Origin of the sequence: Micromonospora pattaloongensis (assembly GCF_900107255.1) — a bacterium.
Classification (GTDB): domain Bacteria; phylum Actinomycetota; class Actinomycetes; order Mycobacteriales; family Micromonosporaceae; genus Micromonospora_I; species Micromonospora_I pattaloongensis.
This window is the reverse complement of record NZ_FNPH01000004.1, coordinates 114,242-342,595: the sequence shown is the minus strand read 5'-3', so window position 1 is coordinate 342,595 and position 228,354 is coordinate 114,242. Positions and strand designations below refer to the sequence as shown.

Here is a 228,354-nt window from a genome sequence, read left to right as displayed (position 1 = left end):
TGCGGGTCAACCGGGCGGCGGCGGGACCGGCCGGCAGCCACCGGATGACCGGGAACCCGACCCCGTTCGGCATCGATGAGACGCAGCTCGCCGACGTGCTGGCGCTGGCGGAGACGCTGCCGTCGGTGCGGCTGCGCGGCTTCCACCTGCACGCGGTGTCGAACAGCCTGGACGCGGCCGGGTACGCGGAGTTCGTCGCGGACGCGGTGGCGTGGTCGGTGGCGACCGCGGGGCGGCACGGGTTGCCGCTGGCGTATGTCAACGTGGGCGGCGGCCTGGGGATCGACTACGCCGGTGACGGGCGCTTCGACCTGGCGGCGCTGCGCGCCGGTCTGGCCGGGGTGCCGGGCGCGCTGCCCACCGGGGCGGAGCTGGTCGTCGAGCCGGGACGGTTCCTGGCCGCCGAGGCCGGCTGGTACGCCGCCGAGGTGCTCGACCTGAAGCGCACCCACGGGCGGTGGTTCGCGGTGCTGCGCGGCGGCACCCACCACTTCCGGCTACCGGCGGCATGGGGCTACAGCCATCCGTTCACGGTGCTGCCGGTCGAGCGATGGCCGTACCCGTTCGCGCGGCCCGAGGTGCGCGACGTGCCGGTGGACGCCGTCGGCGAGCTGTGCACGCCGCGCGACGTGCTCACCCGCGCTCAGCCGGTCGCGCGGCTACGCGTCGGCGACGTGCTGGTCTTCGGGCGGGCCGGCGCGTACGGCTGGGACATCTCGCACCACGAGTTCCTGCGCCACCCGCACCCGGAGATGATCATCGTCTAGCGCGGCTCCAGGGCGTCGCCCGGATCTCCCGCAGCGCCTCGCGCCGGGTCTGTCCGCGCAGCGTGTCGACGTACAGCTTGCCGTCGAGGTGATCGGTCTCGTGCTGCAGGGCGCGCGCCAGGAAGCCGCTGGCGGTGACGGTCAGCGGCTCGCCGTACTGGTTGAAGCCGTGCGCGGTGGCGTGCATGGCGCGCGGGGTCGGGAAGTAGAGCTCGGGGATGGACAGACAGCCCTCGTCGCCGCCCTGCTGCTCCTCGGAGAGCTCCAGGGTCGGGTTGACCAGGTGGCCACGGTGGCCGTCGGCGTCGAAGACGAAGACCCGCGCGCTGACGCCGATCTGCGGGGCCGCGACGCCGGCCCGGCCCTCCGCGCCGAGCAGGGTGTCCATCAGGTCGGCCACCAGGGCGCGCAGCTCGGCGTCGAAGCTGGTGACCGGCGCGCAGGGGGTGCGCAGCACGGGGTCGCCGATGATCCGGATGGGGTGCATCGTCATGCACGCCAGGCTATCGCCGTGCGGCCCGCGGCCACCGGTCGGCGTGGCGCCCCGGGTCGTGACGGGAGCCTTCCCATGCGGAAAGTGACGACAACGGGCCCTTCCGTGCATCACGGCGCCGCCTGGACCAAATCACCTCGTCCGAAGAGTCGATTCTTCCGCCAACCGCCGGACAGTTGCTCGAAACAGTGTCGTTGTGCTTGGTAACGTGCGTCACTGGTCATGTGAACCATGACACAGCGCCCCCACAGTCCGGAGAACCCGATGTGTCAGCACCAACCGACCTGTCCGTCCGCCGAGGCAACTGATCGGGAGGCCGCGCGCATCATCGCGTGCTTCCCGGAGCAGGGCTGGAGCCTCCTCTGCAACGGGGTGATCGTCTTCGAGGACACCGGCGAGCTGCTCCCCGACGGGAGCACGATCGCGCCGCACCGCGGGCCCGCACGGCACGCGCTCGCCGCGTAGCTCCGCCGCCCCGCCGTCGCGCGGGCCGGGCGCCGCCGACGACCCGCGGCGCCCCGCGCACCCCACCGCTCAACGCCGAGCCTTGCGGCCGCCCCGCCCCCGTGCGGGAGACAGGGGCGGCCGACGATGGCCGTATCCTCAGTCCGCGAACGCCTCCGGCGGCGGGCACGCGCAGACCAGGTTCCGGTCGCCGAACGCGCCGTCGATGCGCCGCACCGGCGGCCAGTACTTCGCGAGCCGGTCCACCCCCGTCGGATAGGCCGCCACTGAACGCGGGTAGGCGTGCTCCCAGTCGTCGCCGCTGACCATCGCCGCGGTGTGCGGCGCGTTGACCAGCGGGTTGTCCCCCGCCGGCCACTCGCCGGAGCCGACCCGGTCGATCTCGGCGCGAATCGCGATCATCGCGTCGCAGAACCGGTCCAGTTCGGTCAGGTCCTCGCTCTCGGTCGGCTCGACCATCAGCGTGCCGGCGACCGGAAACGACATCGTCGGGGCGTGGAAGCCGTAGTCGATCAGCCGCTTGGCCACGTCGTCGACGCTCACCCCGGTCGCCTTGGTCAGCGGCCGCAGGTCGAGGATGCACTCGTGGGCGACCAGGCCCTTGTTGCCGGAGTAGAGCACCGGGTAGTGCTCGCGCAGCCGGCTGGCGACGTAGTTCGCGGCGAGCACCGCGACTCCGGTCGCCCGGGCCAGCCCCTCGGCGCCCATCATCCGCAGGTACGCCCACGGGATCGGCAGGATCCCGGCGGAGCCGTGCGCGGCGGCCGAGATCACCGGCCGACCGTCGCCGGAGGTCGCCGCGCCCAGCGGGTCACCGGGCAGGAACGGCGCGAGGTGGGCGCGCACCGCGACCGGGCCGACGCCGGGGCCGCCGCCGCCGTGCGGGATGCAGAACGTCTTGTGCAGGTTCAGGTGGGACACGTCGGCGCCGAACCGGCCCGGCTTGGCGAAGCCGACCAGCGCGTTCAGGTTCGCCCCGTCGACATAGACCTGTCCACCGGCGTCGTGGACCTTCGCACAGAGCGAGGCGATGCCGGTCTCGTAGACGCCGTGCGTCGAGGGGTAGGTGACCATGATCGCGGCGAGCGCGTCGCGGTGCGCCTCGATCGTGCGGTCGAGGTCGACCGGGTCGACGTTGCCCTCGGCGTCGCAGGCCACCACGACGACCTTCATGCCGGCCATCACCGCGCTGGCCGCGTTGGTGCCGTGCGCCGACGACGGGATCAGGCAGACGTCGCGGTGCCCCTCGCCGCGGTCGCGGTGGTAGGCGCGGATCGCCAGCAGTCCCGCCAGCTCGCCCTGCGAGCCGGCGTTGGGCTGCACGCTGACCGCGTCGTAGCCGGTCACCTCGGCCAGCCACCCCTGCAGCGACTCCACCAGCTCCCGGTAGCCGGCGGTCTGCTCGGCCGGCGCGAACGGGTGCAGGTTCGCGAACTCCGGCCAGGTCACCGCCTCCATCTCGGTGGTGGCGTTGAGCTTCATCGTGCAGGAGCCGAGCGGGATCATCCCGCGGTCCAACGCGTAGTCGTAGTCGGCGAGCCGGCGGAGGTAGCGCAGCATCGCGGTCTCGGAGCGGTGCGCGTGGAAGACCGGGTGGGTCAGGTAGTCGGTGGCGCGCGCCAGCGCGGCCGGCAGCGCGGTCGGGGCCTCGCCGGTGAACTCCGGCACCCCGAACGCGGCCCACACCGCGCCGAGGTGCGGGTCGGTGGTGGTCTCGTCGCAGGCGATCCCGACCCGGTCCGCGTCGACCGCGAGCAGGTTGATCCCGCGCGCGGCGGCGGCCGCGACCACCTCGGCGGCGCGGCCGGGCACCACCGCGGTGACGGTGTCGAAGAAGTTGGCGTGCGCGACGGTGACGCCGCCGGCGCGCAGCCCGGCCGCGAGCCGGGCGGCCCGCTCGTGGGTGCGCGCGGCGATCGCCCGCAGCCCCTCGGGCCCGTGGTAGACGGCGTACATCCCGGCCATCACCGCCAGCAGCACCTGCGCGGTGCAGATGTTGCTGGTCGCCTTCTCGCGACGGATGTGCTGCTCGCGGGTCTGCAGCGCCAGCCGGTAGGCGCGCGCGCCGTCGGCGTCCTTGGAGACCCCGACCAGGCGGCCGGGCAGCATCCGCTCCAGGCCGGCGCGCACCGCGAGGTAACCGGCGTGCGGGCCGCCGAAGCCCATGGGTACGCCGAAGCGCTGCGTCGTGCCGGCGGCGATGTCGGCGCCGATCTCGCCGGGCGCCCGCAGCAGGGTCAGCGCCAGCAGGTCGGCGGCGACCGTGACCAGCGCCCCGGCGGCGTGGGCCGAGTCGACCAGGCCGGCGTGGTCGCGGACCGCCCCGGAGGCGCCCGGGTACTGCAGGTGCAGGCCGAAGAACTCGTCGGGCAGCGGCTCGGTGTCCAGGTCGAGGACGCGTACCTCGATGCCGAGCGGCTCGGCCCGGGTGGCGATGACCGAGATCGTCTGCGGCAGGGTGTCGGCGTCCACGACGTACACCGGAGCCTTGACCTTGGAGGCGCGGCGGGCGAGCGTCATCGCCTCGGCCGCCGCGGTCGCCTCGTCGAGCATGGAGGCGTTCGCGGTGGCCAGCCCGGTCAGGTCGGTGACCATGGTCTGGAAGTTGAGCAGCGCCTCGAGGCGCCCCTGGCTGATCTCCGGCTGGTACGGGGTGTACGCCGTATACCAGGCCGGGTTCTCCAGCACGTTGCGGCGGATCACCGCCGGGGTGTGGGTGCCGTAGTAACCCAGGCCGATCATCGACACGGCCACGGTGTTGCGGGTGGCCAGCGCGCGCAGCTCGGCGATGGCCTGCTGCTCGGTGGCGGCCTCCGGCAGGTCGAGGGTGCCGTGCCAGCGGATCACCTCGGGGATGGCGGCGTCCATCAGCTCGTCGAGCGAGGCGTAGCCGACGGTTTCCAGCATGCGCCGGACGTCGTCGGGATCGGGGCCGATGTGCCGGGCGGCGAACGACTCTGCGGTCACGGGTGCTCCAAGGGCGAGGTCGACGGGCAACCTCCCCCTCTGTCGCGCGCCCGCGCTGGCGCGCACACACTCCAGAGTCGCCTGCCCGCGTGGTCCTTTTGCCTGAGAGGTTCCGGGGAGGATTTGCCCCTTCGGCGCCGTCCGGCTGGTGGGCCGGGCGGTCTCTCCCGCACGGGTGGTACCGGCAAGGTCAACGCTACCAGTCTGAACGCGTCGCCACCCAAATCACCCGGCCCCGTGTCGGCTCGATCCGGGTCCTGCACGAGTTCCTCGGCCTGCTGGCCGAGGAACTCGTGCAGGACTTCCCGGTCAAGGCCGCCGTCCACGGCCGACGACGGTGGTCACGTCGGTTCGACAGGCAGCCACAGCTCGCAGCTCGCGGTGCTGAAGTCGTCGGCGCGCTCGAGGACCGCAACGATCGCGGGACCGGGCCGCAGACGCCACGGGTTGGACGGGAACCACTCGGTCGCAGTCGCGGCCCAGGTCTCCTGCAGGGCCTGCGGGTAGGGTCCGGCGGTGCGGAAGACCGCCCACATGCCGGCCGGTACCTCGATGGCGTCGAGGCCGTCGGGGGCCGGCGTGTCCCGGCAGACAGCGACCCCGTGCAGGTAGGTCAGCTCGCTGCCCTCGGTGCCGTCGGGGTCGAGGTCGTCGCAGACCTGCAGCAGGCCCGCCGGCTCGGTGTCGCCGAGGGCCTTCAGCCGCAGATGCTCCTCCTGCGGCAGTGCGGTGATGTGCTGCTGGATGTGCGGGTTGACGCCCTGGTGGATCAGCGGAACCCGGGCTGCGTGTCCGACGAGCCGGAACGCGGGGCGGTCGACGATGCGGGTGTCCATGGGGGTGCTCCCTTCGACGGTCAGGCGGAACCTGAGCTGCGGTTGTGCGCGAAGAGGACCTCCGTCGCGGCGGACGTCACCGGGGCCGGCGCCATGGACCGCCCGGAACGCCCGCCCGAACGCCTCGGTCGAGCCGTATCCGTGCCGGACGGCGATGCTGAGCAGATCGTCCTCACCCCGCACGACGTCGGCAGCCGCGACGGTCATCCGGCGTCGGCGCACGTACTCCGACAGCGGCATGCCGGCCAACGACGAGAACATCCGGCGCAGGTGGTATTCGGTCGTGCCGAGCGCCGCGGCCAATCCGTTGACGTCGAACTCCTCGGTGAGGTGCTCTTCGACGAGGTCGACAAGCCGGTTGAGTGCCGAGATCATGAGTCCTCCTCTCGCCGTCAAGCCTGGCCGAAGGGAGCCCGGGCGCGCCCGACCGCTGCGGTCCGATCCGATCATGTTGTCGCCCAGCGTGACCGCCTCACGAGGGCCGAGGCGAGGAGAGCGACGGGCCGATCCTCGTCGTGAGCCAGTTGCTGCAGGACATTGCGCGCAATGGTTCCCGGCATCTCGGCGAGTGCCTGGGTCAGTCGCATCCGTACCGCCGAGTCCGCGGTGGGTGCGGCGAGTTCATCGACCAGCGCACTGATGATCCGGTCCGCCCACTTCGCGTCCCGCGCCACCGTTCCCAGGAGCTCGGCCGCCTCGACATCGTTCGCGCCCTCGACCACCATGCCGAGGAGCGTCGGCACGGCCCGGGTCACACCCCGGGCACCCAGTGCGAGCGCGGCATGCCTGCGGATCGTCATGTCCGTGTCCCGGAGCGCGTCCGTGAGCACCGCCGTCGCCTCGTCGTCGGGTAGCTCGGCGAGCGCCCGGACCGCGCGCCGGCGGACGTCCACGTCGTCGGAGGCCAGACCGGATGCCAGGTACGCCACACCGTCACCGCCGGCCCGCGCGAGCGCCCACCGCAGGGCCCCGGCAACGTGGGGATCCGATTCGGTGAGGACCGCCTTGGCCAGCAGCTCGGCGGGCACCGACGCATGCTCGGCCGGGGTCAGGACGGCCTGCTGGCGCCGCGCGGCACTGCGCGAACCCAGTCCGTGCAGGAGCTTCACGATGTGCGCGACGTCCTGCCACCCGGCGGGCTCGGCCGCATCGACCGTACGGAGCCGGTCGATGAGCTCGTGCTCCCGGTTCAGTCGTTCTTCGGTCTTCCGGATGAGGTCGCCGACCAGCGTGGACGGGGTGAATCCGGGATCGTCGAGCGTGCGTGCGATCTGCCGCAGCGACAGTCCCAGGGAGCGCAGACCCTCCACGTACAAGATCCGCCGCATGTCCTCGGGCGTGTACTCCCGGTAGCCACCCACGGTGCGGCCCGTCGGCCGTACCAGCCCGAGCAAGTCGTAGTGCCGGAGCATCCGGGCGCTCACCCCCGAGCGGCGCGCCACCTCACCGATCAGCACGCGGTTGGCTCCTCCCGGTCCGGACCGAGCGCGACGACCCGGGTCGCTTCGTCGACGGCGAGGTCGAATCCGGCATCGGGGTCGTGCAGGAGCCGCTGGGTGGCGCTCGCATGCGCCCGCACCGTCGGGTCGTGATGTCCCAAAGCCGCTCGCAGGACCGGCGCGGCCACGTCGCCGAGCGCGGCGAGGGCACGGCTCAGGCTCAGCCGCACCTCCCGGTCACCGCGGCCGAATTGCGCGGCCAGTTCCGCGGCCAGCGCTTCCCTCTCCCCGTCGGGCACGAGAACGACGGCAGCGCGCCATGCACTCCGCGCGACCTGGTCGTCGGCGTCGTGCAGCAATGACGGCGTGATCGCCGGCCACGCGCTTCTGTCCCCGATCTTGGACAGGGTGTGCAGCGCCTGGCTGCGGGCCTGTGCGCGTCCGGAACGGAGCTCCGCGCGCAGCTTCGGAAGCGTGATCTCCGGCGGTAGGCGGGTCAGCGCCCAGGTGAGCATGTCGCGCACGAAGAAGTCCGGCTCGATCGCGCACCGCGCCACGAGCGCATCGACGACACCGGGCGCGGGATGCGTACCGATTGCCAGGGCGGCCTTCAGCCGCGTCGACGCGTTCCCAGCGGCCAATGCGTCGACCAGTCGCGTGTCCTGCCCGTACCTGTCTGCCGAGTTGATGGCGGACCACCTCCGACAGCCAGTCAAAGCCTTGTCACAGTGACAATGTCAAGTTAAGGGCGGGGGCGGAGCCGTCGGGCTCCGCCCCCGGGCATCCGTTGTCGATCAGGTGACGGAGCAGGCCGCGCCGTTCAGGGTGAACGCGGTTGGCCGGGCGGTGTTCCCGGTGTGGGAGGCCTGGAAGCCGATGCTGACGGACGCGTTCGGTGCAATCGAGGCGTTGTAGGAGACGTTCCTGGCCGTCACCTGTCCGGAGTTGGGCGAGTAGCTGGCGTTCCAGCCGGAGGTGATGGTCTGGCCGCTGGGCAACGCGAAGACCAGAGCCCAACCGTTAACCGCCGTGGTGCCGGTGTTGGTGATCGTGATGTCCTCGGTCAGGCCGTTGTTCCACGCGCTGACCGTGCCGGTCACCCGGCAGGCGCCAGTCCCCGGGGGGTTCGTGGGTGGCGTGGTGGGTGGCGTGGTCGGCGGGTTCGTCGGGGGTGTGGTGGGCGGCGTGGTCGGGCCGTCGGAGAGGGTGGGGGTCTGCCAGGTCCGCCAGTCGGCCAGGTTGCCGGAGGCCCGGCTTGAGATCCGCATCGCGCCGGCCGCGTTGCCGGTCTTCAGCAGGAACTTCTGGATGTTCTGCTGCAAGGGGGTACGCCATTCGGCCCGGTTGGCGCAGTGGTTGCCGTCCTGGATGTCGGACCAGTAGGTGATGTTGCCGCCCACGCCGAGCGCCTGGTAGACCTCCGCCCCGCCCAGGGCCGCCACGCTCGCCGACCTCGGACCCAAATTGGTGATGTGCGGGTTGTCCATGATGAACAGTCCCCGCGGTGCGAACATGGCCACCACCTCGTGCGTGTCCACCGGGAGACTGTTCGGGTTGCTCGTGAAGGAGCCGAACGCGTCGCCGAGCCACGGCTGCTCGCCGTACGCGCTGCTCAGGCTCTGCGCGCCCTCGCCGGGAATCCCGCGGAAGATGGGCACACCGGCGCTGCCCGACTCGATCGGCATGGTCAGCGCGATGCGCTGGTCGAACGCGCCGATCACGAACGCGCCCTTGCCGAACCGCGAGCAGCCCGTCACACCGGTCGCGTCCGGCCGGAGAATGTTGCCGCCCGCCTGCTCGATGACGTCGATGATCCGGCTGACGCCCCAGGCCCAGGCCATCAGCAGACCGGTGCTGCTCGACGAGCCGTAGATGCTGTAGAACGCGCCCTGCTTGTTGTTCCGGGGCGTGCCCTCCCGCCCGACGGCGTACGGGTCGTAGTTGATGACGGCGGCGCCGGCGGCCCGGATGGCGGCCGTGTCCGCACCGAATCCGCCCAGGACCACGACGGCGGGGAACGGACCCGTGCCGCTCGGCAGGCTGACGCTCGCCGAGAAGCTGGAGCTCCTGCCGTTGTGGGAGACGTTCACCGTGATGCCGCTACTCGAGACCGTCCCGGTGACGCTCGCCGGCTTCGCCGGCTTGTCGCCGTAGACGTACCTCTCCGCGAGCTCCCTGATCTCGGCGCGACGACACCGCCAGTCGGACCTGCTGGAGATGCGGGTGCCGTTCAGCCTCGTGAAGGGATCGGGGAGCCGGGAGTTCGCGGTCAACGAGCCCGGCAGCGTCACCGCGCAGTCGGCGCCCTCGTCTTCGACGCCGGCGGCGAGCGGCACGGCGGCCGCGGGAACGTCGGCGGCCGCCTCGGCGGTTGTTGTTCTCGCTACCACCGTTGCCGCTCCCGCGGTCGCGAGCGCCGCCACCGCCACCCCGACGACGGCGGAACTGAGCCTGGAGCGGCGAGAGCTGATGATCACTAGGTCCTCCTTCCGGAAAAGGTTGTGGAAGCGACGCACGCAATCGAAGATCACGGATGTCGAGTACGTCCAGCGTGGCTAACCCATTGAGCAGTGTCAATACCAGCTACGGCGCGGTCCGATCCGCGTCGACCTGGCGGACGCCACCAGGGCGCACCATCGCAACGGCCGACGGCAATCTCGGAAACTTTCCGGGCATCGGACGGCGCTCCGATGGCTGCCGCAGAGGCCGAGCCCAGCAAGCAGAGCGCGAAACAGCGAACGGCCGATATACCTGCCGGGCATAAATATGACTGACAGGCATATCGCCCGACCGGTCCCATCAGACCGGTCGGCGCGGAGCGCCCCGGCGGCCCCGGCACCGGTGCGGCGGCTGCGGGCCCCGTGCCGGTGACCCGGTCGGCCCGGCAACGCCATACCCTACGGTGGACCGGTGACCTATCTCGCGGCCGACGACCGCTACGAGACGATGACCTACCGCCGGGCCGGGCGCAGCGGACTCCGACTGCCGGCGATTTCGCTGGGGCTGTGGCACAACTTCGGCCACGGGCGGCCCTGGGAGCGCCAACGCGACATCTGCCGGCGCGCCTTCGACCTCGGCGTCACCCACTTCGACCTGGCCAACAACTACGGGCCGCCGCCGGGCTCCGCCGAGGAGAACTTCGGCCGGATCCTGGCGCGCGACTTCGCGCCGTACCGGGACGAGCTGATCATCTCGACCAAGGCCGGCTACGACATGTGGCCCGGCCCGTACGGCGAGTGGGGTTCCCGGAAGTATCTGACCGCCTCGCTGGACCAGTCGCTGTCCCGGCTCGGGCTGGACTATGTGGACATCTTCTACAGCCACCGGTTCGACCCGGACACCCCGCTGGAGGAGACGATGGGGGCGCTCGACGCCGCCGTCCGCGCCGGCAAGGCCCTGTACGTGGGCGTCTCCAACTACACGGCGGAGCAGACCACGCGCGCGGCGGAGATCCTGCGCGAACTCGGCACGCCGCTGCTGATCCACCAGCCGTCGTACTCGATGCTGAACCGGTGGGTCGAACGCGACGGGCTGCTCGACGCCCTGGAACGCGCGGGGGCCGGCTGTATCGCCTACAGCCCGCTGGCCCAGGGACTGCTCACCGACCGCTACCTGGCCGGTGTCCCGGCCGACTCGCGGGTGCGGACCAGCGTCTTCCTCAACGAGAGCGACCTGACCGAGGCGACCATGCGGAAGGTACGGGCGCTGAACGCGATCGCCGAGCGGCGCGGGCAGTCGCTGGCGCAGCTGGCGCTCGCCTGGGCGCTTCGCGACCCGCGCATGACCAGCCTCATCATCGGGGCGAGCAGCGTCGCACAGCTGGAGGGCAACCTGGGCGCGCTGGCGAACCTCGACTTCCTGCCCGAGGAGCTGGCCGAGATCGACACCTACGCCACCGAGGACTGAGCGAAGCCCCCGTCGATGAGGTAGCTGGTCGACGGGGGCCAGCTCCCGCCGTTCAGCGGAGGGCGTCGTCGAGGGCGGGCTCACGGGGGCCGAGGAAGACCGGGTCGCGGCGCGTCACCACGTCGACGAGCGCCTTGACCGCCGCGCCGTACTCGCGGATCTCGCCGCGCGCCCACGACCGCTCGAACCGGCTGACCGAGTCGTCGCCGACCCCCACCGCGTCGAGCCCGACGTGCCGGCAGAGCGTCACCGCCCGCGCCAGGTGGAAGGTCTGGGTCACCACGATCGTCCGTTCGACCCCGAAGACGCGTCGGGCCCGCAGGCACGAGTCGTACGTGTCGAAGCCGGCGTGGTCGAGCACCACCTTCTCCGCCGGCACCCCGTGCGCGACCAGCCAGCGGCGCATCGCGCCCGGCTCGTCGTACTCCCAGCGCGCGTGATCGCCCGAGACGAGCAGCGCCCGCACCTTCCCCGTGTCGTAGAGGCGCTTGGCCAGCTCCAGCCGCGCCGTGAGAAAGGCAGACGGAGTGCCGTCGGGGTTGACCTTCGCGCCGAGCACCAGCGCGACCGGGGCGGGTGGGACGGCCTCGGCGTCGTAGAGGTGCCCGCGGGCGCTGGCGCGCAACCACACCACGCTGCCGACGGCCGCCACCGGAACGAGTAGTGCCCCGGCCGCGGCGGCCACCAACAGCCGACGCAGCCAGCGGCGGGATCGCGAGCCCTCACCACCCATGATCTGATTGTCCGCGGGCGGGGTGGAGCACCGGCGGGAACCGACGAATACGGCCGGTCAACCGGCGCGGCGCCGGGCCCGCCGGGCGGCCAACTCGTCGCCGGCCACGTCCGTCACCGCCGCGTCCAGGTCGGCGACCGGCGGAGCGGCCGGCTCGGCCGGCAGGTGCGACAGCGAGCCCTGAATCTCCTTGAAGGCGCCGCCGATCGCGATGCCGAACACGCCCTGGCCGCCCTGGAGCAGATCGACGACCTCCTCCGGGGACCGGCACTCGTAGACGGTGGTGCCGTCGGAGATGAGGGTGATCCCGGCGAGGTCCTCGACGCCGCGGGACCGCAGCGTCTCGATCGCCTTGCGGATGTTCTGCAGGGACACGCCCGCGTCGAGCAGCCGCTTCACGACCTTCAACACGACCAGGTCGCGGAAGGAGTAGAGGCGTTGGGTGCCCGAGCCCGACGCGTCCCGGATGCTCGGCACGACCAGCGCGGTGCGCGCCCAGTAGTCCAGTTGCCGGTAGCTGATCCCGACCGCGTGGCAGGCCGTCACGCCGCGGTATCCGACGGTGCCGTCGGCGTCGTAAGCTGCGTCGGCCGGTGCGGCGGTCCCGGCACCGGGATGCTCCGATGAACCCCGATCGGAGTCTCGCGGCTCATTCATGCGGCAACCTCCCCGCCAGTGCGGTGCCGCGCCCCAGTGGGACGTGCACCCCTCGACACCGCAACCCTATAGCGCATCGTGAGGGGCGCCGGGGAAGCTTTGCCGCGACACGCCGCCTACGGGCGGATACCCCGTGCGTCCACGCCCGTGCGGGGCGTCGCGCCCCGTGTCAGACTAGCCGGCGAAATCCTCCGGGCTGACCTGTTCGAGGAATTCCCGGAACTTCTCGACCTCGTCCTCCTGCTCGTCCGGGATGACGATGCCGGCCTCGGTGAGCACCTGCTCGGCGCAGCGGATCGGAGCGCCGACGCGCAACGCCAGCGCGATGGAGTCGCTCGGCCGCGCCGAGACCCGCAGGTTGTCCCCGATCAGCAGGTCGGCGTAGAAGACGTTCTCCTTCAGTTCGGTGATCTCGACCGCGCGCAGCGGCGACTGCAGCGCCGCCAGGATGTCGCGCAGCAGGTCATGGGTCAGCGGTCGGGCCGGCTTCACGCCCTGCTGCTCGTAGGCGATCGCGGTCGCCTCGACCGCGCCGATCCAGATCGGCAGATAGCGATCGCCGTCGACCTCTCTGAGCAGCACGATCGGCTGGTTGCTGGGCAGTTCCACCCGAACCCCGACCACGCTCAGCTCGCGCACCGCCGCCTCCGTGTCGTTGTCGTCATTCCCAGCAGGCTGTTTCCCGGAACCCTCAAACCCAGCACCGCAGCCCTCCCTGAACCGTACACGGGCCACAGGACGATCGTCCTGCACGCGCTACCGCGCGGCGCCCCCCGGTATCAGGAGAGTTACCCAGCCGAGCCTACGACACGCCCGTCGGGCCGGCTGTTTCCGCACCCGCTCGGGGGAAGCGGCCGAGGTCAACGCCCGAGCGGGTCCCGCAGGCCGGCGCGGAGCAACGCCCCGTGCAACCGCTGCGACAGCCCCACCAACTCCCGCGCCGTCTCGGCCGCCCGGGCCCGCGCCGCCGGGTCGTTCTGCCGCATCAGCGGCGCGATGAGCTGGGCGAAGAGTCCCACCTCACGGTCCGCGGCGGTGCGGAAGGCACGCAGGTGGCGCGGCTCCAGCCCGTACGCGGCGAGCCCGGCGACCGCCTGCGCGATCGCGAACGCGTCCGCGTCGTAACAGCCCGGCGACCGGGTCGCGATCAGCCCCAGCCGTTCGAGCTCGGTCAGCGTCGACTCGTCGACTCCGCTGCGCTCCACCAGCTCCGCACGGGCCAGCCGCAGGTCGGTCGGGGCCGGCTCCGCGTGCGGCACCTCGCCCGTCGGGCCGACCGCGACCAGCGCCGGGCGCTGCCGGCCGCCGCTCGGCTCGGCGCCCTCGTCCAGCGCCGCCAACTGCTCGCGGATGACCCGCAGCGGCAGGTACTGGTCGCGTTGGGCGGTCAGCACGAAACGCAGCCGCGCGACATCGTCCCAGCTGTACTTGCGGTAGCCGGCGGGCGTGCGCTGCGGCTCGACCAGCCCTTCGGCCTCGAGGAACCGCAACTTCGAGATGGTGGTGTCCGGGAACTCGGCGCGCAGGTGCGTGAGCACCTCACCGATGCTCATCAGCGCCGGCCCGGCGCCCGCGGTATGCGCCACCGCCGCCTGCTCGCTCACGCAACCACCTCGCTCCGCCCGGCGCTCATCCGGACAATACTGCTGAGCCAGCCGGTTCGCTCGCTCGCGTCCGTCACCCCCGGCCGGCCTCGTCCTCCGGACGCGGACCGGCGATGAAGACCAGCCGGAACTTCCCGATCTGCACCTCGTCGCCGTTGCTGAGCGTCGCCGCCTCGACGCGCTCCCGGTTGACGTACGTCCCGTTCAGGCTGCCCACGTCGCGCACGGTGAAGGTGCCACCGTCGCGGTGAAACTCGGCGTGGCGGCGTGAGACCGTCACGTCGTCGAGGAAGATGTCACTGTCGGGGTGCCGGCCGCTGGTGGTCACGTCGTGATCCAGCAGGAACCGCGCACCGGCGTTGGGACCACGCCGGACGACGAGCAGCGCCATGCCGGGCGGCAACGAGCCGGACATGCGGCTCGGCACGACGTCAGCGTCCGGCCCCTCCAACACTTCGTCGAGCGAACCGAGGTTCAGCGTCGACGTGACGTCGAGCGGGGGAAACTCGTCGTCTGGGCGCGTCATGGGACCACCTCACGGATCTGTTCGGTCGGCGTCGGGTGTGTCGGGTCGGCCGCCGGCCCCGCTGGGCCCGGCGGGAGGCTCCCCCGTGCCCGGGAAGGCATTTCCGCAACGCGCAACTGTTGGCTTCTCGGTCGACTGGGCGAGCCTAGCCAGCGCCGAAATATAGGGTCAACAAGACTCGCGGGCACGACACGGCCTGTCGGCGTGCCCGCTCAACTCTCGGTCAGTTCGCGGTAGGCCGCGGCGGTGAGCAGAGCGGCCACGGCGGCGGGATCGCTGGGGGCGATCTCGACCAGCCACCCCGAGCCGTAGGGATCGGCGTTGATCTCCTCCGGGGTGTCGCCGAGCTTGTCGTTACGGGCCACCACGGTGCCCGACAGCGGCGCGTAGATCTCCGACACGCTCTTGGTGGACTCGACCTCGCCGATGGCCTGGCCGGCCTCGACGGCGGCGCCCTCGTCCGGGAGCTGGACGTAGACGATGTCACCCAGCGCGTCCTGCGCGAAATGGGTGATGCCGATCCGCACCGGTCCCGCCACGCCGTCACCGGCGACCCATTCGTGCTCGGCGGTGTATCGCAGGTCCTCAGGAATCACAGCCGGTCCTTCGTCGTCGCGCTGCTGTCGTCGCACGCCGGGGGTGGCGTGCGCGCGCCGGTCAGGATACCGGGCGCGCGTGTTGGAGATCTTTGGGTTTGCTCAGGGCCGTGACGTCGACCACTTCGTGTTCTTGGATGGTCACGTTACCGCCGTCGCCGCTGACCGATGCCACCACCCCACCGGGAATGTTGAGCGCCGTACGCATCGTCTTCGGATCGCCGATCACGGTGATGGTGTACGGGCCGGTCAGCCGCGTTCCACCGACGGTGACGCCGCCGTCGGCGTCCAGGAAGTACGTGCTGGCGACGATCCGCACGCTGCCGCCACCACCGGCGATCTGCATCGCCTCGGCCCCCGCGCCGCGCAGCTCCTGCACGGCGTCGAGGATGGCGGCGGCCCGGATCGACTGGGCGCCGCTGGCGAAGTGCACCGTCAACCCGGGGCCGCGCGCGGGCAGGGTGCCGGCGAGGATGCCGAGCTCGTCGGCGCGCCGGGTCGCCTCCTGCAGCGCGGCCTGCCGGCCCTGCGCGCCCGAGTTCAGCTGGCGCTGGCTCTCCTCCAGCGCCGCGATGTCCCCGCGCAGCCGCTCCTCGCGCGCCTCCAGATCCGACAGGATGCGAACCAGGTCCTCCTGCCGGGCGGCCGCCAGGGTGGGGTCGGCGGAGTTGTTCTTCACCTGGACGACCAGGGTGAACCCGAGCAGGGCGATCAGAACGGCGATCATGACGCCGGCCGAGCTGAGTTTACGGCGGGCGGGCGCGCCGCCGCCGTCGGCCACGGGCACCGCGTCGGTCCCGCGGCCGCCGCCGGCCCCGGACGCGACGACGGCGTCGGACGCCGGTGCGACGGCATCCGGTACGGGCGTCGTGGCCGGCGGGCCGGCGTCGCTCGGCTCCTGCGGCCGGGTCGGCGCGCCGGTGGGACCGACGGTGCCGTCCGCCGCTGCCTCGCCGCCGGGGCCGGCGTCGCCCGCCGTCGCGGTCGACGTGGTCGTCGCGTCGCGCACCACCGGCACGATCGGCTCGGTCGGCTCGATCGACGTGGTCGTCGCATCGCGCGGCAGCGGCACGGTCGGATCGGTCGATGCGGTCGTCGCATCGCGCGGCAGCGGCACGGTCGGCTCGTCGGCCGTCGTGCCGCCGTCGCCGGCCGACGGCACCGGCGCCGCCGCGCCACGGGTCAACCGTACGGTCGGCTCCTGCGCCGCGGTCGCGGTATCGCCGGCCAGCGGCGCCGTGACGTCGAGGGCCGCCGAATCCGCGGCCGCCGTGGTGTCGGGCTCCGCGGCCCCGCTGCCGGTGTGCTTCTCGGGCTGGTCGCTCATCGCCGTCGAACCTACGCCCGGAACAGGTGCCGGCGGATGGCCGCCACGTTGCCGAAGATCCGCACCCCGAGGACGACCACCACACCGGTGGAGAGCTGCCCGCCCACGCCGAGCTGGTCGCCGAGGTAGACGATGACGCCGGCGACCAGGACGTTGGAGATGAACGACACGACGAACTGCTTGTCGTCGAAGATCTTGTCGAGCTTGGCCCGGATGCCGCCGAAGACCGCGTCCAGCGCCGCGACCACGGCGATCGGCAGGTACGGCTGCAACGCGGCCGGCACCGGGTGGTCGAAGTAGATGCCGAGGGCCACCCCGACGATCAGAGCGAGGACAGAAATCATCGGCCGCCTCCCGGAGGGCTGCTGGAGGGCCCCGCGTCGGGGGACGACGAAGGGCTGGTGGACGGCCCGGGACCCGACGGCGTCGGGGCGGGCGGGGGCGAGGGGCGCGCGTAGCGCAGTTGCGGCTGACCGGCGGCGGCGAGCGTGATGTCGTCGACCGCCCGTACGCCGAAGGACATGCCGTGCTCGGCCACGAGCTGCCGCATCAGCTTGGCGGCGGCACTGTCCTTGAAACGCCGCTCCATCTGCTCCGGCCCGATCGCGGTGACCTCGTACGGGCCCGTCACGGGGCGGAAGTCGACGAGGATCGCCCGGCCGGCGGCCCGGATCGTGGTCGTCGCCGTCAGGCGCTGGCCGTTGATCGCGATCGCCTCGGCACCGGCGCTCCACAGCCCGTTGGCGATGTCCTGCAGGTCGCGGTCGAGTACCCGCCCGAGATCATTGGCCTGCGCCTCGCCGGTCACCGAGTCGACCTGCGCCGGCGCGTCGCCCACCCGTACGACCACCCCGTCGCCGCGCACCCGGGCCAGCCCCGTGGACGCCTCCAGGTCACGCAGCCGGGCCGCGTCGGTGTCGGTCAACGCCGCGTCGCGCTGCCGCGCGACCTCGACGCGCAACCCGTCGGCGCGCTGCTGCAGCTGGTCGGTGAGCGACTCCCGCTGCTTGATCTGCCCAACCAGCCCCGCCCGCGCCTGGCTGCGGCTCGGCGCCTCGGCGAGCGTCTGGCGGTACGCGATGACCAGCAGGAAACCGACCACCACCAAGGTGATCACGGTGGCCGTACGCGGGACGACCGCCCGCCACCCGGTGGCGGGCCCGGTGCGTTGGCGTCGGGCGGCGGCGTCGGCGTACCCCGGCTCGAGGGGGTTGCGGAACAGTTCGGTGAGGAAGTCCGGCGCGAACGTCCGGCCCCGCTCCGGCCCGCCCGGTCCCGGGGTGCTCACGCGGGCTCCACGGCGGCGTGCCGGGCGGCGCGGACCAACGCCACCGCCTGCACCACGTAGAGCGCTCCGGCCGCCCAGTAGAGCACCAGCCCCCACCAGGCGAGCCCCCAGCCGATGGCGCCGGCGACCGCCGAGCCCGTGGTGCCGGCGAGCAGCAGCACCGGGAACGCGGCGAGCAGGATGAAGGTCGCGGTCTTGCCGACGTAGTGCACCGGCGGCGGCCCGTAGCCATACCGGCGCAGCACCGCGAGGCAGACGCCGAGCATCGCCTCGCGGGCCAGCAGCGCCGCGGTGAACTGCCACGGCACCACCTCGCGCGCGGTGAAGGCGACGAGCGTGGCCAGGATGTAGAGACGGTCGGCGAGCGGGTCGAGCAACTCGCCGAGGCGGCTGACCTGCCGCAGCCGGCGCGCGATGTACCCGTCGACCCAGTCGGTGGTGCCGCCCAGCGCCAGCACCACGATCGCGGCGACGTCGGCGCGCGCCCCGAGGAACAGGTAGAGGAAGAGCGGCACGCCGGCCAGCCGGGCGAAGCTGATCAGGTTGGGGATCGTCAGCACGCGGCGCTGCCGCTGGTCGGCCGCGTCCGGTGTCCGCGCGGACTCCCGCTGCGCAGACGGATACGACACGACTCTCCTCCCCAGCCCTGGGCGCGTCCGCCGCGACCAGGTGCTCCCCGGACCAGGCCACGATGCCGGCGCGGCGCCGGCGCGCAGATGGCCGGCCCCGGGAGCGGGGCGTGGCGCCTGGTGTGGCGCAACTATAACGTGCTGACCAGCGGGGGACAGCAGTCGATGGCCGGCGACGCACCGGCACGTCACACCCCGCGTGCCACGCCCCCGTCAGCCGGGTTTCGGCTTCTCCTGACCGCGCTGCTCGCCCGACGGGCCGGACGCGGGCCTGGCCCCCTCCCCCGCCGGCGGCGCCTTCTCCTCGGGTGGCGGTTCCGGTTTCTGCTCGGGCTGCCTGGGCTTCTCCTCGACCCTGGGGCGGCGCATGAAGAACTGCCAGTAGCCCACCATCCGTTCCGCGCCGTCAACCTTCTTGATCAGCTCGCAGAGCCACCGCACGTGGTCGGAGGTCCAGTATCCGTCGCTGATCATCCAACCGGCAGCGCCGAGCTCGTTGAGCACCTCGAGCCGGCGGCCCTTCAGGGGCGCGCAGGTGTGACCGCCGCGGTCGGCCACCACCGTCACGGTGGGGCCGTACGGGGTCACGCGCTTCTCCTTGTCCGGCTTGCCGGTGGTCTGCACGAAGTACAGGTAGCCGTACTCCCACTTCTCCATCGGCGCCCCTTCCGCGAGACCCGACACCCGCGCCGGCGCGGGCTACCCCTCCCGCCGACCGGAAAAACGCGGATCAGCAGCGTGGGGGCCGTTGACGCCGCGCTGACGCGGGCCGGTCCACAGGAAGGTCACGACGACGGGCGGCCGCGGTCCGGCGCGTACCGGACCGCGGCCGCCCGCACGAAACGAACTTATGCCGCTAAACAAGCAAATCGGATTGCGTCTCCCCTGCCGGCCGGCGGTGTCCCGCTTCAGAGGCCGTGATAGTTCTGATAGTCCCGGTCGGTCTCGCCGATCGAGGGCGTGCCGCGTTTGTCGTGCGGGGCCCGCGCGCGCACGTCGTCCGCCGTACGCGCCTCCGCGGCCTGATCCTCCCAGTCACGCTGCTCGGCACCCTGTTGCTGACCACGGTCGCGCCTGCCGGCCGAGGCCCTCATCGGCTCACGCTCCGGATTCGGGCGCGGCTGCTTGGCGGTCATGGCGCCCTCCCTTCTGTCCCGGCCCGGCTACCCGGCCCCGACCAGGGCAAACGTCACCGCTGCGGGCCGCCAGCCGTCGTTTCGGCACCCCCGCCCCGGGTACGTCGATCACGACCGGCTACCGCAACGGCGTGAGGAGTACGCGATGGCACGCTACCGCGACGAGATCACCGGCCTGGCCACGCCGCTGAGCGACGCCGAGGACCTGGACGCGTTGCTGGACCGGATCGGGGACGCCCGGGTCGTGATGCTCGGCGAGGCGAGCCACGGCACGCACGAGTTCTATCACTGGCGCGCGACGCTGACCCGCCGGCTGATCGACGAATGCGGGTTCTCGTTCGTGGCCGTGGAGGGCGACTGGCCGGACTGTGACCGCATCGACCGCAGCGTGCGGTGCATGCCGGGCGCGCCGGATGATCCCCGCGAGGCGCTGCTGGTCTTCGAGCGCTGGCCGACCTGGATGTGGGCCAACGAGGAGGTGTCGGACTTCGCCCGCTGGCTGCGCGCCCGCAACGCCACGGTCGAGGAGTCGGCGCGGGCGGGCTTCCACGGCCTTGACGTCTACTCGATGTGGGAGTCGCTGCGCGAGATCCTGGTCTACCTGCGGGAGAACGACCCTGACTCGGTGCCGGTGGCGCTGCGCGCGTACCGGTGCTTCGAGCCGCACGGCGAGGACCCGCAGAGCTACGCGGTCTCCACGCGGTTCGTGCCGGAGGGCTGTGAGGAAGAGGTGATCGCGCTCCTGACCGAGCTGCGCCAACGGGCCGGGCGGCTGGTGCCGCCGTACCCGGAGAGCGGATCCAGCGCGGACGGGCAGCGCTGGTCGCAGTTCGGGGCGTGGCAGAACGCGGAGGTGGTCGCGGGCGCGGAACGCTACTACCGGGCGATGGTGGCCGGCGGCCGGTCGTCGTGGAACGTGCGCGACCGGCACATGGACGAGACGCTGGACCGGCTGCTGGACTACTACGGCCCGCACGCCAAGGCCGTGGTCTGGGCGCACAACACCCACGTCGGGGATGCGCGCGCGACCGACATGGCCGCCGCCGGCGAGGTCAACATCGGCCAGCTGGCCCGTGAACGGTACGGGCCGGAGCGGGTGGTGCTCGTCGGCTTCGGGACGCACCGCGGCACGGTGGTGGCCGGGGACGCCTGGGGGGCGCCGATGCAGGAGATGCGGGTGCCGCCGGCGCGACGCGGCTCGCTGGAGGAGGCGCTGCACGAGGCCGCCCCGCCGCAGGCGCTGTTCGTGTTCCCCCGCGACGAGCGGCCGCACCTGCTGACCGAGGAGATCGACCACCGCGCGATCGGAGTGGTCTACCACCCGGAACGGGAGGCGTGGGGCAACTACGTGCCGACCGTGCTCGGCAGCCGCTACGACGCGTTCGCCTGGTTCGACGCCACCCGCGGCGTCGTACCGCTGCGGCCGCGGCGCGCCGACGCCCGGGAGCCGGAGACCTTCCCGGCCGGGGTGTGACACCGGCCGGTACCCGTCACGGAAGGGCCGAATGATGCAGACGCAGACAGCCGCCACGGTCATCCCGACCGGCGACGCCCAGCTCAACGCCGACATCGTGATCCCGCCGAACGCCGCCGGCGTCGTGGTCTTCGCCCACGGCAGCGGCAGCTCCCGGCACAGCCCGCGCAACCGCTCCGTCGCGCAGGTGCTCAACCGGCACGGCATCGCGACCGTGCTGGCCGACCTGCTCACCGTCGACGAGGAGCGGGTCGACGAGCAGACCGGGCACCTGCGCTTCGACATCCAGCTGCTCGCCGAGCGGGTCTTCGGGATCGTCGACTGGCTGCGCGCCGAACACCCGACCGGCGCGCAGCCGCTGGGCCTGTTCGGAGCGAGCACCGGGGGCGGCGCCGCCCTGGTGGCCGCCGCGGCCCGCCCGGACGCGGTGCGGGCGGTGGTCTCGCGCGGCGGCCGGCCGGACCTGGCCGGCGCGTCGCTCGGCGCGGTGCGGGCGCCGACACTGCTGCTCGTCGGCGGGCTCGACGAGCAGGTGCTGCAGCTCAACGAGCAGGCGCGCGCGGCAATGCCGGCCGGGATCGCCGAGGTCCGGGTGGTGCCGGGCGCCACCCACCTGTTCGAGGAGCCGGGGACGCTGGAGCAGGTCGCCGAGCACGCGGCGCGGTGGTTCGAGGATCACCTGCGCGCCGGCGTCGGGGGGCGCTGAGGCGCGGCCCGTCACGGTCGCGGCGGGGCGACGGCCCGGTGCGGCGCGGCACGGAGTGTGCCCAGCAGCGCCACGCCGAGGCCGAACGCGACGAGCGCGCCGACCGGCACTCCCAACGGCTCGGGCGCCGTCGTCGGGGCGACGTTGTTGACGACCAGGCCGAGCACGGCCAGCGCGAAGCCGAGGACAGTCAGCGCGGCCCGCGCCCGCGGCCGGTCCAGCGGCGTCGCCAGCCGCCGGGGCAGCCGGCGCACCCACCACGGCGCCGGCCCGCGCCCGCCCCGCAGCTCGAAGCGGCCGAACACGGCCACCAGCACCGCCAGGGCCACGCTCAGGATCAGCAGCCAGGGGACCCGCCAGAGCAGCCAGGCGGTCGAGTTCACCGGAGGGGTGGGCAGCGCGTGCACGGCCGCCAGCGCGCCGACGACCAGAAGCACGGCGGTCATGTGCCACAGGAAGATCGTGAGGACCACCGAGTTCACCGCGACCACCATCCGCCACGGCCGGGTCCGCCGCCGCAGCCACCGCTCCACCGGATCGCGCAGCGACAGCACCAGCCCGGTCTGCGCGGCGGCGAGCCCGAGCAGGGCCAGGCTCGGCGGGGACATGTTGTGCAGCCGCTCGCCGGGCACGTCGATCATGCTGACCGGGTACGGCCCGGGCACCGTCGCCAGCAGCGCCACCGCCAGCCCCCCGATCAGCAACGGCACCCCCACCGCCGGCCGGGGCGGCAGCCGCCCCTCCCGCCAGGCGAAGCCGAGCTGGTGGATGGCGAGCCATCCGAACAGCAGGTTGGCCCCGGCCAACGGGTGCGGTCCGTGCCGGAACCGGACGAGGTCGCCGAGCGCGACCAGCACCGCGAGCACGGCCGGCACCGCGAGGCCGAAACGCCGGTGCAGGGGCAGCATCACGGGCGTCAGCAGCACCACCACGAGGTAGGCCGAGAGGAACCACAGCGGGATCGACGCGAACCACACGGCGGTGCGGATCTCCGTCGGGGCGGCGCCGAGCAGCCGGGCGACGCCGGCACCGACGGCGAACACCACCAGCAGCACCGTGGTGGGGCGCAACAGCCGTGTCGCACGCTCCAGCAGCCACGCGGCCGCGTCGCCGCCGCGCCCGCGATGGCTGTCCAGCGAGACCGCGTTGGCGTAGCCGCCGACCAGGAAGAACAGTGGCAGTACCTGGACGACCCAGGTGACCGGTGCCGCCCAGCGCAGGTCCACCAGCGCGCTGTGCCCGGTCAACCGGCCGTCGGGGGTGTACCCGATCGCGACGACCATCCAGTGGCCGAGGACCACGGCGGTGATCGCCAGCGCGCGGAGCAGGTCGACGAAGCGCTCGCGCGAGGGCGGTGTCTGCTCGGCGAGTTGCCGCACGCGGCGCATGCGCCTCAGCGTATCGGCGCGCGGGCCGCCGGGCGGCGCGCTCGGCCCGGCCGCCGGGCGGACCGACGGCCCACCCACCATGCCGCCCGCTGCGCGGGTGGCATGGTGGGTGCCGACCGGAGGACATGCCGCTCTGCTGAACGATGCGCGCGCGGCGTCCGGGATGCGTCGGGGCCAGCCGCGGTGCGGGTTGGCGGACCGCCGGGGCGTACCGTGACCGGCGGCCGACGATGCGAGCGGGGGTGCCGACGCGCCCGGCGCACTCATCGGGCGCCCCTGCTCCCGAGCGCGCACATTCGATCATGTTTGGATAGAAACCATGCCGGTCCACCTCAACCCTGACGCCCCGCGTCAGCCACAGTCGGCGACCGGGGACCCCGGGGCCCGGCAAGCGTCCCCACGCACCCGATGGGTCCCGGTCGACGAGCTGTCCGCCGTCGCCCGGGCGCTGCTCAGCGAGGACCTGGGCGGCCGGGACGTGGTGCCGCAGCACGTCGCCGACCGGGTCTCCGCGCAGGCCGCGGAGTGGGTCGAGGAGGGCTTCACGGCCGAGACGGTGCGGCCGTGGAAGGACGCCGACGTGCCGCCGGCCGCCGCGGCGTACCTGGCGCGGCGCGGTGTGGAGCCACGCGTGCTGGACCTGCCGGCCGGCGTGTTCCCCGGCGCCGCGCCGGTCGCGCTCCGGCTGGCGATCGCGTCCGGGCGGCTGCCGGTCGAGCAGGCGTACGAGCTCCTGGTGATCACCGGTGAGCACACCCCGCCGCAGCAGACCGGTGCGGAGACCGCGGGCGCCGAGCAGCCGCCGCGGCCGGTCGACGCGCCGGTGCCGCGGCCGGTGGCGCCGGTGTTGTTCTCGCACGCCGCGACGGATCAGCCGACCGACGGGTCGTAGCGACACGGTCCCCCCGCCCGGGAGGGGATGCGGAAGGCGCACGGCCGCCCCCGAATTCCCATATGGCGGGTAGGACTTCCCCGCGCCGCACGGCGCTCCTACGGTCGAGGGCAGACCCGTCCGCTCCCGAGGAGCCGTGCATGAACCGCTGGACCCCGGACCCGACGTTCTACGCCTCCCCCCGCGACGCGGTGCAGGCCCCCGCCGAGAAGCTGGCCTATGTCGCCGCCTTCGACCGCGCCGCGCAACGCCCCGACGCGATCGCGGTCGTCGACGTGGACCCCGACTCCCCCCGCTACGGCGGCGTCGTCGGCTGGACCGACCTGCCGCACCTCGGCGACGAGCTGCACCACTTCGGATGGAACGCGTGCAGCAGCGCGCTCTGCCCCACCGCCGCGCACCCGCACGTCGAGCGCCGCTACCTGATCGTGCCCGGGCTGCGCTCCTCCCGCATCTACGTCCTCGACACGAAGGCCGACCCGACCCGGCCCGAGGTGGTCAAGGTGCTGCAGGCGGAGGAGCTGGCCAAGCACGCCGGCTACTCGCGGCCCCACACGGTGCACTGCGGCCCGGAGGGCATCTACCTGTCGGCGCTCGGCGGCGCCGACGACCGGGACGGCCCCGGCGGCATCGCACTGCTCGACCACACCAGCTTCGAGGTGCGTGGGGCGTGGGAAGCCGACCGCGGCCCGCAGTTCCTGGCGTACGACTTCTGGTGGCACCTCACCCGGGACGTCATGGTCACGTCCGAGTGGGGCACGCCGTCGATGATCGAGGACGGCCTCGTCGGCGAGTTGCTGCTGGGACGGAAGTACGGCCACGCCCTGCACTTCTGGGACCTGCGTCGCCGGCGGCACGTGCAGACCGTCGACCTCGGCGACCAGCACCAGATGCCGCTCGAGCTGCGCCCCGCGCACGATCCCACGAAGACGTACGGGTTCGTGGGGGTCGTGATCAGCGTCGAGGACCTGTCCGCGTCGATCTGGGTCTGGCATCGCGACGGCGACCGGTGGGCCGCGACCAAGGTGATCACTATTCCCGCCGAGCCGGCCGACCCGGCGCTCCTGCCGGAGCTGCTCAAGCCGTTCGGCGCGGTGCCCCCGCTGGTCACCGACATCGACCTCTCCGTCGACGACCGGTTCCTCTACGTCTCCTGCTGGGGCACCGGCGAGCTCAAGCAGTACGACGTCAGCGACCCGTTCCACCCGGTGGAGACCGGCTCGGTGCGGCTGGGCGGCATCGTCGGGCGCACGCCGCATCCCGCCGCGCCGACGCAGCGGCTCGCCGGCGGCCCGCAGATGGTCGAGGTCAGCCGGGACGGGCGCCGGGTCTACGTCACGAACTCGCTCTACGGCGCCTGGGACGACCAGTTCTACCCCGACGGCGTGGGCGCGTGGCAGGCGAAGCTGGACGTGGACGTGACCGCGGGCGGCCTCACGCTGGATCACCGCTTCTTCCCGCACGGGGACGACTTCCGCGGACTCCGGGTGCACCAGACGCGGCTGCAGGGCGGCGACGCATCGTCCGACTCGTACTGCTTCCCGTGACCTGGCCGCAGCTCGCGGCGCTGGCCGCCCTGGGCGCGTTCCACGGGATCAACCCCGCCATGGGCTGGCTCTTCGCGGTCGCCCGTGGCATGCAGGAGGGGGGCCGGGCTGCCCTGCTGCGGTCGCTGCCGCCGATCGCCGCGGGTCACGCGGCGTCGGTGGCGCTCGTCGCCAGCCTCGTCACCGCGACCCGGTCGGCCGGGGCCGGCACCGCGGTGGCCGTCGGCGGCGGCGTGCTGCTGGTCGGTTTCGGACTGTGGCGGCTGCTCTCCGAGCGGCACTTCCGGTGGGTCGGAATGCGGCTGACGCTGCCCCAGCTGGCCGGCTGGTCCTTTCTGATGTCCTCGGCGCACGGTGCGGGGCTGATGCTGCTGCCCCTGCTCGCCGCGGCTCCGCCGCCCGGCCACCACGCGGGGCACGCGGGTCATCTCGCGGCGGCACCCGCGGGCGCGTGGGAGGGGCTCGGCGCCGCGGGCGTGCACACGGCGGCGATGTTCGGCACCGCCGCGCTGCTGGCGCTGGTGGTCTACGAGGTCGTCGGCCTCGGCGTGCTGCGTACCGCGTGGTTCAACCTGGACCGGCTCTGGGCCGGCGTGCTGGTCGCTGCCGGAGCGATCACGTTGCTCTCCACGGTCTGAGCGCTCTCCCCTGGCGGGGCGCGCGCGGACGGCGCGCCCCGCTCCTGCCCTGCCCGGCGAGTCGATGCGTTGACCACGCCACTCCCCGTAGAGCGTCCTAGGATGATGATGTCCGGGCTGGCGGGCGGGCCCCGGTCAGGATTCGGTTGGTTGCCGGGCAGTCGCGGCGGGATGCCCGACGCGCCTGTCTCGGATACATGAACTTCTCTACCATCCGTGGTGTCCCCGCGACTCGGTGTGCACGATCGCCGCGCCGCGCCCCCGACGGCGAAAGGGAGCTCCGGTGACGGAAACCCGCCAGGACAGCACCACCCGCGCCTACCCGTTCAGCGCGCCCGACCGCCTCGACCTCGATCCGCGCTACGCGCAACTGCGGCAGCACGAGCCGTTGACCCGGGTCCGCCTGCCCTTCGGCGAGCCGGCCTGGCTCGCCACCCGGTACGCGGACGTGCGCACCGTCCTCGGTGACCCGCGGTTCAGCCGCGCCGCCAGCGTCGGACGCGACGAGCCCCGGATCACCCCCCTGCAGATGGCCAGCGGCATCCTCTCGATGGACCCACCGGAGCACACCCGGCTGCGCCGGCTGGTCGCGCGCGCCTTCACCGCGCGCCGGGTCGAGGATCTCCGGCCACGCGCCCGCGAGATCGCCGACGAGCTGCTGGACCGCATGGTCGCCGGCGGACCGCCGGCCGACCTGGTCGAGGCGTTCGCCACCCCGCTGCCGGTCACGGTGATCTGCGAGCTGCTCGGCGTGCCCGTGGCGGACCAGGGACGCTTCCACGTCTGGTCCGAGGCGATCGTGTCGACCACGTCGCTGTCCCCCGACCGGATCCGCGAGTACATCGACAACCTGTACGCCTACATCGGCGAGCTGATCGCGCGGCGGCGGCGGGTCCCGACCGACGACCTGCTCGGGGCGCTGGTGCGGGCGCGCGACTCCGACGACGGGCGGCTGACCGAGACCGAGATGGTGCAGCTCGCCGCCGGGCTGCTCGCCGCCGGGCACGAGACCACGGTCACGCAGATCCCCAACTTCGTGTACGTCCTGCTCACGCACCCGGCGGAGCTGGCCCGGCTGCGCGCCGACCCCGCGCTCGTGCCGTCCGCGGTCGAGGAGCTCATGCGGTACGTGCCGCTCGGAGTGGCCTCCTCGTTCGCCCGCTACGCACTGGAGGACGTCGAGCTCGGCGGGGTGCTGGTGCGCGCCGGCGAGCCGGTCATCGCGTCGCTGTCGGCCGCCAACCGCGACCCGGAAGTCTTCGACGACCCCGACCGGCTCGACCTGACCCGCGCCGCCAACCCGCACGTGGGCTTCGGCCACGGGGTGCACCACTGCATCGGCGCCCAGCTGGCCCGGATGGAGCTGCAGGTGGCGGTCGCCGCGCTGCTGCACCGGCTGCCCGGGTTGCGGCTGGCGGTTCCGGAGCCGGAGCTGGAGTGGAAGAGCGGCATGCTGGTACGCGGGCTGCGGAAGATGCCGGTGGCATGGTGAGCCGGCGGTGGCGGGTCACGGTCGATCCCCGGCGCTGCATCGGATCCGGCATCTGCGCGGGCGCCGCGCCCGGGCACTTCGTGCTCGTCGACGCGGTCTCCATTCCGCTGGACGAGCTGATCGCGCCGGAGGACTCCGTACTGGACGCGGCCGAGTCATGCCCGATGGAGGCGATCGCGGTCCGCGACGCCGCCGACGGCCGAGTCATCGCACCCGAGCCCTGACCCCCCCCCGCCGCGATGCGGTGATCAAGGGATCGGCGGCGGGACACGCACCGGTGCCCGCCGCCGATCCCTTGATCACCCACTCGCTCAGGCGGCGAGGTACTTCTCCAGATCGTCGAGGATCTTGCCGGCGGCGGTGACGCCGATGCCGGTCATCCAGATCTCGTCCTCGACCACGTGCGCCTTGCCCGCCTTGACCGCGGAGAGGTTCTTCCACAGGCCGCCGGCGGTCACCTTGGCCTGCTCGGCGGCGGCCTTCTGCCCGTACGCGCAGACGAAGATGACGTCCCCATCGACCTCGGCGATCCGCTCCGGACTCACCTTGTCCATCCGCTTGTCCTCCTTGCCGGCGAGCAGCTGCCGCTCGGGGCGGCCGACGCCGGCGTCGGTCATGACGATGCCGGAGAACGACTCCGGGCCGTAGACCCGGATCTCGGTGGGCATGAACCGCACGATCGAGACCTTCGTCGCGGCCGCGTCGCCGAGCTTCGCGCCCAGTTCCCTGGCGCGCTTCTGGTAGCCGTCCAGCAGGTCGCGCGCCTGCTGCTCCTTGCCGAGCGCGGCGCCGTCGAGCAGGAAGTTCTCCTTCCAGGTGATGCCGACCTTCTCCGTGAAGACGGTCGGCGCGATCTTCGACAGCTCGTCGTAGAACTTCTCCTGCCGGAACTTGCTGCCCAGGATCAGGTCCGGCTTCAGCGCGGTGATCGCCTCGAGGTCGGGCTCGGTGAGCACCCCGACCTCCTTGATCGCGGACACCTTGTCGCCGAAGTAGGTCGGCCAGCCCTGCGCCTCCCCGGCGCGGGCCGCGCCGACGGGCACCACGCCCAGCGACAGGGCGGTGTCGATCTTGTCGGTGTCGAGCACCACGACCCGCTTCGGCGAGACCGGCACCTGGGTGGTACCCATCGCGTGGGTGATCGGGTGGGTATCACCGGTGCCCGCGCCGGGCACGGGATCGCTCTGACCGCAGCCGGCGAGACCGGCCCCGGCGACGACGGCCACGGCGAGCGCGGCGACGAGACGACGCATCATTGTCCTTTCAGGAGAACGGGAGCGGGGTGCGCCGGCGCCACGGCCGGCGGTCCGGGGACCACCAGCGGGGCGCCGGTCACCGGGCAGGGCACGACCACGCAGTCGAGCCCGAAGACCTCGCGGACCAGGTCCGCGGTGAGGATGTCGCCGGGCGGGCCGGCCGCGACGACCGCGCCGTCGCGCATCGCGACCACGTGGTCGGCGTACCGGGCCGCCTGGTTGAGGTCGTGCAGCACGGCGACGACGGTGCGGCCGCGCTCGACGCGCAGCCGGCGCAGCAGGTCGAGGATCTCGACCTGATGGGCCAGGTCGAGGAAGGTGGTGGGCTCGTCGAGCAGCAGCGCCTCGGTCTGCTGGGCGAGCGTCATCGCGATCCAGACCCGCTGGCGCTGGCCGCCGGAGAGCGAGTCGACGGGCCGGTCGGCCAGCGCCGCGACGTCGGCCAGCGTCATCGCCTCCGTCACCGCGGCCGAGTCCTCCGACGACCACTGCCGCCACCACCGCTGGTAGGGCTGGCGGCCCCGGCCGACCAGGTCGGCGACGGTGATGCCCTCCGGCACGAGCGGACTCTGTGGCAGCACCCCGAGCCGCCGCGCCACCTCACGGGTCGGCAGGTCCCGGATCGCGGCCCCGTCGAGCAGCACCGCCCCGGCGCGCGGGGTCAGCAGCCGGGCCATCGTGCGCAGCAGGGTGGACTTGCCGCAGGCGTTGGGGCCCAGCACGACGGTGAACGCGCCGGCGGGCAGGTCCAGGTCGAGCCGGTCGAGCACCACGCGGTCGTGGTAGCCGGCGACGAGCTCCCGGGTAGCGAGCTTCACGAGGGCCTCCTGCGACCGCGGACGAGAAGGAACAGCAGGTACGGGCCGCCGATCGCCGCGGTCAGCACGCCCGCCGGCAGCTGGGTGGGGGCGAACAGCCGCCGCCCGGCGAGGTCGGCGAGCACGAGCAGCAGGGCGCCGACCAGGGCGGCGCAGAGCAGCGGCGGCCGCTCGGCGCGGACCAGCCGCCGGGCGACCTGCGGGGCGACCAGCGCCACGAAGTCCACCGCGCCGACCTGGGCGGTCACCATCGCCGCGGCGAGCACGCCGGTCGTGGCGAGGCCGACGCGCCGCGCCGTGGGACGCAGCCCGATGCCCCGGGCGGTGTCGTCGTCGAGCGCGGTGTTCGACAGCGACCAGCCGGCCCAGAGCAGCACCGGCAGCAGCACGGCGAGCGTGCCGGCGATGTACGCCGTCTCCTGCCAGCCCCGACCGGCGAGCGTGCCGATCAACCAGACCTGGGCGCGCAGCCCGTCGATCGGGTCGGCGGCCAGCATCACGACCTCAATCAACGCGCGCAGCGCCACCGCGACCGCGACGCCGGCGAGCACGAAGCGCTGCGCGGCCAGGCCGTGCCGGGCGCCCAGCGCGAGCACCGCGGCCGCGGCGAGCAGGCCACCGGCCAGCGCCGCGGGCGCGACCAGGGCCGCGGCGGCGCCGGTGGTCAGCGCGACGGTGGCGGCCAGGCCGGCACCCTGGGTGACGCCGATGACGTCCGGGCTGGCCAGCGGGTTGCGGCTGACGGCCTGCACCAGCGTGCCGGCCACCCCGAACGCCGCGCCCGCCACGGCGGCGAGCACGACGCGCGGCAGTCGCAGGTCGCGCACCACCAGGTCGTACGGGGTGCCGTCGCCGGGCAGCGCCCGCAGCACGTCGACCGGCGCGACGTACGGGGTGCCCAGCGACAGGCTGAGCAGCATCGCGGCGGCGAGCAGGATCAGCAGCAGCACGGCGACGGCCTGGGCGCGGCGGCGCACCAGCAGCGTGACGGGGCCGAGGCGCAGCAGCGACCGGCCGGCCGGTACGGCGGTCACGCGGTCACCACCCGGGCGCGGCGGACCAGGATCGCCAGCAGCGGCGCGCCGATCAACGCGGTGACGACCCCGGCGGGCAGCTCACCGGGCGGCACGACCAGCCGTCCGACGACGTCGGCGCCGAGCAGCAGCACCGGTCCGAGCAGCGCGGAGACCGCGAGGGTCCAGCCGTGGTCGGCGCCGACCAGGGCGCGGGCCAGGTGCGGGACGGCCAGCCCGACGAACGCGATCGGCCCGGCGGCCGCGACGGCGGCGCCGGTGAGCAGCACCGCGCCGGCCCCGCCGCCGATCCGTACCAGGTCGACCCGGTGACCGAGGCCCCGCGCCACGTCCTCGCCGAGCGCGAGCGCGTCGAGGCCACGGGCGACCAGCACCGCGAGCAGCAGGCCGGCGGCCACGAACGGCGCCACCTGTGCGGCGACCGTGACGTCCCGTCCGGCCACCCCGCCGACCACCCAGAAGCGGTACTCCTCGAAGGTCCGGGCGTCGACGCTGAGCAGCGCGTACACGACCGCGCCGAGGCTGGCGTCGAGGGCGGCGCCGCAGAGCGCCAGGGTGACGGGGCTGGCGCCGTCGCGGGTGCGGGCGGAGATCGCGTAGACCAGGACGCCGACGAGCAGCGCGCCGACGATGGCGAACCAGACGTAGCCGGCGAGCGTGCCGACGCCGAAGACGGCGATCGCGAGGACGACCCCGACCGAGGCGCCGGCGCTGATCCCGAGGATCCGCGGCTCGGCGAGGGGGTTGCGGGTCAGCGCCTGCAGCAGCACGCCGGCCACGGCCAGGGCGGCGCCGACGGTGAGCCCCAGCAGCGTCCGCGGCAGGCGCAGCTCCCGGACGATCAGGCTCGGCTCACTGCCGTCGCCGACCAGCAGGCCGTGCCAGACCTGGGCCGGCGTCAGCGACCTGCTGCCGAGCGCGAAGCTGGCCAGCACGGCCAGGATCAGCAGCACCGCCGCGCCGGACACCACGAGCACGCGCCGGGCGCGGGGCGCGGGCCGCGGATCGGGCCGGGACAGCGGCCCGGCCGGGCGCAGCGCAACGGTGGACATGACGGACTCCAGGCGACCATGAGTTAGGTTCGCCTAACCTTACGAGTGGAGGCCCGTCCCGCCTAATTCGTGATCGTGAATCGTCGCGCGGGAGCGGCGTCCGCGGCGATACCGCGCGGGCACCGGACGGGTATGCCGGTCCCCGCGCGGTGACGGCCGTCAGACCGGGACCTTCGCCTGCTCCCCCTTGGCCATCGCGGCGACCATCTGGTTGCAGAACGCCGGTAGATCCGTGGGCTTACGGCTGGTGACCAGCCCGGAGTCGACGTGCACCTCCTCGTCCACCCAGCGTCCCCCCGCGTTGGTGATGTCCGTGCGCAGGCTGGGGAACGAGGTGACCGTCCGCCCCTTCACCACGCCGGTCTCCACCAGCGACCACGGCCCGTGGCAGATCGCCGCCACCGGCTTGGACTGGTCGAAGAACGCCTTCACGAAGCGCATCGCGTCCGGGAACTGCCGCAGTTTGTCCGGATTGACCACGCCACCGGGCAGCACCAGCCCGTCGTAGTCCGCCGGGTTCGCGTCACTCACCGTCCTGTCCACCGGGTACGCCTTCGACTTGTTGATGTCCTTGTTCACCGATTGGATCGAGCCCTGCTGAATGGAGATCAACTCAACCTGCGCACCCGCCCGTTCGGCGGCCGCGCGCGGCTCCGTGTACTCGACCTCCTCGACGCCGTCGGCGGCGAGAAACGCCACCCGCTTGCCCTGCAACGGCGTCTGCTGCTGCTGACCTGCCATCACGTCCTCCTCTCACGGCGCTGCGGTACGCGTCCGGGCGACGGGGGCCGCCGCGGTCTGGTTGGATCGTTCCCGCCCCTGACGTGCACAAACGCCGGCAGGCCGCGCGCGACGGGCGACCCGGATTGAACCTTCCGGCGCCGCGCACCGAACTACCCGATGTGGGAAATCAGGATCAACCACCGCGCGCCGCGCGACGCGGGTGGCGGGCCGCGCTGGCCGGCGTACTCCTCGGCGCGGCCCTCGTCGTGCTCGGCCCGGCGACGCCGGCCCACGCGCACGCCGCACTGGTGTCGACCGCCCCGGCGCAGGGCGCGGTGGTGGGGTACTCGCCGACGGAGGTGGCGCTGACATTCAGCGAACCGGTGCGGCTCGTGCCCGGGAAGGTGCAGGTGCTCGCGCCGGACGGCAAGCGGATCAACAGCGGCCAGCCGCGCGTCGCGGGGGGCACGGTGACGATCCCGATCCGGGTCGCGGACCGCCCGCTCGGCACCTATCTGGTCAGCTACCGGGTGATCTCGGCAGACAGCCACCCGGTCGCCGGCAGCATCACGTTCTCGGTGGGCGCGCCGTCGGCCTCGGCCCCGCAGCCCCGGCAGACCGATGTCGACCCCGTGGTGGCCGTCGCCGTGCCGGTCGCGAAATACCTCGGGTACGTCGGGCTGGCGCTGGTCATCGGTCCGACGGTGGTGCTGGCGCTGCTGTGGCCACGCCGGCTCTCCCGCGTCGGGCCGATCCGGCTGGTCCGGGCCGGGCTGGCCCTGGTCGGCGTCTCCGCCGCGGCGACGCTCTGGCTGCAGGCGCCGTACGCCAGCGGCGCCGCCCCGCTCGACGTCTCCGCGGGCGAGCTGCGCGCCGTGCTGGCCACCGGCTTCGGGGCAGCCCTGGTGCTGCGGCTGGCCGTGGTCGCGGCCGCCGCGGTGCTGCTCGGGCCGGCGTTGCGCGGAGACTGCGGCCGGGCCCGGGCGGCGCTGCTGACGGCGCTGGCCGCGACCGGGGCGGCGACGTGGCCGCTGGCCGGCCACGCGGCGGCGGCGCCGCTGCGCGCGGTCAACGTGATCGCGGACGCGGTGCACGTGCTGGCGATGGCGGCGTGGCTCGGCGGCCTGGTGATGCTCGCGGCGTTCCTGCTCCGCCAGGCCCACCCGCGGGTGCTGGCGCGGCTGCTGCCGGTCTGGTCGCGGTGGGCGGCGCTGGCGGTCTGCTGGCTGGTGCTCACCGGCGGCGTCCGCGCGCTGCTCGAGCTCGGCTCGCTGCGGGCGCTGACCGGCACCGACTACGGCCGGCTGCTCGCGATCAAGGTGGGCGTGCTGGCGCTGGTGCTGGGCGCGGCCGCGTACGCCCGGCGGCTGGCGCAGCGCGGGGCCCGCACCCGCCCGTTGCGGCGGACCGTGCTGGCCGAGCTGGCCGGCGCGGCGCTGGTGCTGGGGCTCTCCGCGGTGCTGGTGCAGACCCCCCCGGGGCGCGCGGCGCTGGCCGAGGCGCGGGTCGCGGCGGCCGACGGGTTCGCGCAGACGCTGACCAGCTCGCTCTACACGCTGCAGTTCGACATCTACCCGGTGCAGATCGGCGAGAACAACACCGTGCACGCGTACGCGTACACCGCGGACGGGAAGCGTCTGCCGGTGGTGGAGTGGCGGATGACCGCGGCGCTGCCGGCGCGGGGCGTCGAGCCGGCCAGCACCCGGCTGCTCGGGCTGGAGCCGCATCACGCCGTCGGCGCGGTCACCTTCGCGGTCCCCGGCGACTGGGAGCTGCGCTTCACGCTCCGCACCTCCGAGATCGACCAGGCAACGGTGACCACCACGGTGCGGGTCTCCTGAAGGGAGGTCTCCGGCTCGATGGCCGGTCAGGAAGCGATCCTTCTTGAGCGGTCCGGCCGGCGTCAGGGCTCGCGGAGGCGCCAGCGCGACCGTCCGGCCGCGACCGGACCGTCGCCATCAAGCTCGGGGTCCGCGACCGACACCGCGTCGTCGCCCGTGCGCCGCTGCGGGTGCGGGTCGCCCGGCGGCCCCGGGGCGGGGCGGCGGCCGCGCGCGAGGAACCAGCCGCCGGCGGCGAGCCCGACGCCGACCGCCAGCCCGGCGCCGAGCAGCGCCCAGCCGCCGGCGCCATCGGGGTCGTCGGCGCCGGCTGACGGAGCCGCGACCGGGTCGGCCGGGGCGTGGCCGGCCTGCGGCGGCGGGACCAGGCTGAGCGCCGGCGCCGGGCGGTCGGGTTGCTCGCCCCAGCGCACGACGGCGCCGTCGGAGTACGTCTGCGTGATGGTGAAGGCGATCCGCTCCGCGTCCGGCAGCGGGCCGACGGAGACCGGCAACCGGACGACCTCACCGGCCGTGGCGGGCGGCGGGGCCGCTCGGGTCCAGGTGATCGTCGAGACGACCTCACTGGTCGTCATGCCGTGGATCGCCTCGATCGGCCGGTCCAGCCGCCGCTGCGCGATCCTCGGCGCCCAGTCGGGCACCGACATCGGGAAGACCTCGGCGATCGGCGCCGCGTCCGGGAAGCGCACCTGCACCGTCGTGGTGTACGCCGACGGGCGCTCGGTGGGCAGTTCAAAGGTGATCTTTGCCGCGTCGCCGCGGACGGCGACGCCCGGCGTGACCGTGACGTCGGCCGCGGCCGGCGGCGCGAACGACAGCGCTCCGGCGAGCGCGCCGCCGAGCAGCGCCAGGACGGGCCACGCGCCGCGCGGGCGCCGACGGGATGGCGACGGGGACTGTGGGTGCTTCACACCCTGTTTCTCGGATCGCGGCGCGCAACGGTTCAAATCGTCGCCGGTTCGCCGCCGAACCCCGCCGCCCCGCCGCCGTCGACGGCGGCGGGGCGGAACGCCGGTCAGGCCGGCAGTGCGGCGCCGATCGCCTCACCGAGCGTGGTGGTCGGGCGTCCGATCAGGGTACGGAGATCGCGACGGTCGGTGTTCAGCTCGCCGCGGGCCACGCCCTGGTCGGAGTCGGCGAGCATGGCCGCGACCGGCTCCGGCAGCCCCGCGGCGGCGAGCGCCGCGGCGTACTCCGCGGGCGGCAGATCGCGGTAGACCACCGTCACGCTGCTCTGCCGGGTGACCTCGGCGGCGAGCTCCGCCATCGTGAACGGCTGGTCGCCGCCCAGCTCGTACACCTTGTTGTCGTGGCCGTCGCCGGTCAGCACCGCCGCGGCCGCGGCCGCGTAGTCGGCGCGCGTCGCGGCGGCGACCCGCCCGTCGTTCGCGCTGCCGAGGATCGCCCCGTGCTGCAGCGCCGGCGCCAGGTTGGCGGTGTAGTTCTCCAGGTACCAGCCGTTGCGCAGCAACACGAACGGCAGGCCGGAGTCGCGCACCAGCGCCTCGGTGGCGCGGTGCTCCTCGGCCAGGCCGACGCCGCTGGTGTCGGCGTTGAGGATGCTGGTGTACGCCAGCAGGCGCACCCCGGCGGCCTTCGCCGCCGCGACCGCGTTCGCGTGCTGCGCGACCCGCTTGCCCACCTCGCTGCCCGAGATCAGCAGCAGCCGGTCGCTGCCGGCGAACGCCTCGGCCAGCGTCTCAGGGCGGTCGTAGTCGGCGTGCCGCACCTGCACCCCGAGCGCGGCGAGCTCGGCGCCCCGCTCCACGTTGCGGACGCCGGCGACGATCTCGGCGGCGGGCACGCCGCGCTGCAGCAGCGCCGCGATGGTGAGCCGGCCGAGCTGCCCGGTCGCTCCGGTGACAGTGATCATGATTCTCCCTTGAGCGGTTGTGTGCCGAACGGTTGTGTTCAGAAGGAGTAGGGACCGAAGCGGCCCCAGGCCACGACGGCGGCGGCCGCGAGCAGCACGAGGTTGACCGGGACGTTGCCCCACTCGGCGCGGCGGGCGTGCACGACGACGGCGCCGATCATGACGATGACGAGGCCGGCGGCGGCCAGCGGCGTGAGGATCACCGCGATCCCGGTCGCGGCGGGCAGGATCAGGCCGAGGGCGGCGAGGAGCTCGAGGACCCCGATCGCCCTGGTCGTGCCGGCCGAGAAGTCCTCGACGTACGGCATCTTAGGCGCGAGCTTCGCCGCGGGTTGGGTGCTTTTCATCAGCCCGGCCAGCCCGAACGCCACGGCGAGCAGGATCTGCAGGACCCAGAGGACGGTGTTCATGGGTGCTCCCGACGACAGGGAAAGGTATTTGAAGTTTCAAGCGACGACCGTAGAGGTAACTGCTTGAACAGTCAAGTACTGCTACCGTGGATGCGTGGACGAGACGCGATGGCTGACCGACGACGAGCAGCGGGCGTGGCGGCGGCTGGGGGCGGTCATGACGCTGCTGCCCGCCGCGCTGGACGCGCAGTTGCAGCGCGACGCGGAGCTGACGCACTTCGGCTACTGGGTGCTGGCAATGCTCTCCGAGGCCCCCGGCCGGGCGGCGCGGATGAGTGAGCTCGCCGCGCTCGCCAACGGGTCGCAGTCGCGGCTCTCACACCTGATCGCCAAACTGGAGCAGCGCGGCTGGGTGCGCCGCGAACGCGCCAGCGACGACGGCCGGGGCTCGGTCGCGGTGCTGACCGAGGCCGGCTACCACAAGGTGGTCGCCACCGCGCCGGGCCACGTCGCACAGGTGCGGGCCCTGCTGTTCGACACCCTCACCGCGGCGCAGGTCGCGCAGCTCGACGAGATCTGCACCGCCGTGCTGACCCGGCTCGACGGCAACGGCACCAGCTGCCTCGGCTGAGCCGGACCAGTAGCCCCGGCGCGCCCAACGGGAACCGCCGCGCGCGCGGCAATCGGCCTGCCCGGCGAACCCGCCGACCATCCATCTGATTGACAGTCCTCATCGCCGACACCAGGATCCGCATAGAGATCCTTCTACCGAGGGGGCGCGATGAGGAAGACACCGCTGGCGACCGCCTGCGTGTTGACCCTGGTCGGCGCGTTGGCGTTGACCACACCGGCGAGCGCGCGGCCACCGTCCGATCCGGGCGGCCGCGACGGCCTGGAGGTGTACGTCGGGACGCTGAACCCACAGCAGCTCGAGCAGCTGCGCTCCACCGGCGTCGAGCCCAACCACGCGACGTCGCACACCGACGCGGCCGGCAACTCCACCGTGGAGACGGTGCTGACGAAGGGCCAGGCCGCGCGGCTGGCCAGCAAGGGCGTGCCGCTGAGCGTGAAGAAGGTGCGCGGCAAGGCGGCCTCGACCGCGCTGCGCGAGCAGGCCGGCGCGGGCTGGCGGGCGTTCCGGTCGTACAGCGAACCGGGCGGCATCCGCGACGAGCTCACCGCGACCGCGGCCCGCTACCCCAACCTCACCAAGCTCCAGACGATCGGCCGGTCCCTGGGCGGCCAGCCGATCCTCGCGGTCAAGGTGACCAAGGGCGCGAAGAGCGTGCCCGACGGGAAGCGCCCCGCGGTGCTCTACGCCGGCGCCCAGCACGCGCGGGAGTGGATCACGCCGGAGATGACGCGGCGGCTGCTGCACCATGTGCTCGACAACTACGGCAGCGATCCGACGATCACGCAGCTCGTGAACACCACCGAGCTGTGGTTCCTGCCGGTCGCCAACCCGGACGGCTACGACTTCACCTTCACGCCCGGCAACCGGCTGTGGCGCAAGAACCTGCGGGACAACAACGGCGACGGCCAGATCACCGGCGGCGACGGCGTCGACCTCAACCGCAACTTCGGCTACAAGTGGGGCTACGACAACGAGGGCTCCTCCCCCGACCCCAGCAGCGAGACGTACCGCGGCGCCGGGCCCAGCTCCGAGCCGGAGACGAAGGCGCTCGACGGTCTGTTCCGGCGCATCGGGTTCGAATTCTTCGTCAACTACCACTCCGCCGCCGAGCTGCTGCTCTACGGCGTCGGCTGGCAGGTGAGCACGCCCACCGCCGACGACGTCATCTACGAGGCGCTGGCCGGCGACGACGCCCACCCCGCGGTGCCCGGCTACGACCCGGACCTCTCCGCCGAGCTCTACACCACCAACGGCGACACCGACACCCACGCCACCGTCCGGTACGGCACGCTCGGCTTCACCCCGGAGATGTCGACCTGCCAGACCGTCTCCGCGTCCGACCCCGACGACCAGTGGCGACCCGAGGACTGCGTCAGCATCTTCACCTTCCCGGACGACGAGAAGCTCATCGCGGCCGAGGTGGCCAAGAACATCCCGTTCGCGCTGGCGGTGGGGCGGTCGGCGGCGACGCCCGACAACCCGGTGTCGATCGTCGGGCGCAGCACCCCGGACTTCGTCGTCGACGCCTTCGACACCTCGTACGGCGCCGACCAGCAGGTCGCGGCGGTCACCCGGCGGTCACTTCGGAACGTGCGGATGCACTACGTCGTCAACGGCGGCCGGCCGAAGACCGTGCCGGTGCGCGAATGGGCCGGCGGCGAGCGCTACGGCGACACCCACGACGACTACTACGCCGAGCTGCGCGGCACGGTGCGCGGCGCGAAGGCCGGCGACCGGGTCGAGGTCTGGTTCACCGGCAGCAAACCCGGGGCCGGGGTGGTCGCCAGCGACCGCTTCACGTACCGGGTGCACGACGACATCGGCGGCGACGTGCTGGTGCTCGCCGCCGAGGACGTCACCGGCATCAGCCCGGCGCAGGGCGGCGGCACCGCGAAGTACGCCGACGAGGCGGCCGCCGCGCTCAGCGCGGCCGGCTACCGCAGCGACCTCTACGACTTCGACGCAATGGGCCGCCGGGCCCCGCACCCGCTCGGCGTCCTGTCGCACTACGACGCGGTGGTGTGGGAGACCGGCGACGACGTGATCCTGCGCTCCCCCGGCCAGCCGGCCGGCACCACCGCGAAGGCCGCGCTCGACATCGAACTCGCGGTGCGGGACTACCTCAACGAGGGCGGCAAGCTGCTGGCGAGCGGCAAGAACGCGCTCTTCGCCCAGGCCGCCAACGGCGCGTACAGCTACCACCCGTACGCCCCGCCGGAGTGCACGACCCCCGGCGACGATCCCTGCCTGCCCATCCTCAACGACTTCCAGCAGTACTACCTGGGCGCGCACACGTACGTCAGCGACGGCGGCACCGCCGACAACGGCACGCCGTACCCGCTGGCCGGCAACTCGGGCGCGTTCGACGGGTTCGCCGGCACGCTCAACGCCGCCGGGTCGGCGGGCAACCAGGACCACACGGCGTCGTTCCTGACCACCTCCGGGTTCCTGCCGCCGGCGCAGTTCCCGCAGTTCGCCAGCGCCGCGCCGATGGACTGGGTACGCCCCGGCGGCGCCCCGTTCGACCCGCGCACCGGCGGCTGGTACCTGTTCAGCGGCCAGTCCGACGCGTCGTACAAGCGGCTGTCCCGCACGATCGACCTCACCGGCGCGACCAGCGCCGAGCTGCGCTTCTTCACCTCGTACGACACGGAGGCGGACTGGGACTTCCTGTTCGTGGAGGCGCACGAGGTCGGCAGCGACGCCTGGACCACCCTGCCGGACCGCAACGGCCACACGAGCACCGACACCGGCGAGAGCTGCCAGTCGGACTGGGACGAGCTGCACCCGCAGCTCGCGCACTACCAGGGCGAGGGGTGCGCGCCGACCGGCACCACCGGCGCCTGGCACGCCGCCAGCGGCTCCTCCGGCGGCTGGCAGGAGTGGTCGATCGACCTGTCGGCGTACGCCGGCAAGCGGGTCGAGGTGGCGATCGCCTCGGTATCGGACTGGACCACGCAGGGACTCGGGGTGTTCCTCGACGACGTGCGCGTCGTGGTGGGCGGCGCGACGGTGGCGGAGACGTCGTTCGAGACCGACCTGGGCGGCTGGGCCGTGGCGCCCCCGCCGGCCGGGTCGGCACAGCCGGCCAACAACTGGTCGCGCAGCCAGCAGGCCTTCGACGAGGGCTCCGTGGTGGTGACGGCGGACACCGTCTACACCGGATTCGGCCTCGAGGGACTCGCCCCCGCGGCCCGCGACGACCTGGTGGCCCGTTCCCTCCGCCACCTCCTCGGCGGACCGACGGCCGACCGCCGCTAGACCCGCGCTGATCACGGGGCCGGCAGCACGACACCGCGGTGACGCGGCTGCCGGCCCCTCGATCACCGGCTCGGCGCTGGGGCGGGGGTGGGGTCAGTGGGGTTGGGCGTCGACCAGGCGGAGGGCCAGCGCGGGGCACATGTTGATCGCCTTGCGGGCGCCGGGCTCGAGCCAGGGCGGCACCGGCGCCGGGGGGAAGGCCGGGAAGCCGTTGCCGTCGAGCGTGATGAGCTCGGGGGCGATGTGCGCGCAGAGTCCGTGGCCGTCACAGCGGGTCCAGTCGACGGTGAGCCGGGGGCCGCCGCCCGCGTCCAGCGTCGCCGGGATCGGCAGCACCCCCTTCACGCGCTTGCCGCACCCGTCGCCGGCCGCGTGCGCGGCGATGTCGGCGGCGAAGACCTCCAGCGCCGAGGTCGCGAACCGCGCTGTGCCGTCCGGGTGGCTGCACGCCCCGCGCCCCTTGACCACACCGGCGGCCGCCCGCACCACGTCGGGCGCCGCACCGCCGATGGCGAGCGAGTCGACCGTACGGGCCAGATCCGGCAGACCCAGCCGGCACGGTCCACACTGGCCGGCCGACTCACCCGCGAGGTACCGCACCACCCGGGCCGCCTCGCCGATCGGGCAGGTGTCGTCGCCGAGCGGCACCATGATGCCCGCGCCGAGACTGCCACCGTGCTTCATCAGGCTCTTGCGGGAGACCTCCGCCCGCGCCACCGCCTCCGGCGCCATCCACTTGCCGTGGAACCCACCCGTCAACAGCCCCGGCCCGACCGGCGCCTCGCACATCCGCAGCACCTCGGCCAACGGCGTCCCGGTCGGGCACTCCACCACCGCCGGCCGCGCCGCCGACCCCGTCACGCTCAGCATCACCGTGCCCGGCTCGTCGGCCGTGCCGACCGCCGCGTACTCGTACGGACCGAGCCGAGCGGCGATCGCCAACTGGGCGTACGTCTCGGCGTTGGACAGCAGCGTCGGCAGCCCGGCGACGCCCGTGTCGCTGGCCCGGACCTTGATCCCCGGCGGGATGTGCGCCTCGCCGTTGATGCCCCGCACCAGCGCGCCGCCCTCGCCGGAGATGAACCGGTGCGGCACCCGCACCACGCTCGTCGGGACCGGCATCCGCCGCTCCCCCAGCGCGGCCGCGAGCGACCCGGCCCCGATCCCGTCGTCGGCCACGCCGATGACGATCTCCTGGGCGTCGAGCGCGAACGCGGCGAGCGCCGCGCCGTCCAGGATCAGGTGCGGGGCGCGGGTCAGCAGCACCTTGTCCTTCCAGGCCGCCGGCTCGCCCTCGGTGGCGTTCACCACCACCACGGTCGGCTTGTCCTGCTTGGCAGCCGACTCCAGCACCGCCCGGAACTTCTTCGCGAACGGGAAGCCCGCCCCGCCGCGGCCCTGCAGGCCGATCGCGTCCGTCAACCGGATCAGCTCGCTGGTCGACAGCGGGCCGATCCGCCCGTGCACCTCCTCGTGCGCGAGCAGGTCGAGCCGGCCGAACTCCTCGAGCCCGGCGGTCAGCCGCGGCACCCCGACGGAAGCGACGGGCGGCACCGACGCAGCGCTCACGGATTCAACCTTCCGTTCGCGACTGCGGGGCTCGCAAGCTCACTCCTCGCGCTCACCGGGCCTCGCCGCGGAGGTTGGCCCAGTAGGCGGCGTCGACGTCGTCGGCCACCGGGCGACGGCGCGCGGAGCGGCTCGACGGCGGGGCGCCCTCGGCGCGCCGGGCCCGCCGGGAGGCGAGGTCGACCAGGGTCGGGGTGTCGTCCGGCGGCAGCTGGACGGTGGCGGCGCCGTACGCCGGGGCGGGGCTCACCAGGTCGTACTGCTCGTCGTCGTCCCGGCTGTGCCGCCCACCGCGACGGCCGGCGTCGGCGGCGACCGGCGGGAGTTCCGGCTCCGACCAGCGCGGGCTCTCCTCCTCGCGCTGCCGCGGCACCGCCGGGACGGCGTATCGGCCGGAGCGGGTGGACGCCACCTCGCGGGTGCGGTAGTCGCCGGCGCGCTCCCACGGCGCCAGGATGTCGCCCGGACCGGGCTCGTCCCGGTACCGCGACGGCGGCTCCACGGTCATCCGGACGTCGCCGCCGCGGCGGCGGGACGTGCCGGTCGCGACCGGGTCGGCGGCCGGCTTCGCGGCCGGCGTGACCGCCCCGGTCTGGGTCGCGAAGACGTCCCGGCGTCCATAGTTGACGGAGAGCCGCACCAGCAGCGCCACGGCCACCATGCCGACGCAGACGAAGTAGCTCGCGGTGACCCAGGCCGCCGGCGGCCGGCCCGCGTTCAGGCCGTGCAGGAGCGCCACCGGCCAGGACGCGTACGCGGTGCTGTGCAGCGCCCGCCACATCCACGGCTTGCCGCCGAGGAAGCGGGAGCGGATGAGGCCGGTCCAGAACACGCCGGTCATCAGGAACGCGGCGAGGGTGCCGAACCCCACGTAGAGCCCGCCGAGGAAGGGCACCAGCACGTCGGCGGCGCCGACCCGGCCGAGCGAGACCTGGGTCAGGATGTGCAGCGCGAGGAAGGTCACCGCCAGCGTGCCGGTGGTGCGGTGCACCGCCTGCATCAGCACCCGGTGCGGGGCCTTCAGCACGATCCGGTCGGTGCAGATCAGGCCGGCCATCACCGTGATGCTCAGCGACACCAGCGTGAACACGCCGGCGTAGAAGTCGACGAAGAAGTAGGCGAACACGTAGGCGATCCGGCCGGACGGGGTGAGCATCGACAACGCCCACAGCGCGGTCAGCACCGACGCGGTCAGCACTCCCAGCGTCATTTTCGAGGGCCGCGCCTTGACCCCCGTGACGGTCTTCGGAATGGCGGATCGCTGGTTGAGCTTCGTCCCGGCCATACACTCCTCGATCTCCCGCATCGGTGCCCCCGACGCGTCCCGCCTGGTCGTTCGCCGTCCGACCACGCGCCTGCCCGGCTTGTGTGACGGGCGTTCCGTTCGCCGTCGCGCTCGGAGGTCCGGCCCGTCCCTCAGCAACTACGTACGAACCGGCCGGACGGATGAAAAATGTTCGGGGCGATTTCCACCGGATGCGCCACCGCCCCGCCCCGGCCGTGACGCCGGCGACAGGGCGGGGCGGCGCGGCCCGCCCGGGCGGCCGGCGGCGCCGGGCTACCCGCGCCGCCGGCGCGGGGGGTCAGGAGGCGCTGACGCGGGGCGTCGGGGACGCCTCCGGGATCGGCGGGACGTCCGGTGTGCCGGTGGGCGCGGGCCCGGTGGGCTCCGGCGTGGGCTCGGGCGCGGTGGGCACCGGCGTCGTGGGCTCGAGCGGCCCGGCGGCGCCGCCGGGCGTGACCCGACACTGGGCCAACGACTCCAGGCCGGTGGGGCGCTCGCCGTCCCGCCCGATCGCGAGGGCGATCCGCTCGATGGTGGCCCGCCGTTTGTCGGCCAGCGGCCCGAGGATGGCGTTGGTGACGAAGTTCGGCCCACCCTGGCCGCGGCTGCTCTCCAGCCGCTGGTTCGCCTCCCCGGTCTGCAGGTTGAGCAGCGCGAGGTTCCGGGTCACCTCCTCCCGGGCGGCCGGCGGAACCGGCGGCAGACGGTCGGCCACCAGCGGGCACTGCACGGCGGGGGCGGCCGTACCCCCGGTTTCGGCCGCGGCGACGCCGAGCCCGGCGCCGAGCATCAGGACGGCGCCGATCACGGTTCCGGCGACCTGCCAGCGACGCAGGCCGCGCGGATCCGGTTCGGCTCGGTGGTGGTGCGCGGTGCGGGAGGAACGGTGAGACATGCCCTGACAACCCAACCCTTCTGCGCCACAGGTGCCGGCCGCCACCGCTGGCGTCGCGGCGTCGCCGGTGGGCCGCCATGGCCCGCCTCCGGCGCCCGCGGGGTTCGCCGCCAGGCTCCGGAGATATCGACGAGGGCGGGACCACCTGCGTGATCCCGCCTCGTTGGTCAATACGTCGGGGCGGTGCCGATCGGTTCAACGCCGTACAGTCGCGCGGTGACCGAAATCCGGATGGATGTTGAGCTTGAGCACCCGCCGGAGCGCGTATGGCGCGCCCTGACCGACCGACACCTGCTTCCCAAGTGGTTCGCCGAGACCGACCTGGAGCCGCGCGCGGGCTCCGTCTTCCGGTTCGAACCGATCACCGTGCCCGGGCTGCCCCGGGTGGTCGACGGCGAGCTGATCAGCCTCGACGAGCCACGCCGGCTGAGCATGCGCTGGCGCGCCGACGACCTGCAGACGCTGGTGGCGTGGGAGCTGACGCCGACCGCGGCGGGCTGCCGGCTGACGCTGCGGGAATCCTGCGTCCGGGAGCAGTGGGACCCGGAGCAGCGGGCGGTGCTGGAGGAGGGATACCGGGAGCTGTACACGGTGCGGCTGCCCGCCGTCCTGGACTGGATCGCCTTCCGGGAGGTGGACTTCGCGGCGACGGTGCCCGGCGGGGCCGGGGGCCGGGGTCGGCGTGGTGGGCGGCTGCTCGCCGGGGTGGCGGCGGTCGTCGCCGCGGCGCTGGCCATGGTCGCGCTGACGGGGCTGCTCGACGCGCGGACGCAGGAGCCGACCGCGGCCGCGCCGGTCGACACCGCCGTCGTGCCGAACCCGGCCGGATCGCCGTCGCCCGGCGCGTCGACGCCGCCGCCGGCCCGCGGCGTGTCGGCCAGCCTCACCCCGTCGCCGTCGCAAGCGCCCCGGTCACCGCAGGATGCCTCCGGAGCGACGACCAGCACGTCACCCACCCGGCCCGCCGGCGCCGCGCTGCTCGGCGCCCGGTACGCGACGGTCGGCTCCGGGTCCTTCGGCTACGACGGCGAGATCACCGTCAGCAACACCGGCAGCGCGGCGGCATCCGGTTGGACGGTGACGGTGACGCTGCCGCCGTCGCCCAGCCAGTCGAAGGTGCTGAGCGCCACCGGGGCACGCCACGAGCAGCGCGGTCGGGTCGTGACCTTCACCGGCGGGGCGCTGTCGCCCGGCGGGACGGCGCGGTTCCGGTTCGAGGTCGGGCAGGCGCCGCTCGGCGAGAAGGCGCCGGCGGGCTGCACGATCGCCGGCCGGCCCTGCGCCGGGCTGTGACGGCTCAGCCGGCGGTCGGCCAGACGTACGGCAGGTCGTCGGGGACGTCGCCGAAGACCGGCCGGTAGAAGTCGGGGTCCTTGCGGACCAGCGCCGCGCGGTGGCTGAGGTGGAAGTCGTCCCGTCCCAGCCACGGCGGCAGCCCGACCACCCGGCCCAGCTCCTCCTGGGTCCGGATGGTCCGGTGCCCGGCGCGCTCGGCGAAGTCGTCGAGCAGCGTGGCCGCCACCGTGTCGCCCCGGCCCGCGGCGCTCCACTCCCGGCACATCTCCAGGCCGTAGCGGATCAGCGCCTCCTCGTAGCCGGCCCACATCTTCACCGCCGGATGGTTGCGCCAGCCGTAGCCCGGCCGGGTCAGCGCGCGGAAGATCTGCAGCGTCTCGACCCGCTGTTTGCCCAGTCGGAGGCGGTCCAGCACGGCCGCGCTGGCCGCGAAGTCCGGGTACGGCAGGAAGGTCTGCACGCCGGGGGCGTACCCCCGGGGCGCCGCGCCTACACCCGCGCGGGTGACCCCTGGACATCCCGCCCGCGAAAGTCAAAGATGCCATGCATGGGCATGGATGAGGCGCGGTCCGGGGCCACTCGTCGCACGTTCCTGTCGGCCTCGGCGGCGGCCGCCGCGGTCCCGCTGGTGGCGGGCGCGGCGCCCGCGGCGGCACAGGCCGCGTCGCGCGGACCCGGACGGCCCGCCCGCCCGCAGCGGCCCGACCGGGCGCTGCGCGAGCTGCTCGCCGAGATCGACCAGCGCCGCATCGAGGCCACCGTGCGGCGGCTCGCCGCGTTCGGCACCCGTCACACGCTGTCCAGTCAGGACGATCCGCAGCGCGGCATCGGCGCGGCGCGGGACTGGATCCACGCGCAGCTGACGCAGTACGCCGCGGCGTCCGGCGGGCGCATGACGGTCGAGCTGCAGTCGTACGTGCAGGAACCGGCGTCGCGCATCCCCACGCCGACCCGGATCACCAACGTCGTGGCGACGCTGCGCGGCGAGTCCTCGCCGGACCGCGTCTACGTGGTCTCCGGCCACTACGACTCACGCGCCACCGACGTCATGGACGCGACGTCGGACGCGCCGGGCGCCGACGACGACGCGTCCGGGGTCGCCGCGGTGATGGAGCTGGCCCGGGTCATGGCCACCCGCCGGACCGAGGCCACCATCGTGTTCGCCGCGGTCGCCGGCGAGGAGCAGGGACTGTACGGCGCCAACCACATGGCGCAGCAGTTCAAGGCCGCCGGCGCCGACATCCAGGCGATGTTCACCAACGACATCATCGGATCCAGCCGGGCCGACGACGGCACCCGGGACCCGCGCGGCGTGCGGCTCTTCGCCGAGGGAGTGCCGACGGCCGAGACGCCGGGGCAGGCCAGCACGCGGCAGTCGGTGGGCGGCGAGAACGATTCGCCGTCGCGGCAGCTCGCCCGCTTCGTGCGGGACGTGGCACAGAACGAGGCGACCGGCATGGAGGTGCGCGTCGTCTACCGCCGGGACCGCTACCTGCGCGGCGGCGACCACATCCCGTTCCTGCAGCAGGGCTACCCGGCGGCGCGGTTCACCGAGCCGCATGAGGACTTCGCGCACCAGCATCAGGACGTGCGGGTGGAGGACGGAAAGCAGTTCGGGGACCTGCCGGAGTTCTGCGACTTCGGATACATCGCGCGGGTGACCCGGGTGAACGGCGCGGCGCTGTGGTCGCTGGCGCAGGCGCCGGGCACCCCGCGCAACGCCCGGATCCTCACCTCGAACCTGACCAACGCCACCACGCTGCGCTGGGAGCGCGGCACGGAGCCGGATCTCGCCGGCTACGAGCTGGTGTGGCGGGAGACGACCGAGCCCGAGTGGACGCACGTGATCCCGGTGGGCGATGTCGACACGGCCACGGTGGACCTGTCCAAGGACAACGTCTTCTTCGGGGTGCGGGCGGTCGACCGGGACGGGCACCGCAGCCCGGTGGCGTTCCCGCGGCCGGCGAGCAGCTGACCGTCGCCCGTTACCCAACCGTTACCTGAATTCGTCTCATCGCCGTATTGCCCTGCTCGCCATCAGCGGCGTTAATTTGTTCAGTCAAATGACAAATCGACCAGCGGCCTCGGCGGGCCGACGGTCCGCACAGCCCTGACCGGTCTTCGGCGAGCCGGGCGGGGTACCCCCCTGTCCGACGAACGAAGGAGATCCTTCGTGTCACATCGCCGACGTCGCGGGCTACGCGACACCCTCTCCCATGCCCTGTTGAGCATGGCGGTCGCCCTCACCGCGACGGCGACCGCCGTCGCGGCCGGGCCGACCGCGGCCCAGGCGGCGCCCGCCGGCGCGGCCGCCGAACCGACCTATTCCGTGCTGGTCTTCTCCAAGACCGCCGGGTTCCGGCACGACTCGATCCCGACCGGCATCGCCGCGATCGAACAGCTCGGCGCCCAGCACGGCTTCGCCGTGGACGCGACCGAGGACTCCGCCGCGTTCACCGACGCCAACCTGGCCAAGTACAAGGCCGTGATCTGGCTGTCCACCACCGGGGACGTGCTCGACGCCGGCCAGCAGGCGGCGTTCGAGCGCTTCGTGCGCGCCGGCGGCGGCTACGCCGGCATCCACGCCGCCTCCGACACCGAGTACAACTGGGCCTGGTACGGCAACCTGGTCGGCGCGTACTTCGCGTCGCACCCGGCCAACCAGACCGCCAGCATCAAGGTCGAGGACCCGGCCCACCCGTCCACGTCGGCGCTGCCGGAGAAGTGGTCCCGCTTCGACGAGTGGTACAACTTCCAGACCAACCCGCGCGGCAAGGTGCACGTGCTGGCCAGCCTGGACGAGCGCAGCTACTCGCCGGGGGCCGGCGCGATGGGTGCCGACCACCCGTTCGCGTGGTGCCAGGACTACGACGGCGGCCGCTCCTGGTACACCGCCGGCGGTCACACCCAGCAGTCGTACTCCGAACCGGAGTTCCTGGCGCACCTGCTCGGCGGCATCCAGACCGCGGCCGGGGCGGTGAAGGCCGACTGCAACGCGTCGCTCACCAAGGGCTTCGAGAAGATCGCCCTGGACAGCAACACCAACAACCCGATGGAGCTGGACGTCGCCCCCGACGGGCGGGTGTTCTACGCCGAGCGGGACGGCCGGGTGCAGATCATCAAGCCGGACACCGGCAACACGGTCACCGCGATCCGGCTCAACGTCTTCACCGGCAACGAGGACGGCCTGATCGGGCTCCGGCTGGACCCGAACTTCGCGACCAACAAGTGGATCTACCTGTACTACGCGCCGAACGACGGCATCGCCCGCAACGTGCTGTCCCGGTTCACGGTCGAGGGTGACACGATCAACCTGGCCAGCGAGAAGCAGGTGCTGCGGGTGGACACCCAGCGCAACACCTGCTGCCACGCCGGCGGGAGCATGGCCTTCGACAGCGCCGGCAACCTCTACCTGTCCACCGGCGACAACACCAACCCGTTCGAGTCCAACGCCTACACCCCGATCGACGAGCGGGCGGGCCGGCAGGACTTCGACGCGCAGCGCACGTCGGGCAACACCAACGACCTGCGGGGCAAGGTGCTGCGCATCCACCCGGAGGCCGACGGCACGTACACGGTGCCGGCCGGCAACCTCTTCGCGCCCGGCACCGCGAAGACCCGTCCCGAGATCTACGCGATGGGCTTCCGCAACCCGTTCCGGATCGGCGTCGACCCGAAGACCGGCACCGTCTACGTCGGCGACTACGGACCGGACGCCGGCAGCGCCAACCCGAGCCGCGGCCCGGAGGGCCTCGTCGAGTGGAACATCGTCGAGAAGCCGGGCAACTACGGGTGGCCGTACTGCACGGGGGCGAACAGCGCGTACAACGACTACACGTTCCCGTCGGGACCGAGCGGGGCGAAGTTCGACTGCACCGCGCCGGTCAACGACTCCCCGAACAACACCGGCCTGACCAACCTGCCGCCGGCGATCCCGGCGACCGTCTGGTACGGCTACGCGAACAACCCGCTCTTCCCGGAGATCGGTGGCGGTGGCGCGCCGATGGGCGGCCCGGTGTACCGGTTCGACGCCAACCTCGCCTCGGAGCGAAAGTGGCCGGCGTACTACGACGGCAAGGCGATGTTCGGCGAGTGGAACCAGAACAAGATGTACACGATGCAGGTCGGCGCGAACGGCCGGTCGCTGGTGGACATCAACAATCTGCTGACCGGCATGACCTTCCTGCGCCCGATGGACTTCGAGTTCGGGCCGGACGGCGCGCTCTACATGATCGAGTGGGGCACCGGCTTCGGTGGCAACAACGACAACTCGGGGGTCTACCGGATCGACTACGTCGCCGGTGACCGCGCCCCGATCGCCGTGGCGGGCGCCGAGCCCACCTCGGGCAAGGCGCCGTTGACCGTGGCGTTCTCCAGCGCCGGGTCGCGCGACCCGGACGGGCAGACCATCACGTACGCGTGGACGTTCGGCGACGGTGGCACGTCGACCGAGGCCAACCCGACCCACGTCTACACCGCGCCGGGCAACTACACGGCGCAGTTGACGGTGACCGACTCGGAGGGCCGCAGCGCGGTCGCGAACGTCCCGATCACGGTCGGCAACACCGCCCCCACGGTTTCCATCGAGTTCCCGCCGGACGGCGGCTTCTTCGAGTGGGGTGACCAGATCAAGTACACGGTCAAGGTGACCGACGCCGAGGACGGCTCGATCGACTGTGACAAGGTCGTGCTGCAGGTGCTGCTCGGCCACGACGAGCACGGGCACCCGCTGGAGTCGCACACCGGCTGCTCCGGCGTGGTGCAGACCGCGCTGGCGGCGGGTCACGGCGCCGAGGCCAACGTGTTCGCGGTCTTCGAGGCCACGTACACCGACGCCGGCGGGGCCGGCGGGGCCAAGCCGCTGACGGGTCGGGCGATCGAGCAGCTGCAGCCCAAGCGCAAGCAGGCCGAGTACTTCAAGGCGACCGGCCGGGTGCCGGGCAGCACCAGCACGGGTGACCCGGGCGTGCAGAAGGAGACCACCGGCGACAGCGCCGGCGGTTCCCAGAACATCGGCTTCATCGAGGACGGCGACTGGTGGTCGTTCGACCCGGCGAACCTGACCGGGATCGACGCGCTGCGCTTCCGGGCCGCCTCGGCCAGCACCGGTGGTCTGATCGAGGTCCGCACCGGCGCGGTCGACGGCCCGCTGGTCACCACGGCCACGGTGCCGGCCACGGGCGGGTGGCAGACGTACACGGACGTGACCGCCGCGATCGGCACGCCCAGCACGGCCGGACCGGTCTACTTCGTGGCCCGCAAGCCGGCCGGCAGCACCAACGACGGCGCGGTGTTCAACGTCAACTGGGTCGACTTCCTCGGCCGAGGCGTGACCGAGAACGCGCCCCCGGTGGTGACCGCGACGGCCACCCCGGCCAGCGGCACCGCGCCGCAGACGGTGAGCTTCACCGGCACCGCCACGGACGCGGAGGGCGACACGCCGCTGACGTACGCGTGGGACTTCGGTGACGGCGGCAAGGCGACGACGCTCAACGCCAGCCACACCTACACCACGCCGGGCACGTTCACCGCGACGCTGACGGTGACCGACAAGCGGGGCGCGAGCGCCTACGCGACGGTCACGGTGAAGATCGACGCGCCGAACACCTCCTGCTTCGGGAGCCGTTCGGACGACTTCACCGGCACCGCGCTGGACAAGACGCGGTGGTCGACGGTGGTCCGGGAGAACCAGCTCTACTCCGTGGCCAACGGTTCCCTGGTGCTGCCGACCTCGGCCACCGACCTGTACGGCGCCCGCAACGACGCCACCAACATCGTGCTGCAGCCGGCGCCGAACGGGGCCTGGCAGGCGACGACGAAGGTGTCGCTCGCGGCGGCGGCGAACTACCACCAGGCCGGTCTGATCGTCTACGGCGACGACGAGAACTACGCGAAGCTGGACCTGCTCTACTCGAGCAGCCGGCGGATCGAGTTCATCCGGGAGACCGCGGGTACCCCGCGCAACGAGGGTGCCGACAGCGCGGCCGCACCGAACGGTGACACGGTCTACCTGCGGCTGACCAGCGACGGCACCAACCTGACCGCGGCGTTCTCCGCCGACGGGCAGACCTTCACCCCGGTCGGTCGGGCGGCCGCGCTGGCCGGCATCACCAACCCGAAGGTGGGGCTGTTCGCGCTGAACGGCGGCACCACCGCACCGGTGCTGAACGCGTCGTTCGACTGGTTCCAGCTCTCGCCCGACACCCCGGCCGAGCCGGTCACCCCGTCGGACGAGTTCACCGGCACCAGCCTGGACAAGTGCCGGTGGAACGCGATCGTCCGCGAGGACGCGAACGGCTACCGGGTCTCCGGCGGCGCGCTGCGCATCGACGTGCCGAACGGCGACATCTACACCGGCAGCAACTCCGGGCCGACGAACTTCATCCTCCAGACCGCGCCCGCCGGCGACTGGACCCTGGAGACGAAGGTCGACGGCAGCCTGCTCAACGAGCAGTACCAGCAGGCCGGCCTGCTGGTGTACGGCGATGACGACAACTACCTGAAGTTGGACTTCATCGCCGACAACCAGGCCGGGCAGGCGGTCACGCGGCGGATCGAGTTCCGCAGCGAGATCGGTGCCGCGGTGCAGAACCCGCAGCCCCAGGTGACGAACCTGACCAACGCGGTCTGGCACCTGCGGCTGGCCCGCAAGGGCAACGTCTACACCGCGTCGTACTCGGCCAACGGCACCGACTGGACGACGTTCAGCGAGTCGCTGACCAACAGCGCGGTCGGGGCGACGCCGAAGGTGGGTCTGTTCACCCTCGGCGCCAACCAGACCGCGTCCAAGACCGCCTCGTTCGACTACTTCCGGCTCACCGCGGCGCCCAGCGACGCGGTCCCGCCGGTGACGGGCGCGAAGGTCGAGGGCACGGTCAGCGGCGGCTGGCACACCGGGCCGGCGACGGTGACGCTGAGCGCCACCGACAACACCGGTGGCAGCGGCGTGGCCAGGACCGAGTACCAGCTCGACGCCGACACCGCGTGGACCGCCTACACCGAGCCGATCGTGGTCTCCGGTGACGGCACCCACCAGGTGCGGTTCCGCTCGGCCGACAAGGCGGGCAACGTCGAGGCGACGAAGACCGTCGACATCAAGGTCGACGCGACCGCGCCGGTGACCACCGCGACGTTCGCCCCGGCGAGCGACGACGGCTGGCACGCCGGCAAGGTCCCGGTCACGCTCGCGGCGACGGACGCCGGGGCCGGGGTCGCCAAGCTGGAGTGGTCGCTGGACGGTGGCCCGTGGACGGCGTACACCGCCCCGGTCGACGTCACCGGTGACGGGGAGCACGAGCTGCTCTACCGGGCCACCGACGGCGCCGGCAACGTCGAGACGCTCAAGTCCGCGGTGCTGAAGATCGACGGCGTCAAGCCGACGGTCATCGTCTCGGGCCTGGCCGACGGCCAGCTCTACGGCGACAGCTCCGACGTGCGCATCCGGTACGAGGCGGTCGACCCGACCTCCGGCGTCAAGTCGGTCGTCGGCACGCTGGACGGCAAGCCGTACCAGAGCAACACGCTGCAGGCGATGCACGAGCTCACGCTCGGCCTGCACGAGCTGACCGTCACCGCGACGGACAAGGCGGGCAACCAGACCACGTCGTCCGTCCGGTTCTTCGTCACCACCTCGTTCCGGGACATGCAGAACCTGCACGACCGGTTCAAGGCGACGGGCCAGCTCTCCAACGTGGCGCACCGGAAGCTCACCAACAAGCTGACGGCGGCCCGGCAGTCCGAGGTGGACGGCAGCGACAAGCGCGCCGTCCAGCAGCTCAACGCGTACATCGGGTTGGCCTCGGACGCGACGCTGGTGCCGGACGCGGACGTGCGCGCGGCGCTCGTCCGGGACGCCAACGCGATGATCGAGCGGCTGGGCGGTCAGCCGAGCCGCGCCGCGGTGAAGGCCAACGGCGGTCAGTCGTTGGCGGGCACCGGCCGCCTCGACCAGGACGCGACCCGCGTCCCCGAGGGCGGCAAGCTGTAACGCCACACCCGCGGGGCGGGCGGCCCACGCCGCCCGCCCCGCCCCACTGATCACGACGATCTTGGGGTTATGGCGAAGATATGTCCGGAACGGACAGCCATAACCCCAAGATCGTCGGGATCTTGAGTGAACGCGGAGGTGCGTGGTGAGCAACCGGACGAAGGCGGCGCGCGGGGGCAGGGCATCAGCGCGGACGCGGCCCGGGTTCCGGCGGCTTGGGCCGGTGGCCCTGGCGTTGCTGGTCGGGGCGCTGATCGGCGGACTGATCGGCGCCGCCCTCGCCGACGACTCCTCCCCCACCGCCGACCGCGTCGCCGAGCTGAAGGCCGCCGAGGCGCGCCGGGACGCGCAGCAGATCGTCGACCTCACCGGGCAGGCACGGCGTACCCAGCAGAGCCTGCTGCCGGTGCTCGACGGCCTGGCGGCCGCGCTGCCACCGGGCGCCACGGCACCCGGACCGACCGCCACGGACGCCGCGGTCACGGGTTGGGCGACCACGACCGACAAGGCGGTCGAGGAGTTCGCGGACCCGCCCTCCGGCGGCACGGCCGTCAACATCGCCCGCTCCGGGCTCACCGCCGCGCTGCGGCAACTCGACCTCGCCGTCGACACCTACACCGCGGCGCTCGCCGCCCCGCCGGCAGACCGGCCCGCACTGCTCGGCCTGGCCGGCCGGCAGCGCGACGCGGCCGTCGCCACCTGGTCGGTGGCCGCCACCCAGCTCGACGTGCTCAACGTCGACGCCGGTCACGGCCACGCCCACGTCTTCCTGCCCGCGGTGCCCGGGCAGGGCGCGCTCACCGCCGACGGCGCCCACGAAGGAGAATGAGATGCGCGCACTGCGAGCCGTCCTGGCCCTGGTGGCGGCCCTGGCGCTGCTGCTGTTGCCGGCCTCGCCGGCCACCGCGCACGAGGGGATCAAGCTCGACGTCGCCGGGGACGGCGCGACCGGCGTGTCCGCGCGGGCGACGTACCGCGACGGGCACCCGGTCGAGGACGTGGTGCTGCGGCTCGTGCTCACGGCGACCGGCGACGACGGCCGCTCCGTCGGGCCGATCCAGCTCAACCCCGCCAGCGAGGGGCGCGGCTTCTACAGCAGTGGCCCCGTGCTCACGCCGGGGCGCTGGCAGGTCACCGTCACCGCGCCCGCGCCGAACGCCGCGCGCGCGGCCGTCACGGTCGAGGCGCGCGCCGCGCAGTCGGCTCCGCCCGTCACACCCGCGGCGGCCGCCGACGCCGGGTCCACCGGCGGCTGGCTGTGGTGGGTGGTGGCCGCCGCGGCCGTCGTCGCGCTGGCCGGCACCGGCGTGGCGCTCGCCCGGCGGCGCTGAGCCGGCACGCGACCGGCGGCCCCGCCGAGCCGCGCCGTTTCGGCCACCCGGGCCCGGGTACGCCGCCATCGGGGCGGCCGTCGTGCCGTCCGGCAGGCGAACGGAGAGGGAGGCTGAGACGGATGGCTGGTCTGCTGTACCTCCGCAGTGTCGCGTTCAACGACCACGACCTGATGCCCGACCGGATGTCCCGCGACGGGGGCAACGTGTCGCCGCCGCTGGAGTGGGACGGCGTGCCGGCGGACGCCACCGAACTGGTGCTGCTGGTGGAGGACCCGGACGCCGGCCGCACCCCCTCGCTGCACTGGCTCGTGACCGGCATCGACCCGGGCAGCACGGGCATGCCCGAGGGCGCGGTCCCGGCGGGCGGCCGGGAGTGGGTCAACAGCTACGGCGCCACCGGGTGGGGCGGGCCCGACCCGCCGCTCGGCGACGACCCGCACCGCTACTTCTTCCGGCTCTACGCGATCAACCGTCCGCTGGAGCTGCCCGCGCGTCCGCAGGCGCCCGACGTGCACCGGGCCATGGAAACCCGGGAGGTGGCCAGCGGCAACATAGTCGCTACCTTCGGCCGATAACACGGAGTAGTAATTAAATAGCGTTCCGTATAAGAAATGCGTGACAGGACACACCACGGCTCATTCCGGGCGGAGCCCCGCCGACATGGCCGACCATGACGTACTCACGGTTTCGCGGCGGGCTCCAGATCCGGCACAAGCTGCTGGCCCTCGGGATGGGCGGCGTGATCATCACCGCCGTCGTGCTGGTCGGCGTCGGCGCCTGGCAGAGCGACCGCTTCGTGGCGGAGACGCGGGACAGCGTCACCCAGCTCACCGAGGCGGACCTCGATCGCCTGACCGACGACACCGCCCGCCTGGTGCGCGCGGTCGGTGACGGCGTGCAGGAGCGCGTCAACGGCGACATGGGCGTCGCCACCGCGATCCTCGCCCAGCGCGGCGGCCTGCGACTGTCCGACGAGACCGCGACGTGGGTCGCCACCAACCAGCTCACCCAGGCGTCCCAGCGGGTACGGTTGCCGCGGGCGACCGTCGACGGACAGTGGCTCGGGCAGAACCGCGACCCGCGGCGCGCCACGCCCCTCGTCGACGACATCCGGCGGCTCGTCGGCGGCACGGTCACCGTCTTCCAGCGCATGAACGCGGCCGGCGACCTGCTGCGGGTCGCCACGAACGTGAAGTCCAAGGCGGGAACGCGCGCCATCGGCACGTACATCCCGGCGCGCACCGCCGACGGCGCGCCGAACGCCGTGGCACAGGCGATCAGCCAGGGCAAGCCGTACCGCGGTGTCGCGCTGGTCGTGGACACCTGGTACGTCACGGCGTACGACCCGATCAAGGACGGTGCCGGGCGGGTGATCGGCGCGCTCTACGTCGGCGTGCCGCAGGCCGAGGCGATCGAGCCGCTCACCGAGGCGATCGCCGCGACGACGGTGGGCCGACAGGGCTGGGTCTCCGTGCTCGGCACCGGAAGCGGCGACCGGGGGCGCGTCATCGCCGCGACGCAGGCCGACACCGTCGGGCAGACGCTGCTCGACCGGGCCGACGCCGCCGGCGTCACGTACGTGGAGGAGATCGTCGCGGCGGCCCCCGCGATCACCGACGACGCCGCGTGGCTGCGCACGTACCAGCTGCCGGGCGCGAACGGCGCGGGTCCGGCGCCGACGCGCACCGAGGTCGCCTACTACGCCCCCTATCAGTGGGCCATCGTCGTGGGCGGCTACCTCCCCGACTACGAGGCCGCCGTGACGCGGCTGGAGGGCGGACGCCGCTCGATGCTGCTGGCGTTCGCGGTCGCCGGCCTCCTGCTGGCCGTGGCCGGCGCCAGCGCCGCGGCGGTGCAGGCCCGTCGGATCTCCCGTCGGCTCGGCACCGTCACGGGGGCGCTCGACGCGCTCGCCGACCGGAACCTGACCGCCCGGATCGACGTGCGCGGGCGGGACGAGATCGGTCGGATGGGAGACGCGCTGAACACCGCGGTGACCGGGCTGCGGGAGCTGATGTCCGAGGTGACGGCGGCGTCGGCCGAGGTGTCGCGCGCCGCCGACCGGGTCTCCGGGGTGGGCGGCGAGTTGGCCGCCGCCGCCGGGACCGCCGCCGAGCGGGCGGGATCCGCGGCGGTGACCGCCGAGGCGGTGGCCCGCGACGTGCAGACCGTCGCGTCCGGAGCGGAGGAGATGGGCGCCTCGATCGGTGAGATCTCCGGAAACGCGCAGGAGGCCGCCCGGGTCGGCCGGGACGGCGTGGGGCTGACCGCGCAGGCCTCCTCGGTGATCGAGGAGCTGCGGGTCTCCAGCGCGAAGATCGGTGACGTGGTGAAGCTGATCGCGAACATCGCCGAGCAGACCAACCTGCTGGCGCTGAACGCCACCATCGAGGCGGCCCGCGCCGGGGAGGCCGGCAAGGGCTTCGCCGTGGTCGCCGGAGAGGTCAAGGAGCTCGCCCAGGAGACCGCGCGGGCCACCGGGGACGTCACCGCCCGGGTCGCCGCGATCGAGGAGGACACCGCACGCGCCGTGGCGGCGATCGACGCGATCAGCGCGACGATCGGCCGGGTCAACGACTATCAGAACGCGATCGCGGCGGCGGTCGAGGAGCAGGCCGCGACCACGACCGAGATGACCCGCACCATCCACGAGGTCGCCGGCGGCGGGGAGCGCATCGCGCAGAGCGTGAGCGCGGTCAGCACGACCATGGAGACGACCCGCCGGGCGGTGGAGGTGTCGCAGGAGGCCGCCTCCGAACTCAACGGAACCGCCCGGCACCTCACCGGGCTGGTCGGGCGCTTCACCCTATAGGCACTCACATCGAGATAGCTGCATATCGCTATTGACCGGTCCGTCGCGGTGTTCGTAACGTCCGTCCCCATCGGGCACTTCCCTCCACCGTCGAAGGGGACGTCATGGCACGACGACATCGGCTGTCGGTCGCCCTCGCCGCGGTGGTGCTCACCAGCACCACCGCGGCGCTGTCCGCCGCACCCGACGCGACCGCGGTCCCGCCGCGGCCGCCGGACGAGTACCGCCCGGTGCGGGGGCCCTCCGCGCCGGCCGAGTTCCGCTACCACCAGAAGACCGCGCCCGGCGAGGCGCTGCCGCGGCACGCGTACGCGACCGCGGCGCAGGCCGCCCGGCGGCTGCCGACGGTCGGCGGCGCATGGCGGTCGGTCGGCCCGACCAACGTCGGCGGCCGCATCACGTCGCTCGCGCTCGACCCCACACGTCGGGACACGGTGTACGCGGCCGCGGCCAGCGGCGGGGTGTGGGTGAGCCGCGACGCGGGCCGGCGCTTCGAGCCGGCCTGGCCGGCCGACCGGACCCAGGCGATGGGCGCGGTGGCGGTCGCCCCCGACGGCACCGTGTACGCCGGGACCGGCGAGGTCAACCCCGGCGGCGGCAGCATCACGTACGAGGGCACCGGCCTGTACGTCTCGCGGGACCGTGGGCGCACGTGGCGGCTGCTGGGGCTGCACGACTCGGGCGCGATCGGGGCGATCACGATCGATCCGGCCGACCCGAGACGGATCTTCGTGGCGGCCGCCGGGTCGCTGTACAACGCGGGCGGTGACCGGGGCGTCTACCGCTCCACGGACGGCGGCGTGACCTGGCAGCGGGTGCTCGCCGGGGCGACGGCGTTCACCGGGGCGACCGAGGTGCTGCTCGACCCGGCCGACCGCGACCGCCTCTACGCGGTGCTGTGGGACCACCGGCGCGAGCCGGACCTGCGCACGTACGGCGGGGTCGGGTCGGGGGTGTACCGCTCCACCGACGGCGGGACGACGTGGCGGCTGCTCACCGGCGGGCTGCCCGGCGCCGCGGCGGCGGTCGGCCGGATCGGGCTGGCCCAGGCGCGGTCGGACCCCGACCGGCTCTACGCCATCGTCAACTCCACCAGCGGCCCGTTCGAGGGCTTCTACGCCAGCAGCGACGGCGGCGACAACTGGACGCGGCTGCCGGCCGGTCCGGAGCTGACCGAATCGCAGTCCACGTTCGGGTGGTGGTTCGGCAAGGTGTGGGTCGACCCGGCGGATCCGCGGCACGTGCACCTCGCCGGGGTGCCGCTGATGACCACGAAGGACGGCGGGCGGACCTGGTCGGCGGACGCCGCGACCATCCACGTCGACCATCACGCGATGGCGTGGGACCCGCACCGGCCGGGCCGGGTCTACCTCGGCAACGACGGCGGCGTGTACCGCTCCGACGCGAACGGCGACGGCGGCTGGGTGAAGGCGGTGCACGAGCCGTACACCCAGTTCTACAGCGCGGCGATCACGCCGCAGGACGTCACGCGGATCTCCGGCGGGACCCAGGACAACGGTTCGGTGCGGTCCTGGGGCGGCCCGGCGTTCAACGAGTACCTCGGCGGCGACGGCGAGGAGAACCAGATCAACCCGCTGGACAAGGAGAACGTCTACGCCTGCTACCAGTACGGCAACTGCTTCTGGTCGGTCGACGGCGGCGACACGATGACGTACTTCGGCAACCAGGTCGCCGGCGCCCGCCGCAACTGGTTCACGCCCCTGGTCTTCGACCCGCGCGATCCGCGCGTCATGTACTACGGCGCGAACGTGCTCAACCGCTCCACCGACGGGGGCCGGACGTGGAGCGCGATCAGCGGTGATCTGACCGGCGGGCCGGGACGCGATCCGGTCTACACCAACTACGGCACGATCAGCACGGTCGCGCCCGCCGGCGACGGCCGCACGATCTACGTCGGCACCGACGACGGCCGGGTGTGGGTCACCCGCGATCTCGGCGAAACCTGGAGACAGCTGCTCTCCGGGCAGCCGTGGGTCACCCGCGTCGTGGTGGATCCGCACGACGCCGGCCGGATCTACGTGACGCTGTCGGCGTACCGCTCCGGCGGCGTCCGGCCGTACGTGCTGGGGTCGGTCGACGGCGGCCGGCGGTTCGTCGACCTGAGTGGCAACCTGCCGCAGGCGCCGGTCAACGACCTGGTGATCGCGCGCGGGGCGACGCTCTACGCGGCGACCGACCAGGGGGTGTTCGTCAGCCGGACGGGCGGCCGGGCGTGGTCCCGGCTGGGGCGCGGGCTGCCGATGGTGCCGGTCGACGACATCGAGTACGACGCGGGCCACCACCGTCTGGTGGCGGCCACCTTCGGGCGCGGGCTCTACGAGACGCGCGTCAACTGACCGCTTTCGGGGCGGGGCCGCACGGTCCCGCCCCGAAGATCACGAGTGCTGGAAGACCGGGGCGAGCACCTCGGCGAGCCGCCGCTTGACCGCCGCGGCGTGCGGCAGCGGGATCGGCGCGGCGCCGGACGACGGCGGCACCCCGAGGTCGGCCAGGAGGTACAGCATTCGCAGGGTCCGCATCGCGTTCGAGGCGTAGGTCGGGGTGGTGCCGCGCGGCATCGCCCGGAAGTCGGCCGCGATCGGGTCGAGCCAGCCGACCGCCGCCGCCTCGGTCAGCTCCGGCCGCGTCAGGGTCAGCGCGATCGCCCGCGCCAGTCGATCGTCCTCCTGCTCGGCGTAGAGGTAGTCGGTGCGGGCCAGCAGCCGCGCGGCGGCGAGCTCCAGCATCGCCTCGGGCCGCACCCGCGGATGCCGGCCGAAGGCGGCAAGCAGATCGGCGCCGTGCGCGACCGCGTGCAGCCAGCCGAGCACCGGATCGTGACCGCGCAGGTCCTGTTCCGCGGGGTACCAGCGGGTGAACGCGACCAGCCACGCCGGGTCGAAGTCGCCGCGGCCGACGATCATGTCCAGGACCAGCGGGGCGAAGGTGCGTGCCTGGATCTCCGGGTCGGCGAAGCGGGCCGCCATCTGGGCGCCGAGCCGGGCGCGCCGTCCGGCGTCGATCACGTCCCGCTGGATCCAGGTCCGCAACACCACGTAGGGCGCGCCGTCGCGGACCCCCGGGTCCGGGTCGCGCAGCGCCACCGCGAGCTCCGCGACCAACTCGTCGAGCGCGCGGCCGGCGGGCAGTGCGCAGCCCGCCTCGTAGATCTTCTCCCAGTCGGTCACGCCGGCAGCCTAGTCAGCGCCGCGGCCGCCGTTACCAAAGGTCGCGCGGGCGACACGTTGCGGCATCATCGCGCCGGGGCGGGGTAACCGGGGATGACGGCCGCTGGAGAACGACGGGAGGTTCCCATGCAACAGGTTCGACTCACGGCGGTGGAGGAGCTGGTGTTCGTGGCGACCACCGGGCTGGAATCCCGTGGCGAGGTGCCGTACCTGGCGGCGATCGCCCGGGAGACGGGGTTGCCGGAGGAGCAGCTCAATCAGCCGCTGCACGAGCTCACCTCGAAGAACCTGCTGCACCGCGAGGAGAGCCCGCTGGACAACACCGATCTCGGACCACGGTGGTGCACCCAGCAGCGGACGTGACGCGCCGGGAGCCCGATGCCGGGTTCACGCGGCGCGCCAGCCGAGCGCGGAGGAGGAGCCGATGGGTCAGCAGCAGGAGCCGCCGGGGCACGGGCTGTTCCGGGTGGAGACCGGCGCGAAGCGTATCCGCGCCTTCCTCGGCGGGGACGTGGTCGCGGACACCACCCGGCCGCTGCTGGTCTGGGAGGTCCCCTACTACCCGACCTACTACTTCCCGGCCGACGACGTCCATGCCCGGCTCACCGCCACCGGCGCGACGGAGCAGGCGCAGGAGCGCGGGACGGCCGAGGTGCTCGACGTCGCCACCGCGCACGGCACCGCGCCGGGCGCCGGCCGGCGCTTTCCCACCTCGCCGATCGAGGAGCTGCGCGCGGCGGTACGGCTGGAGTGGGGCGCGATGGACGAGTGGATGGAGGAGGACGAGCCGGTCTACACCCATGCGCACAACCCGTACAGCCGCATCGACATCCGGGCCAGCAGCCGCCACGTGCGGGTGGAGTTGGAGGGCGTGACGCTGGCGGACTCGCGTACGCCGAAGGTTCTGTTCGAGACCGGGCTGCCACCCCGGTTCTACCTGCCGTTGCCGCACGTCCGGATGGAGCTGCTGCGCCCCTCGCGGCGGCAGTCGCACTGCGCCTACAAGGGCACCGCCGCGTACTGGTCGGTCGACGTGTACGACCGCAGCTACGACGACATCGCCTGGATCTACCGCACTCCCCTGCCGGAGTGCCAGAAGATCGCCGGGCTGGTGTGCTTCTACAACGAGCGGGTCGACATCCTGGTCGACGCCGAGGTGCAGGCGCGGCCGCACACGCAGTTCACCTGACCTCCCCGGCACCCGGAACTCAGTAGCGGAACCGGCCGACCAGCTCGCGCAGCTCCCCCGCCATCCGGGCCAGGTCACCCGCGGCCTGCCGCGCCTCGGCGACGCCGATGGTGGTGCCGCCGGCCGCGGACGCGACCGCGTCGACGGCGGTGGCGATCTCGCTGGTGCGCCCGACCGCCGCGTCGACGCTGCGGCTCATCTCCCGGCTGGTGGCGCCCTGCTGCTCGACGGCGACCGCGATCGTCCCCTGATGGTCGTTGATCTCCGTGACGACCTCGCGGATCTGCCCGATCGAGCGCACGGCCGCCTCGGTGCTGCCCTGGATGCCCTGGACCCGCGCGGTGATGTCGTCGGTGGCCCGCGCCGTCTCCTGGGCGAGTTCCTTGACCTCGTTGGCGACGACCGCGAAGCCGCGTCCCGCCTCGCCGGCCCGCGCCGCCTCGATGGTGGCGTTGAGGGCGAGCAGGTTCGTCTGCTCGGCGATCGAGGTGATCACCTGGACGACCTTGCCGATCTCCGCGGATGAGACGCCGAGTTCGGCGACGGTCGCGCTGGTGGCCTCGACCGCGGTGACGGCGTCGCCGGCGACCCGCGCGGCGGCCGTGGCGCTCTGCGCGATCTCCCGGATCGCCTCGTCCAGCTCCTGCGAGCCGGCGGCGACCTGCCGCACGTGCCGCGAGACCTCCGTCGCGGCGTCGGAGGCCCGCTCGGCCTGCGCGGCGGTGTCCTGGGCCCCGGCGCTGAGCCGGCCGCTGGTCGTGGAGAGGTCCTCGGAGGCGCGGGAGAGGGCGCCGGCGCTGCTGCTGAGCGCCTCCACGGTCGCGCGCAGCTCCGCCGTCATCTGGTCGACGGCGCGGCCGAGCTGGCCGGTCTCGTCCCGGCTGGTCAGCCCGGTGCGGGCGGTCAGGTCGCCGGCGCCGACGCGGCCGAGCACCGCGATGCTGTGCCGCAGTGGCCGCACCACCGACCGGGTCACCACGATGCTCAGCAGCAGGGACAGCACGACGGCGAGCAGCGCGGCGACGACGATGCCGGTGGTCACGAGCGAGTTGGCCCGGTCGGCCTGCGCGGTGAGCGCCCTGCTGCGGGACGCGACGGAGTCCAGGATCTTGTCAGTGGAGGCGAGCAGGTCGGCCCACCCCACGCTGAGCTCCTCGTTCTGCAGGTCGTACGCCTTCGCCATCGACGCCTTGTCGCCCTTGGCGATGTGGGCGGTCATCTGGTCGTCGTACTCGAAGTAGGACTTCCAGAGCTCGGCCTGGCGGTCCAGCTCCGTCCGCTCGGCGGTCGTCATCGCGCCCCGGTCGATCTCGGAGAGCAGCTTGAACACCGCGTCCTTGGACTTCAGCAGCTCCGCCCGGCTGTACCCCTCCGGTCCGACCGCCTGCGGTCCCCCCAGCACCAGCGCCTCGGAGTAGACGTAGCCCTGCCAGCCGCTGACGTCGGCGTCGAGGTACCGCAACTCCTGGATCTGGTCGCCGAGGGCGTTGAGGCGGACGAGTTCGCGCTGCAGCGAGCGGTGGTGCCGGGTTCCCCAGACACCGCTGGCGGCGACGGCGAGCAGCAGGGCACACACCACGACGAAGGCGGCGCCCAAGCGCGCCCCCACGGACAGGTAGCCGAGACGGTTCCGCATGCCGTTCGAATCGGCCCCGGTCCCGCGCGCCTGAGAAGATGACCATTGAGAGCTTGATCATGTTCGGTCGGCCGGCGCCTGCGCTGCCGGGGCCGGCGGGTGGCCCGGAGCGTGCGCCGTCCCACGATCGTGTGATCCTCACGACGGTTCGCGGGCACGGCGCCCGGGTACCAGAGGCGACCGCGGTCGTCCCCCGGATGGCCGCGACCGCATGCTGCGCCTCCGTGGTGGCGCTTCTGCACTCCGCTGCCATCACGGAGGTGACAATGACGTTCCTCGAATACCTGCAGAGTCGCCGGACCCTGCTGCTGGCACAGACCCTGGAGCACGCCACCATCGTGCTCACCGCCGTCGCGATCGCGACGGTGGTCGGCGTGCTGATCGGTGTGGCCACGTACCGACACCGGCGTGGTCGGGCGATCGCGGTGGCGGTCGCCGCGGCGATCCTGACGATCCCGTCGTTCGCGCTGCTGGGTCTGCTGATCCCGCCGCTGGGTCTGGGCTACGTTCCGCCGCTGATCGCGCTGACGCTGTACGCGGTGCTGCCGATCCTGCGCAACACGGTGGTCGGGCTGACCGAGATCGACCCGGCACTGCGCGAGGCCGCCCGCGGCATCGGGATGGGGCCGCTGCGGCGACTGGCCACCGTGGAGATCCCCCTGGCCTGGCCGGTCATCCTGGCCGGGATCCGGGTCTCCACGCAGATGACGATGGGCATCGCGGCGATCGCCGCGTACGTCGGCGGGCCGGGGCTGGGCCACCAGATCTTCTCCGGCCTGGCCAACCTCGGCGGCGTCAACTCGCTCAACCAGGCGCTGGTCGGCACCCTCGGGGTGGTCATCCTCGCCCTCGCCGTCGATCTCTGCCTGGCGTTGCTCGGTGTGCTCACCCGGCCGGGCCGGGGCGCCCGTTCCGCCGCGCGGAATCCCCGGTCCGCCCCACCGGCCGGCGCCGCGGCCACCGCCGGCACCGCCCACTAATCAGAGAGGTCATGTGATGTCCGACGACGTGATGATCAGCCTCGACCACGTCAGCAAGCGATACCGCGGGCAGAAGGTGCCCGCGGTGGAGAACGTGTCGATGACGATCCACCGGGGTGAGATCGTCGTTCTGGTCGGCCCGTCGGGGTGCGGCAAGACGACGACCATGAAAATGATCAACAGGTTGATCGAGCCGAGCAGCGGCCGTATCACGCTGGACGGCGCCGACGTGACCTCGCTCAACCCCACCGAACTGCGTCGCCGCATCGGCTACGTCATCCAGCAGGGCGGTCTGTTCCCGCACATGAGCGTGGCGACCAACATCGGGATGGTGCCCAGGATGCTCGGCTGGGACCGCCGTCGCATCGACGCGCGCGTCGACGAGCTGCTCGATCTGGTCGGGCTGGAGCCGGGTCAGTTCCGTAACCGGCTTCCGCAACAGCTCTCCGGCGGGCAGCAGCAGCGCGTCGGCGTCGCGCGGGCGTTGGCGGCCGACCCGCCGGTGATGCTCATGGATGAGCCGTTCGGCGCGACCGACCCGCTGACCCGCGAGCACCTGCAGAACGAGTTCCTGCGATTGCAGGAGAAGCTGCAGAAGACCATCGTGTTCGTCACGCACGACTTCGACGAGGCGATCAAGATGGGAAGCCGGATCGCCGTGCTCGGCGAGCGGTCCCGGATCCGGCAGTTCGACACCCCGGAACGGCTGCTCGCCGCGCCCGCCGATGAGACCGTGGCGCAGTTCATCGGCGCCGGCGCCTCGCTCAAGCAGCTCAACCTGCGCCGGGTCGGCTCCATCGCGTACGACGAGGCGCACCTGGTGACGTCGCAGGAATCACCGGCCGCGGTGCTGCGCCACCTGGACGAGTCCGGCGACTGGGCGGTGCTCACCGTCGACGGTGAGCGGCGGCCGCTGCGGTGGGTCGGTCCGCGCGATCTGCGGCCGGAGCGGGACACCCTCGACGGGGTCGGCATCCCCGCGCCGACGGTGGAGCCGCGGGCCACGCTGCGCGACGCGCTCGACGCGATGCTGACCTGCGGCTGCGGAGCCGCGGTGGTGGTCGACGACGCCGGCCGCTACCGCGGCGTGCTGGGCATCGACCGCCTCATGCGGGCGATCACGGAGATGCGCGAGACCGAGCGCAGCCGCGACCGCGGCGTGGCGGAGGCGTCGTACTACCGGCCGCCGATGCCCCGGACGCTGGCGGCCCCCGCCCAGCGCGGGGGCGCACGGTGACCGCGACCGCGCACCGCGGCCGGACCGCCGCCGCCGCGCTCACGCCGCCGTCGCGCTGGCGGACCCTGCTGCGCAGCCACTGGGCGATGCCGGTGGTGCTCGCCGTGACGCTGCTCGCGACGTACCTCTGGATCCGGTCGCGACAGCTCGACGACATCGAACGTCGGTCGCTGAACGCCGACGCCCTCATGCGGATGCTCGGCGAGCACCTGCGGCTCACCGCACTGACCACCGTGGTGGTGGTGACCGTGGCCGTCGGCACGGGCATCCTGCTCACCCGACCCGCGCTGCGGTGGATCGCCCCGGCCGCCACCGCCCTGGCGAACATCGGACAGGCCACCCCGGCGATCGGGCTGCTGGTCCTGCTCAGCATCTGGCTGGGCATCGGCTCCACGACCGCGCTGATCGGGTTGGTCGCGTACGCCCTGCTCCCCGTGTTGCAGAACACCATCGTCGGTCTCAACCAGGTCGACCGGAAGCTGGTCGAGGCCGGTCGCGGCATCGGCATGTCGCCGCTCGCCGTCCTGACCCGGGTCGAGCTGCCGCTGGCGCTGCCCGTCATTCTCGCCGGCATCCGGACGGCGCTGGTCCTCGCCGTGGGCGTGGCCACGCTCGCCACGTTCATCAACGCCGGGGGGCTCGGTGAGCTGATCGTCACCGGGATCAAGCTCCAGCGCGCCCCGGTGCTGGTCTGCGGCGCGATCCTCACCGCCGCGCTGGCGCTGCTGCTGGACTGGCTCGGCGGCGTCATCGCCGACCTGTTCCGACCCCGCGGGCTGGGCTGACCGGGCCCGCTCCTGCTCCCCTGCCCGTTCGCACCGCGCCCGCGCGCCAAGGAGGTACCCGTGCCCACCAGAAACCCGCTCACCCGTGTGCTGACCGGTGTCGCGGTCGCCGCCGTGGCGCTCACGTCCGGGTGCTACTCGGTGACCACCGAGAACAGCATCGTCGAGGTGTCCGTCGGCGCGGGATCGATCAAGGAGGACGCGGCGCTGGCGGGCCGGACGATCGCGGTCGGCTCGAAGGACTTCACCGAGTCGATCGTGCTCGGCCACATCACCATGATCGCCCTGCGCGCCGCCGGCGCCGAGGTGACGGACCGGACCAACATCAAGGGCTCGGTGAACAGCCGGAATGCGCTGCTCACCGGGGATATCGACGTGTCGTGGGAATACAGCGGCACCGGTTGGATCAACTATCTCGGCCACACCGACCCGATCCCGGACCCGCGACGACAGTACGAGGCGGTGGCCAGGGAGGACAGGGAGAAGAACCGGGTGGTGTGGGGCGCCCCGGCGCCGGCCAACAACACGTACGCCATCGCGGTGCGCGAGGACAGGGCCAGGGAGTGGAAGCTCGAGACGCTCTCCGACCTGGCCACCTTCGCGGCGAAGAACCCGAGCCGGGCCACGTTCTGCGTGGAGAGCGAATTCGCCGGCCGCAACGACGGCTGGCCCGGCATGAGCAGGGCGTACGGGATGTCGGTGCCGGCCGGCAACGTCAAGACCGTCGACACCGGAGTGGTCTACACCGAGACGGCGAAGGGCGCCGCCTGCAACTTCGGGGAGGTGTTCACCACGGACGGCCGGATCAGCAACCTGAAGCTGCGCACGCTGACCGACGACCGGAGATTCTTCCCCATCTACAACCCGGCGCTGACCGTGAACGGCGACACGGCGGCGAAGTACCCGTCGCTGACGACGCTGCTCGATCCCATCACGGCCAAGCTCGACGACGCCACCCTGCGTCGCCTGAACGAGCAGGTCGACGTGGAGGGTCACCCGGTGGCTCAGGTGACGTTCGACTGGATGAAGGAACAGGGATTCGTCGCCGAGCGGTAGGCCCCGTCCCGTGACCGGCGCCACCGGTCACCACCACGGTCGGTGGCCGGGTCGGCACGCGCGTGCGCGTTACCGTACGCACGTGACGTCCGACTCCCCCCGCCCCGGCCGCCCGCCGATGGCCGCCGGTCCCGTCGTTCTGGTGGCCGGCGCGCTCGCGGTGCTGCTGCTCGCGACCGCGAACGGCTACGGCTACCACCGCGACGAGCTCTACTTCCGGCTGCTCGGGCAGCGACCGGAGTGGGGGTACGTGGACCAACCGCCCGCCACCCCGCTGCTCGCGCGCCTGACGACCGAGCTGTTCGGCGACCACCTGTGGGCGCTGCGGCTGCCGGGTGCGCTCGTCGCCGCCGCCACGGCGATCCTGACCGCGCTGCTCGCCCGCGAGCTGGGCGCCGGCCGCGCCGGGCAGCTCCTCGCCGCGCTCGGCGCCGCCACCGCGTTTCCGCTCGTCTTCGGCCACGTGCTGCTCACCGCCACCCTCGACATGGTCGTCGGGGCCGCGGTCCTGCTCAGCGTCGCCCGGGCGCTGCTCCGCGACGAGCGCTGGTGGCTGGCGGTCGGCGCCCTGGTCGGCGTGGGGCTCTACAACAAGCATCTGATCGTGCTCGCCCTGGCCGCGGTCGGCGTGGCGCTGGTGCTAGTCGGGCCGCGCCGGACCCTGGCGTCGCGCTGGCTGTGGATCGGCGTGGCGATCGCGCTCGCCGTCGGCGCACCCAATCTCGTGTATCAGGCGACGCACGGCTGGCCGCAGCTGGCGATGGCCGAGGCGATCGAACGCAACAAGGGCGCGGAGTCGCGCGCGCTCTTCGTACCGATGCAACTGGTGCTGCTCGGCCCGCTCCTCGCGCCGGTCTGGATCGCCGGGCTGGTCCGTCTGCTGCGCGACCCGGCGCTGCGGCCGGCGCGGGCGCTCGGGGTGGCGTACCCGATTCTCTGCGTTCTGGTGCTGGTCAGCGGCGGGCAGCCGTACTACACGCTGGCGCTCGTGCTGGCGCTCTACGCCGCCGGCTGCGCGCCGACCGTACGGTGGCTGGCCGGCCGCCGGCCGCGCGTGGCGCTGCTCGGCGGCGCGCTGGCGATCAACGCGATCGTGTCCGGGCTGATCGCGCTGCCGCTGCTGCCGGTGCCGGCGCTGGCGAGAACACCGATCCCCGCCGCCAACCAGGCCACCAGCGATCAGGTCGGATGGCCCCGGTACGTCGCCCAGATCGCCGAGGTCTACCACGGGCTGCCGCCGGCCGACCGCGACCGGGCCGTCATCGTCACCGCCAACTACGGCGAGGCCGGCGCGCTCGACCGGTACGGCGACCGCCACGACCTACCCGCCGTCTACAGCGGACACAATGAGCTGTACCACCGGGGCGCGCCGCCGGAGACCGCGTCCGTCGTGGTCGCGGTCGGCTTCCGCGCCGGCCCGGCGCTCGAGGCCGCGTTCGGCTCCTGCGTGGTGGTCCGCGACCTCGACAACGGCGTCGACATCCCGAACGAGGAGCAGGAGCTGAACGTTCGGGTGTGCCGCGACCCGCGCGGGCCGTGGTCGCAGCTGTGGCCGAGGTTCCAGCACTACGACTGACGGTCCGCGCGGGGTCCACCCGGAGTGTCCCCATCCGGTCCGTCGACCGGATGCGTTTCCCCGGGCGGGAGCGATCGTTGAGGTGTTCATCGGGAATTCGATGGGATCGCGATGTCCGATGCCGATGGACACATGACAGGGACCGCGGCGACAGAAGCCGTCGGGCCACGGAATCGTCAGGCCGGGATGCTGTCGCCGCCCCACGCTCCCCGGCGCCGGCAGGCGCGGGCGGGAGCGGGGCGCGGATGATCGCGAACGCTCTTGTCCTCGTCACCGTCACGGCCGGCGCCCTGCTGGTCGGGAAGCTGATCGGGTGGATACTCCTGTGGGCCGCCAAACATTCCCGGCACGAGTTCTATCTGCAGGAAACGAAGCAACGCTGCCAGAACGGCATCAATGCGGTCGCCGTCACGGGCGCGCTGTACTTCGCGCTGCCGGCGACCGCAGGGCCGCTGGCCCGACACGGCCTCCTGCGCCACATCCTGCTGATAGCGCTGATCGCCAGCGTCGGCTGGCTGGTGCTCAAGAAGCTGCGTGCCGCCGAAGAGGCGCTCTTCACCCGCTATCCGGCCGACGTGCCGGAGTTCCGACGCGCCCGACGCGCCCGCACCAAGCTGCAGGTGATCCGCCGGCTCACGGCGATTCTCACCGTCGTGTTCACGGTGGGCGCGGTCCTGATGACCATCCCACAGGTCCGCCAGTTGGGGTCCACGCTGCTGACGTCCGCCGGTCTGCTCGGCATCATCATCAGCATCGCCGGTCAGAGCACGCTCGCACCCGCGGCGGCCGGCATCCAGATCACCTTCTCCGACTCTCTTCGCGTCGACGACATCGTCGTGGTCGACGGCGAGTGGGGACGCATCGAACAGATTCGACTCACGCACGTCGTCCTGCGCGCCTGGGACGATCGCAGACTCATCCTGCCGACCACCTACTTCACCACGAAGTCCTACCAGAACTGGACGCGCTTCGACACGCCGATCCTCGCCACGGTGGAACTGCAACTGGACTACACCGCCCGACTGCAGGACGTGCGCACCGAGACGCAGCGAATCATCGAGATGTCCCCATTCTGGGACCGTCAGCACTGGCAGGTACAGATGATCGACGTCTCCCCGCCGGCGACGACGGTCCGCGTCAGCGTCTCCGCCGCGGACGGCCCGAACGCATGGAACCTCCGGTGCGAACTGCGCGAGGGCCTGATCACGTACCTGCGTGACGTGCACCCGCAGTGGATACCGCGGATCCGCAACGCATACCAGCCGTGAGCGCGCCGCGGCGGCGTCGGCGACAATGTGCGCGTGGCGAAACGCAGTGCCCGCCGGAGCGCGGCCGACGACGCGACCCGGTCCTGCCCGTGCGGGACCGGTGAGGCGTACCGGGAGTGTTGCGGTCGGCTGCACCGCGGGGAGACGACCGCGGCGTCCGCCGAGCAGCTCATGCGGTCGCGGTTCAGCGCGTACGCCGTCGGCGACACCGGCTATCTGCTGCGCAGCTGGCACTCCAGCACGCGCCCGCGACACCTGACCCTCGACCCTCAACAGCGCTGGACGAGGCTGGACATCCTCGACGCGGACCGGGGTGGCCTGTTCGACACGACGGGCACCGTCGAGTTCCGGGCGCACTACCGGGAGACGGGACGCTCCGGCACCTTGCACGAACGCAGCCGCTTCGTCCGCGAAGAGGGCCGGTGGGTCTACCTCGACGCGGCGCCGGGGGCCGGCTGAGCCGGGTCAGAGCACCCGGGTCACCCGCTCGGCGGCCACGCGGGCGTCGACCGCAGCCCTGTCGAGGTTGGCGCAGAGCACCACCGACGCGCCGACGGCCAGCGGCGCCAACAGCCACTTCACCGGGTGCTCGTGGGCGGCGGCGTCAACGAGCAGCCGGTCGCCGGCGCGCAGATCCAGCGTCTCGGCGAGCGCGTGTGCGAGGCTCCCCCACTGGCGGAACGTCGTGCCGTCGACGCTCGCCGCGTCCGTTCGACCGATCATGGCGTACCCCGGAAGGCTGTCCGGGTAGTCGCGGACCTCCGCGACGTAGTCCCGATATCCGGTCGGCACGTCGGCGATCGGGGCACCGCCCGGCGCGAGGCCGAGCACGAACCGGTGACGGGCCTCGGGTACCTCGTCGAGCCAGCTGTCGACCCGGTCCCGCGCGACGAAGGTGGCGTCGAACGGCTCGTCGACGCCAGGGCCCAGCGCCGGCAGGCCGGCGGTCGCCCACCCGCGGAACGACACCGACACGCCGGCGGACCAGGCGCCCAACAGAACCGCCGCGGTCTGCCAGTGCGGCGGCAGCAGGATAGCCGCCCGGCTCCCCGCGCCCAACCCGCAGCCGGCATGCAGCAGCCCGGCGGTCCGCGCCGCCCAGCCGGCCAGCTCGGTCACGGTCAGCTCGGCGCGCTCGCCGGTCGCGTCGTCGTAGTAGGTCACCAGCGGACGGTCCCGCTCGCCGACGGCGCCGGCGAGCAGGGACGGTACGCCGCCGGTGATCGTCTCCATCGGGCTTCCTCCTGGGCACGGCGACATCGGTCGATGCCACCATACCGACCGGCGAGGCCGCGCGGCCGCGGACGGCGAAGCGCGGCATTCAACGATCGCCCGGCCCGGATGCGCGCCGGGCGCACCATCGGACCTGGATGGATGGTCGTCATGGTGTGATGAGCCCGCGTCGGCGGCGTCGTGGGACATCCTTGTGCCGAGCGATATACCCCGGAGTCATAAATATGCCTCAGCGGTATATCGGCCGGAATCATGTTGCCGTCTGGAGCGTCGACGACACCGAAATCATGCCGGGCAAACGCACCGCGGGAACGCGCGTGCGAGAGTGTTGATCCGGGCTGAGCAGCGCCTCGAGGGCTACCACGACGCGCCCCGAGCAGGGAAGGTAGGCCACCGATGTTCAACACCGCACGTCTGCAGGTGGTCCTGGAGATCGCCCGGCACGGCACCATCGTCGCGGCCGCCGAGCAGCTCCGGCTGAGCCCATCGGCGGTCTCCCACCAGCTCGCCACGCTGGAGCAGGAGGCCGGGGTGGCGCTCGTGGACCGGGGTCCGCGCAGCCTGCGGCTCACGGTCGCCGGGCAGCGCCTCGCGGACTACGCGCAGCAGATCGCCGACCTGATGTCGGCGGCGCGCGACGAGCTCTCCGCGCACGGCGAGGGGCGGCGCGGCCTGCTGCGGATCGGCTTCTTCGCCACCGCCGGCGCCGAGCTGCTGCCGCGGGCGCTGTCGCGCTTCACCGACGACTTCCCGCAGGTCGAGCTGGCGCTGATCCTGGGGCAGCCGCACGAGCTGCTGCCCCGGCTCAACCAGGGCGAGCTCGACCTCGTGGTGGTGTTCCAGCATCCGTTGAGCCCGGTGCCGGCGCCACCGTTCGCGACCGTCGAGCCGCTGATGACGGATCCGCAGCTGGTCGTGCTCCCGGCCGACCACCCGCTGGGCGGGCGGCGGCGGCTGCGGCTGGCCGACCTGGCGAACGAGCCGTGGATCACGACGCTCGGGGTGCAGGGCGAGGTGTCGGTACTGGAGCTGGCGGCGCGGACGGAGGGCTTCCAGCCTCGGATCCGGTGCCGCAGCGACCACTACGAGGTGGTGCTGGGTCTGGTGCGGGCCGGCGTCGGCGTGGCGCTGGTGCCGTCGCTGGGGCTGCGCGATCCCGCCGGCGTGGACGTCCGGCAGCTCACACACGCCAAGCTGCACCGGGAGATCGGTGTGGCGCTGCGGCCCGGCAACCCGAACCCGGTGGTCGGCAGCTTCGTCGAGCGGCTGACCGACGCCGCGGCGTCGCTGAGTCAGGAGCTGGCGGCGCGGTGGTCGCCGGCGAGCCGGTCGACCGCGGCCCCCCAGCGGCGCAGCTCGGCCACGGCCGCCCGCTCCGCGCCGGGCGCGAAGGCGCCGATCACGGCGTAGACGACGGTGTGGTGACCCTGGACTATGCCCACGTCGGCGCGGACCCCGGTGTCGGTGCCGGTCTTGTTCAGCACCAGGACCCCGTCGCTGGACCAGGGGTCATGGTCGATGGCGTCGGCGACGAGCCCGCGATCGGTGTTGCGGGCGAGCCATTGCTGCAGCAGCGCGCACGCCGCCGGGCTGTGCCAGGCGCCGGCGGCCACGTCGGCGAGGAAGGCGCAGAGTTCGCGGGCCGTCCCGGTGGCGAAGGCCGGTGGCGCGTCGGAGCCGCGGACCGCCCGGATCCGGTCGTGCACCGTGGTGTCCCGCAGCCCGGCGCCGCGGGCGAGCTGCTGGACGGCGTCGAGGGTCACGAGCCGGAGCAGCGCGTTGGTGGCGGCGTTGTCGCTGACCGCCGCGACCGCGGTGGCCAGGTCGGCGACGGTGTACGACCGCGGCGACAGCGCGCCGAGCAGGCCGGTGCCGCCGAGCCGCCGGTCCTCGGCGGTCAGCTCGACGGCCTCGTCGGCGGCGAGCGTGCCGTCGGCCAGCCGGCGGGCCACCTCGGCCAGCAGCAACACCTTGCCGACGCTGGCCAGCGGCAGCACGAGGTCGGGCTCGGCGGCCAGGCTGCGGTGATCGTCCAGCCGGCGCACCATCGCGCCGACCCGTACGCCGGTCATCGCGACTCCGATCGGACCGGGGCCCGATCCGGGACGGCCAGCACCCGCCCCGGTCGCGCGGCGGTGACCCGGTCGCCGGTCACCACGGTCTCCCCCGCGACGATCACGCAACGGACTCCGAGCGGCGGTGCCAGCGGTTCGTCGTAGGTGGCGCCGTCGGCGACGCGCTGCGGGTCGAAGACGACCAGGTCGGCGGCGTACCCGTCGGCGAGCAGGCCCCGGTCGCGCAGGCCGAAGCGGCGGGCGGGCATGCCGGTCATCTTGTGCACCGCCTCGGCGAGGCTGAGCAGGCCGACGTCGCGGACGTAGTGGCCGAGCACCCGGCTGAAACTGCCCGCCCAGCGCGGGTGCGGGCGGCCCGGCTTGGGCACCCCGTCGGAGCAGAGCATGGTCAGCGGGCTGGCCAGCACCCGGCGGACGTCGTCCTCGTGCATCGAGTGGCTGAGGATGGTGACGTCGCCGCGTTCGGCGACGAGCAGCGCGCAGGCGTAGTCGACCGGGTCGGTGCCCGCGGCGGCGGCGAGATCGGCGATGGTCTGCCCCTGGATGGGCGGGCTGTTCGGGGCGGACGCGACGCGGATCAGGTCCCAGCCGCCGTTGCCGACGGTGTTCTCCCAGCCGGGCACGCCGGCGGTGATGTCGGCGCGGATCCGGTCCCGGACGGCCGGGTCGGCGACGGCGGCGAGCATCGCCGGCACCCCGTCGGCGATCACCCACGGCGGCAGCATCGCGTGCAGCGCCGTGCTGCCGGCGGTGTACGGGTAGACGTCGCAGGCGACGTCGAGCCCGGCGGCGCGCACGGCCTCCAGCCGGGCGAGCGTACGGACGGTGGCGCCCCACGCCCGGCGGCCGGCGGTCTTGTGGTGCGAGACCTGCAGCGCCGCCCCCGCCGCGGTGGCGATCTCGATCGCCTCCTCCAGCGCCGACTCCACCCGGGACATCTCGTCGCGCAGGTGGGTGACGTACGGCTTGCCGTGCGCGGCAGCGACCCGGGCCAGTGCGATCACCTCGTCGGTGCTCGCGTTGACGCCGGGCGAGTAGATCAGCCCGGTGGAGAGTCCGGCCGCGCCGGCGGTCAGCGCCGCGTCGAGCAGCGCGCACATCCGCGCCAGCTCGTCGGGGGTGGCCGGCCGCTGGGCGAAACCGACGACGGCGGCGCGCAGCGTGCCGTGCCCGACCAGGGCGGCGAGGTGGTTGCGCCGGCCCGACCCCTGGGCGGCGGCGAACTCGGCGAACGACGGGTACGCCGCCGCGGGCGGGCCGAAGGTGGCGGCGATGAGCTCCCGGACCGGGCCGTCACGTTCGGGCGGGACCGGGAACGGACTGATCCCGCAGTTGCCGCAGATCTCGGTGGTGACGCCCTGCCGGAGCGGCGCCAGCCGCAGCGCCTCGCGCCCCGGATCGTCGCCGGCGAGCAGGTCGGAGTGGGTGTGCACGTCGATGAAGCCGGGGGCGACGGTCAGGCCGGCGGCGTCGATCACCTCGGTGGCCGGGACGCCGCTGCGCGGCGGCAGCAGCACCAGCCGCCCGTCCCGTACGCCGACGTCGGCGGGCCGGGGCGGCTCCCCGGTGCCGTCGAGCACGTCGCCGCCGGTGACCAGCAGGTCGAGCCGGCTCATCAGAGGACCTTGGAGAGGAAGGCGCGGGTGCGGTCGTGGCGCGGCGCGCCGAGCACCTCCCGCGGCGGACCCTGCTCGATGATCAGGCCCTCGTCCATGAAGACGAGATGGTCACCGACCTCGCGGGCGAAGCCCATCTCGTGGGTCACCACGATCATCGTCATGCCGGTGGCGGCGAGGTCCTTCATCACCGCCAGCACCTCGCCGACGAGCTCGGGGTCGAGCGCGGAGGTCGGCTCGTCGAAGAGCATCAGCTTCGGTTCCATCGCCAGGGACCGGGCGATGGCGACGCGCTGCTGCTGCCCGCCGGAGAGCTGGGCCGGGTAGTGCTGGGCGCGGTCGGCGAGCCCGACCCGGTCGAGCAGCTCGGCGGCGCGCCGACGGGCGTCGGCGGCCCCGATGCCCTTGACCGCGACCAGCCCCTCCATCACGTTCTCCAGCGCCGTGCGGTGCGGAAAGAGGTGGAAGCGCTGGAAGACCATGCCGATCGACTCGCGCTGGCGGCGCAGCCGGGCGTCCGACAGGGGCCGCAGTGTGCCGCCCCGCTCCTCGTAGCCGATCAGCTCGCCGTCGACGTACACCCGGCCGCTCTGCGGCTCCTCGAGGTGGTTGAGGCAGCGCAGCAGCGTGGACTTGCCGGAGCCGGAGGGGCCGACCACGCAGACAACCTGACCGCGTGCGATGGTCAGGTCGATGCCGCGCAGCACCTCGATCCGGCCGAAGCTCTTGCGCAGCGCCCGGCACTGCACCATCGGCGCGGTCATCGGGCGAGCCCGGAGAAGCGCAGGTTGCGGCCGATCCGGCCGCGCAGCGTGTCCGGCACGGTGCCGCCGAAACCGCGGCTGAACCGGCGCTCCAGGAAGTACTGCCCGATGCTGGCCACGGTGGTGAGGACCAGGTACCAGATGGAGGCGACGATGAGCAGCGCGATCACCTCGAAGTTGGTCAGGTAGAGCCGCTGGGCGACGGTGAGCAGGTCGGCGCCGGCGATCACCGAGACGAGCGAGGTGGTCTTCAGCATGGAGATGAACTGGTTGCCGGTGGGCGGCACGATGATCCGCATCGCCTGGGGCAGCACCACACGCCGCATGATCTTCGCGCGGGACATGCCGAGCGCGGCGGCGGCCTCCTGCTGGCCGGGGTCGACGGCGCGCAGCCCGGCGCGGACGATCTCGCTCATGTAGGCGCCCTCGTTGATGCTGAGCCCGAGCAGCGCCGCGACGAAGCCGGTGACCAGGGCGTTCGTCTCCCAGGTGACCAGCTTCGGGCCGTCGAACGGCACGCCGAGCCCGATCTCGGGGAAGATCAGCGCGATGTTGAACCAGAAGATCAGCTGGACCAGCAGCGGCGTGCCGCGGAAGAACCAGACGTACGCCATCGCGCCGGTGCGCAGCATCCGGCTGTCGGAGACCTGCATCAGCGCGACGATCACGCCGAGGATCACGCCGATCACCATCGAGGCGACGGTGAGCTGGATGGTGACCCAGAGCCCGTCCAGGATGACGTCGTCGAACTGGTAGGCGACGACGACGTCCCAGTGCAGGTTGGGGTTGACCGCGATGGTCCAGCCGAGCCAGATCAGGACCAGGGCGGTCAGCCCGGCGGCGGCCCAGCGGCCGGGCCGCAGCGGGTGGCTGATCCGGTTGGTCTCCGGCGTGTCAGCGCCGGCGGGCCCGGCCGAGGCCGGGCCCGCGTCGGTGGTACCCATGCTCACTTCTGGTCGTTGACGGTGGCCGTCTTGACGCCGCTGCCCTCGACGCCCCACTTCTGCAGGAGCTTGGCGTACTCGCCGGAGTCGATCAGCTCCTGGAGCGCCCGCTGGACCGCGTCCCGCAGCTGGCTGTCCTTCTTGTCGATCGCGATGCCCCACGGGCCGGCCTCGTACTGGGCCTCCAGCACCTCGTACTTGCCGCTCTCGCTGGCGAGCAGCTTGGCGACCGGGTAGTCGACGATGGTGGCGACGGCCCGGCCGGCGTCGATCTGCAGCAGGCCGGTCGGGGCGTCCTCGCTCTGCGAGATCGTCATCTTCTTGGCGCACGAGGCGTTCTGCTTCTCACCGATGGCGAGGTTGGAGCTGCCCTTGGCGAGCACCACGGCGCGGCCGCAGAGGTCGGCGAGGTCCTTGACCCCGGCCGGGTTGCCCTTGGCCACCATGATCGCGCCACCGGCCTGGAAGTAGTCGACGAAGTCGACGGCCTTGCGCCGCTCCTCGGTGTCGCTCATCGAGGACATCGCCAGGTCCCAGCGGTCGGCCTGCAGGCCGGGGATCAGGCCGGGGAAGCTGGCGTTGGTCATCTCCAGCTTCAGGCCGAGCCGCCCGGCGATCGCCGCGGCCAGCTCGGGGTCGACGCCGATCAGCTCCTGGGTGCCCTTCTTGTACATCTCCATCGGCGGGTAGCCCTCGGCCGTGGCGACCCGGAGCACACCCTTCTCTTTGAGCGCCGCCGGCACCAGGTCGGCGGCGCTGGCGCCGGCGGCGGCTGACGTGGAGCCGGCGGACTGGGGCGCCTGGCCGCTCGTCGAGCGCCCGCAGCCGGTGACGGCTAGCGAGAGCGCGGCGAAACCGACGACGACGCGAAGGACATGCTTCCTGAGCACCGCAAACCTCCTGGCTGGACCACTGGCGGGCACCCTATCGGGGATTCCACAGCATGAACAGCCTGGGCGCTTCCGATGGTGAGCATCGTGTCGTTCGATGCTCACCCTGCGGGTGAGGTCGCCGCCCCCTCGACGGCCTGCCGGCGCGCCGCCGGCCGCAGATCGATGTCAAGGATTCTAGACACGGTGTAAAACGAGCGCTACATTGCTGGTGTCAAGGATTTTGTACATCGGAGGCGCCATGACCCACGAAGAGAAGCGCGCGTGGACGATGCTGGTCGTCAGCGTGATCACGTACACCGCGTACGTGATTACGATCATCAACCGGGCGAACGGACGCCCCCTGGCCGACGTCCCCTACGCCGCCACCGTGCTGTGGACGATCGGCGCGGCCATCGTCGCGTCGGTCGTGGTCGAGACCGCGATGGCCGTCGTGAACCCGAGGGCGTCGCGCGACAAGGACGTACGCGACCGGGAGATCCGCCGGCTCGGCGAGTACACTGGACAGTCGTTCGTCATCATCGGCGCGGTCGCGGCCATGCTCATGGCGATGGCCGAATGGCACCTCTTCTGGATCGCCAACGTGATCTACCTGGGCTTCGTGCTGTCGGCGGTCCTCGGCTCGATCACGAAGATCGTCGCGTACCGCCGGAGCTTCCCGCAGTGGTGAAGCCGACGCGCGTCACGAACTCCATCCGCGCGCTGCGCTTCGCGCACGGCGAGATGACCCAGGCCGAACTCGCCGAGCGCGTCGGCGTGACGCGACAGACCGTCATCGCCATCGAGCAGGGCCGGTACTCACCGTCACTTGAGATGGCCTTCCGGATTGCCCGGGTGTTCGGCGTTCCGCTCGACGACGTGTTCCAGTACCCCGACTCCGCAGAGGTGTGACGCAATGAAGGCGATCGCTCAGGACGTGTACGGCCCGGCGGACGTGCTCGAGCTACGTGACATCGACCCGCCCTCGATCGGCGACGACGACGTGCTGGTGCAGGTGCATGCCGCCGGCGTCGACCCCGGCGTGTGGCATCTGATGACCGGCCGGCCGTACCTGCTGCGCGCGATGGGGTTCGGGCTGCGCCGGCCGAAGGTCGCGGTGCGTGGCCGCGACGTCGCGGGGGTGGTGGCGGCGGTCGGCGCGCGCGTGGCGCGCTTCCGCCCCGGAGACGAGGTGTACGGGACGTGCGAGAGCGGGTCCTTCGCCGAGTACGCGGCCGCGCCGGAGAATCGGCTGGCGGCGAAGCCGGCGGGGCTGTCGTTCGAGCAGGCCGCGGTGACGCCGGTCTCCGGGGTGACGGCGCTGCAGGCCGTCCGCGACTGCGGGCGCGTGCAGCCGGGGCAGCGGGTCATGGTGATCGGCGCGGCCGGCGGCGTCGGGTCGTTCGCGGTGCAGATCGCGAAGGCGTGCGGCGCGATGGTGACCGGCGTGTGCAGCACCGCGAAGGAAGCGCTCGTGCGCTCCCTCGGCGCGGACGACGTCATCGACTACACCCGCGACGAGATCGACCGACACGGGGCGCGGTACGACGTTGTCATCGACACCGCCGGCAACCGCCCGCTGTCGCTGCTGCGGCGCGCGATGACCCCGCACGGGACGCTGGTCATCGTGGGTGGCGAGCACGGTGGCGGCCCGGTGCTGGCCGGCTTCGACCGGCAGCTCCGGGCGCCACTGGTCTCGATCTTCGTCGGGCAGCGGCTGCGCGTCCTGATGGCCAGGGAGGGCGCCGCGGAGCTCGAGGAGCTGACCCGGCTCATCGAGTCCGGCGCCGTGACCCCGGTCATCGACCGCAGCTACGGTCTCGCCGACGCGCCCGACGCGATCCGCTACCTGGCCGAGGGCCACGCCGCCGGGAAGATCGTCATAACCGCGCGGGCCCGCTAACGATCCGGGCGGTCGGCGGGCGCCATCACGCGCAGCGCGTTGGGGTCCAGGCCGATCCGCAGCGGCGTCTCCCCGCACAGCTCGCCGTCGATCTCGACGCGCGCCGGCCGGTCGGTCTCCAACCGCAGCTCCCCGACGGCGAGGAACGGCACGTCGTCCAGGGTGCGCCGATGCCCGGTCGCCGCGTTGCGCGCCGTCTCGCGCAGCAGCTCGCGCGTCGACGGACCACCCACGGCGTACGCCACGAGCAGCCGGTCGTCGGCGTCGGTGCCGGCGGTGATCGGCCGGCCGGCGTGGAAGCCGCCGTTCGCCACGTACAGCTGGTGGGTCACGAACTCGTGTTCCCGTCCGCCGGCGCGCACGGTGGCCCGCAGCGGCCGGTGCCGGGTCAGCAGCGCCAGTGCGGTCATCGGGTACGCCAGCCGGCCGACGGCCCGCTTGAGCCGCGGCGGCGTCCGGAGCATCACGTCGGCCGACAGCCCGACGCCGATGTGGTTGGTGAACCGCGTCTCCCCCACCAGCCCGAGGTCCACGTCGATCACCTTGCCCTTGGCGAGGACCGCGACCGCGGCGTCCAGGTCGAGCGGGATCCCGACCGTGCGGGCGAAGTTGTTGGTCGTGCCCAGCGGCAGCAGGCCGAGCGCGATGTCGCGGTGGGCGAGCAGCCGCGCCGCCGCGCTGATCGTGCCGTCACCGCCGCCGACGACCAGCAGATCCGGCCCGAGCGCGGCCGCCGCGGCGAGGCTGCGCTCCAGCTCGCCGGCCCGGTGGACCGGGTACGTGCCGAGCAGGGTGAAGCCCGCCGCCGCGAGACCCGACCGGGCGCGGTCGTAGAGTTGGCGACCCCGGCGGGAGCGGGCGTTGACGACGAGGGCCGCCCGCCGCTGCCCCCGGATCGCCGCGGTCAACTCCGGCTTCGATCGCATAGGAGAAGACGTTATCGCCGAACCGGGCGGCACGACCCACGCCGGTGCTGCAGTCCTGTGAGATGGCCGGCGCGTCGCGACCCGAGATCGCCCAGGAGAACGTTTGAACCCAGCCAGCGTGAACGAGAGCCTGTCATAGGGTTCGCACAGCGAATTCAACTTATCAAGTACTGGTTCGAGCCTCACTTCGGCCTGCAGTGAACGCGGCCGTAACGCCCGCCTCACGCCGCCGGGATACGCCCATGCGAGCATCGCGACTCGGCTCATGGTGTGGCTCACCCAGGGCGGCGTCCCGACCGACCGGTTCGCCACGTGTTCCGGGGGCGCCCCCGCGTCGGCGCGGCGGTGTTGGCGGACCCATCACCGGCCTGGTCGCGTGGAGCCAATCCGACATAGGCACCACAGCTGCATGTTGATCGGGTTGTGGAGGCTGGCTAGGGTGCGTGCGGAAGATGGCGCAGGGAGGCCAGCGGGGGGACATGAACGACTTCTTCGTCGATCCGCCGGGCTTGAGCGGGTTGTACAACATTCTGGTGCGCGCGGCGGACCACGCGGACGACACGCTTCAGTACACGACCGATCCTTGTCAGGGCCCGGCGGATCACTCCGACGACACCCGGTACGGCGGATGAACGCGTGGACCCGGTGGCGCCTCGCCCTCCCCCTCATCGGACTGTCCGCGATCTCCCTGACAGCTGCCCTCATCGGGCTTGTCGCGTGGTGGGATCTCAGCGACGTCGGCGAGCGGGCACTCAGCACCGCCATCTCACTGGTCCTGGCCACCAGCCTCGCCGTGAGCGTGTCGATCGGGGTACGCCGAACCGAAGACGTGCCGTGGCTACGCATCGGTGCCGTCGCTGTCGGATTCCTCATCTCCTGCGGCTTGTCCGCGTTCCTCTGACTCTTGCGAACATCCCCGGCGGCGGCAGATGGTCTACGTCGCGCAACCTTCACGACGGAAGCTGCCCCGGCTTCTCCACCACCGCCTGACGCAACACTCCGGTCTCCCGCGTCCCCAGGAAGACGTAGGTAGCGGCGTCGAAGATCAAAAGGTCGCTTTCAGGGAGCCCGACTCCGACCCCGGCCCGACCTGCCGCGTCTCGTACGCCGTTCACCTCCCTGACGCCGGGAACCGACGACAGTGCCTCGAACAGCGCCGCGCGCTGCCGAGCAGTCAGGTACGTGCCGCCACACAGAAGGTCTCTCGCATTCTCAAACACCGCTGCATGCCGCGGTTCGTTCGCAGCGAGGTGTGATGGACTCGGCGATTGACTGGCGCCCTGCTGCCGCTGAGCGATTGCGTAGAGCCACGCGCGCATGGCAGGCCCGTCGCCCGGGGCACTCTTGTTGAAGCCGGGTTGGGAGGTACACGGGTCGGCCTCGTTGGGCAGGTCGTTGGGTGTGGCGCAAGGACGAATCGGTGGCATTTCGGTCCACGCGTTGCGGTGTCCGTGCGGGCGTTGACGGCTGGTGCTGGTCCGGGTCCCGTCCACGGAAATCCACGTTTGAGTAACAGAGGCATCCCTCTCGACCATTTTGGTCGTGCCGTCGGGCTGCTGCATCTGCATCGGGACCGCGCTGACGCTCTCCGTGAAGATGTACTGATCTGGACGGGGTTGTCGGGCGTCGGAGCTGCGCGCGACCAGCGCGGCGTTCCGAAGGACACTCGGGATCTGCTGCCTCGTTCCAACTCCGGGCCGAGGTTGCTGCTGCGCGACCGAAAAGGTAACGGCGGTGACGACACTCAGCGCTGCCAGGCCAGTGATCGCGAGCTGCCACCGCCGCTTCCGGGGTGGGACAGCCGGGGTGCCACCGGCAAGAGCGCGGTGTCGCAGTGAGACCGGAGGAGTCGCATCTGCCGGAGCCAAATCGTCGCCCAGCCGCTTCAGCATGTCGATTTCGTTCACCGTGGCTCCCTGGAGGAGTAGTCGGGCAGGGCTTCGCGAAGCTTGCGGCGGGCGCGGTTGAGCCGGGAGCGGACCGTCCCGACCGGAACCTGTAATGCTTGCGCCACCTCGTCGTAGCTGAGTCCGCCCCATGCGATCAGGAGCAGGACGTCGCGGTCCTTCCGGGACAGCTTCGCCAGAGCATTTGCGAGAGGATCCCGCCACGCTTCGGCTGACGCTGCACCTGCTACCCGGTCGGCCAGGGATTCCTCGCCGTGCTCGTGTTTGACGCGCTGCAGCGTTCGGTACCGTGCGCGCTCCGTCCGGTGGTGGCGAGCAATCTCGCGGTTGATGATCGCGAACAGCCATGGTCGCGCGTCTACGCGCTCCACGTCATATCCGCTGCGCCCACGGAACGCCGCGATGAACGTCTCGGCGACGACGTCCTCGGCGAACTCCCTGCCCAAGCGGCGATACGCATACCCGTACAGCGCAGTGGCGTGCCGTTCGTACAACGCGGCAAACCGATCCGGGTGCTGCAAGGACTCCGCGATGATCGTGGCGTCGGTTGGCCCCGTGATCACATCCGTCATCGTTGGTCGAGCCGTCGTCGGTTCAACTTGAGCCGTCCTTCCACAGTCCGCTACTCCCACTGCCATCTATGCACGAGCAGAGGTTTGGGTTCACGGCAGCTCGCGAGGGCGCTGATCGCGAGGCCCAGCAACGGACGGCCCCGATCGGGCGACATCAGCGTCGCCTCAGACTTGCCGCTTGCGGACACGCCCACCCCACCCGCCGCGGGGTGGCCGTGCGCACCAGCCGATGAACCGCTCGACGACCTGCCTCGTGCTCAGGCGGCCCAGCTCCGTGTTCGCGACCACGAGGTACGGCCTCAGGTAGCCGACCAGCGCCCGCACGTTGCCACCGAACAGCTCGACCAGCTGTCGCTTGCGCGTCGGGCATGGCCACTCGTCACCGCACACGGTGCACGCCCAGTCCGGGCGGGACGGCGCGTGCAGCGCCGGGTAGTCACCCATCGATCCACCGCTGCCGCTGCCGCCCCCACCGCGTCTGCCAGTCCCGCAACGCGCACTTGATCCGAAGGTTCTCGTCGCGCACCCGCGCCAACTCCGCGTAGAGCGCCGCCATGTCGGCCGCCACCCGGTCCAGGAAGTCGCGGACCTCCCCCGGATCCATCCCCCGCCGCCCCAGCCGCGTGGAGCCGAACCGCTTCGAGCGGATCTGGCGCGGCCCCAGCGGCAACCGCGACGCGGCACCGTAGAGCGTGCCGCGTCGCTCCTCCCCCGGCCGCGTCACCGCCGGCCCCACGCGGCAAAAACCAGAGGGTACGTCGCAAGCTCGGCGCCTCCGCGTATCCGGTCAGTGGTGGCCCGCATTTCCCTTCCCTTCGAATACGCCATCGCTACGCACGGACGGCCGGTTGAGCCCGGCGAGGAGGGCGCGACGGGCACCCACCTGCACGCCTGCTCCCCGCCGGGGCCTGGAAGGCCGGCGCCGCCGCAGCCCTCCGCAGCAGTACGGCGGTGCCGGCGCGCCCTCAGATTGACAGGCGTAGAAGTTGGATCTCAACCTTCAGTGGAAGGTTTAATAGTCGTAACAGTCGATTGAAGAATGACGTTGACCATCGATGGGTTACGCGGAACACTGAGCACGGTCGTCGATGAGGAGGTAGGCGTGCCGAGGGAGACCGGCCCGACCATCGCCCGCTGGCAGCTTGGTCGGCAGCTCAAGTCGCTGCGCGAGGCGGCGAGCATGACGCAGGTGCAGATCGCCGACGTGCTCGGCTGTTCGGAGTCGAAGATCTACAAGATCGAGAGCGGTGACGTCGGCATCGGCCGTGGCGATCTGCTCGTGATGCTCGACCGCTACAAGGTGTCCGACGACGGCCACCGCGAGGCGATCCTCGACCTGCAGCAGCAGGGCCGGCAACGCGGCTGGTGGAGCCGGTACGGCCAACTGTCGAACAGCTACGCGACGTACGTCGGCCTGGAGGCCGCAGCGACCACCGTCCGCAACTTCGAACTGGCGGTCATGCCCGGTCTCCTCCAGACAGAGGAGTACGCGAGGGTCATCATCAGCGCGTCGCGGCCGAGTAACGACGCCGAAACCGAGCGGCATCTGCGCCTGCGAATGGAGCGGCAGAAGCGTCTCGACGACGATCCACCGCTGAACTACTGGACGATCCTGGATGAGAGCGTCCTGCACCGGGAGACCGGCAGCCGGGAGGTCATGCGTGAGCAACTCCGCCACTTGATCGAGATGAGCAAGCGGTCGAACGTCACGGTGCAGGTGTTGCCGTACAGCGAAGGCTGGCATCCCGGCACGCTCGGATCATTCAACATCCTGGAGTTTCCGGAGGACGTGCACTCCCCCGTCGTCTACACGGAGACTCTTGCCGGCGACGCGTATCTCGAACGCCAGGAGGAGATCGGGCGGGTTAGCCTGACATACACCCACCTGCACGCGGCCGCACTCAGCGCCACCAAGTCCAGAGAGCTGATCGCGGCTGTCGCCAGAGACCTGGCGTAGACCGGAAGGAGGGGCGACGGTGGAACTGTCCGGCGCCAAATGGCGGAAGAGCACGCGGAGCAACACTAACGGCGCGTGCGTCGAGGTGGCGGACCTCGACGCGGCCGTAGCCGTACGAGACAGCAAGGATCAGAAGGGGCCAGTCCTGGTCTTCGCGCCAGCGCCCTTCGCGGCATTCGTCGCAGCGCTCAAGGACCATACGCTCGTCGACTGAGCGCCACTCCAATGCGTCCATGGGTGAAGGAGAGGCCGGTGGAGTGCCCTGACACGGCCCGCGCGACCTGGCGGAAGAGCACACGCAGCAACGGCTCGGGGAACTGTGTGGAGGTAGCGGAGCTTGCCGGCGGTATCGGCGTCCGCGACTCGAAGAACCTGACGGGCGGCCTTCTCATCTTCGCCGCCCCGGAGTGGTCGACGTTCATCGGCGGCATCAAGCACGGCTCGTTCAACGACTGAGGGAGAGCTCATCGCCGCTGTGGCCAGAGACCTGGCGTAGACGGAAGGAGGAGCGACGTGGACCTCTCTCGCGCCAACTGGCGGAAGAGCACGCGGAGCAACGCGAACGGCGCGTGCGTCGAGGTGGCGGACCTCGACGCGGCGGTAGCCGTACGGGACAGCAAGGATCGCAACGGTCCCGTCCTGGTCTTCGCACCAGGACGCTTCACGACATTCGTCGCAGCCCTCAAGGACCGTACGCTCGTCGGCTGAGCGCCACGTCAACGTCGCGGACGGACGAACGAGCGGCCGGTTGAACGGGTTTCCTCACACTCGCTGATGGACGCCGGGCGCCACCGGCTCGTACACGGTCTCCGGGCCGCGCCGCACACGCACGAGCTTCCTCAGGTAGTCCCGCGTCTCCGCGTCCGTCGCGTAGAGCATCGTGCCGCGCATGCCGCGCGTCATCAGCACCTTGTACGTGTTGCGGATGAGCCGGTCGGCCTCCTCGTCGCTGAGCGCTTTGCGGCTCTTGAACGCCGGGTCCTTTGATTCGCTGCGCTGCGTCACCAATCGTCCGTTCCGCGCCACGAGGTCCGGGCCGAGGATCACGCCCGACCACTCGTACTCGAATCCCTGCGCCGTGTAGACGCAGCCCACCTGACCGAAGCCGTTCGGGTCGGTCGCCCAGTAGGCGCTGCCAGGGGCGTCACCGACGCTGCGGTCGCTCTTCACGTTCCATGGACGGGCCCAGGTGCCGATCTGGACGTCGGGAACGAGCGAGTCGTCTGGGCGGGGATCGCTCCACGGCCAGCAGTAGCCGGCGGAGATCCGGGCGGTCTCTCCGCGCGCCTGCTTGGCCGCCAGGAACGCCTCCAGCTGCTCCGGTGACTCGGCCAGCCGCAGGTCGAACCGCCCGTCGCCCTCCCACGGGTACGGCTCGCCGCCGTCGAGCCCGAGCAGGTGCAGCACCCACCGCTCGTACTCCTCGCTGCCGCCGCACCGGAACTGGTCATGCAGCGAGACCACCTCGACGTCCAGGCCGAGCCGCCGCGCGTACCCGGAAATCACGTCGACGCTGCCCAGCTCGCCCGGCTTGACCACCTGGTGCTCGTCCAGCAGGAAGACCGGCACCCGGGCCGCGGCGATCAGCTCGTCGATCTGCGGCCGGGCGACGTCCCGCTTCGCCTTCGGGGTGTACCGGTTGACCGAGGTCTCCCGGATGCGATGCGCCTCGTCGCAGAGCAGCACGTCGAAGCCGTTGCGCTCGGCGGTCATGAAGCTGTTGAAGTACTTGAACAGATTCTGCAGCCGGGTGGAACCCCGCCCGGCATAGCGGCGCAGAGTCTGCGTGAACGAGCGCGAGCCGGTCGCGTGCATGACCGACCGCTGCTGCCGCGCCAACTCGCCGAGGACCGACAGCGCGATGACGCTCTTTCCGCTGCCGGGTCCGCCGGCCACGACCACGACACTCTTGCGGTCCGCCGACCGCGCGCGCTCCACCGCGTGCAAAACCAGTTCGTACGCCAGGTGCTGCTCGTCCAGCAGCGTGAAGTGCGAGCGCTCCTTCAGTTCCTTCGCCGCGTACGTGAGCAGGTGGCGACTGGGCCGCACCGAGCTGGTGAGGAACCGGTCGGCGGCGGCCGCGCCGGGCGCGGGCGCCAGATGTGTACGCAGGTAGTCGAGAAACTGCCCGCGCCGCTGCTTCGTGAACAACCGGCTCTGCTCGGTCGGGCGCCGCGCGAACAGGTCGGTCACGTCCCGGTCGACCGCGTTGTGCAGGTAGGCCGCGCCGCGCACCGGGGTACGGCGGTCGGCGAGGACACCGAGAAAATCGGTGAGGTAGTCGCAGTAGTCACCGACCTGGACGCCGGGGTGCAGTCGCGGCCCCGCGGCGTGCTCCACCGCGACCAGGGTGTCCGAACCCTCGTACGACGTCGCGTACGACCACTGCTTGAGCTCCACCACGACGTACGAGTCGTCGCCGGTCTTCGGGTCGACGCCGGCGAGGACCACGTCGATCCGCTTGCTCGTCAACGGCAGCTGGTATTCGACCAGCACCTCGACCTGATCAAGGCCCGCGTCGGCGAGATCCTGCCCCAGTACCGCCAGGCTGCGCGACCATGCCCGGCGTTCGGCCGGGCTCACGCCGTGCCCGCTCATCCACACCTGCTCCGCGACCCTGTCCGCGAGGGTGCCTACGGTGGCCAGTCGCAGCAGGCCGTCCGCGGACGTGCGAAACGCCGACATCGAGAGTTGCCCCCGGGCAGCACGAAGTGATCGTGCGGATGGGGGGCATATCCGGAAGCCGGAAGCCCGTCGGTTACCGCTCTGGTTGCCACGACTGTAGCGATGAGATCAACTCAGCGCTATGGGACCCGCGGGCGATTGTCCGCGCCCTGGGGTTCGTGCTCACCATCCGCAACGCACGGCCGCCCGCCGCGCTCAGTCGTGCCGCTCGGTCCGCTCGACCTCGGCGAACGCGGCGGTCAGATAATCGGCCAGCGGCCGCCCGCTGCCGGTGAGGAGGTCCGCGACGAGCAGCGGCGCGTGCCGGGCCAGCTCACCCCGGTCGGGCGGGGTTTCGTCGTCGTCCGGGTCGTACACGCCCAACGCACCGGCAAGCAGGACCAGCATCACGTGGGGGTCCACGGTCGGCTGCCACTCGGCCGCGCCACGCACGGCGCGGGCGAGCACCGTCCGGATGTCGTCGCCGTCGAGCCCGTCCGGGTGGGTCTGCTCCAGCAGCAGCCGAACCACGGCGCCGAGGATCAGACCGGCCCCGTTGGCGGCGGCGAGGGTCGCGACCGCGTCGTCGTACTCCTCGGGATCGCGCCGCTGGACGGCGGCCACGGCCTCGGACGCCGCCAGCGCGATCTCGCGCGCCGGCGCGGGCAGTTCGCGCCATGTCGCCGTCATCGGCCCAGCATGGCAGACCGGTCAGCAGCGGAACGCCGACGGGGTGCGGCTGCACCCCGTCGGCGGACGGCGCCGGGGGTGGCCGTCGGAGCCATAGCTCGGAGTCAGACGCGGAAGCGGGTCACCAGGTCGGAGAGCTCCTCGGCCATCGCCGACAACCGCTGTACGGCACCCTGCGCCTGGGTCACCTGCGCGGTCGCCGCGGCGGCGGCCGTGGCCACCCCCGCGACGTTCGCCGCGATGTCCCCGGACCCGCTGGCGGCCTCGCTGACGCTGCGGTTCATCTCCTGGGTCGTGGCGGTCTGCTCCTCGACGGCGGAGGCGATCGTCACCTGGAAGTCGTTGATCCGGGCGATCACGGTGGAGATCTCGCCGATCGCGGTGACCGCCGCGGCCGTATCGGCCTGGATCGCCGCGACCCGCCCCGAGATGTCCCCGGTCGCCCGCGCCGTCTCCTGGGCCAGCTCCTTCACCTCGCCGGCCACCACGGCGAAGCCCTTGCCCATCTCCCCCGCGCGCGCCGCCTCGATCGTGGCGTTCAGGGCGAGCAGGTTGGTCTGCTCGGCGATCGAGGTGATCACCTTCACCACGTTGCCGATCTCCGCCGACGAGTCGCCGAGCTTGCCCACCAGGTCGTTGGCGGCCTTCGCCGCCGTGACCGCCTCCGCGGCGACCCGCGCCGCCTCGGTCGAGTTCTGTGCGATCTCGCGGATCGAGGCTCCCATCTCCTCGGAGCCGGTGGCCACGGTCTGCACGTTCCGGGACACCTGCTCGGCCGCCGCCGCGACGGTGCTCGCCTGGGCGGCGGACTCCTCCGCCCCCGTGGCGATCGCGGTGGAGACGCCGGAGAGCTCGCCGGAGGCGGCGCGCAGCCCGGTGGCGTGCTGGGTTATCCCGGTGACGGCATCGCGGGTGGCGGCGACGAACCGGTTCAACGACCGGGACATCCGTCCGATCTCGTCGGTCGAGTCGTCGGTGACCTGCTGGGTCAGGTCGCCGCCCGCGGCGGCCTCCATCGCCGTGGCGACCCGGCGGATGCGGCCCACCATGCGCTGGGCGACCAGCAGGCCGAGCGCGAGCGCGCCGACCAGACCCACCGCGACGGTCCCGCCGATCAGCAGGGTGGCCGTCGTGGCCTGCGCCTGCGCCTGCTCGCTCGCGCGGGTGCTGCGGGTCTTGACGGAGGTCACCAGCGCCTCGGTCCGCTCGAGGACCTTGAAGTAGACCGCGTACACCTCGCCCATGATCATCTTGTCGGCCGCCTGCGCGTCGGCCGCCGTGCCCTTCCGGTAGAGCGCGACGGCCTTGTCGTCGAGGACGAAGAACTCGTCCCACAGCGTCACGATCTCCTCGTACAGCCGCCGCTCCTCCGCCGTCATCGCCCCGGTGTCGACGGTCTTGAGCAGGTTGCGCAGGCCGTCCGCCTGCGCCAGGTAGCCCTTGCGGTTGTCGCGGTCCGGCTGCACCGCCACCGGCCCACCGGCGAGCGCCGCGTCCCACGCGTACGCCGTCTGCCAGCCGCTGACATCGGAGTTGTAGTACTTGATGTCCGCGACCTGCTGCATCAGCGTGGTCAGCCGCGCGGCCCGCTCGGATGCCTGCTTCTCCTGCTGGGCCGCGCCGATGCCGACGACGCCGACCGTCAGCGCGGCGACGCCCCCGACGGCGACCACCGTCATGATCTTCGTGCGTACCGTCAGGGTCCGCCGGCTGCGGCCCAGCGGAGCCGCGTCAGAGGTTGAGGTGCTACTCACGCGAACGTTCCTTTCGGTCGTGTCGCACATCACATCGGTCGCGAATCACACAAGGTGAACAGTTCAGACAATCCACGAGGGTCACCCGGCGACGAGGCCTCGGCGGCGTGAAGACGGCCCGGAGGAGCATCGGAGGATCTCCTCACGTCGGCGCGTCCACGCCCGATAGCGGCGGCGTGGCATCCCGCACAGACATCGCCGAGGCGCGGGCGGCGATTGGTGAGGTCGCTGCGAGAGCGGCATCCCTGGCCCGGGGCACCGTCGTCGCCGTCGCCGCCACCACCGCGCTGCTGACCGGCGCACCCTCCACCGCCACGGCGGCACCCGGTGACACCACGACCCCGGGGACCGGCGGTGTCACGCCGACTCCGCCGCCCCGCGTGCGGCTCATGCCGCTGGGTGACTCGATCACCTGGGGCTGGGCCCCCACGGCGCCGAACGGCTACCGCAACGACCTGTACGACCGGCTGACGGGCGTCGGCATCAACGTCGACTTCGTCGGCTCCGTCAAGCGGGGTTCGGGACCGGACACCGACAACGAGGGCCACTCGGGGTGGGAGATCGACCAGATCGCCGCGCGGATCGACGAGTGGATCGCGACGTACCGGCCGGACATCGTCATGCTGCAGATCGGCACGAACGACCTCGGCCGCAACGTCGACATCGCGAACGCGCCGCAGCGGCTGTCGACGCTCATCGACCGGATCCGCGCCGCCCACCCCGGGTGCCGCGTGGTGGTCGCGACGATCACGCAAACTCCGACGGCGGCCCTCGCCCGAAAGATCGCTGACTTCAACGCGGCGATTCCGGCGATCGTCGCGGCCAGGGGACCGTTGGTCTCGATGGTCGACCAGTCGATGGTGGGCAGCCTCCCCGGCGATCTCGTCGACCCCCTCCATCCCGGGACGTGGGGCTACCAGAAGATGGCCTACCAGTGGTACCGCGCGCTCGAGCCACTTCTCAACACCACCGGCTCGCCCTGGCCCGAACGGGACAACCCGTTCCGCAGGACCGCGACGATCACCGCGGTGACGCCGGCGCGGAACGCCACGGTCCGGGCCGTTGTCCCGTCGAGGGTGACGGCCTCCCACCCGAACGGGATCGCCCGTGTCGACCTGTACGTCAACGGTGTCCGCGTCGGCGGCGACACCACCGCCCCGTACACCGTCGACGTCGATACCCACGGCCGCAGCGGTCCCCAGAGGCTGGTCTGGAAGGTGACCGACCGGCTCGGCAACGTCACCTCCCAGCTCCGCGACATCACCGCGGACAACGTCGCCCCGTACGTGTCGGTGACGAGGGCGCCGCAGAACAGATCGACGGTGCGCGGAACGGTCGGTGTGAGCGTGGCCGCGAAGGACACCCACGGGGTCAACCGCGTCGAGCTGATCGTCAACGGCAGAGTCGTCGCCCGCGACACGACGGCCAGCTACTACCTGCCGGTCAACACGGCCAGGCAGCCACGGACCATGTACGTCCAGGTGCGCGCCTACGACCACGCCGGCAACGTGCGGTACACGCCGACCATCGTGTGGCGCCGCTGACCTGGACGCCTCGTCGTCGACGGCGCCGCGCGGCCGGCGATCACACGGCCGACAGGCGCAGTGCGCCGCCGCCCGTCGGCGTGCCGTCGAGCTTCGCCCGCACCTGCGCCGCGTTGGCGTGGCCGAGCTGGTCCAGGATCGTCAGCGCGTCGTGCCAGGCCCGGCACGCCCCGTCGAGATCGCCGGCCAGCTGGTGGACGTCTCCGAGGTTCGTGAGCGTCTCCGCTTCGAGGAACCGCTCCCCCACCTCGCGGAACAGCCGCAGCGCGCGCTCGTAACACGCGATGGCCCGCCTGTGCCGGCCGAGGTGGGCGTACGCGTACCCGACGGTGTCCCATGCGGAGCCCTCGGCGTGCCGGTCGCCGAACTTCCGCAGCAGCGGAAGCGCCCGTTGCGCGCAGGCGAGGCTGCGCCGGTAGTCGCCGAGCAGCGCGTGGCACCAGCCCACCCCGTTGAGCGCCTCCGCCTCCCCGTTGCCGTGCCCGGCGGCGACGTACAGGGCGAGCGCCTTCTCGGCGTGCCGCAACGCCTCGGCGTACGCCCGGCGGTGCTCCAGCACGATGGCGAGGCCGTGGTGTGCACGCGCGTGACCGGGCAGGTCGCCGAGCTGTTCGGCGAGCACGACCGCCCGCCGCAGATGCGTCTCGGCGTCCTCGTGCCGTCCGAGCCGGAATATCGCCCGGGCGAGGCCGCGGTGCGAGCTGGCCTGGCCGACGAGGTCGCCGGTGCGGCAGACGGCGTCGAGCGCGACGCGGTGCACGACGGCCTGGTCGTGCCAGTGGCCGCGGCGGTTCGAGTAGGAGGTGATGCTCCAGGCCAGCTGCCAGGTGTGGGTGGCGAGATCGGCGTCGGCCGCCCGCGCGACGGCGTCTGTCAGCGCACCGTGTTCGGTCGCGAACCAGGCCAGCGCGGCACCGGGGTCGGTGATCGGCACGGTGACGACGCCGGGCCGCGGCGGGCACAGGGTGATCGGTTCCCGGTGCGGTTCCAGCAGCCGGGCGGCGCCGTACGCGGTGTGCAGGTAATGATCGAGCACCCGGTGCAGCGCGGCGTGCCGCGCGACGGCGGTGTCGGTCGCGACGGTGAGTTCGGCCGCGTACGCGCGGAGCAGGTCGTGCAGGGTGTACCGGCCGACGGCGCAGGCGCTGACGAGGTGCGCGCGGGTGAGTTCGGCCAGGACCGGGACGACCTCGGGCACGGGCACGCCGACGAGGCTGGCGGCCGCCGGTACCGCGATCTCCGCGCCGGGGTGCAGCCCCAGCAGCCGGAACAGCTGGGCGGCGCGCGGGCTCAGCGACCGGTACGACCAGGAGAAGACGCTCCGGACGTCACAGCTCGCATCCCCGCCGTCGAAGGCGTCGAGGCCGCCGGCGGCGTCGCGCAGCTCGCGGGCGAGCCCACTCAACGGCAGCAGCGGCTGGGTGGCGGCGCGCGCGGCCACCACGGCCAGCGCCAGCGGCAGCCGGGCGCAGTGGGTGATCACCTCGTCGAGGGCGTCCGGTTCGGTGACCGCGCACCGCGCGCCGAGCCGGCGGACGAGCAGCTGCCGCGATTCGGTCGCGCTGAGCAGCTGCAGGGCGATCGGGCGGGCCCCCTCGACCGCGACCAGGCCGGTGAGCTGGTCACGGCTGGTCACCACCACCAGGCATCCCGGGGCGCCGGGGAGCAGCGGACGCACCTGCTCGGCGTCGCGGGCGTTGTCCAGGATGACCAGGACGCGTCTGCCGGCGAGCAGACTGCGGTAGAGGCCCACCCGCGCCTCCTGGCCGGCCGGGACCCGGTCGGGCGGCACCGCCAACGCCTCCAGGAATCCCCGCACCGCTTCCGCCGGCGGCAGCGGCGTGCCGCTCGGATCGAACCCCCGCAGGTTGACGTAGAGCTGCCCGTCCGGGAAGCGCTCGGCGACCCGGTGCGCCCAGTGCACGGCGAGCGTGGTCTTGCCGACGCCCGCGGTGCCGGAGAGCGCCACGATCGGCAGCGCGGTCGGGTACTCCCCCGCCCCGGCCAGGACCTCGTCGAGAAGCGCCAGCTCGCGGTCCCGACCGGCGAAGCCCGGTACGTCCGGCGGCAGCAGCGCGGGCGCCTCCGGGCCGGTCGGCACCGCCGGGGGCGTGCGCGCCGGATCCGCCGCACCCCCGCGCAGGATCATGGCGTGCACGTCCCGCAGCTCCGGTCCGGGGTCGGCGCCGAGCTGCTCGACCAGCGACTGCCGGGTCACGGCGTAGTGTTCCAGCGCCTGAGCGGCGTTGCCGCTGGCGTACAACGCCCGCATCAGCGCCACGGCGAGCGGCTCGGCCAGCGGGTACTCGTCGATCAACTGGGTCAGCGGGCCGACCACCGCTGCCGCGTTGCCCAACCGCAGCTCCGCCTGCGCCCAGGTCACCGCCGCGTCGAGGCGCAGCTGCCGCCAGCCCTCGCGGCTGCGGTCCGCCCAGTCGCCGCCGATGTCACCCAGCGGTGTGCCACGCCACAGTGTCAGGGCGCGCCGCGACAGCGAGGACCGGTCGGTGTCCGTACGGCGCGGGTCGTGGGCGGCGGCCAGCAGCGAACGGAACCGGTGGAGGTCGACGAGGTCGGCGTCGGCGTCGAGCAGGTACCCGCCGGACCGGCGCACGAGACGGCCGCCGGACTCGGCCAGGGCCTGGCGGAGCCGGGCGATGTAGACGTACAGGGCGTGCCGGGCGCGCTGCGGCGGGTGCTCGCCCCAGATCCGATCGACCAGATCGTCGACGAGGACCGGCCGGCCGACGTCGACCGCGATCGCGGCCAGCACGGCGCGCTGGCGCGGTGGCCCGATCTCCACCTGCCGCCCCGCCGCCCACACCTCGACGGGCCCCAGTACCCGAATCTCCATGAACACCCCGTTTCCGGCGCGCCGTCGAGGCCTGGTGCCGCCACGCCGCTTCGGCGGCACCGCACCGTCAACAACCCGCTCCAGCAACGAAGCTGAAAGTAATACATGTACATCTGTCAGTCATCAGGGTTCCGCCCCGACGGCCCACGCGGCCGAACAGCGCGTTAAGGATTCGGCAGGGATTCGGCAGTCGCCGCCGTCGAGACTCGGCGGTGGACACCCGCGGACCTTCCGTCCGGCGCCCGGCGATCCGTCCCCATCGGTGGTCGCCGCCCCTACCGAAAGGGAACAGCATGCCGAAGAAGGCACTGACCCTGTCCGCGCGCACGCTCGGCCTGGCCGCCGCCGAGGTGGCGGTGCCGAACACCTTCGAGTCGCTGCTGCGCCGGCACGCGGAGCTGCTGCCGGAGGCGCAACGCGCGGAGCTGAACCGGCTCGCGGGGTCCCGGGCGGCGGCGCTACGCCGCGCCCAGCAGGTGGCACAGCGGTAGGACGACGATCGGGGGACCGCTGGCACGGCCCTCGCCTGCCGGGTACAGACCCGGCGGCGAGGGCCGTTAGCGTCACTCGCAGCCGACGCCGTCGCCGTCGCGATCGAGGTGGGAGCCGTAGCCCGGATCGCCGCGGCGAATGGGGGCGGCACCGGCCGCCCGGACCGCCGCGCAGTTCCGGTACTGGACGCTGTCGGTGGAGCCGCCGCCGGCCGGCCGGTTCCCCGAATCCGGCTCGCAGGCGACCCCGTCGCCGTCGCGGTCCAGGCCGGCGCGGTAGCCCGGCGCGCCCCGGCGCAGCGGCGCCTTCCCGGCCGCGCGCACCGCGTCGCAGTTGCGGTAGTAGACCGATCGCGGGGAGCTGGTGGTCCTGCGGGGCGCCGCCGACGTCGTGGTGGCGGCCGGGGTCGGGGTGGCGGCCCGGGCGCGGGTCGGCGACCCGCTCGGCGACGGGGTGGCGGTGGGAGTGGAGTCGACGAGCCGAGCGGAATCGCTGACCACTGTGGAGGGATCAGCCTTCGACTCCGCGGCGGGGTCGTCGCCGAACACGCCGATCGCGGTGAAGCCGCCACAGCAGCAGAGCACCAGCGGCACGGCGAGCAGCAGCAGCGCCCGCGGTACCGGGGGGATTCGCTTCCACCAGCCGCCGGTGGGCGTCGGCGGAGCGGGGTACGACGGCGCCGCGGGGGCGGGCGGGACCGGTTGCCGGCCCCGCCAAGGGTCCTGGGCATCGGGATACTTCATTTGCGGAATTCTGTCGATGGGAACAGCGCGCCCACATCCGCCGATCTGATCACGCACGGCGAGCGGGTCGCTCTTTCCCGTCACCAGATCATCGCTCCGGCCTCACCGACGCATCGACGCACGCCACCTGAACGGACCGCCATCACCGATGATCGGAGACCCGATCGTGGGTGCGGGTGCATCTGTTGTCCTTATAGCGACAACAGATGCATCCACACTGTGCCGCGGATGCGTTATTCGGCCGGCATTGCCGCCATTCACGTTCACCGCCGACCGGCGCGCGCCCAACCCTCGCCCCCGGTCGGCTCCGAAGCCGAGGGCCGGCGTTCCGCCGCACCCCATCACGTCGGCACGCAACCGTTCACCGCCGTGATCAGGGCGGCGAGTCCCCCGAGCAGGGCCGCCAACGCATAGATCGTGGTGTTCCCGTTCTGCCACCGCGTGGATTCGGATGGTTCGGGCTTCTCCATTGCGTCACCCCCCTTCGGTCGTTAACTCCTGAGGTGGCAACGGCAGCGGAAGAGGTCGACGCAGAGCCGCGCATCGAATTTCTCCCGCTTAGTCCCGAACACAGCCTATGATCGCTTAGCGTCATTTCATAGATACGCTACGTATAGACGACATTTAGACATTCGCCCCAGACAGCCTGGTGCGGGATTCTTGGGTGATCCACCCCGTCCGGATGACAAATTTCCGTCGACGCGGAAGGCGCTTGTCCGCCTAAATTAGACAATTCGCCCGGCGATCGCCGGAAGGCCACGGCTGCGCGGCGAGCGAGCGACGCCGCGATCAGCTCCTCCAGCACGCCGAGATCGACCTTGTCGAGGCGCGTGAGGTAGCGGCACGACCTGCCGGTGGAGTGCGGGCCCGGCCGGGCGAGCGCCGCTCGTGACCGGCGAAGCCGTCCATGAGATGGACGGTCAGCGCCGCCTTGCGCGGCGAGAACCCCACCACGGGCCAGGCCAGCTCGCGGCGAAGCGACCCAGCTGCATATCGTGATGCAGCTGTGACACCGCGAGGTGATCTCCCGGCGGCGCGGGACGGACCGCTATGGTGCGCTCGTCGCTCACGAGGCGCACACGACCTCAAGGAAAGGCTCGTCATGACACCTCCCCCCGGCCCGTCTCGGCGCCAGGTCCTCGCCGTCGCCGCTGCCGCCGCGGCCGCGCCTCTGGTTGCCGCCGCCCCGGCGCGGGCTCACGCGCCGGCCCAGCCGAAGACCTACGACCTGACCGTGCTCGGTACTTCCGACACGCACGGCAACGTCTACAACTGGGACTACTACAAGGACGCCGAGTACGACGACAGCCGGCAGAACGATGTCGGCATCGCGAAGCTGGCGACGCTGGTCAACCAGATCCGTGCCGAGCGGCGCGGCAGGGCGACCCTGGTGCTGGACGCCGGCGACACCATCCAGGGCACGCCGCTGGCGACCTACTACGCCAAGCAGGAGCCGATCACGACCACCGGGGAGAAGCACCCGGTGGCGCGGGCCATGAACGTCATCGACTACGACGCCGTGACGCTGGGCAACCACGAATTCAACTACGGGCTGCCGCTGCTGAACCTGTGGATCCGGCAGCTCGGTTTCCCGGCGCTGGCCGCCAACGCCGTCAACGCGACCAGCGGGCGCCCGGCCTTCCTGCCGTTCGTCGTGAAGAAGGTGTCGCTCGGCAAGGGGGCGCCGACGCTGCGGGTCGGCATCCTCGGCCTGACCAACCCCGGCGTCGCGATCTGGGACAAGGGCAACGTCGAGGGCAAGCTCCGCTTCGAGGACATGGTCTCGACGGCGGCCAGGTGGGTGCCGGTGATGCGGCGTCTCGGCGCCGACATCGTGCTGGTCTCCGCGCACGGCGGCGACAGCGGGACCTCCAGCTACGGCCCGGAACTGCCCAACGAGAACCCGTCGGCGCTCATCGCCGAGCGCGTGCCGGGGATCGACGCGATCCTGATGGGCCACGCCCACGCGGAGATCGTGGAGAAGTTCGTCACCAACACCACGACCGGCGACAAGGTGCTGCTCACCGAGCCGTCGAAGTGGGGCCAGCGGCTGAGCCGGATGGACTTCACGCTGGCGCGGGAGAACGGCCGCTGGAAGATCACCAGCAAGCGGGCGTCGATGCTGAACACCAACACGGTGGTCGAGGACCCGGCCGTGCTGGCCGCGGTGCGGGCGCAGCACGCCAAGACGGTCGCCTACGTCAACCAGGTGGTGGCGACGTCGACGGTGGAGCTGTCCGCGGCGGAGTCCCGCTACAAGGACACGCCGATCCTCGACTTCATCAACAAGGTGCAGACCGACACGGTCACCGCCGCGCTGGCCGGCACGCAGTACGCGAAGCTGCCGGTGCTGTCGGTCGCCGCGCCGTTCAGCCGTACCGCGGTTTTCCCGGCCGGCGAGGTGAAGATCCGCGACGTGGCCGGGCTGTACGTCTTCGACAACACCCTCGAGGCCGTCGTGCTCAGCGGCGCGGAAGTGAAGGCGTACCTGGAGTACTCCGCGAAGTACTTCCGGACCTTCGGCCCCGGCGCCCCGATCGACCCGGCGCAGATCAGCGACCCGGCCGTGCCGGACTACAACTACGACATCATCTCCGGGCTCGACTACGACATCGACATCAGCAAGCCGGTCGGGCAGCGCATCACCCGGCTGGTGCACCCGGACACCGGGGCGCCGGTCGGTGACACCGCGCAGTTCGTCGTCGCGGTGAACAACTACCGGCGCAGCGGCGGCGGGGCGTTCCCCGGCATCGTGAAGACGCAGGTGTACAACGAGCAGCAGGAGATCCGCCAGCTGCTCATCGACTGGGCGCAGGCCAGGGGCGCCATCGACCCGGCCGACTTCTACGTGCCGAACTGGAAGCTGGTCCGCGAGGGCGTGCCGGTCTTCTGACGCCACGACGGCGGTGGTCGGCGCTCGCCGCGCCGGCCACCGCCACCGCGCTAGCCCTGCCGGAGCTGACTGAGCAGCACGCCGAAGTCGCCGCGCAGCCGGTCGGCCTCCGCGGACAGCTCGCCGGAGAGCTGCTGGATCCGGTGCGCCACCTGCCCCGTCGCCTCGGCGGAGCCCCGCACGCTCGCGCCCTCGCTGTCGCCACCGGCGATCGCGGCCGCGACCTCCCGGGTGCTGCTGCCGAGCCGCTCCACGGTGTCCGCCATCCGGTCCATGACCCGCGCCGCCTCCTGCGAGGTGCTCTGGATCGACTCGATCTCCCGGGCGATCTCGTCGGTGGCCCGCGAACTCTGCTGGGCGAGCTCCTTCACCTCGCCGGCCACCACCGCGAAACCCTTGCCGATCTCGCCGGCACGGGCCGCCTCGATGGTGGCGTTCAGCGCCAACAGGTTCGTCTGGGCGGCGACCTTGCGGATCACCTCGACCACCCCGCCGATCGTGTCGGCGGCGGTGGTCAGCCCGTTCACCGTGCCGCTGGCGTCGGTCGCCTCGGCGGCGGCGCGGCCCGCCACGTCGGAGGACTCGCCGGCCAGGTGCGAAATCTCGCGTACGGTGCCGACCAGCTGCCCGGTGGTGTCGCCGAGCTCGGCCGCGCCGCGCTGCATCGCCTCGACCGCCTCCTTCAGCCGGCCCGCCACGGTGTCGACCGTGGCCTCCAACCGGTCGGCGACGTCGTCGGCGGCCCGGCGCTTCTCCGCCTCGGCCTGGGCGCGCATGCGGTCGCGCTCCTCGGCCAGCGCCTGCCGCTCGGCGAGTCCGTCGCGCAGTACGCCCAGCGCGGCGCTCATCCGGCCGAGCTCGCCGCGACCGGGCGACGGCAGCGCCACGTCGAGCTGGCCGTCGGCGAGCCGCCGGGTGGCCAGGGTCAACGAGCGCACCGGGCGGGTGATGCTCAGGCCGACGAGCACCAGCACCACGGCCACGCCGAGCATGATGGCACCGGTCTGCACCATCACGTCGCGCTCGTGCGCGGCGATCGCGGCATGCATGTCGTCGATGTAGATGCCCGTGCCGACGACCCAGCCCCACGGCTCGAAGCCGGCGACGTACGTGAGCTTGTCCACCGGGGCGTCGTGTCCGGGTTTCGGCCACTGGTAGTCCACGAAGCCCGCCCCCTCGGCGCGGACCACCTTCACGAACTCCACGAAGAGCAGCTTGCCGTTGGGATCGGCGTTGGTGGAGAGGTCCTTGCCGTCGAGCTCCGGCTTCATGGGGTGCATGACCATCACCGGGTGCATGTCGTTGACGAAGAAGTAGTCGTCGGCGCCGTACCGCATCGCCTTGAGCGCGGTCAACGCCGCGCGTTGCGCCTGCTCCGTCGTCATCGTGCCGTTCTGGGTGGCCGCGTGGTAGCCGGCGATCACCGAGGTGGCGCTCTCCACCAGCGCCCGGACCTTCGCCTTCCGCGACTCCAACTCCATCGGTGCGACCTCGGCGAGCCGGGCCGCCCCCATGGCCAGCAGGCCGGCGATGGCCACCCCCGCCACGACCGCCAGCTTGACGAAGATTCCCACGTTCAACAGCCGCCGCATCTCGCACCCTCCTTTGGGCTCATTACGCACCCGATCGGCAACGGAGCAGCCGACGTGAGGAGAAACACCGGGCCTGACGGCGGGTCGGCCCGGCATAGCCGCCGGCGGGTCGGGTAAGCGCGCACCCCGACGAGTCACAGGGGGACGCGGATGTCTCGGCTAGCCCTTTCCGGGTTCGGCGCCGTCCTGGCGGCGCTCGCCCTGCTGCCCGGCACGGCCACGCCGGCGGCCGCCGCGCCGCACGGCGTGCCGGAGCAGGACCGGCAGTTCCTGCGCGCCGCGCACCAGGGGCACCTGGCGGTGATCGAAGCCGGCAAGCTCGCGGAGCAGAAGGCGACCAACATGCCGATCCGGGACTTCGGGATCCGGCTGGTCGGCGACCACGGCGACCTCGATCGGAAGCTGGGCACGGCGGCGTCGCGGCTGCGCGTGTCGCTGCCGGGCGCGCCGACCGAGACCCAGCAGGCCGCGCTCGACAAGTTGCGCGGCGCCGAGGGTACGGAGTTCAACGCGCAGTTCGTGCTCACCCAACAGGAGGAGCACCTGCGGTTGCGCCAGTCGGCGGAGATGGAGCTTTCCAGCCGCTCCTCCGACTCGCGCGCGAAGCGGGTCGCCAAGCAGTCGCTGCCGGTCATCCAGTCGCACGAGGACGCGCTGCGGGACCTGGCGCAGAGCCTCGGCATGACCACCGGCAGCACGGCGACGCCCGCAACGAGCCCGACCGACGTGCCACCGCCACCGCCGGGCGCCACACCGCCACCGCCGCCGGACGCCACACCGCCACCTCCCCGGCCGACCCGGCGGTGACCCGTCCGGCCGACCGTGGCGGCGTGGCGCGGCGCTGGCCGGGGGTGGCGGTGGGTATCTCGGCGACCTTCATGACCCTGCTGGACGTCAGCATCGTCAACGTCGCGATCCCCTCTGTGCAGGCTGCGCTGCAGGCGAACGCCAGCGAGCTGCAATGGGTGCTCTCCGGGTACGCGCTGACCTTCGGGCTGGTGCTGGTGCCCGCCGGGCGGTTCGGTGACGCGCACGGCCGGCGCGGGGCGTTCGTCGTCGGGATCGCCGTGTTCACCCTGGCCAGCGCGGCCGCCGGGCTGGCCTGGTCCCCCGGCGCGCTGATCGCCGCCCGGCTCGTGCAGGGCGCCGCGGCCGGGGTGGTCAGCCCCCAGGTGTACGGCCTGATCCAGCAGCTGTTCACCGGCGCGGAACGGGGCCGGCCGTTCGGGGCGCTCGGCGCGACCGTCGGCATCTCCACCGCGATCGGACCGCTGCTCGGCGGAATGCTGATCCAGTTGGGCGGGGCGCAGGAGGGCTGGCGCTGGGTGTTCTACGTCAACGTCCCGGTCGGCATCGCCGCCGTCCTGCTCGGGTGGCGGCTGATCCCGCCGAACCCGGACGGCCGGCGACGGCGGCAGACCCTCGACCCGGTCGGCGTGCTGCTGCTCGGCCTCGGGGTGGTGCTCCTGCTGTTGCCGCTGGTACAGCAGCGGCAGTGGCAGACGCCGGTGAAGTGGCTGCTGGTGCCGGCCGGGGTCGCGGCGCTCGCCGGGTTCGCCGCGTGGGAACGCCGGTTCGCCCGCCGCGGGCAGCCGGTCTTCGATCTGTCCCTGTTCCGCGTGCGGTCGTACACCCTCGGCGCGGTCATCGCGCTGCTCTACTTCGCCGGCTTCACCTCGATCTTCTTCATCTTCAGCGTCTACCTGCAGAACGGTCTGCGCTACAGCGCGCTGGGGGCCGGCCTGGCGATCACGCCGTTCGCGGTCGGCTCCGCGCTGGCCGCCGCGCTCGGCGGCCGGATCGTCAACCGGTTCGGCCGCCCGCTGGTCGCCGTCGGGCTGGTGGTGGTCACCGCCGGGCTCGCCGCGACGGTCGTCGCGCTGCACTTCGTGCCCGGCCACGACGCGCCGCTGGCGACCGCCGCGCCGCTGCTGCTCGCCGGCCTCGGCAGCGGACTCGTGATCACCCCGAACCAGACGCTGACGCTGTCGGAGGTGCCACTGCCGCAGGCCGGCAGCGCGGCGGGCATGTTGCAGACCGCGCAGCGGATCGGCGCGGCGCTCGGCATCGCCGCGGTCAGCTCCGCGTTCTTCGCGGTGCTCGCCGCGACGCGGGGCGGCTGGTCGCGGGCGTTCCGGGACGGCCTGCTGATCGCGATCGGCTTCGTCCTGATCGCGCTCGCCGCGGCGGTCGCCGACATCGTCGCGGGGCGCCGCGCCGGGCGGACGTGAGTCAGGCGCCCGGTCGGAGGCCGAGGATCCACTCGTCGGGGTTGCCGGCGGATGCCGTGGACAGCAGCGCGCCGAGTTGCGCCGCCGGCATCGGCCGGGCGAAGTGGTAGCCCTGGGCCTGTGGGCAGTTCAGCTCCCGCAGCTGCCGGGCCTGCGCGGCGTCCTCCACGCCCTCGGCGACCGGCGACAGCCCGAAGGTGCGGGCGATCTGCAGCACGGCCCGGGCGACGGTCCCGCCGCCGGCGCCGGTCATGGCCTGCACGAACGATTTGTCGATCTTGAGGGAGTCGACCGGGAGCACCGCGAGGTGGTTGAGCGAGGAGTAGCCGGTGCCGAAGTCGTCGAGCGCGATGCGCACGCCGAGCTCCCGCAGCGCCGCCAGGACCCGGGCGGCGCCGGGCACGTCGGTCAGCACGACCGTCTCGGTGAGCTCCAGCGTCAGCAGCCGGGCCGGGAATCCGGTCTCGGCGAGCGTGTCCCGCACCCGGGCGACCAGATCCGGATCGGTCAGCTGGCTGGCCGACAGGTTCACGTTCAGCTCGAACCCGGGGCGCGTCCGCTCCCACCCCACGCCCCGCGCGCACGCCTCGCGCAACACCCAGGCGCCGAGCTCCGGCAGCAGACCGATCGACTCCGCGAGGTCCAGGAACGCCGGCGGAGCGAGCACACCGAGCCGCGGATGCCGCCAGCGCAGCAGCGCCTCCACGCCGACGATCACTTCCCCGTCGAGCGCGACGATCGGCTGGTAGTACAGCTCGAACTCGCCGCGCGGCAGCGCCTGCCGCAGCTCCGTCTCCCGCTGCCGGCGGTCGAAGTCCGCCGCGTGCAGCGCCGGGTCGAACCGGCACAGCCGGCCCTTGCCGTCCGCCTTCGCCTGGTAGAGCGCGAGATCGGCGTGGCTCAGCAGCGTGTCGACGTCCTCGGATCGTCCGCGCGCGACCGCGAGCCCCGCGCTGGCGTGCACGGCGAGCGGCCGGCCGGCGGCCGGCAGCGGCACCGCGAGCTCCCCCAGGATGGCCGCCGCGGTGGCATCGGCCTCCGCCGGATCCGCCAGCTCGGTCAGGAGTACGACGAACTCGTCGCCGCCGAGCCGCGCCACCAGGCCGTTGTCGCGGACGCCGGCGCGCAGCCGGTCCGCCACCGCGGTCAGCAGCTCGTCGCCGGCCGCGTGGCCCAGCGTGTCGTTGACGTCCTTGAAGCCGTCAAGGTCGAACAGAATCACCCCGGTCGCGGCGTCGTCGCGGGCGGTGGCGAGCGCGTCGGACGCCCGGGCGATGAACTTGGTGCGGTTGGCCAGCCCGGTCAGCGCGTCGTGGTACGCCTGGTACTCCAGCCGTTCCCGCTGCTCGCCCAGGTCACGCAGGAGCGTCTGGTTCGTCCGCAGGCTCAGGTACTGCCGGACGATGACGATGCCCCCGGTGCCGAGCAACACCCAGAGCAGCACCGCCGGCAGCGTGCCGGTGGTGGTCAGCACCCCGACCGCCAGGCCGAACCCGATCGCCACGGGGGCGAACGGCAGCAGCGCCCACGGGCCGCCGTACTGGTCCTCGATGGAGCTCGGCGGCGGCAGGGGGTACCGGCTGGCGAGGGCGGCGAGCATGGTGGCGACGACGAAACCCGCCGCGCCGCCCCACGCGTACGACGAGCGCCCCTCCCCCCGGTTGTAGAGATCCACCAACGTGCTCATCGCGAACAGCAGCATCGCGACGGCGAGGAACGTCAGCGCCTGCGACCCGCGTGGCACGCTGCGGGACAGCAGAACGATGGCGATCGCGGCGGTGCCGAGCTCCAGCGCCGGCACCAGCAGGATGAGCCCGACCAGCCGCGGGTCCGCCGACGCGACCGCGCGCTCGATGACCAGGTGCCAGGCGACGAAGAACAGCGCACCGAAGATCATCGCGCCGTCGATGAAGCGGCGCAGGCGCACGGCCGCGCCGGCGGCGGCCGGCGAGAGGAGCAGCAGCGCCGCGGGAGCGGCGCAGAGCGCCAGCAGACCGGCGACGAGGTCGAACCAGGCGGACGGGACGACGCCGGCGGTGTCGGCCGCCACGTAGAGGGCGAGCTGGAGCGTCCATGCGCCCAGGGAGAGCGCGGCGAGGGCCCGACCGACCCGCTCGCGTCCGCGCGCGACCCGCGCCTGCCGCCCGTAGCCGAGCGCGGCGTAACCCGCGATGGCGGTCAGCAGCACCCCGACGGTGATGTTCCCGATCCGGGTCGGCAGCCAGTGCGCGGCGGCCTGCGCGGCGGCGCCCACGGTGACGACCACCGCGACCCGCAGTCCGGTCCCCGCCATACGCACACCTCCGTTTCGCCTGATCGGTCGCGTCCGCGCGGAGCTGAGGGGTTCACCCGACGCCGGCCGGCGGTGTGACGCTGATCAAAAAGGGGTATGGTCGCGGGCGGCCCGGACACACACGGCAGCAGTGAGGGGACCGAGATGAGCACCGACGTGGTGGGCGAGGACCGGCTCGCGGCGGTACGCCGGTACGAGATCCTCGACACCCCCCGGGACGGCGCCTTCGACCCGGTCGCGCGGATCGCGGCGACGGTCTTCGGGACCCCGATCGCCACCGTGACCATCGTGGACGCCGACCGGGTGTGGTTCGCCGCCTGTGAAGGGCTGGACGGGGTCAGCCAGATCGGCGTCGAGCCGGGGCTGTGCGCGTCGGCGGTCCTGCAGGACGGCCCGTACGTGGTCAACGACGCCGCGGTCGACCCCCGTACCATCGATCATCCGCTGGTGCGGGGCGCGCTGGGTCTGCGGTTCTACGCCGCGGCGCCGATCACGACCCGCGACGGGCACCGGCTGGGCACGGTCAACGTCATCGACAGCGAGCCCCGCGAGGTCACGCCCGCACAGGCCGCCGTCCTCTCCGAGCTCGCCGCCGTGGTGATGCAGCAGCTGGAGCTGCGGCTGTCGGCGATCCGGGCGGTGCGCGCCGAACGGGAGCTGCGCGCCGAGGCCGACGAGCGGGCCGAACGCGCGGCGCGCCTCGCCGAGCAGATGCGGGTCGCCGCCGCCGCGGCGAGCGCGCGGGAGCACCCGAGCGCGTGCGAGCTGGGCGGCCGACGGCCATGCGCGAAGCCGGCGGAGCTCAAGGTCGCCGACTCGTGGGGCGATTCGGCCTGGGCGTGCACCGCGCACGCCGAGGAGGTGATCCTGCAGGTGCCGTCGGTGTTCGTGGCCGACGAGGCGCTCGGCGGGCTCGCCGCGTACGTGCGGCGCTAACGAACCGCCGTCAGGAAGGCACCTTCCTGCGCTGAATGCGACAGACGGCGTCCCTACGCGACGGTGCGGGTGGCGTCGTCGCCGCGGCGGGTGGCGCCGCGCCGATCGAGAAGCTCCAGCAGCGGCACGGCCACCCGCCGGGTCGTGTCCAGCGCCTGCCGGGCCTGGCTGAGCGTAAACGGCTGCGGCAGCCGGGCCAGCACCCGCACCGCCTCGTCGGGCGCGCCGGGCAGCAGCACGACGCCGTCGGCGACCCGCAGCAGCGCCCCCGCGCGCACGGCCGCGCCGATCTCACGCGGGCCGAGTCCGAGCTCCGCGAGCCGGGCCGCCTCCGGGGCGTGGAACGGGCGCTCGGTGAGATGGACGCGAACCCGCTCGACGGCGCGGGCCACCGACTCGGGGAGCCCGCCGGCGGCACCGGCGACGGAGACCCGTCCGGCCCGGGTGATCAGCGGCGCCGCGACCAGCGCCTCCACGAGCGCGCGGTCCGGCAGCCCCAGCGCGTGCCGCAGCGCCTCGACCGGGGCGCCGGCCGCCAGCGGCTGATCGCGGGCGTGCCGGGTCACCTCGGCGACCAGCCGGCGGCGCAGCTCGCGCCAGTGATCCGGGTCGGCGAGCCAGTCGCCGGCCACCGGCGCGGTCGTCACGGGCACCCCCATCCGGGTCAGCTCGCCGCGGCGCATCAGCCCGCGCCGGCGCAGCTCGTCGCGCTCGTCCGGGCGGCCGTCCATCCCGGCGAGGATGACCGCCCGGTTCGCGGCCGCCCCGCGCCGCGACAGCGGCGGCGGTACGACGTCGAGCACGGTCACACCGCCGGCGACGTGGTGCCGTCCCGGGTCACGCAGCAGCGCGCGGTCGCCGACGCGCAGCGGCAGCGGTCGGGACAGCCGGAGCCGGGCGGTGTCGACGCCGAGCGGACGCACCCGCGCGGTGACCGCCGCGGACCCGACGTGCAGCATCACCGCCGCCGGCAGCTCGGCGACCGGGTCGCCGTGCAGCCGGACGTCGATCAGCTCGGTGGTCTGGAAATGACCGGGGCTCAGCAGCGCGTCGCCGCGGCGTACCTGGTCGCGTTCGACGCCGCGCAGGTTGACCGCGACCCGCGCCACCGCGGGCGCCGCCTCGACGCTGCGGCCCAGCGACTGCAGCCCGCGCACCCGCACCGTGCGCCCGGCGCCGGCCAGCTCCAGCTCGTCGCCGACCGCGAGCCGCCCGGCGCCGAGCGTGCCGGTCACCACCGTGCCGCTGCCGCGGATGGTGAAGCAACGGTCCACCCAGAGCCGCACCGGCGCCTCGGACCGCGGCGCGGGCAGCCGCGCCACGAGCCGGTGCAGGGCGGCGCGCAGCTCGGGCAGGCCGCGGCCGGTGGCGCCGCTGACGGTCACCACCTCGACGTCGCCCAGCGACGTCTTGGCGATCTCGGCCTGTGCGCGTTCCGCGGCGGCGGCGGGATCGGCCAGGTCCGCACGGGTCACCGCGAGCAGCCCGTGCCGGACGTCGAGCGCGTCGAGGGCGGCGAGATGCTCGGCGGACTGCGGCATCCAACCACCGTCGGCGGCCACCACGATGAGCGCGGCCGGCACCGGGCCGACCCCGGTGAGCATGTTCGGCACGAACCGCTCGTGCCCGGGAACGTCAACGAACGCCACCGCCTCCCCGGTGGGCAGCGTGGTCCAGGCGAAGCCGAGGTCGATGGTCATGCCCCGCCGCCGTTCCTCGGCCCAGCGGTCCGGCTCCATCCCGGTCAGCGCGCGCACCAGCGTCGATTTGCCGTGGTCGACATGGCCGGCGGTGGCGACGACGTGCACGTCAGTCCCCCGTCCGCGGCAGCCGCAGCACGGCGTCGCGCACCGCGTCGTCCATCGTGGAGGGCACACAGCGCAGGTCGAGCAGGCAACGTCCCCGCTCCACCCGCCCGACCACCGGCGGCTCACCGAGGCGCAGCTGCGTCGCGTACCGCTCGGGCAGCGCCACCGCCCACGACGGCAGCTCCACGCCGGGCGCGCCGCCGCCGCCGACGACCGCGGCCGTCGGGACCACCTCGGCCTTGTGCCCGGCGGCGGAGAGCTCGTCGCGCAGCCGCTCAGCCCGTTCCCGCAGCTCCCCCGCTCCGGCGCGCAGCGCCTGCCGGGTCGGCGTCTCCGGTCCCTGCAGCGTCGCGTCGAGCGCGGCCAGCGTCAGCTTGTCCACCCGCAGCGCCCGGGCCAGCGGGTGCCGCCGCAGCCGCTCGACGAGCTCGGCGACGCCCAGCAGCAGCCCGGCCTGCGGGCCACCGAGCAGCTTGTCGCCGCTCGCCGTGACCAGCGCCGCGCCGGCCCGCAGCGCCGACGCCGCGTCGGGTTCGTCGGGCAGCAGCGGATCCGGGGCGAGCAGACCGGAGCCGATGTCGACGACGACCGGCGCGTCCAGCGTCGCCAACGCCGCCACCGGTACCGCGGAGGTGAAGCCCGAGACCACAAAGTTGGACGGGTGAACCTTGAGGATGAAACCGGTGCGCGGTCCGAGCGCGGCGGCGTAGTCGGCCAGGGTGGTCCGGTTGGTGGTGCCGACCTCGCGCAGCCGCGCCCCGGTGGACTCCAGCAGGTCGGGCAGGCGGAATCCGTCGCCGATCTCGACCAGCTCGCCCCGGCTGACGATGATCTCCCGGTCGGTGGCGAGCGCCGTCGCGGCGAGCACCAGCGCGGCGGCGCCGTTGTTGACCACGTGCACCGCCCCGGCGTCCGGGGTCGCGGCGGCGAGCGCCGCCATCGCGCCCCGGCCGCGCCGCGCCCGCCGGCCGGTGGTCAGGTCGAGTTCGACGTCGGTGTGCCCGGCGGCCGCGACCACCGCGTCGACCGCGGCGGCCGACAGCGGCGCGCGGCCGAGGTTGGTGTGCAGCACCACGCCGGTGGCGTTGATGACCGGCCGCAGCCCGCCGGGGGCCGCCGGCAGCGTCGCGAGCGCGGCGGCCGCGACCTCCTCGGGCGAGATCTCGCCGCGCCGGGCGCGCTCCTGTGCCGCGGCCACCGCCGCCTTCACCCGGGCGCGCCCCAGCGATCCCGCCGCGGCCACCAGCCGCGGGTCGGCGAGCAGCGCGTCGGTGCGGGGCACCCGCCGCCGGGGATCCGGCGCTCCGACCGCCATGCCTCACCTTCCACCGCCGTGCCGGCGGAACCCGCCGCCACCCGTGCCGACGGACCCTCCCGCCGCGCGTGCCGGCGGAAGGTTCCACTGTCGCCCAGCGGAGGCGGACGGGAATCGAACCCGCCTGGTCCGGATCCCGGGCCACACCGGTTTTGAAGACCGGGAGGGGCACCAGCCGCCTGAACGCCTCCAACCGCCTCTGACCTGCGAAAATGTTGCAGGCTAAGAAGCCATTGCCAGCCACCCTATCAACATCAACCGGCGCTTGCCCGGCCGTTGGTGGATCACCATCCACGGTTCTCCGCTGTTCCCCACAGCTTTTGGCTCGAGCCGACCCGATGCTTGCCGTTCTCCACGAGGTGCGAACCGTCCCGCGATGACCAACAACCGAGGCCCTGAGCCGACCCCGAAAAACCCACGTCAGCGCGCCTGGCTGGCCACCAACGAGCGCCAGTTCCCGACCTTCGGCCGGATGCAGGCGTTCGAGGGAGCGGCCTGCGCGACCTGGCCTGTCCGTTGGTGGCAGGCCGGCCGGTACCGGGGTCCCTGGAACCGGATGACCGCGACGACGTGATCGTGGTCGGCAACCACCACGACCCGGTCACCCAGTTCGACTTCACCGTCGTCACAGCAGGCGGCGCAGCAGCGCCCACACCCCGGTGCCGAGCAGAGCCGCGGCGATGACCAGGAAGACGACGCTCTCGATGAGCTGGAATCCCCAGAACTGGTTGTCCGGGTGGAAGCGGGCACTCAGGCTCGCGATGTTCTGCCGGGTGAGGCAGTTTTCGATGCTGTTGTCCGCGCTGCGGCAGGAGGACGGGTCGAAGGAGACCTTTTGGCCGGACGGGTCGAAGTAGCTGGAGTCGACCCGCCAAGCGTCGTCGGGCACCAGGCTCCGGCCGCTCTGTGATCCGATCGCCGCTCCCTCGGCCACCGTCCCGCGGTTTTCCACCGGATCGAGGTAGTGCGGCCGGGCGAGGGCCGAGACTCCCACCAGCAGCACCAGGTAGAGCCCGATCGTGCTGGCCATCGCGACGACGGTGTTGCGAGCGAGCAACCCTGCCGTCGCGCCCACGGCGAAGGCCACGAGAGTGTAGGCGGCAAGCACCAGACCCTGCGTCTCGAAGCCGGGCGTGACCATCCGGCCGTGCGCCACGTAGCTCAGCGGCCGCAGGCCCCAGGTGGCGACCAGACCGAGGACGAGCGTCCCGACCACCACCGGCACGCCGGCGATCGTCGATTTGGTCGCCCACCAGCGGGTGCGCCCGACCGACTGGGTCAACGTGAAGATGTGGGTGCCGTGCTCGAACTCCCTGGCGAACAGCGGCGCGCCGGCGAACATCCCGAGCAGCACCGGGAGGCAGAGCAGGACCAGCGGAATCACCGACACGTACGACGTGTACTCGTCGCTGAAGGCGTTCATCGCGGCCGATTCGCAACGGCCCTCGTCGACACGCAGGCATCCGGTGATGCCGTTGTCCCGCATGTAGGACATCGCGTCGAAGCGGAAGAAGACCACCACCCCGGCCACCGCAGCGATGACGGCGAGGCTGGCCAGAACCTGCGGGCGCTGCTGACGCCAAGCCACCCACGTCATGCGACCGTCTCCTGTCGGGTTCGGGCCGGTCGCTGCGGCGACGCGGAGCGCAGATATGCCATGGCGAGTTCCTCCAGGGTTGGTTCGTGCAGCTCCCAGCCGGTCGCCCCGTGCCACCCGCCGTCGCGGACCAGCACGGTTTCCTGACGCCCGGTGGCGCGGGCCTCGACGACCGACTCCGGTCGCAGTCCGTGCCCGGCAGGACGGCGAGGTCCGATCATCAGGCGGTGGTCGGCGATGAGGTCCTCGACGTCGCCGACCAGATGGACCCGGCCGGCAGCGAGCAGGATCAGGTGGTCGCAGACACCCTCCATGTCGGCCAGCACGTGCGAGGAGAGCAGGACGGTCATCCCTGTCTCGGCGACCTCCGCCATCACCGTCTGCATCACCTCCTCTCTCGCCAGCGGATCCAGGTCGGCCAGCGGCTCGTCGAGCATCAGCAGCTGCGGCCGGCGGCCGAGGGCGACCGCCAGGGCGACCCTCGTCCGCTGCCCACCGGAGAGCGTGCCGACGCGCGCGTCGAGGTTGACCCCCGCCTCGCGTACCAGCCGATGTGCGTACGCGTGGTCCCATCCAGGGTTCAGGGCCTGACCCGCCCGGAGCACCTCGTCCACGGTGAATCGGCGATACAGCGGCTTGTCCTGGGCCAGGAACGCGAGCTCCTGGTGGGTGCCGCCGCCGCCCGGTTCCTTGCCCAGTACCCGGATGACGCCGGAGGTGGGACGCAGCAGGCCGGTCGACAGCGCCATCAGCGTGCTCTTACCCGCCCCGTTGGGCCCCACGAGCGCCGACACCCGACCGGTCGGCAGCTCGAATGTGCAGTCGCGCAACGCCCAGCCACGCCGGTACCGCTTGCCTAGCCCCACCGCTTCGAGCGCGGCGTCCCGTGTTGTCGTGGTCAAGAACCCACTCCCTCGTGTCAGTAGTGTGTGTCCAGGACGGCCTTGAACAACGCTTCGACGTCTTCCCGCTCCAGGCCCGCGGCGCGCGCCTCGGCCATCCACCCGTCCAGGCGGCTCCGAAGCGGGGCATCCTCGGCGGCGCCTGGCCTGGCCAGCGACCGGCGTACGAACGTCCCCAACCCCGGGCGGGGCTCGACGAGCCCCTCCCGCTCCAGCTCCCGGTAAGCCTTGAGCACGGTGTTTGGGTTGATCGCGGTGGCGGCTACGACCTCCTTGGCGGTCGGTAGGCGATCACCCGGCATCAGCAGCCCGAGTCGTAGGGCGTGCTTGGTCTGCTGCACCAGCTGCAGGTACGTCGCCACGCCCGAGCGACGGTCGATCCGGAACTCGATCACCCAACACTCTTTCACTAATCATGTAGTGAAAGCATTTTTTCGGCCTGCACAGGGGGTGTCAAGGAACTGGACGGGTTCACCCGGCAATCGGGTGGACCCGTCGGCGCGGCAACCCGTGGGCGCGGCGCCGTCCGGTAGGTGGAGCCGCTACCGGACAAGCCTCACGTCCCGGCGCGGACGGACGATGGGCCGTGCGGAGGAGACATGGAGCCACGGGAGACGTCTGGGGTCACGGTCCACGCCATCGTGCGCCACGTACGGGAGCAGGGCGGGGAGCAGGCTGTCCGGCGCGTGCTGGAGTTGGCCGGCGGATCCCGCGACACCGACGCCTATCTGGACAAACGCCGATGGTGGTCGTACGACACCAAGATTTCGCTGTTCACGGCGGCGGCACACGTCCTCGGCGATGACCGGGTGGCACTCCGAATCGCCGAGGCGGTCCTCGAGCACAGCGTGGGCACGGCCGATCGGCTCGCGCTCTCCCTGGCCGGTGGCCCCGCGAGATTGCTGCGAATGGTCGCCAAGGCGGGGGCGAAGTTCAGCTCCGTTGCCGACCTCCGCACCCTGCGGGTGACCTCGGGGCGGGCATCCGTCGAGTACCGCCTCCACGACGGCTACCCGCCCAACCGCTTCGACTGCGACTACACGCGCGGACTGTTGATCCAGTCTCCGGTGGTGTTCGACCTCCCGCCGGCGGCCGTGAACCACACCTCCTGCCAGGTGCGCGGCGCCGCGACCTGCCGGTACGAGGTGAAATGGCAACAGCCCCGCGCGCGGTGGTTGCCATGGCTGCGCGGCACCCGCCGGGACGGCGCGCTGGAGACCGCCATGCTCGGTCAACTCGAACAACTGCAGAACACCGTCGCGGCGTTGGTCGCCGCCCGCGATCCGGCGCTGGCGCTGGCCACCGTCGCCGACGGCGCGGGGTACGCGGTCAACGCCCACGCGTTCCTGCTCATGGCGCGCCCCTCCGCCGACGAGCCGATCCAGGTGCACAGCTTCGGCCTGTCGGAGGCCGAGGTGGCCAGCTACACCCGCGGGCCGGTCACCGGGCTGCGGGCCACTGGGCAGCTGACCGCCCGGATTGCCTCCGCCCAGCACGACTACGGTCACCTGATCGCCTTCGGTGACAACTTCTTCGACTCGGACCCGAAACTCCTCGACGCCTACGCCAACCTGGCGGCCGTCACGCTCGACACCCTCAGCGCGGTGACCACGGCGGCGGCCCGCCAGCGCACCGCCGAGAACCTCTTGGCGCTGTCCAGCGCCCTGACCCGGGCCCAGTCCCGCGAGGAGGTCGCGGACGTCACGGTCAAGGCGGCGCACGCGATCATGTCCGCCGAACGCGCCAGCGTCCTGCTGCTCGACAACGACGGCGCGATGCGGATTACCGCCCACGTGGGCTGGCCGCCGGAGTTCGCGGACAGGTTGAACGCGTTCACGGTGACCTCGGCCGATACCGACTACCTGACCCGGATTCTGGAGCAGCCGGAGGTGCCTCAGCTTCACGACCGGAGCACGGAAGATCCCTTCATCCGCGCGGTGCTCGACATGTTCGAGCTGGATTCGATGGTCATCGTCGGCATCGCCCTGCCCCACCGCCGATACGGGATGATCGTGGCCAGCTTCGACGGTCCACACGGGCTCGCCCGGGGCCAGCGGTTCGCCGTCGACATCGCCGGCGCCGCGAACCAGGCGGCGACCGTACTGCACGGCCTCGAACTGCTGGAGCAGACCTGGCGACAGGCGCACCGGGACCCGCTGACCGGGATACCGAACCGCAGGGCCTTCATGACCGCGCTGGAGGAGGCCGTCACCGGCGACGGTGCGCTGCTCTTCATCGACCTCGACGGGTTCAAGTCGGTCAACGACACCCTGGGGCACGCCGCCGGTGACCGACTGTTGACCGTCGTCGCCGAGCGGCTCTCCGCGTCCATCCGCGGCGGGGACCTGCTGGCCCGGCTCGCCGGGGACGAGTTCGTGGTGCTCGCGAAGGACGTCCGCGGGGCGGCCGAGCTGACCCTGCTGACCGACCGGGTGATGGCCGCCTTCCGGGAGCCGGTTCTGCTCGGCGACACGAGCACACCGGTACGCGCGAGCATCGGCACTGCCCTGTTCACCGCGGGGCAGGACTGCGAGGACGTCCTGCACCGCGCGGACAGCGCGATGTACGAGGCGAAGCGGAAATCCTCGCTGCGCCGGTCCCGGTCCGACCCGGCGCACCTGAACGCCTCCACTGAGAACCTGACCACACGCGATCCCGGCGCGCCCGCCTAGCGACCTTTCCCACTGCCGTGTCAGAGTGGCCGGTGTGACGACCACTCAGCGGCTCCGGCTCACGCAGTACGCGCACGGCGGCGGGTGCGCCTGCAAGATTCCGCCGGGCGAGCTGGAGACGGTGGTGGCCGGCCTGGTCGGCACCGCCGCGCCGCAGGGCCCGGGCGAGCTGCTCGTGGGGCTCGACGACGGTGACGACGCCGCGGTGGTCCGGCTCGAGTCCGGTACGGCGGTGGTGGCGACCGCGGACTTCTTCACCCCGGTCGTCGACGACGCGTACGACTGGGGGCGCATCGCCGCCGCGAACGCCCTCTCCGACGTGTACGCGATGGGCGGTACCCCGGTGGTCGCGGTCAATCTGCTGGCCTGGCCCCGCGAGGTGTTGCCGCTGGAGCTGGCGGCCGAGGTGCTGCGCGGCGGGCTGGACGTGGCCCGCGAGGCGGGCTGCCACGTGGCGGGCGGGCACAGCGTGGACGACCCGGAGCCGAAGTACGGCATGGCGGTGACCGGCATCGCCGACCCGCAGCGGATCATGCGTAACGACGCCGGCCGAGCGGGGCTGCCCCTGACCCTGACCAAGCCGCTCGGCATCGGCGTGCTGAACAGCCGCCACAAGGCGACCGGCGAGACGTTCCCGCAGGCCGTGGCGGCGATGACCACGCTCAACCGGGACGCGTCGGCCGCCGCGGTCGCCGCCGGCGCGGCCTGCGCCACCGACGTGACCGGGTTCGGTCTCCTGGGCCATCTGCACAAGCTGGCGCGGGCCAGCGGCGTCACCGCGCGGATCGACGCGGCGGCCGTGCCGTACCTCGACGGGGCGCGCGCAGCGCTCGCCGCCGGGTACGTCAGCGGCGGCACCCGGCGCAACCTGGACTGGGTGCGCCCGCACGCCGACACCACCGGGGTGTCCGAGGACGAGCTGCTGCTGCTCGCCGATGCGCAGACCTCCGGCGGGCTGCTGGTCGCCGGCGAGGTGCCCGGGCATCCGGTGATCGGCGAGCTGGTGCCCGCCCGCGCCGACGGCGTCACGCTCGTGGTCCGCTGACCGCTTTCCCCAGCCGCACCCGCTGATCCCGGCCGCACCCGCTGATCCCGGCCGACTGCCGGGCGCCGCCCCCACCCGCTCCGCCCGAGGCGCGGATGATCGCGTCCGATCCGGGTACCCGCACGTGCCTGCCCTCGTCGGCGGAGGCCGCCCGCCGCCGATCACCCACTCAGCGCAGGAGGTGCGGACGTTGCCCTTGTTGTCGATGCTCGACCCACGGCACACCACCGCTCCCCCCGGATACAGCCGCTGGCTCATTCCACCGGCGGCGCTCGCGGTGCACCTGTGCATCGGACAGGTCTACGCGACCAGCGTCTACAAGAACTCCCTCATCGCGCACTTCGGGGTCAGCCAGACGGCGATCGGGGTGATCTTCAGCATCGCGATCGGGATGCTCGGGCTCTCCGCCGCGGTCGGCGGCACCTGGGCCGAGCGGAGCGGGCCCCGCAAGACGATGTTCACCTCGGCCTGTTTCTGGGCGGCCGGGTTCCTGATCGGGTCGCTCGGTATCGCCACCAAACAGCTCTGGCTGCTCTACCTCGGGTACGGCGTCATCGGCGGGATCGGACTGGGCATCGGCTACATCTCCCCGGTCTCCACGCTGATCAAATGGTTCCCCGACCGGCCCGGCCTGGCGACCGGCATGGCGATCATGGGGTTCGGCGGCGGCGCGATGCTCGCCAGTCCGGTCTCGCGCCAGCTGCTCTCGCTGTACGACCCCGGCTACGACCCGGCGCACGGCGGGGCCGTGGCCTCGGGTGGCGCCCTCGTTCGGCTCTTCGTGACGCTCGGCATCGCGTACTTCCTGATCATGATGCTCGGCGTGTTCAACGTGCGGGTCCCTCCGCCCGGGTGGCGCCCGGCCGGCTTCGACCCCACCCGCGTCGGCGAGCGAGCCCTGATCACCACGGCGAGCGTCTCCGCGGCGAACGCCATCAAGACCCGCTCGTTCTGGATGCTGTGGATCGTGCTGTTCTGCAACGTCACCGCGGGCATCGGCATCCTCGAGCAGGCCGCACCGATGATCCAGGACTTCTTCCGGGACGGGGTGTCCCCGATCTCGATCTCGGCAGCGGCCGGCTTCGTGGGCGTGCTGTCGCTGTTCAACATGGCCGGCCGGTTCGTCTGGTCGTCGACCTCGGACATCATCGGCCGCAAGCCGATCTACATGCTCTACCTCGGTCTCGGCATCGTGCTCTACGCCCTGCTCGCGCTGATCGGGCGCCACTCCACGGCGTTCTTCGTGGTGCTCGCCTGCGCGATCATCTCGTTCTACGGTGGTGGCTTCGCCACCCTGCCCGCCTACCTGCGGGACCTGTACGGCACGTACCAGGTCGGCGCCATCCATGGCCGGGTGCTGACCGCCTGGTCCGCGGCGGGGGTCGCCGGGCCGTTGATCGTCAACGGGGTGCTCGACACCCAGGGCAAGCCCGGCACGCTGAGCGCGGCCGCATACCGGCCCGCGCTGTTCACCATGGTCGCGATCCTGGCCGTCGGGTTCATCGCGAACCTGCTGGTGACCCGGATCCCGGAGCGCTTCCACGAACCGGGAACCGGCGGCGTGGACCCGAAGGCGCCCGCGGAGAAGACCGACCCCGTCGCGCTGCGGCCGGAAAGCCAGCCGGCGACGCCGCCCGGACCGCAGACCGCCCGGCTGTGGATCTCCTGGATCCTGGTCACCCTGCTACTCGGCTACGGCGTCGTGCAGACCGCCATCACCGCGGCGAAGCTGTTCGGCGGCTGACCCGCGCCCGCGCGGTCCCCGGCCGGAGCAACCGCACCGGCCGGGGCTTCACGCACCGGGCGCGGAGCCCTTGCGTTCCAGGCGCTCCCGCTGCGGCACCACCGTGTACTTCGGGTCCTTCGCCGAGTCGACCCCGGCGTGGAAGACCCCGAACCGGGTGGCCAGCGAGGAGCCGACCAGCGCCGCGCCGGAGAGCATCGAGAGCAGCCGGCTGCGCCGGCCGACCAGGGCCCCGGCGACGCCGCCGAGCAGCAGTGCGCGACTCAGCCGGGTCAGCCTCCCGCCGAGGCCCTGCTGGTAGGGCTCGCTGCTCAGCCCCATGCCGTGCTCGATGCGTCGCTCGGCGACCAGTTCCATCGCCGCCCCGGCCACCGCGAGGCGGTGTACCGGGCCGGTCTCGGTCGGCGGCGCCGCGATCAACGCTGCGCCGCTCGCGCCCACCAGGGCGCTGCCGGCGAAGAGGAACGGCAGATCCGGGTAGGCGTCGTGCCAGGAGGGCACGGCGGTGTCGGCGAGCAGCACCCCGGTGTAGGTCGCCAGCGCCGGCGCCGTCGCCGCCGCGGCGAGCCCCGCGATCCGGCCGGCCGGGGACGACACCCGGCGCGCCAGCCCGAGCACGCCGCGTTCCGGGAGCAGCGGGCCCAGCTCGGCGACCGCGGCCACGCCTGCGGCCGGCCCGAACGCGCTGAGGATCCAGGTGCCGATCGACATCGGCGAGGTCGGCTTCGCCACCCGCAGCATGTGGTGGAAGCGCGCGGGCTTCCCCAGGTCGTTGATCAGGAAGTACGTGCTGGCGACGACCGCGCCCAGCGAGGTGATCCGGGCCGCGCGGCGCAGCGTGGGCCGCCCGGTCAGGTCGGCGCCGGCCGCGATCAGCGAGCTGCCCGCGGCGAGCCCACCGGTGAACAGGTACGCCGCGATGTCGTGCTTCCACACCGGCGGCTTGAGGATCGGCCGACCGTAGTAGGAGCTGAACTCGGCCGGCGGGACGTTGATCGCCTCGCGGTTGCGCCGGCCCCGGTCGCCGGGGCGCGCCCGCTGCGTCTGCGGCGCCCAGTCGCGGCTGCCCGGCTCGCGCACGCCCCGCTCGGTGCGGGACGCCGGCTGCCCGGCGGCGGGCCCGGCCGGATCGCCGCGCTCCGCGAGCTGCCGCTGGAACTCGCGGAACCGCTCCCCCATCGCATCGCCGTCGCTCATGCCGACCGCCGCCCCACGAACGCGGCGACGGCCGCGCCGGCCATGGCCAGCGCCGCCAGCCCGGCGCGCCGCCACATGTCCGGCAGGTCGCGGGTGGTGACGATCGGGTCCGGCGGCAGGCCGTAGACCTCGGGCTCGTCGAGGAGCAGGAAGAACGCCCCGTCACCACCGACGCCGTCGTTCTCGTCGTGCCCGTAGAGCCGGGCCTCCGGCACCCCGTCGGCGTGCAGGCGCTCCACCCGCCGCTGGGCGCGCTCCCGCAGCTCGTCGAGCGGGCCGTACTGGATCGATTCGGTCGGGCACGCCTGGGCGCACGCCGGAACGCGGTTGTCGCGGAGGCGGTCGTAGCAGAGCGTGCACTTCCACGCCCGGCCGTCGCCCTTGCGCTGGTCGATCACGCCGTACGGGCAGGCCGAGATGCAGTATCCGCAGCCGTTGCAGATGTCCTCCTGCACCACCACCGTGCCGAACTCGGTGCGGAACAGCGAGCCGGTCGGGCAGACGTCCAGGCACGCGGCGTGGGTGCAGTGCTTACAGACGTCCGACATCATCAGCCAGCGCAGGTCGGTGCGCTGCCCGGCACGCTCCTGGCGGCCGGGCAGGTCGGTGCCGGGCATGCCGAGGAACTCGGGGCTGGCCGCCATGGCGGCGGCCGGCCCAGGGTGCGGCGCCGGCGGCAGGCCGGGATCGGTGTTGGGCACGCCCGGCGGCGTCGAGGCCCTCTCGGCCAGGTGCGCGCTGCCCGACGGGCCGGTCGCGGTGCCGGCCAACGCCGGCGACTCCGCGCCGAGCGGGCGCGGCTGCTCGATGAAGGCCACGTGCCGCCACGAGTTGGCCGTCAGCGCCCCGGTGTTGTCGTACGACATGCCGAGCAGGTCCAGGCCGTGGTCCGGCACCAGGTTCCACTCCTTGCACGCCACCTCGCACGCCTTGCACCCGATGCAGACGCTGGTGTCGGTGAAGAACCCCATCCGCGGCGGGGCGTCGACGTAGCCTGCGTCGGGTGCGGGGTCGATCGGCCCGAACAGGCTCTCCGCGCTGACCACGGTCAGTCCTCTTTCTTCGTCGAACGCTTGGCGTTCCCCCGCGCCGCGTTCACGGCGTCCGTGGTGACGATCGGCGGGTGGTGGTCCGGCGTGAGCCCGGCCCGCCGCCCGTAGTCCACGATGTACTCCAGGTACGCCGGGCCGCGCGGCCGCCGCCCCGGCCGGACGTCACAGGTGCCGACCTTGCTCTCCTGGATCAACGTGTTCGGGTCGAGCGTGATGCCGAACAGGTCGTTGGCCGACTCGCCCGTCGAGTAGCCCTCGCTGCCCCAGTGGTAGGGCAGCCAGACCTGGTGGATCACCCGGTCCTCGATCCGCAGCGGAGCCATCCGGTCGGTCACCATGACCCGCGCCTCGACCGCGGCCCGCGCCGTGATCACGTGCGCCCAGCCGAGGTGCTCCAGGCCGCGCTCCGCCGCCAGCTCCGGCGACACCTCCACGAACATCTCCGGCTGCAGCTCCGACAGGTAACGCAGCATCCGGCTCATCCCGCCCGCCGTGTGGTGCTCGGTCAGCCGGGCGACCGTGAAGATGTACGGGAACACGTCGCTGTGCGGCTCCGGCGGGCTCGGGTTGATCGGGTTCTCGGGCCGGCGGTAGACCTTGCGGGTCGGGTTGGCCTGCTGGCCGTAGAGCGGGTTGCGCACCGGCGACTCGGCGGGCTCGTAGTGCGTCGGCATCGGGCCGTCCACCAGCCCGGACGGCACGTACAGCCAGCCCTTCCCGTCGCCCTGCATGATGAACGGGTCGTTGCCGGCGAGCGCCGCCACCCCCGTCGCGCCCTCCGGCGGCCGGTACGACGGCGCCTTGGTCCGCTCGAAGTCCGGCACGTCCGGCCCGGTCCACTCCCCCTTGTCGGGGTCCCACGAGATGTAGGCCTTGCGTTCGCTCCACGGCCGCCCCTCGGGGTCGGCGGAGGCGCGGTTGTAGAGGATGCGCCGGTTGGCCGGCCAGGCCCAGCCCCATTCCGGGGCGACCCAGCTCTGCTCCGTGTGCGGCTTGCGCCGGGCGGCCTGGTTGACCCCGTCGGCGAACACGCCACTGTAGATCCAGCAGCCGCCGACGGTGGAGCCGTCGTCCTTCAACTCGGTGAAGTGCGACACCGGCCGGCCCGTCGCCACGTCATAGCCGTTGATCTCGCGCAGCACCGCCTCGGCGTCCGGCTCCTGCTCGGGGCCGTGCAGCGGGTAGTCCCACGCCAGGTCGAGCAGGGCCCGGTCGCGGCGCAGCGTGGAGCCGGCGAGCTTCTCGCGGATGCGGCGCCCGAGGTGGTAGAAGAACCAGAGTTCGGAGCGGGCGTCGCCCGGCGGCTCGACCGCCTTCTCCCGCCACTGCAGCAGCCGCTGCGTCTGGGTGAACGTGCCCTCCTTCTCGACATGGGACGCCGCCGGCATGAAGAACACCTCGGTGCGGCACTCCTCCGGCACGATCTCGCCGGTCTCCACCTCCGGGCTGTTCTTCCAGAACGTGGCGCTCTCGATGAGGAACAGGTCGCGCACGACCAGCCAGTCGAGGTTGGCCATCCCGAGGCGCTGCGCCCGGCCGTGCGCCGAGCCCACCGCCGGGTTCTGGCCGAGCAGGAAATAGCCCTTGATCTTGCCGTCGATCATGGACAGCACCTGCTGGTACGTGCCGTGGTCGCCGGTCAGCCGCGGCATGTAGCCGTAGCAGAAGTCGTTCTCCGGCGTCGCCGCGTCGCCCCAGTACGCCTTGAGCAGGCTCGCCGCGTACGCCCGCGCGTTGCCCCAGAAACCCTTCTGCGACGGGTGCGCGATCGAGCCCACCCAGTCGTCGAAGGTCGGGTGGTTGGCGTGGTGCGGCATCGGCAGGTAGCCGGGGAGCAGGTTGAACAGCGTCGGGATGTCGGTCGAACCCTGGATGCTGGCGTGACCGCGCAGCGCCAGCACACCGCCGCCGGGGCGGCCGACGTTGCCCAGCAGCAGCTGGATGATCGCGCCGGTGCGGATGTACTGCACGCCGACACTGTGCTGCGTCCAGCCGACGGAGTAGACCAGCGTGGTGGTCCGCTCCCGGCCGGAGTTCTCCGTCCAGGCGCGCGCCACCTCCTCGAACTTCTCCCGCGGGATGCCGCAGACCCGCTCCACCACCTCCGGGGTGTAGCGCGAGTAGTGCCGCTTGAGCAGCTGGTAGACGCAGCGCGGATTCTGCAGCGTCTCGTCGCGCGGCGCGTCCGGCGGAATCGGCGGCCCGTGCGACTCGTGCTGCAGCGCCGCGGCGGTCTCGCGCTGCACGGGCGTGTCGTTCATCTGCCCGTGCGGGAGGTGACCGTCGTACTGCCAGCTCGTCGGGTCGTACGTGCCGGTCTCCGGGTCGTAGCCGGAGAAGAGCCCGTCCAGGTCCTCGGTGTCCTGGAAGTCGTCGCTCACGATCGTGGCGGCGTTGGTGTACGCGACCACGTACTCCCGGAAGTCGAGCTCGTTCTCCAGGATGTAGTTGACGATGCCGCCCAGGAAGGCGATGTCGGAGCCCGCCCGGATCGGCACGTACGTGTCGACGGTCGCGCTGGTGCGGGTGAAGCGCGGATCGATGTGGAAGACCTTGGCCCCGCGCCGCTTGGCCTCCATCACCCACTGGTAGCCCACCGGATGGCACTCGGCCATGTTGGAGCCCTGGATGATGATGCAGTCAGCGTTCTGCAGGTCCTGTTGCGGGTTGGTGGCCCCGCCGCGCCCGAAGCTGGTCCCCAGACCGGGGACGGTGGCGGAGTGTCAAATGCGGGCCTGATTCTCGATCTGCAGCGCCCCCGACGCGGTGAACAGCTTCTTGATGAGGTAGTTCTCCTCGTTGTCCAGCGTCGCGCCACCGAGGCTGGAGATGCCGAGGGTGCGGTTGAGCGGGCGTCCCTCGTCGTCGACGTCCTCCCACGTGGCGTCGCGGGCGGCGAGGTAGCGGTCGGCGATCATGTCCATCGCCGTGTCGAGGTCGAGCTCTTCCCAGTCGGTCGCGTACGGCCGCCGGTAGAGCACCGTCGTCTGCCGCAGCTCGCTGGTGACCAGGTTCTTGCTGGCGGAGCCCTTGGGGCAGAGCCGGCCGCGCGAGATCGGGCTGTCCGGGTCGCCCTCGATCTGGCTGATCCGGCCGTCCTTGACGTAGACGCGCTGGCCACACCCGACCGCGCAGTACGGGCAGACCGAGCGGGCCATCGAGTCGGCGGTCTCGGTGCGCGGCTGGAGCCGCTCGGAGCGCGCGGACATCGCGGCCGCGCCCCGGCCCAGCGGGTCGGTGCCGGTCAGCTGGCGGTAGACGGGCCAGCCCTCGATCCAGGTGCGGACACCCACGCGGTCACCTCCCTACCGACGACGCTCGCCTACCGACGACGCTCGGACAAGACGCTTCGACCATAGATCACGGGGGCGGCGTTCGCAGCGCTCCGCCCCGGCATGTCGATTTCGTCTCGATCGGTGGGCCCCGCCACTAGGCTCGGCCGTGATGGACCGTCGAGCGACCCTGCGCGCGGCCGCCGCCTGCGCCCTCGGCGCACTGCCGGCCGCGGGCTGCGACGGCTGGCACGTCGCCCCCGACGGCGGCCCGGCGCGGTCGGGCGCCGCCACCCCGTCCGGACCGGGCACCGCCCCATCCGGACCGTCCGCGCCGTTGCCGGCGGAACTGTCCCACGGGCCCCGAGACCGCCGCGCCGTGGCGTTGACCTTCCACGGGCAGGGCGACGCGGCTCTGGTGCGAGCACTGCTCGGCGAGTTGGAGCGGGGCGGCGCGCACGCGACCGTGCTCGCGGTCGGCACCTGGCTGGCCGAACAGCCTTCGATGGCGCGACGCGTCCTCGACGGCGGGCACGAACTCGGCAATCACACGCAGCACCACCGGGATCTGGCCCGTCTGGACGGGCCCGGCGTGCTCGCCGAGATCACCGCCTGTGCCGGGCAGCTGCGGCAGCTGACGGGGTCGATCGGGACCTGGTTCCGGCCGTCCCAGACGCGGCACGCCACCGAGCGGATCCGGGCGCAGGCGCGCCGTGCCGGCTACCCGACCTGCCTGTCGTACGACGTGGACTCGCTGGACCAGACCGACCCCGGCCCGGCGGCGATCGCGCGCACCGTCGGGGCGGCGGTGCGCAACGGGTCGATCGTCAGCCTGCACTGCGGCCGCCCCGGCACCGTGGCGGCGATGCCGGCGCTGCTGGAGCAGTTGCGCGGGCGCGGCCTGCGCGCGGTGACGATGCGCGAGCTGATGACGTGACCGTCGGCCGGGTGGGCGCGCTGCACCGCTACCCCGTGAAGTCGGCCGGGGGCGAGGCGCTGCGCACGGCGCAGGTCGGCACCGACGGGCTGGTCGGCGACCGGATCTGGGCGCTGCTGGACGACGACGGGGTGATCGTCAGCGCGAAACGGCCGCGCCCCTGGGGGCGGCTGCTGGACGTGACGGCCCGGGTGAACGCGCTGGCCGACGAGGTCACCGTCTGCGTGCCCGACGTCGCGGACACCGCGGCCGGCAGCCCGGAGGCGAACGGGGCATTGTCGCAATGGCTCGGCCGCCCCGTGACGCTCACCCGCACCGTGCCGCCGCAGCCGGTGCTGCACCGGTGGTGGCCCCAGGAGCCGGGCATGATTCCCGACTGGGTGACCAACGCGATCCCCGGCACCGCGACGCGGACCGCGCTGCCGACGCCCGCGGCCGGCCGCTTCTTCGACGGAGGCACCGTCCACCTGATCACCACGGCCGCCCTGGCCGCGCTGAGCGGACGGCACGGCGCGGCCGTCGACCCCCGGCGGTTCCGTCCCAACATCGTCGCCGAGCTGCCCGCCGACCCCCGTCCCGGCCAGCGGCTGCGGATCGGGCCCGAGGTGGTCGTCGAGGTGACGCTGCCGACGCCGCGGTGCGCCGTGCCGGGGCTGGACCACGGCGGGGCGGCGCCGGACGGGCTGCTGCGCACCCTGGCCCGCTACCACCGGGCCGAGATCGCCCCGTTCGGCCGGGCGACCTGCTTCGGCGTCTACGCCGCCGTCGTCACGCCGGGACGGGTCCGCGTGGACGACGACATCGCGGCGGTCTGACGGCCGCGGGACATCGGGCGGGCGGTCTGACGGCCGCGGGACATCGGGCGCCGTCGCCGGACCGTCATGGTCACGGCGTGGGCTGACGTCACGCGGAGATTCGGGGCGGGTCGGCCGGGTCGGGGCGGGCGGTCGACGGCCGGTCCGTCACCGCCCCGCCGACCTCGCGCACCCGCGCGCCGAGCCCTGACAGCGCCACCACCGCCTCGTCGACCAGTCGGGGCGGCGCCGACACCCCCGCGGTCATCCCGACGGTGCGCACCCCGGACAGCCAGCGCAGTTCCACCGCCCCGACGTCCTCGACCAGGTACGCCGGGGTGCCGCCGCGGAGCGCGACCTCGACCAGGCGGCGCGAGTCCGACGAGTCGGCGGAACCGAACACCAGCACCACATCGGCGTGCGCGGCGACCGCCCGCAGCGCCGCCCGGCGATGGGTGGCCGCATAGCAGACCTGGTCGGGGGCCGGCCCGGTGAGGGCCGGGAACCGCCGCCGCAGCACCGCCACCACGTCCCGCACGTCGTCCAGCGCGAGCGTGGTCTGCAGCAGGTACGAGACCCCCTCGGGGTCGGTGACCTCGACCCGCTCGGCGTCCTGGGCGCTCTCCACCACCGTGATCCGGTCCGGATCCTGGCCGAGGATGCCCTCGGTCTCCGCGTGTCCGGCGTGCCCGACCAGCAGCACCGTGTCCCCGCGTCCGGCCGCGCGTCGCGCCTCGTCGTGCAGGCGCGCGACCAGGGGGCAGGTCGCGTCGACCACCGGCAGGCCGCGCCGGAGCGCGTCGGCCCGGACCGCGGGCGGTACGCCGTGCGCGGCGAAAACGGTCGGCGCGCCGTCGGGGATCTCGGCCGGGTCGTCGACGAAGACCGCACCGCGCCGACGCAGGTCGGCGAGGAGGTGCCCGTCGTGGGCGATCGGCCTGTGCACGTAGACCGCATTGTCGGCGCCGGCCAGGGTCCGGTCCAGCACGGCGATCGCCCGCTCGACGCCGGCACAGAACGAGCGGGGCGTGGCCAGCAGCACCTGACGTACGGTGCACGCCGCCGCCCATTCGGCCAGCGCCGGCCCGACCGCCCGCAGCGGCGGTGGGACCGGGAACGCGGCGAGCCGGGTGAGCGCCGATCGCGGCCGGGGGTGCCCGATCACGCGTACGCAGGCGACCGGCCGTCGGGCCGCCGCGAGCAGCACCGCCGACTCGGTGTCCACGGCGAGCGCGCCGGTGGCCGCGAGGCGGTCCCGGGTCGGACCGTCGGCGGGGCGACCGACCGTCACGATCGGTCCGATGTGGACTTTCAGACCGCGACGGCGCAGCTCGGCGGCGATCAGCGGCGCGGCCGGACAGGCGACGGTGTCCGTCGGGACGCCGTCGAGGCGTACCTCGGTCGCGACCACCAGGTCACCGGGGCGCAACGCCGGGCTCAGGCCGACCGCGACCCCGGCCACGGCGAGGACCGCCGCCCCGCGGTGGCGCGCCGCAGCGTGCGTGGCGCGCGCGGGTCCCACGCCCGCGCGGCGCAACGGCGCGCCGACGGGCAGCCCGCGTCGCAGCGTGCGCGCCTCCGCCCGCCGCGGCGCCAGCAGCACCCACTCCTCGGTCATCGCCACGCGAGCCCCTCCTGTTTCGCGGTCGAGGGGAGCTGCCAGGTCCGCGCCGGGCTTTCCCCGCATCCGGCGGCGGTAATCCGACCGACCCGACGGAGTTGCCCGGCCGACCGGGCCACGGGCCCGGTGGGGTGCGGCAATCACGGGTGGGGCGACGGCCGGAAGCCGCATGATGGGGCGGTGAGCGACGAGGACGAGGGCGCCGGGGACGCCGCCGGCGGCCCGGACATGGACACGACGTCGGGCGAGGACGACGACGACGACGGGACCGCCGTCGACGCCGGGGCCGACGAGATCGGCGGCGACCAGGACGACGACGACCTGCCGTACGAGTGAGCGCGGCCGGACGGGCGGCGCGGCGTACCCGGGTCGGCGCTGCGGTCCGGCATCAACCGGGACGATTGCCTACAGGTCGGTAACGCTACCGTTGGCGCATGTCAGAGATCGTGTATCCGCCCGTGATCGCCGCGGCCAAGGCCATGTTCCGACTGCTCGACCTGCGGATCCGGGTGGAGGGGGCGGAGCACATCCCCGCATCCGGCGGCGCCGTCATCGCCTGCAACCACGTCAGCTACCTCGACTTCATCTTCTGCGGCCTCGGGGCGCAGCCGGCGCGGCGGCTGGTGCGGTTCATGGCCAAGCAGGAGGTCTTCGCGCACCCGATCTCCGGGCCGCTGATGCGCGGCATGCACCACATCCCGGTCGACCGCAGCGCCGGGCTCGCCTCCTACCGTGAGGCGCTCGCCGCGCTGCGCCGCGGGGAGGTCGTCGGAGTCTTTCCCGAGGCGACCATCAGCCGCTCGTTCACCATCAAGGAGCTCAAGAGCGGCGCCGCGCGGCTGGCCGCCGCCGCCAAGGTACCGCTGATCCCCATGACGGTCTGGGGCACGCAGCGGCTCTGGACCAAGGGTCGCCCGCGCACCCTGACCCGCCGACACCTGCCGATCACCGTCCTGACCGGCGAGCCACTCGCGCCGGCCGCCACCCGCGACCACGACGCGGTCACCGACGCGCTGCGGGAACGGCTCTCCGCGCTGCTCGACCGGGCACAGCGGGAGTACCCGGACCGGCCGGCCGGACCCGAGGACGGCTGGTGGCAGCCGGCACACCTCGGCGGCACCGCGCCGACCCCGCAGGAGGCCGCGGCCATGGACGTTCGGTCGCCCGAGTAGCGGACGCGTCGCGACATGAGCGGGAGCCGCGCGGGGTACGACCGCAGGCGGTCGCCACGCGCCTCCGACGTCGAGGCGCCCGCCTCTATGATCAGCAGCTGATCTGGCGCCCACTTCAGGGTGGGCGGCCGCGACGGCCCTGTCGGCCGCGGTCCACCACGACGTGGGCGCGACGCGGCGGGCAACGGCTCGCGCCCGTACTCAATCGATGTGATCCCACACCCCGGAGGCCCTGTCGACATGGACGAAAAGCTTGACGCGATCTTCACCGACGTGATCCGGCGCAATCCGGGTGAGGACGAGTTCCACCAGGCGGTCCGCGAGGTGCTGGAGAGCATCGGACCGGCGCTGACGCGGCATCCCGAGTACGCCGAGGCGAAGATCATCGAGCGGATCTGCGAGCCGGAACGCCAGCTGATCTTCCGGGTGCCGTGGGAGGACGACCGGGGCGAAGTGCAGGTCAACCGCGGCTTCCGGGTGGAGTTCAACAGCGCCCTGGGCCCGTACAAGGGGGGCCTGCGCTTCCACCCCTCGGTCTACCTCGGCATCGTCAAGTTCCTCGGCTTCGAGCAGATCTTCAAGAACGCCCTGACCGGGATGCCGATCGGCGGCGGCAAGGGCGGCTCGGACTTCGATCCGAAGGGGCGGTCGGACCGCGAGGTGATGCGGTTCTGCCAGAGCTTCATGACGGAGCTCTACCGGCACATCGGCGAGTACACCGACGTGCCGGCCGGCGACATCGGCGTGGGCGCGCGCGAGATCGGCTACCTGTTCGGGCAGTACAAGCGCATCACCAACCGCTACGAGTCCGGCGTGCTCACCGGCAAGGGCCTGATCTACGGCGGGGCGCAGGTGCGCCGCGAGGCCACCGGGTACGGCGCGGTCTTCTTCGCCGAGGAGATGCTGCGGGCCCGGGGAGAGGGGCTCGACGGCAAGCGCGTCGTCGTCTCCGGTTCCGGCAACGTCGCGATCTACGCGATCGAGAAGGTGCACCAGCTCGGCGGGACGGTCGTGGCCTGCTCGGACTCCTCCGGCTACGTCGTCGACGAGAAGGGCATCGACGTCGAGCTGCTCAAGCAGATCAAGGAGGTACGGCGGGCCCGTCTGAGCGAGTATCCGCAGTCGCGGCCGCACTCCAGCTTCGTCGCCGGGCGCCCGGTGTGGGAGGTGCCCTGCCAGATCGCGATCCCGTCCGCCACCCAGAACGAGATCACCGGCGCCGACGCCGCGTCGCTCGTCGCCGGCGGCTGCCTCGCGGTGGTGGAGGGGGCGAACATGCCCACGACGCCCGAGGCGGTGCGCGCGTTCGCCGAGGCGGGCGTCGGGTTCGCCCCCGGCAAGGCGGCCAACGCCGGCGGGGTGGCCGCGAGCGCGCTGGAGATGCAGCAGAACGCCAGCCGCGACTCCTGGAGCTTCGCCCACTCCGAGCAGCGGCTCCGCGAGATCATGCGGGACATCCACGACCGGTGCTACGCCACGGCGGACGAGTACGGAATGCCCGGCGACTACGTGGCCGGAGCGAACATCGACGGCTTCCGCCGCGTCGCCGAGGCGATGCTCGCGCACGGCCTGATCTGATCCACCGGCGCACTCCCACGGCGGCCGGCCGACGCGCCGCCGTGGGATGACCCCTCGCCTCACGCGCGTTCCCGCGCGCCGTCGCCCCTTGTCCGTAACCCGGTCGTCCGACCATCCCTGTTCGGCGCGACGGCCGGCGGAGGCGGCCGGTGGGCGGGTAACCCATTCGCATGGGCGTCGACGACCTGAGCGCTGACCTATCCGGGACGCGCCGGTCGGGACCGGGGTCCGACGGCGTCTCGATGCTCCTTGCCGACGATCACGCGCTCTTCGCCGAGGCGCTACAGCTCCGGCTGTCCCGCGAGCCGGACCTGCGGCCGGTCGCCGTGGCCTACACCGTCGCGCAGGCCCGCGCCCGGCTCGTCCGGGACCGTCCCGACGTCGTCGTGCTGGACATGGCCTTCGGCGACGGGGGCGCGCTGCCGCTGGTCGAGCACGTGCGCGAGGTGTCGCCGCGCAGCGGGGTGGTGCTGCTCACCGAGGTGACGGCCGTGGACGCGGTGGTCGCCGCGCTGCGGTGCGGGGCACGGGGCTGGCTTCCCAAGACCGTGGGGTCGGCGGAGCTGGTCCGGGCGATCCGCGGCGTCCACCGCGGCGAGGCGTGGCTCCCGCCCGAGCTGCTCGGCCGGGTGCTGCCCGAGCTGCTCGGTGGAGGTCCCGGAACCGACCCGCTCGCGGTGTTGACGGCGCGGGAGCGTGAGGTGCTGCAGTGCATGGTGGACGGGCTGGACCGTCCCCGGATCGCCCGGCAGCTGCGCGTCTCGACCAACACGGTGCGCAGTCACACCCAGAACATCCTCGCCAAGCTCGGCGTGCACTCCACGCTCGAGTCGGTGGCGTTGGCGCTGCGACACGGCGTACGCGGGACGCGCCGGTGAGGCGCCGCGTCATGCAAACGGCGTAGCCGCGGCTGCGGCGATCGGGAGATTTCCCGCGTCCCCCTTGTCGTTAACCTTCTGTTCACCGCAATTCGTTTGCTGAGTCAGCCTGGAACGGAGCCGTTCCCGTTGCATATGGACGCTCGGACCCGCGTGTCTGCGAATGTATGTCGCGAGTCATCGTCAGCCGCCGCGAAAGGGTTCGCGCCAACGCCCGCATACGGCCGTAACCTGCGCCGTCGGCCGCAGTTGCCCGCACGGGCAGCGGATTTCGACAACGCGGACGGAGCCGTTTCGGTGCGGTCCGCGGCATTACCAGAAACAAGGAAATGGTGGGGCGAATTCATCAACGGATGCGGTCGAGGTAAAGGCAGAAGTCCGTTCGGGAAGGGAAGCTTGGTGAAGGTCATTTCAATTCCCATTACTGACACAATGGGGACCTGCGGATGGATGGATATCCGCATCGATCGCGCCTCCGTCAACGGACGGAGGCAGGCGTGACAAGCCTGCCGCAGGACGTCGACAACCACGCCGCCATCGTCAGCCCGCTCTCCCCCACGCACGACAGCGGCGCCGCCGCCGGACACGAGGGGCGGGGGTCGGTGAGCCTGCTGCGGACGCGCGAGCGACGCGCGGGCAGGGACGACTTCCCGGTGAACGGTCACCCGCGCCGGCAGACGGTGAGCGTGGTCATCCCGGCGATGAACGAGGAGCACAACATCGGCTGGGTGCTCGAGCGGATGCCGTCGATCGTCGACGAGGTAATCCTCGTCGACGGGCACTCCTCGGACCGCACCGTGGAGGTGGCGCGCGCCGTCCGCCCGGACCTCGTCGTGGTGCCCCAGCGCTACCGCGGCAAGGGCGACGCGGTACGGGTCGCGTTCGGCGCCGCGAGCTGCGATCTCGTGGTGATGATCGACGCGGACGGCAGCATGGAGCCGAGTGAGATCGACCGCTTCGTCACGCCGCTGCTCAACGGCTACGACTTCGTGAAGGGCTCGCGGTTCCTGGCCGGCGGCGGATCGAGCGACCTGACGCTGATCCGGAAGCTCGGCAACCAGCTCCTCGTCCGGATGACCAACACGATGTTCCTCGTCCACTTCACCGACCTGTGCTACGGCTACTGCTCGGTGCGCCGCGAGTGCCTGCCGGCGCTGGCGCTCACCTCGCACGGCTTCGAAATCGAGACGGAACTCGTCGTGCACGCCCTCAAGGCGGACCTGCGCATCGCCGAGGTGCCGAGCAACGAGCTGCCGCGCCGCTGCGGCACCTCGAACCTGCACGCGTTCCGCGACGGCAAGCGCGTGCTCCGCACGCTGCTCCGGGAGCGTTTCGTCCGCCGTCCCCGACCGGTCGTCGATCCGATCGACCAGCGCGTCCTCCAGCTGTGGCGGCCGGCGGCCGCCCAATCACCCGGCGGTGGCGCGCCCCGCGAGGCGCTGAGCGAAGGGACCCTGTGATGAAGACCCACCTGCGCAGGAAGCATCTCCGGCTCCTGCTCGCCGCGCCACTCGGCGCGCTGCTCACCGTCACGCCGCTGCCCGGACCGCTCAGCCCGCCGTCCGAGGCCGCGGCCGGGAAGGTCGGCTACGCCGGACCGTCGACGTCGGGCGACGGTCCGGCGGCGACCGCGGAGAAAGCGGAGAGCAAGCTGTGGTGGAACGACGGCTTCTGGTGGGCGTCGATGTTCCACACCGCGAGCGAGACGCACCACATCTACCGGCTCGACCGGCGCACACAGCGGTGGCGCGACACCGGCACCGTCCTCGACCCCCGGCCGAAGACGCGGGCCGACACCCTCTGGGACGGCAGCCGGCTCTACGTCGCCTCGCGCGTGCGGGCGGGCTCGTCGGCGGAGGCCACCGCAGGCAACCCCGCGCGGCTGTTCCGATACAGCTACAACCGCAGCACCAAGAGGTACACCCGCGACGCCGGCTTCCCCACGCAGATCAACAACTACTCCAGCGAGACGCTGACCATCGACCGGGACACCAAGGGGGTGCTCTGGGCGACATGGGCCCAGGGATCAAAGATCTACGTCAACTCCACGCTCCCCGGCACCGCTCGATGGGGCACCCCGTTCGTCATCCCGGCCCGAGGCGCGACCACGGTGTCCAGCGACGACATCTCGGCGGTCGTCACCATGCGGGACGGTCGGATCGGTGTGATGTGGAGCAACCAGCGCGAGTCGGCGGTCTACTTCGCCCTGCACAACGACGCGGCCGCGCGGACGAAGTGGAGCGTCCGGAGCACGGCGGTCAAGGGTACGGGCTACGCGGACGACCACATCAGTCTGCGCTCGCTGCAGTCCGGTCCGGGCGGGCGCCTCTTCGCGGTCGTCAAGACCAGCCTCAACGACCGCACCTCACCGGCGTCGGCGCCGCAGATCCTGCTGCTGGCCCGCAACCCGAAAACCGGGGCGTGGACCAGGGCCACGGTCGGACGCATCGCCGATTGCCACACACAGCCGGTGCTGATCCTCGACGCCGCCCGGCAGATGCTGCACGTGTTCCTGACCGCGCCCGACCGCGGTTGTCCGTACTCGGGCGTCGCGGGAACGATCTTCAAGAAGAGTTCCCCGATGAACCGGATCGCGTTCCCGACCGGACGCGGCACCCCGGTGATCCGGGACGTCGCGTCACCGAACCTCAACCACGTGACGTCGACGAAGCAGAGCGTCAGCAAGGCGTCGGGGCTGGTCATTCTGGCGAGCAACGACGTCACCCAGCGCTACTGGCACGCCGACGTCGCGCCGCGCCCGTGAGCACGACACTCGCGCCGCGTCCGCGGCAGGTCGCCGCCGGCCGACCGTTCATTGTGACCAGCCCGGCGCCGGCGGGCGCGTGGGCGGAGGTACTCGCCTCCGCCCCGCGCGCCCTGCCGACCCAGACACCCGAATGGCTCGACTGCGTCTGCGCCGTCGGCGGCTACCGCAACGCCTCGCGGCTCTACGAAACCGCCGACGGGCGCCGGCTGGTGCTGCCGCTCGTCCGCCGCGCGGTGCTGCCCGGGGTGCTCTGGACGGAATCCTCGGGGCCCACCGGGTGGGGGCCGGCGGGTCTGCTCGGCGAGGGCGGCGAGGTCCGACCCGACGACGCGCGGATGGTCTTCGCCGATCTCGCCGACCGGCACGCGCTGCGGGTCTCGGTGCGCCCCGACCCGGCGACGGGCCCGTCCTGGGACGCGGCCCGGCCACGCCGGGCGCTGCGCCGGCCGCTCATGGCCCAGACGCTGTCCCTCGCCGGCGGCTTCGACGAGGTCTGGCGGAAGCGGTTCCGCGGCGACACCCGCACCCGGGTCCGCCGCGCCGAGCGCGCCGGTGTCGTCGTGCAGCGCGACGACACCGGCCGGCTGCTGCCGGTCTTCCAGGAGCTGTACGCCAGGTCCGTCGACCGGTGGGCGCGCCGGGAAGGGGTGCCGCTCGCCTTCGCACGGCGGCGCGCCGCGCGACGGGAGCCGACCCGCAAACTGCCGACCGTCGCCGCGGTGTGCGGCCCGCGGTGCCGGACCTACGTGGCGCGGGTGGACGGACGTCCGGTCGCGGCGATCATCGTGCTGTTCGGGCCGGCGGTCGCGGCCTACTGGCGCGGCGCGATGGACGAGGACGCGGCCGGCCGCAGCTACGCCAACTACCTGCTGCACCGCACCGCCATCGAGGACGCGGCCGCCGCCGGATGCACGGCGTACCACATGGGCGACTCCGCACCCGGCTCCCCGTTGGCGCTCTTCAAGAGCCGCTTCGGCGCCGTCGAGGAGCACTACGCCAGTTACCGGCTGGAACCGGTGCCGATCACCGCCCTGACCGACCGCACCCGACGCCGGGTCAGCGCGGCGCTGCGACGGCGCCGGGGACGGGAGTAGCGCATGGGCTCCCGAACCCCGCCGCCGTACGTCCCCGGCGGCGCCGCTGCCGCCGGCGAACCCTTCGACCACCGGCCCGACCCCGACCCGGGCCACGGGCGCCCGCCGCTCGCGCGGGCCGTGCTGGCCGGCCTGGACGCCGCCGACATCCGGTGGTGCCTGCTGCGCGACGGCGTCACACCACGCGCCGCACGGGACGACGTGGACCTGCTGGTCGCGCCCGCCGACCTGCCGCGCGCGGTGACCGCGATCGAGGCGTGCGGCCTGGTCCGGCTGCGATCCCACGGTCGGGGAACGCACCGGTTCTTCCTCGGCCTCGACGCCGCCACCGCGACGTGGGTCGAGCTGGACCTGGTGACCGAGCTCGCGTACGGCCGGAACTTCGAGGTGCGCACCGGCGCCGCCGCACACTGCCTCGCCCGACGCCACCGCGCGAACGGGGCGTGGACGCTGGCGCCGGAGGACGAGTTCTGGGCGCTGCTGCTGCACTGCCTGCTCGACAAGCGCGCGTTTGCCCGGCACCACGTCGACCGTCTCGGGCACCTCGCGCCCGCGGCGTCGCTGACCAGCCCGCTCGTGCGGGCGATGCCGCCGCTGGCGTCGCCGGCCACGCTGCTCGCGCACGCGCGGGCCGGGCGGTGGTCGGCGCTGCCCGCGCTGCGCCGCCGGTTCCTCGCCGGGTGGTGGCTCACCCACCCCGGGACGGCCGCCCGCCGCGCCGTCGTCTCCTCCGCGCTGCGGGTCGTCGAACGGCCGCTGCAGGCATGGTCGCGGCGGGGTGCGAGCGTGGCGCTGATCGGACCGGACGGCGCCGGCAAGTCCACGCTGGCCGCGGGGCTCGAATCCGCGTCCTACTTCCCGGTGCGCCGCGTCTACATGGGGCTGTGGTCGTCCACCGGCGCGCCGCGCAGCGCCGCCGGGCAGGCGCTGCGCGTCCTGGCGCGCCCCTTCGTGGTGTGGCGCCGCTATCTCGGGGCGCTCCGGCACCGGGCGCTCGGCCGCACCGTGGTGTTCGACCGGTACGTCTACGACGCGCTGCTGCCGCCGCGCGGGTCGCTGCGGTGGCTCAAACGGCCGTACTTCCTGCTGCTCAGCCGTCTGTGCCCGGCGCCGGACGTGGTCCTGCTGCTGGACGTGCCGGGCGCGGTGATGCACCGCCGGTCGGGTGAGTACGACCCCGCGCACCTCGAAGCGGAGCGGGCCCATTTCCGGCTCCTGCAACGGCGGGTCCCGCACCTCGAGCGCCTGGACGCGCACCGGCCGCGGGAGGTGGTGCTCGCCGACGCGCTCACCCGGATCTGGCGGCACTACGTGGAACGGGCGGCGCGGTGAGAGCCGCGGTGGCGCTCGCCCTGCCGGTGCTGCGCGACCGCGCCGCCGGCTGGCGGCGCCGGCGCGAGCGGGCCTGGGCCGCGGCGATCGCGCCGCGGCTGGTGGCCGAGGTCGCCGGGGCCCCACCCGTGGGGGGCCGGCGGGCCGAACGGGCCGTCTTCACCAGCACGGCGGTCCTCGTCGTCACCGTCACCGGCCCCGGCCGGCGTTACGTGGTCAAGGTGCCGTGGACGGCCGAGGGCGAGGCGGGGCTGCGGCGACAGGCCCGGGTGCTCACCACGCTGCGGGCCGATCCGCGGCTGTCCCATTTGCGGCCGGTGCTGCCGCGGTGTCTGGGGCAGGGCGAGGCCGACGGGCGCCGCTACTGGGTCGAGGAGGCGCTGCCGGGAACGCCGGCGGACAACGCGATGCTCCGGCGCACCCGCCGGTCGGCTCTGCTGCGCTCCGCCACGCGGGTCATCCGCGACCTGCACCACGGCACCGGCGAACCGACCCCGGTCGACGACGCCGCGATCGAGGCGTGGGTGGGGGCGCCGCTGCGCCGACTCGCCGCGTTCGCGGCGACCCGACCCGGTCACCGGCCGCTGCTCGACGCGGTACGGCGCACCCGGCGCGAGCTGGTGGCCGCGCTCGCCGGCCGCACCGTGCGCACGTCCTGGATCCACGGCGACTTCTGGCCCGGCAACCTGCTCGCGGGCCGGCCACGCGCCGACGTCACCGGGGTCGTGGACTGGGACCGCGCCGGCGCGCGCGAACTGCCGCTGCACGATCTGCTGCACCTGCACGTCTTCGCCCGCCGGCTGACGCGCGGCGACGAGCTCGGCGACGTCGTCGTGCACGCCCTGCGCCGGGGTCTCGGCGAGGCGCTGGCCGTGCCCGACGCCGAGGCCGCCGGCTGGCTGGACGGCATCCCGCCGCGATCGGCCGTACTTCTCTACTGGCTGCGCCACATTCAGCTCTTCATCGATTCGGAGGGGGACCATGACAGCCCACGGTGGCTTCGCGGCAACGTCGAGCGGGTGCTCGTCAACATCTGAGGCGGCGGCCGTACCCGCCGTCGTTCCGGACGACCGCCGGGCGGCGCCGAGCGTCACCGTCATCATCTGCGTCTACACCGAACGGCGCTGGACGGAGATCGTGCGCGCGGTCGACTCCGTGCGCGCGCAGCGGGTGCCGGCGGATCAACTCGTCGTGGTCGTCGACCACAACCCCGCGCTGTTCGACCGCGCGACGGCGGCCTTTCCCGAGGCCGTCGTCGTGTCGAGCACCGGCCCGCGCGGCCTGTCCGGGGCCCGCAACACCGGTGTCGCGCACGCCCGCGGCGACATCGTCGCGTTCCTGGATGACGACGCCGCGGCGGAGCCGGACTGGCTGGCGCGCCTGGTGTCGCACTACGACGACCCGCGGGTGCTCGCGGTGGGCGGCCGGGCCGTCCCCGCGTGGGAGGGCCGGCGGCCGCGATGGCTGCCCCCCGAGTTCGACTGGGTGGTCGGGTGCAGCTTCACCGGCCAACCGGTCCGGGTCGCCCCGGTGCGCAACGTCATCGGCTGCAACATGTCCTTCCGCCGTTCGGTCCTCGACCGCATCGACGGCTTCGACCCCGCGCTCGGCCGGATCGGTCGCACCCCGGTCGGCTGCGAGGAGACGGAGCTGTGCATCCGGATGCGGCAACGGCACCCGGACGGCGTCGTGCTCTACGACCCGGCGGCGCGCGTGCGGCACCGGGTCACGGCCGACCGGGCCACGTGGCGCTACTTCCGCCGCCGCTGCTTCGGCGAGGGACGGTCCAAGGCGGTCGTGGCGCGCCTGGTCGGCGCCGCCTCCGGGCTGTCCGCGGAGCGCGACTACACCCGCCGGGCGCTGCCGGCCGGCGTACGCCGGGGGCTGCGGGAGATCCGCGCGGGCGACGGCGCCGGCCTGCTGCGGGCGGCGGCGATCGTGGCCGGCCTGCTGCTCACCGCCTCCGGCTACGCCTCCGCGCTCGCGCTGCGGGCCTCCGACGCCACCGCCACGGTCCCGCGGCCGCGCCGCCGCGCGGGGCCGCCGCCGGCGCGGGTGGTCACGGTGGAGCTCTCCGAAGGCGTCCCCGACGTACCCGACGGCGGCCCGGACGGGACGCGGTACGACGCGGCGCACGTGTTCGTCCGGCTGCACGGGCAGCCGCTCGGCCTGCTGGACATCGGGCTGCCACCGGGTGGGCTGGGCGCCCCGGCGCACGCCGCGGCGATCGCGCAACGGCTGTCGAAGGAGCTGGCCGAGCACCTGCGCGCGGACGGCCTGCGGCCGGTCCACCGGTTGGACACCGGGCCGCTGGCCCCGGCGGCGCCCTGCGTCTTCGACAGCGACCGCGCCGGGCCCGCCCCGTTCGTCAGCGTCATCGTGCCGACCTGCGGGAACACCCGACTGCTCGGCCGCGCCCTCGACTCCCTCGCCGGGCAGGACCATCCGCACTACGAGACCGTGGTGGTGGACAACGCGCCGCGGATCGCGTCGACGGCGCGGCTCGTCGCCGAGCGCCGCGCCCACCATCCGCGACTGCGCTACACCGCCGAGCCGCGGGCCGGGGTGAGCCATGCGCGTAACCGCGGGCTGGCCGAGGCGCGCGGGGAGATCGTGGCCTTCGCCGACGACGACGTGACGGTGGACCGGCGGTGGCTGTCGAAGCTCGTCGCCGGCTTCACCGACGCCGACGTCGTCGCCGTGACCGGACAGGTGCTCGCGCGCGAGCTGGAGACGCCCGCGCAGATCTGGCTGGAGCAGTACGGCGGGTTCGGCAAGGGGTGTCGGCGGCGCAGGTTCGACCGGCACGGATACGACACGGTCGTGGCCGGGACGGTCGAGCGGGTCCCCGCCACCCGCCGGTCGCTCTACCCGTACCTGCCGGGCGCCTACGGTTCGGGGGCGAACATGGCCTTCCGGACCGACGCGCTGCGCCGGCTGGGCGGCTTCGATCCGCTGCTGCGCACGGGTGAGGACATCGACGTGCTGCTGCGGGTGGTCCTCGGCGGCCGGGCGCTGGTCTACGAGCCGGCCGCCATCGTGTGGCACACGCACCGGCGGGAGGTGCGCGCGCTGCGCCGCTCGATGTACCACTACGGCGTCGGGCTGAGCGCGGTGGTGGCGAAGCACCTGGTCACGGATCGCGCCGGACGCCGGGACCTGCTCGGGCGGTTGCCCCGCGGGATCGGCTACGCGCTGCGTCCCGGGTCGGACAAGAACGGCGGCAAGCGGCGCGACTACCCGGCGTCGTTGACGGCGCTGGAGCTCTGCGGGATGGCGCTCGGCCCGCTGCACTACGCGGCGGCGGCCTGGTCGGCGCGCGCGGGAGGGACCGGCCGATGACCGCTCCCGGACGCCCGCGCGCCGTCGTGCCCGTGCTCGGGTACCACAGCATCAGCGACGAACCCCGCGACGGAACGCTGCGCTGGTCGGTGTCGCCGGGCGACTTCGACGAGCAGATGGCGCTGCTCGCCCAGCGGGGCCGCACGCCGTTGACGGTGACCGCGTACGCCGCGATGCTGCGCGGGGAGGCGCCACCGCCACCGCGGCCGGTGCTCGTCACCTTCGACGACGGCTTCGCCGACCTCGCCGAGACCGCCCTGCCGGTGCTCCGCCGGTACGGCCTCACGGCGACCGCGTATGTCATCACGTCGCGGATCGGGTCGCCGCGGACCCGGCGCAGCGACCCGTTCCTCGACTGGGACGCCGTGGCGGAGCTGCGCGCCGGCGGGGTGGAGATCGGCTCGCACAGCCACACGCACCGGGCGCTGGACTGTCTCGCCCGCGGTGAGCTGCCGCAGGAGATCACGCTGAGCCGGCTGGCGCTCGAGGACGCGCTGGGCGAGCGGGTGTCGTCGTTCGCGTACCCGTACGGCTACAGCAGCGCCGCGGTGCGCCGGGCCGTGCGCGCCGCCGGCTACACCTCCGCCTGCGCGGTGAAGAACGCGCTCAGCCACGGCGCGGACGATCCGTTCGCCATCGCGCGCGTGCTGGTCGAGCGCGACGCCGGGACGGCGACGATCGAGGCGCTGCTCGACGGGCGGGGCTGGCCGCTGGCCTGGCGCGGCGAGCAGCTGCGCACGCGGGGCTGGCGGGCGTACCGGCGCGCGCGGCGGTACGTCGGGCTCGCACGGGCCGGCGCCGGGCGGGCCGCCGGATGAGCGCGCACCGCTGGCCGGACGCCGGGCCGGCCGTCGTCTCGTACGGCGGCAGCGGGTCCACCGGCGTGGCGCGGCTGCGTGAGCACCTGCGCGAACCGCTGAACACCAACGTCTACGCGTTGATGGTCAACACTGTCGTCAGTTCGGCGCTCGGCATGGGTTACTGGGCGCTCGCGGCGCGGCTCTACCCGGCGCGCGAGGTGGGCACCGGCGCCGCCCTGATCTCGACGATGATGTTCCTGAGCAACCTGTCCCAGCTCAACCTCAACGGCACGCTCGCCCGCTTCCTGCCCGGCGCCGGGGCGCGCGGCCGTCGGGTGGTCGCCTACGCGTACGGCGCGAGCTGCACCGTGGCGCTCGTGCTGAGCGGGTGCTTCCTGCTCCTCGGGCCCGCCGTCGCCGAGGGGCTGGGCTTCCTGACCCGCACCCCGGCGCTCGCGCTGGCCTTCGCGCTGTGCGTCGCCGCGTGGGGTGTGTTCACGCTCCAGGACAGCGTGCTCACCGCGGCCCGCGGCGCGCTGTGGGTGCCGGTCGAGAACACGGCCGTCGGGATTCTCAAGCTCGTGCTGCTGGTGCTGCTGGCCGGCGCGCTGCCCGGGGTGGGGATCTTCGCGTCGTGGAACCTCGCGGTCGTCGCCGCCCTCGTGCCGATCAACGTGCTGGTGTTCCGCCGGCTGCTGCCGCGGCTGGGCGCGCGGCGCGGCACGGTCGGGCTGCCCGCCCGCCGCATGCTGGCCCGGTTCGTGGCGATGGACTACCTCGGATTCCTGTTCATGCAGGCCGGCACGAACGCGCTGCCGATCATCGTGACCGCGCGACTGGGCGCCGAGGCCAACGCGGTGTTCTACATCGGCTGGCTGCTCGGCACCTCGCTCGAGCTGATCGCGTACCACTTCGGAACGTCGCTCACCGTCGAAGCCGCGGCCGACGAGTCGCGACTCGCGGCATACACCCGGACGGTGCTGCGCCGCGGCTTCGTCCTGTTCGCGCCCGCGGTCGTCGCGCTGTGCGCGCTGGCGCCGCTGCTGCTGGCGCTCTTCGGCACCCGGTACGCCGCCGACGGCCCGGCCGTCGTCCGGCTGTTCGCGCTCGCGGTGCTGCCCAAGCTGGTCGTCGTCGTGTTCGTCGCCGTCTGCCGGGTGCGGCGCAGCGTCGGGCGCGTCATCGCTGTCCACGCCGCGGCGAGCGCCCTGGTCGTCTCCCTCTCCGTGCTCGCGATGGGCGGTCTCGGAGTGACCGGCGTCGGGGTCGCCTACCTCACCGGACAGCTCATCGTCGCCGCGGCGATCCTGCCGTCGCTGCGGCGACTCGTCAGGAGGGCGTCATGAGCAGCACGGCTGTCGCACACCGGCTCGCCGAACTCCGATGGCCGAGCCGCGGCCGCATCGCCGCGGTGGCGGCGTGGTCCGTGCCCCCGGTCGTGCTCGCCACCGGCATCCAGGCGCTGACGGCCGCCCGGGTCACGGAGATCGGGCCGCTGGGGCTCGTCTCCGCGCTTCCGCCGCGGCTCTACGCCGCGCTCGCCGCGCTCACGGTCGGGTTCGTCGTCGCCGTGTTCCGCCGCGGCGGCGCCCCGCGCGCGCTGCTCGCGGCGCACGTCGTCGTGCTGGTCGTCCTGCTCTTCGGCGCCGCGCCGATCATCGAACCGCTGCCCCGACTGTTGCCGGGCTGGCTGCACGTCGGCTTCGCCGACTACATCGCGCGCACCGGCGAGACGCTGCCGCAGCTCGATGCCCGGTTCAGCTGGCCGGGATTCTTCGCCCTGGTCGCCATGGCGACACGGGCCGCGGGAATGCCGGACGCGATGCCGCTGCTCGGCTGGGCGCCGGTCGCGTTCAACCTGCTCTACGTCGCCGCGGTGTTCCGGCTGGCCCGGGCGACGTCGTCGGACGTGCGCACCGCGTGGCTCGCCGTGTGGCTGTTCGTGCCGGCCAACTGGGTGGGGCAGGACTACTTCGGGCCGCAGGCGCTGAACTACCTGTTCTACCTGGTCCTGTTGACGGTGCTGCTGGTGTGGTTCCGGCCGCGCGCGTTCGACCACGCGCACCGGCACGCGCACCGGCCGCTGCGCGACCGGCTGTCCCGGATGATCCGGCTTCCCGCACCGCCGCTGCTGTCCGCGTCGTCCGGAAATCCGTACGGCGTCACCTCCCTGCTCGGGTTGATGGTGGTGGTCGTCGTGGTCTTCGCCGCCAGCACCGCCAGCCACCAGCTCACCCCGGTGGCGATAGCGATGTCCGTGGCGTTGCTCGTGCTGGTCCGGCAGTGCCGGGTGCGCGCGCTGCCGGTTCTGCTCGGCGTCATGGTCGTCGGTCACCTCAGCTACTTCACCGTCCCGTACTGGTCCGGCCACCTCGACGAGATCTTCGGCTCGCTGGGCAACGTCCTGGGGGTGCTCAACAGCGGCGCGGTCGAGCGCGTGCAGGGCGACGCGACGCATCAGATCGTCGTGCTGTTCCGGGTCGAGTTGGCGGCCGCCGTGTGGGGGCTGGCGGCCCTGGGGGCGTGGCGGCGGATGCGCGCCGGCGACAACGACCCGGCGCTGGTGGCACTCGCCGGCGCACCGTTCCTGCTGTTGAGCATGCAGAGCTACGGCGGGGAGATCCTGCTGCGCGTCTACTCCTTCGCGCTGCCCTTCATGGCGGTGCTGGTCGCCGCTCACCTGGCGCCCGTCCGGCGGCCGCGCCGCGCGCTCGTCATGCTCATGGCGGTCGTGCTGAGCGCCGCGCTCACCGGCGCCTTCTTCATCGCCCGCTACGGCAACGAGAGCTTCGAGCAGGTCCGCCGCGGTGATCTGGCGGCCGTGGACTGGCTGTACGCGCACGCGCCGGCCGGCACCTCGTTCGTCGCCGCGACCTCCAACGTGCCGTGGCGGTCGCGGCACGTGGAGCGGTACCGGTATTCCACGGTCAGCGACGACGACCGGCCGGTGGCCGTGTCCGCGGTCGAGGACGAGCTGCGGGCCAACCCCAGCGCCTTCCTGATCCTGTCCAGGGGTCAGTACGTGTTCGGGGAGTCGTTCCTCGGCAAGCCGCCGGGATGGGGCAGCGCGCTGGAGCAGCAGGTGATCGGGTCCGGCCGTTTCCGGCAGGTCTACGCCAACGCCGACGCCCGGGTCTACGTACTGACGAAGAAGGGAGAAATCCGTGGTGGAAATCGCTGAGCGCGCGGTCGACCGGAGGCTCGCGCGGCCGGACCGGGAGTCCGTGCCGCCGGAGGCGGTGCGCGCCGCGGCCGCCACCGGTCGGCGCGCCGCAGGGCAGCGGCTCGCCCGCCCGCCGCTGCTGGTGCTGCTGTCGGGCGCCATCGTGCTCGGCTTCGTGCTGTTCGACGCGCCGGCGGCGGTACGGGCCGTGCCCGTGCTCACCTACCTGGCGGTGGTTCCCGGGCTGGCCTGCGTGCGGTTGGTGCGGCTGCGGGACCGCCTCACGGAGCTGATCGTCGCCGTCGCGCTGAGCCTCGCGCTCGGCATTCTGGTAGCGGAGGTCCTGCTCCAATTGGGGTGGTGGTCGCCGGCGTGGGGGCTCGCCGTGCTCGTCGTGATCGCGTCGCTCGCGGCGTCGGTCGAGCTCGGCCGCGATCGCGGGTGGACCGTGCGCCTGCCCTCCCCCCGGAGGCGTTGGTGAGGCCGACCGCGTTTCCGGGCTGGGAGGCGGTCCGGCAGGCCGCAGCGACGGTGCCGCCATGGATCGGGGTCGTCGTCTTCGCCGTGCTGCTCGCGGCGCTGGTCGGCAGGGTGCTCCTGCAGGCCGAGCTCCGCTCCCGCCACCGCCCGGCGCGCCGCCTGCTCGACGCCGTCATCGCACCGCTGCTGTTCGTCTTCGTCGTCATCGTGCTGCAGCGCTTCATCGACCTCGCCTGAGGCGGTGGTGCGCGCGGCGGTGCGGCGTCGACGGTGGTCGCGGCCGCCCGCCGCAGCACCGCCGGCGGTACCACGCCGGGCGCCGGTGCGCGGTGGCGGCGCGGGACATGGCACGAGTACGACGAATGGCCGCCAAGCCCGACGTTTCAGGTGAACCCGACGTCACGACGTGCCCAGTTACTCCTGGTGCTGACGAACCCGGGAGGTGCCGACGTGGACGAGGTGAGAAGCGGTCGGGCGCCCGTGCCGGCGGCCCGGTCGGAGATCGACAACGCGCATCGCGACCCCACCTGGTCGCGGTGCCGCCAACTCAGTCACGACATCCATCACGAGCTGGGAACCATCTCGCTGCTCGCGACGCTGCTGAGCACCGCGCCGGACGTCGGCGCCGACAGCAGGGAGCGTGCGCTGCTGATCCTGAGCGAGCTTCGATGGCTCGGGCGGCTGCAGCGGGCGTACGAGGAGTGCGTGCTCGCGCCGACGGATCCGCGCCCCCGGCCCCGTCCCGGGCACACCCGGCTGGACCTGGTGGCGGCCGAGGTGGTCGAGACCATCCGGCGCTCCCACAGCACCCTGATCGAGTTCCGCGCCGAGGAACTGACCGCCGTCACCGACCGGCTCGCGTTCTGGCGGGTGCTGCGCAACCTGCTGCAGAACGCGGTCCGCGCGGCCGGGCCGACCGGCACGGTGCGGGTGTGGATCGGCGCCGAGGCGGGCGGCGCGGTCACCCAGGTCGAGGACGACGGCCCCGGCTTCGGCACGACGCGGCCCCGACCGGACGCGCGCGGCCTCGACATCGTCCGGGAGCTGACGGCCGGCGCGGGCGGCGGTCTGGAGATCCGGTGCGGCGGGCTCGGCGGCGGCTGTGTCCGACTCCGGTTGCCCATCGCGCCGCCGGCCGAGCAGCAGTACGTCGAAGGGCTGTCGGCGTGATCCGCGTGCTGATCTGCGACGACCATCCGGTCTTCGCCGAGTCGCTCGCCGAGCTGCTGGGCGCGGCCGGGATGCGCGTCGTGGGCGTGGCGCACGACCCCGACGCGGCCGTGACCGTGCTGCGCCGCGAGCCGGTGGAGGTGTGCCTGCTCGACGTGATGTTCGGTCCGCACTCGGTCCTGCCGCGTCTGCCCGAGCTCCAGCGGCGCGGGCCCGAGACCCGGATCGTCCTGCTCACCGGCCGCGTCGACGTCGACCTCGTCACGGCCGCGCGCCGGGCGCGGGTGGCGGGGGTGGCGAACAAGCGCTGCCTGACGCGGGAGATGGTGCAGCTGCTCCACCGGGTGCACGCCGGTGAACGGGTGTTCCCGACCGACGCCGCGCCGCCGCCCGCCCGACCGGCCACCGCGGCCTCGGACGAGGAGGTCCGCCGGCTGGCCGCGTTCCTGACCCCACGCGAGCGGCAGACGCTGAGCGCGTTGGTCGGCGGGCACGACACGCGGCAGATCGCCCGCACCCTCGGCGTCACGCCGGCCACCGCGCGCTGTCACATCCAACGGGTGCTGACGAAGATGGACGCGCACTCCCGCGTCGAGGCCGCGACGACGGCGGTGCGGTGCGGCCTGGTCAGCCCGGAGACCGGCACCTGGCTGCTGCCCGTGCACTGACGTCCGCCACCGGCCGCGCCGCCGCCACCGACGCCGGCGCGTCCGCTGGCGTCGGTGATCAGGACGACTGGTCCAGCCCCGACAGGGCGGGCGGCAGCGGACCGGGGTGCAGCACGCCGAGGCGCTGCGTGGCGCGGGTGAGCGCGACGTAGAGGTCGCTCTGCCCGCGCGGCGACTCCGCGGCGATCCCCTCCGGATCGACCACCAGCACCGAGTCGAACTCCAGCCCCTTGGCCTGCCGTACGGTCAGCACCACGACCGGGCTCTCCAGCTCCGGCTGCGCGCCCACCGCCGCCTCCGGCGCCGCGTCGACGACCGCCCGGGCGAGCGCGTCGAGCCGGCCCGTCGGGACGATCACGCCGAGCCGCCCCTCCCCCACCTCCGCGAGTTCCCGCCGGACCCGTCCGGCGAGCTCGTCGGCGAGCCGCTGCGGCGGCACCCGGAACGTCCACGGCGCGACGCCGGTCTCGCGCACCGAGCGCGGCGGCTTCAGCGACGGGTCGATCCCGGCGAGCACGCCGGCCGCCACCGCCATGATCTCCGCGGGCGTCCGGTAGTTGACCTCCAGCTCCACCAGCCGCCACCGATCCGCCACGTACGGCGCGAGCACCTGCGCCCACGACGACGCCCCGGAGAGGTCCCCGGTCTGGGCCACGTCCCCGGCGACCGTCATCGACCGGCTGGGCGAGCGCCGCATCAGCAGCCGCCACGCCATCGGCGAGAGCTCCTGCGCCTCGTCGACGATGACGTGCCCGAACGCCCAGCGGCGATCGGCGGCGGCCCGCTCCGCGGTGGTGCGGCGGTCCTCCTCCTCGTGCCGTTCGCCGAGGCGGCCGGCGGTGAGCAGGTCGGTGGCGCTCAGGATCTCGGGGTCGTCCTCGTCCTCGACGTCGATGGAGCGGGAGCCCGTCAGGATCTCCAGGGCGCCCTCGGCGTACTCGGCGAGGGCCCGGCGTTCGCGCTGTTGGCGCGCCGCCGCGGCCCGGTCGTCCTCGCCGAGCAGCTCGGCGGCCTCGTCGAGCAGCGGCACGTCCGCCGGGGTCCAGCCGTGCTCCGGGCCGCGCAGCAGCAGCGCCCGCTCGGCGTCGGTGAGCTGGGGCGCGGCCGCGGCGAGCCGGTCGGCCGAGACCAGCAGGCTGCCGACCAGCCGCTGCGGGGTGAGGATCGGCCACAGCCAGTCCAGCACCGCCTGGACCTCGGGCTCCGCGCGCAGCTCCCGGCGGATCTCCGCCAGGTCGGCCTCGTCGAGCAGGTTCTCCCCGCCGAGCGGGTCGGCGCCGATACGGTCGGCGACCTGCCGGGCGAGGGCGTGCACGATCTCGGTGTCGAAGATCGGCCGGGCCAGGTTGTGCAGCTTGCCGGAGCGGCGGGCCGAGGCGCGCGCCGCGCGGATGGTCTCCGGGTCGAGCACCAGGGTGTCCCGTTCGACGACGATCTCCAGCGGCTCGTCGGGCACCCGCTGCCGGTCCCGGATCGCCGCGGCCAACACCTCGGTCATCGCCAGCCGGCCCTTGATCTCGGCGGCGCCGGCCGGCTCGTCCGCCCGCGCGGTGACGCCGGGGAACAGGTCGCCGAGGGTGCGCAGCAGCACGCCGGTCTCGGCCAGCGACGGCAGCACCTGCGAGATGTAGCGCAGGAACGTCGGGTTCGGGCCGACGATCAGCACGCCCCGGGCGGAGAGCTCCCGGCGGTGGGTGTAGAGCAGGTACGCGGCGCGGTGCAGCGCGACAGCGGTCTTGCCGGTGCCGGGTCCGCCCTGCACGACGAGGACGCCGTCCAGGTCGGCGCGGATCACCCGGTCCTGCTCGGCCTGGATCGTCTCGACGATGTCGCGCATCCGGCCCGTACGCGTCGCACCGATCGCGGCCAGCAGCGCCGCCTCGCCGGCCGGCCCGGCGTGGGTGTCCCGGGCCGCCGCGAGGTCGAGCACCTCGTCGTCCAGCCCGACGACCTTGCGGTCCCGGGTGCGGATGTAGCGCCGCCGCGCCACGCCCTCGGGGGAGGCCGCGGTCGCCAGGTAGAACGGGCGGGCCGCCGGGGCACGCCAGTCGAGCAGCAGCGGCTGGTGGTCGCCGTCGCGGAAGAGGCCGATGCGGCCGACGTAGCGCGGCGCCGCGGCGTGGAAGTCGAGCCGGCCGAAGCAGAGCCCCTGCTCGACGGCGCTGAACTGGGCCAGCTGCTCGGAGTAGAGCGCGACCGCGCTCTCCCGCTGGGAACGGTCCTGCAGGGTGCCGCCGGTCTCGCGCAGCGCCCGGCTCAGCCGCTGGGCAGCGTGTTCACGCAGGTCGTCGAGGCGTCCGTAGAGCGTCCCCACGTACTCCTGCTCGCGGTCGAGCTCGTCGGTCCGGATTTCGTCCGGATGCCCCGCGGAGGTTGACAATGCGACTCCCTAGCTGCTAATATCTCAACAGAGCCGCTGATTCAGCGGTTCTTTTTTTATGCGCTCAAAACGTCGACGATAGCGCATCCTCCGCCCCCGCCGGACGCGTTCGGCGTCACGGCGCCTCCCCTCCTCCCCCGGGAAGAGGGGAGGCTTTCCCGAGCCGTCCTCGCAGAACGGGCCTAGCATCGGTCACACCCGTCGGAGAGGAAAGATCGTCATGCCACAGCCCGAAGGCGCGGATCTCGCCGCGATCCGCGCCCGCCGCGATTCTCTGCGCGACACCCATCTGCGGCCGGTCGGCCGGCGCCCCGCCACCATCGGGCGCGGCGTGCACCACGTCGCGCTGGTCTGCCGCGACGTGGCCGAGACCATCCGCTTCTACCAGGACTTCCTCGGCTTCCCCCTCGTCGAGCTGGTGGAGAACCGGGACTACGCCGGCTCGAGCCACTTCTTCTTCGACGTCGGCAACCGCAACCTGCTCGGCTTCTTCGACTTCCCCGGCCACGACCACCAGCCGTACCTGGAGACCATCGGCGCGGTGCAGCACATCGCCATCTCCGTGTCGGCGGAACGCTTCGCCGAGGCGAAGGCGAAGCTCGACGCCAACGGCGTGGAGTACCTCGGCCCGGACCGCGGGGTCGAGGACAGCCTCTACCTGCGCGATCCCAACGGGGTCGGCATCGAGCTGTACCGCGAGGAGCTCGGCGTCTTCGAGGGTGCGGAACTGATCGACCGCGCCGGCTGACACGCCGACGGCCGCCCCGGAAAACCGGGGCGGCCGTCGTGATCGGTGTGACGTGTCAGACGCGGAAGCGTCCCACCGCGTCCTGCAGCTGCGTCGCGAGCGCCGCCAGCTCCGCGGTCGTCTGTCCCGCCTCGACCAGCGTGTCGGTGGTGGCCTTGGCCGCGGCGGCGACCCCGGCGATGTTGGTGGCGATGTCGCCGCTGCCCTGTGCCGCGTCGCCGACGCTGCGGCTCATCTCGCCGGTGGTCGCGGTCTGCTCCTCCACCGCCGAGGCGATCGTCACCTGGTAGTCGTTGATCTTCGCGATGATCTTGCTGATCTCACCGATCGCGGCCACCGCGTTCGACGTGTCGGACTGGATCGCCTCCACCCGCCGGGAGATGTCCTCGGTCGCCCGCGCCGTCTCCTGCGCCAGGTCCTTGACCTCGCTGGCCACCACCGCGAAGCCCTTACCGGCCTCCCCGGCGCGCGCCGCCTCGATCGTCGCGTTCAACGCCAGCAGGTTCGTCTGCTCGGCGATCGACGTGATCACCTTGACCACGTTACCGATCTCCATCGACGACTCACCGAGCGTCGAGACCGTACGGTTCGTCGACTCCGCGACGCCCACCGCGTCGGAGGCGACCCGCGCGGCCTCGTTGGCGTTCTGCGCGATCTCGCGGATCGACGCGCCCATCTCCTCCGCGCCGGCGGCCACCGTCTGCACGTTGCGCGACACGTCACCCGCGGCGTCCGCGACCACGTTCGCCTGGGCGGCGGCCTCCTGTGCGCTGGATCCGATCCGCGCGGCCACCGCGCCCAGCTTCTCGGTGTTCGCGCCCAGCGTGCGGGCGCCGATCCCGAGCGTCTCGACCGTCGCCCGGATGCCCGCGCTCGCCCGGTTGACCGCGGCGGCCATCCGGCCGAGCTCGTCGCGCGAGCGCACCTCGGCCCGGCGCGTCAGGTCGCCGTCGGCGACGGCGTCGAGCGCGCCGCCGACGCTGGCGAGCTGACGGCGGAAGTTGACGGCCACCCAGACGTCCAGCGCGCCGGCGAGCAGCAGCCCGAGCACGAGCACCGCGATGGTCACGAGGCGCGCCTGCGCGTACTCGTCGGACGCGGCCGCGGCCAGCGCGTCGGCCTCCTCCTCCTCGGTCTTCTTCAGCTGGTCCATCGCCGCGTGCATCTCCTGCTCGGCGGCGACGAACATCGGACCGATCTTGTCGGGCGTGGGCATGACGAAGCCGGCCGGCGGCTGCTTGCGCAGGACGAACACGTCGCGCAGCGTGGTGTGGGCGCTCCACGCCTTCTCGAAGGCGTTCAGCGCCGGGTTCACCGCCTCGCCGCCGTCCGACTCCAGTTCGCGGTACCGGGCGAGGGCCTGCTTGACCTGGGCGTCGGCCTCCTCGAGGTTCTTGCGCCCCTCCGGCTGGTACGTGGGGTCACCGCTGCTGCCCGAGGCGAGGAACAGGCCCCGGAACATGGTGCCGAACCCACCGCTCAGCTCGTTCAGCAGCCGCGCCTGCTCGACGTGGTGGTCCTTCATCGTCTTGAGGTCGTCGTTGATTCCCGCCATCCGCATCAGCGAGAACGCGGTCGCGCCGACCGCGACGAGCATGACCACCACCACGGCGATCGACGTCTTGGTGCTCGTACGCCGGTCGGCCAACCAACCGACGAACCGGTTCCGGTCGATGGTGATCTCGACCGATGTTTTGTCCGCGGCCATCTTCCCCACCGCCTCCTTCCGCCTCCCGGCACCCCTGAACGGGGGTCGTCTGGGCGTGATATCGGCACTGTGGTAGGGAAGGTTAGGCCGCGGACCGCATTGCCCACAGCGTGGGAAGCCTCAGCGTGGGAACGCCTCAGCCGGCGAAGAGCTTCGCCGCGGTGATCGCCGTCTGGACGACGCCATAGCCGAGCAGCGCGGCGACCAGCAGCCACGACACCCACAGCCGGGCGGTCTGCTTTCCGGACCGGTCGCTCATCGGTTGCTGCCTCCTTCGGTCGCGACCGCCGCGGTCGCGGTGTCGGGTTCGGGTGTCGGCGCCGCGGCGGCCCGCGGCTCGTGGAAGCGTTCCGGGATCGGCCGCACGAGCAGGTTGGTGAGGAAACCGAGGGCCAGCACGCCGACCATGGTGAACAGCGCCGGACGGTAGGAGGCCGCGGTCAGGGTCCCCGGTTCGCCCTGCGCGTCGAGCACCCCGTTCACGATCAGCGGCCCGGCGACCCCCGCGGCGGACCAGGCGGTGAGCAGCCGGCCGTGGATCGCGCCCACCTGATAGGTGCCGAACAGGTCCCGCAGGTACGCGGGGATGGTGGCGAATCCGCCACCGTAGAAGGACAGGATCACGCAGGCGATCAGCACGAACAGCGCGGTGGCCGTGTGTCCGACCAGCGCGAGCAGGGTGTAGAGCACCATGCCGAGCCCGAGGTAGAGCACGTAGATCGGCTTGCGGCCGATGATGTCCGAGGTGGACGACCAGACGAACCGGCCCGCCATGTTGAACAGCGAGAGCAGGCCCACGAAGCCGCCCGCGGCGGCGGCCGTCACGGCCGAGGCGCCGTTGTCCCGGAAGAAGTCCTGGATCATCGGCGCGGCCTGTTCCAGGATGCCGATGCCGGCGGTCACGTTGCAGAACAGCACGATCCACAGCAGCCAGAACGAGCGCGTTCTGATGGCGTTCGCCGCGGAGACCTGCGCCGTGGTCACCATCGGCTTCGCCGTGACCGTGGCGGGATCGAAGCCGGCCGGCCGCCAGCCGGGCGCGGGAACCCGCACGTTGACCACGCCGAACATCATGATCACGAAGTAGCCGATGCCGAGCGTGAGGAAGAGCCCGACGAGAGCCCCGCTGGACGCCACGGAACCGGCGTTACCCGGGTCGTAGGTGGGGTCGTACAACGAGAGCAGCTGGCGCGACAGTGGACTGGCGACCATCGCGCCGCCGCCGAAGCCCATGATGGCCAGGCCGGTGGCGAGGCCAGGGCGGTCCGGGAACCACTTGATCAACGTGGAGACCGGCGAGATGTAACCGATGCCGAGCCCGATGCCGCCGAGGAAGCCGTATCCGAGGTAGAGCAGCCAGAGCTGCCGGGTGGCGATGCCGAGCGCGCCGACCAGGAAGCCGGCCGTCCAGAAGCAGGCCGAGACGAACATCGCCTTGCGCGGCCCGTTCGCCTCCACCCACGTGCCACCGACCGCCGCCGAGAGCCCGAGCATCACGATCGCGATGCTGAAGATGACCCCGATCGCCGTCTGGCTGGTGTCGAAGTGCGCGATGAGGGAGTTCTTGTAGACGCTCGTCGCGTACGCCTGGCCGATGCACAGGTGCACCGACAACGCGGCCGGCGGGATCAGCCAGCGGCTGTACCCGGCCGGGGCGACGGTGTGCTGGGGGTCGAGCGCGGAGAGCACGGGCGGGCACCTTCCTTGTCTGTGGTAAGTGGATCGGCCCAACCCGCGTGAAATGTCCGCCACGTTGCGCTTCTTCCACTTGGTCGGAACTTAACCCGACCGCGCCGATCGCGCGAGTCGAGCGAGGCCCGATTCGGCGGACGGTGCCCGCGCTGAGCCGAGCGGCGCGGCCGTCACCGGGTGGCATGGGCACGCATCGGTGGGGTACCCGGCCACCTGTCCGCACGAGAAGAGGGGGAGAGATGGCACGCATCAAACGCGGCGCGCTCGTCGCCGGGCTCGTGGCGCTGGCCCTGGTGCCCGGCACGGCCGCGCACGCGGTCGCCGCGCCGTCGGCACAGGATACGTCGTTCCTGCAGGCGGCCCATCAGGCGAACATGGCCGAGATCTCGAAGGGGAACCTGACGCAGCAGAAGAACGCGAACCAGCAGGTGAAGGACGTGGGCTCCCGGTTGGTCAGCGACCACACCCGCCTGGACCAGTCGCTGCAACAGACCGCCTCGAAGCTCAACGTGACGCTGCCCGGCTCGCCGACCGCCGACCAGCAGTCGGCGCTGACCCGGCTGCAGGCCGTCAACGGCCCGGACTTCGACCGGATGTTCGTCTCGATCAACCTCAGCTGGCACGAGCAGACGATGCAGCTGATCCAGACGGAGCTGTCCCAGGGCTCGGACCCGGACGCCAAGCGGGTGGCGCAGGACGCGGAACCGGTCATCCGGTCGCACCACGACGCGCTCCGGGCGCTCGCGCAGAGCCTCGGACTGTCCACGTCGGGCACGCCGTCGCCCGGCGTCAGCGGCGGCCCGGGCACCGGCACCCCCGGCCCGGGCGGGAGCGGGACGCCCGGCGGGACCGGGACGCCCGGGCCCGGCGGAGGCGGCACCGGCGGTCCCGGCGGGACGTCGACGACCGAACCGGGCACGACGGCCGAGCCGCAACCGGATCAGAGCTGACGCCGACCGGCGCGGCGCCGGAGATGGCCAGGCCCACCGCGGCCTGGCCATCTCCGCGCGCACCGCGGCCGCGCCCGCTACCCCAGCATCCGCACGAGCTCGAGGCGGGAGCGGATCCCGAGCCGCGTGAAGATGTTGCGCAGGTGGTGGTCCACGGTGCGCGGACTGACGAACAGCTGCGCCGCCACCTCCCGATTCGTCTTCCCCTCCGCCACGAAGCGCGCGATCTGCAGCTGCTGCGGCGTGAGCTGCTTGGCCACCGGCTGGGCCACCGGAGGCACCGCCTCGCCGGTGGCCCGCAACTCCGCGCGGGTCTGGTCGCACCAGAGCCGCGCGCCGAAACGCTCGAACGTCTCCAGCGCGCTGTGCAGGTGCTCGCGCGCCCGCGCCGGCCGGCGCCGCCGGCGCAGCGCGTTGCCGTACAGCAGCTCGGTGCGGGCCCGCTCGAAGTCGGAGTGGCCGGTGGCGTGCAGCCGCAGCGCCTCCCGGAAGTACTCCCGGGCGGCGTCCTCCCCGTCGGCGAGCAACGCGTGCGAGCGCGCCGACAACGCCAACCACTCCCCGTACCCGCTGGCCCGCGCGAACGCGTCGAACCCCACCAGCGCCCGGCGCGCGGCCGCCGCGTTGCCGCTGCGGACCGCCGCCTCCACGAAGTGCGGGACGGTCAGCACCCGCACCACGAAGTGCGTCGGACCGGCTCCCGGCCGGGCCAGCGTCCGCAGCCGCAGCGCGGCGGCCGACGAGTCCCCCCGGCTCTGGTCCAGGAACGCCTCGGCCCAGACGGTCAACGACGCGGCCAGCCCCAGACCGTGCGCGGTGGCGCGGGTGCCGGCCGCGCGCGCCCGGCTCCGACAGGTCTGCTCGTCGCCCGCCACGGCGGCGAGCAGGGCCAGCGCGGCCAGGTGCTCGGTGGCGCAGTTGCGCTGCCCGGTCTGTTCGGCCAACCGCAGCCCCTCCACCGCGTTCGGCAGCGCTGAGAGGTACTGGGCCGTGCACAGCTCCGCGTAGACCAGGGCCGCCAACGCCTGCGGCAGCGACGCGATGCCGCCCCGGGCCCGCGCCATCGCCACCGCGCGGGCCGCCAGCGTCCGCGCGCCCATCGCGTCGCCGTACAGCAGCGCCGCGACGCTCGCCCAGGTCAACGCCGACGACTCGTCGAGCTCGCGGCCGACCCGCACGACCCGGCCGAACGCCGCGCGAGCGGTCCGGTGGTCGCCCCGGGACGCGGCGACCGTGCCGGCGAAGTAGTCGAAGATCAGCGTGAGCCGCGGCGGGTCGTCCGGGCGGCGTAACCGCGCGGCCCGGCGGGCGATCCCCGCGTACGCCGCCAGGTCACCAGCGAACGAGCTGGCCTGCCCCGCCCGCATCAGCGCCCGGACCGCCAGCCGACGGTCGTGCGGCGCCAGCGTCTCCGCCGCCTCCAGCAGCGTGCGACGCGCCTCGAGCGCGTCGCCGTCGCGCAGCTCCAGATCGCCGCGGAGCAGCTCGGCCCGCCCCCGCGTCGGGGCGCTGGTCGCGAGCGGCAGCGCGGCCCGCAGCAGCGCGCGGGCCCGGTCGGTGTCGCCGGCGAGCCGCGCGTCACCGGCCCCCGCGATCAGGTCCCGCGCCTTCGCGTCGCCGCTCGTGCGCAGCTGCGCCGCGCGCTCGAACGCGAGGCAGGAGGCGGGGTAGTCGCCGCGGCGGCGGGCGACGGCGGCGGCCCGGCACAGCTCGTCGGCGAGCCCGTCATCCGGCCCCGACGCCGCCATCGCCCGGTGCCAGGCCCGCCGGACGCGGTGGACGTCGTCGGTGAGCGCCCGGGCGAGCGCGGCGTGCACGGCCCGCCGGCGCGCCAGCGGCGCGCCCTGGTAGATGGCGGACCCGATCAGCGGCGAGCGGAGCCGGACGACGTCCCCCCGCATGTGCAGCAGCCCGGCACGCTCCGCCGGTTCCAGCGCCGACACGTCGAGCCCCTCGGTCGCCGCGGCGCGCACCAGCGTGTCCACATCGACCTCGTCGTCCGCGGCGACCAGCAGCAGGAGCCGTTGGGTCGCCGCGGGCAGCCGTGCGACGAGGGCGCGGTGGGCGCGCAGCAGCGCGCTGCCCGCGGGGAGCGTGACCGGACCGGTCGCCCCGGCACCTCGGGCGGCGGCGGTCTCGACGAGCTCGACCAGGGCCTGCGGATTGCCGGCCGCGGTGCGCAGCACCCTGTCGCGGACCGGCTCCGGCAGCTGGTCGCCGGCGAGCGCGGCGACGAGTTCGCCGCTCGCGACCGCGTCCAGCGGGGACAGCCGGAGCGCGGGGATGCCGGGCAGTAGCGGTGCGTCGTGTTCGCCGTGTTGCTCGCGCGCGGCGAACAGCAGCACGACCCCCTCGGCGTCGAGCCGCCGCGCCGCGAACGCCAGAGCGTCCAGCGACGGCTGGTCCAGCCAGTGCGCGTCGTCGACCCGGCACAGCACGGGCACGTCACGGGCCAGTTCGCAGAGGAGGCTGAGCACCGCCGCGCAGAGCAGGAACCGGTCGGCGTCAACGGCGCCGCCGAGCCCCAGCGCCGCCTCCAGCGGCGCCACCTGGGACGGCGGCAGCGTAGACCGCCGGTGCGCTACCGGCCGCAGCAGCCGGTGCAGGCCACCGAACGGGATCGCGGTCTCGGACTCGACGCCGCTCGTGCGCAGCACGAGGAAGTCGGCGGCGATCGCGGTCGTGGCGTCGAGCAGCGCGGTCTTGCCCAGTCCGGGATCGCCCAGCAGCAACGTCGAGCCACTGCGACCCGCGCGCGCCGCGGCGATCAGCGCACCGAGTTCGGCCTGCTCGTCGCTCCGGCCGCAGAGCCCGGGGCGGCTGCGGCATGACCCCGCCCTCATGTACTTAAGTTACGCGCTGGTAACCAGAATAAAAAGTGCTTGTTAGGAACTGGCGAGTTCGCCGATGCCTCGGTGAAGGACGCGGCTCGAGACTGCCGGTGCCTCGATTGGCACCGCCCCAGGGAGGTCTCATGCGCCGCTCCGTTCTCGTCGCCGTCACCGGGTTCCTCGTCGTCGCGGCCTCGGTCCTGCTCCCCTCCACGCCCGCCCGGGCGGCCGCGCCGCGCGACCCGGTCGTCTTCGTTCACGGCTACGCCAGCAACGGCCTGGTCTGGATCCCGATGGCGGCGCGCGCCCTCGCGGCCGGCTACCCCGCCTCGCGGGTCTACACCTTCGAGTACGACGTCAACCAGTCGCTGATCACCTCGGCCGGCCAGCTCAGGTCCTACGTCGACGGAGTCCGGGCCCGCACCGGCGCCAGCAGGGTGGACCTGGTCAACCACTCGATGGGCGGGCTGGTCACCCGCTACTACCTGAAGAATCTCGGCGGCACGGCCGCAGTGGACCAGTGGGGCTCACTGGCCGGCGCCAACCACGGCACGACCGCGGCGTACGCGTGCCTGCTGTTCACCTCGTGTCAGCAGATGGCGCCGAACTCGGCGTTCCTCCAGCAGCTCAACTCCGGCGACGAGACCCCCGGCGCGGTGACCTACCGCACCTGGTACTCCGCCTGCGACGGCGTGATCATCCCGTACCGGAGCACTCTGGTCAGCGGCGCCGTGAACACCGACGTCGGCTGCGTCAACCACCTCGCGTTCCTCACCGACGGCGGCGTGGGCAACCAGGTGATCGACTGGCTCGACTGAGCCGGCCCGGACCGGGCAGGGGCCGTCCGCAGCGGAACGGCCCCTGCCCTAGTGCCCGTGGGCGTGGTGATGGTGGTGTTGGTGGCCCGGCTCATCGGGGTGGTGGTGCGGCAGCTGCGGCGCGCCCAGACGGTGCTCGTGACCGGGCAGCGCGACGCGATAGAGGCACGCGTCGCAGTTGGCCCGCGCGTCCCCCCGCGTCGCCTCCGCCCAGCGCTCCAGCACCAGCTCAGCGAGGCCGTCGCAGTCGCCGATCACCTCCGCCACCTCGACCGGCACGCCCGCCTCCGCCGCCCAGGCCCGCGACTGCGCCGCCACCCGGCGCGGCAGCACCCCGGTGAAGAGGAAGTACGGCAGCACCGCGATCCGGCGCGCCCCGAGCCGCCGGCAACGCTCCAGCGCGGCGGGCACACCGGGGGCGGCCAGCGAGACGAACGCGTACTCGACGCCGGCCACCGGCGTGGTCTCGGCGAGCAGCCGGGCCGCGCGCGCGACGTCGGCGTTCGCGTCGGGGTCCGTCGAGCCCCGCCCCACCAGCAGCACCGTGGTGTCGGCGTGCGGGGCCAGCGCCGCCAGACGCTCGCGGAGCAGGCCGAGGATCGTCGGGTGCGGCCCGAGCGGACGCCCGTACGCGATGCTCAGCCCGGCGTGCCGGACCCGCTCGCGGGCCAGCGCGGCCGGGATGTCGCCCTTGGCGTGCCCGGCCGCGACCAGCATCAGCGGCACCGCCGCGATCCGCCGCGCCCCGGCCGCGACGAGATCGGCGACGGCCTCGCCGAGCGGCGGCGGTGACAGCTCGATGAACCCGCCGGCGACCGGCGCGTCGTGCCGGGCCGCGACCCGGGCGACGAATCGCCGGAACTCCTCGGCGCCGTCGGCGTCCGCGGTGCCGTGTCCCGCGATCAACAATGGTGTGGTCATGACAGCGGGTCTCCATACAGCAGGGCGTTGACGGCGGCCGCCGCGACGGCCGACCCGCCGCGGGCGGTGACATTGGACAGCTGGGGCAGGGTCGTGGCCCGCAGCGCGGCCTTGGACTCGGCGGCGCCGACGTAGCCGACCGGGAGGCCGACCACGAGCGCCGGCCGCAGCGCGCCGTCCCCGGCCAGGCGCAGCAGCTCGAACAGCGCGGTCGGGGCGTTGCCGACCGCCCAGATCGCGCCGGGGCCGACCCGCTCGGCGGCCAGCCGCACGGCCGCGGCGGAGCGGGTGAGGCCGGCGGCCGCCGCGAGGTCGCGGGCCTCGGCCGTGCCGACCAGGCAGACGGACGGATACGTGGTGACGCCGGCCGCCAGCATCGCCACGTCGACGACGAGCGGCGCGCCGTCGGCGAGCGCCCGCGCCCCGGCGTCCAGCGCCGCCTCGTCGAGCACGAGGTCGTCGCGCCACGACGGGTCGGCGGTGGTGTGGATGATCCGCTCCACCACGTCCCGGCTGCGCGGGGCGAGGTCGGTGGTGTCGACGACGGAGCGGATGATCCGGTACGACTGCGTCTCGATCGGATGCACCGTGCGGGTCATGTCGTGGGCTCCGCGTCCCGCGCCGGGTTCGGCTCCGCGGTCGAAGCGAAGCGGCGGTCGAAGCGGCCGAGCCGCCAGGCGAGCGCCGCGCCGCCCCAGGAGAGGAGGAAGGCGCCGACGACGACGTAGCCGAGGAGTTCGAAGTGGTCGGCGAGGCCGGCGTACCCGCCGAGCGCCCCGTCCGCGCCGCTCGCCCGGCCCAGCAGGTCGGCCAGGTAGACGGAGGCGACGAAGAACGCCACGGCCACCGTCATCGAGGTGGTCGCGAGGTTGTAGTAGAGCCGGCGGGCGGGGTGCCGGTACGCCCACGAGTAGGCGCGGCTCATCAGCAGCGAGTCCGCGGTGTCCATCGCCGACATCCCGGCGGCGAACAGCAGCGGCAGGGTGATCACGGCGAGCGCGGGCAGGCCCCCGGCGCTGGCGGTCGAGGCCTGCAGCGACAGCAGCGTCACCTCGCTGGCGGTCTCGAGGCCGAGCCCGAACAGCAGCCCGACGGCGAACATGTGCCAGCTGTTGCGGATCATGCCGCGGGCGCGGCCGCCCAGCAGCCGGTTCATCAGCCCGCGGTTGGCCAACTCGCGGTCGATCGTGGCCTGGTCGACCTCGCCGCGACGCAGCCGACGCCACAGCCGCACCATCGCGGTGAGCACCATGGCGTTGAGCACCCCGACGAGCAGCAGGAAGCCGACCGCGACGACGAGCGCCAGCACGCCGCCGACCTCCTGCACGGCCGCCATGTTGGCCTCGGTGGCGGCGCGGGCGGCGAAGGCGACCAGCAGCGAGAGCACCAGCACCACCGCGGAGTGCCCCATGGCGAAGAAGAAGCCGACACCGACCGGACGGCGCCCGCGCAGCAGCATGAGCCGGGTGGTGTCGTCGATCGCGGCGATGTGGTCGGCGTCGAAGGCGTGCCGGATGCCCAACAGGTACGCCAGCGCCCCGGCGCCGGCGAACGAGCTGGCCACCGTCGGGCTGGAGGTGTAGTAGAGATACAGCGACCAGCCGACGATGTGCAACGCGACGACGACGGCGACGATGCCGGAGAGTCGGATCCGTTCGGCGCGGGTCCAGGCGCCGCTGGGTATGGCGGTCTCGGTCATCGCGTCTCCTCCGGGTCGGTGTCGCCGTCGTGCCCTGCGGTGTCGTCGGCCAGCCGGATGGCGTCGGCCGGGCAGATCTCGACGCACTCGCCGCAGCGCGTGCAGCGGTCGTCGCGGACGCGCAGCCGCCCGGCGTCCGGGATCAGGGCATGGGTCGGGCAGGTCAGCAGGCAGGCGCCGCAGGCGGTGCAGGCGGCGGTGACGGTCAGGGCAGCCATCGGTATTCCCGCGGCGTGACGATGCGGCCGGCCACCGTGGCGGTCCGGCTGGAGCCGACCACCACCACCGAGAGCATGTCCACGATGGACGGATCGTCGGCCAGGGCCCGCAGCGTGGTTCGGACGACGCGCTCCCCCGGCCGGGTGGCGTCGCGTACCACCCCGACCGGGGTCGACGCCGGCCGATGCTTGCCGAGGATCGCCAGCGCCTCGTCGAACTGCGCGGTACGGCGGCGGCTGCGCGGGTTGTAGAGCGAGACCACCAGGTCGGCCTCGGCGCAGGCGCGCAGCCGGTCGGCGATCACCGCCCACGGCGTGTGCAGATCCGACAGGGACAGATAGGCGTGGTCGTGTCCGAGCGGCGCGCCGAGCAGCGCGGCGGCGGCCAGCGCGGCGGTCACCCCGGGCACCACCTCGACGTCGACGTCGGCGCCGGCCACCTGCAGCGCCGGGGAGGCCATCGCGTAGACGCCGGCGTCGCCGGAGCCGATCAGGGCCACGGCGTGCCCCTCGGTGGCGAGCGTCACCGCGGTGCGGGCCCGCTCCTCCTCCGCGCCGAGGCCGCTGGCCAGCACCCGGGTGCCGGCCGTGAGCAGCGGCCGGATCTGATCGACGTACTGGTCGAGGCCGACCACCACCGCCGCCCGGCGCAGCGCCGCGGTCGCCCGCGGCGTCCGCAGATCGGCCGCGCCGGGACCGAGCCCGACGACGGTGAGCCGGCCGCGCGGGGTCAGCCGGGCGACCGCGACGGTGCTCATGGCGGCGGCACGCTTCTCGACCACGAGCGCGGCGGCGCGGCCGGCGGCCCGGGCGGCCCGCAGCGCGGCCGCCTCGGCGACGCTCGGGGTGCCGACCGCGGCCCGGACCACCTCCGACGGGTTCGGCACCGCCTCGGCGGCGAGCTCCGCCGCGGGGTAGGTGAGCAGCGGCCAGCCGCGCCGGCGGGCCACCTCCACGATGCCGGGCTCGTCGGCCTTGACGTCCGCGGTGGCCAGGGCGCGCACCGACTCGGGCACCAGGGCGGCGTCGGCGAGGGCGGCGTCGATCAACGCGTCGAGCTCGTCGGCGGGGGCGCCCCGGCTGGCGCCGACCCCGACGACCAGCGACGGCGGCCGGTAGACGAGGTCGGCGGCGACGTCGGCGCGGTCGGTCACGGCCAGCGTGTACGGCGCCGGTGCAGCGGTGACCAGCGGCGGCAGCGGCCACACCGCGTCGGCCTCGACGCGCAGCGCGGCGCCGTCGAGCACCGCGCGGGTCACCGCGGCGACAGCGGTCGGGTCGGGCAGCCGGAATCCCAGCTCACTGCCGTAGCTGTCCAGCGGTGTCCGGCCCACCGCGTCGGTGCCGGTCGTGACGACCGGCTCCGCGCCGAGCACCTCGCCGACCGCCGCGGCGAGCCCGTTGGCGCCCCCGCCGTGCCCGCCCAGCACCGGCACCGCGTAACGGCCGGCCTCGTCGACGCAGACCACGCCCGGGTCGGTGTCCTTGTCGCGCAGCAAGGGGGCGGCCAGTCGTACGGTGGCGGGCACCGCGAGGAAGCAGACGATCGCGCCGCAGTCGGACCAGGCCGCGCGGAGCTGCTCGGCCACCGTGCCGGCGTACCGCCGCGTCCGTCCCGGCCACGCGTCGGCGAGCCGATCGGCCGCCGCCCGGCCGGCGGCGGTCGCCGCGACGAGTCCGATCACCTTTGTCACGGGAGTTCTCCCCACAGCACGTGGACGGGATTGGTGGCCGCCAGCCGGTGCGCGCCGCCGGGCAGCGGCAGCAGCCGGTTGGCCTGCAGTTGGGTGCCGGCCGACCGGTAGCCGGCGGCGTCGAACGCGGCCAGCGCCGGCCCGACCCGCTCGATGGCGGCGAGCGCCGCGACCAGCCGCGGCGGTCGCCGGCGCAGGCAGGCGTCGAGGACGTCGATGCCGCCGCCGCCGACGAAGACGGCGTCGGCCTGGGGCAGGTCCGACAGCGCCGCCGGGGCGGCGCCCCGGACGACCTGCACGTCGACGTCGTGCCGGGCGGCGTTGGCGGCGATGGTGTCGCAGGCCGCCGGGTCGCGCTCCACGGCGATCGCCGCGGCGCCGAGCCGCGCGCACTCGACCGCCACCGAGCCGCTGCCCGCGCCGACGTCCCAGACCAGATCGCCGAGGCGCGGGCCGAGCCGGGCGAGCGCCAGGGCGCGCACCTCGGCCTTCGTGATCATCGAGTCGCGGTGGTCGAACGCGGTCTCCGGCAGCGCCCAGCCGGTCGGCCCGGGGTCGGCGCCGGCGACCCAGCGGGCCGGGCCGGGCGCCGCCGGTTCGGTGCCGAGCACCAGCGCGACGTTCGGCTCCAGCGCCCCCTCCGGCCCGGTGACCCGCTCGTCGGCGGCGCCGAGCCGGGAGGCGACCACGATCCGGCGCGGCAGCCCGCGCAGCGCCTCGGCCAGCTCGCGGGGGCCGGCGCCGGGCGCGGTCAGCACCGCGACCTTGCGGTGCGCGCGGCAGGCGTTGACGGCCCGGCGCAGGTCGCGCCCGTGCGCGGAGACCACCACGGCGTCGTCCCACGGCTCGCCGATGCGGGCGAAGGCGTGCGCCACCGACGACGCGGCGGGCAGCACCGCCGGGGCGAGTCCGGCGCGGCGCAGCGCCCGGACGATGCCGAAGAACCCCGGATCGCCGCTGGCCAGCACCACGGCCGGACCGTCGTGCCGGGCGAGCCGCGAGACCGCGGCGGCCACGTCGCCGAGCACGATCCGCTCGGCCGGGCCGTCGATCCCGGCGAGGTGGCGGGCGCCGCCGACCAGCAGGGTCGCCGCGCGCAGCGCCGCGTCGGCGCCGGGCGGCAGCGGCCCGCCGTCGCATCCGACGACCGTCAGCACGGCAGCCACTCCGGCGTCGTGGCGGCCACGACCGTCCGGCCGGTGAAGTCGACCATCGCCACCTCGGCGGTGAGCACCCCGGCGGTGAAGGCCGTCAGCACGTCCCGCACCCGGGCGCAGAGCGCGTGCCCCGCCGCCGGCAGCAGCCCGGCGGACTCCCACAGCTCGTACGCGTGCCGCGCGGTGTTGGCCGCGTCCACCTCGGCGGCCAGCGCCGGGTCGCCGCCGAGTTCCCGGGTCAACCGGCCGAGCAGCCCGGTGTCCACCCGGGAGCGGGTGTAGTGGGTCATCAGGATGCCGGCGGCCAGCTTGGTCAGCTTGCCGACCATGCCGACGAAGACGACGCGGCGCATGCCCTCCTCGGCCGCGGTGCGCAGCGCCGCGCCGGTGAAGTCGCCGACCTCGACGAAGCAGACCTCCGGCAGTTCGGGCAGCAACGCCATCGCGCCCTTCTCGGTGCGCCCGCCGGTGCAGAGCACGATCGTCGGCTCGCCCTGCGCGGCGGCGACCCGGACCGCCTGGACGACGCTGGCCCGCCACGACGCGGTGGAGAACGGCCGCACGATCCCGGTGGTGCCGAGGATCGAGATGCCGCCGAGGATGCCGAGCCGCCGGTTGGTCGTCTTGCGGGCCATCCGCTCACCGTCCGGCACGCTGATCACGACGTGGGTGCCGCGCCCGCCGACGACCTCGGTCACCGCCTGGGTGATCATCTCCCGCGGCACCGGGTTGATGGCGGGACCGCCGACGTCGAGTCCGAGCCCGGGTCGGGTCACCGTGCCGACCCCGTCGCCGCCGGCGAGCTCCACCCCGGCGCCGTCGCGCCACGCCACGCACGCGGTGAGGTGCGCGCCGTGCGTGACGTCCGGGTCGTCGCCGGCGTCCTTCACCACGACCGCCTCGGCCGCCGCCCCGCGGCGCTCGGCCCGCTCCACCGCGAAGGTGACCCGGCGCCCGGAGGGCAACCCGATCTCGACCCAGCGCGGCGGCACCCCGGTGGTGAGCAGCAGGGCGGCCGCCTTGGCCGCCGCCGAGGCGCAGGTGCCGGTGGTCCACCCGGTGCGCAGCGCCTTCGGCCGCACCTTCGCGGTGCGCGGCAGATCGGGCTCCCGCAGCGGCGGCAGCGCCCCGGCGGGCTCACCTCCGGCCCCCGCCAGCGGCCCGGGCTCAGCCGGCATGACCGCCGCCGCGTAGCGCCACCCGCGCCGCGGGATCGGCGCGGCGGAACCCGTGGAAGTGTCCGGGGTGATACAGGTGGCTGCGGGTGCCGGCGGCGGCCAGCGCCGGACCCACCAGGAAGAGCGTGTGCTTCCAGAGCTTGTGCTCGCGGACGGTCTCGGGCAGCGTCGCGACGGTGCAGCGCAGCACCAGCTCGTCGGGCCAGGTGACCCGGTAGCCGACCACGACCGGGGTGTCGGCGCCGTACCCGCCGGCCAGCAGCTGCTCGGCGAGCTGCCGGGCCCGCGCCGCGGAGAGGAAGATCGCCATGGTGGCGCCGTGCGCCGCGAAGCCCGCGATCGTCTCCCCCGCCGGCATCGGGGTCTTCCCGCCCTCCAGCCGGGTGAGGATCACCGACTGCGCGACCTCCGGCACGGTCAGCTCCCGCCCCACGGTGGCGGCCAGCGCCGCGTACGCCGACACCCCCGGCACGACCTCGACCGCGAGCCCGAGGCCCGTGCAGTGCTCCAGCTGCTCCTGCATCGCGCCCCAGAGCGCCGGGTCGCCGGAGTGCAGCCGGACCACGTGCAGCCCGTCGTCGGCCGCCCGGCGGTAGATCTCGACCGTCCCCTCCAGGGTCAGGGCGGCGGAGTCGACGATCTCGGTGCCCTGACGGGCGTAGTCGAGCACCTCGGGGGCGACCAGGCTCGCTGCCCAGACCACGACGTCCGCGGACTCCAGCGCGCGGACGCCGCGCACCGTGATCAGGTCGGCCGCGCCCGGTCCCGCCCCGACGAAGGTCACCCGTCCGGTCACAGCTTGCCTCCCCGGCGGTCCCGGCGGGCCGGGACGATCACGGTGGCGAGGTACGGAGCCGCCCCCTCCACCTCGGACAACGGCCCGATCCGTTCGGCGGCCAGGCCCAGGTGCTCGCCGTAGACCGCCTCGCGACCGGCCGCCCTGACGACGTCGGTGACCTCCGGCAGGCGCCGCCCACCCTTGTAGACCACGACCGTGCCGTCGCCGCGCAGCGCGTCGGCCAGGCCGTCCACGCCGCGGGCCAGCGGCAGCAGCGTCAGCGGCTCGCCCCCCTCGACCAGCGGGGTGCCGCTGGCGGCGGCGAGCGCCTGCATCGCGGTGATCCCCGGCACGGTCTCGACGACCACCTCGGGCAGCAGGTCGCGGACGGTCTCGGCGAGGTAGCCGAAGGTGGAGTAGACATTGGGGTCGCCGATGGTCGCGAAGGCGGCGGTGCCGCCGGTCTCGCGCAGCCACTGCGTCACCCGCGCGCCGGCCGCGTCCCAGTAGCGTTCCCGCCGCGCCCGGTCCCGGCGCTCGTTGAGCGCGAAGACCAGCCGTTCGATGCGGTCGTGCGCCGCGTGCGCCCGCACGGTCGCCTCGGCCCGCCCGGTGTCGCGTTCGTCGAGCACCGGCACGAAGACCCGGCCGGCGGTGGCGAGCACCCGGACGGCCTTGACCGTGGCCAGTTCCGGGTCGCCGGGCCCGACCCCCACCCCGATCAGCCGCATGCCGTCACCAGCCGGTGTGCGGCACCGGGCTGTCCGGCCCAGTGCAGATGCAGGTAGGAGGCGTGCACCCGGCCGACGGCGAAGCCCTCCGGGGGCGCGTCGCGCCAACCCCAGGCGGGGGTCGCGCCGGCGCGCGGGGTGACGATGGTGCGGTGGAACTCGTGGCCGGTGACGCGGCTCCCGGCCGGGTGCAGCGGGCTGTCGGCGAGCGCGACCGCGTCGCGGTAGCCGAGGGTGAGCCGCTCGGTCATTGTGGCGTCGGCGTCCAGCACCCCGCACATCGGCGCGCCGTCGAGGGTGCGACACAGCCAGAGCAGCCCGGCGCACTCGGCCACGATCGGCCCGCCCGCGCCGGCCAGCGCGGCCACCGCCGCCCGCAGCGGCGCGTTCGCGGACAGCTCGGCGGCGTACACCTCCGGGAAGCCGCCGCCGACGACCAGGGCGCGGGACCCGGCGGGCAGCGCCTCGTCGCGCAGCGGGTCGACGGTGGCGACCTCGGCGCCGGCGCCGCGCAGCAGCTCGACGGTCTCGGCGTACCCGAAGCTGAAGGCCGGGCCACCGGCGACGGCGACCACCGGGCGCCCCCGCACGGGGTCGGGCGCCTCCGGCGACCACGGCTGCGCGGTCAGGGCAGGCGCCCTCCGCGCGAGCGCCCGCACTGCGTCGAGGTCGACCGACGCGGCGATCAGCGCGGCGAGCGCCCCGACCGACGCGGCGGCCTCGGCCGCGCGCTCCACGACCGGCACCAGGCCGAGGTGGCGCGCCGGCGCGGCGACCGCGTCGTGCCGGCGCAGCACCCCGAGCACGGGCGTGCCGACCTCCTCGCACGCCGCGCGCAGCAGCGCCTCGTGCCGGTCGGAGCCGACCCGGTTCAGGATGACCCCGGCCAGCCGCACGGATCCGAACGAGCGGAACCCGTGCACCAGCGCGGCGACCGAGCGACCCTGCGCGGCGGCGTCCACCACCAGCACCACGGGGGCGGCGAGCAGCGCGGCGACGTGCGCGGTCGAGCCGGCGTCGCCCTCGCCCACCCGCCCGTCGTAGAGCCCCATCACGCCCTCGATCACGGCGAGCTCGGCCCCGGCGGCGCCGTACGCGAAGAGCGGCGCGATCCGATCTTCGCCGACGAGGACCGGGTCGAGGTTGCGTCCCGGGCGGCCGGCGGCCAGCGTGTGATAGCCGGGGTCGATGTAGTCGGGGCCCACCTTGAAGCCGGCCACGGCGGTGCCGCGGGCGGCGAACGCGGCGAGCAGCCCGGTGGCGACGGTGGTCTTGCCGTGCCCGGAGGCGGGCGCCGCGATCACCAGCCGCGGGACGCTCACCATTCGATGCCCTGCTGACCCTTGCGGCCCGCGTCCATCGGGTGCTTGACCTTCGTCATCTCCGTGACCAGGTCGGCGAGGGCGACCAGGTCCGGGTGGGCGTCCCGGCCGGTGATCACCACGTGCTGGGAGCCGGGCCGGTCCCGCAGCGTCGCGACCACGTCGGCGACGTCGACCCAGCCCCACTTCATCGGGTACGTGAACTCGTCGAGCACGTAGAACCGGTAGCGCTCGGCGGCCAGGTCGCGCTTGATCTGCGCCCAGCCCTCGGCCGCCTCCGCCGCGTGGTCGCGTTCCGCGCCGGGGCGCTGGATCCACGACCACCCCTCCCCCATCTTGTGCCAGGTCACCGGCGCGCCCTTGCCGGATTCGCCGAGCGTGCGCAGCGCACCCTCCTCGCCGACCCGCCACTTCGGGCTCTTCACGAACTGGAACACCGCGATCGGCCAGCCGGCGCTCCAGGCGCGCAGCGCCATGCCGAACGCGGCCGTCGACTTGCCCTTGCCCTGTCCGGTGTGGACGGCGAGGATGGGCTGGCGGCGGCGCTGCCGGGTGGTCAGCCCGTCGTCGGGCACGGTCTCGGGTCGGCCCTGGGGCATCAGGCGGCGCTCCTCACGGTCGCGGCCGACAGGTGCGCCAGCGGCAGGCAGTCGGCGTTCAGGGCGGTGGCCAGGGCGCGGGCCAGTCCGAGGCGCACCGGGCCGGACTCGCAGTCGATGACCACGGTCGCGGTGCCGGCCAGCGCCGGGGCGACGGTGCGCGGGTCGGGTCCGGCGGTGGCCCGGCCGTCGGTGACGACGACCAGCAGCGGCCGGCGCCGCGGGTCGCGGCGACGCTCCGCGAGCAGCGTGCGCGCCGCGGTGGCCAGGCCGGCGGCGAGCGGGGTACGCCCCCCGGTGCGCAGCGCCGCCAGCCGGGCGACCCCGACGGAGTGGCTGGAGGTGGGCGGCAGCACGACGTCGGCGGCGGCGCCCCGGAAAGTGATCATGCCGATCCGGTCCCGTCGCTGGTAGGCGTCGCGCAGCAGCGACAGCACCGCGGTCTTGACGGTGCGCATCCGTTCGCGGGCGGCCATCGACCCCGAGGCGTCCACCACGAAGAGCACGAGGTTCGCCTCCCGACCCACGTGAATCGCCTCGCGCAGGTCGGCCGCCGCGACGGCGCGGGCGCCCCGGGCGGCGGTGGCGCGCAGCGTGGCGGGCAGGTGCAGCGCCCCCGGACGCCCCCCGACGGGCCGGCGCGCGCCGACGACGCGGCCGCGCCGGGCGTACGCCGGCGAGCGGCGGCCGGTGTGCGCCCCGTCGCCGCGCCCGCGCAGCGCGAGGGTGCGGGGGCGGTACGCGGCGCCGGTCGGCGCCGGTCGGGCGGGCCGGTCGCGCCGTTCCGGGTCGGCGTCGCCCTTCGGCCCGCCGTCGCCGTCGTCCGGTCCACCGTCGCTCTTCGGGCCGCCGTCGCCGTCGTCGGGCCCGCCGTCGCTCTTCGGGCCGCGGTCGCCGTTCGGCCCGCCGTCGTCGGGGTCGGGGTTATCCGGACCGCGGTTATCCGGACCGGGGTCGTCCGGATCATCGCCGTCGTCGGCCTCGCGCAGCGCCCGCTCCAGCTGCTCCTCGTCCGCGCCGGGAGGATCGAGCGGATCCCGGCGGCGCCGGTGCGGCAGCGCGAGCCGGGCGGCCTCGCGGACGTCCTCGGCGGTGACGGTGTCCCGGTCGTGCCAGGCGGCGAGCGCCACGGCGGCGCGGGCCACCACGAGGTCGCCGCGCAGTCCGTCGACCCCGTAGCCGAGGCAGATCCGCGCGATCCGGTCCAGCTCGCCGTCGGGCAGCCGCACCCCGGGCAGCCGGCGGCGGGCCGCGGCGATCCGATCGGCGAGCGCGGCGTCGGCCCCGACCCAGCCGGCCGCGAAGCCCGCCGGGTCGGCCTCGTACGCCAGTCGCCGACGCACCACCTCCGCCCGCGGGCCCGGCTCGTCGGGCGCGCCGACGGTCACCACCAGCCCGAACCGGTCGACCAGCTGCGGGCGCGGCTCCCCCTCCTCCGGGTTCATCGTGCCGACCAGCAGGAAGCGGGCGGCGTGCTTGACCGACACGCCGTCGCGTTCCACGTGCGCGCGGCCCATCGCCGCCGCGTCGAGCAGCAGGTCCACGAGGTGGTCGGGAAGCAGGTTCACCTCGTCGACGTAGAGCATCCCGCGGTGCGCGGCGGCGAGCAGCCCCGGCTCGTACGCCTTCACGCCCTCGGTCAGTGCGCGCTGCACGTCGAGGGTGCCGACCACGCGGTCCTCGGTGGCGCCGACGGGCAGTTCGACCAGGGCGGCGCGGCGGTAACCGACCACGTCGGAACGCCGGCCGTGCGGACCGTCGGGGCAGTCGCGGTCCGGCGCGTCGGGGTCGCAGGCGAAGCGACAGCCGGGGACGACGGCGATCTGCGGGAGCAGTGCCGCGAGCGCCCGGACGGCGGTCGACTTCGCGGTGCCCTTCTCGCCGCGGACCAGCACCCCGCCGATGGCCGGCGAGACGGCGGTGAGCAGCAGGGCCAGCCGCAGGTCGGCGAGGCCGACGATCGCGGAGAACGGGTAGGGCGGGGTCATCCCCCGCTCAGGCACGAAGCCACGCGCGAGTCCCTTCCGCGGGTGTCCACGCCCGCGTGTCAATGGGTCATCCGAGCGGCGGAGTCTCCTGACTCCCGGATCACCGCTCCCCGCGGCCTTCCAGCCGTCGCCGGCCGTGGCCTTGCCTGCGGGTCGCTCCCCGGTCACAGTGGCGGGACCGCCCCGGATTCGCACCGGGTTCCTCCCTACCGCTCGCCGGCCATGCTGTCGCATCACCGCGCCCGCGTCAATGCCACCCCGCCCAATGTGATCATCCCCCCTCGGCGAAAAGTCCTTGGTCGACCGTCGGGGCGGTTCGGCCCGCCGGGCGCGTCGGAGTCGCCGTCCGGCGCGACACGGATGCGGAGCGCGACCCCGAAGTCGTCATGCGGGGCTATCGTTCGCCGATTAAACGATCAGGAGACCTCGGAAGGACCGGCATGGACACTGGCGACGAGCGCCCGGCGCAGGCTCGCTGGCTCGTGCCCGGCCTGCTGGCGACCGGTGCGGCGTTCGCCGCGGTCCACGCCGCCAGTGACGTCACCGGGCGGACCGCCGTGATGACGGTCGCCAGCCTGGTGGCGACCGTCGGCGTGATCACCGGTCTGCGGGTCAATCGGATCACGGACGACCGGCACTGGAAGATGAGCCTGCTGGGCCTGGCCCTGCTCACGGCCCTCAACGCCATCTCGTTCGTCCAGGTCGGCCTCGGCGGCGCCGAGCGGGTCACCTCGCCGGTGGCGCCGTTCCTGCAGGCCGGCGGCTACCTGGCGCTGCTCGCCGGCAGCGTGGTGGTGGTGTTCCGGCACGCGCCGCAGGACAGCGGCGGGGTGATCGACGCGGCGCTGATCGGCGTCGGTGCCGCGGCGCCGATCTGGGAGTTGCTGCTGCGGCCCCGGCTGCAGGCCACCGGCACGCCCACCGTCGCACAGACCGTCGTGCTGGCCCAGGTGCTGGCCCTGCTCGCCACGCTCGGGGCGTTGCTGCGGATCTCACGCACCACGGCGCGCGGCCGCGGCTCGCTGCGCTTCCTGTTCGCGGCGTTGGCCAACACGGTGGCCGGCCTGCTGCTCTCCATTCTCACCACCGACCCGGCGACCGGACGGTCGGCGCCGTACGTCGGGATCTTGTGGATGAGCGGGTACCTCTGCCTCGCCGCCGCCGTCCTGCATCCGAGCGCCGCCGGCTTCACCGTGCCCGGCAGTTGGCGGCGCGACCAACTCTCGCCGGTCCGTTTCGGCCTGCTCGGCGTCTGCCTGCTGCTGCCCCCGGTCATCGGCGGCATCCCCCAGCTGTTCGGTCGCGCGCCCGACGGGTTGCTGCTCTGCGTCGGGCCGCTGCTGAGCGTGCCGCTGGTGCTGGCCCGGATCAAGCAGCTGATGGGCCAGCACGTCGAGGACCAGCGCCGGCTGACGCACCAGGCGAGCCACGACGAGCTGACCGGGCTGCCGAACCGACGACACGTGTTCGCCCTGCTCGACGCGGTGCTGCGCGCCGGCGACCGGGACGTGGCGGTCCTCTTCTGCGACCTGAACGACTTCAAGCCGATCAACGACCGGCTCGGGCACGAGGCCGGCGACGACGTGCTGCGGACGGTGGCGGGCCGGCTGCGCGGCTGCGTCCGCTCCGACGACGTGGTGGGGCGGATCGGTGGTGACGAGTTCCTCGTGATCTGTCCCGGTGCCGGGCTCGACGCCGCCGCCGCCACCCGCGACCGGATCGAACGGGCGCTCGCCGCGCCGCTGCGCTGGCGGGGCGAGACGGTCCGGGTGGGGACCGCGGTCGGCGCGGCGACCGCGCCGGCCGGCACGGACATCACCGCCGGGGCCCTGGTCGCCGCCGCCGACCAGGCGATGTACGTCGACAAGCGCGCCGGCAAGGACGCGGCCGCCGATCACGCGGCTGTACAGACGATCTGATCTCCGATCGTCCGCGCCGGCCCCGGATCGACGGCGGCGGACGCGTCCCTCACTCGCCCTCCAGGTCACCCTCCACGGCCAGGTACGCCGCGCGCAGCCCGTCCAGGGTCGCCGGGTCGGGCGCCGCCCAGAGCCCGCGCTCGGCCGCCTCCAGCAGCCGCTCGGCGATGCCGCGCAGCGCCCACGGGTTCGACCGCTCCAGGAACTCGCGCACGCCGGCGTCGAAGACGTACGCCGCGGCGAGCTGCTCGTACATCCAGTCGTCCACCACGCCCGCGGTGGCGTCGTAGCCGAACAGGTAGTCCACGGTGGCGGCCAGCTCGAACGCGCCCTTGTAGCCGTGCCGGCGCATCGCGTCGATCCACCGCGGGTTGACCACCCGGGCCCGGAAGACCCGCTTGGTCTCCTCGGCCAGCGTGCGGGTCTTCACCTGCTCCGGCCGGTGCGAGTCCCCGATGTAGGCCGCCGGGTCGGAGCCGCGCAGCGCACGGACCATCGCCACCATGCCGCCGTGGTACTGGAAGTAGTCGTCCGAGTCGGCGATGTCGTGCTCGCGGGTGTCGACGTTCTTCGCCGCGACCGCCATCCGCCGGTAGACGGTCTCCAGGTCGTCGCGGGCCGGCCGCCCGGACAGGCCCCGGCCGTAGGCGTAGCCGCCCCAGACCGCGTACACCTCGGCGAGGTCGCGGTCGTCGCGCCAGTTCCGCGCGTCGATCAGGGGCAGCAGCCCGGCGCCGTACGCGCCGGGCTTGGAGCCGAAGATCCGGGTGGTGGCGCGCCGCCGGTCGCCGTGCCGCGCCTCGTCGGCCGCAGCGTGCGCGGCGACGAAGTTCTGTTCGTGCGGCTCGTCGAGCTCCGCCACCGCCGTGATGGCGTCGTCCAGCAGGGCGATGACGTGCGGGAACGCGTCCCGGAAGAACCCGGAGATCCGTACGGTCACGTCGATGCGGGGCCGGCCCAGCTCGGCCAGGGGGACGATCTCGAACCCGGTGACCCGGCGCGACGCGTCGTCCCAGACCGGCCGCGCGCCGATCAGCGCGAGCACCTCGGCGATGTCGTCGCCCTGGGTGCGCATCGCGGAGGTACCCCAGACGGTCAGGCCGACCAGGCGCGGCCACTCGCCCGTGTCGGCGCGGTGCCGGGCCAGCAGCGAGTCGGCGAGCGCCTGCCCGACGTCCCAGGCGTTGCGCGACGGGATCGCCTTGGGGTCGACGGAGTAGAAGTTGCGGCCGGTCGGCAGCACGTTGACCAGGCCGCGGGTGGGCGACCCGGAGGGGCCGGCGGGCACGTAACCGCCGTCGAGGGCGTGCAGCACCGCGCCGATCTCGTCGGTGGTGGCCGCCAGTCGGGGCACCACCTCGGTGGCGGCGAACCGCAGCACCGCCTCGACGGCCGGCGGCGACGCGCCGAGGACCTCGGCGACGACCGCCGGCATCTTGTCGGCGTCCCAGTCCAGCGTCTCGGCGCCGACGACGAGCTTGCGGGCCAGCGCCTCGAGCAGGTCGACGAGGTCGGCGGAGGTGGCGGCCGGGCCGTCGACCAGCTCGGTGAGCGCGGCCGGCGCCTCGACCCGGGACGCGTCGCCGATCAGCGTGTGCTCGGCGAGCCCGACGTGCGCGGCGAGCGCCTCGCGCAGCCCCGGCAGCGCCCCGCTGCGCCCGCCCCATATCTGGCGGGCGCGGAGCACGGCGAGCACGAGGTTGATCCGGGCCTCACCGGCCGGGGCGGCGCCGAGCACGTGCAGCCCGTCGCGGATCTGCGAGTCCTTGATCTCGCAGAGGTACCCGTCCACGTGCAGGATGAAGTCGTCGAACTCGTCGTCGCCGGGCTGCTGCTCGACGTGCAGGTCGTGGTGGAGCTGCGCGGCCTGGATCAGCGTCCAGATCTGCGCGCGCACGGTGGGCACCTTGGCCGGGTCGAGCGCCTGCACGGTGGCGTACTCGTCGAGCAGCTGCTCCAGCCGGGCCAGGTCGCCGTAGGTGTCGGCGCGGGCCATCGGCGGCACGAGGTGGTCGACGACCGTCGCGTGCGCCCGCCGCTTGGCCTGGGTCCCCTCCCCCGGGTCGTTGACGATGAACGGGTAGACCATCGGCAGATCACCGAGGACGGCGTCCGGGGCGCAACCGCGGGACAGCCCCAGCCCCTTGCCGGGCAGCCACTCCAGCGTGCCGTGCTTGCCGAGGTGCACGACGGCGTCCACGTTCTCCGCCAGGTAGCGGTACGCCGCCAGGTAGTGGTGCGACGGCGGCAGCTCCGGGTCGTGGTAGATCGCGATCGGATTCTCGCCGAAGCCGCGCGGCGGCTGGATCATCAGCGTGAGGTTGCCGAAGCGCAGCCCCGCGAGAACGATGTCGTCGCCGTCCACGTAGAGCTCTCCCGGCGGCTCGCCCCAGGCCCGCAGCATGTCGTCGCGCAGCGCGGGGTCGAGCGCGTCGAACCAGGCCCGGTAGTCCCGCAGCGGGACGCGGATCGGCGCGGCCGCCAGCTGCTCCTCGGTCAGCCACTCGACGTCGTGGCCGCCGGCCGCGATCAGCGTGTGGATCAGCGCGTCACCGTCGCCCGGCGCGTCACCGACGTCGTACCCGGCCTCCCGGAGCGCGGCCAGCAGCGCGACCGCCGAGGCGGGGGTGTCCAGCCCGACGGCGTTGCCGACCCGGGCGTGTTTCGTCGGGTACGAGGACAGCACGACCGCCAGGCGCTTGTCGGCGTTGGGCAGCCGGCGCAGCCGGGCGTGGGCCACGGCGACGCCGGCGACCCGGGCCGCGCGCTCCGGGTCCGCGACGTAGACGCCGATCCCGTCGGGTCCGGCCTCCTTGAAGGAGAACGGGACGGTGATCAGCCGGCCGTCGAACTCGGGGATGGCGACCTGCATCGCCGCATCCATCGGGGTGAGCGCCGCGTCGGAGGCCGCCCAGGCCGCCCGGGAGCTGGTGAGGCAGAGCGCCTGCAGCACCGGCACGTCCAGGGCGGCGAGCGCCGCCGCCGACCAGGCCTCGTCGTCCCCGCCGGCGCTCGCGTCGGCGGGTCGGGTCCCGCCGGCGGCGAGCACGGTGACGACCAGCGCGTCGCAGCGGCGCAGCAGGGCGATCAGCTCGTCGTCCAGCTGCCGCAGCGACGGCACGTAGACCGGCAGCGCGTTGGCGCCGGCCTCCCGCAGCGCCGTGGCCAGCGTGTCGACGAAGCCGGTGTTTCCGCTGAGCTTGTGTGCGCGGTAGAAGACGACGCCGACGGTGGGACGCTCCGGGCTCAGCAGCAGGTCGCCGTGGATGCCGAACGCGGGCGTGGCGGCGGGCGGCGCGAAGCCCTCGCCGGTGAGCAGCACGGTGTCGGAGAGGAAGCGGTGCAGCTCGCGAAGGTTGTCCGCACCCCCCTCGACGAGGTAGCGCAGCGCGTCGTGGGCCACCCCGGCGGGTACGGTGCCGCACGCGGTCAGCTCGGCGTCGGGGGTGGACTCACCACCGAGCGCGATCACCGGCAGCCCGGCGGCGCGCACCGCGTCGAGCCCGTCGGGCCAGGTCCGGCGGCCGCCGAGCAGCCGGACGACCACCGCGCCGGCACCCGCGAGCAGCGGCGGCAGCTGGGCGGGGTCGAGCCGGGCGGGGTTGGCCACCCGCCAGGGCGCGCCGCTGGCCCGGGCGGCGAGCAGGTCGGTGTCGGCGGTGGAGATGAGTACGAAGGCAGCCGTCACGGCCCGGTCCTCCTGTCGGGGTCCGCGCCCCGTTCGCAGGGTCACCGCGGGCACGGTGCGCCCGCGGCGGCGGCCGGAGTCTCCTGACTCCCGGATCGTCGCTCCCCGCGGCCTTCCAGCCGTCGCCGGCCGTGGCCTTGTCTGCGGGTCGCTCCCCGGTCACAGTGGCGGGACCGCCCCGGATTCGCACCGGGTTCCTCCCTGCCGCCACGCGGATCGTACGCCAGGACGGGACGGGCCGATGACGCGACACCGGGCCGGCGGGGGCGGCCCGCCGGCCCGGTGCGAGGGGGCGAGGCGTCAGTAGACGCTCACCCCGTAGACGCTGAGCGCCTCGGTCACGGGCTGGAAGAACGTCGTCCCGCCGCTGCTGCAGTTGCCGCTGCCACCCGAGGTGAGTCCGAGGGCGGTGGTGCCGGCGTAGAGCGAGCCGCCGCTGTCGCCGGGCTCGGCGCAGACGGTGGTGCGGATCATGCCGTACACCGCGCCTTGCGCGTAGTTGACGGTGGCGTTGAGGGCGGTGACGGAGCCGCTGCGGGTACCGGTCGTGCTGCCGCGGCGGGTCACCGACTGGCCGACGTAGGCGTTGCCGGCGGACGTGATGTCCTGGGAGCCGACCGCGCCGGGCTTGGCGATCGACGTGTTGGTGTAGCGGACGATGCCGTAGTCGTTGCCGGGGAAGCTGGTTCCGGCGCGCGTGCCCAGGGTGGTGCTCCCGTTGGTCCAGGTCGTTCCGGCGTTGGTGCAGTGGCCGGCGGTCAGGAAGTACTGGGTGCCGGCGCTGTTGCGCACGTTGAAGCCGAGCGAGCAGCGCGACCCGCCGGTGTAGATGGCGTCGCCGCCGGAGATCGTGGTGCTCAGCGTGCCGGGCGTCGACTCGACGCGGACCGCTCCGCCGAGGCCGCGCGCGACGCGCTGCACGGTCGCCAGTTTGGCGCCGGTGACGGTCTCGTCGACCGACACGACGACCTGGTTGGTGACGGGGTCGACCCACCAGGCCGTGCCCGGGATCTTCGCGGATCGCTCCAGCGCCGCGGTGGCGCGGTCGAGTTCGGCCGCGCCCCGCGCGACGAGCTTGGCGACGGCGCCGCCGGCGCGCACCTGGCGGGCCGCGGCCTCGTCGGTGACGGTGACGATCATTCGGCCGCTGGCCGGGTCCAGGTAGGAGCCCGCGGAGCGGGCGCCGAGCCGCTCCGACAGCGTGGCGGCACTGTCCGGGTCGGCGGCGGCCGGGGCGGCGCCGGCGGGGGCGACGCCGACGGCGGTGGCGAGCAGCGCGCCGGCCGCGCACATGATCGCGATGCGGTGGACCGATGACCTCGTGAGTCTCATTCAGGGCCTCCCGGGGGGCAATAGGACGCGCGCGGTGTGCGCGTCCGGCAGGGAACCCGGCGCCGCATGCCGTCGATCCAGGGCGGCATGGCCGCGCCAAGTGAGAGTAAGTATCGATATGCACGAGATCACTAACAAGACATGAAGGCGCGGTATGACCAGGGCGGTATGACCCGACGACTCGAGCGCACATCACATATTCATTGGTAGGCACATTTAGGAACGTCAATTTAGATTGTCAACGCCGCCACCCATGACATGTGTCATGCCCGACCGTGCACCATTCACCGCACGGGAATGACTTAACACACTAGAAACAGCTCCCCGGGGCCACGCAGACTCGATGACATCGAGCATCAGGGAATCCACCTACGGGATTCACCCGAAGGAGCCGTGACGATGGACGAGCGCTACGACGCGTACTGCGCGGTCGATCCGCTGTTCTATGACTCCCTCGGCACCACGGGCGCCAAGTCCGCCCAGTTCACCGCGGCCGAGCGTCCCGTCCCGCCGGGGTGGGCGCGGGAGCCGAGCGACGACTGGTTGATCTACGGACCGGAGGGCGGTTCGCTGCCGCCGCAGGGCTGGAAGATTCACGTCTCGGCGTGCCTGGACAACGCGGAACGGGTGCTCGACGCCGTCTGGGCCTACTGCGTCCCGCGCGAGTTGCCGTTCAAGTTCCTGCGCGGCCCGCGGATGTTGCTGATGCGCAACTCGAAGTATGCCGCCCGCGGCTCCAGCGGCAAGTTCGTCACCATCTATCCGCGGGACGAGGCCGAACTGGAGCTCGCCTGCAAGGAGCTGGCCGAGCTGCTCGACGGCGAGCCCGGCCCGTACATCCTGAGCGACCTGCGCTACGGCGCCGGGCCGGTCTTCGTCCGCTACGGCGGCTTCGCCGCCCGGTACTGCGTCTCCGACGAGGGCCAGGTCGTGCCGGCGATCGAGGACGCGACCGGCGTGCTGGTACCGGACCGCCGCGACCCCGTCTTCCACGTGCCGGACTGGGTCACGCTCCCCGCGTTCCTGGCCCCGCACCTGGCCGCGCGCAACGCCACCACCACCACCGACCTGCCCTACCGGATCGAGCGCGTGATCCACTTCTCCAACGGTGGCGGCCTGTACGTCGGCCGCGACACCCGCACGGACACCCCCGTCGTGCTCAAGGAGGCGCGCCCGCACGCCGGACTCGACGCCACCGGCGCCGACGCCGTCGCGCGGCTGGCCCGCGAGGCCGAGAACCTGCGCCACCTGGCGGAGGTGCCGCAGGTGCCGCGGGTGCACGACGAGTTCACGCTGGGCGATCACCACTTCCTCGCGCTGGAGTTCATCGAGGGCGAGCCCCTCAACCGGGCTCTGGTCGCGCGCTACCCGTTGACCGACGCGGACGCGTCGCCCGAGCGGTTCGCCGCGTACACGGCCTGGGCGCTGCGGGTGTACGAGCAGGTCGAGCGGGCGATCGACGCCATCCACGAGCGCGGCATCGTCTACGGCGACCTGCACCTGTTCAACATCATGGTGCGGCCCGACGACACCGTGGCCCTGGTCGACTTCGAGGTGGCCGCCCCGGCCGGCGCGGACACCCCGCCGGCGCTGCGCAACCAGGCGTTCGCCGCGCCCCGCGAGCGGACCGGCGCCGCGGTGGACCGGTACGCGCTGGCCTGCCTGCGGCTGGCGTTGTTCCTGCCGCTGACCCAGGTGCTCCGACTGGCGCCCGCCAAGACCGGGCACCTGGCCGAAATCATCGCCGCGCGATTCCCGGTACCCCCGGCCTTCCTCGACGAGGCGGTCGCCGAGATCACCGGCGTACCGCGCGCGGTCAGCCGCTCGGTGACCGCGGGACCGGCGGACTTCTCCCCCGACAGCGGGGACTGGCCGCTGCTGCGTCGCCAGCTGGCCGCCGGCATCATCGCCAGCGCCACCCCGTACCGCGACGACCGGCTCTTCCCCGGCGACATCGACCAGTTCCGCACCGGCGGGCTCAACCTCGCGTACGGCGCGGCCGGCGTTCTGCACGCCCTGCACGCCACCGGGGCCGGTCGCTACCCCGAGCACGAGGAGTGGCTGGTGAAGCGGGCACTGAACCCGCCGTCCGGCACCCGGTGCGGCTTCTACGACGGCCTGCACGGCGTCGCCTACGCGCTCGAGCAGCTCGACCGGCGGCAGGACGCGCTCGACGTCCTCGACATCTGCCTCGGCGAGCCGTGGGAGGAGCTCGGCCACGACCTGGTCAGCGGGCTGTCCGGCGTCGGGCTCAACTTCGCCGAGTTCGCCGGCCGCACCGGCGAGGCGGTGTTCCGCGACGCCGCCTGGCGCGCCGCGGAGCTGGTCACCGCGCAGATCGCGAGCGACACCGACGCCACGGTCAGCGGCGGGCGCCACCCGTACGCCGGGCTGACCCGCGGCCGCACCGGCCCGGCGCTGCTGTTCCTGCGCCTGTACGAGGTGACCGGCGACGCCGGCCTGCTCGATCATGCCGCGACCGCGCTGCGACAGGACCTGCGGCGCTGCGTCGTTCGCGACGACGGCGCGATGGAGGTCAACGAGGAGTGGCGCACGATGCCGTACCTCGCGCACGGCAGCGTCGGCATCGGCGTGGTGCTCGACCAGTACCTGCGACACCGGCACGACGGCGAGTTCGCCGCCGCCTCCGCCGCGATCCGGCGCGCCGCGCGGTCGCCGTTCTACGCCCAGTCGGGGCTGTTCGCCGGCCGCGCCGGGATCATCGCCTACCTCGCCGCCCGTGTCACGGCCGCCGCCGGGGACACCGGGGCCGATCGCCAGGAGCTGACCGCCCAGGTACGCCGGCTCGCCTGGCACGCGCTGCCGTACCGCGGCTTCCTCGCCTTCCCCGGCGAGCAGCTGCTGCGGCTGTCGATGGACCTCGCCACCGGCGGCGCCGGTGTCCTGCTCGCCGCGGGCGCGGCGCTGCACGACCAGCCGGTGACGCTCCCGTTCTTCGCGCCGCTCACCGGCGCGACAAAGCTGCCCCCGCGACCGCGGGGGTGAAGGTAAGAACACCTCGAAGGGATGGTGCCAAGATGGCGCTTCTGGACCTCCAGGGCATGGAGCTCAAGGGTGGCGGCAACGGCGGCGGCAGCCGGGCCAGTCTGCTGCTCTGCGGCGACAGCTCGCTCTCTGTGACGACCTGTAACTGACCGGGTCGCTGACGCCGTTGCCCCGGGCGGGTAGACGTACCCGCCCGGGGCAACCCGCTTTCCGGGAGGGACGATGACCGTCGCCGCGCGCAGCCGCCCGCTGCTGTGGCAGGCCGTGCGGCACGGCGGCGGATGGCTCCCGGTGCTCGCGGCCGCCGCGCTGCTCGGCGCGGCGGCCGAACTGCTGCTACCGGCGGTCGTCGGGCTCGCCGTGGACGCCGCGCTGCGCGGACAGGGGCCACGGTGGCCGGTCGTCGCCGCCGGCCTGCTGGCGCTGATCGTCGTCACCGACGCGCTCGGCGATCTGGCGGCCGGCTCGGCGACCGCGCGCGCGACCGCCCGCGTGCGTTCCCGGCTGCTGGGGCACGTGCTGGCGCTCCCCCCGCGTGCCGCCGCCCGCCGCCCCGTCGGTGACCTGGTCGCGCGCCTGGTCGGTCAGGCCGCGGACGCCGGAAACGCCGGCGTCACCGTCGTGCTCGGAGTCGCCGCCCTGCTGCCGTCGGCCGGCGGCGTCGTCGCGCTCGGCCTGCTCGACCCGCTGCTGGGACTCACGTTCCTCGGCGGCCTGCTGCTGCTGGCCGTGCTGATGCGGGCCTTCGTCACCGACGCCTCGGCCGCGTTCGCCGGCTACCAGCACACGCAGGGGGTGATCGCGGGGCGGCTGCTGGAGGCGCTGACCGGGTCGCGGACGATCGCGGCCGCCGGCACGCTGTCGGCGGAGATCGCCCGGGTGCTGGCACCGCTGCGCCGGCTGCGCGCGCACGGCGAACGCACCTGGCACGCGCTGGCGCGCGCGGCGACGCGCAGCGCCGCGCTCGCCCCGCTGACCCAGCTCGCCGTCCTCGCCGTCGGCGGCTGGTCGGTCGCGCACGGGCGGCTCACGCCGGGGCAACTGCTCGCCGCCATCCAGTACGCGGCGCTCGGCGCCGGTCTCGGCGCGGTGGTGGCCACCCTCAACCGGCTCGTCCGGGCGCGCGCCGGGGCGGCCCGGGTGGCCGAGATCCTCGCCGAGCCCCCGCAGCGACACGGCGGGGCGACGCTGCCGGCCGGCCCGGGGCAGCTGTCGCTGCGGAACGTGTCCGTGCGCGACGACGACGGCGCCCCGATCCTCGACGGCATCGGGCTGCACGTGCCGGGCGGCTGGGCGGTGGCCGTGGTCGGCGCGTCCGGCGCGGGTAAGTCCACCCTGGCCGCGGTCGCGGGCCGGCTGCGCGACCCCGACGACGGCGAGGTGCTGCTCGACGGCATCCCGCTGCCCCGGCTGAGCCGGGCGGGGCTGCGGCGCGCCGTCGGGTACGGCTTCGAGCGGCCGGTGCTGGTCGGCGACACCATCGCGGACGCGATCGGCCTGGGCGCCAGGAACGGCCCCTTGTTGTCGCTTTCCGCAGCGGAACGAACCCTTCCCACCATCCGGCGGGCCGCGCGGACCGCCGCGGTCGACGGGTACGTCGAACGGTTGCCGGACGGCTACCGGACACGGCTGGCGGACGCGCCGATGTCGGGCGGCGAGGCGCAGCGGCTCGGGCTGGCGCGGGCGCTGCGGGCGGAACGGCTGCTCATCCTCGACGACGCGACCTCCAGCGTGGACACCGTAACGGAGCACCGCATCGCCCGCGCGGTCGCCGCCCACGCCGACGGGCGTACCCGGCTGATCGTGACCCACCGCGCGGCCACGGCGGCCGCGGCCGACCTGGTCGCCTGGCTGGACGCCGGCCGGTTGCGCGCGCTCGCGACGCACCGCGAGCTGTGGGCGGACCCGGACTACCGGGCCGTATTCGCGTCCGCGACGGAACCGGCGGGTGATCCCCGGTGACCGCCGCCGCCGTACGCGGGGCCGCGCTGGCCGCGCTCCGCGCGCGGCCCCGCGCGGTGCTGCGGCTCGCCGCCTGGTCCGCGGCCGAGGCGCTGCCCGCGCTGCTCACCGGCTACGCCACCGCGCGGGCGGTGGACGACGGCTTCCTGGCCGGGCGACCCGGGACCGGGCTGGCGTGGCTGGCGTGGCTGGCCGTGGCCGTCGTGGTGGGGGCGGTCGGCAGCGGCCGCGCCTTCGCCTGCCTCGGCCAGATCGTCGAACCGTTCCGCGACGACCTCGCCCGCCGGGTCGTCGACGCCGCGTTGCACCGGGCGACCGGTGCCGGCGGCCGCCCGGACACCTCGGCCGTCGCCCGGCTCACGCACCAGATCGAGATCGTCCGGGACACCCTGGGCGGCCTGGTGATGGCGGTCCGGGGCTTCCTCTTCGCCGCCGCGGCGGCGCTGCTCGGACTCGTCTCGCTGGCGCCGCTGGTCGCCGCGATCGTCGCCGGGCCGCTGCTGGTCGCGCTGGCGCTGTTCGGGGCCGCGCTGCCGGCGATGGTGCAGCGGCAGCGCGAGTATGTGCGCGCCGACGAGCGGCTCGGCGAATCGGCGAGCGCGGCGTTGGCCGGCCAGCGCGACGTGGTGGCGTGCGGCGCGCAGGACGCGGTGGCGGGCGAGGTCGGCGCGCAGATCACGGCGCAGGAGGCGGCGGAGCGGGCGCTGGCGCGGATGGCGGCGCTGCGCAGCCTGATCCTGGCGGTCGGCGGGTGGCTGCCGATCGGGGTGCTGCTGCTGGCGGCGCCCTGGCTGGTGCGGCGCGGCCTGTCCGCCGGCGCGATCCTCGGCGCGCTGGTCTACGTCTCGACCGGGCTGCAACCGGCGCTGCACACCCTGGTGCAGGGGGTCGCCGGGGGCGGGCTGCGCTTCGCCGTGACGCTCGACCGCATCCTGGCCACCGCGCGACGCCGCCCGCGGCCGTACGCCCCACGCTCGGCGGCGGTGCCGCGGCGTGCCCCGGTCGCCGTCGAGCTGCGCGATGTGACGTTCCGGTACGGTCCGGCGGCGCGGCCCGTGCTCGACGGCTTCGACCTGGTGCTTCCCGACGGGGACCACCTGGCCGTGGTGGGCCCGAGCGGCGCCGGCAAGTCAACCCTCGCCGCGCTGACCGCCGGGCTGCTGCGGCCGCAGGCGGGCACCGTGCGCCTCACCGGGGTGCCGGTCGCCGGGCTCGAGCAGTCGACCTTGGCGGCGTTGCGGGTGCTCGTGCCGCAGGAGGCGTACGTGTTCACCGGCACGCTCGGCGACAACCTGCGTTACCTGCGCGGCGACGTCGACGAGGCGGAGCTGGCCGCCGCGGTCGACGCGCTGGGGCTGCGGCCGCTGGTGCGGCGGTTCGGTGGGTTGTCGGCGCCGGTGGACCCGGCGGCGCTCTCTGCCGGGGAACGGCAACTGATCGCGGCCGTGCGCGCCTATCTGTCGCCGGCGCGGCTGGCGATCCTGGACGAGGCGACCTGTCACCTGGACGCGGCCACCGAGGCGCGGGTGGAGGCGGCCTTCGCGGCACGGCCGGGGACGTTGATCGTGATCGCGCACCGGATCAGCTCCGCGCTGCGCGCCCGGCGGGTGCTGATCGTCGACGGCTCCCGGCCGGTGCTGGGCACCCACGCCGAGTTGCTCGCCCGCTCGGCCGCGTATCGGGAACTGCTCGGTCACTGGCAGGAGCGACCCGCCGGACACTCCGGCACCTCGCTGACGTCCGCCTGACCGGCGCCCGGCGGCGTCAGATCCAGCCGGCCTCACGGGCGATGCGTACGGCCTCGATGCGGGTGCGGGCGGCCGCCTTGGTCAGGATGCGGGAGAGGTGGTTGCGCACGGTGCCCGGCGCGAGCGACAGCTTGATCGCCATTTCCCGCACCGGCAGCCCCTCGGCCGCCAGTTGCAGCACCTCGGTCTCCCGCGCCGTGAGCGGGCTCTCCTTGTTGAGCGCGGCGACGACCAGATCGGCGTCGACCACCGGCTCACCGCGGGACAGCTGGCGCACGCCCTCGACCACGCGCAGCGGCGGGACGTGGTTGCCCAGGAACCCCACCGTCTGGGCGCGGACGTGGGTGCGCAGGACGCGGCTGAGCGCCTGCGAGCGGCGGGGGTCGACGAGCATGAGCATCGGCGACCGGTGGGTGCCGGCGGGACAGTGCGGTGGGCCCTCCGCGCCGAACAGGTCGAAGTCGACGACGGCGACATCGGGGTGCATGGAGCAGAGCGCGGGCGCGATCTGCTCTTTCCCGTCGAGCTCGGCCACCACGTCGATGTCGTCCTGACCGCCGAGTACGAATGCGAGCGAACCGCGCACGAGTGCACCGTCGAGCGCCAGCAGAGTACGGATCACATCTCCCCCTGAACTGGGCACCGTCACTGGAAGATCACTAACTGTAGATATTGAAACACATGCTTAACGGGTCCGCCTGTTGAGCGAAAATCGTGAGCGGGCCGGACAGGGGGCGGAGACCGGCCCACTCACAGTCATTACAGCCAACCTTCCTGCTGCGCGCGGCGAATGGCTTCCATTCGGTTGCGCGTCCCGGTCTTTCGCAATATGACCGATAAATGGTTACGCACCGTACCGTGTGCCAGGAAGAGCGTCCGCGCGATCTCCTTCGACGGCAACCCCATCGCCGCCGCCCGGAGCACCTCCCGCTCCCGTCCGGTGAGCGGACCGCTCGTCGGGCGCAACGCGGCCACCGCGGCGACCGGGTCGACCACGCGTTCGCCGCGCGCGACCGCGCGCACCAGCCGCGCCAGCTCCGCGGGCGGCACGTCCTTGCCGATGAAGCCGCGGACGCCGGCGAGCAGCGCCTCCTGCAGCGCCTCCGGGCTGCGTTGCCGGCTCAACGCCAGGACGGCGCAGCCGGGCACCTCCCCGGTCAGCCGGCGCAACACGGCCAACATGTCCGTCCCGGCCAGCTCGAGATCGACCAGCAGCACGTCCGGCCGTTCCCGCGCGGCCACGGCCGGCACGTCCGCGCCGTCCGAGAGGTCCGCGATCACCTCCAGGTCATCCTCGCTCGACAGCACGGCGCGCAACGCGCCCCGCAACAAGCCCATCTCTTCGACGATCATGATGCGGATCACCAGCTCTTCTCCGATCTCGGTTCGCGGATTGCCGACAGGGACGGCCGGAGTCACCGGGCCGATCACGTGCACCGGGTACGGGCGCCGTCGGCGGCGTGGCGGCCACGAACGTGGCCGGACGCCGCCGCGGGCGGCGATATCGGCATCGGTCGGACCGACGGGGTCGTCGGCGCGGCCGACCGGGCCACGGGGGGCACGGTCAGCCGGGAAGAGCCGGGGCCGCGGGCGAGCGGCCACCGCGAATCGTGTCGGCGAGCCGGATCACGGAGATGGACATGGAGTCGGCCAGCCACGGCCCCGCCGCCGGCAGGGCGTGGAGCTGGAGGGCGCCGGCCGGGGCGGCGACGTCGCTGCCGGCGAGCCCGCGACCGACGGGGCCGAACGGAATCGGCGCGGCCGGGCCCGGCGCCCGGAGCGCGACGACGGAGGCCTGCGCGCGCGGGCCGGGCGCGTCACCGTCGGAGCGCACGCCGGCACAGCAGACCCGCAGGGCCGCGGCGAACCCGTCGTCGCGACCCGCCGGGCGCGGCGGGGCGGGCTGCCGATGGCCGGCCCCGGGGTCCGGTGAGGATTGTCCGGATGGCCGCGGGGGCAGCGGCGCCGAGGGCAGCGGCGCCGGGGACGGCGCATCGGGCGGCCGGTCGGTGCCGCCGGGCGGCAGCGGCACGTCGGGAGGGGACGGCACCAGCGTCTCGACGGTCCCGACCACCGTGCCGACCAGGTCGACGACGGCGACGGGAACATCGACCAGCACCAGGGACGTCACAGCCCTCGGCAGCGGGAGCGCGTCGGCGAGCCGCGCCGTCACCCCGATCACCGGTCCGGTGAGGGCCCGCAGCGCCGCCGTCGGGGCCCGCGGGGGCGCCGACGGCGCCGCACCGGTCGGGCGCGCGGCCGCGCCGCGCGCCGGGGCGCGGCGGCCCGGATCGGAGGTGCCGGGCGCCACCGCACCGCCGGGCGCCCGGGGTTCGGCGCCGACCCCCGGACGGTCCGGGGTGGACGGGCCGGCCGGGACGGTCGGACGGGTCGGGACGGTCGGACGGGTCGGGACGGAGGGGCTGGTCGGGATGGAGGGACGCGCCGGCGCGTCCCGGGGGACGCGCCCGGTCGGCGCGGGTTCCCGCGGCGGCAGGGCGGGCCGGCGCGCGACGGGGTCGACCGGAACGGGCGGCCTCGCCGCGGGGATGCGATCGCCGGCCGACGGTCCCGAGCCGGCCAGCGACCGCGGCACCGTGGCCACGACGTCGAGCACTCCACCGATCAGACCCGGCCGCGCCGGGCGTTCCCCGGCGTACGCCGGACCCTCGTCGAGCAGGATGAGCGCCAGGAACGCCCCCACGGCGGCGCCGGCGATCACCACAAGGCGCGCCGTCAGCGCCGACAGGCGCCGCTCAGGCTGCCCCGGTTCGCCCGGCGCCCGCCGCACTGGCATCACACAACGCATGACCTCGATGTGACCCTCCGTATTGGCCAATCGATCGACACCATACCGCCGTATTCGGAAGGTTGCAGGGGGTGAGCAGTAGCCGATCGGATTTCTGACAGCTGAATGCACATATCAGAATCATTTTCTGGCACAATTAGTGCCATTTTTCGGACACAATTATGACTTGGCGTCACGTCTCGCCCCGAAGTCGTCGCGTTCCCGACCCGGCATCGAACCGCCGCCCCCTCCCGTCCGTACCTCTGCGCGGAGCGGCAGGATCGACGGAGGAGCAGCATGGCGGAGAAAGCACAGATCGGCGTCACCGGCCTCGCGGTCATGGGACGCAACCTGGCCCGGAACCTGGCGCGGCACGGTCACGTGGTGGCGGTGCACAATCGCACTCCCCACCGGACCAGGGAGCTGGTTGAGGAGTACGGCCATGAGGGCACGTTCCTGCCGGCGCAGTCGGCCGAGGAGTTCGTGGCCAGCCTCGAGCGCCCCCGCCGAATCGTGATCATGGTGCAGGCCGGGCCCGCGACCGACGCCGTGATCGACGAGCTGACCCCGCTGCTCAACCCCGGCGACCTGATCGTCGACGGCGGCAACGCGCACTTCGCCGACACCCGGCGGCGGGAGGAGGCGCTGCGCAAGCGCTGGCTGCACTTCGTCGGCGCCGGCATCTCCGGCGGCGAGGAGGGCGCGCTGCACGGGCCGGCCATCATGCCCGGCGGCGCGCCGGAGGCGTACGAGTCGCTCGGCCCACTGCTGGAGGGGATCGCCGCGCAGGTCGACGGCGAGCCGTGCTGCACGCACGTCGGCCCGGACGGCGCCGGCCACTTCGTCAAGATGGTGCACAACGGCATCGAGTACGCCGACATGCAGCTGATCGCCGAGGCGTACGACCTGTTGCGCCGCGCGGACGGGCTGGCGCCGGCCGAGATCGGCGCGGTCTTCCGGGGCTGGAACGACGGGCGGCTCGGCTCGTACCTGATCGAGATCACCGCCGAGGTGCTGGGTCACGTCGACGCCGCGACCGGCGAGCCGTTCGTGGACGTCGTGCAGGACCGGGCCGGGCAGAAGGGCACCGGCCGATGGACGGTGCAGAGCGCGCTCGACCTCGGCGTGCCCGTCACCGGCATCGCCGAGGCGGTCTTCGCGCGGTCACTGTCGGGCGACGCCGAGCTGCGCGCGGCCGCCGCCGGGCTGCCCGGTCCGCTCGGCACGGGGCGCCGCGCGTCCGGTTCGCTGGTCGCCGACGTCGAGCAGGCGCTGTACGCGTCGAAGATCGTGGCGTACGCGCAGGGCTTCCACCAGATGCAGGCGGCGAGCGCCGAATACGGCTGGAAGATCGACCCGGGCGCGATGGCGCGCATCTGGCGGGGCGGCTGCATCATCCGCGCGCGATTCCTCGACCGCATCCGGGCCGCGTACGCCGGCGCGCCGGAGCTGCCCAGCCTGCTGGTCGACGACTACTTCCTCGAGGCGGTGCGCGGGGCGCAGGAGTCGTGGCGCCGGGTGGTGGCGACCGCCGCCGAGCTGGGCATCCCGGTGCCCGGCTTCGCCTCGGCGCTGGCCTACTACGACGGGTTGCGCGCGCCCCGGCTGCCGGCCGCGCTGATCCAGGCGCAGCGGGACTTCTTCGGCGCGCACACGTACCGGCGCGTCGACCGCGACGGCAGCTTCCACGTCGCGTGGGGCGGCGACCGGCGCGAGACGCTCTGCTAACCGCCGGCGGTCTGCGGGGGCATCGGCACGCACAGGCAGGTCGTGCCCCGCAGGTCCAGCCACGCGCTCTCCGGGCCGCGCACGACCCGGAGCACGACCTCGGCGCAGCCGGGGCACCGGGCCACCAGCCCGGGCGCGTGGTCGTAGACGGTCAGGCTCGCGACCGGCGCGGTCAGCGCGCACGACACGCACCGCGTGCTGGCCGCGGTGACGTCCACCGCGAAGATCTCCTGCAGCGGGCCGGCCAGTGCGTTCCCATCCACGTACTGCTGCGTCATCTCACCCTCCGGGCTGTTCTTCGCCCGCGACCGCGCCGGCTCACCCGCTCGGCTCGTTCGCTGCTCGTGTTCACGCTGTCGCGCCGAAACGTTCGGTCCGGACGCGTTCCGGGTCGTGTCCGAGCCGCACCAGCAGCTCCGCGACCGCCTCGACGAAGCCGGTCGGCCCGCAGACGTAGCAGCGCGGCGCCAGCTCGGGGGCCCATCCGTGCGCGCGCAGCTCGGCGGCGCCGAGCCGTCGGGGCGGACCCGGCCAGTCGGGCGGGGCCTGACGGGTGTAGGCGAACGTCACGCTCAGCCCGGCGTCGTCGCGGTCGCGGCGGCGCAGTTCCTCGGCGTAGAAGACGTGGCCGGGCGTGCGCACCGAGTAGATCAGCCGGAACGGCGCCGCGCTGCCGGCCGCGGCCCGCGCGCGGATCATCGCCATCAGCGGCACGATCCCGGAGCCGCCGGCGACGAGCAGCGCCGGCGCCGCGTCGGTGTCCCGCCACACGAACCACCCACCGGCCGGCCCGCGGAGCTCCACCGGGTCGCCGGGGGCGAACGTCCCGGTCAGGTACGGCGACACCTCCCCGGCCGGGACGGCCTGGACGGTGAGTTCGACGCGGTCGCCGTCGACCGGGGAGGCGATCGAGTAGCTGCGGGACGCCTGGTAGCCGTCGGCGGCCGTCAGTCGCACGTCCACGTGCTGCCCGGCGAGGTGCCCCGGCCAGCCGGGCACGTCCAGCACCAGGGTCCGGGCGGTCGGCGTCTCGCCGCGGGTCGCCACCAGCTCGGCCACCCGCCAGCTCAGGCGACCGGTCAGTCGCCCTGGTACCGCTGCTCGCGCCACGGGTCGCCGTAGTCGTGGTAGCCGGCGCTCTCCCAGAAGCCCGGCTGGTCCTCCGTGAGCAACCGGATCCCCCGCACCCACTTGGCCGACTTCCACAGGTACAGGTGCGGCACGAGCAGCCGCGCCGGCCCGCCGTGCTCGGGCACCAGGTCGGCGCCGTCGTGGCCGTACACGATCCAGGCCCGCCCGTCGCGCAGGTCCGCCAACGGAAGATTCGTGGTGTAGCCGCCGTAGCAGTGCACCAGCGCGTAGCCGGCGCCGGTCGGCAGGTCGGCGAGGAGGGTGTCCAGCGACACTCCCTGCCAACTGGTGGCGAGCTTCGACCAGCGGGTCACGCAGTGCAGGTCGACGGTGGGGCGCTCGCTGGGCAGGGCGAGCAGCTCCGGCCAGGTCCACCGCCGGTCCAGCCCCTCCTCCGTGGTGAGCACGAATTCCCACTCGTCGAGCGGGATGCGCGGGGTCGGCCCGGCGGAGAGCACCGGGAAGTCCTCGGTCAGGTACTGCCCGGGCGGCAGCGCGGCCGCCGGCCGGGGCCGTCCACGGAAGCCGGGTGACACGATGCCCACCCGACAGTCGTACCACCGTCCGCCGGGCCGCCGCCGGGATTCCGCGGCCGGCGTCAGAGCTCGAACAGGTCCCGCATCGCGGCGCCGAGCCGGGCCATGCTCGCCCCGGTCACCATGCCCAGCCGCTCGGCGCCCGCCGACGCGCGCAGCCGGCGCATCCGGTTGACGACGACCACGCCGGAGAGCGGGTCGGTCTCGGCGAGCGGCACGACGAAGGGCGGAAGCTCGACGCTGCCGCGTTGCCGCACCACCGGGGCGCAGAACGGCGAGGCGCTGGGACGGTCGTTGTGGGCGCTGCCGGAGAGCACGACGACGCGGTAGCGCATACTGCCGCGCTCCCCGATGGTCCAGATCTCGCCCCGGTTCACGCCGCGCCAGTCAGATCCGACCAGCCCGACTCCAGGGTGTCGGCGAGCCGGTCGAAGCCGTCGAGTTCGTCGCGGACCTCGGGGTTGGCGGCGAGCCACTCGTCCTGGCGGCGCCCGGCGTCGCGCAGCGCCTCGCGGCGCGCCGCCCGCTCCATCCACGCCGAGAGGGTGATCCCCTCGTGCCGCGCGGCGGCGCGCGCCCGGGCGAGCGTGTCCGCGCTCAGGCTGAGCGTCACCTTCTCTGCCATAGCGGCGATGGTACAGACGGTGGTGTCCGGAGCCGTCCCGCCGCTGGTCAGGCGGCGAGCTGGTTGCGGCCGCGCCCCTTCGCGACGTACAGCTGGCGGTCCGCGGAGTCGAACAGGTCCCGCCCGTCCATCCCCTGGTTCAGCGCCGCGACGCCCATGCTGAGCGTCACCCGCAGCCCGGGCGCGAAATCGTCCCAGTCCCGCGCCTCGACCACCTGCCGGATCCGCTCGCCGACGCGGGCGGCGGTCTCCAGGTCGGTGCGGAGGAAGAGCGCGAACTCGTCGCCGCCGAAGCGGATCGGGACGTCGTCGGGGCGGCAGTGGGCCTGCAGGACGCTGGCGACCTCGCGCAGCACCCGGTCGCCGACGCCGTGCGAGTAGCGGTCGTTGATCACCTTGAACCGGTCGACGTCGACGAGGAGCAGCACGACGGCGGAGGCGTCCTCCACGGACGCCAGGTGACGGTCGAAGAGCCGCCGGTTGCCCAGCCCGGTCAGCGCGTCCTGCGCCGCGTCGCTGTCGGCGCGCGCCCGCTCGGCCTCCAACCACACCCGGCGCTTCGCCTGTTGCAGCATCGACCGGCGCTCCATCCGCAGCCGCCACAGGTGCCGGGCGTGTCCGCGCAGCGCCGCCAGCATGGCGTCCGCGGCGTCGCCGGGGAACTCCGCGGCCGCCAGCACCGCCAGCTCGTACTGGGACAGCAGCCGCTGACTGGCGTGGCCGGCCCGCGCGGACAGCTCCTCGGCCGCGACGAACTCCCGCCGCGCGGCGCGCAGCTCGCCGCGGCCGCGCAGGCAGACGCCGTGCGCGAGGTGGACCAGGCGGGCCTCCCGGAACTGGCCGGCGCGGCGCAGCGGGACGAGCATGGCGGTGCAGAGTTCGAGCGCCTCGTCGATGTCGCCGATCTTGGCCAGCCCGAGCGCGAGCAGCGCGGCGGCGAGCGGCGACTCGCCGTCCGGGCCGTGCCCGCGGTAGACCGTCACCCAGTGCCGCGCCAGCTGCGCGGCGCGGGCGAAGCGCAGCCCGGCCTCGTCGACCAGGTCGACCTGCTCCAGCCGCAGCCCCCACTCCAACAGCAGCTCCGTCCTCACCAGCTCGGCCGCGGCGCGGTCGTCGGTGCCCGGCGGGAACGCCTCGACCGCCGCGTGCGCGCACTGGTCCGCGAGCTCGAACAGCTCCACGGAGCGGGCGGCCTCGCCGACCGAGGAGAGCGCGGAGATGTAGCGGGGGTTGGTGCGCGGCGTCTGCTCCAGGATCGCCATCGCGTCGGCCAGCCGGTGCAGTCCCTCGTCGATCCGGCCGAGACGGATCAGAATGTCGCCGCGGTCCGCCAACGCCTTCGCCTCACTGGCACGCGCGCCGCTCGCCCGGTGGCGGCGCAGCAGCGTCTCGTTGGCGACCAGCGCCTCCGGCAGGCGCCCGAGCCCGACGTACGCGTACATCCGCGTCTGGGTCAGCATCGTGACGGTCCGCTCGTCGCCGAGCAGCGACGCGACCCACTCGTACTCGTCGGCGAGGTGCAGCGCCTCGGTGTTGCGGCCCTTCACGGTCAGCTCGTGCAGCCGCCAGGCGAAGCCGTTGAAGGGGCCGAACGGTTGCACCGGAGCAAGCAGTTGCGGTTCGTCCGCCATCTGCCCCTCCATCCGATCCTCGACCCTCGTCGCCTGCCTGTCGGCAGGGTACGGGCCCGGATGAGGAAACTGGCGTTCGCGACCGGGGGAAGCGGCGCGGTGACCGGCGCCACCCGTTCGCCGCCGACGGGCAAAGCGGCGCCTTGCCGCGGTCGCAGCGGCGCGATACGGAAAGATGACGTGTGTTCAGCGCTTTCACCGCAGCACAGGAGGATCTGCCGCATGGAGAAGCCCACAGTCGGCCCGATCGCGGGCGCTCCGCCGACCGACCTGGTCATCGAGGACGTGACGGTCGGCGAGGGGCCCGAGGCGCAGCCGGGGCAGGTGGCCACGGTGCACTACGTGGGGGTGGCGTTCTCCACGGGGCAGGAGTTCGACGCCTCGTGGAACCGGGGAGAGCCGTTCAGCTTCCCGCTCGGCGCCGGCCGGGTCATCGCCGGGTGGGACCGCGGGGTCGTGGGGATGAAGGTCGGGGGGCGGCGCCGGTTGATCATCCCGCCGCAGCTCGGCTACGGCGACCGCGGCGCCGGTGGCGCGATCAAGCCCGGCGAGACGCTCATCTTCGTCGTGGACCTGCTCGCGGTCGACTGACCGCGTTCCGACCACGCCCGCCGGTCGATCGGGGACCTTCCGGTCGACCGGCGGGCGGGACGGGTCAGCGCGGTTCGGCGCGGGACAGCGAGAGGCTGAACAACCCCTCGGGGTCGGTCCACCAGTACCGCACGGCGAATCCGGCGGTGGCCAGCTCGGCGGTGAGCCGGTCGCGGCGGAACTTCGCCGACACCTCGGTGAGCAGCTCCTCCCCCGCGTCGAACGCGATGGTCACGCCCAGCTCCGGCAGGCGCACCCGCATCGGGGTCCGGGCGCGCAACCGCATCTCGATCCACTCGTGCCCGGGATCCCAGCGCGCGACGTGGTCGAACGCGCCCGGGTCGAAGTCGGCGCCCAGCTCCCGGTTCAGCACGTGCAGCACGTTGCGGTTGAACTCGGCGGTGACCCCGAGCGCGTCGTCGTACGCCGGCACCAGCACCGCCGGATCCTTCACCAGGTCCGCGCCGAGCAGCAGCCACTCCCCCGGCTCCAGCAGGTCCCGCAGCTCCGCCAGCAGCCGGGCCCGCGGGCCGGGCAGCAGGTTGCCGATGGTCCCGCCGAGGAACGCCACGGTGCGGGTCCCGCCGCGCGGCAGGTGACGCAGGTGCCGGGTGAAATCCCCGACCACGCCGTGCACCTGCAGCGCCGGATACTCCGCCGCGATCGCCGCCACCGATTCGCGCAGCGCCGTCTCGGAGACGTCCAGGGGCACGAAGGCGCCGAGGCTGCCGTGCGCCCGCAGCGCGTCGAGCAGCAGCCGCGTCTTGTCCGACGAGCCGGAGCCGAGCTCGACCAGCGTCTTCGTCCCGGTGTGCGCCGCGATCTCGTCGGCGTGCGCGCGCAGCGCCGTCCGCTCGGCGCGGGTCGGGTAGTACTCCGGCAACCGGGTGATCTCGTCGAAGAGCCGGCTGCCGCGGGCGTCGTAGAACCAGGTGGGCGGCAGCCACTTCGGGCTGCCGGTCAGTCCGGCGGCGGCGTCGGCGGCCAGCGTGCGGGCCAGCTCGTCGGCGCCGATGTACACGTCGACGTCGGTATCGTTCACTGCGGTTGTCCCCCGTCCGGTAGCGCGATCACATCCAGCGCGGCCCCGGTGGCCACGATCAGGTGCCCGTCGGGCAGCGGCGTCCAGGCCGGCTCCCCGTCGAGCGGCTCGGAGCTCAGCAGCACCGCGGCGTCGTCGCGACGGGCCCACAGCGAGTGGCCCACGGTGGTCGCCGCCGCGATTTCTCCGTCGGTGAGCAGGAGGTTCAGTCGGGATCCGGGCGCCGCCGCGGCGACCCGCACGGCGGTCTCCGCCAGCGCGGCCGGCGCGGTGGCGCCGGCACGCAGCCGGTCGCGGATCATCGCCCAGATCAGCGCCGAGTCCGTCGGCGCGTCGACCGTCAGCAGGTCCCGCACGGGCAGCCGTTCGGCGAGCTTGAGCACCGAGTCCGGCCAGCCGGCGATCACGCCGTTGTGGCTGAACAGCCAGCGCCCGGCGGCGAACGGCGCGACGGCGGTCTCCACCAGCGGCATCCCGACGGTCGCGGAGCGGACCGCCGCGAGCATCCCGGTGGCGGTGGTGACCGCGGCCAACTGCGCGAGCCCGGCATCCGACCACATCGGACGGTCGCGCCGGTACCGAACCGGGTCCTGACCGGCGCCCGGATACCAGCCGACACCGAAGCCGTCGGCGTTCACCGTGCCGCCGCCGCGCATCTCGCGCGGCGCCCAGGACTGCCGCACCAGCGCGTGCGGCGGGTCGAACAACAGCTCCGCGAGGCGCACGGGCGCACCGAGGTACGCCAGATGTCGACACATCCGTCTCAGTCCGCCTCGCCGGCGCGGGGATCACGGGCGCAGCGGAAGCCGCTGAAGATCTGCCGGCGGATCGGGAGGTCCCAGTTGCGGAAGGTGCCGCGGCAGGCGGCGGCGTCGGTGCCGAACGATCCGCCGCGCAGCACCTTGTACGCCGGGCCGAAGAAGACCTCCGAGTACTCGCGGTACGGAAAGGCGGCGAAGCCCGGGTACGGCCGGAAGTCGGAGCTCGTCCACTCCCACACGTCGCCGATCAGCTGGTGCACCCCCAGCGGCGACCGCCCGGCCGGGTAGGCGCCGACCGGCGCGGGCTCCAGGTGGCGTTGGCCGAGGTTCGCGTGCTGCGCCGTGGGCTCCCGGTCCCCCCACGGGTAGCGGCGGGAACGGCCGGTGGCCGGGTCGAAGCGGGCCGCCTTCTCCCACTCCGCCTCGGTCGGCAGCCGCTTGCCGACCCACGCCGCGTACGCCTGCGCCTCGTAGAAGCAGACGTGCAGCACCGGCTCGTCGTCGCGCACCGGCGCGATCCGGCCGAAGCGCCGGTACGCCCAGCCGTCGCCGTCGCGCAGCCAGTGCAGCGGTGCGCTCAGCCCCGCCGTCATCCGGTGCCGCCAGCCCGGCTCGCTCCACCAGCGCGGGTCGTCGTAGCCGCCCGCCGCGATGAACCGCGCGTACGCGGCGTTGGTGACCGGCGCCGCGTCGATGAAGAAGGCCGGCACGTCGACGCGGTGCGCAGGGCGCTCGTTGTCCAGGGCCCAGGCCTCGGTCGAGGTGCCCATCGTGAAGGGCCCGGCCGGGACCAGCACCTCACCGCCGACCGGCACCCGGGCCGGCGGCGGCGGCGGGGCCTGCAGCACGGGCTCGCCGTCGCGGAGCTGGTGCGTCGCGAGCATCGTCTCGTCGTGCTGCTGCTCGTGCTGCACGATCATGCCGAAGGCGAAGCCGTCGGCGACCAGCGCACGCCCCTCCAACGGGACCCGGTCCAGCAGGTCGAGCACCTTCTCCCGGACCGTCCCCACGTAGGCCCGCGCCTGCGTGGGGTCGAGCAGCGGCAGCCGGGGACGGTCGCGGCGGGGATGCCGGAACGCGTCGTAGAGCTGGTCGATGTCCTCGCGGATCGGTGTCAGCCCGCCGACGTCGCGCACCAGCCACAACTCCTCCTGGTTGCCGACGTGCGCCAGGTCCCAGACCAGCGGTGACATCAGCGTCGAGTGCTGCCGCGTCAGGTCCTCGTCGTCGACCGCGTCGGCCAGGCGGGCGGTCCGGTCGCGGGCCCGGCCGAGCTGGTCGGCGATGCGGGCGCGCAGTCGTTCGGTCTGCACCGTCACGGGTGGAACTCCCTTCCGGGGGCGCCGGCCAGCCGGCGCTCCACGGTCACGGCGACCTCGTCGCGCACGGCGGGGGGCAGGTCGGTGTGGGCCAGCCCCCGGCAGGCGACGTCCAGCACCTGCCGCGCGGTCGCGGCGAGCAGCGGCGCCGCCAGCCCGTGCCGGGCGGCGTCGACCCACCGGTCGGCGGCCGGGGCGGCCAGGTCCCGGACGGTGTCGACGGTGGCGTCGGTGGCGGTCGCGGCGGCGAGCACGGCGACCGGCGCCAACCACGCCGCCGGGGGCTGGCTGTCGAGGTAGCGCAGCTCCAGGTAGCCGCGCGGGCGCACCGGCGGGAACAGGGTGCTGAGGTGGTAGTCGAGGTCGTCGGTGGTCGGGGGCCGGGGCAACGCGCCGCGGATCCAGTCGGCGAAGCTGACGTCGGGTGGGGCGTGCCAGCCGCCGTTCGGGCGGCGGACGCAGAGCAGCGGGGCCCGCAGCGCGTACCGGGCCCAGGCGTCCGCGGGGTCGTCGGTGACCTCGACCGGAGAGGTGCGTTCGGGGCGCATGCGGAGCCAGGCGCGCATCCGGGCCGACGCCCAGCCGGTGTCGCGTCCGGCGTGCCGGGGCGAGGTGGCGAAGGTGGCCAGCAGCACCGGCCCCAGCGCGTGCGCCACGGCCCACCGCGGGGCCAGCTGGGCGGGGGTTCCGGCGTCGAGGCAGACCTGCAGGGCGGCGGTGCTGCACATCATCACGAGCCCGTCACGGCCGTCCCGCGCGAACGCCGTTGCCATCGCGTCGTAGCGGGGGGTGGAGAGCAGGCGGGAACAGCGGCGGTGCGGGTCGATGCCGCCGGGGTGGAGCGCCAGCCCGGCGTCGGCGAGCCGGCGCGTCAGCCGGTCCAGGTCCGCGGCGGTCGTGACGCGCAGGGCGTCCAGGGAGGCGTGCGGTGGAGTGGAGAGCTCCACCTGACCACCGGGCTCCACAGTGACCGTTGCGCCGCCGGGCAGCGGCGCGTGTGGGCTGTCGGGGTCGAGGGTGCGGGGGGCGTGCGGGCCGAGAGCCGCACGCAGCACGGTCGGATCGATCGGGCGGCCGGGATCGTCGCGGGCGTGCGCGACCCATTCCATTTCGACGCCGATCAGCCGTGGCGGGCCGGTCTTGAAGCAGATCGACGCGACGTAGGCCTCGGCCTCGTCGACGCTGCGCACCGTCGGATGTCGGTCGGCGGTCGGATGCTGCTGCGCCACGGGGCGCTGTCGCGAGACCGTCACGCGTCCTCCCTTGCGTGTACCGGGTGGTCGCCGAACGGCCCGGTGTCGGAGAACCGAAACCGGCCGCGGCGCCGGGGGCAGGGCGTCGTCCGGGAAATAGTCAACCACATCACGGGGGGCGCGCGGCCGGCTCGGGGAAGACGCGTGAGCGCCCGTACGGGCGCCGGGCGTGGAAGACTTGCCGGGGTGACGGCGGCGGGGGCCTTGGTCGTGACAACGGCGGTTGCGGGTGATGGGCGGCCACGCCGGTCGCTGGACCGGCCGGCCCGGGTGGCCCTGCTGTTCGGGCTCGCCGGGGTCGGCTACCGGCTGGTGCTGATGCTGCTCACGGTGCCGGGGACCAACAGCGACGAGGCGACGTTCGGGCTCGCGGCGCTGCACATCGCGCAGGGGCGCGAGTTTCCCGTCTACATGTACGGCCAGCACTACATGGGGGTGCTGGAGTCGTACCTCGCGGCGCCGCTGTTCGCGCTCTTCGGTCCGAGCTGGGTGCTGCTACGCCTGCCCCTGTTGCTGCTCTTCGCGGCGTTCCTCTACCTGATGTACCGGCTGACCCGCGAGCTCTACTCCCCCTGGCTGGCGACCGTCACCGTCGGGCTGCTCGCGCTCGGGTCGGAGCGCGTGGTGCGCGACCAGATGACCGCGGCCGGCGGCCGGCCGGAGACGAAACCGGCGCTGGTGCTGCTGGTGCTGATCGCCATCGCGCTGGCCCAGCGGCGCGTGCGGCGGCGCTGGCTGGCGTACACGGCGTTCGGCCTGCTCGCCGGCGCGACGCTGTGGTCCGACTGGCTCGCCGTGCCGTACCTCGCGGCGGCGGCCGCGGTGCTGCTCGCCGGCGTCGGCCGGCGGCTGCTCGGCGCGCCCGGGCTGCTGGTGCTCGGCGCGTTCGTCGTCGGCGCGGCCCCGCTGCTCTGGGACAGCCTGACCGCGCCGCCCGGCAAGGACGCGATCTCGGTGTTCCGGCAGCTCGAAACGATCGGCGGGGATCGGCCGACGACCGCCGCCGAGCACCTCGACGGCGGCGTGCTGCAAGGGGTACCGCTGGCCACCGGGCTGTGCCCCCCGACCGGATGCGCACGGTGGCAGATGGCGTGGGGGGCGCTCTACGTGCCGCTGCTGCTGGTCGCGGCGGCGATGGCGCTCGCCGGGCTGGTCCGGGCCCGGCGGACGGCCGGCGTCGGGGACGCGGCCGGTGCCGCGCCCACGGGGCGGCCGGCGCGGCCGTGGATCCGGCACGTCGCCACACTCGCCCTCGCCGCCGCCGCGGTGGCCAGCGTGGTGAGCTACGCGCGCAGCCCCGCCTCCGCCGTGACGCCCCTGGCCAGCGCCCGCTACCTGACCGACCTGCAGATCTCGCTGCCGGTGGCGCTCTGGCCGCTGTGGCGGGCCACCCGTTGGGCGCGGCCCGCGGCGGCAGTCCGGGCGCCCGCCCGGGTGGTCGGCGCGGCCGCGCTCGGCGTCCTGGCCGCGGTGATCGCCGCCATGCTGGTCGGCACCACCACGCTGGTCGCGCGCGTGGGGTCGATCCGGGCGGAGGAGCAGCGGGCGTCGGCGATGGCCGCCGCGCTGCGCGAGGCCGGCGTGCGGCACGTGTACGGCGAGTACTGGACCTGCAATCGGCTCACCTTCACCACGCGCGAGCAGGTGGTCTGCGCCGTGCTCGGACAGACGCTGAGACCGGGGCAGGACCGGTACGACCCGTACCCGCGGCGGGTGCGCGCCGCCGACCGCCCGGGGTTCGTCTTCGCCCGTGACGGCGCCGCGGACCGCGCGTTCGCCGCGCGGCTGCGCGGGCGCGGGATCACCGCGCGGGTGACAGAGGTCGGCGACTACCGCATCTACCGCCCAGACGTCACCGTGCACCCATGGCGATGACCGCCGTGACCACCACCCGCGCGGGTCAGCGCCGCGGCAGCCAGCCCTGCCAGACCTTCGGATTCGCGTCCAGCCACTTCGCCGCCGCCTGCTCCCGCGTCATCTTGTCGACGGTGATGTAGCGCGCCACCGTGTTCTGGTCGGCGTCGGTCCACTGGAAGTTCTTGATCAGCTCCGCGGCCGGGCTGCCGGAGAGCGCGAACCTCCGATTGGCGATCTTGTCGAGGTCGTACGGCTGGTAGTCGCACGCCACCGTCTTCGGGTCGGCGTCGCAGCCCGGCACGTACGTCGGGAGCTTGACGTGCACCAGCTCGACCTCCGACAGGAACCACTGCGGGGCGTAGAAGTAACCGATCAGGGGCTGCCTGCGCTGCTCGGCGCGGCGGAACGCCTGGATCAGCGCCTCCTCGCTGCCGGCGTACACCACCTTGAAGTCGAGTTTGAGGTTGCGCACCAGCGCCTCGTCGTTCGTCACGTACGACGGGTCGCCGTCGAGGAACTGCCCCTTGCCGCCGGACTTCGGCGTCCGGAACAGCTCCGCGTACTTGTTGAGGTTGCGCCAGTCGGTGATGTCCGGGTACTCCTCGACCATCCACGGCGGCACGTACCACCCGATCACGCCCTTGTTGCCGGTGACCCCGTGCTCGACCGCGGCCTTCTCCTGGTCGATGTAGCGCTTCTTCAGATCGTCGTGGCCCCAGTTCTCCAGGATCGCGTCGACCTCGCCGCGCGCCAGCGCCGCCCAGGACTCCTCCTCGGTCAGCTCCTTCTCCACCACCGTGCACCCCAGCTCGTGCTTGGCGAGGTAGCTGACCACGGCGACGTTGGCGTGGAAGCCCACCCACGGGTTCACGGCGAGCGTGACCGTGCCACAGGCGGTGCCGGTCGACACGCCGGGGGGTGGGGCCACGGGGCGGATGCTGGACGCGCATCCGGCGATGCCCAGCAGCGCCGCGGCGGCGGCGGCCACGACGCGCGACCACCGCGCTCGACTGTGCACCGGCACTGTCTCCTCCTGATCCGATCCGGATGGGCTGGTCGCGACGGTCACCGGGCGCCGACCCTCCGGCCCGGCCCCAGACGTTGGGCGAGCACCTCCTCGGTCAGCGCCACCAGCACCTGTTTCACGGACTCGCGGCTACGGGCGTCGCAGTTGACGAGGCAGACGTCCCCGTCGACGCCGAGCGCCTCCCGGACCTCGGCGAGATCGAAGCGCGGCGTCTGCTCGAAGTTGTTGACGGCGAGCAGGAACGGGATCTGCTGCTCCTCGAAGTAGTCGACCGCGGGGAAGCAGTCCTCGATGCGGCGGGTGTCGACCAGGATCACCGCACCCAGCGCTCCGTCGACGAGGTCGTCCCAGAGGAACGCGAACCGGTCCTGCCCGGGCGTGCCGAACAGATACAGCAGCAGCGTCTCGTCGAGGGTGATCCGGCCGAAGTCGAGCGCGACCGTCGTGGTGGTTTTCCCCGATACCTCGCTGGTGTCGTCGACGCCGAGCGAGACCTCGGTCATCTCCGCCTCGGTGACCAGCGGCTCGATCTCGGAGATCGCGCCGACAAAGGTGGTCTTGCCGACCCCGAATCCCCCGCTCACCACGATCTTCACCGCGGTCGGAGCGGCGGGCGGCGGCTGGTTAGAGCGCCCGAACACGGTCCCGGATCCTCTCGATCATTTCAATGGTTAGCTCGCCCTGCTCCGCCGAGTGCAGGTAGCCCTCGACCACCAGGTCCGCGACGAGCACGCGGGCGACCCCGAGCGGGACGCGCAACGCCACCGCGACGTCGGCGACCGACATGGCGCGCTGACACAGCTCGACGATCCGGCGGGCCTCGAAGCGCAGCGGCGCCGACAGCGCGGCCGGCAGGGCGGAAAGGATCGTCTCCACCCGCAGCCCGTCCTTCACGGGCCGGGTGCGGCCCCCGGTGAGCAGGAACGGCCGGACCACGACGTCATCGACGGGTTCCTCGGGCGGCGGCTCGGGCTCGCGGGGCGCGGCCGGCGTGGGCGGCTGCCGCTGCCAGTGCGGGATCATCCGCGGGTCGGGGAGCCGGGGGCCAGGGAGCCGGGGGCCAGGGAGCCGGGGGTCGGGGAGCCGGGGGTCGCTCATCGCGGCAGCTGCTGTCGGGACTCGGAGATCAGTGCCGGGGTGAGCAGCGCGCCGAACCGTTCCGCGAGCAGCGAGATCTCGTATCCGACCAGTCCGAGGTCGCAGTCGCCCTCGGCGAGCACCCCGAGGCAGCTGCCGCCGCTGATCGCCGACACCAGCAGGAAGCCCCGCCTCATCTCGATCATGATGAGCTTCAGCCCCTCGAAGTCGTACCGGCGGGAGGCGCTGCGGGCGAGGCTGGCCATGCTGGAGACGATCGCCGCGAGGTGGTCGCCCTCGGTGCGGGTCAGCCCGTCGGAGGCGGCGATGAGCAGCCCGTCGGAGGAGACCGCCACCGCGTCGCGGACCCGGTCGGTCTGCCGGACGAAGTTGGCCAGCAGCCAGTTGAACTGGTGCCGGTCGGTGTGGGTGTCCACGGTCATTGGCTCTCCTCCAAGCCTCGGTGCCGGCGCCCGTCGGCGCCGGGTTGCCCACCGTCCGGCGGCCGCTGAGTCTGGCCGCGCAGCATGCCGGCGCGCAGCGCGGTGAGCCGCGCGCGCACCTCGGCCGGCGAATCGTCGAGGGTCCCGCTCCGGCCGGTCCGGGGGGCGGGCTGGTGCGTCGGCGCGTCCGGCGCGGCCGGTTGGGGGCGCCGACTGCGCGGGATGCGCTTGCGCAGCCCGTTGGCGGTCCGCTCACCCTCCGGGGCGGCGCCGGCCCCCGCGGCCCCGGGGAGCGGGGGGCCGCCCGCGGCGGTGGGGAGCGGGTGCCCACCCGCGGCGGTGCGGAGCGGGTGCCCGCCCGCGGCGGTGCGGAGCGGGTGCCCGCCGTTGCTCGCCGGGCCGGCCGGCCCCCGCGACTCGACCACGGGCATGGCCGCGGTCGGCGCCGTTGCCGCGGTGGTCGGCATCGGCGCCCCGGACTCGGTGAGGTACTCGACCACCGGCGCGGGACGGGCGCCGATCGCCTTGGACGGGGTGGGCGGCGCGGCGGGCGCCGGCTGCGCCACGGCGGCGTGTGGGACGGACGCCACGACCATCGCGGGCTCGGCCGGGGTCGCGGTGACCACCTCGGCGCGCGCGAGCGGCGCCGGCGCGGCCATCACGGCCGCCGGCAGGGTGACCCGGGCGGTGATCCCGGTGACCGGGGACGGGGCGAGCTGAACGTCGACGCCGAGCTGTCGGGACAGCTGTCCGACCACGTAGTGGCCGAGGTAGCGGGTGGGTGACGAGACGAAGTCGGCCTCGCCGCGCAGCCGCTCATTGGCCCGCGCCAGGTCGTCGGCGTCCATGCCGACGCCCTGGTCGGTGATCGCGATCAGGTAGCCGTCGCCGGTGCGCCGCCCCTGGATCTCGACGTCGGAGTCGGGCGGCGAGAAGTTGAGCCCGTTCTCGATGAGCTCGGCCAGCATGTGGGCCAGGCCGCTGACCACGGTGCCGGCGACGTACGCGTCGTCGATGCGGCGCAGCGACACCCGGCGGTACTCCTCCACCTCCGACACCGCCGCGCGTACCACGTCCGCGATCGGCAGCGGGGCGCTCCACTGCCGCGGGCTCGCCGCCCCCACGAGCACCAGCAGACTCTCCGCGTTGCGCCGCATCCGCGTCGCGAGGTGATCCAGCTCGAAAAGGTTGGCGAGCCCCGTGGGGTCGGCCTCCTCGCGTTCCAGCGTGGTGATGAACCCCAGTTGGCGGCGGAGCAGGTTCTGATTGCGCCGGCCGAGGTTGGCCAGCGACTCGGTGGTGCTGCGTCGCAGCAGCGCCTGTTCGGTCGCGAGGCGGTAGGCCACGGCCTGCACCCGATCCAGGGCATCGGCGACGGAGCGGACCTCCGTGGTGGCCCGGACCGGTACCCGCACCGGCGGTGGGGGTGGTGGGACCTCGTCGCCGTCGCCGCTCTGCACCCGGCCCACCGCCTCGGGCAACCGGTGGCTCGCCAGGCCGTCCGCCTCGGCGGCGAGCGCCGCCAGCGGGCCGGTGATCGACCGGGACGCGACGACCAGCAGCACCACGGCGCCGGCCAGGCAGAGCGCGACGACGCCGGCGAGCACGCCGAGCCGCCGCGCCGCATCGACCTGACGGACGTCGGCGCGGACCTGGATCTCCGACCCGACGTACTGCTGCATCTGGCGCATGTCGTCCAGCACCGTCGTCAGGGCCGACCACCACGACTGCGGGTTGACCTGGAGATGACGGCCGTTCGCGGCCGACAGCGCCACCTGCTCGAAGTAGGCGGCCTCGCGCGCCGCCCCGGTGTCGAGGACGTACGCGTTGGCGGCCTTCTGCCGCTGCGTCGCGTGCTGCGCGAAGTCGGCCAGCGCCGACTCCTTGGCGGCGCGCATCGCGGCGAACTGCAGGAACTCCCCCTTGGCGAAGCCACCGGCGGAGAAGACGCCGTTGAGGAAGGCCCGTTCCTGTGCGGTGCTCTCCTTGAGCCGCCCGAGCGCGCCGAGCACGGCGACGTGCCGGCGCAGGGCGGCGTCGCCGGCCTCGCCCAGGCCGAAGTCGACGCCGTTGAGCGTGGCGATCCGCTCGGTGAAGAACTGGAACGCGGCCGCTCGCCCGGCGCCGCCGCTGTCGGCGGCCGATCGGATCGCGGGCAGGCCGTCCAACTCCCGCAACGCCCGGCCGACGCGCTCCTCGAGCTCGCCGCCGTCGGCGATGCGCCGTTCCACCTCGGCGCGTTCGGCGTCGACCTGCCGCCGCGCGGGCGGAATCTCGTCCCGGAACCCGACGTTGCCGCCGAGCAGGCCGGCGGTCAGACCGCGCTCGGTCTGCAGCTCCTGGACGAGATCCTGCACGGACAGGGCGAGCTCGACCGCGCGCGAGGTCTCGGTGGAGGTGCGGTAGTCGCTCACCTCGACCGCGGTGACGTAGCCGAGGAGCAGCAGAACCGCGAGCGCCGGCAGCGCCAGGATGCCGAGCAGCCGCCGTCGGATCGTGCCACCCTCGCGGGCCGCCGCACTATCCGGGACCGTCGGGGTATCGCGCGCCGTCGGGACCGTCGATGCGGACCTGTGTCGGGGCAAGGCGCCTCCCATGAGCCGACACGAACCCGACCCATCATTGACATCGGCCATTGCGTTCGTGTGTCAGCGACCATTGTTCGTGTTTCAGCGACCATTGTTCATGTGTCAGCGAAATGTCGATGCGCGCCGCGACACACGCCGCCGCGTGTCGGCACAAGCGCTGAGATTAGCGGCCCGTACCGCCGCCGTCACCCCCCGGAGGCTCCAATTTAGAAACCGCCATCAGGATTCGTCTACTGTAGAATCCCCGGTCCCCGACGCGGCGCGACCCGGGCCTGACGTGCCGATGGTCGGTTCACCGCACCACCGCGCCGATGATCGACCGGCTTGACTCAGCGGCACCGGCGACGGCACCCTGTTGCGTACCTCACGGACCCGGACGTCGATCCATCATGGAGGGAGTGGCGTGCCGCTCACAGTCGCGGTCTCAGGCACCACGGGCCCGGCCGGCGCCGCCCCGGCGACGGCAGCCGGCCCGACGGCCGCGACCGCGGCGGGCCGCCCGGCATGAGCGCCCGGCGCTACGACTTCGTCATTGTCGGCGGCGGATCGGCCGGCTGCGCGCTCGCCAACCGGCTCTCCGCCGATCCGTCGAACCACGTGCTGGTGCTGGAGGCCGGGCGCCCCGATTACCGGTGGGACGTGTTCATCCACATGCCGGCGGCGCTGACGTTCCCGATCGGCAGCCGGTTCTACGACTGGCGGTACGCCTCCGAGCCCGAGCCGCACATGCACGGTCGGCGCATCCATCACGCCCGCGGCAAGGTGCTCGGCGGGTCGAGCAGCATCAACGGGATGATCTTCCAGCGGGGTAACCCGATGGACTACCAGCGGTGGGCCGCCGACCCCGGAATGGAGAGCTGGGACTACGCCCACTGCCTGCCGTACTTCCGGCGGCTGGAGTCCTGCCTGGCGGCCGCCCCGGACGACCCCTACCGGGGGCACGACGGTCCGCTGACGCTGGAGCGCGGGCCGGGGACCAACCCGCTCTTCGGCGCGATGCTGGAGGCGGCGCGGCAGGCCGGCTACCCGGCGACCGACGACGTGAACGGGGAACGGCAGGAGGGCTTCGGTCTCTTCGACCGGACGATCCGGCGGGGACGGCGGCTGTCGGCGGCCCGCGCCTACCTGCATCCGGTCATGAAGCGACCCAACCTCACCGTGCGCACCCGCGCGTTCGTCACCCGGGTGCTGTTCGACGGCGACCGGGCGGTCGGGGTGGAGTACACCCACGGCCGCGGCGCCCCCCGCCGGGCGTACGGCGGCGAGGTGATCCTCTGCGGGGGTGCCATCAACTCACCACAGCTGCTGCAGCTCTCCGGCGTGGGCAACGCCGACGAGCTGCGCGCCCTCGACATCGACGTGGTGCGCCACCTCCCCGGCGTCGGGGAGAACCTGCAGGACCACCTGGAGGTCTACGTCCAGTACGCGTGCCGCCGGCCGGTGTCGGCGCAGCCGTACCTGAAGTGGTGGCATTGGCCGTGGATCGGCGCGCGGTGGCTGTTCCTGCGCGGCGGTCCGGGGGCGACGAACCACTTCGAGGCCGGTGGCTTCGTCCGCGGCGACGACGCGGTGGCGTACCCGAACCTGATGTTCCACTTCCTGCCGATCGCGGTCCGCTACGACGGCTCGGCCCCGGCCGGCGGCCACGGCTACCAGGTCCACATCGGACCGATGTACTCCGACGCGCGCGGGTCCGTGAAGATCGTCAGCCGCGATCCGCGCGTTCATCCGGCGCTGCGTTTCAACTACCTCTCCACGGCGCAGGACCGGCGCGAGTGGGTGCAGGCGGTCCGCGTCGCCCGGCACATCCTCAACCAGCCGGCGCTGGACGAGTTCAACGGCGGGGAGATTAATCCCGGACCGTCGGTGCGGACCGACGAGGAGATCCTCGACTGGGTCGCCCGCGAGGGCGAGACCGCGCTCCACCCGTCCTGCACGGCGAAGATGGGCACCGACGACATGTCGGTGGTCGACCCGACCGATCTGCGCGTGCACGGCCTGACCGGCCTGCGGGTCGTCGACGCCTCCGTGATGCCGTACGTCACCAACGGCAACATCTACGCCCCCGTGATGATGGTGGCGGAGAAGGCCGCCGATCTGATCCTCGGCAACACCCCCCTGCCCCCGTCGCCGCTGCCCTTTCACCGCCATCACTCGGGCCCACGCCTTGACGTCGCTCCGTCCACAGGAGAAGGTGGTCGGGCTCGTTGAGCGGGGCCGCGGGAAGCGCAACGGGGAGTCGTCGGTGAAACAGCTGTTCATCGCAGGTGAGTGGCGCGAGCCGGTCGCGGGCGGGCACCGGGCGATCCGGTGCCCCGCCGACGGCCGTCCGGTCGCCACCGTCGCCGAGGCCTCCCACGCGGACACCCTGGCGGCGATCGCCGCGGCGCGGACGGCGTTCGACGCGGGGCCGTGGCCCGGCACGCCGGCCCGCGATCGGGGCGCGCTGCTGCACCGGGTCGCCGACCTTGTCTCCCGCGATGCCGACGAGCTGGCCCGCGCGGAGTCGCTCGACACCGGCAAGCGCCTGGTGGAGAGCCGGTACGACATCGACGACGTGGTCGCGACCTTCCGGTACTACGGCGGGATCGCCGGCACCGACGGCGGACGCGTGGTCGACACGGGGCGCGCCGACGCGATCAGTCGGGTGGTGCACGAGCCGGTCGGGGTGTGCGGGCTCATCACCCCGTGGAACTACCCGCTGCTGCAGACGGCGTGGAAGGTCGCGCCGGCGCTCGCCGCCGGCAACACGTTCGTGCTCAAGCCCAGCGAGCTGACCCCGTCCACGGCGATCCTGCTGATGCGGCTGCTGCAGGAGGCGGGGCTGCCCGACGGCGTCGCGAACCTGGTGCTCGGGGCGGGGCCGGAGGTGGGCGCGCCGCTGGCGGAGCACCCGGACGTGGACCTGGTCTCGTTCACCGGCGGGCTGGCCACCGGGCGCGGCGTGATGGCGGCCGCGGCCGGCACCGTGAAGCGGGTGGCCCTGGAGCTGGGCGGCAAGAACCCGAACGTCGTCTTCGCCGACGCCGATTTCGACGCGGCCGTCGACTTCGCGCTCACCGCGGTCTTCTTGCACTCCGGGCAGGTCTGCTCGGCCGGCGCCCGGCTGGTCGTGCAGGAGACCCTGCACGACGCGTTCGTCGACGCGCTCGTCGACCGCGCCGGCCGGATCCGCCTCGGCGGACCCTTCGATCCCGAGGCGGAGACCGGGCCGCTGATCTCGGCCGCGCACCGCGGGAAGATCGAGGCGTACGTCGCCGCCGGGCTCGCCGAGGGCGCGGTGCTGCGCTGCGGCGGCCGCCGCCCGGACGACCCCGCGCTGGCCGACGGGTACTTCTACCTGCCGACGGTGCTCGACGGCTGCCGGCAGGGCATGACCGTGGTGCGGGAGGAGTCGTTCGGCCCGGTGCTGACCGTGGAGACGTTCACGGACGAGGACGACGCGGTCCGGATCGCGAACGACACCGACTACGGCCTGGCCGGCGCGGTCTGGACCGGTGACGCCGGCCGGGCGCAGCGGGTCGCGCGGCGGCTGCGGCACGGCACCGTCTGGATCAACGACTACCACCCGTACGTGCCGCAGGCCGAGTGGGGCGGTTTCAAGCGGTCCGGGATCGGCCGCGAGCTGGGCCCGGCCGGGCTCGACGAGTACCGCGAGACGAAACACATCTGGCACAACGTCGATCCCCGCCCGCAGCGCTGGTTCCGCGGCTGACCGCGAGCCCGCCGGCGCGAACGGCGGTCGGAGAGAAGGGGCTGCATGACTACCCAGACGGCCGCATCGTCGCGCCGCGCGCCGGCCCGCGACGCCGCACCGGTCATCACGGTGCGCGGGCTGTGGAAGGTGTTCGGACCGGATCCGTCGCGGGTGCCGCGCTCGCCGGAGCTGGCGGCGCTGTCGCGACGCGAGCTGATGGCACGCACGGGGTGCACCGCCGCGGTGCGCGAGGTGGCGTTCGACGTCGCCCCGGGCGAGGTGTTCGTGGTGATGGGGCTCTCCGGCTCGGGCAAGTCCACGCTGGTGCGCTGCCTGACGCGGCTGGTCGAGCCGACCGCCGGCGAGGTGGTGTTCGAGGGCGAGGACATCCTGCGCGCCGACGCCCGGCGGCTGCGCGAGCTGCGTCGGCGGAAGTTCTCGATGGTCTTCCAGCACTTCGGGCTGCTGCCGTACCGGCGGGTGCTGGAGAACGTCGGCTACGGGCTGGAGATCCGGGGCACCGGTCGCGCCGAACGCGTCCGGCGGGCGATGGAGGTCATCGAACTCGTCGGCCTGGACGGCTACGCGCACGCGTACCCGGACGAGCTCTCCGGCGGGATGCAGCAGCGGGTAGGGCTGGCGCGCGCGCTGGCGGGCGACCCGGACGTGCTCTTCTTCGACGAGCCGTTCTCCGCGCTGGACCCGCTGATCCGGCGAGACATGCAGAACGAGGTGATCCGGCTGCACCGCGAGGTCGGCAAGACGATGGTCTTCATCACCCATGACCTGTCGGAGGCGCTCAAGCTGGGCGACCGGATCCTGATCATGCGGGACGGCCGGATGGTGCAGACCGGCACCGGTGACGAGCTGGTCGGCGCGCCGGCCGACGACTACGTCCGCGATTTCGTCCGCGACGTGCCCCGCGCCGACGTCCTGACGCTGCGATGGATCATGCGTCCGCCGCGTCCCGGAGACGTGCTGGACGGCCCCGAGCTGAGCCCCGACGTGGTCGTGCGCGACGCCGTGCGGGACGTGCTCGCCGCGGACCGCCCGGTGAAGGTCGTCGCCGACGGCGAGCTGCTCGGCGTCGTCGCCGCCGAGCAGCTGCTCGCGGTGCTCGCCGGCCCGGAGCCCCGCTGATGTCGGCCACCACCACGGCCGTCGCTGGGCCACCCCCGGTCGCGCTGCGCCGGCGGCTCAACCGGCCGTTCGCGGTGGGCGTCGTGCTCGCGGTCTGGCTCGTCGGCTGGGCGCTGCTGCGCGGGCGCGACACGTTGGACCTCTCCCCCGCCTCGCTGACCCCGCTGCACCGCTGGCTCAACGACGTCAACGACGCCGTGGGGGCGAGCCGCACCAGCAGTCCGGTCTTCCGCTACGTCGTCAACGAGCTCCGCGCGGCCATCGACACCCTGGTCGTCTTTCTCCAGGGGCTCATCGCCGAACCGTCGTACGGCCGCCCGGTCCCGGTGCTGGGCTGGCTGGGCGTGATCGCGGTCGTCGCGTACGCCGCCTGGGCGCTCGGCAACTGGCGGGTGACGGTGCTCGCCGTCGGCGGGTTCACGCTCTTCGGGCTGCAGGGGCTCTGGCAGGAGAGCATGCACACCCTCGCGCTCACCCTGTCGGCGGTCGGAGTGTCGCTGCTGGTCGGCATCCCGCTGGGGATCTGGGCCGGCCTGTCGGACCGGTTCCACCGGCTGATCACACCGGTGCTGGACTTCATGCAGACGATGCCCACCTTCGTCTACCTCGCGCCGCTCACCCTGCTGTTCATGATCGGACCGGCGTCGGCCACGATCGCGACCCTGGTGTACGCGATGCCGCCGGCGATCCGTCTCACGGCGCACGGCATCCGGACGGTGCCGCCGGCCGCACTGGAGGCGACCGAGTCGCTCGGGGCCACCCGGCGGCAGGCGCTGACGACGGTCCTGCTGCCGCTGGCCAAACGCACGATCGTGCTCGGCGTCAATCAGACCATCATGGCGGCGCTGTCGATGGCGACGATCGCCGCGCTGATCGACGCTCCCGGGCTGGGCAAGACGGTCATCAAGGCCCTGCAGACCCTCGACGTCGGCACCGCGTTCAACGCCGGGCTCGCGATCGTGGTGATGGCGGTCGTGCTGGATCGGGTCACCACCGCCGCCGGCGTCCGGGTCCAGCACCCCCCGCGGCGGCGGCCCGGCGTTCGCCGGCTGCTGCTGGGCGGGTTCGGCGTCGCGACGTTGGTCTGCTGCTACCTGTCGTACACCTACGTGTGGGCGGCCGAGTTCCCGACCGGGGTCGCGCTCGGCCCCGAGCTGTCCCGGGCGGCGGCCTCCGTCACCACCTGGGCGCAGGACGATCTGTCCGGGGTCACCCGACCGTTCAAGGACGTGATCACCGTCGCGCTGCTGAACCCGTTCCAGACGCTGCTGACCGGCTCGCCGTGGTGGCTGGTGGCGGCGGTCGTCGTCGGGATCGCGGCGCTGCTGGGCGGCGTACGGGTCGCGCTCGTCGCGACGGTCTGCGTGGCGGCCCTCGTCGGCACCGGCCTCTGGCGGGACAGCATGACCACGTTGGCCATGACGATCGTCGCCACCGTGCTCGTGATGGCGCTCGGGCTGGTCGTCGGCGTCTGGATGGGACGCAGTCCCCGCGCCGACCGGGTGATCCGCCCGGTGCTGGACGCCGCCCAGACGATGCCGGCGTTCGTGTATCTGATCCCGTTCCTCGCCCTGTTCGCGGCGAGCCGGTTCACCGCGATCGCCGCGGGCGTCGTGTTCGCCGCGCCGGTCGCAATCAAGATCATTGCGGACGGCATACGGGCCGTCCCGGCCGCCACCGTCGAGGCCGCGACCGCGGCGGGGTCGAGCAGCTGGCAAATGATCACAAAGGTGCAGCTGCCGATGGCGCGCCAATCGCTGACCCTGGCGGCGAACCAGGGGCTGATCTACGTGCTCTCCATGGTCGTCGTCGGCGGTCTCGTCGGCGCCGGCGCGCTCGGCTACGACGTGGTCGCCGGGTTCTCGCAGGGAGAGCTGTACGGCAAGGGGCTCGCCGCCGGCGTCGCCATCGTCCTGCTCGGCATCATGCTCGACCGGATCGCGCGCGGCGCCGCCCAGCGCTCCGGCGGCGTCCCGGTCGGCACGCCCCGATGAAACGTGCCACGCCGCCGCCACCGGCGGCGCCGTGGCCGGCACCTCCCGCACCTCCCCACCACCATCCCCCACACGCGGAGGAAACCGAAGGATGAGACGCACCATCACCAGGACCGTACGGCTGACCGGTGTCTCGATCACGACCGCGGCGGCCCTCGCGCTCGCCGGTTGTGGCGGCGCCAAGGTCGGCGCCGACGACGACGCGGCCGCCCGGTCGGTCGACTGCGGCACGGTCAACCTCGCCGTCAACCCGTGGGTGGGGTACGAGGCGAACGCGGCCGTCATCGCGTACGTCGCCGAGACCGAGCTGGGCTGCAAGGTGACGAAGAAGGACCTCAAGGAGGAGATCTCCTGGCAGGGCTTCGGCACCGGCGAGGTCGACGCGATCGTCGAGAACTGGGGTCACGAGGACCTGAAGAAGAAGTACATCGACGAGCAGAAGACCGCGGTGGCCGCGGGCTCGACCGGCGTGCAGGGCGTGATCGGCTGGTACGTGCCGCCGTGGATGGCGCAGAAGTACCCGGACATCACGGACTGGAAGAACCTCAACAAGTACGCGTCGCTGTTCAAGACCTCCGAGTCCGGGGGCAAGGGGCAACTGCTCGACGGCGACCCCTCCTTCGTCACCAACGACGAGGCGCTGGTCAAGAACCTCAAGCTCAACTACAAGGTGGTCTACGCCGGCAGCGAGCCCGCGCTGATCCAGGCGTTCCGGCAGGCCGAGGCGAAGAAGACGCCGCTGATGGGCTACTTCTACGACCCGCAGTGGTTCCTGTCGGAGCTGCAGCTGGTGAAGGTGAACCTGCCGCCGTACACGCAGGGCTGCGACGCCGACGCGGAGAAGGTCGCCTGCGACTACCCGAAGTACGACCTGGACAAGGTGGTGAGCAAGAAGTTCGCCGACGCCAACGGGCCGGCGTACCAGCTGATCAAGAACTTCACCTGGACGAACGCGGACCAGAACGTGGTGGCCAAGTACATCGCCGAGGACAAGATGTCGCCGCAGGACGCCGCGAAGAAGTGGGTGGAGGCCAACCGGGACAAGGTCAAGGCCTGGCTGCCGAAGAGCTGAACGACGACACCCGGCCCGGCCGCCGCGAGCGGCCGGGCCGGTAGTCAGCTTCACCTTCTGAAGAAGCGGTGACGGGCCCCACCGGCGTAGCCGCATTCGCCCCTGGGTAAGGATTGCGCTGTGTTGGGTTCAGGAGCAGTCGTCAGCAACCGCTACCGGTTGGAGGAGCATCTCGCCACGGGCGGCATGGGCGAGGTGTGGCGCGCCAGGGACCTGGCGCTCGGCCGGACCGTGGCGGTCAAGGTGCTGCTCCGCTCCCTCGTCCGTGACCCGGACTTCGCCGCGCGGTTCCGCGCCGAGGCCCGGATGATGGCCGCGCTGCGCCACCCCGGCGTCGTCGACGTGTACGACTGCGGCGAGGACGACCTGTCCGACGGCGAGCACGTGCTCTACCTGGTGATGGAGTACGTCGAGGGCGAGCCGCTGTCCCGACGGATCGCGACCGCGGGGCGGCTCGACCTACCCGAGGCGATGTCGGTTGTCGCGCAGGCGGCCCGGGCGCTGCACGCCGCGCACGGCAGCGGGATCGTGCACCGCGACGTCAAGCCCAGCAACCTGCTGGTGCAGCCGAACGGCACCGTGAAGCTGGTCGACTTCGGGGTGGCGCGCTCGGCGGCGGTGACCAGCGTGACCGGGACGAACGCGATCGTCGGCACCGCGCTGTACATGGCACCGGAGCAGGCACGCGGCCGTCCCGTCTCGGCCGCGACCGACATCTACGCGCTCGGCGCGGTCGCCTATCACTGCCTCTCCGGCCATCCGCCGTTCCCCGGAGACAACCCCCTCGAGGTCGCCGTCCGGCACCTGCACGACACGCCGCCGCCGCTCCCGGCGGACGTCCCGGCACCCGCGCGGGCCCTGGTCGAGCGGGCGCTCGCCAAGGAACCCGCGGACCGCTACCCCAGCGCCGCCGCGCTCGCCCGCGACGCGCGCGCGATCCTCGCCGGCCGCGGCGACACCGTGACGCTCGCCGCCGCCGCGGCGGGCGCGGCCGTGCCCGCCGCCGACCAGACCCGGACGCTCGCGGCGGACGCCGTCGGCGCACCCGTCGCGGCGCGCCCCACGGCCGCCCGCGGCCGCGGTCGCCGCCGCACCGCCGTCAGCGTCGCGGGCGGGGCGCTGCTCGCCCTCGCCGGCCTGACCGCCGTGCTCGCGTTCACCCCGGACGCGAACGCCCCCACCCGGCAGGGCCCGGCGACGCCGGCGCCCAGCGCCCCCACCGCCAAGCAGGTGCGGATGCCCGGCGGGGACACCCCCCAGACCTCCGGTGAGCGCGCCGGCTCCGGCTCCAGCGCCGGCGCGACCGCGTCCCCGACCTCCGCGCCGACGCGCCGCCCGGCCGGCGGCGGCGCCGCCCCGACCACCGCGCCGACGACCGACCCGGCTCCGACCCCCGACCCGACCACCCCACCCGGCTCCGAACCCCAGCCCACCGGCAGCCCCGACAGCCCGCCGCCGTCCCCGGCGGACGGCCAGGCCCAGCCGGTCGCGACGACGAACCCGACCGCGCGACCCGGCACCGCCGCCGCGGAGGGCTGACGGCCGCAACGGCCCGCGTTCGGCGTGCGTAAACGCCGCGATTCCGGGAAGCCCGCCGTGTCGAGAACACAGACGCGAAGGGTGGAGCCCGATGACGACGGCCGGGAAGCAGGACGTGGTGGAGCTCCTGCTCGACCAGCACAACCAGATCAAGTCCCTGTTCAGCCGGGTGGCCACTGAGCCGCAGGGCGCGCAGAAGCGCGAACTGTTCGAGCAGCTGGTCCACCTGCTCGCCGTGCACGAGACGGCCGAGGAAGAGGTCGTGCATCCGTACGCGCGACGCAAGATCGAGGCCGGCGAGCAGGTTGTCGAGCGTCGTCAGCACGAGGAGGACAAGGCCAAACGGGAGTTGGCCGCCCTCTACGACATGGGTGTCGACCACCCGGACTTCAACGCCAAGCTGCAGACCTTCAGCGAGGAGGTGCTGCAGCACGCCAACCGTGAGGAGTCCGAGGAGTTCGCCCGTCTCCGCCAGACAGCGTCGCAGGACCAGCTGACCCGGATGGCCGGCGCGGTGCGCGCCGCCGAGGCGACGGCCCCCACCCGGCCGCACCCGCACAGCGGCGAGTCCGCGACCGCGAACCTGGTGGCCGGCCCGCCGCTGGCGGTGTTCGACCGGGCCCGCGACGCGGTGCGCGACTGGCGTCAGAAGCAGGGCAGCGAGTGAGCGCACGGCGCCCCGCGCCCGGCATGTGAGACAACCCCCCGCTGGCTTGACCACCCGGTCGCCGTGGACGCGCGACCGCGACCGTCGGAACACAGGTGAGGATCAGGATGGGTCGAAAAAGCAGGGGTCACAAGAACACAGCGCTCCACATCCGCTCGATGAAGGACCCGTTCGGCATCGAACGGGAAGCGCAGGACCGGTCGCAGGCGATGGCCCGCTTCCTGGGCTGGTGCAGTCTCGGATTGGGGGTGACGACCCTCGCCGCCCGGCCGAGAGTCGCCCGGATGTGCGGCGTCGACGACTCGCCCACGGCGCAGACGGTGCTGCAGGCGGCGGGGATCCGGGAGCTGGGGCACGCGGCGGCGCTGCTGATTCCGCGCCGGCGGGTCGGCTGGGGGGCGTGGACCCGGGTGGCGGGTGACGTGATGGACCTGACCGCGTGCGGGCGCGCGATGCAGACCCGGCGCGGCACGCGGCGGATGCGCCTCACGTACACCATGGCCGCGCTCGCCGGCATCACCATGATCGACCTCTACACCGCGATGCGCGCGACGCGGGGCCGGCGGATGAAGGACGGCACCCGGGTGCAGGCGTCGGTGACGGTGAACCGGCGGGTCGACGAGGTCTACCGGTTCTGGCACGACTTCCAGAACCTGCCGCGCTTCATGCACCACCTCGAATCGGTGCAGGTCATCGGTGATCGTCGGTCGCGCTGGACCGCGAAGGCGCCCGCCGGCCGGACGGTGGACTGGGAGGCGGAGATCGTGGACGACCGCCCGAACGAAATGATCATGTGGCGCTCGGTGGACGGGGCGAAGGTGCCGAACTCCGGGTGCGTGCGGTTCGTGCCCGCGGCCGGCGGACGCGGCACCGAGGTGCGGATCGAGCTGGGCTACTCGGTGCCGGGCGGCGCGATGACCGCCAACATGGCGAAGATCTTCGGCGAGAACCCCGGCCAGCAGGTCTGCGATGACCTGCGGCGGTTCAAGCAGGTCATCGAGACCGGCGAGGTCGTCCGCTCCGACGGCAGCCCGCACGGCACGGCCATTCGGCAACAGGCGAAGCAGCGTCCGGCGCAGCCGCTGGCGATGCACCGGTGAGCAGAGAGGAAGTCGGATGAAGGCCAACTGTTGGGTGGCGCCGAATCAGGTCGCCGTGGAGAACGTCCCCGACCCGCAGATCCTCAACCCCCGCGACGCCATCGTGCGGATCACCTCCGCCGCGATCTGCGGCTCCGACCTGCACCTGCTGCACGGCTTCATCCCCGCGATGAAGAAGGGCGACATCCTCGGCCACGAGTTCATGGGCGAGGTCGTGGAGCTCGGCCCCGGCGCGCGGGACGGGCTGCGGGTCGGCGACCGGGTGGTCATCCCGTTCCCGATCGCCTGCGGCAACTGCATCTCCTGCGAACGCGGCCTCTACTCGCTCTGCGAGAACTCCAACCCCAACGCCGCGGTCGCCGAGGCCGTGATGGGGCACGCGCCGGCCGGCATCTTCGGGTACTCGCACCTGCTGGGCGGGTATGCCGGCGGGCAGGCGCAGTACGCCCGGGTTCCGTTCGCCGACGTCGGCGCCCTGAAGATCGAGGACGACATCCCGGACGAGAAGGTGCTGTTCCTGTCGGACATACTGCCGACCGGATACATGGCGGCGGAGATGTGCGACATCCAGCGCGGCGACATCGTCGCGATCTGGGGCGCCGGCCCGGTCGGGCAGTTCGCCACGTGCAGCGCGTTCCTGCTCGGCGCGGAGCGGGTCATCGTGATCGACCGGTACCCGTACCGGTTGCGGATGGCGCGCGAGAAGGCCGGCGCGGAGACGATCAACTACGAGGAGACCGACGTCATGGACGCGCTGCGGGACATGACCGCCGGACGGGGCCCGGACGCCTGCATCGACGCGGTCGGCATGGAGGCGCACCACCCGTCCGCGGCGCTGCAGGCGTACGACCGGGGCAAGCAGGCGCTCAAGAGCGAGACGGACCGGCCGCACGCGCTCCGCGAGGCCATCCTGAGCTGCGCCAACGGCGGCGTGGTCTCGGCGATCGGCGCCTACGCCGGCTTCATCGACAAGTTCCCGATGGGGTCGTTCATGAACCGCTCGCTGACGCTGCGCTCGGGGCAGTGTCACGTGCAGCGCTACATGCGTCCGCTGCTGGACCGCATCCGCAAGGGCGAGATCGACCCGAGCTACATCATCACCCATACGCTGGGACTCGATCAGACTCCGCATGGGTACGACATCTTCACGAACAAGCGGGAGGAATGCGTGAAGGTGGTACTGAAGCCGTAGCCGCAGTCGTTCGGCGTCGTGCCCGGGTCGCTGCCCGGGCCGGCGCGTCCCGGTGCGAGCAGCCCGTCGCAGCGCGAGGAGGACCATCATGGCGGCGCCCGTCGTCGAGGACGGCACCAGCTTCGCCGATCTGGCGCTGCGTCCCGAGCTGCTGCACGCGCTGGCCGCCCTCGGCTACGAGGAGCCGACGCCGATCCAGCGTGAGGCGATCCCGCCGCTGCTGCAGGGGCGGGATCTGCTCGGGCAGGCCGCGACCGGCACGGGCAAGACGGCGGCGTTCGCGCTGCCGGTGCTGCAGCGGATGGTGACCGACGGCGCCGCGAGTTCCCCCCAGGCGTTGGTGCTGGTGCCCACGCGGGAGCTCGCCGTGCAGGTTTCGGAGGCGATGCACCGGTACGGGCGGGAACTCGGCGCCCGGGTGGTGCCGATCTACGGCGGTCAGCCGATCGGCCGGCAGCTGCGGGCGCTCGAACACGGTGTCGACGTGGTGGTGGCGACGCCGGGGCGGGCACTGGACCACATCGGCCGGCACACGCTGCGGCTGGACGAGCTCAAGATGGTGATCCTCGACGAGGCGGACGAGATGCTCGACATGGGCTTCGCCGAGGACATCGAGTCGATCCTCGAGCAGACGCCGGAGCAGCGGCAGACGGTGCTCTTCTCCGCGACGCTGCCGCCCCGGATCGACGGCATGGCCCGCCGCCACCTGCGCGACCAGGTCGAGGTGAAGATCGCCCGCGAGGTGCCGCCCCCCGGTGAGGCGCCGCGGGTGCGCCAGGTCGCGTACGTGGTGCCACGGGCGCACAAGCCGGCGGCGCTCGGCCGGCTGCTGGACGTCGAGTCCCCCACGGCGGCCATCGTGTTCTGCCGCACCCGCGAGGAGGTCGACTACCTCAGCGACGCGCTCAACGGGCGCGGCTACCGGGCGGGGGCGCTGCACGGCGGGATGAGTCAGGAGCAGCGCGACCGGGTGATGTCACGGCTGCGCAGCGGCACCAACGAGCTGCTGGTCGCCACCGACGTCGCCGCGCGCGGCCTCGACATCGAGCAACTCACCCACGTGATCAACTACGAGGTGCCCTCCTCCCCCGAGACGTACGTGCACCGCATCGGCCGGGTCGGCCGCGCCGGCCGCGAGGGTGTCGCGATCACGCTCGCCGAGCCGCGCGAGCACCGGCTGCTCAAGACCGTGGAGCGGGTGACGCGGCAACGCATTCCCGTGGAGAAGGTGCCGAGCGTCGCCGACCTGCGGGCCCGCCGGCTGGAGCTGACCCGCGGGGCGCTGCACGAGAGCCTGCTCGAGGACGACCTGGAGCGCTACCGCGTGGTGGTCGAGACGCTCACCGACGAGTTCGACGTGATGGAGGTGGCGCTGGCCGCGGTCAAGCTGGCGCACGAGGCGTCCGGACCACCGGGCGACGAGGAGGAGATCCCCGAGGCGACGTTCCGGCCCGGGCGCGACGGCGGGCCGCGGCGGCCGGCCGGCCGGGACGGCCGGGAGGGCCGGGAGGGGCGCCGGGGGCGCGCGCCCGCGGGCGGGATGACGCGGCTGTTCGTCGGCGCCGGACGCAGCGCCGGGATCCGGCCGCAGGACCTGGTGGGGGCGATCGCCGGCGAGTCGCCGCTCGACGGGCGCGACGTGGGGGCGATCGAGATCGCCGACCGGTTCTCGCTGGTGGAGGTCCCCGAGTCGGCGGCCCAGGACGTGATCGGGGCGCTGCGGGACGCGACCATCAAGGGCCGGAAGGTGACCATCCGCCGCGAGCGCTCCGACGGGAGATGAGAAAGGAAGGACCCCTTGTTGTCGCTTCCGCGATAGGAAGGGGCCCTTCCCCCCACGTCAGAGGCCGAGCGCGACGCGCCCGCCCACGATCGGGATCCGCAGCTCGCTCCCGGTCGGCGCGACGGTCAGCCGGGTGCCGTCCAGCGGCAGCAGCGTGTACTCCTGGTCACTGGAGAAGACGACCACCCCGATGCGGTGTCCGGCCGAAAAGACGTAGTCCTTCGGCTCCAGCGTCCAGCGGTAGTCGTACATCTTTCCCTGCTTCAGCGGCAGGCCCTGCGCGGCGCTGATCCGGTTCTGCGGATCCATCCAGCCGCGCGTCACCACGACCGGCGAGCCCGTCGAGCCGGCCGGCCCGTAGTCGACGAGGTACACCGTCAGGTTCGCGTCGGCGCGGTTGTCGATCGACATCCGCAGCCGCATCTCCGGGCGCCCGGACATCCGGACGTCGGCCGGCAGCGCCGCCGTACGGTAGACGAGCCGGTTCGCGCTGGCCTCATCCGGCCCGGCGACCAGCGCGTCGGGGCCGATCGTCCGCCCCGCGTCGACGAAGCCCTGGGTGACGCGGCTGGGCCGGGCGCGGTCCGCGGTGAGGCCGCCGGGCGCGGTGGCGTCGGCGGCGGTCAGCCGCAGCGGCACCACCCGCGCCGCCGGGTCGGGCCAGTTCGCGTACGTCGTGTAGGCACGATCCTCGCGCTGCACCACCGCCGTCGGCTCGTCCATGATTCCGTTGCGGACGTTCCACAGCCAGTAGTCGAACCAGCGGTTCTCGGTCTGCCGGTACGTCCAGCTCCGCCCGTCCGGCAACGTCACGGTCGCCGCGGCGCCCGGGCCGCCGTGCCCGCCCTGGTGCAGCCAGATCTTGCGCGGAACGTCGAAGCGGGCGAGCTGGTCCCACCAGCCGGCGAAGTTCTCCGGCTTGACGTTCCAGTCGTTGAGCCCGTGCACCACGAAGACGCTGGCCCGCACGTTGCGCGCGTCCGGCCGGTAGTCCCGCTCCCGCCAGAACCGCGTGTAGTCGCCGGTGACCCGGTCCTGCTCCTCGGTGATCCGCGCGATCTCGTCTGCGCACGGGCCCTCCGCCCGTGCCTGACCCGCGGTGAACTTCGCCAGCACGTCCGCGTCCTCGCCCTGGTACGTGCCGGGCGCGACGACCAGCCCGTTGGCGCGGTAGTAGTCGTACCAGCTGCTGATCGCCGAGACCGGGATGATCGTCTTCAGCCCCGCCACCCCGGTGGTCGCCACCATGTTCGGCAGCGTGCCGTTGTACGACACCCCGGTCATGCCCACCGCGCCGGTGGTCCAGCCCGCGGTGACCGGCTCCCCCGTCGCGGTGAAGCCCTTCGCGCGCCCGTTGAGCCAGTCGATGACCGCCTTGGTGCCGAGCGTCTCGGCGCGGTCGCCGCTGGTCGGGCAGCCATCGGAGTCGCCGGTGCCGATGCTCTGGCCGAGCACCACCGCGTAGCCGCGCGGCACGTAGTAGTCGTCCAGCGAGCCGGGCAGGTTGGCCTTGGCGCGCTGGATGGCGACGTCGAGCGAGCGGGCGCCGAGCCCGTGGCCCCGCCCCGCCTGCGGCAGCTCGTCGACGAGCACGCTCGGGTACGGCACGTCGCCCCAGACGCCCTTCCGGTAGGGGCTGTGCTCGAAGATGACCGGCACCTTCAGCCCGGCGGTCGCCGTCTCGCGCGGTCGGGAGACGTCGATGGCGACGCGGTCCCGCCGGCCGTCGTTGTCCGTGTCCAGCGGCGTCTCCACGTACACCCGTTCCTCGATCGCGTCGGCGAACGAGTAGATCGGCTGCGTCATCCCGTCCTGCACCACGATGCCCGGTGGGGTGTCGGGCCGGGCCGACGCGGGCGAGCCCGGCGGGGCCAGCAGCGCCGCGCCGGTGAACGCGGCGGTGAACAGGGCCATGCGGCGCGGTTGGCGCATGGACACCTCCTTCGACGATGGTTCAGGGGTTCGGACACGCTACCGCGATACGCGCGTCGATCGTCATCCGTCTTTCGTGGACGCTCAGCCTTTCGTGGACGCTCAACCTCTCGTGGCCGGCCGGGGGGGGGCGACCGGCCGGCGAAGCTGATCGGCACCAGCACGGGAACCTCGGCGCCGTCGGCGCCCGACCGCGCCGGACGCCGGGGAAGCGCCGTCGGCTACCGTCCCAGCCAGGCACGCCTGGAACGAAAGTGGGGACGCCATGCCGCAGTCGGCACCGGAGAGCGCGGACGCCACGCAGCGGATGTACGACGCCGACGCCGCGTCGCGGGGACTCGGCATCGACCTGGTCTCGGCGGGCGACGGACGCGCGGTGGCGCGGATGCGGGTCACGTCCCATATGGTCAACGGCCACGCGATAGCGCACGGCGGCTACCTGTTCCTGCTCGCCGACAGCGCCTTCGCCTTCGCCTGCAACAGCTACGGCCCGGTGACGGTGGCGGCCGGGGCCGACATCACGTTCGTCCGGCCGGTGCGCGAGGGTGACGTGCTGGAGGCGCGCGCCGAGGAGCGGACCCGGTACGGCCGCAGCGGCATCTACGACGTCACGGTGCTGCGCGGCGACGAGGTGGTCGCGGAGTTCCGCGGCCGCAGCCGGGTGATCGAGCAGCGGTAGCGGCGGTCACCGCCCGTCGACGATGCGGCGCATCTTGCCCATCGACCGCTCGACGCCGTCGGGCGCCAGCACCTCGACCTCGATGCTGACGCCGATGGTGTTCTTGACCTGCCCCGCCAGCGTCGCGCCGGCCCGCTCGGCCGCCGCCGGTTCGACGCCGGCGCGACGCTCGACGCGGACCGTGAGCGTGTCCATCCGCCCCTGTCGGCCGAGCAGGCACTGGAAGTGCGGCGACAGCTCGGGCGTACGCAGGATCAGCTCCTCGATCTGGCTCGGGAACAGGTTCACCCCGCGCAGAATGATCATGTCGTCGGTGCGTCCCGTGATCTTCTCGATGCGCCGCATCGGGCGGGCGGTGCCCGGCAGCAGCCGGGTGAGGTCGCGGGTCCGGTACCGGACCACCGGCATCGCCTGCTTGCTCAGCGAGGTGAGCACCAGTTCGCCCACCTCCCCGTCCGGCAGCACCTCCCCGGTGTCCGGGTCGATGATCTCCGGATAGAAGTGGTCCTCCCAGACGTGCAGCCCGTCCTTGGTCTCCACGCACTCCACGGCCACTCCCGGCCCCATCACCTCCGACAGCCCGTAGATGTCGAGCGCGTGCAGGTCGAGCCGCTGCTCCATCTCGCGCCGCATCTGCGCGGTCCACGGCTCTGCCCCGAAGATCCCCACCTGCAGCGAGCACCCGCGCGGGTCCATGCCCTGACGCTCCATCTCGTCGAGGATGGCGAGCATGTAGGTCGGGGTCACCATGATGACGTCCGGCTCGAAATCGCGGATCAGCATGACCTGCCGCTCGGTCATCCCGCCGGAGACCGGGATGACGGTGCAGCCCAGCTCCTCGGCGCCGTAGTGCGCGCCGAGCCCGCCGGTGAACAGCCCGTACCCGTAGGCGACGTGCACCTTCTCCCCCGGCCTACCGCCCGCGGCGCGGATCGAGCGCGCCATGAGCCGCGCCCAGGTCCGTACGTCGTCGCTGGTGTAGCCGACGACGGTGGGCCGGCCGGTGGTGCCCGACGAGGCGTGCAGCCGGGACACCTGCTCGCGCGGCACGGCGAACATCCCGAACGGGTAGTTGTCGCGCAGCTCCGCCTTCGTGGTGAAGGGGAACCGGGCCAGGTCGGTCAGGTCCCGCGCGTCGTCGGGATGCGCTCCCGCGGCGTCGAAGGCCGCCCGGTAGTGCGGCACGTTGTCGTACGCGTGCCGCAGCGACCAGCGCAGCCGGTCGCGCTGCAGCGCGCGCAGCTCGTCGACCGAGGCGCGCTCGATCGGCTCCAGCTCCTCCGGCCGTGGGCTCCGGTCCTGCACGCTTCCTCCCCGGGGGCCGACCGCCGTCACCGTTGGCGGCGATCATGGTGCAATCTATGCCCGCCGGGCGGCGGGTGCCACCGCCGCGCGGCTACGGTCGGACCGTGACCCGTCGATCGTCGCGCCCGGCGCGCCGGAGGGAGCCGGTCGAGCTCGGCATCGCCGAGCTCGTGCCCGATCCCGCGCACCCGGACGGCTGGACGCTGCTGATCGACGGCGTGGAGCAGTCGTACGTGGACCTGGCGGATCCGACGCGGCTGCGGTTCGCGTACGTGCGCCGCATCGCCTCCGTCCTCGACGCCGCCGCGGCACCGAACCGCCCGCTGCGGGTGCTGCATCTCGGCGGCGGGGCGCTCACGCTGCCGCGCTACGTCGCCGCGACCCGCCCCGGTTCGGCGCAGCGCGTCGTCGAGCGGGACGCCGCGCTGGTCGCGCTGGTCCGGCGGGAGCTACCGCTGTCGGCCGACGCCGGGCCGCGCATCGACACCGCCGACGCCCGCGACGCGATCCAACGGATCACCGACGAGCGGTACGACGTGGTGGTCGCCGACGTCTACCGGGGCGCACAGCTGCCGGCGCACCTGGCGGGCACCGGGTTCGCCGCCGAGGTCGCCCGGGTGCTGACCCCGGACGGGATCTACGCGGTGAACCTCACCGACGCGCCGCCGCTCGCGGTGAGCCGCACCCATGCCGCCACGCTGCGGACGGTGTTCGCCGACGTCTGCCTGATCGCGGACGCGGCGCTGCTGCGCGGCCGACGCTACGGCAACGTGGTGTTCGCCGCCGCGCTGCGGCCGCAGCGGCTGCCGGTGGCGCGGTTGGCCGCGGTGGCGCGGCGGGATCCGGTCGCCGGCCGGGTGTTGCACGGCCCGGACCTCGACGCGTTCGCCGTCGGCGCCCGCCCGGTCGACGACGTCGACTGAGCGGGCGATCAGGGAGTTGCGCGGCGGGCCTAGTGGGACGGGCTGATACCGCCGACGCGGCGGATCGTCGCGACCAGCTCGTCGATGGAAACACCCTTGAGCAGGTACGCGATCGCACCCGCGGCGCGCATCTCCTCGCGCGCGCTCGGATCGCCGTACGCGGTGAACGCGACGACGCGGGTGCGCGGCGAGCACTGCCGGATCCCCGCGACGGCGTGCGCCCCGCCGCCCGGCATCCGCATGTCGACCACCGCCACGTCCGGCTCATGCTCCACGGCCAGCGACACGGCCTCGTCCGCGTTCTGGCCGATCGCGACGACGTCAAGATCCGGCTCGACGGCGAGCACGTCGCGCAGCGCCTCGGAGATCATCAGATCGTCGTCGCAGAGCAGCACCCGCAGCTGCCGGGGCGCGCCGGTCACGACGACACCACCGGCGGGGCGGCGTCCGGGGCGTCCGGGGCGTCCGGGGCGTCGGGGGCGTCCGGGGCGTCGGGGGCGGGCGGCGCGTCGGGGGCGGGCGGCGCGTCGGGGGCGGGCGGGGCGGTAGCCGACGCGGACGGCGGCGCGGTCGGGGTCGACGGCGGCAGCGGGACCCAGAACTCGACCGTCGCGCCGGACCCGGCGTCGCTGGTCATGCTCCACCAGCCACCGGCCATCTCCGCGCGTTCGCGCATCTCGACGAGGCCGAAATGATCGTGCGGCGACCCGCCGTAAGCGACGGCGTCCGTGCCCACGCCGTTGTCCCGGATCCGGACGAGCAGCCCGTTACGCGCCGTCGACACGTGCAGCTCGACTTCGGTGGCGCGCGCGTGCTTGCGCACGTTCGTCAGCGCCTCCTGCGCGATCCGGAACACCGTTATCGCGGTCTCGTGCGGGGGTTCGTGCGCGAGGTCCACCCGGAGCGTGTGCTTCATCCCGGACTCGCCGACGACCTGGCCGAGGTACGCCGCGAGCGAATTCACCAGCCCGCCCTGGCGGTCGATCGCCGGCGGCCGCAGCCGGTAGACCAGGCTCCGCAGCCGGCCGATGCTGCCGCGCACCGTGTCGTCGAGCTTGCCCACGGCACCGGCGTACTGCGGAGGCAGCGCCCGGGCGAGCAGCTGCAACCGCATGCCGACCGCCACCATCGACTGGATGGAGTCGTCGTGGATGTCCCAGGCGATGCGGCGCCGTTCGGCCTCCTGCGCGTCGACGAGGTGCGCCAGCAGCTGCCGGCGCTCGGTGAGCGTCTGCTCGGCGAGACGCCGTTCGGTCATGTCCCGGGTCACCTTGCCGAAGCCCTGCAACACGCCGCTGTCGTCGTACAACGCGGTGATCACGACGTTGGCCCAGAACCGCGACCCGTCCTTGCGGAGCCGCCAGCCCTCGTCCTCGACCCGGCCGTCGCGCGCCGCGATCTCGAGCTCCTCCGCCGGCCGTCCGGCCGCGATCGCCTCAGGCGGGTAGAACGTCGAGAAGTGGCGTCCGATGATGTCGTCGGCCGTGTACCCCTTGATCCGCTGCGCGCCGGCGTTCCAGCTCGCGACGTTCCCCTGCGGATCGAGCATGAAGATCGCATAGTCCAGCACGCTCTGCACGAGCAGCCGGAAGCGCTCCTCGCTCTCCCGCAGGGCCTGCTCGGCGGCGCGCCGTTCAGTCATGTCCCGGGTCACCTTGCCGAAGCCCCGCAACACGCCGCTGTCGTCGTACAACGCGGTGATCACGACGTTGGCCCAGAACCGCGACCCGTCCTTGCGGATCCGCCAGCCCTCGTCCTCGACCCGGCCCTCGCGCGCCGCAACCACCAACTGTCTGTCCGGCTGCCCCGCTGCGACCGCCTCCGGGGGGTAGAACGTGGAGTAGTGCCGGCCGATGATCTCATCGGCCGTGTAGCCCTTGATCCGCTGCGCGCCGACGTTCCAGCTGGTGATGTTCCCCTGCGGATCCAGCATGAAGATCGCGTAGTCCAGCACGCTCTGCACGAGGAGCTCGGGGAACGCGCTGGCGGAGAACCAGCGTTGGGGGACACGACCGGCGTGCGCGTCGTCGGGGATCCGAGCGGTGGACATACCGCAGCCTGGCACACGGCGGGTCGAATCGCCCACGGAGAGTCGCTCAGGTCACCGGCGTGTGATCAGGCGGCGGCGCCGGTAACGGGCTGCACGACGGCCGGGGCGACGGCCGGCACACCGGGCAGCTCACACCAGACGACCTTGCCGTGGGGACGCGGGTCGACGCCCCAGGCGGTGCTCAGCCGCTCGATCAGGTGCAACCCCCACCCGCCGTCCGCCCCGGATCGGCGCGACCGCGGCATCACCTCGCTGTCGTCGACGACCTCGATGCGCAGCCAGTCACGCATGCCGGACAGCCGCAGCACCGGGCGTCCCCGCCCGTGTCGCAGCGCGTTACCGACCAGCTCCGACACGACGAGCTCGACGTCGTCATGGCAGCCCGCGAAGGGCCAGATGGCGAGCGTGGCGCGCACGTAACGGCGCGCCTCCGCGACGCTGCTGTAGGCCTCGGCGAGGGAGAACTCGACATCGTAGACCGCCGGCTGCTTATCCACGGTTCAAATATCAAGAACAGGTGGTGAAGCAACCAGACGCAGCAACGTCATTTTTGCCTGATGCAGATGCATCAGACGAGCAGGCTGCATCAGTCGAGCAGGCCATCGCGCCGCGCGATGGCCACCGCCTCCAGCTTCGAGCGCGCGCCGAGCTTCTCCAGGATCCGCTGGACATGGTTGCGCGCCGTGTTGCGGGCCACCTGCAGGCGCTGGCTGATCTCGTCGGTGCTGGCTCCCTCGGCCAGCAGGGCCAGCGTCTCGAGCTCACGGGCGGTGAGCGCGCGCCCACCCGGAGCGCGGCCGGTCAGCCGTTCGAAGACGCCGGTCAACAGGCCGGGCCCGAACGCGGCGTCCCCGGCGGCCACCCGGCGGACCGCGCCGGTCAACTCGTCGAGCCGGGAGGACTTCAACAGCAGGCCGGCGCCCCCCGCCTCGACCACCCGGGTCGCCACCGCGGCCGTGGCCTCGCCGGTGATCACGAGCACCCGGGCGTCGGGGGCGACGGCCCGCAACCGCGGGATCGCGGTGACGCCGTCCCCGTCGGGCAGACGGCGGTCGAGGAGCACGACATCCGGCAGCTCCCGGCCGGCGGCGGTGACCGCCTCGGCGATCGACCTGACGCGCGCGATGATCTCGATCCCGGGGTCCTGCGTCAACGCCAGACCGAGCGCCTCAGCGACCATGTCGTGATCCTCGACGAAGAGAACCCGTACCGCCCGCTCGCCGGTCAACGGCGACATGTCTGACATGAGTTCCCCGCATCGAATCGGCAGCACGCGCGCGCATCCATCCTGTAGCCAACGCCGTGACCAGTCCAATCGAGCGCCTGTGCCACTGACCACCCCTTTCCCGTACGGGAGCACGGCCACACCCGCCTCAGGGAGTGGTTTCCGGCCCGGCGAGCGAGAAGTCCGACTCGACCAGGAGCTCGGCGACCCGTTCGGCGGCGAGCGGACGCGCCAGGTGGAAACCCTGGCCGAGCCGGTAGCCGAGCGGGCGCAGCCGCTCCACCTGCGCGGCGCTCTCGATCCCCTCGGCGACCGCGTCCAGCCGCAGCGCCGCGGCCATCTGCGCCACCGCGGCGGCCACCGCCAACCGTTCGTCGTCCTGACCGTCCTCGATGCCGTCGACGAACGACTTGTCGAGCTTCAGGATGTCCACCGGGAAGGCGCGCAGCAGTCCGAGCGAGGACTGCCGGGTGCCGAAGTCGTCCAGCGCCAGCTTGACCCCGAGCCGGTGCAGCTCGTGCAGGGTCTTCAGGACCTGCCGGGCGTTGAGCACCGACGACTCGGTCACCTCGATGACCAGTCGGTGCGGCGCGAGACCCGCGTCGCGCAGCGCCGCGGCGACGTCACCGGTGAACCCGGGCTCGCCGAGCTGGCGGGCGGCCACGTTGACGCCGACGGTGTAGAGCGCGGACGTCCCGTACTCGTCGCGCCAGGCGGCCAGCTGCCGGCACGCCTGCCGCAGCACCCACCGGCCGAGCGGCACGATCAGCCCGGTCCGCTCGGCGACCGGGATGAACTGTCCGGGCGGGATCAGCCCCTGCTCGGGGTGCCGCCACCGCACGAGCGCCTCGGCGCCGACCAGCCGGCGCGTGTCGAGATCGACGATCGGCTGGTACTCCAGGTAGAGCTGGTCGCGCTCGAGCGCCTCGTGCAGCTCCCCGCCGAGCCGCACGTGCTCCACGATCTCCTGCCGCATCTCCGGAGCGAACCGCGACCACGACGCCTTACCGTTCTCCTTCGCGGCGTACATCGCGATGTCCGCGTTGCGCAACACCTCGTCCGGCCCGTCGCCGGGGCCCGCCGGGGCCACCCCGATGCTCGCCTGCACCAGCAGCTGGTGTCCGGAGGCCGTGACCGGCGCGGCGAGCCCGGCGAGGATCCGCGTCGCGACCTCGTCCGCCCGCGCCGGATCGGCGTCGCGCACCAGCACGGCGAACTCGTCGCCACCGAGTCGGGCGGCGAGGTCGCCGGGGTCGATGGCGAGGCGGAGCCGATCGGCGACCGCGACCAGCATCTCGTCGCCGACCGCGTGCCCGAGGGTGTCGTTGACGGTCTTGAAGTCGTCGAGGTCGATGAGGAGCACGGCGACGCCCCCGCGCTCGGCGAGCGCCTGCGCCAGCCGAGCGGTGAGCATCGTCCGGTTGGCGAGCTGGGTCAGCGCATCGTGGTGCGCCTGGTACTCCAGTCGCGCCTGGTGCCGGCGGACGCTGCGCAGCAGGCGCGCGTTGTCCCGCAGGCCGACGACCTGCCGCGCCACGACGGCCGCGGTCACGGCGACGGCGCCGGCCACGACCACCTGCCCGGACCGGCTCAGCTCCCCGGCCGTCACCGCGACCAGCAGCGCGCCGGCGGCGGCGAGCGCGCCGTAGGGCAGCAGGCTGTAGGTACGCCGGGTGACGACGGTCGTCGTGCCGGCCGACGGCCGTCGGGCGGCCCGCTGCCCGCAAACGGCCGCCGCGGCGCCGCACAGCGCCACCGCGGGCAGCGCGGAGACCCCGCCGAGCAGCTGCCCCGGCACGCCGAGCATCAACATGGCGGCCGGGGCGGTGCCGGCGATGACCAGGCTGGCGGCGAGCAGCCGGAGCGCACCGGCGCCGACCGGCGCGGCGGCGGCGAGCAGCACCTTGCTCAGCGCGGTCAACGCCAGCAGGCCGGCCAGCCCGACCAGGGCCGTGGCGACGGCCGTCGGGGCGCTCCCGGCATCAATCGCCGGGGCCAGCGCGAAGTGCCAGAAGATCAGCGCCGCACCCAGGAGGATGGTGACGCCGTCGAGGAGGAGCTGGGCCCAGTGACCGCGGGAACGCGGCCGCGGCGGCAACCGCAACACGGCGGCGAGCAGCACGACGAGGGCGACCAGCATCGGCGAAGCCGCCAGCGGCGACAGCCCGGGCAGCTCGCGGGGCGGCGGCGCGTCGAGGGCGACCCCGACCGTGTCGATGACACCGCCGGCGAGCGCGAGCGCCCCGGCCAGCCGCACCGACCGCCAGAAGCGGCGCGCCGGCTCGGGCTGGGTCGGATCGACGGCGACCCGGTGCACGGCGAGCGTCGCGAAGACCAGCGCGACCGGACCGCAGGCGAAGCCCAGGACGAGCGGAGCCGACAGGTCCGCGGTCCACAGGACGGACCAGGCGGCGGCGAGCAGCAACAGCACGGCGGCCGCCGCCACGGGTCGTACGTCGACGCGTCGCGCGGTCGTCGCCTCGTCGCGGCAACGGGAACGCGCTGCGGTCATCGCATTCGTCCCGGCTGTCGTCGTCGGTCCATGCATCGACGATCGGCAGGTGGGACCGAAGCTGAGGAGTCTGGCCTGTGCATCACGCTCCGTGTCGGCGAGGGGGCGTAGCCGGCACTCTTCGCGGCGCCGGAGGTCGGGAGGGTCAACCGGGAGTCGCTATCTCGGGTGCGGTCGGTGCGGGGATTGCGGCAGCATGCCGGGATGGCCCGGAGATCGCAACCCCCACCACAGCTGCCGCCCGGCACCCAGGTGGTGCTCCGCGCGGCGACCGTCGACGACGCCGGGGTACGGGTGCAGCGCGGCGCGACGGGACGGGTCACCGGACGGCGGAACGACGACTACCTCGTCGCCCTCGGCGACGGCCGTCAGGTCACCTGCGCGCGGGGGCAGCTTTCGCTGCGCCGCGCTCACCAGCAGCAGGTGGCGGTCGGGGTGGCGCCGGACGCCGGGCCCGCGCTGGTGGCGCGGCACACGATCTACGCCGCGGTCGTCGGCTCGCGGGCGTACGGGCTGAGCCGGGCCGGCTCGGACACGGACGTGCGCGGCGTGTACGTGGCCCCGACGGAGGCGTTCTGGTCGCTGTCGAAACCGCCGGCGCACGTGGCGGGCCCGGGGCCGGACGAGTTCTGGTGGGAGGTGGAGCGCTTCTGCGAGCTGGCGCTGAAGGCGAACCCGAACCTGCTGGAGGTGCTGCACTCCCCCCTCGTACTGACCGTCACCCCGCTCGGGCGGGAGCTGCTCGCGTTGCGCGGCGCGTTTCTGTCGCAGCTGGTGTACCAGACGTACTCGGGCTACGTGCTCAGCCAGTTCAAGAAGATCGAGGCGGACCTGCGCCGGCGCGGGGAGCCGAAGTGGAAGCACGTGATGCACCTGCTGCGGCTGCTGCTGGCCGGCGGGGACCTGCTGCGGCACGGGCGGGTCACGGTCGACGTCGGGGCGCACCGGGACCGGCTGCTCGCGGTCCGGCGCGGGGAGTTGTCGTGGGCGCAGGTGGAGAGCTGGCGGCTGTCGCTCCACGCCGACCTGGACGCGGCGCTGGAGGTGACCCCGCTGCCGGCCGCCCCGGACGTCGCCCGGGTCGACGCCTGGCTGCGCGCGGTGCGGGCGCGCGGCGTGTGACGCACGCGAGCAAGGGCGCCCTGTCATCGGTCTTCGATGACAAGGCGCCCCTGCGGTGCGTCAGCGGCCGGCGGTGGTCGGTGACGGCGCGGGTGCCGCGCCGGCCGGCGACGGGGCCGTCCTCGCCTTCAGCTCCTCGGGCACCGGCAGCGCGCTGCCCTTGACGTACTCCTCCCAGCTCATGTTCCAGGCGGTCCAGCCGTTGCCCGGGTCGAGCTTCGCCTCCGTGCCGGTGACCGTGACGAGGTCGCCGACGTGGGTGACCTTCATCAGCCAGTTCGCGTCCTCCGGGGAGACGTTGGTGCAGCCGTGCGAGACGTTGTCGTAGCCCTGGCTGCCGACGGACCACGGGGCGGAGTGGATGAACTCGCCGCCCCAGGTGAGGCGCTGGGCGTCGTCGACCGGCGTCACGTACGGGTCGGCCGAGCCGGTGGTGTCGAAGACGGTGAACTCGAACTTCTCCATGATCACCATCTTGCCGCTCGACGAGGGCGTGCCCGGCTTGCCGAGGCTCACCGGGATCTTCTTGGTGAGCTTGTCGCCCTTGAAGACCTTCATCTGCTTGGTCTTGCCGTCGATCTCCAGCGACACCTTGTCACCGATCTTCGCCGAGGCGCCGCGGTCGCTGTCGCCGTAGCTGCCGTTGCCCATCGGCAGCCCGCCCA

198 protein-coding genes, 1 tRNA gene, 1 pseudogene and 3 riboswitches (2 of these 203 only partly in view) are annotated in these 228,354 nt (G+C 73.4%); of the genes and pseudogenes, 93 read left to right on the top strand and 107 right to left on the bottom strand.

Annotated elements, in window-relative coordinates:
- Positions 1-767, top strand: partial view of an alanine racemase gene (locus tag BLW47_RS13935; RefSeq protein ID WP_091556362.1) — the 3' portion only. The gene continues 400 nt to the left of window position 1, outside the view; only the last 767 of its 1,167 coding nucleotides appear in the window; its start codon lies beyond the left edge, outside the window; its stop codon occupies positions 765-767.
- Here the strand turns inward: BLW47_RS13935 and def are convergent.
- Positions 757-1,260: a peptide deformylase gene (gene def / locus BLW47_RS13930; protein WP_091556360.1), complete on the bottom strand. Its 504-nt coding sequence runs from the start codon at positions 1,258-1,260 to the stop codon at positions 757-759. The two genes, BLW47_RS13935 and def, sit on opposite strands and share 11 nt — an antisense overlap.
- Positions 1,261-1,524: 264 nt before the next feature.
- Here def and BLW47_RS13925 point away from each other — a divergent pair, with 264 nt between their 5' ends.
- Positions 1,525-1,725 carry a DUF5999 family protein gene (locus BLW47_RS13925; RefSeq protein ID WP_091556358.1) on the top strand — a complete coding sequence of 67 codons (201 nt, stop codon included), beginning with the start codon at positions 1,525-1,527 and terminating at the stop codon, positions 1,723-1,725.
- A 138-nt stretch (positions 1,726-1,863) separates the two neighbouring features.
- On the opposite strand, the gene gcvP is transcribed toward BLW47_RS13925, so the two are convergent.
- The 5 genes from gcvP to BLW47_RS25615 form a co-directional block, all read right to left on the bottom strand.
- Entirely contained in the window at positions 1,864-4,692 is a 2,829-nt protein-coding gene (gene gcvP, locus BLW47_RS13920; protein WP_091556356.1) for an aminomethyl-transferring glycine dehydrogenase, read from the bottom strand.
- A gap of 80 nt (positions 4,693-4,772) precedes the next feature.
- A riboswitch (glycine riboswitch) is annotated at positions 4,773-4,872 on the bottom strand.
- A gap of 161 nt (positions 4,873-5,033) precedes the next feature.
- A complete protein-coding gene (locus BLW47_RS13915; RefSeq protein WP_091556354.1) occupies positions 5,034-5,903 on the bottom strand; it encodes an AraC family transcriptional regulator in 870 nt (289 codons plus the stop codon).
- 71 nt (positions 5,904-5,974) lie between these two features.
- Positions 5,975-6,985, bottom strand: coding sequence for a HEAT repeat domain-containing protein (locus BLW47_RS13910; protein ID WP_091556352.1), 1,011 nt, complete (start codon positions 6,983-6,985; stop codon positions 5,975-5,977).
- Positions 6,979-7,608, bottom strand: coding sequence for a HEAT repeat domain-containing protein (locus tag BLW47_RS13905; RefSeq protein ID WP_342709279.1), 630 nt, complete (start codon positions 7,606-7,608; stop codon positions 6,979-6,981). The genes BLW47_RS13910 and BLW47_RS13905 overlap by 7 nt, the downstream gene beginning before the upstream one ends.
- 153 nt (positions 7,609-7,761) lie before the next feature.
- Positions 7,762-9,444, bottom strand: a complete 1,683-nt coding sequence (locus BLW47_RS25615; RefSeq protein WP_245736631.1) for a cellulose-binding domain-containing protein — start codon at positions 9,442-9,444, stop codon at positions 7,762-7,764.
- A gap of 433 nt (positions 9,445-9,877) precedes the next feature.
- Between BLW47_RS25615 and mgrA the strand changes: the two genes are divergently transcribed.
- Complete coding sequence (mgrA, locus tag BLW47_RS13890; protein WP_091556347.1) at positions 9,878-10,873, top strand: L-glyceraldehyde 3-phosphate reductase; 996 nt, start codon at positions 9,878-9,880, stop codon at positions 10,871-10,873.
- A gap of 52 nt (positions 10,874-10,925) precedes the next feature.
- Here mgrA and BLW47_RS13885 read toward each other — a convergent pair whose 3' ends face one another.
- The 12 genes from BLW47_RS13885 to BLW47_RS13825 all read right to left on the bottom strand — a co-directional run bounded on the left by BLW47_RS13885 (position 10,926) and on the right by BLW47_RS13825 (position 19,369).
- Positions 10,926-11,606 carry a SanA/YdcF family protein gene (locus BLW47_RS13885; protein ID WP_091556345.1) on the bottom strand — a complete coding sequence of 227 codons (681 nt, stop codon included), beginning with the start codon at positions 11,604-11,606 and terminating at the stop codon, positions 10,926-10,928.
- A 57-nt stretch (positions 11,607-11,663) separates the two neighbouring features.
- Positions 11,664-12,263 (bottom strand): MerR family transcriptional regulator, encoded by a 600-nt coding sequence (locus BLW47_RS13880; protein WP_091556343.1) that lies wholly within the window; start codon positions 12,261-12,263, stop codon positions 11,664-11,666.
- A 174-nt stretch (positions 12,264-12,437) separates the two neighbouring features.
- The gene (locus tag BLW47_RS13875; RefSeq protein ID WP_091556340.1) at positions 12,438-12,902 is read right to left on the bottom strand and encodes a bifunctional nuclease family protein; all 465 of its coding nucleotides are present in this window, start codon (positions 12,900-12,902) and stop codon (positions 12,438-12,440) included.
- A gap of 221 nt (positions 12,903-13,123) precedes the next feature.
- Positions 13,124-13,816, bottom strand: a complete 693-nt coding sequence (gene ftsR, locus BLW47_RS13870; RefSeq protein ID WP_091556789.1) for a transcriptional regulator FtsR — start codon at positions 13,814-13,816, stop codon at positions 13,124-13,126.
- A gap of 124 nt (positions 13,817-13,940) precedes the next feature.
- Positions 13,941-14,393 carry an oxoglutarate dehydrogenase inhibitor Odhl gene (gene odhI / locus BLW47_RS13865; RefSeq protein WP_091556338.1) on the bottom strand — a complete coding sequence of 151 codons (453 nt, stop codon included), beginning with the start codon at positions 14,391-14,393 and terminating at the stop codon, positions 13,941-13,943.
- A gap of 212 nt (positions 14,394-14,605) precedes the next feature.
- A complete protein-coding gene (gene gcvH, locus BLW47_RS13860; RefSeq protein WP_091556336.1) occupies positions 14,606-14,989 on the bottom strand; it encodes a glycine cleavage system protein GcvH in 384 nt (127 codons plus the stop codon).
- 61 nt (positions 14,990-15,050) lie between these two features.
- Positions 15,051-16,001, bottom strand: a complete 951-nt coding sequence (locus BLW47_RS13855; RefSeq protein ID WP_425435402.1) for a DUF881 domain-containing protein — start codon at positions 15,999-16,001, stop codon at positions 15,051-15,053.
- A 326-nt stretch (positions 16,002-16,327) separates the two neighbouring features.
- Positions 16,328-16,660: a small basic family protein gene (locus tag BLW47_RS13845; protein WP_091556333.1), complete on the bottom strand. Its 333-nt coding sequence runs from the start codon at positions 16,658-16,660 to the stop codon at positions 16,328-16,330.
- Positions 16,657-17,604: a DUF881 domain-containing protein gene (locus BLW47_RS13840; protein WP_091556331.1), complete on the bottom strand. Its 948-nt coding sequence runs from the start codon at positions 17,602-17,604 to the stop codon at positions 16,657-16,659. Before BLW47_RS13840 ends, BLW47_RS13845 begins: the two co-directional genes overlap by 4 nt.
- The gene (gene clsA, locus BLW47_RS13835) at positions 17,601-18,164 is read right to left on the bottom strand and encodes a cardiolipin synthase ClsA (RefSeq protein ID WP_245736655.1); all 564 of its coding nucleotides are present in this window, start codon (positions 18,162-18,164) and stop codon (positions 17,601-17,603) included. The genes BLW47_RS13840 and clsA overlap by 4 nt, the downstream gene beginning before the upstream one ends.
- 282 nt (positions 18,165-18,446) lie before the next feature.
- Positions 18,447-18,890 (bottom strand): hypothetical protein, encoded by a 444-nt coding sequence (locus tag BLW47_RS13830; protein ID WP_091556327.1) that lies wholly within the window; start codon positions 18,888-18,890, stop codon positions 18,447-18,449.
- A 251-nt stretch (positions 18,891-19,141) separates the two neighbouring features.
- Positions 19,142-19,369 (bottom strand): hypothetical protein, encoded by a 228-nt coding sequence (locus BLW47_RS13825; RefSeq protein WP_342709274.1) that lies wholly within the window; start codon positions 19,367-19,369, stop codon positions 19,142-19,144.
- Between the two features lie 145 nt (positions 19,370-19,514).
- On the opposite strand from BLW47_RS13825, the gene BLW47_RS13820 reads away from it, so the two are divergent.
- The gene (locus BLW47_RS13820; protein ID WP_091556325.1) at positions 19,515-20,843 is read left to right on the top strand and encodes an erythromycin esterase family protein; all 1,329 of its coding nucleotides are present in this window, start codon (positions 19,515-19,517) and stop codon (positions 20,841-20,843) included.
- A 34-nt stretch (positions 20,844-20,877) separates the two neighbouring features.
- Complete coding sequence (locus BLW47_RS13815; RefSeq protein WP_091556783.1) at positions 20,878-21,549, top strand: dienelactone hydrolase family protein; 672 nt, start codon at positions 20,878-20,880, stop codon at positions 21,547-21,549.
- Between the two features lie 11 nt (positions 21,550-21,560).
- Here BLW47_RS13815 and BLW47_RS13810 read toward each other — a convergent pair whose 3' ends face one another.
- Positions 21,561-22,937, bottom strand: coding sequence for an acyltransferase family protein (locus BLW47_RS13810; protein WP_091556323.1), 1,377 nt, complete (start codon positions 22,935-22,937; stop codon positions 21,561-21,563).
- A gap of 319 nt (positions 22,938-23,256) precedes the next feature.
- Here BLW47_RS13810 and BLW47_RS13805 point away from each other — a divergent pair, with 319 nt between their 5' ends.
- The 5 genes from BLW47_RS13805 to BLW47_RS13785 all read left to right on the top strand — a co-directional run bounded on the left by BLW47_RS13805 (position 23,257) and on the right by BLW47_RS13785 (position 27,730).
- On the top strand, positions 23,257-23,829 hold the full coding sequence (locus BLW47_RS13805) for a hypothetical protein (protein WP_091556321.1): 573 nt from the start codon (positions 23,257-23,259) through the stop codon (positions 23,827-23,829).
- A 140-nt stretch (positions 23,830-23,969) separates the two neighbouring features.
- Complete coding sequence (locus tag BLW47_RS13800; RefSeq protein ID WP_091556319.1) at positions 23,970-25,376, top strand: selenium-binding family protein; 1,407 nt, start codon at positions 23,970-23,972, stop codon at positions 25,374-25,376.
- A complete protein-coding gene (locus BLW47_RS13795; protein ID WP_091556317.1) occupies positions 25,373-26,014 on the top strand; it encodes a hypothetical protein in 642 nt (213 codons plus the stop codon). The genes BLW47_RS13800 and BLW47_RS13795 overlap by 4 nt, the downstream gene beginning before the upstream one ends.
- Positions 26,015-26,297: 283 nt before the next feature.
- Entirely contained in the window at positions 26,298-27,506 is a 1,209-nt protein-coding gene (locus BLW47_RS13790) for a cytochrome P450 (RefSeq protein ID WP_091556314.1), read from the top strand.
- Entirely contained in the window at positions 27,500-27,730 is a 231-nt protein-coding gene (locus BLW47_RS13785) for a ferredoxin (RefSeq protein WP_091556312.1), read from the top strand. Before BLW47_RS13790 ends, BLW47_RS13785 begins: the two co-directional genes overlap by 7 nt.
- 87 nt (positions 27,731-27,817) lie before the next feature.
- Here the strand turns inward: BLW47_RS13785 and BLW47_RS13780 are convergent, their stop codons facing one another.
- The 5 genes from BLW47_RS13780 to BLW47_RS13760 all read right to left on the bottom strand — a co-directional run bounded on the left by BLW47_RS13780 (position 27,818) and on the right by BLW47_RS13760 (position 32,407).
- Positions 27,818-28,759, bottom strand: a complete 942-nt coding sequence (locus tag BLW47_RS13780) for an ABC transporter substrate-binding protein (RefSeq protein ID WP_091556310.1) — start codon at positions 28,757-28,759, stop codon at positions 27,818-27,820.
- Positions 28,759-29,580, bottom strand: coding sequence for an ABC transporter ATP-binding protein (locus BLW47_RS13775; RefSeq protein ID WP_091556308.1), 822 nt, complete (start codon positions 29,578-29,580; stop codon positions 28,759-28,761). Before BLW47_RS13775 ends, BLW47_RS13780 begins: the two co-directional genes overlap by 1 nt.
- Positions 29,577-30,614: a FecCD family ABC transporter permease gene (locus tag BLW47_RS13770; protein WP_245736630.1), complete on the bottom strand. Its 1,038-nt coding sequence runs from the start codon at positions 30,612-30,614 to the stop codon at positions 29,577-29,579. Before BLW47_RS13770 ends, BLW47_RS13775 begins: the two co-directional genes overlap by 4 nt.
- Positions 30,611-31,666, bottom strand: a complete 1,056-nt coding sequence (locus BLW47_RS13765) for a FecCD family ABC transporter permease (protein WP_091556306.1) — start codon at positions 31,664-31,666, stop codon at positions 30,611-30,613. Before BLW47_RS13765 ends, BLW47_RS13770 begins: the two co-directional genes overlap by 4 nt.
- Before the next feature lie 159 nt (positions 31,667-31,825).
- Positions 31,826-32,407, bottom strand: a complete 582-nt coding sequence (locus BLW47_RS13760; protein WP_091556304.1) for a type 1 glutamine amidotransferase domain-containing protein — start codon at positions 32,405-32,407, stop codon at positions 31,826-31,828.
- A gap of 161 nt (positions 32,408-32,568) precedes the next feature.
- Here BLW47_RS13760 and BLW47_RS13755 point away from each other — a divergent pair, with 161 nt between their 5' ends.
- Positions 32,569-34,230, top strand: coding sequence for a copper resistance CopC/CopD family protein (locus tag BLW47_RS13755; RefSeq protein WP_091556302.1), 1,662 nt, complete (start codon positions 32,569-32,571; stop codon positions 34,228-34,230).
- Between the two features lie 62 nt (positions 34,231-34,292).
- On the opposite strand, the gene BLW47_RS13750 is transcribed toward BLW47_RS13755, so the two are convergent.
- The 3 genes from BLW47_RS13750 to BLW47_RS13740 all read right to left on the bottom strand — a co-directional run bounded on the left by BLW47_RS13750 (position 34,293) and on the right by BLW47_RS13740 (position 36,513).
- Positions 34,293-35,141 (bottom strand): YcnI family protein, encoded by an 849-nt coding sequence (locus BLW47_RS13750; RefSeq protein ID WP_175543625.1) that lies wholly within the window; start codon positions 35,139-35,141, stop codon positions 34,293-34,295.
- Positions 35,142-35,245: 104 nt separating this feature from the next.
- On the bottom strand, positions 35,246-36,103 hold the full coding sequence (locus tag BLW47_RS13745) for an SDR family oxidoreductase (RefSeq protein WP_091556299.1): 858 nt from the start codon (positions 36,101-36,103) through the stop codon (positions 35,246-35,248).
- Between the two features lie 38 nt (positions 36,104-36,141).
- Positions 36,142-36,513 (bottom strand): DoxX family protein, encoded by a 372-nt coding sequence (locus BLW47_RS13740; RefSeq protein WP_091556296.1) that lies wholly within the window; start codon positions 36,511-36,513, stop codon positions 36,142-36,144.
- 94 nt (positions 36,514-36,607) lie between these two features.
- On the opposite strand from BLW47_RS13740, the gene BLW47_RS13735 reads away from it, so the two are divergent.
- Both BLW47_RS13735 and BLW47_RS13730 read left to right on the top strand, forming a co-directional pair.
- On the top strand, positions 36,608-37,084 hold the full coding sequence (locus BLW47_RS13735) for a MarR family winged helix-turn-helix transcriptional regulator (protein ID WP_245736629.1): 477 nt from the start codon (positions 36,608-36,610) through the stop codon (positions 37,082-37,084).
- Between the two features lie 150 nt (positions 37,085-37,234).
- A complete protein-coding gene (locus BLW47_RS13730; protein ID WP_091556294.1) occupies positions 37,235-40,348 on the top strand; it encodes a M14 family metallopeptidase in 3,114 nt (1,037 codons plus the stop codon).
- A gap of 93 nt (positions 40,349-40,441) precedes the next feature.
- On the opposite strand, the gene BLW47_RS13725 is transcribed toward BLW47_RS13730, so the two are convergent.
- From BLW47_RS13725 to BLW47_RS13715, 3 genes are all read right to left on the bottom strand, one after another.
- On the bottom strand, positions 40,442-41,917 hold the full coding sequence (locus tag BLW47_RS13725; protein WP_091556292.1) for an NADH-quinone oxidoreductase subunit NuoF family protein: 1,476 nt from the start codon (positions 41,915-41,917) through the stop codon (positions 40,442-40,444).
- Between the two features lie 52 nt (positions 41,918-41,969).
- Positions 41,970-43,223, bottom strand: a complete 1,254-nt coding sequence (locus tag BLW47_RS13720) for a ferric reductase-like transmembrane domain-containing protein (protein WP_245736628.1) — start codon at positions 43,221-43,223, stop codon at positions 41,970-41,972.
- Positions 43,224-43,500: 277 nt separating this feature from the next.
- Entirely contained in the window at positions 43,501-44,097 is a 597-nt protein-coding gene (locus BLW47_RS13715; RefSeq protein ID WP_091556290.1) for a hypothetical protein, read from the bottom strand.
- Positions 44,098-44,313: 216 nt separating this feature from the next.
- On the opposite strand from BLW47_RS13715, the gene BLW47_RS13710 reads away from it, so the two are divergent.
- Complete coding sequence (locus tag BLW47_RS13710; RefSeq protein WP_091556288.1) at positions 44,314-45,390, top strand: SRPBCC domain-containing protein; 1,077 nt, start codon at positions 44,314-44,316, stop codon at positions 45,388-45,390.
- Positions 45,391-45,394: 4 nt separating this feature from the next.
- Here BLW47_RS13710 and BLW47_RS13705 read toward each other — a convergent pair whose 3' ends face one another.
- Positions 45,395-45,853 (bottom strand): MSMEG_6728 family protein, encoded by a 459-nt coding sequence (locus tag BLW47_RS13705; protein ID WP_091556286.1) that lies wholly within the window; start codon positions 45,851-45,853, stop codon positions 45,395-45,397.
- 93 nt (positions 45,854-45,946) lie between these two features.
- On the opposite strand from BLW47_RS13705, the gene BLW47_RS13700 reads away from it, so the two are divergent.
- The 7 genes from BLW47_RS13700 to BLW47_RS13670 all read left to right on the top strand — a co-directional run bounded on the left by BLW47_RS13700 (position 45,947) and on the right by BLW47_RS13670 (position 59,883).
- On the top strand, positions 45,947-47,368 hold the full coding sequence (locus BLW47_RS13700) for a M28 family metallopeptidase (protein WP_425435401.1): 1,422 nt from the start codon (positions 45,947-45,949) through the stop codon (positions 47,366-47,368).
- Between the two features lie 255 nt (positions 47,369-47,623).
- Positions 47,624-53,380 (top strand): ThuA domain-containing protein, encoded by a 5,757-nt coding sequence (locus tag BLW47_RS13695; RefSeq protein WP_091556280.1) that lies wholly within the window; start codon positions 47,624-47,626, stop codon positions 53,378-53,380.
- A 223-nt stretch (positions 53,381-53,603) separates the two neighbouring features.
- Positions 53,604-54,209, top strand: coding sequence for a hypothetical protein (locus BLW47_RS13690; protein ID WP_245736627.1), 606 nt, complete (start codon positions 53,604-53,606; stop codon positions 54,207-54,209).
- Position 54,210: 1 nt separating this feature from the next.
- A complete protein-coding gene (locus BLW47_RS13685) occupies positions 54,211-54,711 on the top strand; it encodes a hypothetical protein (protein WP_091556276.1) in 501 nt (166 codons plus the stop codon).
- A 122-nt stretch (positions 54,712-54,833) separates the two neighbouring features.
- The gene (locus BLW47_RS13680; RefSeq protein WP_091556274.1) at positions 54,834-55,289 is read left to right on the top strand and encodes a YbhB/YbcL family Raf kinase inhibitor-like protein; all 456 of its coding nucleotides are present in this window, start codon (positions 54,834-54,836) and stop codon (positions 55,287-55,289) included.
- A gap of 95 nt (positions 55,290-55,384) precedes the next feature.
- Positions 55,385-57,526 carry a methyl-accepting chemotaxis protein gene (locus BLW47_RS13675; protein WP_091556271.1) on the top strand — a complete coding sequence of 714 codons (2,142 nt, stop codon included), beginning with the start codon at positions 55,385-55,387 and terminating at the stop codon, positions 57,524-57,526.
- Between the two features lie 104 nt (positions 57,527-57,630).
- Positions 57,631-59,883 carry a WD40/YVTN/BNR-like repeat-containing protein gene (locus BLW47_RS13670; protein ID WP_139307290.1) on the top strand — a complete coding sequence of 751 codons (2,253 nt, stop codon included), beginning with the start codon at positions 57,631-57,633 and terminating at the stop codon, positions 59,881-59,883.
- A gap of 39 nt (positions 59,884-59,922) precedes the next feature.
- On the opposite strand, the gene BLW47_RS13665 is transcribed toward BLW47_RS13670, so the two are convergent.
- The gene (locus tag BLW47_RS13665; RefSeq protein ID WP_091556269.1) at positions 59,923-60,714 is read right to left on the bottom strand and encodes a DUF2785 domain-containing protein; all 792 of its coding nucleotides are present in this window, start codon (positions 60,712-60,714) and stop codon (positions 59,923-59,925) included.
- A gap of 126 nt (positions 60,715-60,840) precedes the next feature.
- Here BLW47_RS13665 and BLW47_RS13660 point away from each other — a divergent pair, with 126 nt between their 5' ends.
- Both BLW47_RS13660 and BLW47_RS13655 read left to right on the top strand, forming a co-directional pair.
- Entirely contained in the window at positions 60,841-61,077 is a 237-nt protein-coding gene (locus BLW47_RS13660) for a hypothetical protein (RefSeq protein ID WP_091556267.1), read from the top strand.
- A 61-nt stretch (positions 61,078-61,138) separates the two neighbouring features.
- Positions 61,139-61,903: a DUF427 domain-containing protein gene (locus BLW47_RS13655; protein WP_091556265.1), complete on the top strand. Its 765-nt coding sequence runs from the start codon at positions 61,139-61,141 to the stop codon at positions 61,901-61,903.
- A gap of 19 nt (positions 61,904-61,922) precedes the next feature.
- Here BLW47_RS13655 and BLW47_RS13650 read toward each other — a convergent pair whose 3' ends face one another.
- A complete protein-coding gene (locus BLW47_RS13650) occupies positions 61,923-63,539 on the bottom strand; it encodes a methyl-accepting chemotaxis protein (protein ID WP_091556263.1) in 1,617 nt (538 codons plus the stop codon).
- 266 nt (positions 63,540-63,805) lie between these two features.
- Here BLW47_RS13650 and BLW47_RS13645 point away from each other — a divergent pair, with 266 nt between their 5' ends.
- From BLW47_RS13645 to BLW47_RS13615, 7 genes are all read left to right on the top strand, one after another.
- Positions 63,806-64,519: an ABC transporter permease gene (locus tag BLW47_RS13645; protein ID WP_091556772.1), complete on the top strand. Its 714-nt coding sequence runs from the start codon at positions 63,806-63,808 to the stop codon at positions 64,517-64,519.
- Between the two features lie 16 nt (positions 64,520-64,535).
- Positions 64,536-65,756 (top strand): ATP-binding cassette domain-containing protein, encoded by a 1,221-nt coding sequence (locus BLW47_RS13640; protein ID WP_091556260.1) that lies wholly within the window; start codon positions 64,536-64,538, stop codon positions 65,754-65,756.
- A complete protein-coding gene (locus tag BLW47_RS13635) occupies positions 65,753-66,541 on the top strand; it encodes an ABC transporter permease (protein WP_245736626.1) in 789 nt (262 codons plus the stop codon). Before BLW47_RS13640 ends, BLW47_RS13635 begins: the two co-directional genes overlap by 4 nt.
- 60 nt (positions 66,542-66,601) lie before the next feature.
- A complete protein-coding gene (locus BLW47_RS13630) occupies positions 66,602-67,597 on the top strand; it encodes a glycine betaine ABC transporter substrate-binding protein (RefSeq protein WP_245736625.1) in 996 nt (331 codons plus the stop codon).
- 82 nt (positions 67,598-67,679) lie between these two features.
- Entirely contained in the window at positions 67,680-69,173 is a 1,494-nt protein-coding gene (locus BLW47_RS13625) for a glycosyltransferase family 39 protein (protein ID WP_245736624.1), read from the top strand.
- A gap of 245 nt (positions 69,174-69,418) precedes the next feature.
- A complete protein-coding gene (locus BLW47_RS13620; protein ID WP_175543624.1) occupies positions 69,419-70,441 on the top strand; it encodes a mechanosensitive ion channel family protein in 1,023 nt (340 codons plus the stop codon).
- Positions 70,442-70,474: 33 nt separating this feature from the next.
- Positions 70,475-70,900, top strand: coding sequence for a YchJ family protein (locus tag BLW47_RS13615; protein ID WP_091556766.1), 426 nt, complete (start codon positions 70,475-70,477; stop codon positions 70,898-70,900).
- Positions 70,901-70,906: 6 nt separating this feature from the next.
- Here BLW47_RS13615 and BLW47_RS13610 read toward each other — a convergent pair whose 3' ends face one another.
- Positions 70,907-71,674, bottom strand: a complete 768-nt coding sequence (locus tag BLW47_RS13610) for a TIGR03089 family protein (protein ID WP_091556255.1) — start codon at positions 71,672-71,674, stop codon at positions 70,907-70,909.
- Between the two features lie 396 nt (positions 71,675-72,070).
- Here BLW47_RS13610 and BLW47_RS13605 point away from each other — a divergent pair, with 396 nt between their 5' ends.
- Positions 72,071-73,084, top strand: coding sequence for a LysR family transcriptional regulator (locus BLW47_RS13605; protein ID WP_091556253.1), 1,014 nt, complete (start codon positions 72,071-72,073; stop codon positions 73,082-73,084).
- Here BLW47_RS13605 and BLW47_RS13600 read toward each other — a convergent pair.
- Genes BLW47_RS13600 through BLW47_RS13580 form a run of 5 tightly spaced genes read right to left on the bottom strand, consistent with a single transcriptional unit; the run spans position 72,967 to position 77,963 of the window.
- Positions 72,967-73,746, bottom strand: a complete 780-nt coding sequence (locus BLW47_RS13600; RefSeq protein ID WP_091556250.1) for a serine hydrolase — start codon at positions 73,744-73,746, stop codon at positions 72,967-72,969. The two genes, BLW47_RS13605 and BLW47_RS13600, sit on opposite strands and share 118 nt — an antisense overlap.
- On the bottom strand, positions 73,743-75,365 hold the full coding sequence (locus tag BLW47_RS13595; protein WP_091556248.1) for an N-acyl-D-amino-acid deacylase family protein: 1,623 nt from the start codon (positions 75,363-75,365) through the stop codon (positions 73,743-73,745). Before BLW47_RS13595 ends, BLW47_RS13600 begins: the two co-directional genes overlap by 4 nt.
- Positions 75,365-76,129 carry an amino acid ABC transporter ATP-binding protein gene (locus BLW47_RS13590; RefSeq protein ID WP_281247265.1) on the bottom strand — a complete coding sequence of 255 codons (765 nt, stop codon included), beginning with the start codon at positions 76,127-76,129 and terminating at the stop codon, positions 75,365-75,367. The genes BLW47_RS13595 and BLW47_RS13590 overlap by 1 nt, the downstream gene beginning before the upstream one ends.
- Positions 76,126-77,073 (bottom strand): amino acid ABC transporter permease, encoded by a 948-nt coding sequence (locus tag BLW47_RS13585; protein WP_091556246.1) that lies wholly within the window; start codon positions 77,071-77,073, stop codon positions 76,126-76,128. The genes BLW47_RS13590 and BLW47_RS13585 overlap by 4 nt, the downstream gene beginning before the upstream one ends.
- Positions 77,074-77,075: 2 nt before the next feature.
- Positions 77,076-77,963, bottom strand: a complete 888-nt coding sequence (locus tag BLW47_RS13580; protein ID WP_091556243.1) for an ABC transporter substrate-binding protein — start codon at positions 77,961-77,963, stop codon at positions 77,076-77,078.
- Between the two features lie 241 nt (positions 77,964-78,204).
- On the opposite strand from BLW47_RS13580, the gene BLW47_RS13575 reads away from it, so the two are divergent.
- The 3 genes from BLW47_RS13575 to BLW47_RS13565 are packed head-to-tail and all read left to right on the top strand — an operon-like array spanning position 78,205 to position 79,845.
- Positions 78,205-78,633, top strand: a complete 429-nt coding sequence (locus BLW47_RS13575; protein ID WP_091556241.1) for a hypothetical protein — start codon at positions 78,205-78,207, stop codon at positions 78,631-78,633.
- Positions 78,627-78,854, top strand: a complete 228-nt coding sequence (locus tag BLW47_RS13570; protein WP_091556239.1) for a helix-turn-helix transcriptional regulator — start codon at positions 78,627-78,629, stop codon at positions 78,852-78,854. The genes BLW47_RS13575 and BLW47_RS13570 overlap by 7 nt, the downstream gene beginning before the upstream one ends.
- Positions 78,855-78,858: 4 nt before the next feature.
- The gene (locus BLW47_RS13565; RefSeq protein WP_091556237.1) at positions 78,859-79,845 is read left to right on the top strand and encodes an NAD(P)-dependent alcohol dehydrogenase; all 987 of its coding nucleotides are present in this window, start codon (positions 78,859-78,861) and stop codon (positions 79,843-79,845) included.
- On the opposite strand, the gene BLW47_RS13560 is transcribed toward BLW47_RS13565, so the two are convergent.
- A complete protein-coding gene (locus BLW47_RS13560; RefSeq protein ID WP_091556235.1) occupies positions 79,842-80,771 on the bottom strand; it encodes a diacylglycerol/lipid kinase family protein in 930 nt (309 codons plus the stop codon). The two genes, BLW47_RS13565 and BLW47_RS13560, sit on opposite strands and share 4 nt — an antisense overlap.
- Before the next feature lie 479 nt (positions 80,772-81,250).
- Between BLW47_RS13560 and BLW47_RS25115 the strand changes: the two genes are divergently transcribed.
- The gene (locus BLW47_RS25115) at positions 81,251-81,403 is read left to right on the top strand and encodes a hypothetical protein (protein ID WP_175543623.1); all 153 of its coding nucleotides are present in this window, start codon (positions 81,251-81,253) and stop codon (positions 81,401-81,403) included.
- Positions 81,400-81,672 carry a hypothetical protein gene (locus tag BLW47_RS13550; protein WP_091556231.1) on the top strand — a complete coding sequence of 91 codons (273 nt, stop codon included), beginning with the start codon at positions 81,400-81,402 and terminating at the stop codon, positions 81,670-81,672. Before BLW47_RS25115 ends, BLW47_RS13550 begins: the two co-directional genes overlap by 4 nt.
- 49 nt (positions 81,673-81,721) lie before the next feature.
- Here BLW47_RS13550 and BLW47_RS24715 read toward each other — a convergent pair whose 3' ends face one another.
- The 4 genes from BLW47_RS24715 to BLW47_RS13530 all read right to left on the bottom strand — a co-directional run bounded on the left by BLW47_RS24715 (position 81,722) and on the right by BLW47_RS13530 (position 83,974).
- On the bottom strand, positions 81,722-82,678 hold the full coding sequence (locus tag BLW47_RS24715) for a CU044_5270 family protein (protein ID WP_139307288.1): 957 nt from the start codon (positions 82,676-82,678) through the stop codon (positions 81,722-81,724).
- Positions 82,675-83,250, bottom strand: coding sequence for an RNA polymerase sigma factor (locus BLW47_RS13540; RefSeq protein WP_091556227.1), 576 nt, complete (start codon positions 83,248-83,250; stop codon positions 82,675-82,677). Before BLW47_RS13540 ends, BLW47_RS24715 begins: the two co-directional genes overlap by 4 nt.
- A 165-nt stretch (positions 83,251-83,415) precedes the next feature.
- Positions 83,416-83,694, bottom strand: a complete 279-nt coding sequence (locus tag BLW47_RS13535; RefSeq protein WP_091556225.1) for a hypothetical protein — start codon at positions 83,692-83,694, stop codon at positions 83,416-83,418.
- On the bottom strand, positions 83,687-83,974 hold the full coding sequence (locus BLW47_RS13530) for a DivIVA domain-containing protein (RefSeq protein WP_245736623.1): 288 nt from the start codon (positions 83,972-83,974) through the stop codon (positions 83,687-83,689). The genes BLW47_RS13535 and BLW47_RS13530 overlap by 8 nt, the downstream gene beginning before the upstream one ends.
- A 315-nt stretch (positions 83,975-84,289) precedes the next feature.
- Between BLW47_RS13530 and BLW47_RS13525 the strand changes: the two genes are divergently transcribed.
- Genes BLW47_RS13525 through BLW47_RS13510 form a run of 4 tightly spaced genes read left to right on the top strand, consistent with a single transcriptional unit; the run spans position 84,290 to position 85,915 of the window.
- Positions 84,290-85,207 (top strand): helix-turn-helix domain-containing protein, encoded by a 918-nt coding sequence (locus tag BLW47_RS13525; RefSeq protein WP_245736622.1) that lies wholly within the window; start codon positions 84,290-84,292, stop codon positions 85,205-85,207.
- Between the two features lie 19 nt (positions 85,208-85,226).
- Positions 85,227-85,421, top strand: a complete 195-nt coding sequence (locus BLW47_RS13520) for a DUF397 domain-containing protein (protein ID WP_091556219.1) — start codon at positions 85,227-85,229, stop codon at positions 85,419-85,421.
- A 38-nt stretch (positions 85,422-85,459) separates the two neighbouring features.
- Positions 85,460-85,663 carry a DUF397 domain-containing protein gene (locus BLW47_RS13515; protein WP_245736621.1) on the top strand — a complete coding sequence of 68 codons (204 nt, stop codon included), beginning with the start codon at positions 85,460-85,462 and terminating at the stop codon, positions 85,661-85,663.
- A 57-nt stretch (positions 85,664-85,720) separates the two neighbouring features.
- Positions 85,721-85,915, top strand: coding sequence for a DUF397 domain-containing protein (locus BLW47_RS13510; protein ID WP_091556216.1), 195 nt, complete (start codon positions 85,721-85,723; stop codon positions 85,913-85,915).
- Positions 85,916-85,969: 54 nt separating this feature from the next.
- Here BLW47_RS13510 and BLW47_RS13505 read toward each other — a convergent pair whose 3' ends face one another.
- The 3 genes from BLW47_RS13505 to BLW47_RS13495 all read right to left on the bottom strand — a co-directional run bounded on the left by BLW47_RS13505 (position 85,970) and on the right by BLW47_RS13495 (position 90,315).
- Complete coding sequence (locus tag BLW47_RS13505) at positions 85,970-87,892, bottom strand: DUF2075 domain-containing protein (RefSeq protein ID WP_091556214.1); 1,923 nt, start codon at positions 87,890-87,892, stop codon at positions 85,970-85,972.
- 195 nt (positions 87,893-88,087) lie between these two features.
- Positions 88,088-88,561 (bottom strand): hypothetical protein, encoded by a 474-nt coding sequence (locus BLW47_RS13500; RefSeq protein WP_091556212.1) that lies wholly within the window; start codon positions 88,559-88,561, stop codon positions 88,088-88,090.
- A 104-nt stretch (positions 88,562-88,665) separates the two neighbouring features.
- Positions 88,666-90,315 carry a methyl-accepting chemotaxis protein gene (locus BLW47_RS13495; RefSeq protein ID WP_217634846.1) on the bottom strand — a complete coding sequence of 550 codons (1,650 nt, stop codon included), beginning with the start codon at positions 90,313-90,315 and terminating at the stop codon, positions 88,666-88,668.
- Positions 90,316-90,491: 176 nt separating this feature from the next.
- Here BLW47_RS13495 and BLW47_RS13490 point away from each other — a divergent pair, with 176 nt between their 5' ends.
- On the top strand, positions 90,492-91,859 hold the full coding sequence (locus BLW47_RS13490; RefSeq protein WP_091556208.1) for a GDSL-type esterase/lipase family protein: 1,368 nt from the start codon (positions 90,492-90,494) through the stop codon (positions 91,857-91,859).
- A 40-nt stretch (positions 91,860-91,899) separates the two neighbouring features.
- On the opposite strand, the gene BLW47_RS13485 is transcribed toward BLW47_RS13490, so the two are convergent.
- Entirely contained in the window at positions 91,900-94,713 is a 2,814-nt protein-coding gene (locus tag BLW47_RS13485) for an AfsR/SARP family transcriptional regulator (RefSeq protein ID WP_091556762.1), read from the bottom strand.
- Between the two features lie 293 nt (positions 94,714-95,006).
- Here BLW47_RS13485 and BLW47_RS13480 point away from each other — a divergent pair, with 293 nt between their 5' ends.
- On the top strand, positions 95,007-95,204 hold the full coding sequence (locus BLW47_RS13480; protein ID WP_091556206.1) for a hypothetical protein: 198 nt from the start codon (positions 95,007-95,009) through the stop codon (positions 95,202-95,204).
- Positions 95,205-95,276: 72 nt separating this feature from the next.
- On the opposite strand, the gene BLW47_RS13475 is transcribed toward BLW47_RS13480, so the two are convergent.
- Positions 95,277-95,948 (bottom strand): excalibur calcium-binding domain-containing protein, encoded by a 672-nt coding sequence (locus BLW47_RS13475; protein WP_091556204.1) that lies wholly within the window; start codon positions 95,946-95,948, stop codon positions 95,277-95,279.
- 341 nt (positions 95,949-96,289) lie between these two features.
- Complete coding sequence (locus BLW47_RS25800; RefSeq protein WP_281247264.1) at positions 96,290-96,418, bottom strand: hypothetical protein; 129 nt, start codon at positions 96,416-96,418, stop codon at positions 96,290-96,292.
- Between the two features lie 632 nt (positions 96,419-97,050).
- On the opposite strand from BLW47_RS25800, the gene BLW47_RS13470 reads away from it, so the two are divergent.
- Positions 97,051-98,841 (top strand): bifunctional metallophosphatase/5'-nucleotidase, encoded by a 1,791-nt coding sequence (locus BLW47_RS13470; protein WP_091556202.1) that lies wholly within the window; start codon positions 97,051-97,053, stop codon positions 98,839-98,841.
- A 50-nt stretch (positions 98,842-98,891) separates the two neighbouring features.
- Here BLW47_RS13470 and BLW47_RS13465 read toward each other — a convergent pair whose 3' ends face one another.
- Entirely contained in the window at positions 98,892-100,433 is a 1,542-nt protein-coding gene (locus BLW47_RS13465; RefSeq protein ID WP_175543622.1) for a cache domain-containing protein, read from the bottom strand.
- A gap of 150 nt (positions 100,434-100,583) precedes the next feature.
- Between BLW47_RS13465 and BLW47_RS13460 the strand changes: the two genes are divergently transcribed.
- Together BLW47_RS13460 and BLW47_RS13455 are read left to right on the top strand one after the other, a co-directional pair.
- Positions 100,584-101,240, top strand: coding sequence for a DUF4142 domain-containing protein (locus BLW47_RS13460; RefSeq protein ID WP_091556199.1), 657 nt, complete (start codon positions 100,584-100,586; stop codon positions 101,238-101,240).
- A gap of 71 nt (positions 101,241-101,311) precedes the next feature.
- Entirely contained in the window at positions 101,312-102,664 is a 1,353-nt protein-coding gene (locus BLW47_RS13455; protein WP_091556760.1) for an MFS transporter, read from the top strand.
- Between the two features lies 1 nt (position 102,665).
- Here the strand turns inward: BLW47_RS13455 and BLW47_RS13450 are convergent, their stop codons facing one another.
- On the bottom strand, positions 102,666-104,957 hold the full coding sequence (locus BLW47_RS13450) for a putative bifunctional diguanylate cyclase/phosphodiesterase (RefSeq protein WP_245736620.1): 2,292 nt from the start codon (positions 104,955-104,957) through the stop codon (positions 102,666-102,668).
- Positions 104,958-105,101: 144 nt separating this feature from the next.
- Here BLW47_RS13450 and BLW47_RS13445 point away from each other — a divergent pair, with 144 nt between their 5' ends.
- On the top strand, positions 105,102-105,893 hold the full coding sequence (locus BLW47_RS13445) for a GAF domain-containing protein (RefSeq protein WP_091556756.1): 792 nt from the start codon (positions 105,102-105,104) through the stop codon (positions 105,891-105,893).
- A 53-nt stretch (positions 105,894-105,946) separates the two neighbouring features.
- Here the strand turns inward: BLW47_RS13445 and selB are convergent, their stop codons facing one another.
- From selB to BLW47_RS25110, 3 genes are all read right to left on the bottom strand, one after another.
- Entirely contained in the window at positions 105,947-107,701 is a 1,755-nt protein-coding gene (gene selB / locus BLW47_RS13440; RefSeq protein ID WP_091556197.1) for a selenocysteine-specific translation elongation factor, read from the bottom strand.
- Between the two features lies 1 nt (position 107,702).
- Positions 107,703-109,016 carry an L-seryl-tRNA(Sec) selenium transferase gene (selA, locus tag BLW47_RS13435; protein ID WP_091556195.1) on the bottom strand — a complete coding sequence of 438 codons (1,314 nt, stop codon included), beginning with the start codon at positions 109,014-109,016 and terminating at the stop codon, positions 107,703-107,705.
- Positions 109,017-109,113: 97 nt separating this feature from the next.
- Positions 109,114-109,207: transfer RNA gene (locus BLW47_RS25110), tRNA-Sec, on the bottom strand.
- Between the two features lie 185 nt (positions 109,208-109,392).
- Between BLW47_RS25110 and BLW47_RS24710 the strand changes: the two genes are divergently transcribed.
- The gene (locus BLW47_RS24710; RefSeq protein WP_139307287.1) at positions 109,393-109,590 is read left to right on the top strand and encodes a hypothetical protein; all 198 of its coding nucleotides are present in this window, start codon (positions 109,393-109,395) and stop codon (positions 109,588-109,590) included.
- A 51-nt stretch (positions 109,591-109,641) separates the two neighbouring features.
- Here BLW47_RS24710 and BLW47_RS13430 read toward each other — a convergent pair whose 3' ends face one another.
- The 3 genes from BLW47_RS13430 to BLW47_RS13420 are packed head-to-tail and all read right to left on the bottom strand — an operon-like array spanning position 109,642 to position 111,910.
- Positions 109,642-110,613, bottom strand: coding sequence for an ABC transporter permease (locus tag BLW47_RS13430; protein WP_091556193.1), 972 nt, complete (start codon positions 110,611-110,613; stop codon positions 109,642-109,644).
- Complete coding sequence (locus tag BLW47_RS13425) at positions 110,610-111,515, bottom strand: ABC transporter ATP-binding protein (protein WP_091556191.1); 906 nt, start codon at positions 111,513-111,515, stop codon at positions 110,610-110,612. The genes BLW47_RS13430 and BLW47_RS13425 overlap by 4 nt, the downstream gene beginning before the upstream one ends.
- 17 nt (positions 111,516-111,532) lie before the next feature.
- Positions 111,533-111,910 carry a GntR family transcriptional regulator gene (locus BLW47_RS13420; protein WP_091556189.1) on the bottom strand — a complete coding sequence of 126 codons (378 nt, stop codon included), beginning with the start codon at positions 111,908-111,910 and terminating at the stop codon, positions 111,533-111,535.
- A gap of 204 nt (positions 111,911-112,114) precedes the next feature.
- Between BLW47_RS13420 and BLW47_RS25610 the strand changes: the two genes are divergently transcribed.
- The 3 genes from BLW47_RS25610 to BLW47_RS13405 all read left to right on the top strand — a co-directional run bounded on the left by BLW47_RS25610 (position 112,115) and on the right by BLW47_RS13405 (position 116,976).
- On the top strand, positions 112,115-114,187 hold the full coding sequence (locus BLW47_RS25610; protein ID WP_091556187.1) for a GGDEF domain-containing protein: 2,073 nt from the start codon (positions 112,115-112,117) through the stop codon (positions 114,185-114,187).
- A gap of 34 nt (positions 114,188-114,221) precedes the next feature.
- On the top strand, positions 114,222-115,232 hold the full coding sequence (gene selD, locus BLW47_RS13410; protein ID WP_091556754.1) for a selenide, water dikinase SelD: 1,011 nt from the start codon (positions 114,222-114,224) through the stop codon (positions 115,230-115,232).
- A gap of 196 nt (positions 115,233-115,428) precedes the next feature.
- Positions 115,429-116,976, top strand: a complete 1,548-nt coding sequence (locus BLW47_RS13405; protein ID WP_091556185.1) for an OFA family MFS transporter — start codon at positions 115,429-115,431, stop codon at positions 116,974-116,976.
- Between the two features lie 48 nt (positions 116,977-117,024).
- On the opposite strand, the gene nrfD is transcribed toward BLW47_RS13405, so the two are convergent.
- From nrfD to fdh, 3 genes are read right to left on the bottom strand one after another with little or no spacing between them, the layout of a single operon-like run.
- The gene (nrfD, locus tag BLW47_RS13400) at positions 117,025-118,173 is read right to left on the bottom strand and encodes an NrfD/PsrC family molybdoenzyme membrane anchor subunit (RefSeq protein ID WP_091556752.1); all 1,149 of its coding nucleotides are present in this window, start codon (positions 118,171-118,173) and stop codon (positions 117,025-117,027) included.
- Entirely contained in the window at positions 118,170-119,219 is a 1,050-nt protein-coding gene (locus BLW47_RS13395; protein ID WP_091556183.1) for a 4Fe-4S dicluster domain-containing protein, read from the bottom strand. Before BLW47_RS13395 ends, nrfD begins: the two co-directional genes overlap by 4 nt.
- Positions 119,220-119,221: 2 nt before the next feature.
- Entirely contained in the window at positions 119,222-122,518 is a 3,297-nt protein-coding gene (gene fdh / locus BLW47_RS13390; protein ID WP_281247263.1) for a formate dehydrogenase, read from the bottom strand.
- A gap of 151 nt (positions 122,519-122,669) precedes the next feature.
- On the opposite strand from fdh, the gene BLW47_RS13380 reads away from it, so the two are divergent.
- Both BLW47_RS13380 and BLW47_RS13375 read left to right on the top strand, forming a co-directional pair.
- Positions 122,670-123,434, top strand: a complete 765-nt coding sequence (locus BLW47_RS13380) for a polysaccharide deacetylase family protein (RefSeq protein WP_091556177.1) — start codon at positions 122,670-122,672, stop codon at positions 123,432-123,434.
- Positions 123,431-124,249 (top strand): MOSC domain-containing protein, encoded by an 819-nt coding sequence (locus BLW47_RS13375; RefSeq protein ID WP_091556175.1) that lies wholly within the window; start codon positions 123,431-123,433, stop codon positions 124,247-124,249. The genes BLW47_RS13380 and BLW47_RS13375 overlap by 4 nt, the downstream gene beginning before the upstream one ends.
- Positions 124,250-124,337: 88 nt before the next feature.
- Here the strand turns inward: BLW47_RS13375 and ispH are convergent, their stop codons facing one another.
- Positions 124,338-125,846 (bottom strand): 4-hydroxy-3-methylbut-2-enyl diphosphate reductase, encoded by a 1,509-nt coding sequence (gene ispH, locus BLW47_RS13370; RefSeq protein WP_245736654.1) that lies wholly within the window; start codon positions 125,844-125,846, stop codon positions 124,338-124,340.
- 183 nt (positions 125,847-126,029) lie between these two features.
- Here ispH and BLW47_RS25105 point away from each other — a divergent pair, with 183 nt between their 5' ends.
- The 17 genes from BLW47_RS25105 (at position 126,030) to BLW47_RS13295 (ending at position 144,293) form a co-directional block, all read left to right on the top strand.
- Positions 126,030-126,185, top strand: coding sequence for a hypothetical protein (locus BLW47_RS25105; protein ID WP_175543619.1), 156 nt, complete (start codon positions 126,030-126,032; stop codon positions 126,183-126,185).
- Positions 126,186-126,283: 98 nt separating this feature from the next.
- A complete protein-coding gene (locus BLW47_RS13365) occupies positions 126,284-127,021 on the top strand; it encodes a lysophospholipid acyltransferase family protein (protein WP_091556171.1) in 738 nt (245 codons plus the stop codon).
- Positions 127,022-127,261: 240 nt separating this feature from the next.
- Positions 127,262-128,599, top strand: coding sequence for an NADP-specific glutamate dehydrogenase (gene gdhA / locus BLW47_RS13360; protein WP_091556169.1), 1,338 nt, complete (start codon positions 127,262-127,264; stop codon positions 128,597-128,599).
- A 242-nt stretch (positions 128,600-128,841) separates the two neighbouring features.
- Positions 128,842-129,477 (top strand): response regulator transcription factor, encoded by a 636-nt coding sequence (locus tag BLW47_RS13355; protein WP_175543618.1) that lies wholly within the window; start codon positions 128,842-128,844, stop codon positions 129,475-129,477.
- A 497-nt stretch (positions 129,478-129,974) separates the two neighbouring features.
- Positions 129,975-130,937, top strand: coding sequence for a glycosyltransferase family 2 protein (locus BLW47_RS13350; RefSeq protein ID WP_217634845.1), 963 nt, complete (start codon positions 129,975-129,977; stop codon positions 130,935-130,937).
- Complete coding sequence (locus tag BLW47_RS24705; RefSeq protein ID WP_139307285.1) at positions 130,937-132,241, top strand: hypothetical protein; 1,305 nt, start codon at positions 130,937-130,939, stop codon at positions 132,239-132,241. Before BLW47_RS13350 ends, BLW47_RS24705 begins: the two co-directional genes overlap by 1 nt.
- Positions 132,238-133,338: a GNAT family N-acetyltransferase gene (locus tag BLW47_RS24700; protein ID WP_139307284.1), complete on the top strand. Its 1,101-nt coding sequence runs from the start codon at positions 132,238-132,240 to the stop codon at positions 133,336-133,338. The genes BLW47_RS24705 and BLW47_RS24700 overlap by 4 nt, the downstream gene beginning before the upstream one ends.
- Before the next feature lie 3 nt (positions 133,339-133,341).
- On the top strand, positions 133,342-134,670 hold the full coding sequence (locus BLW47_RS13340) for a nucleoside/nucleotide kinase family protein (protein ID WP_091556163.1): 1,329 nt from the start codon (positions 133,342-133,344) through the stop codon (positions 134,668-134,670).
- The gene (locus tag BLW47_RS13335) at positions 134,667-135,707 is read left to right on the top strand and encodes a phosphotransferase family protein (RefSeq protein ID WP_175543617.1); all 1,041 of its coding nucleotides are present in this window, start codon (positions 134,667-134,669) and stop codon (positions 135,705-135,707) included. Before BLW47_RS13340 ends, BLW47_RS13335 begins: the two co-directional genes overlap by 4 nt.
- The gene (locus BLW47_RS24695) at positions 135,652-138,012 is read left to right on the top strand and encodes a glycosyltransferase family 2 protein (RefSeq protein ID WP_139307283.1); all 2,361 of its coding nucleotides are present in this window, start codon (positions 135,652-135,654) and stop codon (positions 138,010-138,012) included. The genes BLW47_RS13335 and BLW47_RS24695 overlap by 56 nt, the downstream gene beginning before the upstream one ends.
- Positions 138,009-138,830: a polysaccharide deacetylase family protein gene (locus BLW47_RS13320; protein WP_091556158.1), complete on the top strand. Its 822-nt coding sequence runs from the start codon at positions 138,009-138,011 to the stop codon at positions 138,828-138,830. Before BLW47_RS24695 ends, BLW47_RS13320 begins: the two co-directional genes overlap by 4 nt.
- Positions 138,827-140,158: a polysaccharide biosynthesis protein gene (locus tag BLW47_RS13315; RefSeq protein ID WP_091556156.1), complete on the top strand. Its 1,332-nt coding sequence runs from the start codon at positions 138,827-138,829 to the stop codon at positions 140,156-140,158. The genes BLW47_RS13320 and BLW47_RS13315 overlap by 4 nt, the downstream gene beginning before the upstream one ends.
- Complete coding sequence (locus BLW47_RS13310) at positions 140,155-141,993, top strand: hypothetical protein (protein ID WP_091556153.1); 1,839 nt, start codon at positions 140,155-140,157, stop codon at positions 141,991-141,993. The genes BLW47_RS13315 and BLW47_RS13310 overlap by 4 nt, the downstream gene beginning before the upstream one ends.
- The gene (locus tag BLW47_RS13305) at positions 141,977-142,456 is read left to right on the top strand and encodes a hypothetical protein (protein WP_091556152.1); all 480 of its coding nucleotides are present in this window, start codon (positions 141,977-141,979) and stop codon (positions 142,454-142,456) included. Before BLW47_RS13310 ends, BLW47_RS13305 begins: the two co-directional genes overlap by 17 nt.
- The gene (locus BLW47_RS13300) at positions 142,453-142,692 is read left to right on the top strand and encodes a hypothetical protein (protein ID WP_091556150.1); all 240 of its coding nucleotides are present in this window, start codon (positions 142,453-142,455) and stop codon (positions 142,690-142,692) included. Before BLW47_RS13305 ends, BLW47_RS13300 begins: the two co-directional genes overlap by 4 nt.
- A 213-nt stretch (positions 142,693-142,905) precedes the next feature.
- Positions 142,906-143,625: a sensor histidine kinase gene (locus BLW47_RS25100; protein WP_175543616.1), complete on the top strand. Its 720-nt coding sequence runs from the start codon at positions 142,906-142,908 to the stop codon at positions 143,623-143,625.
- Complete coding sequence (locus tag BLW47_RS13295) at positions 143,622-144,293, top strand: response regulator (RefSeq protein WP_175543615.1); 672 nt, start codon at positions 143,622-143,624, stop codon at positions 144,291-144,293. The genes BLW47_RS25100 and BLW47_RS13295 overlap by 4 nt, the downstream gene beginning before the upstream one ends.
- Positions 144,294-144,351: 58 nt before the next feature.
- Here the strand turns inward: BLW47_RS13295 and BLW47_RS13290 are convergent, their stop codons facing one another.
- Complete coding sequence (locus BLW47_RS13290) at positions 144,352-146,673, bottom strand: HelD family protein (RefSeq protein WP_425435396.1); 2,322 nt, start codon at positions 146,671-146,673, stop codon at positions 144,352-144,354.
- A 220-nt stretch (positions 146,674-146,893) separates the two neighbouring features.
- On the opposite strand from BLW47_RS13290, the gene BLW47_RS13285 reads away from it, so the two are divergent.
- Positions 146,894-147,421, top strand: coding sequence for a VOC family protein (locus BLW47_RS13285; RefSeq protein ID WP_091556146.1), 528 nt, complete (start codon positions 146,894-146,896; stop codon positions 147,419-147,421).
- 55 nt (positions 147,422-147,476) lie between these two features.
- Here BLW47_RS13285 and BLW47_RS13280 read toward each other — a convergent pair whose 3' ends face one another.
- From BLW47_RS13280 to BLW47_RS13275, 3 genes are all read right to left on the bottom strand, one after another.
- A complete protein-coding gene (locus tag BLW47_RS13280) occupies positions 147,477-149,129 on the bottom strand; it encodes a methyl-accepting chemotaxis protein (RefSeq protein WP_091556744.1) in 1,653 nt (550 codons plus the stop codon).
- A gap of 136 nt (positions 149,130-149,265) precedes the next feature.
- On the bottom strand, positions 149,266-149,388 hold the full coding sequence (locus BLW47_RS25795) for an MFS transporter small subunit (protein ID WP_281247262.1): 123 nt from the start codon (positions 149,386-149,388) through the stop codon (positions 149,266-149,268).
- Entirely contained in the window at positions 149,385-150,818 is a 1,434-nt protein-coding gene (locus BLW47_RS13275) for an OFA family MFS transporter (RefSeq protein ID WP_091556144.1), read from the bottom strand. The genes BLW47_RS25795 and BLW47_RS13275 overlap by 4 nt, the downstream gene beginning before the upstream one ends.
- Before the next feature lie 242 nt (positions 150,819-151,060).
- Here BLW47_RS13275 and BLW47_RS13270 point away from each other — a divergent pair, with 242 nt between their 5' ends.
- The gene (locus BLW47_RS13270) at positions 151,061-151,771 is read left to right on the top strand and encodes a DUF4142 domain-containing protein (RefSeq protein WP_091556142.1); all 711 of its coding nucleotides are present in this window, start codon (positions 151,061-151,063) and stop codon (positions 151,769-151,771) included.
- 77 nt (positions 151,772-151,848) lie between these two features.
- Here BLW47_RS13270 and BLW47_RS13265 read toward each other — a convergent pair whose 3' ends face one another.
- Complete coding sequence (locus BLW47_RS13265; protein ID WP_091556140.1) at positions 151,849-154,614, bottom strand: helix-turn-helix transcriptional regulator; 2,766 nt, start codon at positions 154,612-154,614, stop codon at positions 151,849-151,851.
- Between the two features lie 131 nt (positions 154,615-154,745).
- Between BLW47_RS13265 and BLW47_RS13260 the strand changes: the two genes are divergently transcribed.
- Positions 154,746-155,420 carry an esterase/lipase family protein gene (locus BLW47_RS13260; protein WP_091556138.1) on the top strand — a complete coding sequence of 225 codons (675 nt, stop codon included), beginning with the start codon at positions 154,746-154,748 and terminating at the stop codon, positions 155,418-155,420.
- Between the two features lie 51 nt (positions 155,421-155,471).
- Here BLW47_RS13260 and BLW47_RS13255 read toward each other — a convergent pair.
- The 12 genes and pseudogenes from BLW47_RS13255 to BLW47_RS13200 form a co-directional block, all read right to left on the bottom strand.
- Positions 155,472-156,341 (bottom strand): annotated as a pseudogene (locus tag BLW47_RS13255) (sirohydrochlorin chelatase); the annotation flags it as partial.
- Positions 156,338-156,940 carry a precorrin-8X methylmutase gene (locus tag BLW47_RS13250; protein ID WP_091556134.1) on the bottom strand — a complete coding sequence of 201 codons (603 nt, stop codon included), beginning with the start codon at positions 156,938-156,940 and terminating at the stop codon, positions 156,338-156,340. The gene BLW47_RS13250 and the pseudogene BLW47_RS13255, both read right to left, overlap by 4 nt.
- Positions 156,937-158,040 carry a HoxN/HupN/NixA family nickel/cobalt transporter gene (locus tag BLW47_RS13245; RefSeq protein WP_091556132.1) on the bottom strand — a complete coding sequence of 368 codons (1,104 nt, stop codon included), beginning with the start codon at positions 158,038-158,040 and terminating at the stop codon, positions 156,937-156,939. Before BLW47_RS13245 ends, BLW47_RS13250 begins: the two co-directional genes overlap by 4 nt.
- Positions 158,037-158,258: a DUF362 domain-containing protein gene (locus BLW47_RS13240; protein ID WP_091556130.1), complete on the bottom strand. Its 222-nt coding sequence runs from the start codon at positions 158,256-158,258 to the stop codon at positions 158,037-158,039. The genes BLW47_RS13245 and BLW47_RS13240 overlap by 4 nt, the downstream gene beginning before the upstream one ends.
- Positions 158,246-159,952: a precorrin-3B C(17)-methyltransferase gene (gene cobJ / locus BLW47_RS13235; protein ID WP_245736619.1), complete on the bottom strand. Its 1,707-nt coding sequence runs from the start codon at positions 159,950-159,952 to the stop codon at positions 158,246-158,248. The genes BLW47_RS13240 and cobJ overlap by 13 nt, the downstream gene beginning before the upstream one ends.
- Positions 159,949-161,118 carry a precorrin-6y C5,15-methyltransferase (decarboxylating) subunit CbiE gene (cbiE, locus tag BLW47_RS13230; protein ID WP_217634843.1) on the bottom strand — a complete coding sequence of 390 codons (1,170 nt, stop codon included), beginning with the start codon at positions 161,116-161,118 and terminating at the stop codon, positions 159,949-159,951. Before cbiE ends, cobJ begins: the two co-directional genes overlap by 4 nt.
- Complete coding sequence (locus BLW47_RS13225) at positions 161,103-162,287, bottom strand: cobalt-precorrin-5B (C(1))-methyltransferase (RefSeq protein WP_091556126.1); 1,185 nt, start codon at positions 162,285-162,287, stop codon at positions 161,103-161,105. Before BLW47_RS13225 ends, cbiE begins: the two co-directional genes overlap by 16 nt.
- The gene (cobM, locus tag BLW47_RS13220; RefSeq protein ID WP_091556124.1) at positions 162,277-163,083 is read right to left on the bottom strand and encodes a precorrin-4 C(11)-methyltransferase; all 807 of its coding nucleotides are present in this window, start codon (positions 163,081-163,083) and stop codon (positions 162,277-162,279) included. Before cobM ends, BLW47_RS13225 begins: the two co-directional genes overlap by 11 nt.
- Positions 163,080-163,796 (bottom strand): precorrin-2 C(20)-methyltransferase, encoded by a 717-nt coding sequence (cobI, locus tag BLW47_RS13215; RefSeq protein ID WP_091556122.1) that lies wholly within the window; start codon positions 163,794-163,796, stop codon positions 163,080-163,082. Before cobI ends, cobM begins: the two co-directional genes overlap by 4 nt.
- Positions 163,787-165,121 (bottom strand): cobyrinic acid a,c-diamide synthase CobB, encoded by a 1,335-nt coding sequence (locus BLW47_RS13210; protein ID WP_091556120.1) that lies wholly within the window; start codon positions 165,119-165,121, stop codon positions 163,787-163,789. The genes cobI and BLW47_RS13210 overlap by 10 nt, the downstream gene beginning before the upstream one ends.
- Positions 165,115-165,717 (bottom strand): cob(I)yrinic acid a,c-diamide adenosyltransferase, encoded by a 603-nt coding sequence (gene cobO / locus BLW47_RS13205; RefSeq protein ID WP_091556118.1) that lies wholly within the window; start codon positions 165,715-165,717, stop codon positions 165,115-165,117. Before cobO ends, BLW47_RS13210 begins: the two co-directional genes overlap by 7 nt.
- Positions 165,717-167,705, bottom strand: coding sequence for a VWA domain-containing protein (locus tag BLW47_RS13200; protein WP_091556116.1), 1,989 nt, complete (start codon positions 167,703-167,705; stop codon positions 165,717-165,719). Before BLW47_RS13200 ends, cobO begins: the two co-directional genes overlap by 1 nt.
- 60 nt (positions 167,706-167,765) lie before the next feature.
- A riboswitch (cobalamin riboswitch) is annotated at positions 167,766-167,934 on the bottom strand.
- A 211-nt stretch (positions 167,935-168,145) separates the two neighbouring features.
- On the opposite strand from BLW47_RS13200, the gene BLW47_RS13195 reads away from it, so the two are divergent.
- Positions 168,146-169,624, top strand: coding sequence for a GGDEF domain-containing protein (locus tag BLW47_RS13195; RefSeq protein WP_139307281.1), 1,479 nt, complete (start codon positions 168,146-168,148; stop codon positions 169,622-169,624).
- A 49-nt stretch (positions 169,625-169,673) separates the two neighbouring features.
- Here BLW47_RS13195 and cobN read toward each other — a convergent pair whose 3' ends face one another.
- Positions 169,674-173,312: a cobaltochelatase subunit CobN gene (gene cobN, locus BLW47_RS13190; RefSeq protein ID WP_217634842.1), complete on the bottom strand. Its 3,639-nt coding sequence runs from the start codon at positions 173,310-173,312 to the stop codon at positions 169,674-169,676.
- A 77-nt stretch (positions 173,313-173,389) separates the two neighbouring features.
- A riboswitch (cobalamin riboswitch) is annotated at positions 173,390-173,511 on the bottom strand.
- Between the two features lie 101 nt (positions 173,512-173,612).
- Entirely contained in the window at positions 173,613-174,644 is a 1,032-nt protein-coding gene (locus BLW47_RS13185; RefSeq protein WP_091556111.1) for a S1 family peptidase, read from the bottom strand.
- A gap of 399 nt (positions 174,645-175,043) precedes the next feature.
- Between BLW47_RS13185 and lanKC the strand changes: the two genes are divergently transcribed.
- The 4 genes from lanKC to BLW47_RS13165 all read left to right on the top strand — a co-directional run bounded on the left by lanKC (position 175,044) and on the right by BLW47_RS13165 (position 181,360).
- Positions 175,044-177,650, top strand: a complete 2,607-nt coding sequence (gene lanKC, locus BLW47_RS13180) for a class III lanthionine synthetase LanKC (protein WP_091556109.1) — start codon at positions 175,044-175,046, stop codon at positions 177,648-177,650.
- 32 nt (positions 177,651-177,682) lie between these two features.
- Complete coding sequence (locus BLW47_RS13175) at positions 177,683-177,799, top strand: SapB/AmfS family lanthipeptide (protein ID WP_091556107.1); 117 nt, start codon at positions 177,683-177,685, stop codon at positions 177,797-177,799.
- 73 nt (positions 177,800-177,872) lie between these two features.
- The gene (locus tag BLW47_RS13170; RefSeq protein WP_091556105.1) at positions 177,873-179,612 is read left to right on the top strand and encodes an ABC transporter ATP-binding protein; all 1,740 of its coding nucleotides are present in this window, start codon (positions 177,873-177,875) and stop codon (positions 179,610-179,612) included.
- Positions 179,609-181,360, top strand: a complete 1,752-nt coding sequence (locus BLW47_RS13165) for an ATP-binding cassette domain-containing protein (RefSeq protein ID WP_091556103.1) — start codon at positions 179,609-179,611, stop codon at positions 181,358-181,360. The genes BLW47_RS13170 and BLW47_RS13165 overlap by 4 nt, the downstream gene beginning before the upstream one ends.
- A 16-nt stretch (positions 181,361-181,376) precedes the next feature.
- Here BLW47_RS13165 and BLW47_RS13160 read toward each other — a convergent pair whose 3' ends face one another.
- The 3 genes from BLW47_RS13160 to BLW47_RS13150 all read right to left on the bottom strand — a co-directional run bounded on the left by BLW47_RS13160 (position 181,377) and on the right by BLW47_RS13150 (position 184,157).
- Positions 181,377-181,982 (bottom strand): response regulator transcription factor, encoded by a 606-nt coding sequence (locus tag BLW47_RS13160; protein WP_091556100.1) that lies wholly within the window; start codon positions 181,980-181,982, stop codon positions 181,377-181,379.
- 137 nt (positions 181,983-182,119) lie between these two features.
- Positions 182,120-182,725 (bottom strand): response regulator transcription factor, encoded by a 606-nt coding sequence (locus BLW47_RS13155; protein WP_245736618.1) that lies wholly within the window; start codon positions 182,723-182,725, stop codon positions 182,120-182,122.
- Between the two features lie 199 nt (positions 182,726-182,924).
- Entirely contained in the window at positions 182,925-184,157 is a 1,233-nt protein-coding gene (locus tag BLW47_RS13150) for a hypothetical protein (RefSeq protein WP_139307280.1), read from the bottom strand.
- Between the two features lie 288 nt (positions 184,158-184,445).
- Between BLW47_RS13150 and gndA the strand changes: the two genes are divergently transcribed.
- Positions 184,446-185,876, top strand: a complete 1,431-nt coding sequence (gene gndA, locus BLW47_RS13145; RefSeq protein ID WP_091556096.1) for an NADP-dependent phosphogluconate dehydrogenase — start codon at positions 184,446-184,448, stop codon at positions 185,874-185,876.
- Here the strand turns inward: gndA and BLW47_RS13140 are convergent.
- The 6 genes from BLW47_RS13140 to BLW47_RS13115 form a co-directional block, all read right to left on the bottom strand.
- Positions 185,873-186,154 carry a DUF6510 family protein gene (locus tag BLW47_RS13140; protein WP_091556094.1) on the bottom strand — a complete coding sequence of 94 codons (282 nt, stop codon included), beginning with the start codon at positions 186,152-186,154 and terminating at the stop codon, positions 185,873-185,875. The two genes, gndA and BLW47_RS13140, sit on opposite strands and share 4 nt — an antisense overlap.
- Positions 186,155-186,224: 70 nt before the next feature.
- Positions 186,225-186,959: a ferredoxin reductase gene (locus tag BLW47_RS13135; RefSeq protein ID WP_217634857.1), complete on the bottom strand. Its 735-nt coding sequence runs from the start codon at positions 186,957-186,959 to the stop codon at positions 186,225-186,227.
- A complete protein-coding gene (locus BLW47_RS13130) occupies positions 186,956-187,543 on the bottom strand; it encodes a molybdopterin-dependent oxidoreductase (RefSeq protein ID WP_217634856.1) in 588 nt (195 codons plus the stop codon). Before BLW47_RS13130 ends, BLW47_RS13135 begins: the two co-directional genes overlap by 4 nt.
- Before the next feature lie 62 nt (positions 187,544-187,605).
- A complete protein-coding gene (locus BLW47_RS13125; RefSeq protein ID WP_091556088.1) occupies positions 187,606-187,920 on the bottom strand; it encodes a type II toxin-antitoxin system PemK/MazF family toxin in 315 nt (104 codons plus the stop codon).
- Entirely contained in the window at positions 187,917-188,168 is a 252-nt protein-coding gene (locus tag BLW47_RS13120) for a hypothetical protein (RefSeq protein WP_091556086.1), read from the bottom strand. The genes BLW47_RS13125 and BLW47_RS13120 overlap by 4 nt, the downstream gene beginning before the upstream one ends.
- 47 nt (positions 188,169-188,215) lie before the next feature.
- Positions 188,216-189,799, bottom strand: coding sequence for a GGDEF domain-containing protein (locus BLW47_RS13115; protein WP_091556736.1), 1,584 nt, complete (start codon positions 189,797-189,799; stop codon positions 188,216-188,218).
- Between the two features lie 222 nt (positions 189,800-190,021).
- On the opposite strand from BLW47_RS13115, the gene BLW47_RS13110 reads away from it, so the two are divergent.
- Positions 190,022-190,390, top strand: coding sequence for an FKBP-type peptidyl-prolyl cis-trans isomerase (locus tag BLW47_RS13110; protein WP_091556083.1), 369 nt, complete (start codon positions 190,022-190,024; stop codon positions 190,388-190,390).
- Positions 190,391-190,454: 64 nt separating this feature from the next.
- Here the strand turns inward: BLW47_RS13110 and egtD are convergent, their stop codons facing one another.
- From egtD to egtA, 4 genes are read right to left on the bottom strand one after another with little or no spacing between them, the layout of a single operon-like run.
- A complete protein-coding gene (gene egtD, locus BLW47_RS13105; protein ID WP_091556081.1) occupies positions 190,455-191,432 on the bottom strand; it encodes an L-histidine N(alpha)-methyltransferase in 978 nt (325 codons plus the stop codon).
- On the bottom strand, positions 191,429-192,190 hold the full coding sequence (gene egtC, locus BLW47_RS13100) for an ergothioneine biosynthesis protein EgtC (RefSeq protein ID WP_091556079.1): 762 nt from the start codon (positions 192,188-192,190) through the stop codon (positions 191,429-191,431). The genes egtD and egtC overlap by 4 nt, the downstream gene beginning before the upstream one ends.
- Positions 192,191-192,195: 5 nt before the next feature.
- Positions 192,196-193,512 (bottom strand): ergothioneine biosynthesis protein EgtB, encoded by a 1,317-nt coding sequence (gene egtB / locus BLW47_RS13095; protein ID WP_091556077.1) that lies wholly within the window; start codon positions 193,510-193,512, stop codon positions 192,196-192,198.
- Positions 193,509-194,765, bottom strand: coding sequence for an ergothioneine biosynthesis glutamate--cysteine ligase EgtA (gene egtA, locus BLW47_RS13090; protein WP_245736617.1), 1,257 nt, complete (start codon positions 194,763-194,765; stop codon positions 193,509-193,511). Before egtA ends, egtB begins: the two co-directional genes overlap by 4 nt.
- 210 nt (positions 194,766-194,975) lie before the next feature.
- On the opposite strand from egtA, the gene BLW47_RS13085 reads away from it, so the two are divergent.
- Entirely contained in the window at positions 194,976-196,640 is a 1,665-nt protein-coding gene (locus BLW47_RS13085; RefSeq protein WP_091556075.1) for a hypothetical protein, read from the top strand.
- 25 nt (positions 196,641-196,665) lie between these two features.
- On the opposite strand, the gene BLW47_RS13080 is transcribed toward BLW47_RS13085, so the two are convergent.
- From BLW47_RS13080 to BLW47_RS13060, 5 genes are all read right to left on the bottom strand, one after another.
- Positions 196,666-197,559 carry an ABC transporter substrate-binding protein gene (locus BLW47_RS13080; RefSeq protein ID WP_425435400.1) on the bottom strand — a complete coding sequence of 298 codons (894 nt, stop codon included), beginning with the start codon at positions 197,557-197,559 and terminating at the stop codon, positions 196,666-196,668.
- A 128-nt stretch (positions 197,560-197,687) separates the two neighbouring features.
- A complete protein-coding gene (locus tag BLW47_RS13075; protein ID WP_091556072.1) occupies positions 197,688-198,290 on the bottom strand; it encodes a GTP-binding protein in 603 nt (200 codons plus the stop codon).
- The gene (locus tag BLW47_RS13070) at positions 198,274-198,747 is read right to left on the bottom strand and encodes a DUF742 domain-containing protein (RefSeq protein ID WP_091556070.1); all 474 of its coding nucleotides are present in this window, start codon (positions 198,745-198,747) and stop codon (positions 198,274-198,276) included. Before BLW47_RS13070 ends, BLW47_RS13075 begins: the two co-directional genes overlap by 17 nt.
- Complete coding sequence (locus BLW47_RS13065) at positions 198,744-199,169, bottom strand: roadblock/LC7 domain-containing protein (protein ID WP_091556068.1); 426 nt, start codon at positions 199,167-199,169, stop codon at positions 198,744-198,746. Before BLW47_RS13065 ends, BLW47_RS13070 begins: the two co-directional genes overlap by 4 nt.
- Positions 199,166-201,754, bottom strand: a complete 2,589-nt coding sequence (locus tag BLW47_RS13060) for a sensor histidine kinase (RefSeq protein WP_245736616.1) — start codon at positions 201,752-201,754, stop codon at positions 199,166-199,168. Before BLW47_RS13060 ends, BLW47_RS13065 begins: the two co-directional genes overlap by 4 nt.
- 507 nt (positions 201,755-202,261) lie before the next feature.
- On the opposite strand from BLW47_RS13060, the gene betA reads away from it, so the two are divergent.
- From betA to BLW47_RS13010, 10 genes are all read left to right on the top strand, one after another.
- On the top strand, positions 202,262-203,968 hold the full coding sequence (betA, locus tag BLW47_RS13055; RefSeq protein ID WP_091556064.1) for a choline dehydrogenase: 1,707 nt from the start codon (positions 202,262-202,264) through the stop codon (positions 203,966-203,968).
- Positions 203,969-204,002: 34 nt separating this feature from the next.
- Entirely contained in the window at positions 204,003-205,472 is a 1,470-nt protein-coding gene (locus BLW47_RS13050; protein ID WP_091556733.1) for an aldehyde dehydrogenase family protein, read from the top strand.
- Positions 205,473-205,517: 45 nt separating this feature from the next.
- Positions 205,518-206,594 (top strand): quaternary amine ABC transporter ATP-binding protein, encoded by a 1,077-nt coding sequence (locus BLW47_RS13045; protein ID WP_091556062.1) that lies wholly within the window; start codon positions 205,518-205,520, stop codon positions 206,592-206,594.
- On the top strand, positions 206,594-208,588 hold the full coding sequence (locus tag BLW47_RS13040) for an ABC transporter permease (RefSeq protein ID WP_091556060.1): 1,995 nt from the start codon (positions 206,594-206,596) through the stop codon (positions 208,586-208,588). The genes BLW47_RS13045 and BLW47_RS13040 overlap by 1 nt, the downstream gene beginning before the upstream one ends.
- A 91-nt stretch (positions 208,589-208,679) precedes the next feature.
- On the top strand, positions 208,680-209,660 hold the full coding sequence (locus BLW47_RS13035) for an ABC transporter substrate-binding protein (RefSeq protein ID WP_091556057.1): 981 nt from the start codon (positions 208,680-208,682) through the stop codon (positions 209,658-209,660).
- A 120-nt stretch (positions 209,661-209,780) separates the two neighbouring features.
- On the top strand, positions 209,781-211,199 hold the full coding sequence (locus BLW47_RS13030) for a serine/threonine-protein kinase (protein WP_091556055.1): 1,419 nt from the start codon (positions 209,781-209,783) through the stop codon (positions 211,197-211,199).
- A gap of 91 nt (positions 211,200-211,290) precedes the next feature.
- Complete coding sequence (locus BLW47_RS13025; protein ID WP_091556053.1) at positions 211,291-211,866, top strand: hemerythrin domain-containing protein; 576 nt, start codon at positions 211,291-211,293, stop codon at positions 211,864-211,866.
- Positions 211,867-212,024: 158 nt separating this feature from the next.
- Complete coding sequence (locus BLW47_RS13020; RefSeq protein ID WP_091556051.1) at positions 212,025-212,966, top strand: SRPBCC family protein; 942 nt, start codon at positions 212,025-212,027, stop codon at positions 212,964-212,966.
- Between the two features lie 16 nt (positions 212,967-212,982).
- The gene (locus BLW47_RS13015; protein ID WP_091556049.1) at positions 212,983-214,158 is read left to right on the top strand and encodes a zinc-dependent alcohol dehydrogenase; all 1,176 of its coding nucleotides are present in this window, start codon (positions 212,983-212,985) and stop codon (positions 214,156-214,158) included.
- A gap of 88 nt (positions 214,159-214,246) precedes the next feature.
- Positions 214,247-215,941: a DEAD/DEAH box helicase gene (locus BLW47_RS13010; protein ID WP_091556048.1), complete on the top strand. Its 1,695-nt coding sequence runs from the start codon at positions 214,247-214,249 to the stop codon at positions 215,939-215,941.
- Positions 215,942-215,998: 57 nt separating this feature from the next.
- On the opposite strand, the gene BLW47_RS13005 is transcribed toward BLW47_RS13010, so the two are convergent.
- Positions 215,999-217,873, bottom strand: coding sequence for a Xaa-Pro dipeptidyl-peptidase (locus BLW47_RS13005; protein ID WP_091556046.1), 1,875 nt, complete (start codon positions 217,871-217,873; stop codon positions 215,999-216,001).
- Positions 217,874-218,138: 265 nt separating this feature from the next.
- On the opposite strand from BLW47_RS13005, the gene paaI reads away from it, so the two are divergent.
- A complete protein-coding gene (paaI, locus tag BLW47_RS13000) occupies positions 218,139-218,552 on the top strand; it encodes a hydroxyphenylacetyl-CoA thioesterase PaaI (RefSeq protein ID WP_091556044.1) in 414 nt (137 codons plus the stop codon).
- A 6-nt stretch (positions 218,553-218,558) separates the two neighbouring features.
- Here paaI and paaK read toward each other — a convergent pair whose 3' ends face one another.
- Positions 218,559-219,857 (bottom strand): phenylacetate--CoA ligase PaaK, encoded by a 1,299-nt coding sequence (gene paaK / locus BLW47_RS12995; protein ID WP_091556042.1) that lies wholly within the window; start codon positions 219,855-219,857, stop codon positions 218,559-218,561.
- Positions 219,858-219,961: 104 nt separating this feature from the next.
- Here paaK and BLW47_RS12990 point away from each other — a divergent pair, with 104 nt between their 5' ends.
- Entirely contained in the window at positions 219,962-220,780 is an 819-nt protein-coding gene (locus BLW47_RS12990) for a spermidine synthase (protein ID WP_091556731.1), read from the top strand.
- A 29-nt stretch (positions 220,781-220,809) separates the two neighbouring features.
- Here BLW47_RS12990 and BLW47_RS12985 read toward each other — a convergent pair whose 3' ends face one another.
- The 5 genes from BLW47_RS12985 to BLW47_RS12965 form a co-directional block, all read right to left on the bottom strand.
- Positions 220,810-221,202, bottom strand: a complete 393-nt coding sequence (locus BLW47_RS12985; RefSeq protein WP_217634840.1) for a response regulator — start codon at positions 221,200-221,202, stop codon at positions 220,810-220,812.
- On the bottom strand, positions 221,199-222,830 hold the full coding sequence (locus BLW47_RS12980; protein WP_091556041.1) for a PAS domain-containing sensor histidine kinase: 1,632 nt from the start codon (positions 222,828-222,830) through the stop codon (positions 221,199-221,201). The genes BLW47_RS12985 and BLW47_RS12980 overlap by 4 nt, the downstream gene beginning before the upstream one ends.
- A 65-nt stretch (positions 222,831-222,895) precedes the next feature.
- Complete coding sequence (locus BLW47_RS12975) at positions 222,896-223,327, bottom strand: ATP-binding protein (protein ID WP_091556039.1); 432 nt, start codon at positions 223,325-223,327, stop codon at positions 222,896-222,898.
- An 89-nt stretch (positions 223,328-223,416) separates the two neighbouring features.
- Positions 223,417-224,076, bottom strand: coding sequence for a response regulator transcription factor (locus tag BLW47_RS12970; protein ID WP_217634839.1), 660 nt, complete (start codon positions 224,074-224,076; stop codon positions 223,417-223,419).
- A 127-nt stretch (positions 224,077-224,203) separates the two neighbouring features.
- Complete coding sequence (locus tag BLW47_RS12965) at positions 224,204-226,567, bottom strand: putative bifunctional diguanylate cyclase/phosphodiesterase (protein WP_091556035.1); 2,364 nt, start codon at positions 226,565-226,567, stop codon at positions 224,204-224,206.
- A 204-nt stretch (positions 226,568-226,771) separates the two neighbouring features.
- On the opposite strand from BLW47_RS12965, the gene BLW47_RS12960 reads away from it, so the two are divergent.
- Positions 226,772-227,689 (top strand): nucleotidyltransferase domain-containing protein, encoded by a 918-nt coding sequence (locus BLW47_RS12960; RefSeq protein WP_091556033.1) that lies wholly within the window; start codon positions 226,772-226,774, stop codon positions 227,687-227,689.
- A gap of 60 nt (positions 227,690-227,749) precedes the next feature.
- Here BLW47_RS12960 and BLW47_RS12955 read toward each other — a convergent pair whose 3' ends face one another.
- Positions 227,750-228,354: the final stretch of a L,D-transpeptidase gene (locus tag BLW47_RS12955; RefSeq protein WP_091556726.1), read on the bottom strand. It continues 625 nt past the right edge of the window; 605 of the gene's 1,230 nt are visible here — the last part of the coding sequence; the start codon falls outside the window, past its right edge; the stop codon is at positions 227,750-227,752.

What these genes read in the sequence shown, in the direction of transcription:
- lanKC (WP_091556109.1), top strand. Translation starts at nt 175,044, where the DNA reads ATGGACGAGCGCTACGACGCGTACTGCGCGGTCGATCCGCTGTTCTAT.
- BLW47_RS13035 (WP_091556057.1), top strand. Translation starts at nt 208,680, where the DNA reads ATGAGACGCACCATCACCAGGACCGTACGGCTGACCGGTGTCTCGATC.
- BLW47_RS13460 (WP_091556199.1), top strand. Translation starts at nt 100,584, where the DNA reads ATGTCTCGGCTAGCCCTTTCCGGGTTCGGCGCCGTCCTGGCGGCGCTC.
- BLW47_RS13110 (WP_091556083.1), top strand. Translation starts at nt 190,022, where the DNA reads ATGGAGAAGCCCACAGTCGGCCCGATCGCGGGCGCTCCGCCGACCGAC.
- BLW47_RS13600 (WP_091556250.1), bottom strand. Translation starts at nt 73,746, where the DNA reads ATGACCGGCGTACGGGTCGGCGCGATGGTGCGCCGGCTGGACGATCAC.
- BLW47_RS13225 (WP_091556126.1), bottom strand. Translation starts at nt 162,287, where the DNA reads ATGCCGGCTGAGCCCGGGCCGCTGGCGGGGGCCGGAGGTGAGCCCGCC.
- BLW47_RS13005 (WP_091556046.1), bottom strand. Translation starts at nt 217,873, where the DNA reads ATGCGCCAACCGCGCCGCATGGCCCTGTTCACCGCCGCGTTCACCGGC.
- BLW47_RS13025 (WP_091556053.1), top strand. Translation starts at nt 211,291, where the DNA reads ATGACGACGGCCGGGAAGCAGGACGTGGTGGAGCTCCTGCTCGACCAG.
- selA (WP_091556195.1), bottom strand. Translation starts at nt 109,016, where the DNA reads ATGGCGGTCGGAGCGCCGGATCCCCGGCGGCGGGTGCCCCGCACCGAC.
- BLW47_RS24705 (WP_139307285.1), top strand. Translation starts at nt 130,937, where the DNA reads ATGAAGACCCACCTGCGCAGGAAGCATCTCCGGCTCCTGCTCGCCGCG.
- BLW47_RS13765 (WP_091556306.1), bottom strand. Translation starts at nt 31,666, where the DNA reads ATGTCCACCGTTGCGCTGCGCCCGGCCGGGCCGCTGTCCCGGCCCGAT.
- nrfD (WP_091556752.1), bottom strand. Translation starts at nt 118,173, where the DNA reads ATGAGCGACGGCGATGCGATGGGGGAGCGGTTCCGCGAGTTCCAGCGG.
- BLW47_RS13465 (WP_175543622.1), bottom strand. Translation starts at nt 100,433, where the DNA reads ATGCGGCGGCTGTTGAACGTGGGAATCTTCGTCAAGCTGGCGGTCGTG.
- BLW47_RS13820 (WP_091556325.1), top strand. Translation starts at nt 19,515, where the DNA reads ATGGCACGCTACCGCGACGAGATCACCGGCCTGGCCACGCCGCTGAGC.
- BLW47_RS13645 (WP_091556772.1), top strand. Translation starts at nt 63,806, where the DNA reads ATGACGTTCCTCGAATACCTGCAGAGTCGCCGGACCCTGCTGCTGGCA.
- paaI (WP_091556044.1), top strand. Translation starts at nt 218,139, where the DNA reads ATGCCGCAGTCGGCACCGGAGAGCGCGGACGCCACGCAGCGGATGTAC.
- BLW47_RS13015 (WP_091556049.1), top strand. Translation starts at nt 212,983, where the DNA reads ATGAAGGCCAACTGTTGGGTGGCGCCGAATCAGGTCGCCGTGGAGAAC.
- BLW47_RS12965 (WP_091556035.1), bottom strand. Translation starts at nt 226,567, where the DNA reads ATGACCGCAGCGCGTTCCCGTTGCCGCGACGAGGCGACGACCGCGCGA.
- BLW47_RS13640 (WP_091556260.1), top strand. Translation starts at nt 64,536, where the DNA reads ATGTCCGACGACGTGATGATCAGCCTCGACCACGTCAGCAAGCGATAC.
- cobI (WP_091556122.1), bottom strand. Translation starts at nt 163,796, where the DNA reads ATGCGGCTGATCGGGGTGGGGGTCGGGCCCGGCGACCCGGAACTGGCC.
- def (WP_091556360.1), bottom strand. Translation starts at nt 1,260, where the DNA reads ATGACGATGCACCCCATCCGGATCATCGGCGACCCCGTGCTGCGCACC.
- BLW47_RS13240 (WP_091556130.1), bottom strand. Translation starts at nt 158,258, where the DNA reads ATGGCTGCCCTGACCGTCACCGCCGCCTGCACCGCCTGCGGCGCCTGC.
- BLW47_RS13780 (WP_091556310.1), bottom strand. Translation starts at nt 28,759, where the DNA reads ATGCGTCGTCTCGTCGCCGCGCTCGCCGTGGCCGTCGTCGCCGGGGCC.
- BLW47_RS13925 (WP_091556358.1), top strand. Translation starts at nt 1,525, where the DNA reads ATGTGTCAGCACCAACCGACCTGTCCGTCCGCCGAGGCAACTGATCGG.
- BLW47_RS13535 (WP_091556225.1), bottom strand. Translation starts at nt 83,694, where the DNA reads ATGGGTGACTACCCGGCGCTGCACGCGCCGTCCCGCCCGGACTGGGCG.
- BLW47_RS13880 (WP_091556343.1), bottom strand. Translation starts at nt 12,263, where the DNA reads ATGAATGAGCCGCGAGACTCCGATCGGGGTTCATCGGAGCATCCCGGT.
- BLW47_RS13745 (WP_091556299.1), bottom strand. Translation starts at nt 36,103, where the DNA reads ATGATCACTGTCACCGGAGCGACCGGGCAGCTCGGCCGGCTCACCATC.
- BLW47_RS13800 (WP_091556319.1), top strand. Translation starts at nt 23,970, where the DNA reads ATGAACCGCTGGACCCCGGACCCGACGTTCTACGCCTCCCCCCGCGAC.
- BLW47_RS13315 (WP_091556156.1), top strand. Translation starts at nt 138,827, where the DNA reads ATGAGCGCGCACCGCTGGCCGGACGCCGGGCCGGCCGTCGTCTCGTAC.
- BLW47_RS13285 (WP_091556146.1), top strand. Translation starts at nt 146,894, where the DNA reads ATGCCACAGCCCGAAGGCGCGGATCTCGCCGCGATCCGCGCCCGCCGC.
- BLW47_RS13575 (WP_091556241.1), top strand. Translation starts at nt 78,205, where the DNA reads ATGACCCACGAAGAGAAGCGCGCGTGGACGATGCTGGTCGTCAGCGTG.
- BLW47_RS13915 (WP_091556354.1), bottom strand. Translation starts at nt 5,903, where the DNA reads ATGATCTCGGCACTCAACCGGCTTGTCGACCTCGTCGAAGAGCACCTC.
- cobO (WP_091556118.1), bottom strand. Translation starts at nt 165,717, where the DNA reads ATGCCCCAGGGCCGACCCGAGACCGTGCCCGACGACGGGCTGACCACC.
- BLW47_RS13505 (WP_091556214.1), bottom strand. Translation starts at nt 87,892, where the DNA reads ATGTCGGCGTTTCGCACGTCCGCGGACGGCCTGCTGCGACTGGCCACC.
- BLW47_RS13730 (WP_091556294.1), top strand. Translation starts at nt 37,235, where the DNA reads ATGAGGAAGACACCGCTGGCGACCGCCTGCGTGTTGACCCTGGTCGGC.
- BLW47_RS13170 (WP_091556105.1), top strand. Translation starts at nt 177,873, where the DNA reads ATGACCGTCGCCGCGCGCAGCCGCCCGCTGCTGTGGCAGGCCGTGCGG.
- BLW47_RS13010 (WP_091556048.1), top strand. Translation starts at nt 214,247, where the DNA reads ATGGCGGCGCCCGTCGTCGAGGACGGCACCAGCTTCGCCGATCTGGCG.
- BLW47_RS13270 (WP_091556142.1), top strand. Translation starts at nt 151,061, where the DNA reads ATGGCACGCATCAAACGCGGCGCGCTCGTCGCCGGGCTCGTGGCGCTG.
- BLW47_RS13200 (WP_091556116.1), bottom strand. Translation starts at nt 167,705, where the DNA reads ATGACCCCGCCCTACCCGTTCTCCGCGATCGTCGGCCTCGCCGACCTG.
- BLW47_RS13680 (WP_091556274.1), top strand. Translation starts at nt 54,834, where the DNA reads ATGGCTGGTCTGCTGTACCTCCGCAGTGTCGCGTTCAACGACCACGAC.
- BLW47_RS13825 (WP_342709274.1), bottom strand. Translation starts at nt 19,369, where the DNA reads ATGACCGCCAAGCAGCCGCGCCCGAATCCGGAGCGTGAGCCGATGAGG.
- BLW47_RS13455 (WP_091556760.1), top strand. Translation starts at nt 101,312, where the DNA reads ATGACCCTGCTGGACGTCAGCATCGTCAACGTCGCGATCCCCTCTGTG.
- BLW47_RS13810 (WP_091556323.1), bottom strand. Translation starts at nt 22,937, where the DNA reads ATGCGCCGCGTGCGGCAACTCGCCGAGCAGACACCGCCCTCGCGCGAG.
- BLW47_RS25610 (WP_091556187.1), top strand. Translation starts at nt 112,115, where the DNA reads ATGGAGCCACGGGAGACGTCTGGGGTCACGGTCCACGCCATCGTGCGC.
- BLW47_RS12970 (WP_217634839.1), bottom strand. Translation starts at nt 224,076, where the DNA reads ATGTCAGACATGTCGCCGTTGACCGGCGAGCGGGCGGTACGGGTTCTC.
- BLW47_RS13310 (WP_091556153.1), top strand. Translation starts at nt 140,155, where the DNA reads ATGAGCAGCACGGCTGTCGCACACCGGCTCGCCGAACTCCGATGGCCG.
- BLW47_RS13620 (WP_175543624.1), top strand. Translation starts at nt 69,419, where the DNA reads ATGATCGCGAACGCTCTTGTCCTCGTCACCGTCACGGCCGGCGCCCTG.
- BLW47_RS13610 (WP_091556255.1), bottom strand. Translation starts at nt 71,674, where the DNA reads ATGGAGACGATCACCGGCGGCGTACCGTCCCTGCTCGCCGGCGCCGTC.
- BLW47_RS13445 (WP_091556756.1), top strand. Translation starts at nt 105,102, where the DNA reads ATGAGCACCGACGTGGTGGGCGAGGACCGGCTCGCGGCGGTACGCCGG.
- BLW47_RS13720 (WP_245736628.1), bottom strand. Translation starts at nt 43,223, where the DNA reads ATGCGGGAGATCGAGGAGTGTATGGCCGGGACGAAGCTCAACCAGCGA.
- BLW47_RS13815 (WP_091556783.1), top strand. Translation starts at nt 20,878, where the DNA reads ATGCAGACGCAGACAGCCGCCACGGTCATCCCGACCGGCGACGCCCAG.
- BLW47_RS13210 (WP_091556120.1), bottom strand. Translation starts at nt 165,121, where the DNA reads ATGGTGAGCGTCCCGCGGCTGGTGATCGCGGCGCCCGCCTCCGGGCAC.
- BLW47_RS13480 (WP_091556206.1), top strand. Translation starts at nt 95,007, where the DNA reads ATGCCGAAGAAGGCACTGACCCTGTCCGCGCGCACGCTCGGCCTGGCC.
- BLW47_RS13525 (WP_245736622.1), top strand. Translation starts at nt 84,290, where the DNA reads ATGACGTTGACCATCGATGGGTTACGCGGAACACTGAGCACGGTCGTC.
- BLW47_RS13280 (WP_091556744.1), bottom strand. Translation starts at nt 149,129, where the DNA reads ATGGCCGCGGACAAAACATCGGTCGAGATCACCATCGACCGGAACCGG.
- BLW47_RS13700 (WP_425435401.1), top strand. Translation starts at nt 45,947, where the DNA reads ATGGATGAGGCGCGGTCCGGGGCCACTCGTCGCACGTTCCTGTCGGCC.
- BLW47_RS13245 (WP_091556132.1), bottom strand. Translation starts at nt 158,040, where the DNA reads ATGACCGAGACCGCCATACCCAGCGGCGCCTGGACCCGCGCCGAACGG.
- BLW47_RS25800 (WP_281247264.1), bottom strand. Translation starts at nt 96,418, where the DNA reads ATGGAGAAGCCCGAACCATCCGAATCCACGCGGTGGCAGAACGGGAAC.
- BLW47_RS13470 (WP_091556202.1), top strand. Translation starts at nt 97,051, where the DNA reads ATGACACCTCCCCCCGGCCCGTCTCGGCGCCAGGTCCTCGCCGTCGCC.
- BLW47_RS13675 (WP_091556271.1), top strand. Translation starts at nt 55,385, where the DNA reads ATGACGTACTCACGGTTTCGCGGCGGGCTCCAGATCCGGCACAAGCTG.
- BLW47_RS13485 (WP_091556762.1), bottom strand. Translation starts at nt 94,713, where the DNA reads ATGGAGATTCGGGTACTGGGGCCCGTCGAGGTGTGGGCGGCGGGGCGG.
- betA (WP_091556064.1), top strand. Translation starts at nt 202,262, where the DNA reads ATGAGCGCCCGGCGCTACGACTTCGTCATTGTCGGCGGCGGATCGGCC.
- BLW47_RS13380 (WP_091556177.1), top strand. Translation starts at nt 122,670, where the DNA reads ATGGACCGTCGAGCGACCCTGCGCGCGGCCGCCGCCTGCGCCCTCGGC.
- BLW47_RS13670 (WP_139307290.1), top strand. Translation starts at nt 57,631, where the DNA reads ATGGCACGACGACATCGGCTGTCGGTCGCCCTCGCCGCGGTGGTGCTC.
- BLW47_RS24695 (WP_139307283.1), top strand. Translation starts at nt 135,652, where the DNA reads ATGACAGCCCACGGTGGCTTCGCGGCAACGTCGAGCGGGTGCTCGTCA.
- BLW47_RS13365 (WP_091556171.1), top strand. Translation starts at nt 126,284, where the DNA reads ATGTCAGAGATCGTGTATCCGCCCGTGATCGCCGCGGCCAAGGCCATG.
- ispH (WP_245736654.1), bottom strand. Translation starts at nt 125,846, where the DNA reads ATGACCGAGGAGTGGGTGCTGCTGGCGCCGCGGCGGGCGGAGGCGCGC.
- BLW47_RS13695 (WP_091556280.1), top strand. Translation starts at nt 47,624, where the DNA reads ATGGCGGTCGCCCTCACCGCGACGGCGACCGCCGTCGCGGCCGGGCCG.
- BLW47_RS13450 (WP_245736620.1), bottom strand. Translation starts at nt 104,957, where the DNA reads ATGGCGGGGACCGGACTGCGGGTCGCGGTGGTCGTCACCGTGGGCGCC.
- gdhA (WP_091556169.1), top strand. Translation starts at nt 127,262, where the DNA reads ATGGACGAAAAGCTTGACGCGATCTTCACCGACGTGATCCGGCGCAAT.
- BLW47_RS13045 (WP_091556062.1), top strand. Translation starts at nt 205,518, where the DNA reads ATGACTACCCAGACGGCCGCATCGTCGCGCCGCGCGCCGGCCCGCGAC.
- BLW47_RS13320 (WP_091556158.1), top strand. Translation starts at nt 138,009, where the DNA reads ATGACCGCTCCCGGACGCCCGCGCGCCGTCGTGCCCGTGCTCGGGTAC.
- odhI (WP_091556338.1), bottom strand. Translation starts at nt 14,393, where the DNA reads ATGACGCGCCCAGACGACGAGTTTCCCCCGCTCGACGTCACGTCGACG.
- BLW47_RS13475 (WP_091556204.1), bottom strand. Translation starts at nt 95,948, where the DNA reads ATGAAGTATCCCGATGCCCAGGACCCTTGGCGGGGCCGGCAACCGGTC.
- BLW47_RS13685 (WP_091556276.1), top strand. Translation starts at nt 54,211, where the DNA reads ATGCGCGCACTGCGAGCCGTCCTGGCCCTGGTGGCGGCCCTGGCGCTG.
- BLW47_RS13845 (WP_091556333.1), bottom strand. Translation starts at nt 16,660, where the DNA reads ATGATTTCTGTCCTCGCTCTGATCGTCGGGGTGGCCCTCGGCATCTAC.
- BLW47_RS13660 (WP_091556267.1), top strand. Translation starts at nt 60,841, where the DNA reads ATGCAACAGGTTCGACTCACGGCGGTGGAGGAGCTGGTGTTCGTGGCG.
- BLW47_RS13115 (WP_091556736.1), bottom strand. Translation starts at nt 189,799, where the DNA reads ATGGCGGACGAACCGCAACTGCTTGCTCCGGTGCAACCGTTCGGCCCC.
- BLW47_RS13500 (WP_091556212.1), bottom strand. Translation starts at nt 88,561, where the DNA reads ATGACGGCGACATGGCGCGAACTGCCCGCGCCGGCGCGCGAGATCGCG.
- BLW47_RS13590 (WP_281247265.1), bottom strand. Translation starts at nt 76,129, where the DNA reads ATGACCGCGCCGATGGTGCAGTGCCGGGCGCTGCGCAAGAGCTTCGGC.
- BLW47_RS13185 (WP_091556111.1), bottom strand. Translation starts at nt 174,644, where the DNA reads ATGAGACTCACGAGGTCATCGGTCCACCGCATCGCGATCATGTGCGCG.
- egtC (WP_091556079.1), bottom strand. Translation starts at nt 192,190, where the DNA reads ATGTGTCGACATCTGGCGTACCTCGGTGCGCCCGTGCGCCTCGCGGAG.
- BLW47_RS13065 (WP_091556068.1), bottom strand. Translation starts at nt 199,169, where the DNA reads ATGACCGTGGACACCCACACCGACCGGCACCAGTTCAACTGGCTGCTG.
- BLW47_RS13250 (WP_091556134.1), bottom strand. Translation starts at nt 156,940, where the DNA reads ATGACCCGCACGGTGCATCCGATCGAGACGCAGTCGTACCGGATCATC.
- BLW47_RS13430 (WP_091556193.1), bottom strand. Translation starts at nt 110,613, where the DNA reads ATGACGTGGGTGGCTTGGCGTCAGCAGCGCCCGCAGGTTCTGGCCAGC.
- gndA (WP_091556096.1), top strand. Translation starts at nt 184,446, where the DNA reads ATGGCGGAGAAAGCACAGATCGGCGTCACCGGCCTCGCGGTCATGGGA.
- BLW47_RS13585 (WP_091556246.1), bottom strand. Translation starts at nt 77,073, where the DNA reads ATGGGTACCACCGACGCGGGCCCGGCCTCGGCCGGGCCCGCCGGCGCT.
- BLW47_RS13715 (WP_091556290.1), bottom strand. Translation starts at nt 44,097, where the DNA reads ATGTCTCACCGTTCCTCCCGCACCGCGCACCACCACCGAGCCGAACCG.
- ftsR (WP_091556789.1), bottom strand. Translation starts at nt 13,816, where the DNA reads ATGAGCATCGGTGAGGTGCTCACGCACCTGCGCGCCGAGTTCCCGGAC.
- BLW47_RS13650 (WP_091556263.1), bottom strand. Translation starts at nt 63,539, where the DNA reads ATGCGGAACCGTCTCGGCTACCTGTCCGTGGGGGCGCGCTTGGGCGCC.
- BLW47_RS13195 (WP_139307281.1), top strand. Translation starts at nt 168,146, where the DNA reads ATGGACACTGGCGACGAGCGCCCGGCGCAGGCTCGCTGGCTCGTGCCC.
- BLW47_RS13550 (WP_091556231.1), top strand. Translation starts at nt 81,400, where the DNA reads ATGAACGCGTGGACCCGGTGGCGCCTCGCCCTCCCCCTCATCGGACTG.
- BLW47_RS13805 (WP_091556321.1), top strand. Translation starts at nt 23,257, where the DNA reads ATGCCGGTCCACCTCAACCCTGACGCCCCGCGTCAGCCACAGTCGGCG.
- BLW47_RS13740 (WP_091556296.1), bottom strand. Translation starts at nt 36,513, where the DNA reads ATGAACACCGTCCTCTGGGTCCTGCAGATCCTGCTCGCCGTGGCGTTC.
- BLW47_RS13785 (WP_091556312.1), top strand. Translation starts at nt 27,500, where the DNA reads ATGGTGAGCCGGCGGTGGCGGGTCACGGTCGATCCCCGGCGCTGCATC.
- BLW47_RS12960 (WP_091556033.1), top strand. Translation starts at nt 226,772, where the DNA reads ATGGCCCGGAGATCGCAACCCCCACCACAGCTGCCGCCCGGCACCCAG.
- BLW47_RS13565 (WP_091556237.1), top strand. Translation starts at nt 78,859, where the DNA reads ATGAAGGCGATCGCTCAGGACGTGTACGGCCCGGCGGACGTGCTCGAG.
- BLW47_RS13355 (WP_175543618.1), top strand. Translation starts at nt 128,842, where the DNA reads ATGCTCCTTGCCGACGATCACGCGCTCTTCGCCGAGGCGCTACAGCTC.
- BLW47_RS24710 (WP_139307287.1), top strand. Translation starts at nt 109,393, where the DNA reads ATGACCAACAACCGAGGCCCTGAGCCGACCCCGAAAAACCCACGTCAG.
- BLW47_RS13120 (WP_091556086.1), bottom strand. Translation starts at nt 188,168, where the DNA reads ATGGCAGAGAAGGTGACGCTCAGCCTGAGCGCGGACACGCTCGCCCGG.
- BLW47_RS13070 (WP_091556070.1), bottom strand. Translation starts at nt 198,747, where the DNA reads ATGAGCGACCCCCGGCTCCCCGACCCCCGGCTCCCTGGCCCCCGGCTC.
- BLW47_RS13595 (WP_091556248.1), bottom strand. Translation starts at nt 75,365, where the DNA reads ATGAGCCGGCTCGACCTGCTGGTCACCGGCGGCGACGTGCTCGACGGC.
- BLW47_RS13260 (WP_091556138.1), top strand. Translation starts at nt 154,746, where the DNA reads ATGCGCCGCTCCGTTCTCGTCGCCGTCACCGGGTTCCTCGTCGTCGCG.
- BLW47_RS13040 (WP_091556060.1), top strand. Translation starts at nt 206,594, where the DNA reads ATGTCGGCCACCACCACGGCCGTCGCTGGGCCACCCCCGGTCGCGCTG.
- BLW47_RS13885 (WP_091556345.1), bottom strand. Translation starts at nt 11,606, where the DNA reads ATGGGTGGTGAGGGCTCGCGATCCCGCCGCTGGCTGCGTCGGCTGTTG.
- BLW47_RS13340 (WP_091556163.1), top strand. Translation starts at nt 133,342, where the DNA reads ATGGGCTCCCGAACCCCGCCGCCGTACGTCCCCGGCGGCGCCGCTGCC.
- BLW47_RS13830 (WP_091556327.1), bottom strand. Translation starts at nt 18,890, where the DNA reads ATGGAGAAGTGGGAGTACGGCTACCTGTACTTCGTGCAGACCACCGGC.
- BLW47_RS13540 (WP_091556227.1), bottom strand. Translation starts at nt 83,250, where the DNA reads ATGACGGATGTGATCACGGGGCCAACCGACGCCACGATCATCGCGGAG.
- BLW47_RS13655 (WP_091556265.1), top strand. Translation starts at nt 61,139, where the DNA reads ATGGGTCAGCAGCAGGAGCCGCCGGGGCACGGGCTGTTCCGGGTGGAG.
- BLW47_RS13140 (WP_091556094.1), bottom strand. Translation starts at nt 186,154, where the DNA reads ATGACGCAGCAGTACGTGGATGGGAACGCACTGGCCGGCCCGCTGCAG.
- BLW47_RS25795 (WP_281247262.1), bottom strand. Translation starts at nt 149,388, where the DNA reads ATGAGCGACCGGTCCGGAAAGCAGACCGCCCGGCTGTGGGTGTCGTGG.
- BLW47_RS13605 (WP_091556253.1), top strand. Translation starts at nt 72,071, where the DNA reads ATGTTCAACACCGCACGTCTGCAGGTGGTCCTGGAGATCGCCCGGCAC.
- BLW47_RS13760 (WP_091556304.1), bottom strand. Translation starts at nt 32,407, where the DNA reads ATGGCAGGTCAGCAGCAGCAGACGCCGTTGCAGGGCAAGCGGGTGGCG.
- BLW47_RS13175 (WP_091556107.1), top strand. Translation starts at nt 177,683, where the DNA reads ATGGCGCTTCTGGACCTCCAGGGCATGGAGCTCAAGGGTGGCGGCAAC.
- BLW47_RS13020 (WP_091556051.1), top strand. Translation starts at nt 212,025, where the DNA reads ATGAAGGACCCGTTCGGCATCGAACGGGAAGCGCAGGACCGGTCGCAG.
- BLW47_RS13560 (WP_091556235.1), bottom strand. Translation starts at nt 80,771, where the DNA reads ATGCGATCGAAGCCGGAGTTGACCGCGGCGATCCGGGGGCAGCGGCGG.
- BLW47_RS13265 (WP_091556140.1), bottom strand. Translation starts at nt 154,614, where the DNA reads ATGAGGGCGGGGTCATGCCGCAGCCGCCCCGGGCTCTGCGGCCGGAGC.
- BLW47_RS25115 (WP_175543623.1), top strand. Translation starts at nt 81,251, where the DNA reads ATGAACGACTTCTTCGTCGATCCGCCGGGCTTGAGCGGGTTGTACAAC.
- BLW47_RS13150 (WP_139307280.1), bottom strand. Translation starts at nt 184,157, where the DNA reads ATGCCAGTGCGGCGGGCGCCGGGCGAACCGGGGCAGCCTGAGCGGCGC.
- BLW47_RS12980 (WP_091556041.1), bottom strand. Translation starts at nt 222,830, where the DNA reads ATGTCCACCGCTCGGATCCCCGACGACGCGCACGCCGGTCGTGTCCCC.